At 37.2% G+C, this 230,686-nt stretch carries 202 protein-coding genes, 15 tRNA genes, 3 rRNA genes, 2 other RNA genes, 3 pseudogenes, 1 riboswitch and 1 other annotated feature (1 of these 227 cut by a window edge); of the genes and pseudogenes, 34 read left to right on the forward strand and 191 right to left on the reverse strand.

What is annotated here, in order from left to right; translation table 11 throughout:
* Positions 1–93: 93 nt before the first annotated feature.
* Positions 94–606 carry a tRNA adenosine(34) deaminase TadA gene (tadA, locus tag IGI58_RS00005; RefSeq protein ID WP_225533796.1) on the reverse strand — a complete coding sequence of 171 codons (513 nt, stop codon included), beginning with the start codon at positions 604–606 and terminating at the stop codon, positions 94–96.
* An 80-nt stretch (positions 607–686) separates the two neighbouring features.
* On the opposite strand from tadA, the gene IGI58_RS00010 reads away from it, so the two are divergent.
* Positions 687–1,541: a helix-turn-helix domain-containing protein gene (locus IGI58_RS00010; protein ID WP_429955246.1), complete on the forward strand. Its 855-nt coding sequence runs from the start codon at positions 687–689 to the stop codon at positions 1,539–1,541.
* 144 nt (positions 1,542–1,685) lie between these two features.
* Here IGI58_RS00010 and IGI58_RS00015 read toward each other — a convergent pair whose 3' ends face one another.
* Both IGI58_RS00015 and IGI58_RS00020 read right to left on the reverse strand, forming a co-directional pair.
* Positions 1,686–2,021 carry a hypothetical protein gene (locus tag IGI58_RS00015; protein ID WP_429955244.1) on the reverse strand — a complete coding sequence of 112 codons (336 nt, stop codon included), beginning with the start codon at positions 2,019–2,021 and terminating at the stop codon, positions 1,686–1,688.
* A 74-nt stretch (positions 2,022–2,095) separates the two neighbouring features.
* Positions 2,096–2,800: a zinc metallopeptidase gene (locus tag IGI58_RS00020; RefSeq protein WP_087640303.1), complete on the reverse strand. Its 705-nt coding sequence runs from the start codon at positions 2,798–2,800 to the stop codon at positions 2,096–2,098.
* Between the two features lie 182 nt (positions 2,801–2,982).
* Between IGI58_RS00020 and IGI58_RS00025 the strand changes: the two genes are divergently transcribed.
* Positions 2,983–3,339 (forward strand): YxeA family protein, encoded by a 357-nt coding sequence (locus IGI58_RS00025; RefSeq protein WP_087640304.1) that lies wholly within the window; start codon positions 2,983–2,985, stop codon positions 3,337–3,339.
* A gap of 65 nt (positions 3,340–3,404) precedes the next feature.
* On the opposite strand, the gene IGI58_RS00030 is transcribed toward IGI58_RS00025, so the two are convergent.
* Complete coding sequence (locus tag IGI58_RS00030; protein ID WP_087640305.1) at positions 3,405–4,409, reverse strand: nucleoid-associated protein; 1,005 nt, start codon at positions 4,407–4,409, stop codon at positions 3,405–3,407.
* A gap of 161 nt (positions 4,410–4,570) precedes the next feature.
* The gene (gene treP / locus IGI58_RS00035; protein WP_225533793.1) at positions 4,571–6,040 is read right to left on the reverse strand and encodes a PTS system trehalose-specific EIIBC component; all 1,470 of its coding nucleotides are present in this window, start codon (positions 6,038–6,040) and stop codon (positions 4,571–4,573) included.
* Between the two features lie 256 nt (positions 6,041–6,296).
* Here treP and IGI58_RS00040 point away from each other — a divergent pair, with 256 nt between their 5' ends.
* The gene (locus tag IGI58_RS00040) at positions 6,297–7,661 is read left to right on the forward strand and encodes a TrkH family potassium uptake protein (protein ID WP_225533792.1); all 1,365 of its coding nucleotides are present in this window, start codon (positions 6,297–6,299) and stop codon (positions 7,659–7,661) included.
* Between the two features lie 582 nt (positions 7,662–8,243).
* Here IGI58_RS00040 and IGI58_RS00045 read toward each other — a convergent pair.
* From IGI58_RS00045 to IGI58_RS00055, 3 genes are all read right to left on the reverse strand, one after another.
* On the reverse strand, positions 8,244–8,894 hold the full coding sequence (locus tag IGI58_RS00045; protein ID WP_429955241.1) for a DUF1266 domain-containing protein: 651 nt from the start codon (positions 8,892–8,894) through the stop codon (positions 8,244–8,246).
* Positions 8,895–9,038: 144 nt separating this feature from the next.
* Complete coding sequence (locus IGI58_RS00050; RefSeq protein WP_429956342.1) at positions 9,039–9,560, reverse strand: LURP-one-related/scramblase family protein; 522 nt, start codon at positions 9,558–9,560, stop codon at positions 9,039–9,041.
* 9 nt (positions 9,561–9,569) lie between these two features.
* Complete coding sequence (locus tag IGI58_RS00055; protein ID WP_429955239.1) at positions 9,570–10,454, reverse strand: DUF5067 domain-containing protein; 885 nt, start codon at positions 10,452–10,454, stop codon at positions 9,570–9,572.
* A 191-nt stretch (positions 10,455–10,645) separates the two neighbouring features.
* Here IGI58_RS00055 and IGI58_RS00060 point away from each other — a divergent pair, with 191 nt between their 5' ends.
* On the forward strand, positions 10,646–11,020 hold the full coding sequence (locus tag IGI58_RS00060) for a BlaI/MecI/CopY family transcriptional regulator (RefSeq protein ID WP_429955237.1): 375 nt from the start codon (positions 10,646–10,648) through the stop codon (positions 11,018–11,020).
* Positions 11,017–12,138 (forward strand): M56 family metallopeptidase, encoded by a 1,122-nt coding sequence (locus IGI58_RS00065; RefSeq protein WP_429955235.1) that lies wholly within the window; start codon positions 11,017–11,019, stop codon positions 12,136–12,138. The genes IGI58_RS00060 and IGI58_RS00065 overlap by 4 nt, the downstream gene beginning before the upstream one ends.
* A gap of 309 nt (positions 12,139–12,447) precedes the next feature.
* On the opposite strand, the gene IGI58_RS00070 is transcribed toward IGI58_RS00065, so the two are convergent.
* The 4 genes from IGI58_RS00070 to IGI58_RS00085 form a co-directional block, all read right to left on the reverse strand.
* Positions 12,448–12,828: an N-acetyltransferase family protein gene (locus tag IGI58_RS00070; RefSeq protein WP_429955233.1), complete on the reverse strand. Its 381-nt coding sequence runs from the start codon at positions 12,826–12,828 to the stop codon at positions 12,448–12,450.
* A gap of 256 nt (positions 12,829–13,084) precedes the next feature.
* Positions 13,085–13,279 (reverse strand): hypothetical protein, encoded by a 195-nt coding sequence (locus IGI58_RS00075; protein WP_429956304.1) that lies wholly within the window; start codon positions 13,277–13,279, stop codon positions 13,085–13,087.
* A gap of 121 nt (positions 13,280–13,400) precedes the next feature.
* The gene (locus IGI58_RS00080; RefSeq protein WP_429955231.1) at positions 13,401–13,805 is read right to left on the reverse strand and encodes a DUF7006 family protein; all 405 of its coding nucleotides are present in this window, start codon (positions 13,803–13,805) and stop codon (positions 13,401–13,403) included.
* A 251-nt stretch (positions 13,806–14,056) separates the two neighbouring features.
* Positions 14,057–16,540 (reverse strand): bacterial Ig-like domain-containing protein, encoded by a 2,484-nt coding sequence (locus tag IGI58_RS00085; protein WP_429955229.1) that lies wholly within the window; start codon positions 16,538–16,540, stop codon positions 14,057–14,059.
* A 368-nt stretch (positions 16,541–16,908) separates the two neighbouring features.
* On the opposite strand from IGI58_RS00085, the gene IGI58_RS00090 reads away from it, so the two are divergent.
* Together IGI58_RS00090 and IGI58_RS00095 are read left to right on the forward strand one after the other, a co-directional pair.
* Positions 16,909–17,517, forward strand: a complete 609-nt coding sequence (locus IGI58_RS00090; RefSeq protein ID WP_429955227.1) for a TetR/AcrR family transcriptional regulator — start codon at positions 16,909–16,911, stop codon at positions 17,515–17,517.
* A 278-nt stretch (positions 17,518–17,795) separates the two neighbouring features.
* Positions 17,796–18,674, forward strand: coding sequence for a helix-turn-helix domain-containing protein (locus IGI58_RS00095; RefSeq protein ID WP_429955225.1), 879 nt, complete (start codon positions 17,796–17,798; stop codon positions 18,672–18,674).
* Between the two features lie 193 nt (positions 18,675–18,867).
* Here the strand turns inward: IGI58_RS00095 and IGI58_RS00100 are convergent.
* The 20 genes and pseudogenes from IGI58_RS00100 to IGI58_RS00195 form a co-directional block, all read right to left on the reverse strand.
* Positions 18,868–20,288, reverse strand: a pseudogene (locus IGI58_RS00100) (IS3 family transposase).
* 259 nt (positions 20,289–20,547) lie between these two features.
* A complete protein-coding gene (locus IGI58_RS00105; protein ID WP_429955223.1) occupies positions 20,548–21,726 on the reverse strand; it encodes a tyrosine-type recombinase/integrase in 1,179 nt (392 codons plus the stop codon).
* Positions 21,727–21,825: 99 nt separating this feature from the next.
* A complete protein-coding gene (locus IGI58_RS00110) occupies positions 21,826–22,146 on the reverse strand; it encodes a DNA-binding protein (RefSeq protein ID WP_429955221.1) in 321 nt (106 codons plus the stop codon).
* 541 nt (positions 22,147–22,687) lie between these two features.
* Positions 22,688–26,923: an NACHT domain-containing protein gene (locus IGI58_RS00115; protein ID WP_429955219.1), complete on the reverse strand. Its 4,236-nt coding sequence runs from the start codon at positions 26,921–26,923 to the stop codon at positions 22,688–22,690.
* Positions 26,924–27,553: 630 nt separating this feature from the next.
* Positions 27,554–29,038: a hypothetical protein gene (locus tag IGI58_RS00120; protein ID WP_429955217.1), complete on the reverse strand. Its 1,485-nt coding sequence runs from the start codon at positions 29,036–29,038 to the stop codon at positions 27,554–27,556.
* A 43-nt stretch (positions 29,039–29,081) separates the two neighbouring features.
* Complete coding sequence (locus IGI58_RS00125) at positions 29,082–30,368, reverse strand: TIGR02679 domain-containing protein (RefSeq protein WP_429955215.1); 1,287 nt, start codon at positions 30,366–30,368, stop codon at positions 29,082–29,084.
* Positions 30,349–34,563 (reverse strand): TIGR02680 family protein, encoded by a 4,215-nt coding sequence (locus IGI58_RS00130; RefSeq protein WP_429955213.1) that lies wholly within the window; start codon positions 34,561–34,563, stop codon positions 30,349–30,351. Before IGI58_RS00130 ends, IGI58_RS00125 begins: the two co-directional genes overlap by 20 nt.
* A complete protein-coding gene (locus tag IGI58_RS00135; RefSeq protein WP_429955211.1) occupies positions 34,556–35,749 on the reverse strand; it encodes a DUF2398 family protein in 1,194 nt (397 codons plus the stop codon). The genes IGI58_RS00130 and IGI58_RS00135 overlap by 8 nt, the downstream gene beginning before the upstream one ends.
* Entirely contained in the window at positions 35,742–37,271 is a 1,530-nt protein-coding gene (locus IGI58_RS00140; protein ID WP_429955209.1) for a DUF2397 family protein, read from the reverse strand. The genes IGI58_RS00135 and IGI58_RS00140 overlap by 8 nt, the downstream gene beginning before the upstream one ends.
* A gap of 358 nt (positions 37,272–37,629) precedes the next feature.
* Positions 37,630–38,460, reverse strand: a complete 831-nt coding sequence (locus IGI58_RS00145; RefSeq protein WP_429955207.1) for a zeta toxin family protein — start codon at positions 38,458–38,460, stop codon at positions 37,630–37,632.
* The gene (locus IGI58_RS00150; RefSeq protein ID WP_206849869.1) at positions 38,453–38,728 is read right to left on the reverse strand and encodes an antitoxin; all 276 of its coding nucleotides are present in this window, start codon (positions 38,726–38,728) and stop codon (positions 38,453–38,455) included. Before IGI58_RS00150 ends, IGI58_RS00145 begins: the two co-directional genes overlap by 8 nt.
* Before the next feature lie 171 nt (positions 38,729–38,899).
* A complete protein-coding gene (locus tag IGI58_RS00155; RefSeq protein WP_429955205.1) occupies positions 38,900–39,088 on the reverse strand; it encodes a helix-turn-helix domain-containing protein in 189 nt (62 codons plus the stop codon).
* Positions 39,089–39,175: 87 nt separating this feature from the next.
* Positions 39,176–39,580 (reverse strand): sigma-70 family RNA polymerase sigma factor, encoded by a 405-nt coding sequence (locus IGI58_RS00160; protein WP_429955203.1) that lies wholly within the window; start codon positions 39,578–39,580, stop codon positions 39,176–39,178.
* 71 nt (positions 39,581–39,651) lie between these two features.
* Complete coding sequence (locus tag IGI58_RS00165; protein ID WP_429955201.1) at positions 39,652–40,098, reverse strand: hypothetical protein; 447 nt, start codon at positions 40,096–40,098, stop codon at positions 39,652–39,654.
* A gap of 206 nt (positions 40,099–40,304) precedes the next feature.
* Complete coding sequence (locus IGI58_RS00170; RefSeq protein WP_429955199.1) at positions 40,305–42,131, reverse strand: MucBP domain-containing protein; 1,827 nt, start codon at positions 42,129–42,131, stop codon at positions 40,305–40,307.
* A 220-nt stretch (positions 42,132–42,351) separates the two neighbouring features.
* Entirely contained in the window at positions 42,352–42,822 is a 471-nt protein-coding gene (locus IGI58_RS00175) for a glyoxalase/bleomycin resistance/dioxygenase family protein (protein ID WP_429955197.1), read from the reverse strand.
* 39 nt (positions 42,823–42,861) lie between these two features.
* The gene (locus IGI58_RS00180) at positions 42,862–43,656 is read right to left on the reverse strand and encodes a helix-turn-helix domain-containing protein (protein WP_429955195.1); all 795 of its coding nucleotides are present in this window, start codon (positions 43,654–43,656) and stop codon (positions 42,862–42,864) included.
* A gap of 55 nt (positions 43,657–43,711) precedes the next feature.
* Entirely contained in the window at positions 43,712–44,404 is a 693-nt protein-coding gene (locus IGI58_RS00185) for an MBL fold metallo-hydrolase (RefSeq protein ID WP_429955193.1), read from the reverse strand.
* Positions 44,395–44,784 (reverse strand): cytidine deaminase family protein, encoded by a 390-nt coding sequence (locus IGI58_RS00190; protein ID WP_429955191.1) that lies wholly within the window; start codon positions 44,782–44,784, stop codon positions 44,395–44,397. Before IGI58_RS00190 ends, IGI58_RS00185 begins: the two co-directional genes overlap by 10 nt.
* 76 nt (positions 44,785–44,860) lie before the next feature.
* Positions 44,861–46,165, reverse strand: a complete 1,305-nt coding sequence (locus IGI58_RS00195) for a DMT family transporter (protein WP_429955189.1) — start codon at positions 46,163–46,165, stop codon at positions 44,861–44,863.
* A 110-nt stretch (positions 46,166–46,275) separates the two neighbouring features.
* Between IGI58_RS00195 and IGI58_RS00200 the strand changes: the two genes are divergently transcribed.
* A complete protein-coding gene (locus IGI58_RS00200; RefSeq protein ID WP_429955187.1) occupies positions 46,276–47,694 on the forward strand; it encodes a PLP-dependent aminotransferase family protein in 1,419 nt (472 codons plus the stop codon).
* 91 nt (positions 47,695–47,785) lie between these two features.
* Here the strand turns inward: IGI58_RS00200 and IGI58_RS00205 are convergent, their stop codons facing one another.
* The 10 genes from IGI58_RS00205 to IGI58_RS00250 all read right to left on the reverse strand — a co-directional run bounded on the left by IGI58_RS00205 (position 47,786) and on the right by IGI58_RS00250 (position 58,209).
* On the reverse strand, positions 47,786–48,535 hold the full coding sequence (locus IGI58_RS00205; RefSeq protein WP_429955185.1) for an SDR family NAD(P)-dependent oxidoreductase: 750 nt from the start codon (positions 48,533–48,535) through the stop codon (positions 47,786–47,788).
* 155 nt (positions 48,536–48,690) lie between these two features.
* Positions 48,691–49,143, reverse strand: a complete 453-nt coding sequence (locus tag IGI58_RS00210) for a MarR family winged helix-turn-helix transcriptional regulator (RefSeq protein ID WP_429955183.1) — start codon at positions 49,141–49,143, stop codon at positions 48,691–48,693.
* The gene (locus tag IGI58_RS00215; RefSeq protein WP_429955181.1) at positions 49,144–50,121 is read right to left on the reverse strand and encodes a methyltransferase; all 978 of its coding nucleotides are present in this window, start codon (positions 50,119–50,121) and stop codon (positions 49,144–49,146) included.
* Positions 50,122–50,201: 80 nt separating this feature from the next.
* A complete protein-coding gene (locus tag IGI58_RS00220) occupies positions 50,202–51,113 on the reverse strand; it encodes a conjugal transfer protein (RefSeq protein ID WP_429955179.1) in 912 nt (303 codons plus the stop codon).
* Between the two features lie 17 nt (positions 51,114–51,130).
* Positions 51,131–52,150 carry a lysozyme family protein gene (locus tag IGI58_RS00225; RefSeq protein WP_429955177.1) on the reverse strand — a complete coding sequence of 340 codons (1,020 nt, stop codon included), beginning with the start codon at positions 52,148–52,150 and terminating at the stop codon, positions 51,131–51,133.
* A gap of 2 nt (positions 52,151–52,152) precedes the next feature.
* Positions 52,153–54,210 carry a CD3337/EF1877 family mobilome membrane protein gene (locus IGI58_RS00230; RefSeq protein ID WP_429955175.1) on the reverse strand — a complete coding sequence of 686 codons (2,058 nt, stop codon included), beginning with the start codon at positions 54,208–54,210 and terminating at the stop codon, positions 52,153–52,155.
* Complete coding sequence (locus tag IGI58_RS00235) at positions 54,207–56,660, reverse strand: ATP-binding protein (RefSeq protein WP_429955173.1); 2,454 nt, start codon at positions 56,658–56,660, stop codon at positions 54,207–54,209. The genes IGI58_RS00230 and IGI58_RS00235 overlap by 4 nt, the downstream gene beginning before the upstream one ends.
* Positions 56,644–57,036, reverse strand: coding sequence for a conjugal transfer protein (locus IGI58_RS00240; protein WP_429955171.1), 393 nt, complete (start codon positions 57,034–57,036; stop codon positions 56,644–56,646). Before IGI58_RS00240 ends, IGI58_RS00235 begins: the two co-directional genes overlap by 17 nt.
* Before the next feature lie 78 nt (positions 57,037–57,114).
* Positions 57,115–57,657, reverse strand: a complete 543-nt coding sequence (locus IGI58_RS00245; RefSeq protein ID WP_429955169.1) for an ADP-ribosyltransferase — start codon at positions 57,655–57,657, stop codon at positions 57,115–57,117.
* Positions 57,658–57,708: 51 nt separating this feature from the next.
* Entirely contained in the window at positions 57,709–58,209 is a 501-nt protein-coding gene (locus IGI58_RS00250) for an antirestriction protein ArdA (protein ID WP_429955167.1), read from the reverse strand.
* 114 nt (positions 58,210–58,323) lie between these two features.
* On the opposite strand from IGI58_RS00250, the gene IGI58_RS00255 reads away from it, so the two are divergent.
* Both IGI58_RS00255 and IGI58_RS00260 read left to right on the forward strand, forming a co-directional pair.
* Complete coding sequence (locus IGI58_RS00255; protein ID WP_429955165.1) at positions 58,324–58,770, forward strand: hypothetical protein; 447 nt, start codon at positions 58,324–58,326, stop codon at positions 58,768–58,770.
* Positions 58,771–59,036: 266 nt separating this feature from the next.
* Positions 59,037–59,291 carry a hypothetical protein gene (locus IGI58_RS00260; RefSeq protein ID WP_429955163.1) on the forward strand — a complete coding sequence of 85 codons (255 nt, stop codon included), beginning with the start codon at positions 59,037–59,039 and terminating at the stop codon, positions 59,289–59,291.
* An 83-nt stretch (positions 59,292–59,374) separates the two neighbouring features.
* Here IGI58_RS00260 and IGI58_RS00265 read toward each other — a convergent pair whose 3' ends face one another.
* The 15 genes and pseudogenes from IGI58_RS00265 to IGI58_RS00335 all read right to left on the reverse strand — a co-directional run bounded on the left by IGI58_RS00265 (position 59,375) and on the right by IGI58_RS00335 (position 71,769).
* Positions 59,375–59,596 (reverse strand): hypothetical protein, encoded by a 222-nt coding sequence (locus IGI58_RS00265; protein WP_009925525.1) that lies wholly within the window; start codon positions 59,594–59,596, stop codon positions 59,375–59,377.
* Positions 59,596–59,886 (reverse strand): hypothetical protein, encoded by a 291-nt coding sequence (locus IGI58_RS00270; protein WP_429955160.1) that lies wholly within the window; start codon positions 59,884–59,886, stop codon positions 59,596–59,598. The genes IGI58_RS00265 and IGI58_RS00270 overlap by 1 nt, the downstream gene beginning before the upstream one ends.
* Positions 59,883–61,067, reverse strand: coding sequence for a MobT family relaxase (mobT, locus tag IGI58_RS00275; RefSeq protein WP_429955158.1), 1,185 nt, complete (start codon positions 61,065–61,067; stop codon positions 59,883–59,885). Before mobT ends, IGI58_RS00270 begins: the two co-directional genes overlap by 4 nt.
* A 191-nt stretch (positions 61,068–61,258) precedes the next feature.
* Positions 61,259–62,656 carry an FtsK/SpoIIIE domain-containing protein gene (locus tag IGI58_RS00280; RefSeq protein ID WP_429956305.1) on the reverse strand — a complete coding sequence of 466 codons (1,398 nt, stop codon included), beginning with the start codon at positions 62,654–62,656 and terminating at the stop codon, positions 61,259–61,261.
* A complete protein-coding gene (locus IGI58_RS00285) occupies positions 62,653–62,829 on the reverse strand; it encodes a hypothetical protein (RefSeq protein WP_429955154.1) in 177 nt (58 codons plus the stop codon). The genes IGI58_RS00280 and IGI58_RS00285 overlap by 4 nt, the downstream gene beginning before the upstream one ends.
* Positions 62,830–63,108, reverse strand: a complete 279-nt coding sequence (locus IGI58_RS00290; protein WP_429955152.1) for a hypothetical protein — start codon at positions 63,106–63,108, stop codon at positions 62,830–62,832.
* Entirely contained in the window at positions 63,105–63,482 is a 378-nt protein-coding gene (locus IGI58_RS00295; RefSeq protein WP_429955150.1) for a YdcP family protein, read from the reverse strand. The genes IGI58_RS00290 and IGI58_RS00295 overlap by 4 nt, the downstream gene beginning before the upstream one ends.
* Positions 63,483–63,499: 17 nt before the next feature.
* Positions 63,500–63,814, reverse strand: a pseudogene (locus IGI58_RS00300) (YdcP family protein).
* 265 nt (positions 63,815–64,079) lie between these two features.
* Positions 64,080–66,818, reverse strand: a complete 2,739-nt coding sequence (locus tag IGI58_RS00305) for a SpaA isopeptide-forming pilin-related protein (RefSeq protein ID WP_429955148.1) — start codon at positions 66,816–66,818, stop codon at positions 64,080–64,082.
* 105 nt (positions 66,819–66,923) lie between these two features.
* Positions 66,924–67,574 carry a hypothetical protein gene (locus IGI58_RS00310; RefSeq protein ID WP_429955146.1) on the reverse strand — a complete coding sequence of 217 codons (651 nt, stop codon included), beginning with the start codon at positions 67,572–67,574 and terminating at the stop codon, positions 66,924–66,926.
* Positions 67,575–67,901: 327 nt separating this feature from the next.
* Positions 67,902–68,249 (reverse strand): 50S ribosomal protein L19, encoded by a 348-nt coding sequence (gene rplS / locus IGI58_RS00315; protein ID WP_010772344.1) that lies wholly within the window; start codon positions 68,247–68,249, stop codon positions 67,902–67,904.
* A 138-nt stretch (positions 68,250–68,387) separates the two neighbouring features.
* Positions 68,388–69,035: a CatA-like O-acetyltransferase gene (locus tag IGI58_RS00320; RefSeq protein WP_429955144.1), complete on the reverse strand. Its 648-nt coding sequence runs from the start codon at positions 69,033–69,035 to the stop codon at positions 68,388–68,390.
* Positions 69,036–69,055: 20 nt separating this feature from the next.
* Positions 69,056–69,793: a tRNA (guanosine(37)-N1)-methyltransferase TrmD gene (trmD, locus tag IGI58_RS00325; protein WP_429955414.1), complete on the reverse strand. Its 738-nt coding sequence runs from the start codon at positions 69,791–69,793 to the stop codon at positions 69,056–69,058.
* Positions 69,783–70,307, reverse strand: coding sequence for a ribosome maturation factor RimM (rimM, locus tag IGI58_RS00330; RefSeq protein WP_429955142.1), 525 nt, complete (start codon positions 70,305–70,307; stop codon positions 69,783–69,785). Before rimM ends, trmD begins: the two co-directional genes overlap by 11 nt.
* A 94-nt stretch (positions 70,308–70,401) precedes the next feature.
* Positions 70,402–71,769: an Nramp family divalent metal transporter gene (locus tag IGI58_RS00335; RefSeq protein ID WP_087640319.1), complete on the reverse strand. Its 1,368-nt coding sequence runs from the start codon at positions 71,767–71,769 to the stop codon at positions 70,402–70,404.
* A 287-nt stretch (positions 71,770–72,056) separates the two neighbouring features.
* Here IGI58_RS00335 and IGI58_RS00340 point away from each other — a divergent pair, with 287 nt between their 5' ends.
* Both IGI58_RS00340 and IGI58_RS00345 read left to right on the forward strand, forming a co-directional pair.
* Positions 72,057–72,656 carry a TVP38/TMEM64 family protein gene (locus IGI58_RS00340; RefSeq protein WP_162288323.1) on the forward strand — a complete coding sequence of 200 codons (600 nt, stop codon included), beginning with the start codon at positions 72,057–72,059 and terminating at the stop codon, positions 72,654–72,656.
* 90 nt (positions 72,657–72,746) lie between these two features.
* Positions 72,747–74,549 (forward strand): glycerophosphoryl diester phosphodiesterase membrane domain-containing protein, encoded by a 1,803-nt coding sequence (locus IGI58_RS00345; RefSeq protein ID WP_225533772.1) that lies wholly within the window; start codon positions 72,747–72,749, stop codon positions 74,547–74,549.
* A 114-nt stretch (positions 74,550–74,663) separates the two neighbouring features.
* Here the strand turns inward: IGI58_RS00345 and nth are convergent, their stop codons facing one another.
* The 7 genes from nth to IGI58_RS00380 all read right to left on the reverse strand — a co-directional run bounded on the left by nth (position 74,664) and on the right by IGI58_RS00380 (position 80,385).
* Entirely contained in the window at positions 74,664–75,311 is a 648-nt protein-coding gene (gene nth, locus IGI58_RS00350; RefSeq protein WP_087640322.1) for an endonuclease III, read from the reverse strand.
* A gap of 11 nt (positions 75,312–75,322) precedes the next feature.
* A complete protein-coding gene (locus IGI58_RS00355; protein WP_429955139.1) occupies positions 75,323–76,039 on the reverse strand; it encodes a DnaD domain protein in 717 nt (238 codons plus the stop codon).
* Positions 76,040–76,069: 30 nt separating this feature from the next.
* Positions 76,070–77,569: a carboxypeptidase M32 gene (locus IGI58_RS00360; RefSeq protein WP_429955137.1), complete on the reverse strand. Its 1,500-nt coding sequence runs from the start codon at positions 77,567–77,569 to the stop codon at positions 76,070–76,072.
* Positions 77,570–77,581: 12 nt separating this feature from the next.
* Positions 77,582–78,745 (reverse strand): THUMP domain-containing class I SAM-dependent RNA methyltransferase, encoded by a 1,164-nt coding sequence (locus tag IGI58_RS00365; protein ID WP_429955135.1) that lies wholly within the window; start codon positions 78,743–78,745, stop codon positions 77,582–77,584.
* A gap of 146 nt (positions 78,746–78,891) precedes the next feature.
* Positions 78,892–79,294: RNase P RNA component class B (gene rnpB / locus IGI58_RS00370), an RNA gene on the reverse strand.
* A gap of 23 nt (positions 79,295–79,317) precedes the next feature.
* Positions 79,318–79,749 (reverse strand): cell division regulator GpsB, encoded by a 432-nt coding sequence (gene gpsB / locus IGI58_RS00375; RefSeq protein WP_087640325.1) that lies wholly within the window; start codon positions 79,747–79,749, stop codon positions 79,318–79,320.
* 93 nt (positions 79,750–79,842) lie between these two features.
* Complete coding sequence (locus IGI58_RS00380; protein ID WP_225533766.1) at positions 79,843–80,385, reverse strand: DUF1273 domain-containing protein; 543 nt, start codon at positions 80,383–80,385, stop codon at positions 79,843–79,845.
* 61 nt (positions 80,386–80,446) lie between these two features.
* On the opposite strand from IGI58_RS00380, the gene recU reads away from it, so the two are divergent.
* The gene (recU, locus tag IGI58_RS00385; protein ID WP_429955132.1) at positions 80,447–81,088 is read left to right on the forward strand and encodes a Holliday junction resolvase RecU; all 642 of its coding nucleotides are present in this window, start codon (positions 80,447–80,449) and stop codon (positions 81,086–81,088) included.
* Positions 81,078–83,414 (forward strand): PBP1A family penicillin-binding protein, encoded by a 2,337-nt coding sequence (locus IGI58_RS00390; RefSeq protein WP_429955130.1) that lies wholly within the window; start codon positions 81,078–81,080, stop codon positions 83,412–83,414. The genes recU and IGI58_RS00390 overlap by 11 nt, the downstream gene beginning before the upstream one ends.
* 50 nt (positions 83,415–83,464) lie before the next feature.
* On the opposite strand, the gene IGI58_RS00395 is transcribed toward IGI58_RS00390, so the two are convergent.
* The 4 genes from IGI58_RS00395 to IGI58_RS00410 all read right to left on the reverse strand — a co-directional run bounded on the left by IGI58_RS00395 (position 83,465) and on the right by IGI58_RS00410 (position 89,461).
* On the reverse strand, positions 83,465–85,066 hold the full coding sequence (locus IGI58_RS00395; protein ID WP_087640445.1) for a CTP synthase: 1,602 nt from the start codon (positions 85,064–85,066) through the stop codon (positions 83,465–83,467).
* 243 nt (positions 85,067–85,309) lie between these two features.
* A complete protein-coding gene (locus tag IGI58_RS00400) occupies positions 85,310–86,980 on the reverse strand; it encodes a peptide ABC transporter substrate-binding protein (protein ID WP_429955127.1) in 1,671 nt (556 codons plus the stop codon).
* Between the two features lie 23 nt (positions 86,981–87,003).
* Positions 87,004–88,380, reverse strand: a complete 1,377-nt coding sequence (locus IGI58_RS00405; protein ID WP_087640330.1) for a transglutaminase-like domain-containing protein — start codon at positions 88,378–88,380, stop codon at positions 87,004–87,006.
* 16 nt (positions 88,381–88,396) lie between these two features.
* Positions 88,397–89,461 (reverse strand): dipeptide epimerase, encoded by a 1,065-nt coding sequence (locus IGI58_RS00410; protein WP_429955125.1) that lies wholly within the window; start codon positions 89,459–89,461, stop codon positions 88,397–88,399.
* Between the two features lie 291 nt (positions 89,462–89,752).
* Here IGI58_RS00410 and IGI58_RS00415 point away from each other — a divergent pair, with 291 nt between their 5' ends.
* Together IGI58_RS00415 and IGI58_RS00420 are read left to right on the forward strand one after the other, a co-directional pair.
* The gene (locus tag IGI58_RS00415) at positions 89,753–90,319 is read left to right on the forward strand and encodes an XRE family transcriptional regulator (RefSeq protein ID WP_087640332.1); all 567 of its coding nucleotides are present in this window, start codon (positions 89,753–89,755) and stop codon (positions 90,317–90,319) included.
* Positions 90,320–90,524: 205 nt separating this feature from the next.
* Positions 90,525–90,866: a metal-sulfur cluster assembly factor gene (locus IGI58_RS00420; protein ID WP_069644547.1), complete on the forward strand. Its 342-nt coding sequence runs from the start codon at positions 90,525–90,527 to the stop codon at positions 90,864–90,866.
* A gap of 51 nt (positions 90,867–90,917) precedes the next feature.
* Here the strand turns inward: IGI58_RS00420 and IGI58_RS00425 are convergent, their stop codons facing one another.
* The 7 genes from IGI58_RS00425 to ppdK form a co-directional block, all read right to left on the reverse strand.
* Entirely contained in the window at positions 90,918–91,355 is a 438-nt protein-coding gene (locus tag IGI58_RS00425) for a hypothetical protein (protein WP_429955122.1), read from the reverse strand.
* A 428-nt stretch (positions 91,356–91,783) separates the two neighbouring features.
* Positions 91,784–92,131 carry an EamA family transporter gene (locus tag IGI58_RS00430; protein WP_429955120.1) on the reverse strand — a complete coding sequence of 116 codons (348 nt, stop codon included), beginning with the start codon at positions 92,129–92,131 and terminating at the stop codon, positions 91,784–91,786.
* The gene (locus IGI58_RS00435; protein ID WP_087640335.1) at positions 92,128–92,496 is read right to left on the reverse strand and encodes an EamA family transporter; all 369 of its coding nucleotides are present in this window, start codon (positions 92,494–92,496) and stop codon (positions 92,128–92,130) included. The genes IGI58_RS00430 and IGI58_RS00435 overlap by 4 nt, the downstream gene beginning before the upstream one ends.
* A 12-nt stretch (positions 92,497–92,508) precedes the next feature.
* Positions 92,509–93,480 carry an alpha/beta hydrolase gene (locus IGI58_RS00440; RefSeq protein WP_429955118.1) on the reverse strand — a complete coding sequence of 324 codons (972 nt, stop codon included), beginning with the start codon at positions 93,478–93,480 and terminating at the stop codon, positions 92,509–92,511.
* A gap of 220 nt (positions 93,481–93,700) precedes the next feature.
* On the reverse strand, positions 93,701–95,002 hold the full coding sequence (gene lysA, locus IGI58_RS00445) for a diaminopimelate decarboxylase (protein ID WP_225533754.1): 1,302 nt from the start codon (positions 95,000–95,002) through the stop codon (positions 93,701–93,703).
* Between the two features lie 91 nt (positions 95,003–95,093).
* Positions 95,094–96,197 carry a serine hydrolase domain-containing protein gene (locus IGI58_RS00450; RefSeq protein ID WP_429955115.1) on the reverse strand — a complete coding sequence of 368 codons (1,104 nt, stop codon included), beginning with the start codon at positions 96,195–96,197 and terminating at the stop codon, positions 95,094–95,096.
* Between the two features lie 160 nt (positions 96,198–96,357).
* On the reverse strand, positions 96,358–98,967 hold the full coding sequence (gene ppdK / locus IGI58_RS00455) for a pyruvate, phosphate dikinase (protein ID WP_429955113.1): 2,610 nt from the start codon (positions 98,965–98,967) through the stop codon (positions 96,358–96,360).
* Positions 98,968–99,139: 172 nt separating this feature from the next.
* On the opposite strand from ppdK, the gene IGI58_RS00460 reads away from it, so the two are divergent.
* The 3 genes from IGI58_RS00460 to IGI58_RS00470 all read left to right on the forward strand — a co-directional run bounded on the left by IGI58_RS00460 (position 99,140) and on the right by IGI58_RS00470 (position 102,595).
* Complete coding sequence (locus tag IGI58_RS00460; protein ID WP_225533750.1) at positions 99,140–99,775, forward strand: helix-turn-helix transcriptional regulator; 636 nt, start codon at positions 99,140–99,142, stop codon at positions 99,773–99,775.
* A gap of 77 nt (positions 99,776–99,852) precedes the next feature.
* Complete coding sequence (locus tag IGI58_RS00465) at positions 99,853–100,665, forward strand: pyruvate, water dikinase regulatory protein (protein ID WP_087640341.1); 813 nt, start codon at positions 99,853–99,855, stop codon at positions 100,663–100,665.
* Between the two features lie 16 nt (positions 100,666–100,681).
* A complete protein-coding gene (locus IGI58_RS00470; protein WP_429955111.1) occupies positions 100,682–102,595 on the forward strand; it encodes a fructose-1,6-bisphosphatase in 1,914 nt (637 codons plus the stop codon).
* Positions 102,596–102,734: 139 nt separating this feature from the next.
* On the opposite strand, the gene IGI58_RS00475 is transcribed toward IGI58_RS00470, so the two are convergent.
* Both IGI58_RS00475 and IGI58_RS00480 read right to left on the reverse strand, forming a co-directional pair.
* A complete protein-coding gene (locus tag IGI58_RS00475) occupies positions 102,735–103,394 on the reverse strand; it encodes an ABC transporter ATP-binding protein (protein WP_225533748.1) in 660 nt (219 codons plus the stop codon).
* Positions 103,395–103,409: 15 nt separating this feature from the next.
* On the reverse strand, positions 103,410–104,951 hold the full coding sequence (locus IGI58_RS00480; RefSeq protein WP_429955109.1) for an ABC transporter permease: 1,542 nt from the start codon (positions 104,949–104,951) through the stop codon (positions 103,410–103,412).
* A 214-nt stretch (positions 104,952–105,165) separates the two neighbouring features.
* Here IGI58_RS00480 and IGI58_RS00485 point away from each other — a divergent pair, with 214 nt between their 5' ends.
* Complete coding sequence (locus IGI58_RS00485; protein ID WP_225533746.1) at positions 105,166–106,107, forward strand: serine hydrolase; 942 nt, start codon at positions 105,166–105,168, stop codon at positions 106,105–106,107.
* A 47-nt stretch (positions 106,108–106,154) separates the two neighbouring features.
* Here the strand turns inward: IGI58_RS00485 and IGI58_RS00490 are convergent, their stop codons facing one another.
* The 10 genes from IGI58_RS00490 to IGI58_RS00535 form a co-directional block, all read right to left on the reverse strand.
* The gene (locus tag IGI58_RS00490) at positions 106,155–106,787 is read right to left on the reverse strand and encodes a V-type ATP synthase subunit D (protein ID WP_225533745.1); all 633 of its coding nucleotides are present in this window, start codon (positions 106,785–106,787) and stop codon (positions 106,155–106,157) included.
* A 6-nt stretch (positions 106,788–106,793) separates the two neighbouring features.
* Positions 106,794–108,170, reverse strand: a complete 1,377-nt coding sequence (locus IGI58_RS00495) for a V-type ATP synthase subunit B (RefSeq protein WP_225533744.1) — start codon at positions 108,168–108,170, stop codon at positions 106,794–106,796.
* Complete coding sequence (locus IGI58_RS00500; protein WP_429955106.1) at positions 108,163–109,944, reverse strand: V-type ATP synthase subunit A; 1,782 nt, start codon at positions 109,942–109,944, stop codon at positions 108,163–108,165. Before IGI58_RS00500 ends, IGI58_RS00495 begins: the two co-directional genes overlap by 8 nt.
* Positions 109,945–110,063: 119 nt before the next feature.
* Positions 110,064–110,375 (reverse strand): V-type ATP synthase subunit F, encoded by a 312-nt coding sequence (locus IGI58_RS00505; RefSeq protein ID WP_429955104.1) that lies wholly within the window; start codon positions 110,373–110,375, stop codon positions 110,064–110,066.
* Positions 110,365–111,366: a V-type ATPase subunit gene (locus IGI58_RS00510; RefSeq protein WP_429955102.1), complete on the reverse strand. Its 1,002-nt coding sequence runs from the start codon at positions 111,364–111,366 to the stop codon at positions 110,365–110,367. Before IGI58_RS00510 ends, IGI58_RS00505 begins: the two co-directional genes overlap by 11 nt.
* A gap of 41 nt (positions 111,367–111,407) precedes the next feature.
* On the reverse strand, positions 111,408–111,989 hold the full coding sequence (locus tag IGI58_RS00515) for a hypothetical protein (protein WP_429955100.1): 582 nt from the start codon (positions 111,987–111,989) through the stop codon (positions 111,408–111,410).
* Positions 111,990–112,002: 13 nt separating this feature from the next.
* Positions 112,003–112,476: a V-type ATP synthase subunit K gene (locus tag IGI58_RS00520; RefSeq protein WP_087640351.1), complete on the reverse strand. Its 474-nt coding sequence runs from the start codon at positions 112,474–112,476 to the stop codon at positions 112,003–112,005.
* 23 nt (positions 112,477–112,499) lie between these two features.
* Entirely contained in the window at positions 112,500–114,494 is a 1,995-nt protein-coding gene (locus IGI58_RS00525; protein WP_429955098.1) for a V-type ATP synthase subunit I, read from the reverse strand.
* The gene (locus IGI58_RS00530) at positions 114,481–114,807 is read right to left on the reverse strand and encodes a hypothetical protein (protein WP_429955096.1); all 327 of its coding nucleotides are present in this window, start codon (positions 114,805–114,807) and stop codon (positions 114,481–114,483) included. Before IGI58_RS00530 ends, IGI58_RS00525 begins: the two co-directional genes overlap by 14 nt.
* A 155-nt stretch (positions 114,808–114,962) precedes the next feature.
* Positions 114,963–115,010, reverse strand: a sequence feature (sodium ion sensor (DUF1646 type); this cis-regulatory element may regulate processes involved in with the transportation of sodium ions).
* Between the two features lie 214 nt (positions 115,011–115,224).
* The gene (locus IGI58_RS00535) at positions 115,225–115,542 is read right to left on the reverse strand and encodes a hypothetical protein (protein WP_429955094.1); all 318 of its coding nucleotides are present in this window, start codon (positions 115,540–115,542) and stop codon (positions 115,225–115,227) included.
* 429 nt (positions 115,543–115,971) lie between these two features.
* Here IGI58_RS00535 and IGI58_RS00540 point away from each other — a divergent pair, with 429 nt between their 5' ends.
* The 3 genes from IGI58_RS00540 to IGI58_RS00550 all read left to right on the forward strand — a co-directional run bounded on the left by IGI58_RS00540 (position 115,972) and on the right by IGI58_RS00550 (position 118,606).
* Positions 115,972–116,289, forward strand: a complete 318-nt coding sequence (locus tag IGI58_RS00540; RefSeq protein WP_429955092.1) for a hypothetical protein — start codon at positions 115,972–115,974, stop codon at positions 116,287–116,289.
* A gap of 453 nt (positions 116,290–116,742) precedes the next feature.
* Positions 116,743–117,657: a helix-turn-helix domain-containing protein gene (locus IGI58_RS00545; RefSeq protein WP_429955090.1), complete on the forward strand. Its 915-nt coding sequence runs from the start codon at positions 116,743–116,745 to the stop codon at positions 117,655–117,657.
* A 439-nt stretch (positions 117,658–118,096) separates the two neighbouring features.
* Complete coding sequence (locus IGI58_RS00550) at positions 118,097–118,606, forward strand: hypothetical protein (protein ID WP_429955088.1); 510 nt, start codon at positions 118,097–118,099, stop codon at positions 118,604–118,606.
* Positions 118,607–119,018: 412 nt separating this feature from the next.
* On the opposite strand, the gene IGI58_RS00555 is transcribed toward IGI58_RS00550, so the two are convergent.
* On the reverse strand, positions 119,019–120,239 hold the full coding sequence (locus IGI58_RS00555) for a dicarboxylate/amino acid:cation symporter (RefSeq protein ID WP_429955086.1): 1,221 nt from the start codon (positions 120,237–120,239) through the stop codon (positions 119,019–119,021).
* Positions 120,236–121,090 (reverse strand): annotated as a pseudogene (locus tag IGI58_RS00560) (isocitrate lyase/PEP mutase family protein). The gene IGI58_RS00555 and the pseudogene IGI58_RS00560 overlap by 4 nt, the downstream one beginning before the upstream one ends.
* A gap of 81 nt (positions 121,091–121,171) precedes the next feature.
* Between IGI58_RS00560 and IGI58_RS00565 the strand changes: the two are divergent.
* Entirely contained in the window at positions 121,172–121,897 is a 726-nt protein-coding gene (locus IGI58_RS00565; protein WP_429955084.1) for an ArsR/SmtB family transcription factor, read from the forward strand.
* Between the two features lie 149 nt (positions 121,898–122,046).
* On the opposite strand, the gene ssrA is transcribed toward IGI58_RS00565, so the two are convergent.
* From ssrA to ptcA, 10 genes are all read right to left on the reverse strand, one after another.
* Positions 122,047–122,413, reverse strand: a transfer-messenger RNA (tmRNA) gene (gene ssrA / locus IGI58_RS00570).
* A 122-nt stretch (positions 122,414–122,535) separates the two neighbouring features.
* Positions 122,536–122,862 (reverse strand): DMT family transporter, encoded by a 327-nt coding sequence (locus IGI58_RS00575; RefSeq protein WP_429955081.1) that lies wholly within the window; start codon positions 122,860–122,862, stop codon positions 122,536–122,538.
* 92 nt (positions 122,863–122,954) lie between these two features.
* Positions 122,955–123,377 (reverse strand): VOC family protein, encoded by a 423-nt coding sequence (locus IGI58_RS00580; protein ID WP_412523564.1) that lies wholly within the window; start codon positions 123,375–123,377, stop codon positions 122,955–122,957.
* A gap of 74 nt (positions 123,378–123,451) precedes the next feature.
* Complete coding sequence (locus IGI58_RS00585) at positions 123,452–123,931, reverse strand: GAF domain-containing protein (protein ID WP_429955079.1); 480 nt, start codon at positions 123,929–123,931, stop codon at positions 123,452–123,454.
* Positions 123,932–124,451: 520 nt separating this feature from the next.
* Positions 124,452–125,249, reverse strand: a complete 798-nt coding sequence (locus IGI58_RS00590; RefSeq protein ID WP_087640363.1) for a MurR/RpiR family transcriptional regulator — start codon at positions 125,247–125,249, stop codon at positions 124,452–124,454.
* Between the two features lie 11 nt (positions 125,250–125,260).
* Positions 125,261–126,358: an agmatine deiminase gene (aguA, locus tag IGI58_RS00595; RefSeq protein WP_429955076.1), complete on the reverse strand. Its 1,098-nt coding sequence runs from the start codon at positions 126,356–126,358 to the stop codon at positions 125,261–125,263.
* 112 nt (positions 126,359–126,470) lie between these two features.
* Positions 126,471–127,409, reverse strand: coding sequence for a carbamate kinase (gene arcC, locus IGI58_RS00600; protein WP_225533730.1), 939 nt, complete (start codon positions 127,407–127,409; stop codon positions 126,471–126,473).
* A 10-nt stretch (positions 127,410–127,419) separates the two neighbouring features.
* Positions 127,420–128,511: an agmatine deiminase gene (gene aguA, locus IGI58_RS00605; protein ID WP_429955073.1), complete on the reverse strand. Its 1,092-nt coding sequence runs from the start codon at positions 128,509–128,511 to the stop codon at positions 127,420–127,422.
* Positions 128,498–129,907: an APC family permease gene (locus tag IGI58_RS00610; protein WP_429955071.1), complete on the reverse strand. Its 1,410-nt coding sequence runs from the start codon at positions 129,905–129,907 to the stop codon at positions 128,498–128,500. The genes aguA (IGI58_RS00605) and IGI58_RS00610 overlap by 14 nt, the downstream gene beginning before the upstream one ends.
* A gap of 97 nt (positions 129,908–130,004) precedes the next feature.
* On the reverse strand, positions 130,005–131,030 hold the full coding sequence (ptcA, locus tag IGI58_RS00615; RefSeq protein WP_225534137.1) for a putrescine carbamoyltransferase: 1,026 nt from the start codon (positions 131,028–131,030) through the stop codon (positions 130,005–130,007).
* Positions 131,031–131,282: 252 nt separating this feature from the next.
* Here ptcA and IGI58_RS00620 point away from each other — a divergent pair, with 252 nt between their 5' ends.
* On the forward strand, positions 131,283–131,747 hold the full coding sequence (locus IGI58_RS00620) for a DUF3788 family protein (RefSeq protein ID WP_429955069.1): 465 nt from the start codon (positions 131,283–131,285) through the stop codon (positions 131,745–131,747).
* 83 nt (positions 131,748–131,830) lie between these two features.
* On the opposite strand, the gene IGI58_RS00625 is transcribed toward IGI58_RS00620, so the two are convergent.
* The 7 genes from IGI58_RS00625 to IGI58_RS00655 all read right to left on the reverse strand — a co-directional run bounded on the left by IGI58_RS00625 (position 131,831) and on the right by IGI58_RS00655 (position 139,259).
* Positions 131,831–133,261: a 6-phospho-beta-glucosidase gene (locus IGI58_RS00625; protein WP_429955067.1), complete on the reverse strand. Its 1,431-nt coding sequence runs from the start codon at positions 133,259–133,261 to the stop codon at positions 131,831–131,833.
* Between the two features lie 38 nt (positions 133,262–133,299).
* Positions 133,300–135,171, reverse strand: coding sequence for a beta-glucoside-specific PTS transporter subunit IIABC (locus IGI58_RS00630; protein WP_429955065.1), 1,872 nt, complete (start codon positions 135,169–135,171; stop codon positions 133,300–133,302).
* Positions 135,172–135,266: 95 nt separating this feature from the next.
* The gene (gene licT / locus IGI58_RS00635) at positions 135,267–136,103 is read right to left on the reverse strand and encodes a BglG family transcription antiterminator LicT (protein ID WP_087640372.1); all 837 of its coding nucleotides are present in this window, start codon (positions 136,101–136,103) and stop codon (positions 135,267–135,269) included.
* A gap of 152 nt (positions 136,104–136,255) precedes the next feature.
* On the reverse strand, positions 136,256–137,302 hold the full coding sequence (locus IGI58_RS00640) for a tyrosine-protein phosphatase (protein WP_429955063.1): 1,047 nt from the start codon (positions 137,300–137,302) through the stop codon (positions 136,256–136,258).
* Positions 137,303–137,314: 12 nt separating this feature from the next.
* Positions 137,315–138,574, reverse strand: a complete 1,260-nt coding sequence (locus tag IGI58_RS00645) for a PTS sugar transporter subunit IIC (protein WP_087640374.1) — start codon at positions 138,572–138,574, stop codon at positions 137,315–137,317.
* 17 nt (positions 138,575–138,591) lie between these two features.
* A complete protein-coding gene (locus IGI58_RS00650; RefSeq protein WP_225535441.1) occupies positions 138,592–138,900 on the reverse strand; it encodes a PTS sugar transporter subunit IIB in 309 nt (102 codons plus the stop codon).
* A 23-nt stretch (positions 138,901–138,923) separates the two neighbouring features.
* Positions 138,924–139,259 carry a PTS lactose/cellobiose transporter subunit IIA gene (locus IGI58_RS00655; protein WP_087640376.1) on the reverse strand — a complete coding sequence of 112 codons (336 nt, stop codon included), beginning with the start codon at positions 139,257–139,259 and terminating at the stop codon, positions 138,924–138,926.
* A gap of 234 nt (positions 139,260–139,493) precedes the next feature.
* Between IGI58_RS00655 and IGI58_RS00660 the strand changes: the two genes are divergently transcribed.
* Both IGI58_RS00660 and IGI58_RS00665 read left to right on the forward strand, forming a co-directional pair.
* Positions 139,494–142,157, forward strand: coding sequence for a sigma 54-interacting transcriptional regulator (locus IGI58_RS00660; protein WP_429955060.1), 2,664 nt, complete (start codon positions 139,494–139,496; stop codon positions 142,155–142,157).
* 230 nt (positions 142,158–142,387) lie between these two features.
* Positions 142,388–143,692, forward strand: a complete 1,305-nt coding sequence (locus IGI58_RS00665) for an ISL3 family transposase (RefSeq protein ID WP_429952441.1) — start codon at positions 142,388–142,390, stop codon at positions 143,690–143,692.
* A gap of 170 nt (positions 143,693–143,862) precedes the next feature.
* On the opposite strand, the gene IGI58_RS00670 is transcribed toward IGI58_RS00665, so the two are convergent.
* The 23 genes from IGI58_RS00670 to IGI58_RS00780 form a co-directional block, all read right to left on the reverse strand.
* Positions 143,863–144,519, reverse strand: coding sequence for a B3/B4 domain-containing protein (locus tag IGI58_RS00670; protein WP_429955058.1), 657 nt, complete (start codon positions 144,517–144,519; stop codon positions 143,863–143,865).
* A 232-nt stretch (positions 144,520–144,751) separates the two neighbouring features.
* Positions 144,752–144,835: transfer RNA gene (locus IGI58_RS00675), tRNA-Leu, on the reverse strand.
* 16 nt (positions 144,836–144,851) lie between these two features.
* Positions 144,852–144,922: transfer RNA gene (locus IGI58_RS00680), tRNA-Cys, on the reverse strand.
* A gap of 34 nt (positions 144,923–144,956) precedes the next feature.
* Positions 144,957–145,028, reverse strand: a tRNA-Gln gene (locus IGI58_RS00685).
* A gap of 16 nt (positions 145,029–145,044) precedes the next feature.
* Positions 145,045–145,117: transfer RNA gene (locus IGI58_RS00690), tRNA-His, on the reverse strand.
* Positions 145,118–145,149: 32 nt separating this feature from the next.
* A tRNA-His gene (locus IGI58_RS00695) sits at positions 145,150–145,222 on the reverse strand.
* Positions 145,223–145,234: 12 nt separating this feature from the next.
* A tRNA-Trp gene (locus tag IGI58_RS00700) sits at positions 145,235–145,305 on the reverse strand.
* A gap of 9 nt (positions 145,306–145,314) precedes the next feature.
* Positions 145,315–145,395, reverse strand: a tRNA-Tyr gene (locus IGI58_RS00705).
* A gap of 4 nt (positions 145,396–145,399) precedes the next feature.
* Positions 145,400–145,472 (reverse strand) — tRNA-Phe (locus IGI58_RS00710).
* A 12-nt stretch (positions 145,473–145,484) separates the two neighbouring features.
* A tRNA-Asp gene (locus tag IGI58_RS00715) sits at positions 145,485–145,558 on the reverse strand.
* Positions 145,559–145,567: 9 nt separating this feature from the next.
* Positions 145,568–145,640: transfer RNA gene (locus tag IGI58_RS00720), tRNA-Val, on the reverse strand.
* Positions 145,641–145,652: 12 nt separating this feature from the next.
* A tRNA-Glu gene (locus IGI58_RS00725) sits at positions 145,653–145,724 on the reverse strand.
* 15 nt (positions 145,725–145,739) lie between these two features.
* Positions 145,740–145,828, reverse strand: a tRNA-Ser gene (locus IGI58_RS00730).
* Positions 145,829–145,874: 46 nt separating this feature from the next.
* Positions 145,875–145,948 (reverse strand) — tRNA-Asn (locus tag IGI58_RS00735).
* Between the two features lie 10 nt (positions 145,949–145,958).
* A 5S ribosomal RNA gene (gene rrf / locus IGI58_RS00740) occupies positions 145,959–146,074 on the reverse strand.
* Between the two features lie 94 nt (positions 146,075–146,168).
* A 23S ribosomal RNA gene (locus tag IGI58_RS00745) occupies positions 146,169–149,080 on the reverse strand.
* A 181-nt stretch (positions 149,081–149,261) separates the two neighbouring features.
* Positions 149,262–149,334 (reverse strand) — tRNA-Ala (locus IGI58_RS00750).
* An 82-nt stretch (positions 149,335–149,416) separates the two neighbouring features.
* Positions 149,417–150,976 (reverse strand): 16S ribosomal RNA (locus IGI58_RS00755).
* Together the 16S, 23S and 5S rRNA genes with 14 tRNA genes alongside form the textbook arrangement of a ribosomal RNA operon.
* A 626-nt stretch (positions 150,977–151,602) precedes the next feature.
* Entirely contained in the window at positions 151,603–153,120 is a 1,518-nt protein-coding gene (locus tag IGI58_RS00760) for a HAMP domain-containing sensor histidine kinase (RefSeq protein ID WP_429955056.1), read from the reverse strand.
* Entirely contained in the window at positions 153,117–153,803 is a 687-nt protein-coding gene (locus tag IGI58_RS00765; RefSeq protein WP_087641517.1) for a response regulator transcription factor, read from the reverse strand. The genes IGI58_RS00760 and IGI58_RS00765 overlap by 4 nt, the downstream gene beginning before the upstream one ends.
* Positions 153,804–153,951: 148 nt before the next feature.
* Positions 153,952–155,373 carry an NADP-dependent phosphogluconate dehydrogenase gene (gene gndA, locus IGI58_RS00770; protein ID WP_087641516.1) on the reverse strand — a complete coding sequence of 474 codons (1,422 nt, stop codon included), beginning with the start codon at positions 155,371–155,373 and terminating at the stop codon, positions 153,952–153,954.
* Between the two features lie 234 nt (positions 155,374–155,607).
* Positions 155,608–155,787: a 50S ribosomal protein L32 gene (gene rpmF / locus IGI58_RS00775; RefSeq protein ID WP_069634653.1), complete on the reverse strand. Its 180-nt coding sequence runs from the start codon at positions 155,785–155,787 to the stop codon at positions 155,608–155,610.
* A gap of 60 nt (positions 155,788–155,847) precedes the next feature.
* The gene (locus IGI58_RS00780; RefSeq protein ID WP_087641515.1) at positions 155,848–156,414 is read right to left on the reverse strand and encodes a YceD family protein; all 567 of its coding nucleotides are present in this window, start codon (positions 156,412–156,414) and stop codon (positions 155,848–155,850) included.
* Positions 156,415–156,571: 157 nt separating this feature from the next.
* On the opposite strand from IGI58_RS00780, the gene IGI58_RS00785 reads away from it, so the two are divergent.
* The gene (locus tag IGI58_RS00785) at positions 156,572–157,351 is read left to right on the forward strand and encodes an ABC transporter ATP-binding protein (protein ID WP_429955052.1); all 780 of its coding nucleotides are present in this window, start codon (positions 156,572–156,574) and stop codon (positions 157,349–157,351) included.
* Between the two features lie 75 nt (positions 157,352–157,426).
* Here IGI58_RS00785 and recQ read toward each other — a convergent pair whose 3' ends face one another.
* From recQ to IGI58_RS00810, 5 genes are all read right to left on the reverse strand, one after another.
* Positions 157,427–159,196 carry a DNA helicase RecQ gene (gene recQ / locus IGI58_RS00790; RefSeq protein WP_429955050.1) on the reverse strand — a complete coding sequence of 590 codons (1,770 nt, stop codon included), beginning with the start codon at positions 159,194–159,196 and terminating at the stop codon, positions 157,427–157,429.
* Positions 159,197–159,474: 278 nt separating this feature from the next.
* On the reverse strand, positions 159,475–161,310 hold the full coding sequence (typA, locus tag IGI58_RS00795) for a translational GTPase TypA (RefSeq protein ID WP_429955048.1): 1,836 nt from the start codon (positions 161,308–161,310) through the stop codon (positions 159,475–159,477).
* 182 nt (positions 161,311–161,492) lie between these two features.
* The gene (locus tag IGI58_RS00800; RefSeq protein ID WP_429955046.1) at positions 161,493–162,263 is read right to left on the reverse strand and encodes an inositol monophosphatase family protein; all 771 of its coding nucleotides are present in this window, start codon (positions 162,261–162,263) and stop codon (positions 161,493–161,495) included.
* Positions 162,264–162,267: 4 nt separating this feature from the next.
* Positions 162,268–162,546, reverse strand: a complete 279-nt coding sequence (locus IGI58_RS00805) for a UPF0223 family protein (protein WP_429955044.1) — start codon at positions 162,544–162,546, stop codon at positions 162,268–162,270.
* A 40-nt stretch (positions 162,547–162,586) separates the two neighbouring features.
* Positions 162,587–163,855: a voltage-gated chloride channel family protein gene (locus IGI58_RS00810; protein ID WP_429955042.1), complete on the reverse strand. Its 1,269-nt coding sequence runs from the start codon at positions 163,853–163,855 to the stop codon at positions 162,587–162,589.
* Positions 163,856–164,118: 263 nt separating this feature from the next.
* Here IGI58_RS00810 and IGI58_RS00815 point away from each other — a divergent pair, with 263 nt between their 5' ends.
* Entirely contained in the window at positions 164,119–165,474 is a 1,356-nt protein-coding gene (locus tag IGI58_RS00815) for an MATE family efflux transporter (RefSeq protein WP_225534498.1), read from the forward strand.
* A gap of 61 nt (positions 165,475–165,535) precedes the next feature.
* Here IGI58_RS00815 and IGI58_RS00820 read toward each other — a convergent pair whose 3' ends face one another.
* Both IGI58_RS00820 and IGI58_RS00825 read right to left on the reverse strand, forming a co-directional pair.
* On the reverse strand, positions 165,536–166,042 hold the full coding sequence (locus IGI58_RS00820; protein ID WP_087641507.1) for an HD domain-containing protein: 507 nt from the start codon (positions 166,040–166,042) through the stop codon (positions 165,536–165,538).
* 215 nt (positions 166,043–166,257) lie between these two features.
* Entirely contained in the window at positions 166,258–167,223 is a 966-nt protein-coding gene (locus tag IGI58_RS00825) for an aromatic acid exporter family protein (protein ID WP_429955040.1), read from the reverse strand.
* A 117-nt stretch (positions 167,224–167,340) separates the two neighbouring features.
* Between IGI58_RS00825 and IGI58_RS00830 the strand changes: the two genes are divergently transcribed.
* Positions 167,341–167,940, forward strand: coding sequence for an FUSC family protein (locus IGI58_RS00830; RefSeq protein WP_087641505.1), 600 nt, complete (start codon positions 167,341–167,343; stop codon positions 167,938–167,940).
* Between the two features lie 54 nt (positions 167,941–167,994).
* On the opposite strand, the gene IGI58_RS00835 is transcribed toward IGI58_RS00830, so the two are convergent.
* From IGI58_RS00835 to IGI58_RS00850, 4 genes are all read right to left on the reverse strand, one after another.
* On the reverse strand, positions 167,995–169,473 hold the full coding sequence (locus IGI58_RS00835; protein WP_429955038.1) for a flotillin family protein: 1,479 nt from the start codon (positions 169,471–169,473) through the stop codon (positions 167,995–167,997).
* 20 nt (positions 169,474–169,493) lie between these two features.
* The gene (locus IGI58_RS00840; protein ID WP_225534496.1) at positions 169,494–170,018 is read right to left on the reverse strand and encodes a hypothetical protein; all 525 of its coding nucleotides are present in this window, start codon (positions 170,016–170,018) and stop codon (positions 169,494–169,496) included.
* A gap of 217 nt (positions 170,019–170,235) precedes the next feature.
* A complete protein-coding gene (locus IGI58_RS00845) occupies positions 170,236–173,661 on the reverse strand; it encodes an FtsX-like permease family protein (RefSeq protein ID WP_429955036.1) in 3,426 nt (1,141 codons plus the stop codon).
* A 9-nt stretch (positions 173,662–173,670) separates the two neighbouring features.
* Positions 173,671–174,372, reverse strand: a complete 702-nt coding sequence (locus tag IGI58_RS00850; RefSeq protein ID WP_429955034.1) for an ABC transporter ATP-binding protein — start codon at positions 174,370–174,372, stop codon at positions 173,671–173,673.
* 187 nt (positions 174,373–174,559) lie between these two features.
* Between IGI58_RS00850 and IGI58_RS00855 the strand changes: the two genes are divergently transcribed.
* Positions 174,560–175,228, forward strand: coding sequence for a DNA/RNA non-specific endonuclease (locus IGI58_RS00855; protein ID WP_429955032.1), 669 nt, complete (start codon positions 174,560–174,562; stop codon positions 175,226–175,228).
* A gap of 19 nt (positions 175,229–175,247) precedes the next feature.
* The gene (locus tag IGI58_RS00860; protein WP_429955030.1) at positions 175,248–175,634 is read left to right on the forward strand and encodes a hypothetical protein; all 387 of its coding nucleotides are present in this window, start codon (positions 175,248–175,250) and stop codon (positions 175,632–175,634) included.
* Positions 175,635–175,688: 54 nt separating this feature from the next.
* On the opposite strand, the gene IGI58_RS00865 is transcribed toward IGI58_RS00860, so the two are convergent.
* The 7 genes from IGI58_RS00865 to IGI58_RS00895 all read right to left on the reverse strand — a co-directional run bounded on the left by IGI58_RS00865 (position 175,689) and on the right by IGI58_RS00895 (position 186,331).
* A complete protein-coding gene (locus tag IGI58_RS00865; RefSeq protein ID WP_429955028.1) occupies positions 175,689–177,191 on the reverse strand; it encodes a helix-turn-helix domain-containing protein in 1,503 nt (500 codons plus the stop codon).
* Between the two features lie 360 nt (positions 177,192–177,551).
* Complete coding sequence (locus tag IGI58_RS00870; protein WP_429955026.1) at positions 177,552–178,589, reverse strand: DUF916 and DUF3324 domain-containing protein; 1,038 nt, start codon at positions 178,587–178,589, stop codon at positions 177,552–177,554.
* Between the two features lie 41 nt (positions 178,590–178,630).
* Complete coding sequence (locus tag IGI58_RS00875) at positions 178,631–179,380, reverse strand: WxL domain-containing protein (RefSeq protein WP_429955024.1); 750 nt, start codon at positions 179,378–179,380, stop codon at positions 178,631–178,633.
* A gap of 20 nt (positions 179,381–179,400) precedes the next feature.
* On the reverse strand, positions 179,401–180,456 hold the full coding sequence (locus IGI58_RS00880; RefSeq protein WP_429955022.1) for a WxL domain-containing protein: 1,056 nt from the start codon (positions 180,454–180,456) through the stop codon (positions 179,401–179,403).
* Complete coding sequence (locus tag IGI58_RS00885; RefSeq protein ID WP_429955411.1) at positions 180,453–184,001, reverse strand: pectate lyase-like adhesive domain-containing protein; 3,549 nt, start codon at positions 183,999–184,001, stop codon at positions 180,453–180,455. Before IGI58_RS00885 ends, IGI58_RS00880 begins: the two co-directional genes overlap by 4 nt.
* A gap of 249 nt (positions 184,002–184,250) precedes the next feature.
* On the reverse strand, positions 184,251–185,399 hold the full coding sequence (gene nagA, locus IGI58_RS00890) for an N-acetylglucosamine-6-phosphate deacetylase (protein WP_225534488.1): 1,149 nt from the start codon (positions 185,397–185,399) through the stop codon (positions 184,251–184,253).
* 104 nt (positions 185,400–185,503) lie between these two features.
* Positions 185,504–186,331 (reverse strand): helix-turn-helix domain-containing protein, encoded by an 828-nt coding sequence (locus IGI58_RS00895; protein ID WP_087641498.1) that lies wholly within the window; start codon positions 186,329–186,331, stop codon positions 185,504–185,506.
* Between the two features lie 192 nt (positions 186,332–186,523).
* Here IGI58_RS00895 and IGI58_RS00900 point away from each other — a divergent pair, with 192 nt between their 5' ends.
* Complete coding sequence (locus IGI58_RS00900) at positions 186,524–186,700, forward strand: hypothetical protein (protein ID WP_225534487.1); 177 nt, start codon at positions 186,524–186,526, stop codon at positions 186,698–186,700.
* 87 nt (positions 186,701–186,787) lie between these two features.
* On the opposite strand, the gene IGI58_RS00905 is transcribed toward IGI58_RS00900, so the two are convergent.
* The 33 genes from IGI58_RS00905 to IGI58_RS01065 all read right to left on the reverse strand — a co-directional run bounded on the left by IGI58_RS00905 (position 186,788) and on the right by IGI58_RS01065 (position 215,851).
* Entirely contained in the window at positions 186,788–188,005 is a 1,218-nt protein-coding gene (locus IGI58_RS00905) for a pyridoxal phosphate-dependent aminotransferase (protein WP_087641496.1), read from the reverse strand.
* Between the two features lie 198 nt (positions 188,006–188,203).
* Positions 188,204–189,859, reverse strand: coding sequence for a glycoside hydrolase family 13 protein (locus IGI58_RS00910; protein ID WP_429955019.1), 1,656 nt, complete (start codon positions 189,857–189,859; stop codon positions 188,204–188,206).
* Positions 189,860–189,965: 106 nt separating this feature from the next.
* Complete coding sequence (locus IGI58_RS00915) at positions 189,966–190,622, reverse strand: hypothetical protein (RefSeq protein ID WP_429955017.1); 657 nt, start codon at positions 190,620–190,622, stop codon at positions 189,966–189,968.
* 132 nt (positions 190,623–190,754) lie between these two features.
* Positions 190,755–190,837, reverse strand: a tRNA-Leu gene (locus tag IGI58_RS00920).
* Positions 190,838–190,926: 89 nt separating this feature from the next.
* Positions 190,927–191,397: a pyridoxamine 5'-phosphate oxidase family protein gene (locus tag IGI58_RS00925; protein WP_429955015.1), complete on the reverse strand. Its 471-nt coding sequence runs from the start codon at positions 191,395–191,397 to the stop codon at positions 190,927–190,929.
* Between the two features lie 15 nt (positions 191,398–191,412).
* A complete protein-coding gene (locus tag IGI58_RS00930) occupies positions 191,413–192,138 on the reverse strand; it encodes a YdcF family protein (RefSeq protein WP_429955013.1) in 726 nt (241 codons plus the stop codon).
* Positions 192,139–192,356: 218 nt separating this feature from the next.
* Entirely contained in the window at positions 192,357–192,800 is a 444-nt protein-coding gene (locus IGI58_RS00935; protein WP_429955409.1) for a SprT family protein, read from the reverse strand.
* Positions 192,801–192,844: 44 nt separating this feature from the next.
* The gene (locus IGI58_RS00940) at positions 192,845–195,034 is read right to left on the reverse strand and encodes a Tex family protein (RefSeq protein WP_429955407.1); all 2,190 of its coding nucleotides are present in this window, start codon (positions 195,032–195,034) and stop codon (positions 192,845–192,847) included.
* A 312-nt stretch (positions 195,035–195,346) separates the two neighbouring features.
* Positions 195,347–196,081: a metallophosphoesterase family protein gene (locus IGI58_RS00945; RefSeq protein WP_429955011.1), complete on the reverse strand. Its 735-nt coding sequence runs from the start codon at positions 196,079–196,081 to the stop codon at positions 195,347–195,349.
* A gap of 134 nt (positions 196,082–196,215) precedes the next feature.
* Positions 196,216–196,623 carry an EVE domain-containing protein gene (locus tag IGI58_RS00950; RefSeq protein ID WP_429955009.1) on the reverse strand — a complete coding sequence of 136 codons (408 nt, stop codon included), beginning with the start codon at positions 196,621–196,623 and terminating at the stop codon, positions 196,216–196,218.
* Between the two features lie 16 nt (positions 196,624–196,639).
* A complete protein-coding gene (locus IGI58_RS00955) occupies positions 196,640–197,059 on the reverse strand; it encodes a pyridoxamine 5'-phosphate oxidase family protein (protein WP_429955007.1) in 420 nt (139 codons plus the stop codon).
* 94 nt (positions 197,060–197,153) lie between these two features.
* Positions 197,154–197,711 (reverse strand): cob(I)yrinic acid a,c-diamide adenosyltransferase, encoded by a 558-nt coding sequence (locus IGI58_RS00960; RefSeq protein ID WP_087641485.1) that lies wholly within the window; start codon positions 197,709–197,711, stop codon positions 197,154–197,156.
* Positions 197,695–198,153, reverse strand: a complete 459-nt coding sequence (locus IGI58_RS00965; protein ID WP_429955005.1) for a EutP/PduV family microcompartment system protein — start codon at positions 198,151–198,153, stop codon at positions 197,695–197,697. Before IGI58_RS00965 ends, IGI58_RS00960 begins: the two co-directional genes overlap by 17 nt.
* Before the next feature lie 34 nt (positions 198,154–198,187).
* A complete protein-coding gene (locus tag IGI58_RS00970; RefSeq protein ID WP_429955003.1) occupies positions 198,188–198,568 on the reverse strand; it encodes a DUF4430 domain-containing protein in 381 nt (126 codons plus the stop codon).
* Between the two features lie 23 nt (positions 198,569–198,591).
* Positions 198,592–199,278, reverse strand: coding sequence for an ECF transporter S component (locus IGI58_RS00975; protein ID WP_429955001.1), 687 nt, complete (start codon positions 199,276–199,278; stop codon positions 198,592–198,594).
* Positions 199,268–200,944, reverse strand: a complete 1,677-nt coding sequence (locus IGI58_RS00980; RefSeq protein ID WP_429954999.1) for an ABC transporter ATP-binding protein — start codon at positions 200,942–200,944, stop codon at positions 199,268–199,270. Before IGI58_RS00980 ends, IGI58_RS00975 begins: the two co-directional genes overlap by 11 nt.
* Complete coding sequence (locus tag IGI58_RS00985) at positions 200,917–201,804, reverse strand: energy-coupling factor transporter transmembrane component T (protein ID WP_429954997.1); 888 nt, start codon at positions 201,802–201,804, stop codon at positions 200,917–200,919. Before IGI58_RS00985 ends, IGI58_RS00980 begins: the two co-directional genes overlap by 28 nt.
* Before the next feature lie 420 nt (positions 201,805–202,224).
* Complete coding sequence (locus IGI58_RS00990) at positions 202,225–202,680, reverse strand: AraC family ligand binding domain-containing protein (protein ID WP_429954995.1); 456 nt, start codon at positions 202,678–202,680, stop codon at positions 202,225–202,227.
* On the reverse strand, positions 202,673–203,782 hold the full coding sequence (eutH, locus tag IGI58_RS00995; RefSeq protein ID WP_429954993.1) for an ethanolamine utilization protein EutH: 1,110 nt from the start codon (positions 203,780–203,782) through the stop codon (positions 202,673–202,675). The genes IGI58_RS00990 and eutH overlap by 8 nt, the downstream gene beginning before the upstream one ends.
* 21 nt (positions 203,783–203,803) lie before the next feature.
* A complete protein-coding gene (locus IGI58_RS01000; protein ID WP_429954991.1) occupies positions 203,804–204,067 on the reverse strand; it encodes a EutN/CcmL family microcompartment protein in 264 nt (87 codons plus the stop codon).
* A 9-nt stretch (positions 204,068–204,076) separates the two neighbouring features.
* Complete coding sequence (locus IGI58_RS01005) at positions 204,077–204,697, reverse strand: hypothetical protein (protein ID WP_429954989.1); 621 nt, start codon at positions 204,695–204,697, stop codon at positions 204,077–204,079.
* A gap of 9 nt (positions 204,698–204,706) precedes the next feature.
* On the reverse strand, positions 204,707–205,336 hold the full coding sequence (gene eutD, locus IGI58_RS01010; protein WP_429954987.1) for an ethanolamine utilization phosphate acetyltransferase EutD: 630 nt from the start codon (positions 205,334–205,336) through the stop codon (positions 204,707–204,709).
* A 153-nt stretch (positions 205,337–205,489) separates the two neighbouring features.
* Entirely contained in the window at positions 205,490–205,768 is a 279-nt protein-coding gene (locus tag IGI58_RS01015) for a BMC domain-containing protein (protein WP_211272478.1), read from the reverse strand.
* Between the two features lie 82 nt (positions 205,769–205,850).
* Positions 205,851–207,302, reverse strand: coding sequence for an acetaldehyde dehydrogenase (acetylating) (locus tag IGI58_RS01020; protein WP_429954984.1), 1,452 nt, complete (start codon positions 207,300–207,302; stop codon positions 205,851–205,853).
* A gap of 12 nt (positions 207,303–207,314) precedes the next feature.
* Positions 207,315–207,728, reverse strand: a complete 414-nt coding sequence (locus IGI58_RS01025; protein WP_429954982.1) for a BMC domain-containing protein — start codon at positions 207,726–207,728, stop codon at positions 207,315–207,317.
* Between the two features lie 15 nt (positions 207,729–207,743).
* On the reverse strand, positions 207,744–208,397 hold the full coding sequence (eutL, locus tag IGI58_RS01030; RefSeq protein WP_429954980.1) for an ethanolamine utilization microcompartment protein EutL: 654 nt from the start codon (positions 208,395–208,397) through the stop codon (positions 207,744–207,746).
* A gap of 15 nt (positions 208,398–208,412) precedes the next feature.
* Positions 208,413–209,318: an ethanolamine ammonia-lyase subunit EutC gene (gene eutC, locus IGI58_RS01035; protein WP_429955405.1), complete on the reverse strand. Its 906-nt coding sequence runs from the start codon at positions 209,316–209,318 to the stop codon at positions 208,413–208,415.
* 21 nt (positions 209,319–209,339) lie between these two features.
* Complete coding sequence (locus IGI58_RS01040; RefSeq protein WP_087641469.1) at positions 209,340–210,707, reverse strand: ethanolamine ammonia-lyase subunit EutB; 1,368 nt, start codon at positions 210,705–210,707, stop codon at positions 209,340–209,342.
* A gap of 47 nt (positions 210,708–210,754) precedes the next feature.
* Complete coding sequence (gene eutA / locus IGI58_RS01045) at positions 210,755–212,182, reverse strand: ethanolamine ammonia-lyase reactivating factor EutA (RefSeq protein ID WP_429954978.1); 1,428 nt, start codon at positions 212,180–212,182, stop codon at positions 210,755–210,757.
* 107 nt (positions 212,183–212,289) lie between these two features.
* The gene (locus tag IGI58_RS01050; protein WP_429956306.1) at positions 212,290–213,708 is read right to left on the reverse strand and encodes a sensor histidine kinase; all 1,419 of its coding nucleotides are present in this window, start codon (positions 213,706–213,708) and stop codon (positions 212,290–212,292) included.
* Positions 213,701–214,273 (reverse strand): ANTAR domain-containing response regulator, encoded by a 573-nt coding sequence (locus tag IGI58_RS01055; RefSeq protein WP_087641466.1) that lies wholly within the window; start codon positions 214,271–214,273, stop codon positions 213,701–213,703. The genes IGI58_RS01050 and IGI58_RS01055 overlap by 8 nt, the downstream gene beginning before the upstream one ends.
* A gap of 19 nt (positions 214,274–214,292) precedes the next feature.
* Positions 214,293–214,637 carry a BMC domain-containing protein gene (locus IGI58_RS01060; protein ID WP_087641465.1) on the reverse strand — a complete coding sequence of 115 codons (345 nt, stop codon included), beginning with the start codon at positions 214,635–214,637 and terminating at the stop codon, positions 214,293–214,295.
* Between the two features lie 80 nt (positions 214,638–214,717).
* Entirely contained in the window at positions 214,718–215,851 is a 1,134-nt protein-coding gene (locus IGI58_RS01065; protein WP_429954975.1) for a 1-propanol dehydrogenase PduQ, read from the reverse strand.
* A 218-nt stretch (positions 215,852–216,069) separates the two neighbouring features.
* Positions 216,070–216,212, reverse strand: a riboswitch (adenosylcobalamin (AdoCbl) riboswitch).
* Between the two features lie 122 nt (positions 216,213–216,334).
* Here IGI58_RS01065 and IGI58_RS01070 point away from each other — a divergent pair.
* Complete coding sequence (locus tag IGI58_RS01070; protein ID WP_429954973.1) at positions 216,335–217,270, forward strand: helix-turn-helix transcriptional regulator; 936 nt, start codon at positions 216,335–216,337, stop codon at positions 217,268–217,270.
* A 43-nt stretch (positions 217,271–217,313) separates the two neighbouring features.
* Here the strand turns inward: IGI58_RS01070 and dnaJ are convergent, their stop codons facing one another.
* The 11 genes from dnaJ to infB form a co-directional block, all read right to left on the reverse strand.
* A complete protein-coding gene (gene dnaJ / locus IGI58_RS01075; protein WP_087641462.1) occupies positions 217,314–218,474 on the reverse strand; it encodes a molecular chaperone DnaJ in 1,161 nt (386 codons plus the stop codon).
* 347 nt (positions 218,475–218,821) lie between these two features.
* Positions 218,822–220,651 (reverse strand): molecular chaperone DnaK, encoded by a 1,830-nt coding sequence (gene dnaK, locus IGI58_RS01080; protein WP_087641461.1) that lies wholly within the window; start codon positions 220,649–220,651, stop codon positions 218,822–218,824.
* Between the two features lie 73 nt (positions 220,652–220,724).
* Positions 220,725–221,294: a nucleotide exchange factor GrpE gene (grpE, locus tag IGI58_RS01085; protein ID WP_087641460.1), complete on the reverse strand. Its 570-nt coding sequence runs from the start codon at positions 221,292–221,294 to the stop codon at positions 220,725–220,727.
* 37 nt (positions 221,295–221,331) lie between these two features.
* Entirely contained in the window at positions 221,332–222,375 is a 1,044-nt protein-coding gene (gene hrcA, locus IGI58_RS01090) for a heat-inducible transcriptional repressor HrcA (RefSeq protein WP_429954970.1), read from the reverse strand.
* A 196-nt stretch (positions 222,376–222,571) separates the two neighbouring features.
* A complete protein-coding gene (gene hemW / locus IGI58_RS01095; RefSeq protein ID WP_429954968.1) occupies positions 222,572–223,735 on the reverse strand; it encodes a radical SAM family heme chaperone HemW in 1,164 nt (387 codons plus the stop codon).
* Between the two features lie 57 nt (positions 223,736–223,792).
* Entirely contained in the window at positions 223,793–225,631 is a 1,839-nt protein-coding gene (locus IGI58_RS01100; RefSeq protein ID WP_429954966.1) for a glycerophosphodiester phosphodiesterase family protein, read from the reverse strand.
* A 172-nt stretch (positions 225,632–225,803) separates the two neighbouring features.
* Entirely contained in the window at positions 225,804–226,748 is a 945-nt protein-coding gene (ribF, locus tag IGI58_RS01105) for a riboflavin biosynthesis protein RibF (protein WP_087641456.1), read from the reverse strand.
* 17 nt (positions 226,749–226,765) lie between these two features.
* Positions 226,766–227,686 (reverse strand): tRNA pseudouridine(55) synthase TruB, encoded by a 921-nt coding sequence (gene truB / locus IGI58_RS01110; protein ID WP_429954964.1) that lies wholly within the window; start codon positions 227,684–227,686, stop codon positions 226,766–226,768.
* Between the two features lie 174 nt (positions 227,687–227,860).
* Positions 227,861–229,117, reverse strand: coding sequence for a coiled-coil domain-containing protein (locus IGI58_RS01115; protein WP_429954962.1), 1,257 nt, complete (start codon positions 229,115–229,117; stop codon positions 227,861–227,863).
* 201 nt (positions 229,118–229,318) lie between these two features.
* A complete protein-coding gene (rbfA, locus tag IGI58_RS01120; protein WP_087641453.1) occupies positions 229,319–229,669 on the reverse strand; it encodes a 30S ribosome-binding factor RbfA in 351 nt (116 codons plus the stop codon).
* A gap of 35 nt (positions 229,670–229,704) precedes the next feature.
* A protein-coding gene (infB, locus tag IGI58_RS01125) for a translation initiation factor IF-2 (RefSeq protein ID WP_429954960.1) crosses the window boundary here: on the reverse strand, positions 229,705–230,686 show its 3' portion. It continues 1,511 nt past the right edge of the window; 982 of the gene's 2,493 nt are visible here — the last part of the coding sequence; the start codon falls outside the window, past its right edge — the gene reads right to left on this strand; it ends in the stop codon at positions 229,705–229,707.

Below are 230,686 nucleotides of genomic sequence, written 5' to 3' on the forward strand. Positions count from 1 at the left end.
TGCTGCTTCCTTCCGGATCTGACACGCTTCGTAAGCCCACCATTGTCCTAGCCTTTCGGCAAGATTTAGTATACCGCATTTTCGATTGCTTGGCTAGTCTTTCTTTTGTTTTTTTAAAAGTTTCTTTTTCTCACGTAACTTCCGAAAAAAAGTAGTCAATAACATGCCGCATTCTTCTTCTAAAATACCGGACTCTACGTATGCAACATGATTGAAACGATCATCGTCCAATAAATTCATCAATGTCCCAGCAGTCCCCCCTTTTGGGTCTTTAGCGCCATAATAGACTTCTTCCACACGAGAAAGAAGCATTGCACCGCTGCACATCGGACAAGGTTCTAATGTAACAAAAAGCTGTGCGCGCTCCAAGCGCCAGTTCTGGATATTCTTACAAGCTTCTTTGATCGCAAACATTTCTGCATGTGCGGTTGCATCTAAACTATCTTCTCGAAGATTATGCCCCCGCCCAACGATTTCACCATCGATTACAACAACCGCACCGATCGGCACTTCATTCAGCGTTTCTGCCTTTTTCGCTTCTTTGATTGCTTCAAGCATAAATTGTTCTTTTGCTTCTTGTGTTAGATGACTTGTCTTTTCATTCAAGTAATTTCCGCCTTTCACGAACTAGAATAATTAAACGATTCAACCCTATTCATGGTACAATAAACAAGTGAGGTGTGTCTATGACAATCGAAGAATTGATGAAATTATACCCTGAAGGAAAACTTCAAAAAGAAAAAGCAAACGACAGCAAGCTTTCATTACCGATCAATGGCGATTATTTCGTCATTGCTAAAGACAAATTAAGTGAAAAAGAGTTATATTTACTACAAAAATTATTTTTATCCAACAATTTTTCTGTGGATCCCAAAAAGCATCCTTGGTTTGATTATCTCTTTAATCAGGCAAATGTTGAAGCGAGCGGATCGTTTCGTATCATACAATTTCAACTCAAAAAACCGAAAGCTTTTTTACAGAAAGAATGGGAGCAAAGCATGAAAGAGATTTTTCCTGCTTTTGTAGATTTCTTTTTCACCGATGAAAATAACGGGCTTTTGATTGAACAATACACTAAAAATCACTATCATTTGACGGATATTCAGAGCATTTTCTTAACGCTTGATGCTGATTTTGACTCTTCTACCAATGCATTCGTGGGAAATTTTTACCCAGCTGACGACCATCTATCAGCTCTATTTCATGAGGAACAGCAAATTTTCTTAGAGGAATCCAATCACTTAAAAGCGCAGTCTGTTTTTTCTTTAAGTGATGTAGCGATTCATCATTATACTAAAAAGAGTATGAAAGAAAGCCGAATAATCCAAGCCTATTCAAAACAGCTTGTTTTTTCTCCTGAATTCAAACAAATTATTTTGACCCTTTGGCATCATCAGGGAAATATTAGCTCTACTGCTAAAGACTTATATATGCATCGAAACACGTTACACTATCGTATCGAAAAATTTTATGAGCAAACTGGTCTATCCTTAAAAAAAATGGACGATCTAGTCTTTTGCTATTTACTTATTACAAAATAAAAGGAGTGCGTCGCAAAACTAAACATCCGTTTTGTGACGCACTCTAAATCGTAATAAACGGTGGTCAAAAGTCAGGTCTTTTGTAAGTCCTCGAACCTGACCGACTTTTGTATCAACACCATCTTTATAACTATTTTGGTCAAATTACATTAATTCATCAATAAAACTAAATAAACGATCTTTTACATTCTCGGTACTATCCTTTAGAGACTCTCCATATGAAGAAATCTTTTTTCCACTGTCCTTCACTTTTCCTAAGACACCCATCATAGAATCCAATTCATCATCAGATAGTTTATCAACGATACTTAATAATTTTTCATTACCGCCAAATTTATCATTCACAAATTTTTTAGCTTTGCAGCGATTGGTTACATGGTAAACTTTTTTTGCGATTTTTTCTGAAGCGATCACTGCTACAGATACACTAGCCACTGCTGCAATACTTAATCCAATACTGATTTTTGTTGATGTTTTCATCTCATTCAGCTCCTTCTTACTCTCTATTATTATGATAACACACTCTTAAAAATTGAGGTAATAAAAAAGCAGGATCAATTCCGTCGATTGTTTCCACCAAATAAAATGATCAGGCGAAGTAATTGTAAAAATGTTGCTAGTGCGGCTGCTACATATGTTAAAGCAGCTGCAAACAAAACTTTTCTGGCCATTGGAACTTCTTCTGCTGTTAGAATATTGCCGTCAGACAAAATTTTTAATGCTCGTCTTGATGCATTGAATTCAACAGGAAGTGTTACCAATTGAAAAAGCAAAGCCAAAGAAAATGCCAGTATACCAATATTGATCAAGGTTTGATTCCAGCTAAAAAGCACACCGATCAATATGATCGGAAATGACAAGGATGAGCCGATATTCGCTACTGGAACGATTGCCGCCCGAATTTTTAAAGGACTATATCCTGTATGATCCTGAACCGCATGACCGCATTCATGTGCAGCAACACCAATTGCCGCAACAGACATCGATTGTGCTGTTGCTTCTGATAAGCTAAGCATCTTATTACCTGAATTATAGTTATCAGTCAAATTTCCTGAGATTTGTTGTACCCCGACATCATTGATATGTTCCTCTTGTAAAATATATTGAGCCGCTTTGGTTCCTGTAATATTATTTCGACTCTGAATTTTGTCGTATTTTCGAAATGTGCTATTTACATATGCGGACGCAGCCATTGAAATCAAAAGGCCTACGATAACCAAAATATATGTCGGATCAAAAATTGCATAAAATGGTACCATTTTTTATTCCCCCTATTCTTTTCTCCATTGTATCATGTCTTTCTTAAAAAAGTGTATCCAGAACTTGACGATTTTATGAAGGCTGAACTAGATTCCTCTAACAAAACTGTCACTTTTTTTTAAGTCATTTCAATGGATTCCTTTGCCAAAAACAGGCATACTACCATTAAGAGGTGAAGAGAATGAAAAAACTATTACTTTTTATCCTGCCATTCTTACTATTAACAGGTGCAGCTTGGTTTGGATACAATTACTATTATGGCGGAAAAGCCTATTATACCCAAGTTGGAACACCCACAGAAATAAAAGACGGAAAGTTTTCAACTGGCGAAACATATACTCAATATGACTATACGCAAGATGCCTACGATAAAAATGGTGAAAAAAGCGTCCAAAAGATGAGTGAAATCAGAGACAAACCCTTACGTATCAATGCTTATTTAAAATTGAAAGTCAATGCCAGAAAAGGCGTGATCAGCTGGGAAGAAGTCAAAGAAAACGAAGTTCCTCCGAAAGCTTTAGCTCACATGAGCGAATAAAGAAAGAAGATGTTTAAAAAGCGCACAAGCAAAATCGCTGTGCGCTTTTTTCATATTCAATGCTCCTATAATTGATTACTGATTTTTTCAATATTTTTTAACACAATAGATACGGTACCGTCAGGATTATTTACAAATTCGATCAAGTCTCCATTACGATATACATCGATCGGGACGATCAATTCGATCCCGTTACTCATTTTTAGCTTTTGCTTCCCAAATTTTTTCTCGGAAATTTCTCTCGCTTCTCTTACCGGAGGTGTTTTATCAACAAATTTTGATTCATTGACTTCTTCTTGATATGCCATACGAGCTGAAATATTTTCTTTAAAAACTAACTCAGCGACTTGTTCGTTATCGATCGTGCCCGTTTCTTCGATACTTTCATACACAGCTTCTTTAACAGAAGCAATCAATTCGAACTCATCTTCATTGAATTTTTTTCCGATACGTTTGACTGCTTTTTTGATTTCCTTCATGTTTTCTTCTATTGATGGAGCTGGTTCTGATTCAATGACTTTTTCAGAGAAGTACCAAACTTTTTCTCCTGAAAATTCATAACGTTTTTCAAGCAATTCATAGGCTAATGAATCAAGATTAACAGTCATTCCTTCATCTGGCTTTTGTGATTTTGAAGGTAAGATCGCCCGATTGATGATCAGCTTATTGTAAACCGCATCCTCTTCATAATCTACATAGTGAGTGTAGCTCTCTTTATAATTCAATTTGATCATAGCCAAGTGCATAATCGTATCCAACTCATATAGAACAAACAAAACATCCGCACTTGGTGCATCTTCACTGCCTGAATAAACATCGTACCAATGCTGAGCTAGATCCTGACTCTTTTGAATAAAATCATTGGGTATCCCGCGCATCTTTTCAACAAACGTACTCTCTTGTGCCAAAATCCCTGTTTTTGTTTGAGCAGTCGAAAGTTTTGTGATCTTACTCGTTAAATAAACACGAATATATTCCGTCGTTAAATCCAATTCCTTTTGTGAAAAAACCGGCGTTCCTGTCTCACGATCAATAATATGCAGGATCGCACTTTTTAAATAAATATCCATCTATCCTTCTCCCTTTTCTTAAACCTTATTTAGTCTACCTGAAAGAATGGAAAAAGCCAACTATTTTCTAGGAAATATCTTCTATAACCATATCAAAGTAAAAAAGTCACGAACCAGTGGCTCGCGACTTGATAGAATATAGTTTTGCTAAAAATTATTTTTTATGCGTTTTCTTCAACATATAACTTGCCAGTCGCTTCATCTACAGGATCAAGCTTATTGAAAATCCCTTTTGTTCTGAAGATATATGTCAAAATGAATGGTACAACGACTGCGATCACCATCGCACCAAAGAAGACTAGATAGTATTGCGGAACGATCGATAAAATTCCTGGAAGTCCGCCAACACCAATACTGATCGCTTTTACATCAAATAATGTAGAGAATAATCCTGCACAAGCTGAACCGATCATGCCCGCGACAAAAGGATACACATACTTCAAGTTGATCCCAAACATCGCTGGTTCAGTGACACCTAAATAACATGAGATCATCGCTGGAATCGATACTTGTTCTTCTTCCTTGTTTCCTTTGTGCATGAAAATGACAGCAAGTACAGCTGAACCTTGAGCAATATTGGAAAGTGCGATCATCGGCCATAAGTTAGTTGCTTGGAAATCGGCAATCAATTGTAGGTCGATCGCATTCGTCATATGATGTAGACCAGTGATAACTAAAGGCGCATACAAGAATCCAAACAACGCACCAAACAACCAGTTTATTGAAGACGTCAATCCTGCATTTACAATATCAGAAACCCAGCTGCCGATTGCCCAACCTACTGGACCTAAAACTAAATGAGCAGCTAAGACTGTTGGTACCAAAGCAAACAATGGAACGAAGATCATCGATACTGCCTGAGGGATAACTTTTCTGAAAAAGATTTCCAAATAGGCTAATAGGAAACCTGCCAGCATTGCAGGAATCACCTGTGCTTGATAACCGATCATGTTCACGTGAGCAAAGCCAAAATCCCAAAATGGAATGTCCGCTGCTGCTGTCGTTGCAACTGCATAAGCATTTAATAATTGTGGAGAGACTAATGTTATCCCTAGTACAATACCAAGAATTTGAGTAGTCCCCATTTTTTTCGTAATACTCCAAGTGATACCAACAGGTAAAAATTGGAAAATCGCTTCACCGATCAGCCATAGGAATGAATTCACACCGCTCCAAAATTGTGAAACTTCAACAATTTTTTGTCCATCTAAAAAGCCAAATGGAATTCCTTCTAAAACATTACGGAAGCCCAAGATCAGCCCACCGATTACCAAAGCTGGAATCAATGGTGTAAAGATTTCTGCTAATACAGAAATTGCCCGCTGTACCGGATTTAGATTTTGTTTTGCCGCTGCTTTCCCTTGTTCTTTGGAAACGCCTTCAAGTCCTGAAACAGAAGAAAAATCATTATAAAATTGCGCTACCTCATTACCAATAATAACTTGAAATTGTCCAGCATTCGTAAATGTTCCTTTGACTGAAGGGATTTTCTCGATTGCCGCGGTATCAGCTTTAGCCGCATCATTCAATACAAAGCGCATCCGAGTTGCACAATGTGAAACCGCTGCAATATTTTCTTTTCCTCCAACATCTTCTAACAGTTTTTTTGCATCTTCTTGAAATTTACCCATTTCTTTGCTCCTTTCCGTCAACTTGTATGTACAAGTTCCCTGTATTTGTATAATACTGCATTATTTCATTTTTTACAAGCGTTTTCTTTTTAAAAAATAAAAAAATTTCGTTCTACTTATTTATACGCGTTATTACAATTTCTAAGCACTTCATTTGTATTTCTCAAATCACTGGAATTTATTTCAGAAAATGATACACTTGGATTTATCAAATACAAAAAAGACTGCTGGTGTCAGCGGTTTGATCGAGGGAAAAATGAAAAAAAAATCTATTGTTATCAAACTAAAAAAACGTTTATCTGCTGTACAAGTTCTTGCTTTAGGGTTCATTCTTCTGATTTTTTTAGGAGGCGCTCTACTTACCTTACCAGTCTTTTCTCGAAGTGGTACGTCTACACCGTTTATCGATGCTTTATTTACTTCTGTTTCTGCTGTTTGTGTGACTGGATTGACAACATTGAATACCGCACTTCATTGGAATGCATACGGACAGCTGATCATCATGCTGTTGATTGAAATCGGCGGGCTGGGATTTATGACGATGCCTGTCCTTCTATACTTTATTCTTCGAAAAAAAATTACGCTAAGTACGCGTATTTTATTGCGTGAAGCGCTTAATTTAGATGATATGTCTGGTGCTTTTCGTTTGATGATTTATGTCGTCAAATTGGCAGCTATTATTCAACTGACGGGAGCTATGCTACTTTCCATTCAATTTGTTCCTGAATTTGGCTGGCGCAAAGGGCTATTTTTCGGTCTTTTCCATTCTATTTCAAGTTTTTGTAATGCTGGATTTGATTTGCTTGGAGATAGCTTGACCCCTTATCAAAGTAACCCGTTTGTTTTATTAGTTGTTGGTGCGTTGATCATTTCTGGCGGCTTGGGATTTATTGTTTGGCAAGATCTATTAAGAGCCAAAAAAAAGCAAAAGTTTTCTCTGCATACTAAAATTGCTTTGATCACTACTGTTTCTTTACTTATTGGCGGTTTTATCATCTTTTTCTTAACTGAAAAAAATGCTGGTCAATTAACAGAAGGAACAACTTTTTTCGATCGGTTGATCAATACTTTTTTCATGTCAGTTACGCCTAGGACTGCTGGCTATTATTCGATCGATTATATGCAGATGACAAATGCCGGTCTGATCACAACTATTTTTTTAATGTATATTGGAGGAACCTCAGGATCGACTGCAGGCGGATTGAAGACAACGACGTTCGCTGTTTTAGTGATTCAAATAGTTTCCATCTTCAAAGGACGAACGAGAGCCGAATTTATGGGACGGACGATTCGAAATAGCACTGTTTTCCGTGCTCTGACGCTATTTTTTATTACATTGACCTTGTGCGTATTATCTATCATGCTTTTATCTATTACGGAAAATATCCCTGAATCCTCCGGTATTGAGTATATTGCCTTTGAAGTATTTTCGGCATTCGGAACGGTTGGCTTAACAATGGGTCTTACCCCAGAACTGACTTTTATCGGCAAGATCATCATCATGCTGTTGATGTACATTGGACGGGTAGGCATCTACACTGTTGGCTTTTCTTTATTGACAAGAGGACAAAAGCAACAAGCTAAATACAAGTATCCTGATGAGAGCGTGATGATTGGATAATAAAAAGAAAACATAAAATTCAAATATTTTATGTTTTCTTTTTCAATTTAAACTATTTTTTTAGTCAAAAAAATCCCACCTTCTAAGAAGATGGGAAAAGGAGTTTTACTCTTGCGAGTAAAATGAAAAAATAAAAAGGGTTGTTGTTGGTATATCTGTATATTACTATCTTTTCTTATTAATAGCAACTGATAACCCTCAAATGATAATTTATTTTTAATTTCAAAAAATATCAATGATAAACAATATTTTATTTAAATGATAAGTTGTTATTCTATCATTTAAATAAAAAAATCCCACCTTCTAAGAAGATGGGAAAAAGGAGTTTTACTCTTGCGAGTAAAATGAAAAAATAAAAAGGGTTGTTGTTGGTATATTTGTATATTACTCGCCTGTTTCTTTTTTTGCAACTAATAACCCTTATTTGTTTTTATTTTTTATAAAATGATCGTTAAAACTTATGTCTATGCGTGTTTTGAGCTTACAATAAATAATAAAAAAATAGCATCCTCTTCAAATATGTATATAAGAGAACGCTTTTTTTATCGTCAATAAAAGTAGGTTTTCCCTTAAAATAATCAATCACTTTAAAGGATATTTATCAAAAATATTTTCTTTTCCTTGTTTTATCGCTAAATAATCTATAATGATGTCTTTATACCAGCTAGTATTCATTGCTTCATTTTCATTGCTATAACTAACAATGTATTCTTCCCAATTTTCATAATGCTCCTGAGCTAAATTATAAAGCATCTCTAAATACATCCAGGCATCCTGTTCCTTGATAAGATCAAGTGTAAAGCACACACGAATGATATACCCTAGTCGCTCCAAATCAAATGCACCTGAATCACTGATTTTTTCAGAAGCACTCATTAATACTTGTACGTCAGTCTCCTGTTTACGAGCTGCTTTTTGAATTTCTTTTCGTACTTTACCTTTCGTATCCTCAGAAACCACTGCTGCATAACTATTTTCACTAATCCAGCTTTCGATCAACGCTTTGGCATTCTCCCCCGTTGAAATCCCAAACATCGGCAACCAATACTTAACAATGTTCTTCTTGTATTTTTCTGGAAAATGTAGTTTCAAATAATTTGGTTGAATCGCCCTTTTCGCTTCGGCAAACCTGCTAACAGCGGCTCCAATACAAAGCAATTTTTCTTTTTCCGGTGGAAAAACATTGAAATCAATAATTTCCGAAGGTACTTCTATTTTCTTTTTAAACCACATAGCTTTTCTCCTTTGTTTATCTTCTGAAAGTATAAAAACATACTCTCTTTTATTTTGCCATATACCCAACATAGAAAAAAGGTTTAAATAATAACGTTTACAACTCATAACACTGTGTAAATGAATAAGCTAGTTATTTGTTGCTTATCTTTTGGTATAGTAAATACGATCTAGAGCAATCGCTGTTAATAAAAACGTTTTGTGATCCTGAGTATCATCTACTTCAATATGATATTCATCTCCACCTAAAGTCAATTTTCTTTTATCTATATCACAAATAACTTTTTCTTGTAATTTGAACTGATGACTTCCTGTCATCCCATAACCTAAACTTACATCACCAAGCACTGAATCGATCGCAAATTTATAGCTAAAAATATTTAGTGAGCGAGCAATAGATAAAACGGATTCACCATCAACTGAAATGTGATACTTTTTGAAATTGTATCTTAAAAATGAACCGATCATACTCAAAACATTGACATTTGTTTTACACATAGCCAAAGTCTCTCCATCCAAATCAGTAATTTCAAAACTTTCTCGTCCTAAAAAACTTCCTTTTACTTTATATAATGGATTGCCTGAGGCATCTAAAATCTCATACGTAGGCTTTAACGCAACCAACTTTTGTTTCACAATATATTTCATGTAATATCCCCTTATTATCTTTGATTCTTATTTCATTTTTTTGATAGGCATTTCTAACTCATTCAATAACGTATATTCATCATCAAATGTACGAACAATTACTGGTATTTCTTCATTTTTAAGTTTGTAAACTTCATAATAGAGCATTTCTTCCCCTGATTCCAAGCTATCTCTATTGATTGCTTTTGGATCTAATAACTCATTATCCAACAAAATAAAGGTCGGTTCTAATACTTCATTATTTTGGCTAAATTGAAAATATGTTTTGAGTGGCGAGATCGCTGCATGCTGTTTTTTATTTTTGAAATGATAATAGACGATCATACTAGCTTCATTAAATGAATCTAAAAGGCTATCCACTCCATTAAATTCTATCCTATAGGTTTGCGTCTCGATGATTTGTTTTGTTGCTACTTCTTTTTCTGAGTCCACCACTTTTTTGATTTTTTGTGCTTTGATATCAAGTAAATCTAGTCGTTCATTTTGGTAGCTTGTATACAGGTAGCCAATCGGTACCCCATCTACCTTTAGGATCTCCCCGTCTTTTGGCCATTGCTCTTTTTTTATAGTAGATACATCTAAATAGATCGGTTTTTTTGGATTTCGCATCATAAACACCGGGATATACCAAACCCCATTTAGCGTTTTATCTTTCGACTCTATTTGGTAAGGTTCTCCTTGTGCTTTAACAACAAATGATATCTTCTTATTAAAGAAGTCGGACATCTTGATCTGTTTGGGAAAACTCACTAAACTTGATAATTCTCCATAAAGTTGCTCCTGAGCTATAGATGAATCCTTTATGACTTTTGGTTTTCCGTCATCTTGTACATGATTGATCGGTGTTGAACATGCAGTCATACTAAGTAGTTCCAATAAGACAAAGACAGTGAGCAACCACTTATTTTTCACATAATTGTCTCCTTTTTCAATTTTGATATAGATCTGTCAATTCTAGAATTTTATAAAAGTACTTTTCAAACCTACATCATGTAGTTATATTATCATGCACTTTTCTAATTTGTCAATAGTCGTGTTATAATTGAGTTATTCGTCTTATTTAAAACCAAAATAAGATAAACAAAATGAAAAGGAGAGCTTGTATGGCACCTAAAATATCAGATTCAGAATTAGAGATTCTAAGAATTATCTGGGCTCATGATGGACAAATGATGTTTTCTGACATCGTTGACGAGCTGCATAAAAAAGAATTTAAATGGAAAAACAATACGATTCTGACTTTTTTAGCTCGCTTGACAGAAAAACAAGTTTTAGCTGTTCAAAAAAAAGGGAGACGAAATGAATATATCGCTCTATTAACTGAGAAGGGATATTTAGAACAAGAAACAAAAGACTTTGTGGGGAAAGTTTATGAGGGTGAAGTAAAAGGATTGATTGCAACTTTGGTAGAAAATGAATTGATTTCTGATAGAGAAATTGAGGATCTAAAAGAATATTGGGAAAAAAATAAAGGATGACTAGTGTAAAACTATTGATGCTGCTTGTTTCCCTTAGTCTTTCAGGTACTATTTTATTTGGTATTTGGACACTCTTCAGACGAATCTTGTCAAAAAAAGTTTCACATCGTGTATACTACTATCTTTTATTGATCGTATTATTGCGCTTGATCCTCCCTATCTCTCCAGAACAAAGTATAATCGGAAAATCCTTTTCAACATTTGAGTCCTCCAATATTTATACAACTTTTTTTGGACCAAAGGATCGTAAAAATCCTGCTGTCATCGTTGGAGACAATGTTGTGATCGGTAACAATGTTGTTATGGGAAGTAAAAGCAAAAATATTGCGCCATATATTTTATATATTTGGCTAGTGATCGGCTTTGGTTTCCTCATTCAAAAAATCACGAAGTATCAAAGTTTTTCGAAGTATATCAAAGCAGACTGGCACCCTGTAGATGATCCCTTGATACTTGACACGCTCAGTACCATCTGTGAAGAAAAAAAGATCCATACCACTGTAGAGCTTTATACATCAGCACTTATTTCATCCCCACTTTTATTAGGTATCAAAAAAAGCTATATCGTGTTACCTCGTGTATCACTAACTGAGGTGCAGTTATATCATATCCTTTCACATGAACTTACTCATTATAAGAATAAGGATTTGATCTATAAATGGTTTATGCAATTGATTCTTTGTGTTCATTGGTTTAATCCGGCTGTATATTCCATTGCAAAGGCTTTGAATCAAGAATGTGAATATGCCTGTGATGAAAGCACGACAAATCATTATACAAAAGAGCAGCAATTCGATTATGGTACAACATTGATAGAAATGGCCAAGATGCCGAATAAATACAATGAAAAAGTAGCTTCTGTCACATTATATGAGAATACAAACGAAATCAAAAAACGATTAGATGTACTTATAAATACTCATAATGATCAACATCTTAAACGACTGACCTCAGTTTTTTCTGCTACGATTCTTATTTTCAGTGCCATTATTTTAGGCGCTTATACGGTACCCCAAAAAACGCTGCCTATAGATAAACCAACTGATGCACCATCAACTAGCGAATCTTCTGATGAAGTGGACGCAACTAAAAAACCTTTAGGACGTCCATTCTCTTAGATTACTGGAATGTAAAATTTAAGCGCAACGCTATGAACAAGCCTGTTTTATTGACGAATCATATCTACTAGGAAGTATTCAGATATGACTTCATATAAAAACTTTAGTATACGGGAGAAATGATTTTTTGTATCATGGTTTTATTTTTACACTTCGTAGAATTTGAGCATTTAATCAAAAGAGGTCCATAGGCTGTTATGAGAGAGCTTATGTAGTTCAGAACGTATTCGTTCTCTCTAGCGTAAAATTCTTATCATAAAAAAGTAAGCAGAATTTCTTTACTGCTTACTTTTTTATGCTGTATTTGTATTAAAAATCCATCTCATAATGAACCCATTCGGATTTTACGCCACCGAGACGATCATACAACTTTTGTGCTCCATGATTATCTTCGGAAGTTTCCCATATCATTGCAGAGCAATCATTTTCTTTACTGTAAGAAACGCATCTTTCAAATAATTTTTCTCCAATAGAATAACCTCTGTAAGTTTCCAGAATATACAAATCATTTAAAGTAGATTGTTTTTTGATGTTCAATGTACTATATGACATATATAGAGTTGAAAACCCAACGATTGTATTATCTACTACGGCTACAAATTGTATCCCAACGTCTTCGTTTTCTAGTAATAGATTAATTAACTTTTCTATTGATTTGAGTCCTGGATTGTCTCTTTTTATAGAAATCAACGATGTACTCTTTGATTAGCAGACTCAACTCCTCTATATCATTTTTTTGTGCTTGACGAATTACAATATCCTTCATTATTATCTCTCCTTTTTTTCTTGTATCAATACAGTAATTTTTACTAAACCTAATAAAAATTACTGTAAGGTTACCAAAGGAACGATTACAATGTCAATCTTTATTTAATACATTGAACTTTCATATTAAAAATTCATCTTCCAATATCAGCACATATAAAAATTTAATGGTTTGTCACATTTAATTAGATAATTCTGGTATACAAACATTGATCAAGAGAAATAAAACTAGAACAAGAAAACCTATCATCAGCATTTTCAATGAAAAAACTTCACCTGTTCTTGGTAAGTCCTCTTTGATAATCGTTTGTTTATATTCAGGAATAGTTTTATCTGGTAAGGCAAGACGGGAATGATTTAGTTCTGCCTCTTTCATTTTCCTGTGATTTGAATTTCAGGGTTGAAATCAGCTTTCGATCTTATTTTGTTACTATTGAATGATGAATCCTCAAATTGATAGCGTGTACGATTTACTCTTTCATGTATACTCAAAAGGATCACTCTCTCAAACTCTTAAATTTCACTTTAGACTTACCGTATGCCATTTCTTGATTTATTTGTTCCATTAGAATTGATATCTCTCCAATCAATTCAGTACAAATCATTTCAACAGAATAATGACCGCAGTCCATTTCCATTCTATTTACAATGTCCTCTTCACTCATATCCAAAGAACCATTTTCTAACTGTTTTAAATAAAATATAAATAATTGCAGCTTTGATTCTAAATGAAAACAATACAATGCAGATTGAATCGCATTCTTCGTTGTATCAGGTATCAAGAGTTTTTTTAGGTCACTTCTCAAATTCAAATAATATTTTTCTAAACTCGGGTACCTTTCAATATGATGCTTCTGTACAAATAAATCAAGTTCTTCTAGAATACTTTTCTTATTATTCATAAACACGCTCCTCAAACATTTTTGTATGAAACTATTTCGACTAGATAATTAGTATGAATTACTGAAAGTTAGTCTCCAATGCGTTCTTTGATCGACATCATTTCTTTATGCACCAGAAAAAGAAGGAACCAACTTAAACGTTTAACTGTCTATAGTCCCTTCCCTCTTATCATTTTAGTCAAGATTCTTCCTAGCTCTGATCTTACTTTATTCTATCCACACCAAACACATTTATTTTTTAAATTTACTTCTTATGCTTTTTTTGAATTAAAAAGAAGTATTTTTTTCTTTTTTACTAAAAATAGCACTGTCACAAGGATAAGCCCACTTCCGATGAATGTATCGATTCTCCTTGTTTTTTCTCCTGTTTTAGGTAGATGTTGCTTTTTGTTTTCTTTCGTTTTTGAATTTTTGTGATTGCTGTATGGCTTGTCTGCCGTCTTTTTGTTGTCCTTCACTGTAATTTTAGCTACAGCACTTATTCCATCATAGCTATATTTTACCTCATAAGTCCCAACTTTTTTTGTATCAACTGTACCTTCTATCCTAATCGTTTTAAATTCTACCGCATTGCCTAAACGATCAAATGCACTGATAAAATTATCCGAGGCTTTCCAATTGTCCCCCAATTGGATGCTTGAATCATGGACATTTATGATCGGTGCTACTTCTTTTGCTTTTACGGCTATTTTTGCTACGCTTGTTGTTTCTTCATAACTGTAACTTACCTCGTATTCGCCTTCTTTAGTTGTATCCACTTCTCCTGTTACTTTGATCTCACTGAAGTCTAACAGCTTTCCATTTTTATCAAATGCATTGATAAAATTATCTGCTGCTTTCCAACTATCTCCCACCTGGATACTTGAGTCTTGAACATTTATGATTGGGGCTGCTTCTTTTGCTTTTACAGTTATTTTCGCTATACTTGTTGTTTCTTCATAGCTGTAACTTACCTCGTATTCGCCTTCTTTAGTTGTATCCACGCAGCCCTTAACGGTCACATCTTCGAAATCGACTGAATTTCCAGCTTTATCAGTTGCACTGTCAAAGTTATCTGCTGCATTCCAGCTTTCACCTACTTGAATGGTTGAATCGTGAACATTCAATGATGGATAATCAATTTTTTCATACTTGAATGTTATTCTTTTTATCTCATAAGCTTCAATATTACCAGCTTTTGGATCCCCTTCAGTTCCAATAAAATTGTAACCATCCATCTCAATAGTCTCTATTTCATAAGCTACACTCTCTGGAAGACCGCCTGAAGACCAATCGAATTTAGAAATATACTCAGTATTTCTTTCCTCTGCTTTTAGCTTATTCCCTAAAGTATCTTCATAATTTACGTATATTGTACCAGCCTTGTCGTACACCATTTTATAATTTTGCGGATTCTTTCCGTATACTATACCTGTAGGAAGCTCTGTTAAGAGAACCCATCCTATTGCATCTACATAATAAAGATCATCATCAGCTACATCACCAATTTTTCCAGAAAAAGTCACTGGTTGGATTTCAAAACCTGTCACTGGATCTGAAATATTATTTCCAAACGTATCTACATAGCTTATGATTATATCCCCAGTTTGCTCCACTTGTGTTGGTTGCCAAACATAAGTGTCTGCCATTTCAGAACCCTGGTAATTATTGAAGGCCGTAAGCTCCTTTGAAGTAAACACATAGCTACCATTTGGTCTCTCTGGTGTTCCATCCCCAATATTTTGCCATTTCTCTGTATATTGAGTATTTGTTGGTACATCTGGAAGAGCTTCTACATTTGTAAAACGCACTTTGCTTCCCAATTTTAATTTTGTTAGTGAGGTTGTTCCTGCTAAAAACTCTCTATTGATATTAGAATTGATTTTCATCATATCGAATCCAGATAAATCTAAATATTCTAGACTACTACAGTCTCGAAACATAGCGAACATCGAGCCCATTCCATTGACGGGTGTTCGAAATGAAGATACATCTAATTCTTTTAGCGAAGAACACTCGGCAAACATTAAATTTAAGAACCAAGTACGGCTCAAATCCAATCCTGATACATTCAAGGACACCAGCCCTGGATTATACGCAAACATACCTCCCATGTCCGTAACGCTACTTGTATTAAAAGTTGAAACATCTAAAGAACGTAACTTAGGACACATAGAAAACATATTATTCATAAGTGTAGCCTGAGAAGTATCTAATAACTCTAAATTCTCTATAGATTCTAGATTAGGAAATTTTGAAAATAAGTTATTGCTATTTGAGTGAGCCAATACTTTACCTTCAAAAACAATTCTATTTATTTGATCAGAATAAGTTGTCCATGGACTTTCTCCGATTGTACTTTCAAAATTTCCTGCACCAATATGCAGTATTCCGTTAGAATCAATTCGCCAATCGCTCGTTCCAAAAGTTCCTGAATATACATCATCACTTAACTCTTTTAGTTCCGTAGTATTTTGAGTTTCAACATTTCTTTCTTCGGAAATGCTGCTGTTCAGCTCATTTCTCCCAAGATCATAGGCATCATCTGATGATTCCACCTGATCTATGGGTTCTTCAGCACTTTGACTACTAGTTTCGGTTGGAACTTCTTCGTTTTGAACCTGTTCTTCATCACTTCCATAAACCCTCGGTTCTTTGATCGTTTCTATAGATTCAGCGTACACAGAAACTATTCCAGAAGCATAAGATGCAACTAATACAACTAAACTAAATATCGATAACATTCTTTTTTTCATTTCGATCTCCTCCTATAAATCATAAAAAAACAAATTCAATTCTTCACATGGAAATGCCTATATAAAAACAAATAACTTAGCAAGCTGTTTTTATCAGTAAAATAGACAACTTTCTTAACGTTCGAAATAATATCCCATTAGTAAAACCCACATTAAATAACATGTCTTTACACCTCTATATTACAAGATTAGATTTAAATTTCAATTTACAGTCTCTTTATATCTGTAAAGTATAGACTTTATAATCAACTTTCAATAAATTGTATATGTATGACTATAAATAGGTTATTTATTGAAATTTTTATTTATCCATTGTAGTATTAGGCTGATAAATGAGTTTTTCGTGCTCTTTTAAGGAGTGATAAGAAATGAATGATCTTGAAATGGCCCAACTAATTACCGATTGCACAATTGAATTATTAAAGTCTAAGCACTTTGAAAAAATATCAATAATGGAAATCACAAAAATTGTCGATATTAGCCGCGTTACTTTTTATAATTACTTCCAAAATAAAGAAGATGTACTTGATGTACTTATTGAGAATTTGCTCACTAATTTTGATGAGATCCAGAAAAAAAATCTTCCGTTTTTAGAAGGTGTCGACATGGAGAATTCTACTGCAATAAAAGATATCTTATTTCCTAATACCCTAGAAATCATGATTTTTTTCTATGAAAATAGAAAATATATCTCTGCTCTTGTGTCTGAACACAGCCCTGTAGACTTTATGGATATTCTTTATGCCACGTACTACAATCACTTTCTGATTGCCTTACCAGAAATCTTTTCCGTTAAATTTGATAAAGTCACCCTCGCAAGTTATGCAACTTATATGACTACTGGAGTAAAAGCACTGACAGAAGAGTGGTTTTTATCTGGTTTCTGTCAAACACCTGAAAAAATTACAGAACGAATCTTAACTATGCTGGCCCCTTCTCTTATGGAATTGTATACACGAAATGTAGAGTCCTTATGAATAAAAAAGTGTTCCCTTGGCAGGAATAAGTAGTTATATACTTTTTATAAACCAAATTACATCAAATTGAACCGATCAAAAATAAAAAGAACATGTACCTTTTCTAACCCCATTCAATTTAAAGGGGAAATAGGAAAATTTCATGTTCTTTTTTTACTTTTGTAATCTAAAAAATATATAAACGATCGTTAATTTTTAGTGAAGATAATTGTGCAAAAAAAGTCGAGAAAGTTCATTTTATTGTATGTATAATAGCCCTATAAGAAAGAGGTGAAACTATGCAAGAGCAGCTTGAAGCGGTTCAGCGAATGCAAGACTATATCAAAACTCATTTCTCTGAGCAAATCAGTCTTGCAGATTTATCCAACGTATCACTCTTTTCTCCATGGTATTCTCATCGTCTATTTCAGCAATATACTGAAATTTCTCCTGCGAAATATATTCGTAAACTGCGCCTATCAAAGTCTGCTTTAAAGCTAAGAGACTATTCTACTAAAATAGCAGATATTGCATTTGAAATGGGCTTTGGAAGCGTTGATGGGTATCAACGGGCTTTTTTTGAGGAATTTGGATGTAATCCTAGCGAATATGCTTCTAGACCGATTCCTTTGTATTTATTCACCCCATACAGTGTAAACTACAAACAGACAGAAAGGAGTAATAATATCATGGAAAACTTAAAAACTGTCTTTATACAATTAATAGACAAACCTGCTCGTAAGGTACTCTTAAAACACGGAATCGCAGCTAAAAATTATTTTTCTTATTGCGAGGAAATCGGTTGTGATGTCTGGGGGTTGCTTCAAAGTATTCCTTCAATCTGCGGAGAGCCTATTTGCCTTTGGTTGCCTACTATTTATCGGAAAACAAATACCTCAGAATATGTACAGGGTGTTGAAGTCTCTTTAGACTATGACGGTATTATTCCAGAAGATTTTGACGTGATCGAACTCCCTCCAGCCCAATATCTGATGTTTCAAGGTGAACCATTTGATGAACACTCTTATGGAAAAGCAATCGAAGAATTACAACTTGCTATTCAAAAATATGATCCGACGATAAGAGGGTATCTATGGGATACTACTAACCCCCGAATACAACTTGAGCCAATCGGTACAAGGGGCTATATCGAATTGATCGCTGTAAAACCTCTGTAAAAACGACACTTTTTAGTTAGATATTGTTAATTCAAGCTATTAAAAACAAAACTACAAGGAATATTACTCCTATTTTTTTCTTCTTGAATAAAAATGAACAAATAAAAAAGCCCTTGATGTGTAGTGACCCCAAAAAGTTAGACTTTTATGGAGTGGAGAAATCCACTCCTTTTTTATGCAATGAAATAGGTTATTACTTTAACCTTTGTTCTGCTTCTCGAAACGCTACAGGACTTTGATTATTTAATTTCCTTTTCATTCGTTCATTATTATAATACTGAATATAGTTTTTGATAGCTTGTTTCAGCTCGTCAAAGCTGTAGTAGATTTCTCCGTGAAACATTTCTTGTTTTAGTAAACTGAAGAAATTCTCCATCAAAGAATTGTCCAAACAATTCCCCTTTCGAGACATACTTTGAAATATATTGTGTCTCTTCAATTTACTTCCGTATGCTTTCATTTGATAAGCCCACCCCTGATCGGAATGAAAGGTCCGACGGTAAGGACAATCCATTGTAATCTGGATCGCTTCTTCCAAACCTTCCATTACAGCCAATGCATTTGGCTTTTCTGAGATTCGATAGGATAGAATCTCACTATTATACATATCCATAAACGGATCTAAATAAAGCTTTTTCTGGTGAATGATACCTTTGGTATCTAATTCAAAATACTTGAACTCTGTGGTGTCTGTCGTAATTTTTTGATGACAAATATTCGTGTAGAAACGACGACGGAGTCGATTCTTGGCAATACTACCAACTCGTCCACGATAAGAACTATAGCGACGAGATTTTCGAGTATAAGAGCGGACTTCAATACCCAGTTTTCGAATCAAGCGTTGAACCTTCTTTTTATTCACGTAAAAGCCTCTATTCTTCAGTTCACTTGTCATTCGCAAATAGCCATAATCTTTATGTTTTTCACGAATACGAATCATTTCTGATTCGATTTCTTGGTCTGGATTTTTTCGGTTAAAGCGTTTTTGCCAGTACATAAAAGTTGCTTTAGGGAAGTTCAGTGTCTCAAGAAGCTCAACTAATTTGAATGATCCTCGGAGGCTTGCGATGATTCGAGCGATTGATTCCTTCGTCTTTGTTGTGCTTCCTGTTTTCGCAGCTTCCTCAATTCTTTTAAAAAGGCATTTTCAATTTGAAGAGAACGGACTTGTTTTTCTAATTCCCTGATACGATCACGTTCTTCTACTGTTTCTTTGATGGAATGGTTCTCTGTCTTTTCTTCTTTCTTAAGCAAAATAGGTGGACGTCCTTTCGTTTTTGAGAGTCCATCGAATCCTTCTTCTCTAAATTTTCGCATCCACTGGGCAATTAGAGAAGGATTATTCATTTCAAGCACATTGGCAATTTCCCGATAGGACAACTCACTTGTTTGATATAACTCTATCGCATTCAGCTTGAATTGAACAGAATAAGTTTGATTTTGGCGTTTACGAAAAAGTCCATCTTCACCAAATTCTCGATACGTATTAATCCAATTTTTTACTAGAGAATCTGACTTAATCCCATATTTTTTTGATAAATGAGTTGCCCCTCCTTCTCCTTCAAGATATTCTTGAACGACTTTTAGTTTAAGTTCAAAACTATATTTAGCCATAAAAATACCGACCTCCAAAAGCTAGATTTTTGGTCTAACTTTTTGGGGTCGGTACAATGTACAAGGGCTTTTCATATTCGAAAATTGTAAGACAGCTCCGTGTCTTCTTATCTTCTGATTTCTTTACTTCGTGCTAAAAGTACGACATCTATTGATATCATTGAATTTTTTATTAAATTGACTACCACTCTGACTACATCCATTAAAAAGCAAGTGATGATTCCAAGCTTTTCACTCCGGAATTATCAAAAACCTGCAGTCAGCTCTCCAAAATTTGAAAAGCTTCTAGTGGTTTTAATCTTTCTTCTGATGTTAAGTGTCGATAAATTTCAGAGGTTGTTTTATCTGTATGACCTAAGCGAGCCTTCAATACCTCCCAATCACAATGACCAGCGACTAAACTTGCCATTGTGTGGCGAGCCAAGTGAGTGTGGAACGGTTTCTTTATACCACATTGCTCAACACACCGTTTGATATGATGATTCACATACTCTCGTCTAAATGGAATGCCTCGCTTGTGTGGCTCTAGATAAACAAATAAATACTTTTCTTCCACTTTAAATTTGAACTGCTTCCTAACATCATCTAGCATTTCCATTAAAGCTTTTAACTTTTCCATTACTAATGGTGTCACAACCACCCGTCGTGCAGAACTGACACTTTTAGTTGTATCAATTTTAAAATTAACTTGCTTCCCTTTTACGGTTGTTTGCTTGTAAAAAAGAAGCTCATTATTGTTAAAATCAATATCTTCTGGTTGTAAGGCTAAAGCTTCACTTACGCGACAGCCTGTATAAAACAAAACGTGATACAAAGTTGAAAGTGGTAGCTCTTCATGAACAATACTGTAATTAAGCAATGATCTTAGCTCATCAAATGTCAAATACTTTTGATCCAATCTCTCTAAAGAATCCTTTAATTGCTGAACCGTTTGTTGATACTTTGGACGTCTAACGGATTCCAATGGATTGTCGCTTAATACATTATTCTTTAGACAATAATTGAAGATCATATTTAAGGTTTGACGAAAACTTTCTAATGAATTTTTAGAATAACCTTTTGATATGCCATCTATGCCCTTCTCTTTCAAAGTGAAGAATAGTTCTTCTAAAAAATCTGAACTAAGGCTGATCATTTTCTTATCGCCAATCCATCTAGAAAGAGTTTTTACAGATTCATGTCTTTTATCATACGTACTTTCTTTTTGTTCCTTCAATGATTGATAATGCACAAACCATTTTTCAGCCACTTCTCGAAATAATTCATTACTACCAGTCAATTTCTTATATGTCTGGTGTTTTTTCTCCATTTCAAGATAAGCCAATTGCGCTTCGCGTTTTGTTTTAAAGCCTCTGCGTGTTGTTCTGAATGCTTGAAAATACCAAGTGATTTCTCCTGCTTGATTCACATGCTGCTTATATCTATCAACTATCTCCAAACCTAATCCCTCTCTTTCAAGAAGGAGGATGAATATGTGTTAATAGATTGCTTTCGAGTACCTCCATTATAAAGCATATTCACTCAAAAATACATATTTTCAAGACATTCTTAAATTATGCATTCGATCTCTGTACTCTTCATAATCGTGATTGTTGAACCAATTTAGCACTTCATCTTTGGCATAGTGACCTCTAATGCCGTACCAACAGTTCGGGAACTCTGCTAGTCTGATTAATCGATTTAATGTGCTGTCGCTAATTTGAAATTCTCTCTTTAGGTCTTCATTGGTTAATACAAGTGGTAAGGAATGTTGTATTTTAGAAAGTTCATCTAGAACTTGGTCTAATTTTTTATCAATCGTTGTATTTAACGTTTTACTTTGTTTTGGAGTTTCAGGAAAACAAATATTTTCTTGCATCTTCTCCCTCCTATTCTTTCCTTGTTCAATCTATCAGTTGTTTGAGTCACCAAACCGCATAGGACTTTCACCTCTCTCCAGTTTACGGCGAGCTTTACAGAAGTATCATTATATACTTTGCATATCGTGGCTTGAAGGGACAGGTTTCAATTGCTTAAGAAGTTGGTCGCTTGCAGCAATTAAAATTACTGGTTATGGCGGTTCTTAATGCAGTGCTCCATGCAAAGGGAATGTTACTGATAGATTTTATTCAGTTGTCAAGGTACAAGTTTTATTCTTATACCTATTACCAACAAAAATAATCAAGAAAAAGACACAAAAAAAGACTGAAAATTTAGTAGAAATTTTCCTACATTCGTTTCAGTCTTTCACTTAATTATTAGCAGGTAATGTGATTATATATATATTAATCGGATTGAGAATTGAGCATGTGGTTAACTCTCTTTAAAAAAGGAGGTTACCTTAGTTCTTGGTTTTGTACATATATAACTGGAGAGAATACTATTGTATTTACAATCTCCTTATAAAGTGTATATTCTTTCTATTCAGTTTTCTCTTTATTATACTTTTTCACCTCTCCAACAACACCTTTGTCGGTTAGAGTAAGTAGTCCACTCCATTCGCTCCATTTTTGGTCTCTCATCTCTTCAATCATAAATCGCTTTTCTCCAAGACATTCCCAAAATATAATTAGATCATTTCTATTCAAAAACTCATCTAAATGTTTCCTGCGAATTAGTAGTTTATCAGGACTATCAAATTTTTTGTTTTCTACATCATAAAACACTACAAGTTCACCATTTTTATCATAGTAACATCCATCATATTTTCGTTGCGTTAACTCCAAACCATCTATCAAAAATCCACAAGGTATATCGAAAGATGTTGCCTCATTTTGGGAAGCATCGTATTGTTCTTCCCATAAAAATTTATTGGAACTTCTCATGACTTTCGCAAGTAATTTTCGAATAGGCTTTTTGTATTTTGAATACTTCACTTCATCATGTTCAATTAAGTCGTCATCTTCTTCATCATCAAAATCATTAATGATAGAGATTCTAATATCTGGATATTCAACAGTCTCAAACTCACCTGTCTCAACCTTGTAGTTTAACCAAGCATCTTTTTCTAACTCTTTATATCCTGAAGACCAACCAAATTCACGATTAAATAGCCAGTAAGTGTTCTGACTTCCCTCAGGAAACCACCGCCCCATAAAATTTCTATTTTCTAAATCCTCTTTCAACGATTCAAATTCATGTTTCTTAACGAAGTATCCTTGTGCCATAATCCACTTATTTTGAGCACCAGGCCTATCCCAATGAGATGACTGCAACTCATCATTTTTATTTTTTATAGTATTATAATAATCCAATGCTACCCATTCATTTCCATTTTCGTCTAAAAGTAAAAGATTAACATTTGGAATAAAGAAGCTATCTTTTTCATTATTTACCCAGTTCTCTATAACATTTCTAGCTGCATCTCTTTCTATGAAGTCTGTTTCCTTTAGTTCTTCCTGAATGAATGTTGGGCGATTTGGGTCATTAAAAAAATTATTGTTTAATGTTGGATCAAAATCACGAACATAAGGATTCCAAGCGCCATCAAATTTTATTTTTTCATCTTTTTCATTCCATCTATTAGAAAGCTCATAGTGGTCTGACATTCTGGCTAAAATATTATACATTGTAATCCACTGATACTTTTTCCCGATTCTCTCAATCTTATTTGTATTATGTCTATTATAGTCATTAAAATTTCTTAATATATCATGTTCATCAAATAAATCGTTTGTATAGCCCAGTTCGTTCTTAACAAAATGCATAGAGTAGTTATAAATATTAATGCTGTCCACATCAGAAAAATAATCAATAGCTGAATCAAAAACATATCTTCCAAAATCTCCATACATTACATCTACACCTTCTGGAGCCATAGAATGAGCAATAGAACTTAGTCCGCCATCGTATTCTTCTTGGAATCTTTCTACTATTGGTATGGGATTAGAATTGTAAGGGGGTTTGATTTTTGATTCATTAATATTGCTTCTACAGTCTGGACATTTAAATAAAAAATATTCAAGTATTAGCTTTGCATAATCTCTTAATAGAATATCTGGATAAATCAAGGATTGATCAAATATTGTAACATAAATATATTCCACTAATTCTTTAAATTCTGAGTCTTTGATATCAATATTCTTCGTACAAGCACCAAATACGATTCCGTACAATCTCTGTATAACATAAGGATCGTTCACAAGCTCAAATTTTTTCAAAAGTGGTAAACAGAGTGAAAAGTCTGTCTTCAGTAGTTCAATCATTGCTTTAGATACCTTGTCTCTTAATAGTCTATTTGATGAGGTCAAAAGCCAAGAAAACAGCACAAGTATTAGCCAAGTTTTTTCGTGAGAATTGTCTAACTTTTTGCCCTCATCAAAAAATCTAACTAATTGAAACAGCCTTTCATATTCTTCTCCTAAACCATTAATATAAGTCGTCCATAAATAATCTCTTTCATTTAAGGGCTTCTCATAAAGAATATCATGAAGAAATTCAGCATTTAGTGGATTATCTATTTTCACACTGTTCTCAATTAATACGCTGAAAACATCATCACGGTCAATTCCTTTTTCATTTATAAATTTGCGAAAATAATTTTGATTAATGTTTTGTGAAGGACGCCAAGAAAAAGATTTCACATAATCGCACAATATGCGCTCTCTGTCATAATCATCCCTCACATAGTCAATGATATCAATGCACTCTTCACCAAATTTCATGAAAAACAAACTCGTCGTAACAATAAAAGTATCAACGTATCGCCAATTAATTCGCTCATCGTCCCTTATTTCAAGCAAATTATCTCTCAGGTATTTTTTGCAATCATCTGTAGTCGAAAACTTGTCAATAATCACCTTTGCATATACAAAATCTTCTAATAAATTGTAACCGAACCTATACACTTCTTTACTATCACGCATAAAAGTTAAAAATATGCCAGATTTTGTAAGCGATGATAGATATGGAAGTTTGTTATTGACCAATCCATAATGATTCCAAAATCTCAGCTCTAATAAATCATGTTCACTAATTGTATAAATTTCATTTTTTAAATGAAATTCAGCAATTTCTCTAATTAAATTATTCAGGATTAGTCGATCAGCTGGCAATCCTGCAATTTTTTGAGCTTCTAAGTCCGACGCTTCAAGAAACTTTTCAAGTACATGATACAAATCAAAATCGTTTCCGTCATAAGCTTTGCAGAACATCGTCAAAAACAAAGGGTTAGTCATTTCTGATTGAAGAAAATATGACGGAGAAAACGGAATATTATAGTGATTCAAAAATTCTCTAATTGCATCAATACTGTCGTTCTGAAATCCATAATGCGTAATTTGTGGAATTTCGTGATCAATAATTTTTTGTTTGATACTATTATTAAGAACTGAATCTTCATATCCACTTCGAAATGAAACCGCTACTTTAACAAAGTTCAGTTTTTCAATCTCACGAAAAATTATAGGTAATCCATTTTTCCAAGTATCTTTGTTATTACTTTCATTTATTGCGTCAATAAATAAATAAACTTTTTCGTTGGTTAAGTCTCCAAGTGTCTCAAGAATATCTAAAAATTCAGAGAAACTAAGATTGAGTCCTAAATAAGATAAAATTTGACTTTTGATAGGTTCAGCAGACAAAAATGCATGTCCTGGCAATAAGATAGCATGTCCACCATCGTTTAGAATGGTATTAGCTGCTTCGGATAAAAGCTGACTTTTACCCATTCCAGCTTCACCATTAATAATAAGAATTTTTGTCTTAATAAGTTTTTGTTCCAATTCACTAAATTTGAGCAACAAGGGGATACTAACGAGGGCTTGTAAACGATACACTTTATTCCTATTTTCTTGTTTTTCACGTTCATTGTCAGTTTCTATTTCACTTATTTTCTCAATCTCAGCGTTTATCAGGTCAAAATTTTCTGAAAAATGACTTTGTAAATCTTCTTTCCAGTCAAGACATTCTTCTATTTCTGTGAGCTCATCAATTTTATACGATTGAATTCGAGTAATGATGGCGCTAGCTAGCAGCTTATTGTCATCGGAAAGATAATACATCAGATCTTTTAGATTACTGATTACCTCACTCCTCTTTTCTTCAATAATGTTTAGTGTTTCCATATTTTCTAGAAAAAGTCTAAACTCGTTCTCTGTCTCGGTTGATATATTGAACAATTTATTGTATCTAGTTCCCATTGAATCAAAACTCTGTTCTAATTGTTCCCAAAACCACTCATCTTTTAGAACTTGCTGACCAAAGAAATATTCTGCAAGTCTAGGATTTTCAATAACACGATCAAGGATGGCCTTATTAGTAATTACTCTAATTTCAATACCCGAAGTATTCAGCAATATTTCACATTCTTTGTATCCTTTCGCCTCCGTGTTTATGTCTTTATTACAATATAAGAAGAAAATATCTAAATCATCCGAATGATGTTTAATAGTTTTTTTTACTGAGTCTTTTATAGCAGAATAATTAATATTAGATGAGAAGAATTTCGCTTGAAAACTTATCCATTTTCCAGATTTTTCTTCAAAAATAGGAAAAATTTCAACCCCTGGATGATTCGGCTTTGAAACAAAGATTTTGCTATCATCAAAAAATTGTTTATTAAAGAGCAACCGACATAAATCTTCAAAAGAAGAAGTTGTATCATCATTTAACGCTGAAAACTGTTCCCAAGAAATATTTTTACTTTTTGAGCTCATGCCTTTACCTCTTTTCTTGAATATAATGCTCATAATCTTACTACCTTATATTTATTATATCAAATTTGTATTCTCTTTTTTATCTTTCTTATTGTTTTTGGACTCTATCGCTTTAAAACAATATTTCATTGCAAAAAATTACTAAAATTTAGATTTTCCTTACTCTATACCATCATATATCATAATGTGTAACTTTCTAAGTATAGAAAAGTAGTCCATATTTTTGTAATTTAAATAAATTGTTATCTTCAGTAGACATTTGGTAATTTCTATTAAAACAAGCGTTTTTATTAATTATTGTATTTAATTTATTTCCTTATTTTATCCATCAGTTATTTTAGTAACCTAACAGTATAGGATTTTCATCTTTCCCCACTTCATGGCAAGATTTACAGGAGAATTGTTGCATACTTTGCACGTTGTATTTGAAAAAATCAGTTTCAACATGATTGCAATTACTAGTCATGGCGGTTCTTGGTGCTGTACTCATTGCAAAAGAAATATTACTGACAGATTTTATTGAATCATAAAGGGACAAATTTTATTCTTATACCTATTTCCAACAAAAATAGTTTGGAGAAAAAATAACAAAAATCAGCAATTCTTTTTTAGAATTGCTGTTAATTCCCATTATATAAAATCTATTTTAGCTTTTTCGATAACAACAGCACCTTCCGCAGTAGTATCATTGTACGAGATGAACATAGAAGGATATTCAACAGATTCAATTTTCACTATAATTTCATTTTTACAAATTGAACAGTTCCCAAAATATTCCCCTAGATAATGATTCTCATCTCCCATTCCTCTTTCTTCTTCCGAAAAAACTAACTCTAATTCTATTTCTTCTATTAAACAATCATTGTTGCATTGTTTACAACTTACCACTGGAAGCTTCAATATACTAATTTGTGGTTCAGTTGGAACTCCTTCAAAAAATATTTCAACATCCCAAATTTTCCTTAAATATTCTTCAATTTTATTGACATCACTCTCTGCTGGCATAGAATGGACTAAAGTATTTCTAAAATTTCGAATATCTTCTAAATCATTGACAATTCTTTTAGGAATGTTTAATTCGTTTCGCAACCTTGTAAAATTAATCACTTTTTTTATCTTCTTATCAGTTTCTTTATCTAAAAGTAAAAAATCAATATTCGACATTAATTCATTGTAATTTCTGAGAAAATCTCCTACCACTTCATTATTTGTTCTCAATATATTTTCTGAAATAACATCTTTATTTTCATCTGTAATTTCTACAGTATCTAATTTTTCAATTACTTTACTAAAAGTTTCTTTCAATTCACTTGTCAATTTCTCTATTGTTTTCAAATTCTCTATTGTTAAAATATTATTATGCGCAACTTTACATCTCAATTCATATAAACTTTCTAACTTTTTCATCAGTGACTCAGATTCCATATCAACAATCTCTTTAAAATATCTTTCCCAATTAGACTTTTTTATGTAATCTTTTATTGAATCATATGAAATTGACTCCCCTTCTCTTATATTTTTTCCTATATCTTGATAATTTTCATTCTTTGCATAGGGCTTAAATAAAAAGCTAGACAAATCTTTAAAATCTACACGATAAAGTAAACTATTTCCAAATTGGTTTTTCCTATTAGTTTGATTTTCCCCTTTATCATTTAAATTTTTAGGAGCACTTTCAATCTCCCAACTAGCCCCTACATTTACATGCATAAATTTTGTAAATAACTTCCTCATTAAATTTTCTATCTCATAAATCAAAACATATGCATTTTGAGAGCAATAGAAACCAACTTCATCCCACAACACTTCAATTCTTTCAGAATGTTTAAACATAATTTTTCTTATATATTTTAGTAAAGTTAAATAGGTGACAAGGATGCCCGAATTAAGATCTAGTGAATTTTCACTTGATTTGATTGTTAAGTGATAATAGATATATTGATTATTACTATCTATATTTTTCTGTATACTATAAAAAAAAGACTGGTCTTTAAATTCAATTTTATCATTGGTTATATTAATTTCTTTATTGGACATAAGTAAATACTTTAACGAATTCTCTGTTGTAGCTATACTTTCATTTTTTTTAATCTGAATAAGATACTCTGTCTTCAAGAATCTAGCCACCTCCTAATATTTTAGTTTATGTTCAAAATAATTAATGAATTCTTTTCTTTATCCACCTAATGTAAAAATCGAGTAATCCTTCCTGAAAACCTTTTAATTCTTGCTGTAGCATCGTATCTCTTAGTAAAATCAATTCAGGATGGTCAATACACTTTAACGTAGATATATCTGTTAGTTTTTCACCTTTTTCTATCTTTTGATATGAATCTACATCCATTCCTAAAAGTACAACCTTTTCTGGAAAACGATTCAAAAGATTTTGTGCCATACCTAATCCTGCAGTGTCTAAGTCACTTGTATAAACAATTTTATTTCCACCACAAACAACTTTTTCAAGTAATAACCAGTTTGCATAATTAAATTGTCCAGACGTTAAAACAATAGGAAATTGAGGGAAAATTGAAGTTAAAACATCAAATACTGCGTTATTTTCTATCACAAGAACTTCACCCAAATCTACTGGAGAAATACTCTCCAGCATAAATAACTGTTTTACTGTCACTGCCCACGGAATTCCTATTTTAGTTTGTTCAATAAATGACTGAACTACTTTTCCATTAGTATCTATCGCTGATAAGCCACTAATCATTGCTATTCGAGAAACATTGTCTCTTATGAAATTAAAGTTAGCTAAAAGCTCGTTTTTGTATTCAGCCGCTGATAGCCACTCTGGCATTTCTACACTTTTTTCTTCAATCATTTCGAAAAAATTACGAAAAAGCATATAAACTATCGAGCCGACAATTTCTTTTTCATCCAAAATATGAGGATTGTGGAACCATTTATTCGCATAAAAAGGAATAACTGTGGGTTCAATTGGAAGATTAGCAAATACTTTTTTTACACAAGCCAGCGAAACAGAAAATTTTTCTTCTCCTATTGTATTTTTTATTTTTAATAAGCTTGCCTGATTTTCTTTGGAAAAATATCTACCTATAGAACCTAGATAAGTAAAAATATTTTCCATTAAGATTCTCTCTTCATTTTTTTTTTCTAAGAAAATTTCTTGTTTAGTTACTAAATTTCCAACTATTGCTTCTATAGCTTGTTCAATTGTTAGTAATTGGCCATATCTATTTTTCTCCCATTCAGTAAATATATCAGCAATTTTGAATGTTCTCTTTTTTGACAGATCATACTCACTTAAACCAAGAAATTCACCAACCTCCCGTATTTCTTGGTAGTTGTTAAATCTAGAGAGACCAATAGTTGTTCCAAATATTCCATTGTTTATTCTATAATTTGTGTGTAATATTTCAAATAGTTGAATTAACCCAGCTTTTCCTTTAAAAATTTCTTTAATCTCTCTGCTCTTCATTTAGTATCCACTCTCCAAAAATTTCTTGTATCTGTTTCTCAGATAGTCCAGGACCAACTGTATTCTTTTTATGTCCATCCCAAAAACTAGTGGAAATTGTGACCGTTTTTTCTTTATCATATGAACGAATTTCGTGTGTAATAATATTACGCACATCTTTCTTTTCTGCCCTCAAGTTATGTGAGTTGAGAATGTAACTAAAATCTAATTGTTGTAGAACTTTAAACATCTCCCCAATATTTGTTTCATCAATTCCTGCAAAAGCTTCATCAGCAGTAATGATATAAGGAGCATTTGGCGAACCTTTCTGGTATTGAGAATGGATTGCTGCTAACATGGGCAAGTACATGCTAAGTCCACGTTCACCACCAGACAAATCTCTAAACTGAGCATCACTCATGAACGTCCAATTAGCACGTTCATTTGAGGTATAGTATAATTTGAAACCAAACCATTTTCTATAATCAAGAATATTTTTCAATAAGCTAAAAACTTCCTCTGGGTGATCTTTTTGGCTATTCTCTTCAATTGCTTGATCAATTTTTGTTCCAAAATAACGAGATATTTTTTTGTAGTCTTCTTCTCTAAATGTATCTTTTGATCGGTTGAACATTCTTACAATCTCTTGAGTTGAAATATCCATCTCATCCAAATCGGAGCGTTCATTCCATTCTAATTTTAAAGTAAATCCTCTAGAGAACTGAACTTTTTGCATAATCTCATTGATTTCATCCTTCCAATACTGAACATGTTGAATAAGTTGTCTAATCTCTCCACCAAGGGTTTGAGTAAATACATCTTTCCAAATTTGAGTATCTCTTTTACTGATTGCACTTTCTGTTTCTTCGACACTACGAAAAAGTTCCAAAAAAGCTGCTTCCACTGGTAATTTTTGTCGCTTATCCCCATCTCCTAATTCATAGACCAATCGCAAATGCTTTTGATGGCGATGAATTTGATCCCATCTATCAAGATTTTGTTCATAATTTGGTTGCTGTGATGCTCCTAAAATCACTTCTGTTCGTTTTGGAGCAAGATTTCGTAATTTATATTGAGTTGTTGAAAATTCCGCTTCTAATTCTTTCTCAAAATGTATTAACACATCTTCTGAAATCTCTCCTCTACGTAAGTTTCTAGCAAACGTTTCAAAGGTTTGATCGGATTTTGGTTCAAGATTATTAGCATTAAGAGCATCTGATAACATTTCCCTCCAATAATTCATGAAATATTTATTTTGAGAAATTTCAGCTATTCCTGTAGAAATCTTCTTTTCATACTGATCTTGAGTGTTTTTTAAGTTGTTTATTTCAATGAATAATTGCTGAATATTTTCATCTAAAGACTGCTTTTCTGCTTTTTTTTCAGCTAATTTTCTTAAATCATCGAATACTCCTATTTGTTTTTGTCGTTCTAAGTTTTCAGCAAGTACCTTATTTTGAATTGCTAAATCCGCTTTATGATTATCTTGACTACATTCTAAATCACCAAGACTTTCTTTACTACGAGTTATTGCTTCATTTTTTACCATGTAATTTGATTGAACGCCAGCTCTCTGAGAAAGTAATTTGTTTAAACCATTCAAATTCTGAGAATATTTTTCTGAATTATAACGAGCTTCATTCACTTGTGTAATTGACTGAATCAACACTTCATTAATTTGATTATTAACTGCATATTGATGTAATTCTTTTTTTGTTTCTTGAAGTAGTACCTGTGAATTTTTAACAAGAATTTTTGATTCTTCCCAATTATTAGTTGCTTCATCTAATAGTTTCCAAGACTTTCTATTTTTATCTGATGCTTCTTTCCAACTAAAAATACTTGGAAACACTTTTAAAACGTTAACTATTGTATTAATATATATTTTTAGTTCTTTCTCTTGCTCTTCTAACTCATTTAAAATATCCTTATCTGTCGCTATAATAACTTCTAACTCTGAAATTCTTTCCCTTCTGTATTTTTCTCGACTTGTTTTTCCAACATAAATACTTTGATATTTTGAAGATCCTTTACCTTTTAGAACACCTACTTCAAATCTTCCATCGGTTCTTACTGTAAATCTGGCTTCATTTTCTCCTTGATTTATCGGAATTGATGCAAGGATGTTTTCAACACATGTACGAAATTCAGAATTTAAATTCGGATCTGGAGTCAAATAATCTGCTAGGGTTGAACCTAACTCGAGGATGTTAGGATCATATCCTCGGTTTGGAAATAACTGAATATCATTATCTAACTCTAAAATTTCTGGTGAAATTAATGCATCGACTATTCCACTTTCTAATAAAGCAGACTCTATATAATTTTTAATTTCCATAGAAATATCTTTTTGGAATTCTACAGTTTCATAGAATGATTTCACTTCTATACCTTTGTTTAATAATATTTTTCTACTCTCTTTTTTTAACACTGACCGATAAGGTGTTTCCTCTTTACCATTTTTCAATAATTGAAATTCTTGATTGTTATCATTTATTTTATCTTTTAATTTATGAATCCTATCTTGTACCGGGAATAATTTAGAATCTCGTTCATTAGCTTGTAATTCAATAGCATCGCGATTCAGTGGTTCTAAAACTTGCATCATCGTAGGGTATTCGTCAGTAAACAGTTTTGACAAATTATTGTTTACTTCCAATAAAGCAAAATTACTATACGGAATTTTTGTTTCTTGTAGCCACAAATTAAATAATTCTATATAATTAGTTTTTTGTTTGTGTAGCTCTTTTTCTGCTTTTTCTTTTTCCTGATTTCTCACTTCATATGTGCTTTGAGCATGTTGTTCATCCTTTATTGCCTTCTCATTATTTGCCTTTGCATCATCACAATTTTTAATTTGTTCTTTTGCTTCATCTAGCTTTCTTCGTAATAAAGAAATCTCCTGCATCCATATATTGAAATTTGTTTCAAATGCTTCTGGCTCTTTTTCAACAATTCTTTTAACCATTTCAGCATGAAGCTCATAATAAAAGTATTGTGAAAGATCGGACAAAACATCCATCATATCGTCTATTTCTTCACTAATTTCTTTGACTTTCTTTTCATCAACATATGCTTGATTTTCGTAATTTGAAACATCACGTTTAATTTTATTAATGTTACGTTGCTCACTGTCAATTTGTTCTTTCAGACCTTCAATTTTTTTACGACTATCACTTTCTTGAATTACTAACGGTGTTTGATTGGCCATCTGTAAGCGTTCAATAATTTCATTAAGAACTTCAATAGAAATTTTTTTCTGGTTTAACTCTGTCTCTGCATCATTTAATTTTTCATTTGCTTCAGAAAGTATTCTTTCATTAATTTTATTTTCATCAATTGCTTTATTAAAATCATTTAACCTACGAATAAATATCGTGGATAGTTGAGCCAACTTTGCTTCAACATATTTTTTATTTTTTTCATCTAATGTATTTAATAATTCTAGTTGTTCTCTCTGACTTTTTAAATGTGATGCTAGTTTCTGAAGACTTTTAAAACTTTCATCTAATTCTTTAATCGTTTCATCTTTGACCATAGGCAGAGCATTTTCCAACATTGAAAAAACTGCTCTAACTTTAGTGTCCGATCCCAATTTAGGAGCTCGCAAACTTAATATAGAATTAATTGCATTATCAAAATCATCAATTGTTTCAAAGCCAAAGATATTCTTATTCACAAATTCTTGATACTCTTCTCTCGAGTGAAATACTTGCCCCTTATTCTCCAATTCCTTACTGAGCATTTTCTTGTCGAAACAATAAATTTTGTTTTCATTCATTGAGAAAAGCTTAAAACCTTCACCATCAATTGTAAGACGTTCATTCTCAAGTACAGCGTACCACTTATTCAAATCTTCATTTCTCTGAGCTTGTAGTCCCATCAATAATGTTACAAAGCGATTCGTATGTTTTTGCTTCAATTCAAGAGTAATATAACCAGTTTTTTTCTTGTCCTTCATATGAGTAAATTCTTCTTTACCTAACATAATATCTTGTATTTTTCGACCGGTTTTTCCAAAACTATTCATCCTATTAGTTGTGATACCATCTAATATGACAGGTAATATTGCTTGCATAGTCAATGATTTTCCAGAACCATTAGAACCTCTAATAACCATTTTTGAATCAAAAAACGGTATGAACTTGGCTCTATAGTACCAAAAATTAAAAAAACCTATACGATTTAGTTGCCACTTATTCATTTTTTTAGTCATGCTTACCCTCTACTTTCTCATCCACAATCCCTAATAGACGTCCCAAGGTTGGTAATAATATAATTTTTTTATCCCTCATTTGAATAAGCCCCATCATTTCACCACGTTGGATTATTCTTTGTCGTAATTTATTAGGAGATTCTTCTCTCATATTTGAATACCAATACTGAGAATTTTCTATAATTGTATGATCAACTAGTACTTTAAATTCATGTTCGGAAAGAACTAGTGATCCATCAGATATAATATTATCAGTAAAGTCATCTGCCCAAACTTGGTACGCCATTTCCATTAGCACTTCATCAATTGTTGAATTTTGAGCAGGATAAGTTAATCTTCCTCCTTTTTTAGTTGAAATTAGGGCCGCGTAATCACTAACAATTTCAAGTTCATAACTTGTTGTTTCAGTGTTAAGCCTCGCTTGAAAATAATCTTGTAGTTCTTCCTCATGATCTCGTATATAATTAAAGCATTCTTTATTCTCAGCATTTCTAAAAATTGCAGGCTCAGTCATCAATCGTATATATGCTTGTTGTCTAACCGTTAATGGTTGATATGGATTTTGTTCATTCCACGCTTCAAATGAAGCATAATTTTCATATTTATCTGGAACAATCGGACCAATTGTTATTAGCAAATCAGTGACATTATACAAAACATCTGCTCTATATTCTTCAAAAAAATTATTAGTTCCGTCAAATTTCTTTAAAAAAGAATCAGTATTTCCGTCTTCAATCTCAATTAAAGTCAAATTAATCAATTTCTTCAAAGCATTTGTTAAAGATATTCGATGACCTGATTTTTTTAAATCAACAAAACTATTTTCTTCTGAAATATTTTCAACTGCCTCACTTAACAAAAATTGATCCGTACTATTTTTATCTTGAAGAAAAGCAAGTAACAGCATATATATCATATAATCTGTACTTGATTTAAATTCACGCCATCCCATATAACTATATGCTTTTACAGGCCGATACTTCACTTGTATGATTTCTTGATCAATCATCGGTGGTGTTCCAAACCGTGAAATTGAATCTCGCAATATATATTCCTGGTATTTGTTTAAAATATTAAAATCGGTTACATCTTTCTTTTTGGAAATCCAATGTGTTGTATACAGTTTCATGGTGGAACTAATTACTTCAAATATATTTGTTTCATCATTATTAATCTCTTTAAGCATCACTTTCAGCCCCCACCTTCTCTTGTTTGTATCCAAGAATCTCTAAACTTACTTTTGGCCCAATATAAATTCCTTCTTCAGTACCAATCTTCATAAGCTTATCTTTTGATTCATGAATTTTAATTTCATAACCAAAATCAGTTACTGTAGTATACTCATTATCATCTCGAGCTAATGTAATCCAATTAATCACATAATCCAAGACAGTTTTTGGAATAAAAGTCTGCACAGAGAAATCTATTCGTCCATTAACTTGTAAAAATTCAATATTTCTCTGAATTTCAAATATTTTTTCATTCTCTCTTTGTATTATTTCATTTTCTAATTCATTATCTAGCAGAACTCCATCTTCACGTTTTTTCTTACCGCGTCTTTTCCCATGATTATCTATATAAATTTCCTCCTGATAATCTTTCCAAGGTGTAGAATTTAAACTACTCGACGCTCCTTTAGCAGAGTAATAATGCGCAACTTGAGTGATGCCAAAAAGTTCGGCATACATACAGTGAGCTTCTTCAACTGTCTCACACTCATAAAACCATTTTGCTATTTGTTTATAACTTTCAATTGAATTTTTAGTGACAGGCGCTATATTAATAATTTTTGTTGCTATCATCAATAACTCTGTTATTTTTCTTCGTGTCGAATTGATTACAATAGAATACTCACTTTGTTTTTGTGAAGAAGTATCAATGAACCATCTTCTCATAGCACTATATTTCCCGTAAGTATTTCGTCTCACACGCTCATTTTCCAACTCTAAATTCACTTTTTCTTTTGTCACTGAACGAGTTGAAGCTACTGCATCATATATAATTTTTAATCTTCTCTCATCATTCTCCATCAAGTGATTCAATTCTTTCTTTATCTGTTCTTGTTGAATACTGGCATCGTTTACAAAATCAGCAATATATCCATTAAACTCTCTTTTATATTTCTCAAAATCGCTAACTGTAGTAATTTTACTCATATCTTCACCTTGAATATACCGAAAATATTGTGTTGTTTTCATTGTTATATCAGAGAAAAGCAATGTTATATCTTGCCATGAACGATTTATTTCTTTCAATTTCAGGTAAGGATCATCAATATCTTGAATTAACTCTCTTAATCTTTTGGCTAATCGTACAAATCCAGTTTGATCATATGAACCGTGTTCATCTATCCGAGCATCATATTCTTCAAGAGCCTCCTCTACCATCAAAACAATTGGACTTAATTCATATCGAAGATCAGGATTTTTATATTCTTGAACTGTCTTCTTCCTTGAATGGTCAGGTGTTCCAATTACAGTACCATATGTATCTAATATCCTTAAGTCCTCTTTCAATTTCATCAAAGAGTAATCAGGTGTGTATTTCCGAACTTCATCTAACAAGTCTTCATTATATATTCCAACATTTGATTCTATATTCTTTTTATATAAAAACCTTACAATTGGTCGAAATCGTATTGAAGCACTACTTGTCAAATAGCTCAACTCACTAATTTGTTCATTAGACTTAGATAATAAGTTTGACATATTTTCAACTTCTTTCATATTCTAAATAACTATTTAAAATAAATCACAAATAACACTTATTTTATTGCGCAGCTTAATCTAAATTTCATTTTACAAAGAAAATATTAAAAAAGTCATTTTAGATTATAAACATTATACCAAGTTATATATATAATATCATTAAAAATCCACGAATAATGGAATTACGTAAAAGAAAAAAAATAACAGCATAAGAGATTTACTATGAATTATACTCCTGTAATAATATTTATTACAAAAGATGTTTCAAGGTCGAAAACTTTTATAATACATATTCTTTAAACAATAAATCTCTTTTGTAAAATAAAAATTTAATAGAAAAAGAAGCTATTCATGTTTCTCAGGATAGCTTCTTTAAAGATTTATATTTAATTACTAAGTTTTTATAATTTTCCGATTTTTGATGTCCATTTATCTCCATCAACTGCATAGTCTTTTGAATTTGAGCAAGAAGACTATTAGTCTCTGCTTTCCCACTTAATATCGATTCTAAAACATCTTTTGGATTCTTTAAAGGTGTCTGTCCAGAATCGTACAATAGATTCATTTCTCTATCAAAAATCTTGATTGTTTTAAAGACGTTTTCTTTATATAAGGTCGAAACATTCTCCGATAAATTTTGAACAACCAAATCATGATGCTCTTTTTTTGTTTCTCTAGCCGTTATAGCATCCTTAGAAAACTGATACTCATATCTTGCAAGTGTCCCTAAATATGACAAGTCTTTTGAAACAGCAATGACATAGAGACTCATTTCGTACCCTTTTGCTTCTAACAAGCTAACAGTCATTGTTGGTACTTCTACCGTTCTTAGAGTTCCTTCTATAATTAAATGATAATTCTTGTCACTTAAGTATTCCACAATATCTTCCGTCAAACGATTAGAAAATGGCGTCACTTGTGGCACATAGTCTTTCCCGTATTGTTCTACAATTTCATCAAAATTTGGATGTGCTTGTTTAAACGAATCATTATCCACCACAATTACATTCGTACCAATTTCCTTCATGATTGCATATCTTAAAGCAGTCTTTCCAGCTCCAGGCTGTCCACCAAGTAAAAAAGCTTTTGGACTCTCTGCTGGAACTTTAGAGAGTGTTAAAGCTTCTAGGGTATCTTCTAAAATTAAAGAATACTGCTGTTCGGTATAGTCTATATAAAAATTAGACATACTGTTCAACTGCCTTCTGATCAGTTATAGATTTTGTATACACATCCATCGTATTCCAATATGATTCAACCTTAGCCAAATCATTCATTGACATTTCAAACAGATTCATTTGCAGCATCCCTTTTAATTGATCCAGCAACTCAGCATATAAGTCATTTTTATTTTGTCTATCAATCTGATGCTTCACAACATATCTCAATACACGATTGTAGACATTGCGAGAAAATTCATTTAGTGATTCAACCTTAAAAGTTTTTTCATAATCCATTTTTCTCACCAACCTTCTTTGTTTATTATGCTTGATTATAACATAAACCAGCAAATTCTACACCTAGCCTAACTTTTACCCTAGTATTTTAATCTTTATTTTTTTCACTCTTTATTCTATAAAATGAGAGGTACACCAACCGAATAATCAGCATACCTTTCACCAGTCAAATCATCGAATTTCAAATTTTCCAATTGCAATGACAAAAGCTAGCATACATTCTTGGTAGCAATCCTCATCATATTCGCCACTCTTCCATGCCATCTTATTTATCAATGGTTGGAATCTAAGAATCAGCTCTTCGATCGCTTGCTCACTTCCATTTTTTGCTTGTATAAATAATTGGCTTAAGCTTTTCATGGTTAACTCCTTCCCTCTGTTGAGATAAATTAATTTCTCTAAAAACAAAGGAAAGGCGGAGAACGAGCAACACTTATTATTTTAACATTAGTTACTTTTGATAGATTTTCTTAGTTTTTGATACAATCGAAGCTTTAAATTTGTGACGCCTTGTCTGGATATATGAAGGACTTCACCAATTTGACGATCTGTTTTGTCGCTGACAAATTTTTCTATCAAAAAAAGTTTTTCTCTAACAGTTAGATTTGTCAAAGCTTCATTCAGTTTATCATCTTCAACATAGAACGGAAGATCCAGGGAAAAGAGATTAAAATCACCTCTTTCCTTTAATGAATCTTGTTTCACCAATTCTATAATAGTGGTATCCTCTTCAAGAATTTCATTTTCAAGACGGAGTGATTTTTTCTTGTAGTAATTAATTGCTGCATGACGAATGACTTTTTCAAAATACTTGGTTAGCTGTGCATTAACTCGTTCATTATTTTGATTCATTCAAAACACTTCTTCCTATTGAAATCATTATTTTCAAAAGGAGCTGTGTATAATGGATAATACTGTCAAATTTATGTTAAGCGATATTGCCAATAGCCGCGGTAAGCACGTTCAACGTGAATGGAAGAATCTTCTTTTATTCTAGGTAGGATGTTATTTGTAAAGTTAGGATAGGATATAGTTAACTGATGTTCTTTTGTTAAAATCCTATAGATCTCTTTATTTGAGAGTGGGACGTTTGCCTCTTTCAATATAGAAGCAATGGTGAGGCTAATTTTTTGGTAGGACTGATTTCGTTTTATTCCTTCTTTTTTTGCTAGTAAATACTTCTGATTTTCAATTTCAGACTTCGGTATTCTTACAGAGCTTGGCTTCACTCTAAAATCTGTATTACCTCCATCATCTAAATTGATCAATCTGTTTTTTAGTTCATTATATATGTTGGTCAATTCCCTCCTTTCTTTCATCAGTAAATCCATTTGCTGGTAAATTAACTTTTTTTCATCAAATTTATCCATTATTTTCTCCTTTCACTTATTACCAACAAAACAAGTGACTGAAAAGACACAGAATTTGAAAATTATTAATAGAAATGTACTCAATAACAAACGAAAATATTCAAAATTAACGAGAGTATTTTTAGAAAAACCTCAGATAAAGTGAAATTTATCTGAGGTTATATCCATATATCATCCGCCATTGCTACCATCAACTGTGTATTATATTAAATTTTCCTTGCTTTTACTAAACAAAAAAGAATAAACAATACTGTAAGAATACCTAAACCATTTAGAAACCCAGAAAACTGACTATTTTCTCCTGTTTTAGGCAATTGCTTTTTGGAAGAATCAAAATTCTCAGTTGGCATTGAGGTATCCGTTTGAACCTCTTCCGTTATTTTCTCCTTTTGCTTCTGATACACATAGATAACTGTTTTAGGTGTTGTCGAAAAGACACCTTTACTTTCCCCTTTTATCTCTTTAAGATGGTAACCAGCAATTTTTTCTTCTTTAGTTTCATAAGCTGCTCCAATATTTCCAGTCAATTGGACTTCTTCTGCTATTTTCTCTCCCCATTCATCTTGATGCTTAACAATTACAGGAGCTACTATCTCATGCTTTTGTTTCTCATAGATATATGTAACTGCTTGAGAATCTAGTGAAAATACACCATCTTTATTTCCTTGTATCTCTTTAAATTGATAGCCTTTAATTATTTTTTCTTCAGTCGTATAGGATTCACCAACAAAACCATTCAAAGTTATTGCTTCCACCAATGGATCACCTGATTCAGTCTGATAGTTCACGATGACTGGTGCAGCAAGCTGCTTATAGCTATACGTAACAACCTGCTCTTGTTCAGTGAAAATGCCAATAGCATTTTCTGGTAATTTTTCCTCATCTAACATATAACCATCAATGGCCAATTTATAGTCAGCAGAAGTTACATCATAGGGAGCATTTAGTGTGCCAGAAATTTTTTTTGAATCATTAATTTTGATTCCTTGCTGATCCACATATTGAATGGTCACATCCGCGCCTTGAGTAGCTCTTACAATTGGGATTGAAGCTACAAACGCGTATGTTGAAAACATTCGATGATAGATATCAAAATCAAATATAATTTCTACCGCCTCATCAGGAATATGATGAAAAATTAAGCCCTCTTCTGTATAGTCACAATTCACATAATTACTTAGCTTATTATTTTCACTATCTCGATAAAATGTACTACCTCGAAGTTGAGAACGACTTGATATTAATCGATCCCCGTCGATTTTTTTCATTACAGCATCCTCGTACTGGACGAGTAAAGATTCGTTATTTTCAATAATAAGTGGAGATAGTCTTACGGGTGTTTCTCGAGTAAATCCAGTACTATAAAACAATCCACGCGCATTTAAGCTTGGGGACAGCCCCATTAATGAAAAATCAGTCATATCAATAGAATAAACTCTTAGCCACTCTGTAGGATTTAGCACATTAATATATTGCCCAAGTCCTTCTAATTCATTGGCTGCAAAAGAAATATCGGATCGTCCAAGCGTTAACTGTCGAATACTGCCATTCGCTGTCACATGTGGCAATACATTAGGTCTTGTTTGTAAAAAAGCGCCGCCATTTTCACTTTGCTGCAAGGTAATGGCAGGAATATTTTTTGCAATTATTTGAGTTGTATCTAGTGAAATTAATTGATTTTTAGCATATTCCAATCCCGTTAAGTCAACAACCGTATTTAGAGGAATGGCCAACTCATATTGACTAAAATTAAGACTTTTAAGCTCTGCTACCATTTCTTTAGTAAGTTCTTCTGGCAATACGGTATCATAGCGTGTACTTAAACTTTTCGCAACGGCTTTCCTTAATAATGGATCTGGCATCCATGTTTCAACTAATGCTACTTCCTCTTCTTGAGCTATAGGGGAATCATTACTTTCTACTGCAGCTAAAACTGCTTTTGGAAATAAAACAAACAACATATTTCCTACTATCATTAATACCATTATTTGAACTTTCTTTTTTTTAAAATAATCTTTCACTTTATTTTTCATTTTTCTACTCCTTTAATCATTTAAATTAATTTTCATTTTTACTATATAATGATAATCACCTAAATATTCGCAATCATGAAGTAGAATAAATCAACAGAGGTTTGAGCGATTGTACTAGGGTCTAAATATTATTTAAGCTTTTTTAATTCTGAAAAACACTACATGCAATAAACTCAATGTAGTGTTTTCTGATTTTTTCAGCTATGGCATCGAAGTTACTCTATACGGATTTTGAACACTCTTCAACAAACTCGCGAGGAAACATAATTTTCTCAGCAGTTTCATCTATTGAATAGCCAAGAGCTAAAAATCTTTTTGCTACAGAGGTCATGCTTTCAGCAACCTCGATAATATGATGATCGACATCATAAAAGCGTAATCCTCTTTGCCCCCACGGAAATTCCTTTGTATCATGCAAATAGCGAATGGTAGGATACTCTTTTAAGTGCAAGATAAACGCATCATAATCCTCTTCTTCAAAGTAAAGTTCAAAGCTATTATTTTCACTAATCACTTTAATAGATGAATGAGTTGCTTCCTTCCACTGATCAATACTCATCATTGAAAAGTCACCTTCCCAAATCACATAACTTTGTAAATCTACCTTAATTTTTTGCTTAAGCACCTCTTGGTAAAACACCTTAGAGGCTTCTATATTTTCGACCACGATCATTGGACTATCAAACTTCATAACAACACTTCTTTCTATTATTTATTTAAACTCAGTATATTAGAAAGTTTTGTGCTTTTCACTGTAAAAAAGGGACATATTGTTTCTATATTCAGTTGGATTCACTAAGTATAATTCATGGAATGTTTTAACAAAATGTGCTGTATCATAGAAACCAAGTTGATAACTGATTTCGTCTATTGTTAAGGTTTTATTTTTCAAATAATCTAGTGAGAGGATAAGTCGTTTTGTTTTTAAATAATCTTTAGCAGTTAAACCAACTGTATTCATCATCATTCGGTTTACTTGCTTTGGACTATAATAGAGTTTATCAGCGATACTCTTCACAGAAGAATGGCAATGCGTGGCTTTTATGTAGTCAACTACTGCAGATATTTTTTTGTCTACACATAACTTCTCACAAAAGTAGTGATTTAACTGTTGTATCAACACTTCCACTGAACTTGAATCATAAAAGATATTGAACAATTGTAGGTAAATCTCTTTATTTAATTCTTTTAAAGGCATCGCTAAATTCGTATAGCTTGGATGACTATCTTTAAATAACCGAATCAAGCCACTAGGATTGAACTCAATCATAAACAAAATACTATCTGTACTTTTTACTTTTTTTATATCATTCGTTACCCAAAATACATTCGCATCAATACCTGAACTATTAAATTCAAAAATAATGGTTCCACCTAGATCAGGAACCAAAATTGGACTTAAAAGTTGAAATGAATCACTAGGTAAAGATATTGAATAATGAGAAATATACTCTCTCAGTAGTTTATCTGAAGCGATATGAACAAAATATTTATTCACTTCTACAATCGAGCTTATCCATTTCAAGCATATTCACTCCTTATTTTTTACTCGTACATACATTCTATATCGTAAGTATTATTTAAGGCAAAATCGTTCTTAAATAATCCAGTAGCTCCGACTTGAGCAACGGCTCTGTATGTCCCAAAATGCAATACTCACAATCAATACTTTCAATGACCCGAATCAATTGCTTTAGTTTATCAAAATCCATATAACCATTATTAAAAAAATCTTCACTTGTTGCGTCTCCTAAAAATAGGACTCTTTCTTCTGGAATATGAATCAGTACTGTGTCATCCGAATGTGGAGAATCAACATGAATAATTTTAGCAGTTAAGTTGCCAAGCTTTAACGTCAGTTCTGTATCAAATTCAATATCAGACAAAACAACTCTCACTTTTTGATTATTGCTATATTCTTTAGCAAAGCATTCATCATCTGTTTTCAAGAATTCAATGTACTGATTGTCTGATAATTTCTTTTTTTCATTTTCTAAAAACTCATTTGTCCTTCTACATGCGATAGAAAATCCATTAATATGATGCATCCCAAAGCTGTGATCCCAATGCCAATGAGTCATTACTGTTATATTTGGTTTTTCAAATCCATAATTCTCTAAAGAACAGTAAAACTCATCTACATGCTGCGCTGAATTTCCTGCATCAATAGCCAACTTCATACTTTCTCCATTTACATAAGCCAGCATAGGACGATCTGTGGCAGATTCATGAGGATAATAAAATATCTTATCTGTTAACTTTTTTAGTTCCATATATAATCCCACCTTTCTGGTAATAACTCTTGTAGTTCTTCCTCAGCCATCTCTGGTAAGATAACTTTTGTTGTTAGATTATGCTGATCAATTTGTGCAATAAATTCTCTACACTTTCCACAAGGAGGCAGTATTTTTCCACTTTCATATACTGCAACGATTTTTTTGATGATAGTCTCATTATTCTTAACCATTTCCGCAATCGCTGCTTGTTCCGCACACAACCCAAGAGAGCAAGGAATATCAATACACACCCCTGTATAAATTGTTCCAGCTTTCGTTTCTAAAGCACAAGCTACATGACCTGAAATGCCACTATTCTTTAACTCTTTATGGTTAATCCTATTCATTGCAATTTGATATAATTCTTGATTATTCATATTCGTTTTCGTTCCCTTCTTACTATACTCTTTTCTCTCTTACCTGCTCTATCCGTCTATTCAGCAGTATCAATAGCTATGAGCAGCTTAAATTTAGCTTGAACACGAACTGTTTACGATGAATCGCCTTGTCTAACGCTAATAATTCTTCTTTTGCTTCTTTAAAGGTTCGGTATGAACCTAACACTTCACTTTGATCATCGAAGAATGCTGCTGATGAAGACCCGTATAAAAGTGCTTTTGATTTGCCTATCTCTACTATTTTGAAATAAGCATAATATTTATTATTTTTGTCTCTCTGCACAATCTGAATGACTATTTCATTTAGTAATATAGCTTGCCTATGAGGTAACGGTGCACTTCGAATTGCGTACCCTTCTTTCACCCAATTTGTAGGATAAGAATTAACATACGTAGAAATAAATCTGCGGAATTTTTCTTTTATTTTTTTAAATATACTCATTTTGCCAACAGTCTCTTTATCACTAAGCGACCTATCACTCACTGTATTAGAAGCTGAAAATTGTGTTTTTACTGTAAACACACCCACCATTACAATGATCATTCCTAAAATTTCTCTTACAGAAATCATTTCTCCAAAAATAATAAAGGAATACATTGTTGCTATGACCGCTTGAAAAAGACATATCACCGAAGAAAGCGTCACATTTAGTTTTCCTTGACAATAAGCTAATAAATTATGTCCAATGACCTGTAAACAAATTGTTAAACCTAGAATTGGTAAAAAGTCATCTACAGTTTTAGGGACTTGAAATCCTTCAAAATTAGCCAGTATAAAAAGTGCAATAGTACTCCCAAGTCCACTGACAAACATAATTGCATGACTACCGATTCGATCCCTTAATTTATACGAGATTAATAAGAATCCACCATAGAAAATGGAAGCCAAGAACGCTAAAAAATCCCCAAAATAACCTTCACTACTGGCTTGAATCTTTCCACCTAACAGTACAAATAAACCTAGAAATGTAATTGCTACTCCAATTGGAAAATACTTTGGTATCTCTTCTTTAAAGACTAAATAAGCAATTGGAACAACTGTCAAAGGTGTCAAATTCGTTAAGAGATTTGCATTTGCGACACTTGTATAGGAAAAAGACATATTCCAAAGACCGATATCTCCTGCTAAAAAAACACCTGAAAGTAATAGAATCAAAACATCTTTACGCTTCAAAGTCTTCAATTCTCTATAAGCAAGTGGTAAAAGCAATGGTAATGAAAATAAAACGCGATAAAAACCAGTATTTATTGGCAAAAGATGGCTAGATTTAACAAATATCCCTCCCATTGCTAAAAAAGAGATGGCAACAATTTCTAATAAAATATCACTATTTTTGTTTTCTCGTTTTTTTGATTCCACTAGCTTTTCCTCCTGTTATCCTCATTGCGTCTATGATAAGATATAGGTGGACTTATTAAAAGTGCCACTATTCGCTTTTATTTAGGTGCCACTCAGAAAGAAGTGATAACATGATTTATATTGATCGAAAACAAAATAAACCACTCTATGTTCAAATTTATCAACAACTGAAAAAAGAAATCGTCACAGGTATCATTGACACAGGAACCATTTTAGCCGGAAGTCGTGGGTTAGCTAAAACCCTTGGAGTTAGCCGAAATACGGTTGATACAGCATATAGTCAACTGTTAGCGGAAGGGTATGTAAAATCAAAAAAGGGTATTGGCTTAATCGTCGTTGCAGTTCCAAAGCTAAACTCATCTTTTATGACACACAAAATCTCAAAAGCAGTTAGTGCAAATCGTCGGCATAGAGAGCCTCAACCTCATATTATTTATGATCTGACAAACGTTGGTCATTCACAAGATTTATTTCCAAAAAAAATTTGGAGAAAATTTACACTAGATAGCTTAGATTTACTAGAAAAAGAACAAAAGCTCTCTTTACTTCAAAATAAACAAGGCGACCCCTTTCTTAGACAGGAATTAATAAAATACCTAGCAAAGTTTCGAGGTGTTGAATGTGTTGCAGATCAGCTTATTATTACAAGTGGTTTACAGCAATCTTTAAGCTACTTATGCTTCTTGCTTGAAAGCGATAAGAACTTAGTTTTGATGGAAGAACCTGGCTATATAAAAGCTAGAACCATCTTTGAACATCATCATTTAGATATACAAAGTATTCCAATTGACAATGAAGGTCTCCTAGCTTCTAAGCTTCCAAAAAACAATCATACACTAGGAGTCTATACAACTCCTTCTCATCAATTTCCTACTGGAGCGGTTATGTCAATTAGTCGAAGAATTGAGCTACTAAACTGGGCTAGTGCCCATAACACTTATATCTTTGAAGATGATTTTGATAGCGAATTACGGTACTATTCACATCCTATCCCATCCTTACAATCTATTGATAGAAATGAAAGAGTCATCTATCTTGGAACCTTTTCAAAAGGGCTCTCACCTTCACTTAGGATGAGCTATATGATTTTACCGCCTCACTTAGTTCCTGTATACAAAGAAAAATTTGTAGCTTATAACAGCTCTGTCCCTTTGTTAAATCAATACACAGTAGCTAAATTAATTGAATCTGGGGAATATGAAAGGCATATCCGACGAATGAATCAAATATTTAAAAAAAGATTAGAGGTTTTTATTGAAGAATTTAAAACTTTTAGTATTAATGTAGACCTTTCTAGCAATGTCAGTGGACAGTATTTTTTACTTCATTTTTCTAAAGAAATTAATCAACAAGAAATGATCCAATTAGCGGAAAAAAACGGTGTTCGAGTTTATTCAACAATGCAGTTTTGGCATGATAAGGCGGCTTGTCCACCTTATTCTCTCTTTTTGGGATTTAGTAAAATCCTCGTTTCTGAAATTCCAGACTGCATTCATCGTTTAAAAACAGCTTGGAAGGACTACTTGTAACCTACCAATGCTTTGGAAATGTATTTGAGAAGCTAAATAAAGACGACTTGATTAATTGCCCAAGTCGCCTTTATTATTTTTTTAAATCAAGCTACCTTCCGAACAACCAACCACCATTTACATTCATCACTTCTCCATTAATATAAGTAGCTGCCTCCGAAACTAAGAATGACACTGCATTTGCAACATCCTCTGGCTCACCAATACGCCCAATAGGAATTTGCTGTGTGTAAAGCTTTTCATTCTCTTCATTAAAACCGCCATTAAAGTTCGTTTCCCTAATCACTCCTGGAGCAACAGCATTCACATTTATCCCAAAAGGACTCAACTCTCTTGCAGTAGCATATGTTAAGCCATTCACCCCAGCCTTTGACGAGGAATAGACCAGTGAACCTTTGCCACTTCCACCAGTAAAAGCACCGATCGAACTAATATTAACAATTTTCCCTTTTGTTTTTTTCAAGTGTTCTGCTGATGCAACAGTCATTAGCATCGCGCCTTTCAAATTCGTATCTATTACTTCATCCCATAAACGATCTGCATCACTTAAAGCTAATTCAGTTGAAACCAGTTGAATGATCCCAGCATTGTTCACCAGAATATCTATCCTGCCCAAATCATTGATAACTTTGTTGATACATTCTTTCACCTCTTGTTGGTTACTCACATCTGCCTGACAGTATCGACAATGGCTTCCTAATTCTTCACAAGCTTTCTTTAACTTATCTAAATTTCTTCCGATAATCACTACTTCCATCTGCTCATCCACTAATTGTCTAGCAATAGATAAACCAATTCCGTTACTTCCACCTGTTACAATCGCAACTTTATTTACTTTCATGCTGTTACCTCCTTAAGGTAATTCCAATTTTGTAATCGAAGTAAGTAAATCAAATGTTTCATTTTGGTCAGTATACCACAGTTGTTGATGTGGTCATCACAATTTATTAAGTAAATTATCAAAGAACACTTATGAGAGGCTGGTCAGATTAATTATTATGCATGATTTTCAACTAAATGACTTGCTTCTTTTAAAAATCCATCAATCACTGTCAATTCAGAAGCCGATAAATTATCCAAATACGAAAACAAAGCTTGATCAAATTTCTGATGATAAGCTTCATGAGATTCATAAGCTTCTTTACCTTTAGTTGTTAAATATAAACGAAATCTCTTCTTATCTTGACTATCAATTTCTTTTGTAATTAACTTTCTCTCTTGAAGCTTTATCAAAGTTTTATGAACGACAGCTCTAGTAATGCCAAACTTTCGAGCAATTTCAGAACTATAAATTCCTGGATAATCTCCTACCATTTTTATCATATGAATTTCCCCGCGATAAAACGTCATTTCTTTGCTACCAAAATCCAATATATTTGTTTTGCTATTGGCAATTCTCTCAGTTAATTCAATAAATGAACTAACAACATCATTTTGCTTTATCACCATTTAAGATATTTCCTTTCGATATATTGACTCGTTAAATTGACTAGTTTTAAACTTACTTTCCAATATTAGATGTGCTTGCTTCAAAGATTGTTCTAAATTATGATTCACCACTTGAGGAATACCAGCAAGATTCCCTGATAACCAGCTTAAACGGTAGCTAGTATTTTGATTTTCTTGATTGACAATGAGTAATTTCCCATTCATTTTAAGTGAATCAGATAGCTTTTTAATGAATGAGCTTAATTTGTCTTGAGAAACGAAGTTCAATATGCCAGAGGCAATAATCAAATCATAATTTTGTCCTATCTCATCATACTCAAAGTCGCCAGTTACAACATGTACTGCCCCATTTACCCCATGCTCTTCAACTGTTTTTCTTGTGATAACTGCGACTTCCTCTGTCTCAAAAATAGTCACAACACTATTGGGATAATGCTTACTGAATTCAATACCAAGAATACCTGCGCCTCCCCCTAAATCCAAAACCTTCAAAGACTCCATTTTTTCAATAAATGCTTGTGCTACTGTTGTTAAAAATGCTGGTACGCGTTCTATATACATCTCAGGAATCGTAAGCTCAGCTAATTTCCTAAAATCATAACATGGTCTATCTATTAATGAATAATCCTTCTCTTTTAAGTTAGCTTCAAGAGCACTAAGAGAAGTCATTTCTTCTCGAAATAGTAGTACTTCTCCAATATATATTGCACTATTTCGTGAAAGATATCTACTTGTCTGTGTAGTATTTATATATTGACCCTCTTCTTTGTTAATAAAGTCACATGAAATGAGAGCTTCAAGAAAAAATATTAGTTTTTCCTCTGGAATATCTAGTTCCTTAGATAACTCATAGCTACTTTTGGTTTCATCTAACAGAGAGAAAATATCCATCTGCAAAGCTGTAAAAAAAACTTGTGCTGCTTGATAATTATGAATCATTTTATAATATTTTTTATGCGTTTTTTCTGTATGTTCCATCTGAACTATCCTCCTCACTTTGATTGTAAGCTTAGCATACATTCTTTTTGTATGTCAAGCTTACAATTGGAAGTATCTCTTTACAAAATTAAATGAACAATCATCCAATTTTCTTTTTTCTCTAATTGAAGGTTGAATTGTGACAACTGTGCTGCCTTAGTATGTTGATCAAGATATTTTACTGAAACATATACAAATATTTGATTCCCCTTTTGAATATAAACTGGATTAATCAATTCAACAAAAAGATAATCTTTTCCTATTGGTTTTAAAGTACGCTCACTCACATAATAAGACAATTCTTTCTCGCTCGCTTTGGGATAAAGTTTAAAGAAGGTTTCTAAAAACGAGTTGATTTCTTCTATTGTTTTCGCATCAACGGTTCCATCATTTTCTAGCTTCTTAGGTTCATAAGAAGCTTTCTCTGGTTTACTGCTAATCGTTGGATTCTTCGTAATCACCATGTTATTCGCTTTATCGACATAAACAGTCAATGTATAAACTGAATCGACGGTTTGCTTTTTCTCTTTTTCAGAGATTAATTGTTTAACAGAAAATAGAACCTCAAAATTAGTATCATCTACCTGCTGAATATCCCAAAATTGAATAGCTTCTACCTTAGAATTCGTTGGAATATCAGTTCTTACAACATCCGAATTAAGTACTTGTAGCTCTTCTGTTAGATACATTTTCAAGTTCTCTTTTCTTTTATCTAAAGCAGTTTGATTGTGCTCCCACGAATAATATTCCTTGATAAAATTTTCTGTGAAGCTTTTAACTTTGCTCGTGTCAATCACGCGCTGTTCAATGATTTTTTTCTCATGAACCGTATGTTGATCAATAGCTGTAAAATTCTTATAGACACTAAAACAGACACTGACAATCAAAAGACTCCATAATAGTGTGACTGATTTTTTGTGTGTCCCCACTTTTACAGTAGGTATCTTTTTTGGTTTTGGCTTTTTTTCTTTTCTTTCTATTTTAATTTTCATTGTAGGTTTTCCTTTCTCTATTTATTGATGATTCTTCCTGCACCAATGAGGTGTTGCTGCCAATAGGAAGACGTTAAATCATCATAACCAATCGGATCGCCAGCATTATACATTTGGGTTGGTGAGACAACGATGCCAACATGCGTCACATAATCAGACGTAGCATAGGTTGAATGAAAAAAAACCAAGTCTCCTGCTTTAGCTTCTGATAGTGGGATATGCTGGGTTACATCATACTGAGCTTGGGCAATTCGAGGTAGCACAATGCCTGCCTTTCCATAACACCATTTTGTTAATCCACTACAATCAAAACTCGTTTCTGGACGATCCCCACCAAAGACATAAGGAAATCCTTGATATTTTAACGCTTCATCCATAATAGCTTGAACAGTTTTATCATCAAATTTTGTTACTCCAGCTGTTAGATATTGCGAAACCAATTTGGCGTAAAATTGATTGCCATAGTTGTATCGCCAGCCACCATTAATTGGAATCGCGATTGGATTGGGATAGTTTACTTTGACCCCACCAGACTTTTCTTTTGAAAAACTTTCTGCTAATTCATACGAATACTTCTTGCCTTTTGACGAGACATAATCGAGAAATCCTCCCCCGTAGTTATAGGACTGAATTGTGGCATTGATATCATCAATTCCTTTCGCTTTAACTGAGCTTAAAAGCTCCGAAAAATACTTACAGCCTTGTTTAATCGAAGCCTCTGTAGACAATGTATTCGGTGCCAGTCCAAGCGATTCACTGCTTTGCATCACATCTTGACCTTTTCCACCTGATTCTACTTGCATAATGGCTAAGATATACGAAACATACTCAGAAATGCCATATTCTTTACAGTATTTTTCGACCGTCTGTTTATGTGTCAATACCTCTGACGAAACATTTAACCCTGTAAGAGAAGCTTCACTGTTGCTACTTTCTTCCTCATCAGAAAAGAAGAGCGTGACACAAAATAATACGCCAAAAAGAACAGTAAAAAGGCTCATCACACCTATAACAAGCTTTAATTTTAATAGCTTCATGATTAACGCCTTCTCCTGTTATTTATTTTTTTAGGCTTGACTAACACTCTCTTGGTATTTAATTGGGTTGGCGGTTTTGTAAATTTTGTTGGCATAGGTTGATTGGTTCGTTTAATCTGAGTTGTTGTTCTTGTGGGAACAATTGGTTGATTCAGTCTATTTTCTAATTTAGGCGGTACATTAGGACGTTGGTGTTCCGGTCGTTTTAGTTTCATATTTCTAGTTGGTATGGTTGAAGCAGCTGATTTCCGAGCGTTCTTCGTTTTATCCAGCTCTAAACGTTTTTGTGCAATTGTTTCTCTATGTTGTCGTTGTTGAGCCAAGCGTTCTTGATGATTTAGCTTAGGGGTCGTTTTAGCAGTAGCTGCGAACTGCCTCATCGCTTCTTTGGTTCCCTCTTTCTTTTGATGAAAAGCGTACTTTGTTTGAGTCGGAATCCCCTTCACTTGTTCCTTCATCAGCCCTGCTTTATCTGTGAGTCTCTGTTTCGTATCTAAAACATTACCTGTAGTCTGGCCTAATTTCTTAGCTAAGGTTGGCTGACTAGCAGTTGATCTACTAACACTTCGATTTTGATATTTAGAAGCTTGTTCCGAACTAGGAACATTCTTTTTCGGTACTTTCGTTTTTGGATTTTTAGAAGTAGCTGCCGTTGCTAAACCAGCAATTGCCATTGAGCGTCCTAGCTTTCGTTGTAAATTCCTAGTTTGACGATGAATCATCATACGTGGTTTACGCATAATTTGCTTACCAACACCTTGGGAATCACTGCTTTGAAGTGAGAACATACTCAACAAATCACCTAATTTAAAATAGATTCCAGCAAACGTCACAATCTGCAAGAAAGCGGTCATAAAGAACGGTTGACTAGCAGATAAGGAATACAGCATCGTTGAAATACTAAACGCAACCGTAATAATCAAGGTAATCCCTGCGCGCGTCATAATGACATTAAACAGCTTCATTATTGCTTTTTTACTTGTCCCATTAAAGCTAGGAATCATACTTAATAAAAAGCTAATCGGCAAAAACATCGCATAGATAATAAAGAGCACTTGAGAAAAAATCATGATACCCGTCAGTAAAAAAACAAAAATAGAAATCCCTATATTAAAGAGAAACAAGAAAAAAACCATTCCTAAACGATTAATGGTTTTGGTAATGGTTAACTGATTATTTTTTTGTTCTTCTATCTCAGTTTTTACAATCTTCTCGCGATCCTTCCCATCATTTAAGTCTGGACTAGTTGAGACTAGCTTCTTGATTCGCGCTTCTCCAATCTCCTCTCGATTAGAATTATCATATTGAAGTAGTAACCAAGGCTGCTCCACTTGAATAGAAAATAAACTATCACGAATTAAATCGACACTGTCTTTTCCTTTTGAATCAGAGTGAGGTAAAATAATTTTCGTGCCCACGTCCAAGCTTGCTTTACTGATATCAGAAGAGAACGCATTGATTTTTTTGATATAGTCAGGGGCGTAAGCAATAAAAGAAGCAGATAAAATAAAGACTAGTAAAAAATTAATCACTGCTTGTATCGCTTTGCTGGTTTCACGTTTCAATAAACCTGTATAGGCGACATAGATACCTAATGCCAGTACTAAAATCAATAAAAAACCTACGTAAAAACCAGAGCTTGAAAATCCATGCTTCGTAACGCCTGCAATAGTTTGAATATTTTTCCCAATGGCATCCGCTGTTTGAGAAATAAAATCTAGTTTATAGGCTTCTTGTATGAGATAACCTGTCGCATTTGAAAGATACAGAGATATCGTCCAAATAAAATTGGAAATCGCATATAAGCCATACATGACTTGCTTGCCTATTCCATCGCCCCAATTCCAAGGGAGCCAGTTCCACGAATTATCTACATAAAAATCAAGTTGATAATTATCTAAGCTATACATAGAATAGATATTTTTGGCATCCACTGTATCATCTACTAAACCAACTGCTTGAACAATCGTTCCAAGTATAATCAAGCCTATTACAATGAAAATAGTGCTCAACACTAGAATAAACAAGACTCTTTTTAAGATTGACCGTTCCTTTTTCATTCCTCCACCTCTGTTCTGATGGGTGGTCTTGTATCAAAGGCATGAAGTAATTCCTCAAAGATAGGATGAAATTGCATGACACCTACTCGTCCATACAAATCTGAAATTAAACATTGTCCATTTTCTAAGTCTCGTAATCTCTTTTGATTGCTGTCGTCCTCTTTATCGACACCGAAAAACTCTAATGTCTTTTTGATTTCATTAATATCCGTTGAACGAAACGCAAACTTTAACCCAAGATTATTTTTCAATTTTTCATCCAGTAAATCATCCGCATTTTGCGTCACAAAATAGACCCCTGCATTCATCGCTCGTCCAGCACGAACCAGTTTCATTGAAAGAGTCTTTCCTTGAGCAACCTGTAAAAATGACCAAGCTTCATCCAAGTCAACAATTTTAAAGATTGAACGGTCAGAGTGAATGAAATCTAAAGCAAAGGTACTAATGACAATCAGCATCGCAACACTTAACAGTTCCATTGTTGTGTATTCTTCAAAACTAGTTTCAGCATCAGGTAGCACTAAATCTGCCACTTGAATAATGTTCAATTGCTTATCTAAGCTAATGGATTGTTCAACAGTTCCATCACTAAATAATAAGTGAGCAAAATCATAATCCGTAAATGATTCAATATGATCGGCAATGTGATTACTTATGGTGGTGTTTTCATTCCGTAGCTCATCCAAAACAAGCAACAGACCACGCGTTTTACTTTTGGTAACACGCCGAATCGCTTTTCGTAAGACAGGAAATTTTTCACCATCACGACTAGAAATCCCTGTTAAAAAGGTCAGAATATCAATCGCTAGGCTCTCGCTGTCTTTAGGACGTTTTAAAATAACGTATGGATCAAGCAGTCCTTTATTGGCAGCCTCACTTGTAAGATTTACAATATTAATTTCATGGGCAATATCAGGTAAGGTTTCTTTCCAATTACTCCGCTCTTCCTTCGGATCAACAATCACTGCTTGACCGCCAAAAAGGACAGCATAGTAGACAAGTAGATTATTACTAAAGGATTTTCCGCCACCTAAGCTTCCGATAAAGGCAGAAGCTAATGCATTCGTTACGGAGCCCTTTACCCCTTGACTCGCTAAGCTTGGTTTCAAATAGACATTCCGTCCAGTATCCAAATTGTAGCCAACATAAATCCCTTCATTTTCACCCAACATCTGCGTGGCACCAAAGCCTAACCCTGCCAGAAAATCAGAAGTGACATACTGAACATAATCATTGATATAACGTTTTGACGCAGGAATAAATTCGTTATGCAACCCAAGCATATCGCCAAAGGGACGAACCAGTTTAATACTCAAATCATCGTAAAAATCCTTGACCTCATTACAGCGACGCTTTAATTCCTCTAAATTACTAGCAGAGACGCGAACCACATAACTTAATTTATACATTGATTCCTTGCTCTGATCTAAGTTGCTTTCTAATTCGTTGACAGAATCCAATGCATCCACTACATTTGAGCTTGTTTCATTGTCACTTTCCCACGCATGGCTATCCAAATCTTTCAGCTCCTTTTTCTTATTGCGAACGGTAGAAAGAGCTTTTTTATTTGCTACGATTTCTACATTCATTGAGGTGTCAATCGGGAAAGTAAACTGTTGTTGCTGGTAATAAAAAATTTCACTACTAGGAAAATCTAGTTCACCTACAATTGAGTTAATTGTAAAATACGCTACATAGGTGGTCTGATCTTCATTTTCAATTTTGAGATAACGCTGATTTTCTTCAATCAGACAGCGAGTCGGCTTTAAAATATCATAGCGTTTGACTAAGGTTTCTTTGTCCCTTCTCTTAGTTGGCAAATGATACTCATACTCTTCATAGGGTGTCCCTGTTTGACCATAAAGATGTTCAATGATATAACCAAAATCATTCTTATCTAATTGACGAATTTTAAACCGCCTAGATATCTTAGTCTCTAACAGATTTTCCATTCTTGAGAATCGTTCAATTTCTTCATTGCTCATCGCAACAAAATCGCCCATTAATTTATGACTGACATCATAGAAAAACTCCTTTAGTCCCGTCATAATTTCTTGACTAATGTTTTTAACCGTTAGTTCTTGCTCGTTCAGTAATAATTTAAAACCAATAAAAAAGCGATAGTCTACTTGATTGTCTCCAATCATGTCTACTAACGCGTCTGTCTGTTCATCTATTTTTTGATAGGCCACTTCTTTTAATTTTCCTGTAACTTCTTTTTTTGAGCGCTCCTGAGTGGCTCTAATACTTGTTTCTGTACTTAACTGTAACGCATGTATTTTTCCATCTCGATTTTGAGCAATCAATTGTCGAAAGCTATCATGCACCTGAAACTTTTCTTCTGGACTTAGAAAACTGTAATTATAGGGAATTAATTCATAATACGCAAAGCATTCGCCATCTTGATTAAACACTAAATTATTTTCGATATATTTAATCGGATACGCCATATATTTCACTCCTAACGATGGTAAGGGCTGCGTTCAAATTCTGTTTTTTTAGCTTTACAGGTTTATAGGCATAGGTTAATTTGGGTCGAACCAAGTAAGAAAGAATCGATTTTAAAAAGCCATAGGGTTTCTTTCCATCGAAGGTCTTTTGACTCATAAACCAAGTAAAGGCAACAGGGATACCGAGATATTTTAGGAAAGCACCACTAATGAATGACAAAGGCGGGACTTTCCCAAATAGGATGACGAATAAAACTGAGAGTACAAACCAGGTCATTTGAGTGAAAGTAATGGGAAATGGCAATTGTAAATCGTTGATAGCATAAACTACTTTTTCTACTGACCAAATACTTGTGTAGCTTTTTATTTTTTTCATTTCAATTTAACACATCCTTTCTTGAAATAAAAAAAGAGTAACCTGTGTATAATATACAACTAGATTACTCCTTTATTTCTAAACAATTTCAAAGGTAAATAAATTATCTTCCATACTTATTAACTTATATTCAAGCCCTCTATTAAGCAATAATTCAGTCTCTTTCCTATTAAAAATATCTCCAATAAATACACAAGAAGTATCTATTGGAACCATTATTTTAGCAATTGCATCGTACTTTAATACATCACTGTGTAATACATTCTTAAGACTATCTTTGTCTATACTAGTAGAAACAAATCCTTTATCAATAAAAGTTCCACCAATTACCAAGTTAAGTAACTTTTTACTATCAAATTTTCGATAAGTTATAATAGGTTGTTTACATTTTCTATCTTGAAACATTTCATCTAATAGATTGATATTACAAATAAAATCATTGAACATTGCTTCAGTTGTTATTCCTGTTCCATAAGTTAAAGCATAAATTCTATCAAAATCTGCCTTAGTAGATATGCTTTCTCTTAATATAAGGTTAATATCTCTAAATTGAGTAAAACAATAATCTTTTAGTGCAAGTAATTTGAAATGATTGGTTTCAATTGGTAAATTAGTCTTCATACTTCACCTCCATGCATCAATTATAAACAATTTTACCAATTAATTCATTATTTAGTTTACATACTCAAACACACCATGAGATGTTACTAAAAAATTTCCCTCTATTTCCATATCCCTTCCTAACGCTTCATAATCAATATAATGCTGTAAATGCTCTGGCATCTCGCCTAAACTTCCTGTTTCCTCAATGTAATATCGCGCTACATCCTCCATAGAATTGCAATCAGAATAACAAATAATATCATCCACATGCTCCAATAATTCTTCTAAACTATTAAACCAATACCCTTGAATTTCGGATAATTCATCATAAATTGGTGTTCCTTCTATTTCCTCTACCATTTCACAAAGGCGATTGACCTCTTCAAGCGGTGTATATTCATCAATTTCAAATGGCAGCTCATAATCATGAATCGCATACTCTTCATATTCTTCATTTAAACCAATTCGTTCTTTTACTTCATCAAAATCAATAGGTGGTGTAAACCACTCACCAACTAGTTCTCCTTCGTTATATTTACCTAAATTAGCAATATACACTTGCATTTCCATCTGAATTTCCTCCTTTCTTTTTTGTAATTAATTAGATACAGCTACAAAAAATACTTAATAGATTTCCTTTTAAAATTTGGTATAATTGACCTAAACAATTTTAGGAGGTTTGTAATGAAAAAAATATTTTTTGTTTTTCTAATTGGATTTAGTTTGGTTCTTTCATCCTGTAAATCAAATAATGAGATAACCTCCACAAAGCAACCAGACAATATTATTAGTAGTCCTCTATATTCTGATATTGAGCCTTTTATAGGAATGTGGGAATTAGTTCCAGATGAAAATAACCCTAAGCCAGAAACTTTACTTTTATTACTATCTTCAGATGATATATTTATGTACTCCATAAAAAATGATAGTACAAATTTTTCTGAAGACTCAAATCAGCTTACTTTTCAAAATTTTTCTGATGGAAAACTTAGTCTTTTATCTAAAAAACAAGATAAAGTTTATTCATTTATAATTAATGATGAAGGATACTTAGTTCACACTTGTAGTAATTATCCAGATACCTCTAAGCTATCCTCTACTCGTACATACAAAGTCTTGCTAGATCATTAAATTAAAAGAATTCGCTTTCCACTTACCAAACTATCTTTTAAGGAGAATTTATGGCTACATTCATTCACAATACTGACAAATTTTTCGCTTTTTCTGATACTCTAATCACTAATTTTGAATTAAAAAATCAATTCTTACATATTCAATTTGAATTCGTCTTTTGATGGTTAAATAATAATGGTGAACCAGTAGTTTATTCATCAGAAGGACTTTCCAAACTAATTATTCAGCTTAACAATATAATTAGCTGGACTCATTGGGAGGACATGTTAGATCATACTAATGAATTTGAAAAACAGCTTTCTTCACTCCTGGGAACGGAATTCTTAGAATTTTCATATAAAAATAATGTTGGAAGGATAGTTTATGTTGGTGGAGAAATCGAGTTCGAATTTATTGATTTTCAGATTAGTGTCTCTCCAACAAATTTATTTTTTTATAGAGATTTCACTGCAAAAGAATATGAGAGTTTTTCACTTCTAGAATTACCTGAAACTAACTTGCCTGTCTCATTTTTTTAGTTTCAATGAATAATAAAAATTTGTAGCGATATTTTTTCAAAAGAACAAGCATAAAAATTGATTGAACATAAATAATTCATCATTTATGCGCCAATAATCTTATTAAATATATTCAACAATACATCCTTCACTCCACCTGCATTAAACACTAAGCCGACTGCAATTAAGGCAATCACAAGAAATCCAATCAACTTAGAAAATTCTCGTTTAAAGCCCAAATAAATACCAATAACCACAATCGCCATTAACACCAGTGATTGAGCATTGGATAAAAACCAATTATATAAATTTTGTCCAAAGTTCATTAGAATTGCTTCCCCCTTTCTTCTAAATAATTGTAGCGATTCGCAAAATAGCGTTGAACACGTTTCAACAAATTAATAGGTGCCAGTCGTTCGCCATAAACTGTTATTTTATTATGATAGTGAGGATAAAACGTCTGCTTATAAAAATCATACTGATAGTAAATTGACTGTGGCTTCTTAAACCCTTCAATAATGAGAGCTGTATATTTCCCTGTATCTAACAAATACAATTGGTTCTCTATACCACAGAAAAAACCAAATTGCTTTAGCTCCACGGTTAGACGACTCATAAAATCACATCCTCTACGGGTGTCACTTGTTGTTCTAACAATTTTTCATGACGCTCACTTAACTGCGCTTCTCGAATCATCTCATCAATTACATCTGTTCCATTTCGTTCATCAATTTTCTTAGCAACCTTCAAGGTTGGGGCGACTTGTCGTCTCAACCAATTTAATGTGCGATCAAAGGAATACGGTTCTGGTTTCGTTGTTAAGCGTAAAGCTCCCCGATCTTTCCCAATAAACCATGCCCATTGCTCATTCGTTTCCCACGATGAACGGCGCTTTGTTTCCTCTTTATCGACAAAACGAATATAACGATTGATAATGTCGAAGGCTGTCTTTTCAGCATCGCCATAGGTTAGTAAATCATTGATTGCATGGGCTGCACGTTCATTTTTCAAGCGAATCTCAAAACGATTTTTGACCTCTGCTTCTTCTAGAGCAATATCATTTTTCACATACTGCTCATAGTCTTTTTCATAAATACAAAAGTAAACCTCACTTTTGAGAGAGCCAATATACAACGTATTGCCCATTCCTTGCTTTTCATCACGATGCACCAATTCTCCTGAACGGTAATTTTTAAACGTACGAAAAACTGAAATACATTCTTCTTGCTTACACTTCTGTGCTAATGTGGGAATATCTAAGATACCTACTTTATCATTAATAGCTAAATCTATTCGTTTGAAGACACACTGTTCTTTTAAACACTCTCGAAAGAAGTCAAACCAATTTCGATGCTGTGCCAACAGAAAGCTCTCAAATTGCCGACAGCCTTTCCCCTTAAGCTCTAAAAGAACTCCCTTAGTCTCATCATAAGAAATCATCACGACAATATCACCAAAGCGATAATGCTCTTGATAGCCATAAAAAGCATAGTCCTCATGAAGCATGTAATCACTATCGATACGTAAAATCACTTCAATGATGTGCTGAACATTTGTCGTTGGAAACCGAATCCTAACATAGTCAAATAACAGCTCTAATGGGTTATCTGGATCAAACCGCTCTAATGCATTGAACAGTGCTTCTTTTAATTGCGTTGTAGGCATTACTTTGCCATTTTCGATACTGTTTAAATACGATCGACTAATACTAGCTGCTGTTGCCAATTTATTTTGAGATAACCCAAAGGCCATCCGTTTTTCCTTAAGCTCTTGAATCCATAGGGATGTATCAGTCACTTGCCTTCCTCCAATCAAAAAAGCAGTTGTCCACTTTTACATACCATCGGACAACTGCTTAAAAAATATGAATCCCTTTTAGATCAAGGGTTCGGTCAATATAAAAGACTATCTCTAGTCGTATTTGTGCCCCCCTGTTAGATATGGGGGGGCTAATATATTGGCGTGGCTAGCGCCACACCAATGACAAACTAGTCAGCCGCGGCAACCTTTGCTTCGCAAGTCACTGCGTCTGCCTGTTTGTTTTGTATCAACTCTTCTATTGCCTTTAAAAAATCATGTTCTTTTGGCACAAGTGGGGTATAAAATTCACTAATGACACTGGTTCCAACATCTACATAGCCTCTCCCTTTAATGGGTTTTAAGAAAAAGTCTTTGTCTGTTTCTCCAAACATCATCGAGTACCCCAATTCAGACATTCTTCCTAAAGCAACACGAAAATTAAATTGATCACGAATACCATCGCCTAAATATTTTGCATCAGGTCGTTGACAAGCAAGAATGAGGAAGAAGCCACTTTGGCGTCCCAACATCACGATTTGCTTTAATTTACTCATGACCTCAAGGCTTTCACGACCAATCATTTCCATAAACGAGGTGTATTCATCAAATACTAAAAAGTTAGCTGGTAGCCCCAGATACGCATAATTTTCTCCTGTTTTATAGCCTTCCATTTGCTTCATCGTTTCATTTCGTTCCATCATTTCATCATAGAATTGATTTAAGCAAGCAATCATGTCGTCTTTCTTATAATAGACATTCGGCATAACTGTTTCTAAATCTGCTAAATCCGCATTCTTTGGATCAAGCACGTAAATAGTTGCATTGGTTTGTAGCAAGGCTTCAATAATCGTTAAAATAAAATAGGTCTTGCCGCCACCTGTTCCGCCAGCAATCAGCATATGGGGTAAAGAATCGTATGCCCAAAGAACTGAGTCCATTAATTTTAGTGTGCCATTCATTGCCTGTACCTCATCAATAGTTATTCGACTATTGATGGTATCGTAAAGCAAGGTATATTCCACATAGGAATCCTTCAAAATTTTATCGACTAATTCACAATACAGTCCTGTTTCCAGCTTTTTCTCTAACCGTAATAATTGATCTTGATAGGTTCCCATCGTGATCTCTACGTGGATATGAATTAAGCCATCCTTTAACCGATAATAAACCTTTGGAAAATAAGTGATTTTTTCTTTTGTCTTGTTTTTTCCTAAATCTTTGAAAAATGACTCTGATTGAACTTGCTCTGATTCATACCAGCCATTTTCAAGTAGCATTCGTGCGAGTTTTTGGCGATGCTGTAGCTGTTTTAAATGATCTATTCGATAATAAGAATAGAGAGCTGCAACTAATAGACAAACAAAAAAAGCAGTGAGGACACTACTTATCAAATAGGGAATATTCAGTTGAATGTTGGCATCCAATAGTTTCAAGTCAGACCAATCAATGGCAAGAAGGGACTTTCGATAAAACAAAGCCATTACTAATAGAAAAATAGGCGTCAAAGAAACTAACGCGACGTGATAAACAAGGTGTTGATTTTTGGGTCTGATTTTCTTTCCACGATAATTTAATAAATTTTTCATGTTAGTTCCCTCAATTGTTGATTGGCACGAGAAATATCATCATACAAAACTTCTAAACAAGTCACATGATAGTTTAATAATGCTTGATAGGATTCAACATGGACTCCTTTTTGACCTAATGCCTCAGCTTCTTTGATTTGTTCTAAAATTAAGTTAATAATCTGTTCATCCATTTAGCTTGCCTCATGACAATCAAGATAAAAAATGACCAGCTCTTTTGAAGTTTCTTCACCTGCACAGGCAAAATCAAAACACATCGCTTTTTTCTCTTTTGTTTTCTCTTCGTCAAGAATTAAACCAAACACAGCATCTTGATTTTCTAAGCAATGCTCGATGACTTCCGTTACCACTTGATCTTGATTAATCGGAGCATCAGATGACACTACTTCTTCAAAATCTTTGAGAAATTCATCCATACCGATCATTGTCCCTTGAATGGATTGCTGCATCATGCTGATTCCACCTTCCCATTTTTAGTCACTGGAATTGATGGTTTTTTCTTCTCTTTTAAACGAATATCATCTGCCTTTACATACCAGTCCACGTCAGCGCCTTGAAACGTGGCAGTTGCCACTGTATCTGCCACCGGATTAATCAATTCGACCTCTGCATTATAATCAAATTCCTTAAGCGGAACAGATGCAGGAATACTCACTTGAATCATACGTCCTTGACCTGTTGATTTTAAATCATAGGTACGCTCCTTAATGTCGTTCGATGCTGTGCCATCTTCATTTTGAATGCGCACCTCACGACGCAATGCTGAAAATTTCAATAGACCAAATGTTGCCTCTTTTTCAATTACAATTCCTTCTGCTAATCTCATTGTTTTTCCTCCCTTTCTTACGCCTTCACAATATCATCAGCGTGCAGGACATAATTGGTGAATCCTCTTGTCCCGATTTTATAGCCCTCTGCTATAATTTTAGGCTGAACCAATTTGACTTTATCTTCTACCTCAAAATGCTTCTCACCACCATCAGCAGGTAAAATAACCACAATATCATCTGCTCGTTGAATGGTAGAATACAAGTTATAGCTTCTAGAAAGGACTGTCGGTCTGCCATTAATTCGGCGTTGTTCAACCGCTCCTTCTCCTGCATATTCGAGTTATCCAAAGGTTTGTTCCATATTTGGAATAATGTGTTTTAGTTCCATTGTTTTTCCTTCTTTCCGTTTTAATTTAAATAATTCCAGCTTTACTCTAGTTAGAATCAGACTTTCTTAGTCGTTTGTAGCCTAATATAGCTACTGTCCCTAGAAACAGCACAGCACCTGTTTTAAAGAGAACTCCCTTGCTCAATAAATTCTCTTTAAAAGAAACATGATCTCGTCTACTTCTCATTTTCTACGTCACCCCTTCTCTATAATTTAACAAACAAAAAAGACGACCTGTGTGTCTGATCGCCTTTTCTATTGCTTCTTAGTTATCTTTATTGAAGTTTTTGAGGTACCTCTTGTAACCAATTCCACCTGCAAAACTAACAATAAGCAACAAGCCAATTATCGCTACTACCCTATTTCGTTTTTGTTCACCTGTTTGTGGTAAGCGACCTTTTTCTTTTGGTTGAGGATTTTTAGGCTCTAGTTTTTCTGGAACTTTTTTATTGGTCATCTCACATTTTACAATCTCATTATCCTCTGCAATTTCAAAGGGTAACGGAGTCTCATCTAACTCATACCCTTCTGGAGCGTCAAACTCTTTAAACGTATAGTTCCCTGCTGGCAGCCCCTTAAATTTAAACTGTCCTTTTTCATCCGTTCGACCATCAACTACAATTTTCCCATCTTTATCCAAAATTTGAATCCCTGTTTTAGGCAATGGATCAGCTGTAGCAACATCTATTTTAGACAGCTCTGCTCCACCCTTTTTCAAGATATTTTGGATTTTGAATAGTGGTTCTATTGATTCATCCAACTTGAGCTGTTCATCAGAATTTTCATTTTTTTCATCCATTGGGATTGACGTTGTTGAATTTGGCTCAATCTCTGAATCAGTTGCTTCTTTTGTTGCAGAAGTATCTTTTTTAGCATTTTTATCTGTTAATGATAACTCTTTTCCTTTTTCATCATATGCTGTGATGCCTTTCATTGTAGAGACAATTTTTATTGATTGTTCAGAGATAAGATAATCAGCAGAAGACGGTTCTTTTTCTTTTAATATAAAGGTGCCTACTGGAACATTTTTGAAGGAAACAATCGATTTTTCATCAGCTGCTACAGTTTGTATGACCTTTTCCTCTTCATCTTCTAGTGTAAAAACAGCCCCTTTAGCATTTCCAGAAAAGTCATACGTATAGCCTTCCTTCTCATGAAGAATTGCCTTCTCGTTTTCCTTGATAAAAGAAAACTGATTAAAATGAAGCTTATTAAGAATTGGTTGATCTTCTTCCTCAGATACATTAATCTTCACCACTTGATCTTGATTGTTACCATCAAACGTAAACGGAAATTGACGCGTATCTAACTCATGGAGAGAACCCGCACTTAATTCTTTGACATAGTAATTGCCCACTTGTAAGTTTAATTGCTCACGACCGATACCATCACTTGTTTTAATAACAGCCATCAAGCTATTAGAATCAACGGATAAATGATCGTTTACATGAATAGCCTCCACATTATATAAACCAAAGATCTTTTCTTCGGATGGGACAGTCTCTAGCATTGGGCTATTATCTTTCCACCCCTTTATACTTTCCTCATCCTTATGAATCATGAGCTCAACCTCTTGAAAATCATTTTTTACCTCTAAACTTGTTGAAACTAAATCAACCGTTTGCCCACCATAGGTAAATTCAAATGGTAGTTCTGCATGATTGATAATAAATCCAGCAGGCACACTTTTTTCCACTGCAACATATTTCCCTAAAAAGAGCTGGGGCATGTTCTCAACAACACCATCATTATTGGTCGTTACAGTCGCAACAACCTCTCCCTTAGCATGTCGTTTTGTGCCACCAACCAAAATGTCTTCTGCTGTTTTTAAATCAAAAACAACGTTCGCTAACGGTGCTTGATCGTACTCTAATTGCTGAATAAAGCCATATTCAGAATTTAATGAGGTTAACTTTACTGGTTGTTTGCCAAGCTTCGTTAGCTTCAATAGCCCCATTTGAGGTTGGTTATTCCATGTAATTTCAATTGTCTTATTCGGTTCAATCACGATTTCTTGAGACAGCCCCTTACTTACAAATCCATCAGCAGCTTGTATTTCCGTTATTTTAACCTTTGTTCCTGCTTTAATATCTCTTAGTTCAGCTAAACCATTCTCCTTTGTAGTGACCTCTTTCGTTTGTCCAGCATATTCAAATTTTATCTTTGTATTTGCCAATGCTTTTCCTGTCGTTTCATCTACTTTCTTAAGTTTGACATGTCCGTTTAAATTCACTTTAATAGTCAAGCCAAAGCTTCCCGCTGAATTTAGTTTAAATTTAGCTAATCTTTGTTGCCCTTTCTTATGATAAACAAAAGTTGTTCCTACATCGTTTTTATTGGCAATATCATACTGTAATGTCCCTGTTTCTTTAGAAGCTGTTTTAGCGGTTAACTTTAATGTATTTCCTGATTTTTCAACATTTAAATTCGCTGAATTATTGGCTAATACCTTATACTTGCTTAACACACTATTTGAATCCTTTAAGGTAATAGACTCACCAACATTTAATTCAATCGTTTGATTGTCGAAACTTGGCTTAATATTATGAGCATCCACCTGATTCAATATTCGTTGCTTTTCTGCTTGATAGTTTGGAACCTGGGTTGTTAACAATTCATTTCCTAGTGTTTCCCAAATAATATGCTGTGTAATGGTATACGATAGTGCATTAGGATTGGTTTGATACCCATAATAAGCAATCAGGGCTAAACGATCCTTTTCTGGTATACTCAATTCGCTAGGTTCAAAGCCTGCTCCTGGCTCTGTCACAGGAATACCATGCTCAATACAAAATGCTGGATTCCCATCCACTGTCATCATATTCGATCCTTGCTCTGTCCAATGTGTCCCATTGAGTAATTTAGAGTGCCATGTAGACACCCAATCCCCAATCTTATGGAATGACCCCTCTGCAGCGTATACGGATGATGCAGAAGTAATAAGGGGTAGTGTGATTAATACGAACAATAATAATCGATTGATTAATTTATTTACTTTTTTCAAAATGATTCCTCCTTTTTTCCATAAAAAAAAGAGCAAGATTTTTAGGTTCAAAATCTTGCTCTAGTGTCTTGATTCAAGTGTCTGATGTTCACTTGTTTCTACTATTTAATTTTCTAAATTTTGTAAAAGTCTACTTGTCTTAATTGGTCGATAATCGTACCCAATTTCAGCTAGTAGCTCTTCCCAATTTTTATTTGTTCGTCGCATAATTGTATCAATTGATGGTAAAGCATCTCGATCATATCTTCTTCTAAATTCGGTCATAGACAAGCTTTCTTCCAAGTTCAATCGAACAATTTCATTTTTCAAACTTGTTAGCAATTCAAAGTCTGTTACAAAACTTTTAGAGGCCACTCGTTTATCAAATAATTGGCTTATATCAATCTGCCTTTTATTAACCGTCGATAAGCTTGGGAGGTTTTTACCTTTGCGATTCTTTTCATACATCCTTTGTGACCGAATATTATTCTTTACAATAAAAGATTGGAGAATCTCAAACAGCTGGTCGTCTGAATATTTTGCCCATCTATATCGATCGTATGTTTTATTTCCTAAACGATTTTGCAAATTTTCCCATGAACCGAATCGCTCATTAATAAACCACAAACTTGGCACTTTATTAGGAAACTCTTTTTTTGCGTTCTGATAGTCTCTAACACTTGTGATACCTTCAAATTCAATAAATTCTTGAATTAATACCATCAATTCTAAATCATTTTTTTCTTTCCAAATTGTTCGATGATCTTTTACTGTCATCAGCCACTCACCCTTTCATTTGTAAAAAAGTACTTTGGCTTGTCCATTTTACACCTGCACCAACTGCACAGGTTCTTCTCTGTATTTAGTAGACTCATCCTCTAATCTACTAAATTGGGGCATCGTTTTGGTATTTTAGGAATCCTTTTTGTCGTCAACTTTTCCTATGATTTCTACCTACTTTCTGACAACATAGGTAGTCAATCTGGGACAGTCAAGGACAATTACAGAAAATACACACGATTTCCTTAAACAAAGCCAAAAGAAAAAGCCCTTGATATCAAGGACTTTCGCACTTTTTTCTTACTCGGGCAATCTAAGAAACACTTATCTTCTGATTTCTTTAATACGAGCTGCTTTTCCGTGTAATGCACGTAAGTAATAAAGTTTCGCACGACGAACTTTACCATAACGAACTACTTCGATTTGGGCAACACGTGGTGTGTGTAATGGGAATGTACGTTCCACACCAACACCATTAGAGATTTTACGTACTGTATAAGTTTCGCTGATACCTGTACCGCGACGGCCGATAACAACTCCTTCAAATAACTGAATACGTTCGCGTGTACCTTCGACAACTTTCGCGTGAACGCGAACAGTGTCCCCAGGACGAAACGCAGGGATATCCGTACGTAATTGTTCTTGTGTTAATTCTTGAATTAATGGATTCATTCTTTTTTCTCCTCATTCCAAACATTCTTATGGCACTGCCACAGCGGAATATCGTAATAGTTGAGCGCTTTACACTCACTGAAATAGTTTAACACAGTATCTATGTTGCTGTAAAGGGATTTTTCTTGATAATCTTACTTAATCTACGGGAAGCTCATCTAAAAAGTCTTGCAGTTGATTGATCAGTTTGCCTAAATGTAAACCATCGACTAAACGATGATTGACTTGAACGGAATATGGCAAAAGCAAGCAAGCATCCCTCTTTTCGAATTTTCCCCATGTCACTTTAGGGATCGAGTCATCCCGATCTAAGCTCAATTCATTACCTAGATTTGTGAAAGAAAACCACGGCAGGCAGGAAAACTGGATCATCTCGTCTGGCTGATACTTTGAATCAGGAAAGTAACTCTGCTGTTCTGCACTGACTTTTTTTGCTTTATTGACAAAGGCGTGCAGCTCTTTTTCTAGATCAAGAGTCACAATATGAAATAATTCACTGTCAGGTTTTAAATCTGTAAAACTTGGAATTAAACGATCGATCAAAAAAACTTCTTCGCCTCGTATTTTATAACGGAAATTTTCAATTTGGTTCATGATAGTTGTCGTTGCATAAATCATGCTGTAGTAAAAAGATAGCTCGTTTTGTTTCACATACTCATAAAAATGAGTCACATCCAGTTGTGTCGTCACATCATACAAAGGTGAATCTGCAGCTCTTGAAAAAAAGTCAAAATGCTCTTTCCGTTGCCATGTTTTTTGATCGATGACTGTTGCCGTTACGCCCATTTCTGTAACCTCCTGTAAAGCTACTCTATTTCATTACGAAGTTCTTCCAACCATTTTTCCTGTTGAGGTGTTAAATCAATTTTCTCAAGCATATCAGGTCTACGATTTAGCGTTCGTCTTAAAGACTCTTTTTGCTGCCACTCGTCGATCAATTTATGATTGCCGTTTGTCAACACTTCCGGCACTTGCATCCCATTGAATTCCGCTGGACGAGTATATTGAGGATGTTCCAATAACCCAGTTGAGTGAGAATCTGTTTGAGCGGACAACTTATTTCCTAAAACATCCGGCAATAGACGAACTGTTGCATCGATCATCACCATCGCCCCTAACTCGCCCCCTGTCAACACATAGTCACCTAAAGAAACTTCATCTGTCACTAAGGATCGAATCCGCTCATCATAACCTTCATAATGACCGCAAATAAAGACAAGATGCTCTTCTTTAGAAAACTCTTCTGCCATTTTTTGATCGAACGGCTTTCCAGCAGGATCTAAAAGAATCACACGTTTTTTCGTTTCTGGTGACAATTCTTCGATGCTCTGTAAGTTATCATAGATAGGCTGAACTTTTAACAGCATTCCCGCTCCACCGCCATAAGGATAGTCATCTACAGATTGATGTTTGTTATCTGAATAATCTCGAAAATTAGAGACGTTGATCTCAAGTAAGTTCTTCTCCACTGCTTTACCGATGATCGACTCACCCATCGGCCCTTCAAACATTCTTGGGAACAGTGTCAATACATCAATCTTCATCATCGATCAATCCTTCTGGGATCTCCACACGGACAATACCTTGCTCTAAATCGACAGACTTAACAACGGATTCGATATAAGGAATCAATGCATCCTTTTTCTTAGGACGCTGTACTACCCACACATCATTCGCTCCAGGTGATAAAATCTCTTTGATTTTGCCAAGCTCTTTTTCATTCTCATCGATCACAGTCAGTCCAATGATTTCATGATAATAAAATTCATCTTGGGGCAAATCTGTTAATTGCTCTTTTGATACTTTCAAGATACCGTCACGATACTTCTCTACATCATTGATAGATGAACGTCCTTCAAAGGTCACGATATCAAAATTTTTATGTTTACGGTGTGTGTTGATCGTTAGTTCAATTGGTTCTTTCTTCTCTTGAAATAGTGTTAACGTCGTCCCTTTTTTATAGCGAAGCTCTGGAAAATCCGTTTGAGAAATCACTCGTACTTCTCCTTTTAATCCTTGGGTATTAACGATTTTTCCAACATTTAAATATTCAGTCACGAAAAGCCCTCATTTCAAATTTTTGTCTTTTCCATTTTACCATTTCCAGTGACTGAATTCTATCTACATCTATCATTCAATCTTTTTTTATTAACTATGCATTAATACCAGTCAGTGTTCCATAAATCAAGAATAGGTTCAGGGCGGTCAATACAATCGCAATGATCCACGCAAGTACTTTGACCCACATCGGGTTAGCAAATTTTCCCATGATTTTTTTATCACTCGTGTACAATGTCAATGGAATGATCGATACTGGTAAGGCGATACTTAAAAAGACTTGTGTATATAATAGTAAGTCTTCAACCGCTGACTCTCTCCCTCCATAAAGAATCACACAAATGATCACAGGAACGATCGCAAGCAATCGTGTCACGACTCGACGCATCCATAAAGGCATCTTCAAATGAATAAATCCTTCCATCACGATTTGACCGGAAAGTGTACCTGTGATAGTCGAATTTTGCCCAGAAGCAAGTAAGGCGATCGCAAATAAAATACTCAATACCGGGCTGGCAATATTCCCTACGATATCAGGATTTTTTAATGCATCAAATAGATCAACGAATTTCCCTAAATCACTATTTGTTCCATAAAATAATGCTCCACCTAAAATCAACAATAAACAATTTACGATGAAAGCGACCGTTAGTTGGATATTCGAATCCCAAATAGTGAAACGAATGGCTTTAGCTTTTTCCGCATCATCATTACGATCGAATTTTCTCGCTTGAGCGATCGAGGAGTGCAAATACAGATTATGCGGCATCACCGTTGCACCAACGATTCCCAGTGCTAGAAAAAGCATCGATTTATCACTTGCGATTTTAGGATCTGGGATAAATCCACGTAAAACCTCACCGATCATTGGATCAGCTAACGCTACTTCATACGCAAAAACAAAGAAAATGACCGCTATCAAACAGGCTACGATCGCTTCGATTTTTCTAAAACCTAATTTCGTCAGTAATAGTAATAATAATACATCAAACGTTGTGATCAAAACACCGATCAGCAGTGGAAATCCAAATAATAATTGCAATGCTACAGCTCCACCGATGACCTCAGCAATATCTGTCGCCATGATCGCAAGTTCTGTAATGATCCATAGAATAAAACCTGTCTTTTTACTTGTGTGTTCTCGTGTTGCTTGCGCTAAGTCACGGCCTGTTACGATTCCTAATTTTGCCGCCATACTTTGAAGAAGCATAGCAATCAAACTAGATAACAAAATGACACTTAGCAATGCATATTTATATTCAGCACCACCTGCGATCGATGTGATCCAATTCCCTGGATCCATATATCCGACTGCAACGAGAGCACCAGGTCCGCTATATGCTAAAAGAGTTCGCCAAAAGCTCGCATCTTTTGGGACTTCCACTGTATTGTTGATTTCTTCTAGACTGGGACCATTGGCATAATTCAATATTTTTTCTGCTTCTGTGTGCTCTTTTTTCATACTTATATCCTTCTTCCATTTATCAATCCTAAGGTTCCTTTTATTATATTTTTAGGTACACCATAATTCTTAAGTTTATTATAATCCTCTCATGCATAGATGTAAACAGAATCATTCATTTTTTTAATTAAGACTTAAGTAGGATGTTTTTTTTAACCTTTTATTTGTATAATATGTTTAGTAAGTTGGTTCTTACAACTTTGTTCGTAAAAATTTGGAATTAACAATGGTAAATTACTAATAAGAATTTTATACTATAGATAGTTACTTTTAAGGAGATGATAGAATTGAGCATCGCACTTTCACGGAAAATTATAAATTGCATTTCGATCGTTGGAATTATCGCGACAATTGCTGTAACGATTTATTTCATGCGGTTAGGTGTTTTTAAAGATGTTGACGCATTGAGAGGTTTAGTCGGTGACTCAGTCATCTTGGGACCGATCGTTTTCATGTTGATCCAAATCATCCAAGTGGTGATCCCGATCATTCCAGGTGGTATCAGTTGTGCTGCTGGCGTTTTGATCTTCGGCCCATTTGCAGGCTTTATATATAACTATGTGGGGATCGCGATTGGATCTGTCATCATTTTTCTTCTTGGTAGACAATATGGCAAGCCATTTATTTTAAGTCTAGTTAGTGATAAAACATATAACAAGTATATCGGCTGGTTGGATAATGAAAAACGTTTTGAGCGGCTATTCGCCTTAGCGATCTTCTTACCGATCGCTCCCGATGATGCTTTGTGTTTAATGGCTGGTTTGACAAAAATGTCTTTAAGAAAATTTACTTTGATCATTATTTTAGCTAAACCAGTTTCTATCTTCTTATATAGCTTAGCATTGATTTACGGCGGTACTTTTTTGAACGGTTTGTTGGGCTTTTAAGCTCTAAAAATGTATAATAGAAACGATCAAGATAGAATGCAGCTTGTGTTCTATCTTCTTTTATTTTAGTGTTGTAAGGATGGATGGAATGTGACATATTTAAAAAACAGTTTCAAAAATATGATTGATTTTTTTTCGGGAACATCAGCTTATTTCCGCGATGTTCTATTGATGCATGGGTTCATGTTATTTATCTTACTGCCCTTTCTGGCAAGCTCTACGCGATTTATTCTAAGACAAGGTCAAATCAATTATTTGTCTTATGATACGATTCCAATCATTTTTGAAAAGCACCCTGGTGTGTTGATCGCTTTGTTGTTGATCTTAGTTTTGATTGTAATCGCAGTTTTTTTTGAATTTACATTTTTACTTTTAAGTATCTTTTTTATTAAGAAAAAGCAACCGATTTCTCTCTCAAATTTATTAAAAGGTACTTTTCTTCAATTAAAAAAAATTCGTTTCAGTACGATCTTATTCTTTTTGTTTTATTTTTTCTTGGTTTTACCCCTTAGCGGTTTAGGATTCAATTCAGATTTATTGGCAAAAATCAAAATACCCGCGTTTATCATGGATTTCATTTTTGCGAATCGTGTAACGATCATAGCGCTCGTTCTTTTGGGTTACTTACTCTTTTTTTATCTTTCGATCCGTTTGATCTTCGCGCTTCCTGAAATGATTTTAAGAGACGTACCGTTTCGTCAGGCGGTCAAAGAAAGTTGGCATTCGACCAAAAATCATTTCTTCCGGATCCTTGGTCAATTTATTGTCATCGGCGGTAGTATTTTAGTCTTTTTTGTTTTAAGTTATACGGTGATCCTCAGCGCTCAAGCAATCATTGAAGCAGCATTTCCTGAATATGCTTTAGTCAGTGCTGTCGTTGCCATGACCTTATTGCAGTTTGTGTTACTGCTGAATATTATTTTTTCTACCGTCGGGATCTTTTATATCACGATCGATTATATGGATGACGAAGGATTCTTACCTGAGATCCCTCAATGGTTCTTTACCCAGAAAAAACCTTCTCATAGAGAATGGACAGCCCTAAAAATCGGCTCATTCGTGTTTATTGCTACAATCTTCGGTATTGGTGTCGGCACGTATAATACTAATTATTTAAGTAATCCTTCTATAAAAGAACCGTTGACCCTTTCTCATAGAGGGGTAGATGATGGAAACGGTGTTCAAAATTCATTGACAGCTCTCGAGAAGACTAGCTTAGAAAAGCCAAGTTATGTAGAAATGGACGTTCAAGAAACAAAAGATAAACAGTTTGTCGTTTTTCATGATTTCAATTTAAAAAATTTGACCGGTGTCAATAAACGCCCAAATGAACTGACTTTGGCAGAATTAGAAAAACTAACAGTGACAGAAAATGGGATGCAGGCACCTGTTTGTTCCTTCGATGATTATTTAGCTAAAGCAAAACAGTTAAATCAAAAACTTCTTATAGAAATCAAAACAACCAAACAAGATAGTCCAGATTTAGTCGATCGCTTTATTGAAAAATATCGAAATATCATCTTAAAAGAAGAACACATTATTCAAACATTGACCTTCAATACAGCAACAGAGCTCAAAGAAAAAGAGCCTAACTTTTATGTCGGTTATATCCTACCATTCAATATCGTTGGTCCACCAGTAGCTAATGTTGATTTCTTCACTATGGAATATACCACATTGAACAGAAATTTTGTCAACGCTGCACATAACGATGGGAAAAAGGTCTATGCTTGGACAGCAAATGATGAAGACACGATGACTCGCATGATGTTTTATGGGGTCGACGGTATCATTACTGATAAACTTAAATTGCTGAATGAAACGATTCGAACAGATGTCGATGAATTGACTTATTCAGACAAATTACTTCATTTCGTTATAGGTATTGGATAACTATCAGAAAGATCATTTTTGTGAATCACAAAGCAATTCCGCTTGATTCCTACGATTTATTCAAAATAAAAATGCGATGCAAAAGTAAAATTTACTTTTGCATCGCATTTTTTACTATTTCTTGCCCATTCGGCTTTTACCATCTTGACACAGATATAAAAGCGGGCAAACTTCACATTTAGGGCTACGTGCCAAGCAATGATAGCGTCCGAAAAAAATCATCGTATGATGTGTCTTCACCCATAACTCTTTAGGGATCTTACGCATCAACGTGTCTTCTACTTCTCGTACACTGGCATCTAATTTACAAATACGCAAGCGTTTCGACACTCTTTCAACATGGGTGTCCACAGCGATAGCTGGCTCACCAAAAGCATCTCCCATAACAACGTTTGCCGTTTTTCGACCGACACCAGGCAATGTGATCAATTCTTCTCGGGTCTCTGGTACTTTCCCGTCAAACTGTTCCAATAATTGTGCCGCACAAGCTTTGATATTTTTCGCTTTGTTACGATACAAACCAATCGTTTTGATTTTTTCAATGATTCCTTCGATCGGCGCATTAGCTAATGCTTCTGGTGTTGGATAAGCAGCAAACAATGCGGGTGTTGCTTTATTTACGGAAACATCTGTTGCTTGAGCACTCAAAATGACCGCAATCAACAATTGAAATGGATTTTGATGTGTAAGCTCGCATTCCGCTTCTGGAAACATGTCATACATAATTTCGATAGCTTCCATTGTCTTCTCTTTGGAAAGCATGTATCTACCTCCTACTCGTTATCTTCCGGATTGAGCCAATTATGAAGGGTAACTTTAGGTATAGGCTCATTTGCAGCACCTTGCTGCTCGATTTCTTTTTGGATCAATGCTTGTTTTCGTCGTTTTTGATCTTCAGCCACTTGCTCTTTTGTCGTAATATTTTTACGTTCCCAAGCCAGCAAGATACGATCGATATATTTTAAACTATACGCCTGATTCAAGACTGCTTCTCTTAAAGCTAGCCTGATCAATTCAGGTTGATAATGGTCAGTTTCCAACCACTGTCCGATCATCTCTAGTTCGATCGGAGACAACTGTCTACCAAATTCTTTCTCGAATCCTTGATACAATTGCTTGATCGATTCTTCAGATGAATGCTCCTGCTCTTGTTCTATCTGTTTTTCCTGTAATAAAGAAATTTTCTCAAAAATTGGCAGTAGATCATACGTATCCATCATTTGTCCCTGCTCATTTTGCTTTGTCTGGATTGTTAGAAATCCTCTTGAAACGAGCTGATTCAATAACTTATAGATGACTTCCATGGGCTTATTCATGATCTGACTGATTTCAGCTAAATCTGGAAAAAGATCTCCTTTAGCTTGTGAACGGAATAATTGCAGCCAAAAAAGGAATTCTTCATCTGTTAAGCCGATTTTCTGATAATTTTCTATTACTAGATTGGAGACAGTCGTTTCACCGGCTTGCAGGTATTGATTGATTGATAACATAACTGCTCCCTACTTTCTTTTCTTAATTAGTTACTCATTGATTTTGTAAACATCATAATAAACAGATTTCATGTAATCGATCAAATATTGCGGATTCAATTCTTCTCCTGTTGCATCTTTGATCAACTGATTTGGCTTTCTTGAAGCCCCATATTGATGAATATGTTCAGTCAACCAGTTTTTGATCGGTGAGTAGTCATCACTTGCTAGAACTTTATTGATCTCAACATCGTTCTCCATTGCATGACGCAATTGCGCTGCATACATATAGCCAAGTGCATAAGATGGGAAATAGCCAAAACTACCACCAGACCAATGCACATCCTGAACGATTCCTTCAAGATCATTTTCCGGACGAATCCCTAAATATTCTTCATATTTGTCATTCCAGATTTTTGGTAATTCATCTACTGAGATATCCTCATTAAAAATCAATTTTTCGATTTCATAACGAATGATGATATGAAGCGGATAAGTCAGACTATCTGCTTCGATTCGAATCAAGCTGGCTTTGGTCTCTTTCAAAGAATCATAGAAATCAGCGAATGTAATATCGTCAAATGTTCCTTCTGTACATTCTTTGAAGAACGGAAATTGCTTTTCCCAAAACTGCTTATTACTGCCAATGATGATTTCGTTAAACAATGACTGCGATTCATGGATCCCCATTGACGCACCGGTAGAAAGCGGTGTGTAATCATATTTTGGATCAATACTTTGTTCATAAATACCATGTCCTGCTTCATGGATAACTCCAAAAGTCGCCATTGAAAAGTTTGTTTCATCCCAGCGTGTAGTGATCCTTGCATCATTTCGATTCAAATCCAACATAAAAGGATGAACCGTATCATCTAAACGACCACGAGAAAAATCATAGCCTAACTGTTCTGCTACTCCTATGACAAATTTTCGCTGCTGCTCTTTTGTCACCTTTCTTGATAAAAAGTCTGTTCTAGGTGCTGTTCCTTTTTCAGCGATCGTCGCTCTGATCTCCATGATTCCAGTTTTGACTTGAGCAAAGATTTGATCTAACTTTGCCACTGTTAGTTCAGGTTCATATTGGTTCAATAGAACATCGTAATTTGTTGCTTCCTCTTTTTTCCAATAAGGGATAAACTCTTTTAGAAAATCAATGATCGTTTGGATTTCAGCTTTCATCTGACCAAAATCTTTCATTTTTCTAGCTTTGAGCCATGCTGCATGCGCATTAGTCAATGCTGTATTATACGCCTGCATACGTTCAGGAGGAATGCTATGATTTAATTCATAATCCTCTTTGACTTGTTTATAGACTGCCAGCCCGACTTCTGATAATTCATCTGGATGCTCGTCAAAATAGCTTATCCCTTCTTGGATTTTCGGTCCTACACTACGCTCAAATGACATACCGGATAAGTAGCCTACTGTTTCACCGCGAAATCCACTGCCTGCTTCCGGCATCCCTGTTTGACTGTCCCATTCTAATAAACCTAATGCAGAATTCAATAACTCGATTTCTTTTACTTCTTGTAGAAATTCTTGTTCCTTCATTTTTTCATCCACCTACTCTTCTCTTGGTTTTCTTGGCGGTTTTTCTCCCCAATACTGGAATAAATCTGTACGCAATGCGCCATTGTATAATTTACGTTTTTTTGTTGCTTTAGCACCATAATACTGTTCAAAAGCTAGATCACTAGTCAGAATATACTTGCTCCAAGTTTTCAACGGACGGAAGACTTCGCCCATTTCTTTATACAATTTACGAACAGATTCTTCTTCTCCTAAACGTTCTCCATATGGAGGATTGGCAACGATAACACCGTATTCTTTGTCAGTCGAGAAATCCTTTAAAGCAACCTGTTTAAACGTGATAGAATCACCCAAACCGATTTCCTCAGCATTTGCTCTAGCAATATCGATCATTTTCCCATTGATATCTGAACCTGTGATATCCAATTCAATATCATAATCTGCTTTTTCATCTGCTTCTGTACGAACCTTTTCGAATACAGCTGGATCAAACCAATTCCAGGTTTCGCAAACAAATTCGCGATTAAATCCTGGAGCAATATTATGACCGATCAACGCTGCCTCGATACAGATCGTACCAGATCCGCAAACAGGATCATAAAAAGGACGGTCTTTGCGCCAATTCGTTAAAGTGACTAGTGCTGCCGCCATATTTTCTTTTAAAGGTGCTCCGCCTTTTTCAAGTCGGTATCCCCGTTTAAATAAACTTGGTCCCGTTGTATCAAGAGTTAGTGTTACATGATCCTTTAATAGTGCTACTTCCAGCTGGAAAAAGGCTCCAGACTCAGCTAAAGGCACTGACGCTGGACGATGATAAACTTCTCTTAAACGATTAACGATCGCTTTTTTAGTGATCGCTTGACAGTCTGGTGTGCTGTACAATTTAGACTTGATCGATTTTCCAGCAACAGGAAATTCTGCATCCATCGGCAAATAATCTTCCCAAGGCAAGGCTTTGACTTTTTCAAACAATTCATCAAAGGTCAATGCATCAAATTCACCAACGATGATTTTTATACGATCAGCGGTACGTAGCCATAGATTGGCTGTCGCGATCGTTTCCATCGTTCCTTCAAATAATGCTTTTCCATTTTCAACTTGACAGGGAATCCCCAAATCACGTAATTCTTTTCCTACTAGTGCTTCTAACCCACTTGCAGCTGTGGCTACAAGCTTGAATGTTCTTTCTTTTGTCATGATATCTCCTCTTGAAGTTGAAACAAAAAGTCAACATATCCTACGTTTTGTTCCCCTCATTTGTCAGATTTTCTACTATTTTTACTTCCATCTTTAAAAAAAGCCTTCACAACAAAGTTGGAAGGTCATCCTGATTACATGTAATTTTCTGTAAGCCATGTTCTGTATCGACTGTTTCTCAGGGAAAAACAATTGATGGTCATCATCTATCTGCAGAAATCATTCTGCCTCTTCTACTCGTTCATTTCCTTTAGAAGAGCGCCCCTACCATTGTTTGGGTTGCTCGCTCGAGGGGTTTACCGCGTTCCACCAATTCCGTTTCCAAAATTGCTTCGTCACTGTGGCACTTTCAAGGGTACTCTGACATAGCCGAAACCTTAGTCATTTTTCCTGCCGTTACTCTAATACATAAAATCCGCCTAAGCAGCTTTGATGTATCCAAGTACCTTAGCTTATGTTTTCGCTAAGCACGAACACTACAGACATCTCAGTCTGTGCGAGCATGGACTTTCCTCAGCCTGATAAATCAAACCGCGATCACCCGAAAATCACACATGTATAAATAAGGTCAATTAAAATTGACGTGTTTCTGAATGATCGACATCACGTTCATAAGAATTATGGAAATTACTTTCATATGAAGGAGTTTGTCCCATACCAGAAATTGGATTTGAAGCTGGTGTATCATCTAATTTTTTTCCAAAAACTTCACGTTCTAAGTTAGATAGACGTTTTAAAATATCAAAGTTTGTAACAGCAGCACTCTTAGGCATTTCTGGTGTACTACGTGAAGGCATTGCTTGTTGGACTTTAGATGCTTGATCTAATTTAGCTAATAAGCGGTTATTCTCTTCTTGTAAAGTTAAGATTTCCTTATTATAAGCTTCATAGTCTTTGATTACGTTATCTAAAAATTCATCAACTTCAACCGGATCATACCCGCGCATCTTGGTTTTAAATTCTTTTTGTAAAATATCTTTTGGACTGTATACTAAATTTGCCATACTTACACCTCATTATTTTCTTTGATTAGGATAAAAGTTCATAGTTCAACAGCATTATTGTATCGGAAAATCGTCAGAAAATCAAACAGATTCTCACCAATCCATCGAGTTTTGTAAATCATCCATCGTTATCAGACGTATTTCATAAGGATATTGCTCAGAAAAAAGAGTCGCATCTTTTAAGAAATACTCTGTTTTCCCTGGGTATTCACGATCGTAGATCAATAAACTGGCTCCCGTATGCTCTAATAAAAATCGTGTGTGCATTTTTAACTGCGCTGGTGATTGATAAGGTTGGTGGCTGACAGAATCAACAAAATCTGCAAGACGTTCGACTTTTTCCAAATTTGCTTGATTTTTCTCATTCCAGTTACTGCCAAATTCTTTAAAAGGATAAATGACCCCAAGCTTCAATTCTGGGTAATCATTTTTCAATTCAGCCACAACTTCTGCTGCCCAAATTTCTGTCCCAAGGTTGCCTGAAACTAAAACCCACTCTAAACCCGCATCCAAAAACCCCATAATTTCTCTTTTTAAGACATTTTTAATAACTATAATTTTTGGGTCATTGTCTTGAAAAACCCCGATTTCAAAGCTTTTATATCCAGTCACATAAAGTGTTTTTACGTTTTCCATAGACATTCCTTTTCTTTCATAAAGATTTTTTGTTATAATATTTGCTAGGAGTGTGATAGAAATGGCTTTTCATTATCCTAATGGTACTCCCTATAACAATCATGAAGCACCGAAATCAAAAAAACAAGTAAAAAAACAAAAATCGATTCAGTTTGGCAAACGCGGTATGGACTTTGAAGAAGAAATCAATAAAAGTAATGCATACTACCTTGCTCGCACTATTGCAGTCATTCATAAAAAACCGACACCCGTCCAAATCGTCAAAGTGGACTATCCTAGTCGAAGCGCTGCAGTCATCAAAGAAGCTTACTTTAGACAGGCCTCCACGACGGACTATAATGGTGTATATAATGGATACTATCTGGATTTTGAAGCGAAGGAAACGAAAAATAAGACCTCTTTTCCTTTTAAAAACTTTCACCAACACCAGATCGACCATATTAGGCAATGTTTGGCTCAAAAAGGAATTTGCTTTGTTCTCTTGTGGTTTTCATCTTTGAATAGATGTTTCTTTTTTAGCGGTGAGGCGCTAGTGAGTTATTGGTCGGAACAAGAAATCACTGGAAAAAAGTCTCTACCTCTAGCAATGATCGAAAAAGAGGGAATTGAGATCCAAATTGGAATTGCGCCAAGAGTTCCTTATTTGGACGCAGTAGAACAATACATACAATCGAATAAAGGAGTTGCAATGAATGACAACTGATGAAATAGGATCACGCGCTGCAAGACATGGGCATTCACCTGCCCCTGCCCCGAACAGTGCGGGAAGCATTCCGCCTTCTGATGGCGGAAAAAAGCCTAAGAAAAAAAGAATTCTGCTAAAAATTTTCTTAGGACTAGTCATACTAGGGATTCTCGGCTTACTTGCCGGTCTTGGCCTGTTTTGGTCTTACGCAAAAGATGCCCCTAAATTAGATGACGAAAAATTAAGTGCCACTGTCTCTTCAAAACTTTACGATATCAATAATGAAGTGTTTGAAGAACTGGGTGCGGAAAAACGGGAAATGATCAAGCCGACAGATGTACCCCAATTGCTTAAGGACGCTGTGGTATCGGTTGAGGATAAACGCTTCTATAAACATAGTGGTGTAGATCCCATTCGGATCTTAGGATCAGCTTTCTCAAACTTTAAAACAGGTGGTCTTCAAGGTGGTAGTACGTTGACACAACAGTTGATCAAGTTATCTTACTTTTCAACCTCTGAAAAAGATCAAAACTTAAAGAGAAAAGCTCAGGAAGCTTGGCTGGCGATCCAGTTGGAAAAAGAAAAATCAAAAGAGGAAATTTTGACGTATTATATCAATAAGGTCTATATGGCTAATGGTCTATATGGTATGGAGACTGCAGCACAAACTTACTATGGCAAAACTTTATCTGAGCTGTCGCTTCCTCAAACAGCTTTATTAGCAGGAATGCCGCAAGCACCAAACGACTATGATCCTTATGTAAAACCTGATATTGCGAAAGAACGTCGTGATGTTGTTTTGTATACGATGAAAGAAAATGAAAAAATTACGCAAAAGGAATACGATGAAGCCAAAGCCACACCGATCGATGACGGATTACAGCCACTTAAACAGTCAAATGATAATCGTAAGATCGTAGACAACTATATTAAAGAAGTGATCGATGAAGTAGAAGCGATGGGCAAAAATATTTATACAGATGGGTTAGATATCTATACAAACCTAGACATGAATGCACAAAAGCATCTCTACGATATCATCAATACAGATCAGTATGTTGACTATCCAGATGCAGATTTCCAAGTAACTTCAACTGTTATTGATGTAAAAACAGGACAAGTCAAAGCGCAGATCGGCGGACGTAATATCCCCGATGATGTTCAATTAGGAACTAACTTTGCTAATGAAACCGATCGTGATGTAGGATCAACGATGAAACCAATTGCTGATTACGGTCCTGCAATTGAAAATCTAAATTACTCTACGGGTCGAATCATGATGGATAAACCCACAACTTATGAAGGAACTAATATTCCAGTTACAAATGCAGACATGCAATATTACGGTGCATTGACGATGCGTAAAGCGATCATGTACTCCCGTAATACTACCGCCATTCAAACCTTTGATGCAGTTGGTAGCGATAAGTCTGCTGAATTTCTGAAAGGTTTAGGCATTGAGTTTAAAGATATCGTTGCTGCAAATGCGATTTCCAGTAACACAAGTGAGCTCGGTGGAAATAAATATGGAGTCTCTTCTTTAAAACTAGCTGCAGCATATGCTGCATTTGGAAACATGGGCGTCTACAATAAGCCTTACTATGTAAATAAAATCGTCTATCAAGATGGCTCTGAAGAGGTTACTCAAACGGAAAGTCATCGTGCAATGAAAGACTCTACTGCCTATATGATGACCGATATGTTAAAAGACGTTATAAACGGCGGAACGGCCTTCAATGCAGCTGTTCCCGGACTTGTCCAAGCGGGTAAAACAGGAACGGCTAACTACACGGATGAGGATCTTGTTAAAATGGGCGCTTCAGAATCTTCCAGCATTGCACCTGACAGCACGTTCGTAGGTTATACACCTCATTATGCGGTGTCTGTTTGGACAGGATACAGGAACCGTTTGACCCCTATTCCTTTCGAATACTGGGGTACTGCTTCTTCTGTCTATCGTGAAATGATGACTTATCTTTCTGAAGGAACAGCAACGGATGATTGGACAATGCCTGATAGCGTGATCCGCTCTGGTAGTGAACTCTATGTTAAAGGTGCTTATGAAGAACAATTGTTGCCTTCTAACACAGGCTATACTTCTTCAACCTCTTGGGAAGCGCCTGTAAGCTCTGAGCCAACCTCAAGCAGTGCAACAGTACCATCATCAGAAACACCTGTCTCACAATCAAGTGAAACTCCTGTTTCGTCGACACAATCGCCAGAGCCGCCTGTCTCATCAACAGAAGAACCACCTATTACTTCGACTGAAGTGCCGCCGGAGCAATCATCAGCACCACCTGAACAAAATAATGCTTCTCGATCTGGCCGTTCTTCATCAGGTTGATTGAATAAAAAATGTCTGGGACGACTTGATAAGTCATCCCAGACATTTTTTTATTGATTATTCAACGCTGCTTCAACAAATCCCTTAATCAAGTGTTGTGGTCTATTTGGTCTAGAGATCAATTCTGGATGGAACTGACAGCCGACAAAGAATTTTTTGTCCGACAATTCAACGATTTCTACCAAACGGTTATCTGGGGAAACACCAGAAAAGACTAAGCCGTTTTCTTCAAATAGTTGACGGTATTTGTTGTTGAACTCATAACGGTGACGATGACGTTCTTGAACAACTTCTTGCTCTTCATAGGCTTTAGCCGTTACGGTTCCTTTTTTGACTTTACATGGATATAAGCCAAGACGTAGCGTTCCCCCAAGATTTTCAACATTTTCCTGATCTGCCATCAAGTCGATGATATTGTTTGTGATTTCAGGATTATTTTCTGCCGATCCTGCATCTTCTAAGTGTACAACATTACGAGCAAATTCTACACAAAGCATTTGCATGCCCAAACAGATGCCTAAAAACGGAACATCATTTTCACGAGCATAACGAATAGCTTCTATTTTACCTTCGACCCCGCGATCACCAAATCCGCCAGGAACTAGAATTCCATCTGCATCTTTCAAGATTTCCTCGACATTTTCTGCTGTTACTTCTTGTGAATCGATCCAATCGATCGCAATGTCTGAATCAAAAGCAAAACCAGCATGTTTCAATGCTTCAACGACGGATAAGTACGCATCCGGAAGTTCAACGTATTTCCCAACTAATGCAATTCTCGTTGTTTTCTTAAGTCCAAGCACTTTTTCTTCCAAAGCACGCCATTCAGTCATGTCCGCTTCCGGTACATCTAATTTCAAGTGATCACAAACGATCTGATCCATATTTTGTGCTTGAAGAGCCAACGGGATCGAATACAGTGTTTCCACATCTCGCGATTCAATTACTGCTTCTGGCGCAACATCACAAAACTGTGCCAGTTTATTTTTTGTTCCTTGGGAAACCGGAAGTTCTGTACGAACAACTAAAATATTTGGCTGAATCCCTAAACTACGCAATTCTTTCACACTATGCTGTGTTGGTTTTGTCTTCATTTCACCTGCAGCCTTTAAATAAGGAATCAATGTCGTATGAATGTACATGACATTATCGCTGCCCACTTCTGCTTTCATTTGACGTAAAGCTTCTAAAAATGGCAGTGATTCAATATCTCCAACGGTTCCGCCAACTTCAGTGATAATGATATCTGCATCTGTCAACGTTGCTGCACGCATGATCTTATCTTTGATCTCATTCGTGATATGCGGGATCACCTGAACAGTTGCGCCTAAATATTCACCTTTACGCTCTTTTCTTAACACTTCTGAATAAATTTTCCCCGTTGTCACATTTGAATATTTATTGAGATTGATATCAATAAAACGTTCATAGTGACCTAGATCCAAGTCTGTTTCGGCACCATCATCTGTGACAAAAACTTCTCCGTGTTGGTAAGGACTCATTGTTCCTGGATCCACATTGATGTATGGATCAAATTTTTGAATCGTTACTTTTAAGCCACGATTTTTTAGTAAACGTCCTAACGATGCTGCGACAATTCCCTTACCGATCGAAGAAACTACGCCGCCTGTAACAAAGATGTATTTCGTCATAATATAAAAAAACCCTTTCTCTAAATAGATTTGTAGAGAGAAGCGAACGTTTCCTGTTTGACTTTCCTGACACAAAAAGCAAAAGCTCCCTATCCAAAATGAATAGGGAGCTGGAAATTCGTTACAAGCTTCTGACCTTCTTAAAGGTGCCCAAGTAGTATAATACAAGCAAATTTGTTTGAGGTCAAGTGTTTCTGTTAGAACAGATATCAATTTTTAGTTCAGACTTTTTTTATTTAGTGCCTACTCACTGATGTATGCGTATTTATAGGTACAAGTCGCACCAAAATTATGATACTGGATTCCTTCAACACCTGGTCGTACTAATTGTCCTCTTGCTTGTTGGTACAATGGAACTAAGGCAGCATCTTCCTCAACTAAAACTTTTTCAGCAGCAATCAAAGTTTCCCAACGTTTTTCTGGATCATTGGCATATTTGTTAGATGCATCATCGATCAGCTGATCATATTTTTCGCTACGGTAGCTTGTTTTGTTTTTGCTGCTGACAGAACTTTCTAAGAAAGTCATTGGGTCTTGGTAATCTGGTCCCCACATGCTGACAGATAACTCATAATCACCTTTTTTCATCAATTCGATCGAGTTGTTCAGTGGGACTGTTTTAACGTTGACTTTTAATCCTGGTAATGCATCTTCTAATTGCCCTTGGATAAACTCAGCAACTTTTTTGTCTCCGTCACCATCTTTAGACAATAACTCGATCGTCACATCACCGTTCAATTCTTTCTTCGCTTTATCTAAATACTCGTTTGCTAATTTTTCATCTGTTTTTACTAACTCGCCAGCTTCTTTTCGGAAATCTTCTCCTGTTTCAGGATTAGAAACAAAATCTTTTGGAATGTATCCGTAAATCGCTGTCGATCCGTCAGCTAAAATGTTATCGACTAAGCTTTCCTTATCAAGAGCGTAAGAAATTGCTTTGCGGACATTTTCATTAGAGAAAATCGATGGCTTGTCATTTCTCTTTTGATTCATTCTAAGTGAATAGACTTTTGAGCGCTGAATCGCTTCATAATCAGGATTGTCTTTGTTTTGTTTTGCAAAGTCTCCTGTTAAAACAGCAACATCCAATTCTCCAGATTCATATAAGTTGAATACTGTATTTGTTTCTTTCAATACTTCGAAATGAATTTTTTCAGATTTGACCTTATCCGCATCGTAATATTCCGGATTTTGAACTAAATCCCACGACATAGATGATTGATCCCAATTTTCCATCAAGAACGGTCCGTTTGAAACAATGTTTTCACTAGATGTTCCATAGGCCTTGCCCTTTTCAGTAACAAATTTTTCATTTTGCGGGAAGAAGGGTGAAAAAGCCAATAATGAAGTGAAATACGGTACTGGTTTTTCCATTTGAATTTCAAGTGTATAATCATCAAGCGCTTTGACACCTAATTCATCCGCTGATTTTTCTTCATTGACGATTTCAGTCCCATTCAAAATCGTTCCGTCCATCAAGAAAAAGTAGTTGGCCTGATTTTTTGGATCCGCCATTTTTTTCCATGCAAAGACAAAGTCTTTTGCTGTTACTTTATCTCCATTTGACCATTTCGCATCGTCTCTCAATTTGATCGTATAGGTTTTTCCATCTTCTGAGATTTCCGGTAATTCTTTAGCAACAGCCGGAATGATTTTATCTTTTTCATCCAACTGATACAACCCTTCAAAAACGTTTGATTGAGCGTTCACGCTTGGTTCATCCTGTGTAAATATCGTATCCATTGAGCCTATTTCTGATGCCTCCATCAAATTTAACACTCTTGTAGATTTTTGCTCGGTCCCATTTCCTTTTCCCGAATCATCTGTTGCTGATTTCCCTGCGTTCCCGCCGCAAGCAGACAGCAACAATAATGTCGTCATTAAAGTCAGACTTTTTTTAACTCCTTTTTTCATACGTTCCACCTTTTCCTTCTTTTTTATTTATTCACAAGTTCTTCCATTTTGATCAATTCTTGCTTTACGTCTAAATAAGCATATGGAAGCCCTTGATTCTCATATTCAAATTCGCCCCGTTGATTATCGATCGGATCTGCTCTTAAAAACTGTTTCGACGGATTAAAATCAGTTTGAATTTCGCTGTTAGCAGGCATTCTAAAAATATCAAGATTACCGAAGTAATAATTCCAGCGTTCTTCATCTCCTGCTCTTTTTGCTCCTCCGCCAAAAGATAGATCAGCAAATATCCAGCCATAAGGTGCGACATAAAATTGTGCCCAATCGTGACAGCCTGTGTAATATTGCGACACGTACAATCCTGATTGCCATTTTGCTGGTATTTTCGCCATTCGGCAAAGTGTGATGAACAGAATCGCCTGAACCCCACAATCGCCTTTTAAATTGACTGCAGCATACTCAGAAATATTATCGATCGTAAAATATTCCCTCATAAAGGAGTAATTGACTTTAGTTGTGATAAAATCATAGATTTTACGCGCTTTTTTGATTGGATTTGTTTCTCCTGCTAAAATTTCTTCAAGCAATTGTTCCAAGTAAGGCGTAAATCGAATATGAGGCAGCTGCTCACTCAATTCAAAATCCGGTTGTTCTATTATTGCCTTATCTGGATCTAATTCCACATAATCAACGTGGTTGATATAGCTATATTCCACGCTGAAAACTTGATCCTCTTCTAACGTTGTTTCGAAGAAAACAGTCCGCTGTGCTTCTTCTTCTGGTGCGATAAACGTTGCTTCAGGCGTCGTATTTAAAATTTCGATCTCTGAAGCTTGTTTACAGCTTTTCGGTAATGGTAAATACACTCGAACTTTTTCTCCAGGACGTTCGTATTCCTTTTTCACCTGAATACTTGCTTTCAAATGAATCTTGACTGTTCGCCCACCATTTTCTTTCATAAGCTGAATATTTTGAGTTAGCTCTTGCTTGCGCAGACGATCCACTTCGCTATCTTCTTTTACAAGTAATCTCGCTTCATAATCAGCTTGTGTTTTGATCAAATTCATTAAGAAGCGTCTTTGAAAATGAACGTTTCCATCGATAAACAGCCAATCAACTTTACCCGTTTCCTTCAAGTCAGTCAATTCTTGCTCCTGATAATTTGAAAAGGCTTCTTTCATCATTTTATTTGCTTCTTCAAAATCAAAGGGGTATTCATTGATCCCTACGATTCGAATGATATCTTGTTCGATCTCTAATCTTTTTCGTAATGCTTGCGGAATTTCTTTTGCTAGTAAATGCTCGATCATTTTTTCAGCACCAGTAAAATCACCATAATTTTTCAATTTGATAATATCTTCCGGCAGCGGTACACTCATATACTTTAAGTCGTAATACATTCAAATTCCTTCTTTCTTATTTGCTCAAACCCAATCCCGCTTGGTTTGTCAACTCAATGACACTGATCGGTTCTAATCCGACACCACCTGGAATCGCTACCTCAGTCAATCCAAATGTTGCATCTAGATCCGCTCTCGTAATATTTTTTGTCCCTGCGGCTAAATGTGCAGCTGCTGTTACGCCAATATTCGTTTCTTCCACCATACAACCAATCATACACTCCACACCAGCTGCTTCACAAATACTATTGATCTTGAGTGCTTCGTGGATCCCGCCGCATTTCATCAACTTGATATTCACGTAATCGACAGCATGAGCTCTGATCAAACGTAATGCGTCTTTTGAATCGAAGCAGCTTTCGTCAGACATGATCGGAACAGAAACATTTTGGGTCACATAAGCGAGGCCGTCAATGTCATGGTATGCGACAGGTTGTTCGACCAATTCGATTCCATAATCCGCTATACGTTGAATCATGTTTACCGCTTCTTTAGGTTTCCATCCTTGATTTGCATCCAGTCTTAAGTTGATATCGTTGCCCACAGCCTGACGTATGGCTTCGATGCGGGAAATATCTTGTGAAACCCCTGTACCGACCTTGATTTTTAATGTATCGAACCCTTGTAAAACAGCTTGCTTGGCTTTTTGAGCCATGATGTCCGGTGTATCAATACCAATCGTTAAGTCTGTTTTGACCGAACGTGAGAAACCGCCTAGTAATTTATATACTGGTAAACTTGATTTCTTACCTAAAAGGTCATAACAAGCTATATCGATCGCAGTTTTGGCCGATGGTGCATGAGCTGCAACAGTATTCATGATATGATGGACTTTTTCAATATCCAGCGGATCGACCCCAATCAACTGCTTTTCAAATAACTGGATACATTCTGTAGTTCCTTTCAATGTCTCTCCCGTTATCAAAATTCCTGGTGATCCCTCACCATAGCCAATAAGTCCTTCATCTGTTTCGATCTCAACAATTGCACTCATTGAATGTTCGATCGTTCCAAGAGCGATCGTGATCGGCTCTTTTAGTTTAGCCGCTTTCGCCGCCACATTGATTTTCGTTATCTTCATTTGATATCCCCCAATAGTATTTCCTTCGATTTCCAATCGATCATTAAAGTTTCGTTAAATCAACAAACTTATCTAAAAGAACAAATAAATGTTCTTTTTTGCATTTTCAGTTCAAATACGCCGTTCAAATTGAATTAATTGTTACAATTTTAAGATTACTCTATGAAAATGTCAATACAATAATGAGAATTTTCTGTATGTTCTGTCATCAAAATTCAAGTACTTGTAATTTTGTAGCTAATTCGAGATAATATGAAAGAAAAAAGGATTCTAAACAAAGGACGGCTATAGATGGAATTTAGAGAAATCAAGAATTTAAGGAAAGAAAAAAAGATTACTTTAACCGAATTAGGAGAAAAAACTGGTTACTCAGCTAGTTTTTTATCTCAGATCGAACGTGGCGCCAACCGCCCCTCACTAGAAGCTTTACGAAAAATTGCTGACGCTTTGGATGTAACTGTCGCCTCTCTTTTAGCCAATGAAGCCCCACAAGTCATTCAAGATGATGAAACGACTGAAAAGGGATATAAGGTCATTCGAAATACCTCTAATACAAAATATAATCCGTGGCAAACTAATTCTACTTACTATGATACGTTGTTCAACTTACCGGTACATACCAATAATATGGTTATTTCAAAGATCTACATCGATGCCCAGTCTTCTTCCAGCGGAAAGAAAATTGCTCATAATCTTTGTGAAATAAACTACGTAATCAAAGGTGAAGCCACTGTTGAGCTTAAGGATGAGGTACTCGTTTTGAATGAAGGCGATGCGATTTTTCTTGAAGCTTTCACGCAGCATAATATCATGAATACCACTGAAAATGAGTTGATGCTCTTTACGCTTCAATTTTAGCGGATACTACTTTACCGTATAAGCTTTAACAAAATACTCATTGTTTTTCTCTCTATTTTTTTGTTGCTTATTGAAAAAGATTCTCATTTACAAAGTATTTAAAAAAAGGTATTATATGGGAAGAACGAACTGTATTGGCACACGGCTTTTCTTGCTGACGATTTCAAATGTAGGAGCTTTGTAGCCAGGAAAAGGAGTAGATACAATGACTGAAACAAATCAAGAATGGTCTGCTGAAGAAATCGAGGATATCAAAGAACAAATTTTAACTGCTTTAGAAACAGTTATCGACCCTGAGCTTGGGATCGACATTGTTAATCTAGGCTTGATTTATGAAGTAGAATTTGCCCAAAATGGAGATACTGTCATCAAAATGACACTGACAACGATGGGTTGTCCTTTAGCAGATGTGTTGACAGAGCAGATCCACGAGGCTTTAAAAGAAATTCCCGAAGTAAAAAATCCAGAGGTAAAATTAGTGTGGTACCCTGCTTGGACGACAGATAAAATGTCGCGTTATGCTCGGATCGCTTTAGGAATTCGATAGAACAGATATGTAAAAAGAGCCGCCTGCATTTCAATTGCAGGCGGCTCTTTTCTATTTGTATTCTCCTACTTCCATACCTTGACTGTTTACTTCCCAAGAAGCGCTAGCATTGATGACCAACACATAATTATCCGCATCCTTTGGTATCTGAGCGAAAGCTTTTCCAGAATATGCACCAGATGTTTCTACTAAACTAGCAATCAGCTCACCATCACTATCAAGTAACTTTACTTTAAAATCAGAGTTTCCAGAATGCTTCAACTCAAAAACAGCAGGTCCTTTTTTTAAAGCGATATTAGTTATCACATCATCTCCAGTACCTGTTTTTGCTACTTTTGATCCATTCGTTTTATCATCAGTCGTTGCCCCACTGCTTCCATATCCCACGCCATAATTATCATCGCGAGCACTTTGAGGGCTATTATACTCAATTTTACAGCCCACAAGTAATGAAAGGCTTAGAAAAATTATAAATAAATATTTGCTCATGTCTTCTCTCCTCACATTCGAACAATGACACAGCCTGACAAAACGATCCCAACGCCTACTAAGAAAAGAAACAAACATAGGTACTTATCCATTTTTTTCATCTTTGTCACCTCACTTTTTCATAGTATATTCGCAAATGTTCGAAGCTGCCTTTCTATTTTCTCCCACTATCCTTTCAAACAAAAAAGCGCCCGAAACAAAACGAAAAAATAGTTTTGTTTCAGACACTAACTCTCGAAAAAGGAACATATGCTTCTTTATTTTCTTTTGTGTTTCAACACAGTACTTAACATGAATAATCCGGTGACGATCGTCGTTACTGCTTGTAATAATTTGATTTTATCGATTTTTTCTGCTTTGACTTTCATGCTTATCCCTCCTAATATATTCATCTTACAACCTATAACTACTTGATACGACTAATTTGCTTATTGGCTAATAACAAAGACACCTATAATGATCAATAAAACCGCTACAATCTTTCGAAAAGTCAGTCTTTCCTTAAAAACAAAATAGGAAATGATCACTGTCCAAACATAGGTCAGTGAAGTCATCGGAAATGCAATCGAGTAATCCAAAAATTTCAGCAATAAAATATTCGTCCCCGCACTCAAAAGATACAAAAATGAGCCTAAGTAGATCCAAGCATTCGTTAAAACGAACTTAAAACGTAACTCAGTTAAATCATTCATTCCTTTTTTCAACGCTAAGGCGCCAGCGCTTCCAGATAATGTCGACACAATCAAAATAATCAAAATAGCAAAATAATCGATCATGCCGCTCCCTCATTTCCTTCTATTCCTAAAAGAATCGATCCCGCTACGATAAATCCAGTTCCTAACAATTTATACCATGTAATCGATTCATTCAAAAATACTGCTCCTAAAACGATCGAAAGCGCAAACCCTAAACTCATCATTGGTTGTAAAATCGATACTTCACCAAAGCGAAAGCCAGCCATCATAAAAAACATTCCTGCACCAGCAGCTATAAATCCAATTACATACAAAATCACTGCATAGCTTCCGCTGCCATCCGCACCGAATTTCCACGCCAACTGCCCCAAACTACTTAATGTTGCCGCAATAATAATTAGAAGTATTCCCAAACTAAGTTTTTGCTGTTTTTTCTTAGCATCCATTTTTACCCCTCCTTATTGACAATAGCGATGTATAAATTCAAAGACCGTTTCAAAATAATGCTCTGGTTCATAGATAAACGACGAAAGATGAGGCGCCTGTTCAATCATCAAACTTTCTTTGACACCATTTGTCGCCTCCATATTTTTATAAAGCATTTGATGCGGAACGAATTTATCGCCTGTTCCATGAATCAGTAAAAGCGGTCGTTCATTTTTAGCTAATTGATCGACGGCGGACGCTTCTTTCAAGGAATAACCAACTTTTTTTCGTGCCAAAGAATCAGCAATCGTCAAAATCGGAAAATTCGGCAATCTAAATGCAGAACGCAGCATTGCACCAAATTCATGATAAACTGAAGAATAACCACAATCGGCAACTAGACCTTTAACATTTTTCGGTAGGTCTTCGCCACTTGTCATCATAACAGTTGAAGCCCCCATAGAACCTCCAAATAAAATAATTTCAGCGTTCGGCTCGATTTTCAATACTTCCTGGATCCAACTCAACAAATCTAAGCGGTCCAACCATCCCATACCAATCACATCTCCTGAGCTTTGTCCATGCGCTCTTAAGTCTGGAACCAAACAATTATATCCTTGTTCTGCAAACATAGACGCTACGTAGGACATATCCCGTTTTCCATAAGAACGATATCCATGGACACAAATCACCCATTTTTTAGTTTTAGGATATGGCTGAAACAAGCGACTATATAAACGTTCATTTCCTACCTCCAACCAATGATCTGCAGCAAACGGCTGCTCCCAAAATTCTGCCCCTTTTTGAAGCTGTTTTTCTTCTGTTAAATCATACTGGGAACGCCCTTTATTGAAATTATCCGGGTTCATCATTTTGTGTCCTGTTGTATGGTACCATTCATTTTCTCTGAACAAAGCGACGTTTATAAAAAAATTTGCCGCATAAAATGCAAGCCCCATAATCAGTCCGATCAAGATAATTACGATCCAAATAATTCCTGTCATTGACATCACCTCTCGCTTAAATTTTTAACTTCTACACTAAGTATACTCTTTTATCAATAAAAAAAGTACCAATGTCCTGAGCCTTTTCTTACTGAAAAAGAACGAGAGCGGAACAAAACTGATTTTTAGTTTTGTTCCGCTCTCTAAATTCGAATAAAGGGCAATAAAAAGTAACTTCCTCGGAAATAAGCACTTTTATCTCAGCCTTATTCGTTCTCTATCAGTCACAATCTAATGAAACTAGATCCGCATACGTTTCACGGCGGATCGCTAATTTTGCTTCGCCATTTTCTACAAAAACAACTGCTGGTTTCAAATTACGATTGTAATTATTCGCCATCGAATAGCCATAAGCTCCCGTGCTCGTTATAGCAAATAAGTCTCTTGGCTCCATCGGCGGCAATTCAATATCTTTGATCAGGATATCCCCTGATTCACAGTATTTTCCTACAATCGTTTTTACTGCTTTTGGCTCTTGGCTGATTCGATTGGCTAAAAAACCATCATATTTTGCACCATATAACGCTGGACGAATATTATCACCCATCCCGCCATCTACAGAGACATAATGTCTCACATCAGGAATTATTTTTTCAGAGCCAACAGTATAAATCGTTGTACCCGCTTCTGCAATAATGCTGCGGCCTGGCTCAAGCCAGATTTCTGGAAATGCATAGTCAAGCAATTCGCATTGACCTTTTACAGCATTTACAATTGCCTTAACAAAAGCTTCTGGTTCTAAAGGATCATCCGATTCTGTGTATTGTACGCCAAAACCTCCGCCCATATTTAAAACGTCGACTGTATAATCAAAAGCTTGCTTCCACTCATTCAAGATCGCCAACATTTTTTCAACTGCCGCCAAAAAGCCTTCTGCAGAAAAAATTTGTGAGCCGATATGGCAATGAACACCTTTTAATATTAAATGATCATCTGCTAAAATCTGCTCCAAAGCTTGTGTCGCCTGACCACTTGCTACGTCAAAGCCAAATTTTGAATCGACCTGACCTGTTAAAATATAATCGTGTGTCTCCGCGTTGATTCCTGGTGTGATTCGGAATAAAACATTTTGTGTCGTCTTTTTTTCTTTTAAAATGGCACTTAATAGTTCGATCTCATAAAAATTATCGATGATGATCGTCCCAACACCTTGCTCAACAGCATAAAGAAGCTCTTCCTGTGTTTTATTATTTCCATGAAATTCGATATTTTCAGGTGACATCCCTGCCTGGATCGCTGTATAGATTTCTCCCGCTGAGACAACGTCACAGCCTAGTTCTTCTTCTTCTAATAATTTGTACATTGCTAAACAACAAAAAGCTTTACTAGCATAAATGACTTTATTTTTTACTCCTAACGAGTTAAGGGTTTGTTTAAATCCTCTAGCACGTTCACGAATATGTGCAACATCGTAAACGAATAAGGGCGTCCCGTATTTTTTTGCTAAAGTAACCGTATCACAACCTCCGATTGTTAAATGCTCTTCTGTATTGAATCTCGCTGTTCCAAATAATAATGGCATTTTTTCACCTTCTCCAACTAATTTATTAAAAATAATAGCATAAAATTAAGAAACTTCCTATCTATTTTTCATCATTTTCACAAACCTTGTCCTACGTAGCCAATACTTGCTGATATACTTGCTCCGCTAAAGCTCCGATTCCTTCCTCACCTATCTGGTTTGCAAAGAGAATCACTACTTGTTGATTTTCTTGATCGCCATAAATCACTGTATTATATCCCCCTAGACTCCCTACCGAATATTTTAATGAATCAAAATAGATCATCCCAGATTGATAACCGCCTGTTTTTACCTCTGCAAGCTCATCATATTTAGATGACTTGAATAGTTTTCCATTGGTCAATCCTTGAATAAATTGCCAAAAATCTGTTGTTGACATATACATATTACCTGCACCAAGTAAACTAGAAAATAATTTTTCGCTTGATGGGAAAACATCCGGCTGATAGTCTTTTCCAGCATAAATGTATGGTTTAGGTACAGTGATTTTCATAGGTAAAGTATCCCAAAAATACGTTTGTTTCAGTCCTAATTTGTCGACTACTCGTTCTTGAACCACCTCTTCATACGGCTGCTTCAAAATCATCGAAATGATTCCTGCTAAAATAGTATAATTTCCGTTTGAGTATAGATATTCTTGGCCTTGATCGACTTCCAGCTCTTTTAATGCATAATCGATTTGAGTATTTTGATCACTGAGTAAATGATCAGGCTCTTCTTCGGGCAGCATAAGCCCAGAGGTATGGTTCAGTAAATCCTTGATCGTAATTTGCTTCGCCGTTTCTATTGTTGGATAAAATTGATCCAAGGTCGTATCTAATGAAAGCTGCTTGTTATTGACTAATTGCAAAATCAGAGCACCCGTAATGATTTTCTGCAAAGAGGCAATCGGAAATGTTGTGGTGACCTTATTTTCTTGTTTGGTTTCAACATCAGCATACCCGTAGCCTTTTTCATAAAACACCTGACCTCGATCGATCACCAATGCCGCTCCCTTAAAATGAGCATCCACGATCAGCTGATCGATTTCCTTTTGTCGTGCTATCATTGTTGACTGATCTGTTTTGTCGGCTTTTTTCGTATTGGCGAAAGGTTCACTAAAAAAAGGACTCCCTTTAAAATACCAATAACCTAAAATGACCAGCACTACACATAATAGGCAAGCATAAACTATTTTTTTTGATCGCTTACTCAACTAACTCACTTCTTTCCAAACACTTCTCTCAAATTATACCACTTTCCAAAAAAATTAAAGAGTATGTAGAACAAAACGACACAGTCATTTTGTTCTACATACTCAAATTTCAGATAAACAACGAAAAAAGACAAAACTTTTCAGCTATTCCCTTTTATGCTTAAAGACTTTCTTGTGCAATCGTCAAGATCGCAGCAGGTATCCTATATGGCGAACAAGAGATATAATCGACATCCAGTTTTTGCAAGAAACGAATCGACTGAGGATCACCACCAACTTCCCCGCAAACACCGATTTTAATACCGGAATCAAAACTTCTGATTTTATCTACCGCAATGGTCATCAAAGCACCAACTCCTTCTTCATCGATGTGTTGGAATGGATCAGATTTCAGCAATTTTCTTTCTTCGTATGCACCAATGAATTTTACTGAGTCATCACGAGAAAACCCATACGTCAATTGTGTGAGATCATTCGTACCAAAGCTAAAAAAATCAGAAGCTTCAGCGATTTTATCTGCTGTCAAACAAGCTCTAGGGATTTCGAGCATTGTTCCGATCTTATATGGAATTTGTTGCTGTTCGGTTTCAAAGATTTGCTCGATCGTTTGGACTAAACGTTCTCTTAGCCAAACTAGTTCTTCTTTGCTTCCAATCAACGGGATCATGATTTCCGGCACGATCGTTACTCCTGATTCCTGTGAGACTGCCATTGCGCTTTCAATAATAGCAGCAACCTGCATTTCATAGATTTGAGGCGTTGTGACCGCTAAACGACAACCACGATGACCCAACATCGGATTTTGTTCATGCAATTCAGCAATACGATGCTTGATTTGAGCAACAGTCCGTTGCGTTTCATTCGCTAGATGCTCTATCTCTTCTTCTATTTGCGGTAAAAATTCATGTAATGGCGGGTCGAGCAAACGGATGGTACACGGCTTATCCTGCAAAAGTTCAAACATCGTGTGAAAATCTTCTTTTTGAAATTCTTTTAATTTATTTAATGGAGCCATTAATGATTCCACATCTTGGGCTAAAATCATTTTCCGCATTTCAAAAATCCGCTGTTCGCCAAAAAACATATGCTCTGTTCTAGCTAAACCAATTCCCTGTGCACCTAATTTTAGCGCTGTTTCAATATCGGATGGTGTTTCAGCATTTGCCTTCACGCCGATTTTAGCTATTTCTTTGCCCCAATTTGTGATCGTTTCCAATAATTGCCACTCATCACCTTCAACATAAGGGATACTCCCTCGGTAAATGGTTCCTGTTGTGCCATCTACCGAGATCGTATCTCCTTGTCTCAAGACAATGGTTCCAACTGTTGCTTGTTCCAAAAATTCATCTACTTGAACTTCTTCACATCCTGCAACGCAACAAACACCCATTCCTCTGGCAACAACTGCCGCATGAGAAGTCATTCCTCCTCTCGAAGTGACGATCGCTTCACTAACGACCATCCCTTCAATATCTTCAGGTGACGTTTCCTGACGAACTAAAATAACTTTTTCTCCTGCATCACTCGCTTTTTTCGCTTGCTCCGCTGTAAAATAGATTTTGCCGCTTGCCGCTCCAGGACTAGCTGGCAGTCCTTTTGCAAATACTTCTGCCAGTTTTAACTGTTCCGGTTCAAAAACAGGGTGAAGCAACTGCGTGATCATCGATGGATTGATTCGTTGAAGCGCTTCTTCTTTCGAAATGATCCCTTCTTCAACCAGCTGAATACACACTTTAAAGGCCGATTTTGCTGTACGTTTCCCGTTTCTTGTTTGTAATAAGTAAAGTTGTCGGTTTTCGATCGTAAATTCAATATCCTGCATATCTTTATAATGGCGTTCTAAAAGTTCGCTTAAACGGAGGAACTCTTGATAAACTTCCGGCATGAGCGTCTCTAACTCACTGATCGGCTGCGGCGTTCTGATACCAGCTACCACGTCTTCTCCCTGCGCATTCAGTAGGAACTCTCCGAATATCCCTTTTTCTCCTGTTGCAGGATTACGTGTAAATGCAACTCCTGTACCGCTTTGTGAACCAAAATTCCCAAAGACCATCTCTTGAATATTGACGGCCGTTCCTAATGAATCAGAAATGTCATGTAGTCTGCGGTAGGTGATCGCTCGACGGTTATTCCAAGAACGAAATACAGCTTCTACCGCTAATTTTAACTGCTCATAAGGATCCTGAGGAAATGGTTTATGCGTCACTTCTAAAAAAATATCCTTGAAAATACGAACCAATTCCTGCCAGTCTTCTGCAAGCAGTTCCGTGTCAGATCCATAGTTCTTCTTTGATTTATAAAAATCCAGTTGATCTTCAAAACGATCTTTATCAATACCGCAAACAACGTCGCCAAACATCTGCAGCAATCTTCTATAACAATCATAAGCAAAACGCGCATCACCAGTTTTTTCGATCAGCCCAAATACAGTTTCATCATTGAGCCCCAGATTCAAAATAGTATCCATCATTCCCGGCATTGAAAATTTAGAGCCGCTTCTAACAGAAACAAGCAGCGGGTTTTTCACTGAGCCGAATAGTTTATTTGTCCGAGTCTCCATCCGTTGTATATGCTGTCTTATTTCTACATCCAAGTTTTCTGAAACATAATCTTTTTTCTGTAAATAGTCTAAACAGGCCTCTGTAGTAATCGTAAATCCTGTCGGTACCGGCAACCTCAATTTGGTCATTTCTGCTAGGTTGGCCCCTTTTCCTCCAAGTAAATCAGTTTGTTCTTTACTGCCATCAGAAAAATCAAGTACATAGTTCACAAGCAAACTCTCCTTTAATTTAAATAGTATGTCACATTTGAGATAAACCGATTATATTGTGTATCAGATTGAATGTCAATAGATATTAGTGTATCTTTTTTTTATTGTTGCATTATTTTTATAAGAAATATATAATCATTAGTGTGTCACATTTAGAAAGTAGGTCGATAAAATGAAACTCACCTCTAGGCAATTAGAGATTATCAAGATCGTCAAAGAAAACGAACCGATCAGTGGTGACAGTATCGCAGGTACACTTGGCCTAAGCCGAGCGACTCTAAGAAGTGACTTAGCGATTTTGACGATGACTGGTTTACTGGATGCCAGACCTAAAGTTGGGTATTTTTACACTGGACAAACCATTGAACCGTTACTTTATGAAAAATTATATAAAAAAACTGTGGAGGATATCCTTTTACCGCCAATACTCATCCACCAAGGAACCACTGTTTATGATGCTGTTACTAATCTATTTATGTATGATGTCGGCTCATTATATGTAAAAGATGATAGCGATGAACTGATCGGTGTGCTTTCTCGAAAAGATCTACTGCGTGCTGCAATCAGTAACCCAAATACAGAAAAAACGCCTGTTGCAATGATCATGAGCAGAATGCCGAATATCATTACGATCACAAAAGATCGCACGATTTTAGAAGCAGGTGGTCTATTACTTCAGCATAGTATCGATACCTTACCTGTCGTGGAAATCGATAATCCTAAGAAAGTTATCGGTAAAGTGACAAAAAGCAGAATCATGGCGTATTTCATCAATGCTGGTAATGAAATCGAAAAAGAAAATTATTAGCTTTTGGGTTCTATTTTTCCAATGATATATCACAATAAAATCAGCTGTTAACCATTGCAGCAAAGGAGAGTTTATTCATGCAAAAAAACAAAATCAATATTTACTTAGTTTCCGATTCCGTAGGTGAAACGGCTCAAAAAATCATCTCAGCCGTTTCTGCGCAATATCCAGATATCGATATGAGTGATATCCAACGATTCCCTTTTATTACAGATGAAGAATTATTACAACCGATCTTAAAAGACGCCCTTCATGATAAAGCTGTCGTCGTTACAACTTTAGTGAATAAAAAATTAGTTCAGCTAGTGAAAGAATTTTCGGATCGTACCGGCTTACAATTTGTGGATTATATGAGTCCTTTAAGTGAGATCGTGGAAGGAACATTTGGTGTCCAGCCTCTACAAGAACCTGGTGCTCTGCATAAATTGAACGAACAATATTTCAGCCGTGTTTCCGCTATTGAATTTGCTGTCCGATACGATGACGGAAAAGATCCGAAAGGCTTCCTTGAAGCCGATTATGTCCTTTTAGGCGTATCCCGTACCTCCAAGACACCGCTAAGCATGTATATGGCAAATCGAAACCACAAAGTGGCTAATTTACCATTGATTCCAGAAGTTGCATTACCAGCAGAACTGGACCAGATCGATCCTAAAAAAATCATTGGTTTAACAACGACGATCGATAGTTTGATGGATATTCGTAAATCTCGCCTACATTCACTTGGTTTGAAGGAAGATTCGGCTTATACGAATGCAGATCGAATTCAGGAAGAATTAGATTATGCAGCCGAAGTTTTTGCAAAATATAATGCGCTTGTGATCGATGTAAATAAAAAATCGATCGAAGAAACAACAACGATCATTGAAGATTTAACACAAAATAAATAATCAAGGGGACTTGCAGATGAAAGATTGTCGTAATGAAGAATTGATTGCTGAAATCATTAATCTAGAAGCAATTTTGAACCTGCCAAAAGGAACAGAGCATTTTATCAGTGATCTACATGGAGAATATGAAGCGTTCAATCATATCTTAAGAAACGGCTCTGGAAGTATTCGAGAAAAAGTTCACGCCTTATTCAAGCAAGAATTAACGAATGAACAGATGGATGAGCTATGCTTTTTAATTTATTACCCTGAAGAAAAAATAAATACTTTAAAACAAGTTCATTCCCTAAACTCTGACTGGTGGTTCGATGCGATCGAACGCTTGCTGAGTATCGTTCGTTTTTCATCGAGTAAATATACTCGTTCTAAAGTTCGTAAAGCTTTACCGAAAACATATGCTTATATTTTAGAAGAATTGATTTATCAATATGATGAAACAACGGATAAAAAAGCTTACTACCGTCAAATTATTCAAAAAATCATCGATCTCGGAACTGCTGAACGTTTTGTAACTGATTTAGCTTATTTGATCCAGCGTTTTGTCATCGATCACCTTCATGTGATCGGTGACATCTACGATCGCGGACCGTATCCCGATAAAATCATGGATGCTTTGATCGACTATCATTCTCTTGATATCCAGTGGGGAAATCACGATATTATTTGGCTTGGTGCTGTGAGTGGATCAAAAGCCTGTCTCGCAAATGTCTTACGAATTTCTGCACGATATGGCAATCTTGATTTGTTAGAAGACAATTATGGCATCGATTTATCTGCTTTAAGAACATTTAGCCGAGAAAAATACCATGAGAATCTTCAGTTCAAACCTAAAAGCAATCCCTACCGCAAACTTTCGATCACAGAAATCACAGATGCTATGAAAATCCAACAGGCAATGGCAGTCATTCAAGAAAAATTGGAAGGACAATTGATTCAAAGAAGGCCTGAATTTATGATGACCCCTCGTTTGTTGCTGGATAAAATCCATAATGGACAAATAACGCTAGATCATGTTACCTACCCTTTGGTGAATGAATGTTTTCAAACCGTTGACTGGTCCGATCCTTATCGATTGACCTCAGAAGAAGAGGCTGTAATCACTGATTTACTGCACCAATTTCAACATGCTGAAAGACTCAATCAGCATATGGCTTTTCTCGTTGACAAAGGGGCACTTTACTTACCATACAACAATAATTTATTGATCCACGGCTGTATTCCCTTACATCCAAATGGAACTTTTCAATCGATCACCTTTGATGGTCGGGCCTATGCTGGAAAACAATTACTCGATTTTTTTGAAAGCAACATCAGACGAGCGTTCGATCAACCTTGGCAAACTGAAGATTTTGCAACTGATCTAATCTGGTATTTATGGTGTGGTGAATGTTCTTCTCTCTTCGGTAAAAAGGCGATGAAAACCTTTGAACGCTATTTTATAGAAGATAAAAGCACTCATCTGGAAGAAAAAAATGCGTATTACACATTAAGAAATGATCCCGAGATTTGTCAAAAAATGATGCATGCGTTTCATTTAAACCTTGAGAATGCTCATATCATCAACGGACATACACCCGTTAAAACGATCAAAGGAGAGTCGCCGATCAAAGCACAAGGTAAAATGCTGGTCATCGATGGCGGCTTTTCAAAAGCCTATCAAAGTGTTACAGGTATTGCAGGTTACACCCTTTTGTATAACTCATTTGGCATGCAGTTAGCTGCTCATAAACCATTTTCAGATAAACAAGCAGCCATTAAACAAAATCAAGATATTCTTTCCAACAGACAAATCGTTGATCGGCAAATCAAGCGTTTGAAAGTCAAAGATACAACGATCGGAGCATCTTTGATCGCAGAAGCAAACTCTTTAAAAAAAGAATTAGGCAGATCAACACAAATAAAAGATACGATTGAGACAAAAATCGATTAGACTTGAGCAATACGAAATCGAGCAATACTAAAAGCGTATTGCTCGATTTTGTAAAATCACTGTTTTGGCGATCGTTTCTTACGTTTTAGAGTGCGAAGCAAAACCGATTTTTAGTTTTGCCTCGCACTCATCTTTGTATTTATTCCACCATCATAAACTCTTGATTTTTTAATTCATATACTTCATCACAAGCTTTAGCTACCTCTTGCTCGTGTGTCACAATGATGATGCATTTTTGTTGATCATGAGCTACTTTTTGAAAAAGCTGAACAATGTCTTTAGACGTTTTTTCATCCAAATTTCCTGTGGGTTCATCTGCCACGATCAATTCATGATCACAACACAACGCTCTGACGATCGCTACTCTTTGTTGTTGACCACCTGATAATTGGGCGACATTTTTTTTAGCTAATCCTTCGTCGATACCTACACTTGCTAGATTTTCTAGCGCATAAGCTTTTTTATCTTCCTGCTTTGAACTTGAGATCGACATTGCGGTCAACACATTATCCAACGCTGACATATAAGGGAGCAGATTATACGCTTGGAAAATAATCGACACATCATTTTTACGATAATTCCTCAGACCGATCTTTGCCAGCGATTCTCCGTTATAGAGAACCGTTCCTGTTTTAGGCTGATCTAATCCAGCAATCAATGAAAGAAAGGTTGTTTTTCCTGAACCGCTTGCTCCTAAAATAGCGTACATTTTTCCTCGTTGAAATTCTAAGTTTACATGTTTATATAGGTATTCTTCTTCGTTTTTATACCAGTAACCTACCTCTTGTGTCTGTAACATCGCAATTCCTCTTTTCTATGTTGTTAAGATTTTTTTAGGTTGTAACCTTAAAATCCCGATCGATGATAATACAATTGAAAAGAAACTGATCAGTACACCCAGACCCGCTAAAATCGCGATTTCTTTTGGCTGAACCGAAATATTCAGGTTTTCAATTGCTTGAGCAGCTTCTGCTGAACTTGCACCAATGCCGCTCATCCCTCTACCCATACCTCCACCGTTAGGTCTGCCGCCTTGCTGATCGCCGCCTGGCATCCCATTCGGTCCGGCTTGATCAGTTGTCGATTGTTGCGCTGACTGCGTTTGTTGCTCGATCAACTGCTCACCAACGACATTTCCTACGATATTCCCACTAAAAGTAGCAATAATCAACGCAACGATCATACAAACAATGATCTCACTGAAAAATTGCAGTACTACTTTAAAGCGAGATTCGCCTAAAGATAGCAATACGCCAATCTCATATCGTCTTTCCCTAATTGTCATCATCACGATCAACGTTAAAATAATTACGCCTGCAACAGCGACCAAGATCACGATATTTTTGGCAAAACTAGCAACATTGTTCAATGGTTGAAGCATTTGTTGATACGCTTGGTCATTTGTTTGCAAACTGAAACTTTCAGTATCGATCAATTTCTCAGCTGCAGCTACAAAACTATCCATTTCTTTCGGATCTTCCAATGTATACGAAGCAGAATCGATCGTACCTGCTGAATCTTCTCCTTTTAACGTGTTTGCTAATGTATAAGAAGTGTATAAGGTATTTGCAGGATTTAAGAAATTGAACATCATGCCCATACTATCACCATTCTCAGATGTTTTATAAATCCCTTTTATCGTCAATTCATATGTTTTTTCATCATCTTCTGGATCAGTTATTTTGAATGTGTCACCGACAGCTAAATCATTTGCCTGCGCCAATGTTTCTTCGATCACTACATTATTTGTATCCTTATCTGATTCACTGATCGCTTCACCACTGGTTATTTCCGCTGTACCACTAGAAAAATCACTAGCCATCGTCAAATCCATCACACCGCTGACTTGAAAATCACTTTGCTTCATATTAGCCATTGGACCGCCGCCCATTTGTCCTCCTGCCTGCATCTGACCGTCAGGATTTTCTCCACCAGCTTGTTCACTATCGCTAGATTCAGATGTGGCTGTGTCGCTATCTTCACTGGAAATCGGTGTGATCCCTTCTCCTGCTCCGGCAGAAGATGATGATAGAAATGAATATGTTTTGACATTTGCCAATTCTGCAATTTTTTGCGCATCCTCTAAAGAAACGGGTGTCAAACTGAAGCTTCCAGGATCGGGTCTTTCACCGGACGCGCTATCTTGATTTTTTTTCATTGCTGCTTCACGGTTTGCTGAAAGTGTCACTGTTGCTCCAACACTTTTCTTTGCATTTTCTGTTGCTGTCAACGCAGCACTTTGAATCGTTAAACCGGCTAAGACAAAAATCAATATTGCTGAAAATACAGCACATAATAGAAATGTCCGCCCCTTCTTTGCTCTCATACTTAATAATGCTCGTTTGATAAAATTCATATGATTCCTCCTAAGTTTCCTTGTGAACAAAGATTACTTTAATCTTGTTACCTTAAACAGAACTTAAAGAAAGCTATTTTCTTTTGATTTTAATCTTTGTCTGCGGAGCCTTGCAAAACAAGAGGAAAAATGATTAAATGGTTGTGTCGTATTTTTTGATCCATAATAAATGAATGTACTAGAAGGGAACGAAAGGTATTTGGAAAAAAAGAAAATGACTCTATATGGGATGATTTTTTCAATTTGCTTCTTCTTGATCGTATCCTTCTTTTTTTCTCCCCATACAATAGATTACGCAAAAGAAGCTGAGGCAAATGAAAAAAGTGATATGCCATTAAAAACTATTTCAGCAGCCGCTTCAAAACCAGATCTTCCTGAAGAAAAAACAGATCCTTCACTCATTACCTTTTATGAAAAAATCGAGCAGTCAATGAAGAATGCCCGTGATTCTTTCAATGGGGATGTTGGAATGACCTATGTCGATCTGACTACTGGAAAGCAGATCTCTGTAAATGGCACACAAGAATTTTACAGTGCCAGCACCATCAAGGTTCCTTTGGCAATGATGATCGCAGACAAAGTCCAGGCTGGAGAATTAAAATGGGACGATCAATTGGTTTATAATGAAAAAGAAGATTATGAGGATGGAACAGGGATTATCATCAATAATATCCAGCCCACTTATTCCGTTAGAACATTACAGGAATACAATATTATCTATTCTGATAATATTGCTAAAAATATGCTTTATGGTACTTTTGGCGATGATGTAAAAGCTAAAAAAGCGCTCTATGCTCATTTTCTGCAAAAAGAAACCCAATGGGATGATGCGAAATTCACTTCCGAAGACGCAGCAAAGATCCTGAAAATATTATATGATGAAAAAGCAACAAATTCTGAATACCAAACGATTTATGATTATATGAAAAATACAGTCTTCCATGAACGAATGGATACACCAACAACCTCTGGAAAGGTTGCTCATAAGATCGGTTCTTATGCAGGATTTTTACATGATATTGGTATTTTAGAAACAGAACATCCTTTTATTTTAACCGTTTTTACTAATGGACAAACAAATGAGGGTATTTCTTTTATTGCAAGTGTTACTGATCAATTGTGGACGATCCAAAGTAATGACTATCCCAAAAAATAAAGAGCAGAACAAAACTAAAAATCCGTTTTGTTCGGCTCTTCATTTTTTTAATTTCCACCCATATTTTTGATTTTTATCAATCGGGTGATTTCACTTCTTTCATTTTCTTCGAGTTTCATCTGTATATAGTAAATCGTTTCTTCTAATTGCGGAATCGTCATATATTCCAGTGCATTTACTCGTCTTCTGGTTTTTTCGATTTCTTCTGACATCAATTGACAGGTTTTTTCGACCTCTGCTAATTCTAAAAGCTTTGGCAGAATCGAGGAAAGCTTAGCAAATACACTATCTAGTTCTGCATTTGAATTTAAGTACCCATAGTTCAACGGGGCTTCGACCACCGCTTCATCGTAATGAAAATTCATCGTTGGTACAGTAACACTCATGATGTTTTTTTCGATCACATCCAGAGTTACTTCATTTGCAGGTATAGCAACTAATTCCTCAATAAAAGCTTCATTCAATGTTGCATTAGCTAAGACAAAATTAGACAAAGCTGTTGCTAGTTCCTTTTCAACGTCCAGCCTCAAGGTATTATTTTTCTTGATCAACAAAATAAAACGGCGCATCAATTCATCTTGTTTATCTTTCAATAATTTATGTCCGCGGCTAGCTGTACCTAATTGTTTTTTTAAACGAGAGAGTTCCATTCGCGTTGGATTCACATTCAATCGAGCCACAATCGATCACTCTCCTTCAGTTAGATATTCATCCAGCATGTCATCTTTGATCCGCTTCAATTCTGTTCTAGGCAGCATAGACAACAACTCCCAGCCTAGATCTAATGTTTCTGAAATAGAACGGTTTGTATAAAACCCTTGATTGACATATTCTGCTTCAAAGCGATCAGCAAATTTTGCATAAATTTTATCAACATCTGATAGTGCTGACTCACCTAAAACGACCGCTAACTCTTTGGCTTGTTTTCCTTGCGCATAAGCAGCAAATAGCTGATTCATTGTCGCCGCATGATCTGCCCTTGTCTTACCTTCACCAGTTCCTTTGTCTTTCAAACGTGATAATGATGGCAATACATCGATCGGCGGCTGAATCCCGCTTTTATATAGATCTCTGGACAAGATGATTTGCCCTTCAGTGATATAACCAGTCAAATCGGGAATAGGATGTGTTTTATCTTCTTCCGGCATGGTCAAAATCGGAATCTGCGTTACTGAACCCTTTAATCCGCTGATTCTTCCTGCCCGCTCATAAAGAGTCGCCAAATTGGTATACAAATAGCCTGGATAGCCTCGGCGTCCTGGTACTTCACGACGAGCAGCTGAGATTTCACGCAACGCTTCACAGTAATTGGTCATATCTGTCATGATCACTAAAACATGCATGCCTTTTTCATAAGCTAGATACTCAGCCGCGGTCAGAGCCATTCGTGGGGTTGCGATTCGCTCGATCGCAGGATCATTTGCCAGATTCATAAACATCACTGAACGGTCGATCGCTCCTGTTTGTCTAAAATCTTCCATGAAAAATTCTGCTTCTTCAAATGTGATTCCGATTGCCGCAAAAACGACCGCAAATTCTTCTTCACTATTCAGCACATTTGCTTGACGGGCGATTTGAGCAGCTAGCTCCTTATGCGGCAACCCAGACGCTGAAAAGACTGGTAACTTTTGTCCACGAACTAATGTATTCAAATGATCGATTGCAGAAATCCCTGTCTGGATAAATTCATCTGGATAATCTCTGGCAACCGGATTGATTACCTCTCCATTGATATCCACCATTTTCTCTGGTAGAATTTCCGGTCCATTATCTTTGGGACGACCTAGACCGTCAAAAATCCTTCCGACCATATCTTCTGAAACGCCAAGTTCTAGCGGATGACCTAAAAAACGAACCTTAGAATCACGTAGATTGATGCCGCTTGTTCCTTCGAAGATTTGAACCATCGCTTTATCACCGTTGATTTCTAAAACCTGTCCACGTCGAATTTCACCATTTTGCATCCGAACTTCGATCAATTCTTCATATTTGACTCCTTCGACTTTTTCAACGATCATCAAGGGACCGACAACTTCATTGATCGTTCGATATTCCTTAATCATTTGTCATCCCTCCATCTGCGATGATTTGCTTTATTGTCTGTTTGATCTCATCGACCAGTGTATCTAAACGTTCAATTTGTGCTTCTGGTACGTATTTACTTCTAGCAATCTGATCTCTTAAGTCAACAGTCCCAGACATGATTTCACTCAAGTAGGCTCCTAATTCTAGAGCTGTTTGACCTTCTTTATAAAACGTCAAAATCAACTGAAGCATTTTAAATTGTTTTTCTCGTGACGTGAATGTATCGACATCGTCAAAGGCATTTTGCTGCAAATAATCCTCCCGAAGTGACTTTGCCACCTCTAAAGTCAAACGGTCTTTATCTGATAAAGAATCGATCCCGACCAGACGAACGATCTCCTCAAGCTGTGACTCTTCTTGTAAGATGCGCATTCCTTCTGTTACCATATCAGACCAATTGACCTGCAACTGCTGATCCAGCTCTTTTCCGACTTCTGACGCATACAAAGAGTAGCTTTGAAGCCAGTTTATCGAAGGAAAATGACGCTTTTGCGCTAAAGTAGCATCTAGCCCCCAGAAAACTTTTACCACACGTAAGGTGTTTTGTGTTACTGGCTCAGAAATGTCTCCCCCAGAAGGTGATACTGCACTGATTGCCGTAATACTGCCCTCTCGGTGTTCTTTGCCTAAAGTCACTACTTGTCCAGCTCGCTCATAATATTCTGCTAAACGACTTCCAAGATATGCTGGATAGCCTTCATCTCCCGGCATTTCTTCTAAACGTCCGCTCATTTCACGTAGTGCCTCTGCCCAACGAGAAGTTGAATCTGCCATGATCGCCACAGAATAGCCCATATCACGGAAATACTCTGCGATAGTGATTCCTGTATAGATCGATGCTTCACGCGCAGCTACAGGCATATTAGACGTATTTGCGATCAAAACTGTTCGCTCCATCACTGATTCACCTGTATTTGGATCGATCAATTCAGGAAATTCATTTAAAACATCTGTCATTTCATTTCCGCGTTCACCGCAACCAACATAAACAACTAAATCAACATCAGCCCATTTGGCGATTTGATGCTGAACCACTGTTTTTCCTGCTCCAAAAGGACCAGGAACTGCTGCTGCCCCACCTTTTGTCACTGGGAAAAAGGTATCGATCACTCGCTGACCAGTCAGCAAGGGAACATTAGGATTCAACTTTTCTGAAATCGGACGGCTTCGGCGAACAGGCCATTTTTGCATCATCGTAAATTCTTTTTCACCTGTCGCTGTTTCAATAATATAAATTGTTTCTTCGATTGTAAATTCGCCCTGCTTGACTTCTTTTACGGTCCCCTTGATCCCAACTGGAACCATGATTTTATGTGCGATGACTTTTGTTTCTTGAACTGAACCGATCACATCACCCGCTGAAACTTCTTCGCCAACAGACATACTTGGCTCAAACGTCCATTTCTTTGTTCGGTCCAGCGCTGGGATTTGAACTCCTCTACTTAAAAAATTACTCTTCGTCACCTCAGCAAAAGTGTCTAATGGGCGCTGGATCCCATCAAACATTTCAGAGATCAGCCCAGGTGCTAATTCAACAGATAACGCTTCTCCAGTTGTTACTACGGGCTCTCCTGGCCCGATCCCAGTCGTTTCTTCATATACTTGAATCGATGCTACATCACCGCGCATCTCAATAATTTCTCCAATAACACCTAATTCTCCGACCTGACAAATATCCTGAATACTTGCATCAGACATATTCTCTGCCATGACCAAAGGACCAGAAACTTTAATAATCGTACCAGTTTGCAAAATCATTCCTCCTATTCTAAAAAGCGTAGCAATCCGTTTAGCTCTTGAACAAATTAGCAAACGACTTCAATGACGCTTTTTGGCATTTAAGATGGTTGTCTATTTGTTAAACGATTCATCTATAAAATATTCTGTCCTACTGCACGCTCTACATTATTTTGAATCTCCTTTAATCCGATCCCCTTGGTTCCGTTATGACTTGGAATCAAAATAATCGCCGGAATTACTTCACTTTTATAACGCTCAATCGTTTCTATTGCTCGTTCAGAGGCGTCTTCTGTAATAAAAATGACACCATAACTTTTTTTAGCCATCGACTCGATCGTTGCCCTTATTTGCTTAGCTGATTGCGCGTACACAACATCAAATCCAAAAAGCTTAAACGGCATTACAGAATCTCTATCGCCGATCACTCCGATTTTATAAGCCATCTACTGCACGCATCCTTTCTCTCACCACATCCGCAGAAAAATTACTACGCTTACTGACTAAAATCAGTCGTAAATTTTTCCATTCAACCTCTTTTGCATTTAAAAAAGCTAACAACGGCAGCGGGCCAAAAGCCATGATTTTTGATTTATCATATAAACCTGTCAAATAATCATCTTTCACCTTTTCAAAAGCAATCAAATCAAGCTCTTTTGTTTCTGATGAAACAATCGGTGCAAGAATTCCGCCAAGAGATGTATGAAGTACAAACTCTGTAAAAGCCGCTAGAGATTGCTCACTATAAGCTAAAAAATCAGATTTTGGAATACTACCAGAACTTGATAAAACAGTCAATAGAAAGTTTTCATGCTGACCTTGGATGATTCCTCGTGCCATCGTGGATATATTCGTTAAATCGATAAAAGCCGTAACTTCATCAATAATATCCTTATATCCCAGCTTTTCAGCCAACCGTTTTTGATACGTCAGAAAGCTCCGATCATAAATAATATCGATCGCCTGAAATATGGAGGATTCTTGAAAATAGTCCAGCACTTCTAAAATCGCCTGCATCAGTTCGTCAGCTATTTCTGTCGACACACATGTACGTATCGCACTTTTGATCGTTTCAATCGAATAACGTCCATCAGCAATAAATAAGTGATCCAGATTCTCTCCAGTCAACTCAGCTTTTGTCAATACTTTCAGATTATGGAATGTTATACGAGACGTATAAATATCGATGACTTCCGGTTCAGGAGCCAGCTCATATAGCCATTCAAATAAACGTCCTTTTTCTTTTGAATAAATATATTCAAAATCATCAACAAATCCTTCCGTCATGTAGGTACTATAAATTGTACTTTTTAGAATATCTTGAAGTTCTTCGATCGTTTTAGCATTCAATAATTGTTCATACTGTGCACTATTCAACAGTTCAGTCTCTTTTAGACGAATCAGCGGATTGATCTGATTATACGCGGTCTCTTTCATCTTGCCCCTCCTATCATAAAAACTTGATGCTAATAAACTCTCTATTTAAAAAGCATTTCTGCAATGGAAAAACTTTCCGCTCTCTTGATTTCCTGAACTAAACTTGGAAATAAGAAATTATACTCGATCCCATTTTGAGCAACGAGGAAACCGCCAACGCCTGGTATGAACTCTGGAAGTAAAGCTAACTCCAATTCGTTTGGTTTATGATTTTCCAACCATTGCTCTGACAACTTTCCTTTAGAGTACTCACCTAACTGTAGTTGTGCTTGTCCAGTCAGTGTCAATTGATCAAGGATTTGCTTTGTAAATACTTGAAATTCATCTTCATTCCAATGATCCATTCGCTTGATCGCTTCTAAAAAAAGCTGCTCTAAATATCCTTGTTTTTGATTTAACGTTGCTTGTTTGATCTCCAATTGCTGCCGGTTTTGCTTTTGTTTAAACGCTTTATTGGTTTGATCACTATTCTTTTCAATCAATTTATGTTCCTGTAACAGCAGTGCTTCTTCTTGTTCTGCATAAGCCTCATCAATTCGTTTATATTCTACTTTCTTTAAATCAGTAACTTCTGCTGTTCCTTTTTCTAGAATTTGATCGACGATCTTTTCGATTGCATCCATATTTTTCCTCCTGTTACTTCACATTTAAGACAAGTAAGAATGAAATGACAAACCCAAGAATAGCATATGTTTCAACCATGGCAGCATAAATGATCCCTTTCGTTGCATGCTCAGGTTTTTTCGCTAAAATTTGAATCCCGGCAGCTGCAACACGCCCTTGAGCAATTCCTGAAAATAGACCAGCAAATGCGATCGGTAATGACGCAACAAAATAATCCATTCCTTGAACCATCGACATACTATTATCTAAATTAATGAAAATCAAAAAGGCAATAACGAAGCCATACAACCCTTGAGTACCTGGTAATAATTGAAGAATCAACGCTTGTCCAAATTTTTCCGGCTGTTCAGTCGTCAGTGCTGCTGCCGCTTCTCCAGTAAACCCAACACCTTTTGCCGAACCAATCCCTGCTAAAATCGTCGCCATTGCCATTCCTAGTACTGCAAAAAGAATCCCACCATTATTATTGATCAAGTAATCTATCATATTTTTATTCCTCCACATTTCATCTATTTTTGTTTTTTCTCAACGTTTACATATTTCTCTTCTGTTTTCAGTGGTTTGAATGCTCGTCCCCCACCTGTATAAAATTTCCCAAAAAACTCTACATACTGTAATCGTGCACCATGAACATACGCACCTAATAAGCTTAAAAATAAATTTAATGCGTGAAGAGCTACGATCAGTATGATCCCTACACTAAAGCGAGCGATCGGCGGCATAAAAGCAACCAGCATATTAAAGGCAGCTGCGATACTTCCACCGGAAATCCCTAAGGCCATTAAACGAGTATAGCTGACCAAATCTCCAATATAACTCGTCAAACCATAGAGTCCGTATAAGCCTTTTGCCAACCCTTTTGCTTTGGACTTAGATTGAATCACAGGAACCGCGATAATCGATAAAGCCGAGATGATTGCCACTACGACACCAGCTGTAAATAATCCATCATTGTTAAGCAGCAGCATACCTACTACTGAGATCAATAAACCGACAAGCAGCCCCTGCCAAGCAAAGCTCTCACTAATACTTTCTAAATAACGTTTACGCTTCGTTAGTTCAATGCCATTGACCATCAATCCTGTCATCAATTGAATAAAACCAAACACGACAGACAGAATCAAGATCGTATTGACATCTTCAGTTGTGGACAAAATCGGAAATGGCAAGGTGATTCCAAAAAGCTCTTTCGGCAATCCTGCACCAAAAAATGAACCATAGACGAACCCCCAAATAATTGTTGGAAACGACAAAATCAGAAAGAATTTAGCAAAACGTTTCATTCCTCTTGGCAATACAACGAACTTTTGTGCAAGAAAAGCTCCTATCAACATCAACAGACCATAACCGATATCTGCCACCATCATTCCAAAAAAGACCATATAAAAAGGGGTCATGATAGGCGTTGGATCAATTTCCTCATATTTTGGTAAACTATACATCTCTGTCAACATTTCAAATGGTACGACAACCGGATTGTTTTTTAATTTCACTGGAATATCTTCTTGTATCTCACCTTTTGTCGGCTGATCAAATACGATGTAAATTTCATTTTTTGGTAAAGCTTCATCTAAAGCTGCCGTAAGTTCATCTTTCTCAGTTACAGGAATCCAGCCTTGTAAAATAAAAAAGTAACTCGTATTGATCAAATGCTTCTTCGCTTCTTCTCGATGAATATAAGCAAAGACCATCTCTTCTGCCAAATACAGCTCTTCTAAATGAGAACGATATGCTGCTAGTTCAGATTTCACTAGTTGCTCCTCTTCAACAAGAGCGCTTAAGGCTTCTTTTGTATGTTGATACGCTTCTTTTGGCAACTCTTCATATGGATAAACGAATTCATTGAAGCTGTATTTGTTTTCGATCTCAGCTACGATCTCTTTCATTTCGTTCAAATAGATCAAACTATAATACGCATGATTTTGACTATGATAAATTTCTTCAACATAGATCGAGGGATATCTCGAACAATCATTTAAAAAGTCCGGTTGGTTCGCTGAATTGATGGAACCAAGTAAAATCGTTGTTGTGTCTAATGAATTCTTTTTTGGTACGACATCCAGATACTGCCAGCGAGCAAGCAACTTTTCCCTCGTACGCAATTCTTTTCTTCTTACTTCAATAGAAGCAAGCTGCTTTTTCAATTTAGAAATGTCTTGTAAATAACCAATGATCGTTGGTTGATCAAATGCTTGTTCTAAAGATTCTAAGGTTTTGACCTGTCTTTTAAACGTACTCTTTTGACCTGTCTTTTCAGCAAAACGTTCGATAAAAATCAGCGCTTCCTGAATTTCGTTCAATATTTTCTGATACTCTTTCTGTTGGACATCGTCAACTTCCAGCATCGTTTCTGAGAAATGATCTTTAAGATAATTGCTATCTACATTAGAATGAAAAAAATCTTTGATCTCTGTCATTTGCAATCCCTGAATCGTTTGAAGAATTGCTTCTTCATGCTCAGAGGCAGCAATGATCGTCATTTTTTCCATTTTATTGACTGCCATAGACTTTTTTCACCCTCTCTATTATGTGATCGACGATAGCATTTTTCTTTTGTTCATATTTATTCCTAAACTCTTGATCTTGCTCTTTTGCTTCTCTTAGTAATAGTACTCTTTCTTGCTCAAGCTGCTCTGCGAACTGCATCTCTCGATCTTGAAGCATCTTGCTGACTTTTTCTTGACTTTCATCTTGCAATTGCTTAAATTGCCGCGCTTTTTTCTGCTCATATGTCAGGATTTCTTTTTGAGCATTTTGGCGCATTTCTTCAACTTTTTTTTCTGCATCTTGAATGTGCTCTAATGCTTCTAATACCATATTTTCACCCCTATTCTATGATTTCGATCAGTTTAGTTATTATTATGAAGCGAAACACTTTTTATTACAATCAAAAAGGAATACACCATGCCTTCATCAAACGACATGATCTATCCCTTTTTTATAATAAAAAAAGGGCACAAATTCAAACATCGTTCTTCTCACCCCTTGAAGAACCTGATCCTTGAAGCTTGCGCCCAACCATTTTTATTCACATGAATGTATCTTAGCAAAAACACTTTGAAATTACAATAATTTTTGTAAAGGAAGTCATAAAAATTAAAAAAATCTCACCTTCAATTAGAAGATGAGAAAGGAGTTTTACTCATGAGAGTAAATGAAAAAAAGTTTGTTGTTAGGATGTATTCATCTTACTGCCGTAGACAGATTATTTCAAATAATATGCACTCTATTCTTCTAAAAGAAAAAAGCCTCTAAATTGTTGCCTGAGCGCATCACTTTTTCAATAATGGCTTCCTTCCAAACATCAGTAAACCAATCATATTGCATTTGCTTAATAATGATTTTTTTAATTTCTTCTTCTAAAGATGAGCTATCCGTCTCTCCGCCATAAAATGCTTGCAATGCTTGAAGTGCCTTATCATTGTGATTAGACTCAAAACGATAAATCCGTCCTTGCTCTACATAATAGAACCCATACTGGATAACTACTGCAAAACGCTGATCTTTTTTCTCAAGGAAATCTATAAACTGTTCTGACGTGATCTGCTGCATCTCTTCACAATCCTTTCAATAAATTATTCTTTGGCTATGTTTTTATGTCCTTTTTTCTTTATACTTAAGAAAAAGCAGAGGTCAATTTTATGTCAAAAGTGATCTTTCTTGCTTCCTTACTTCAACTAGGATAATTTAAGGAAACTATTCATTCATTGTTTCAAATATCCAATAATCAGCGAACTACTTTACTAAAGTGTCTAAAACTCGATGATTACCAATTTCTATTTCTTATCTTCCTATTTAACCTTGCACCCCAAACATCATAACAAAAAATAATTACGTAAACAATCATATTCGAACACTTCTTGTTTTATGATCCATTTATTATTGACATACCCTACATTTTTTCAATACTTTTGTTTATTTTTAACTTCTTTTAGGTATAATAAAAATAACGAGGATAAAAAGATGAATAGGAGTAATTAAATGATGGAAAATATAATAAAAGTCTCCACTAAGTTTCACAATATTTGGCTGATCGATGTAAAAAAAGATTCTTTTGCAAAAGAGAATAGGATTCTGTTTGGTGACACACTTCGGCTCTCTATTGCCAAAGGTGATTCTTATTATTTTGCCGAAAATATTGCATTGACTTACGAGAAAGAAATTATTTCTAAAGAAACTCCGACAAAGGATGAGCTCCATTTCTTTGAATATATGCGAAAGAACAAAGAGAAAATATTCTCAAACTCATTAGCAGCTAAGTATGGAATACAACAATATATCCAGCCTGCTTCTGCTTAACACATGATAGATACAAAAAATAATAGCCTCTGATTTACCTCATTCAACAAAAGTAAATCGGAAGCTATTATTCTGCACTTTTCATTTATACACGTTTTTATTTTTTTTTGGTTAATTTTTTGTTTGCAAATATGTCTTATTATAATTCAAAACTTGAGGCAGCTAATCACATTTCTAACCCGCACCCGTAATAACGAATACAGAAATAACTCCAGAAACCAAAGCAATCAATGAAATCATCAGCACACCCCCATCCATCATTATTTAAGCAACGATTGCAAACAAATAATTTTCCTTAGGTAAACAATAACAAACAGATAAAAAAAAGGAAAGTAGTAATGTGAAAAAGTGCGAAATTGGCATAAATATCTAAAATAAAAATAATTTTTTTCTTAAAAAATGGAAATAAGCTCATTTTTCATGCTATAATCGCATATGAAAGGGGAGAAACGCTTGAATATCATAGAAACTTTACGTTTTTTCAGACTCAAACTAAAGCTTACTCAAAAAGAAATGATGTCAGAATTCACGGACCCCTCAACCTATTCTAAAATAGAAAGTGGTAAGCGTTCTTTAAAAGTCACTGAACTTGAAGAGATATTAGGTCATGTATCGATTAATTCAGAAGAATTTTTTAGTTTTGCAACTTTTGATAAAGAACAGCAAGACTTTAGAGATTATTTTTATTACTGTGGTGCTCATCTAGAAAATCAAACAGCTAAGAAAAAGCTGCTTAACTATTACTTTTTACTAAAAGATAAAGAGAATAAATCTCTGAGAGAATTATCTAACTACATTGCAATTAAAAACTTCTTTTTTGCTCACTGGGACGAAGTCGATCAAATTACGCAAAAAGAAGTAAATGATATTTTTGAATTACTTCTAAAAAAATCATTTTATCTTCAATATGATTACTTAATTACAGCCAATTTAATCCGATTTTTCACAAGTAAGCAATCTGACTTGTTAGTTTCTCGAATGTTCCCAATGAAATATGAGGATCAGCGAGACTTTTCTACAAAAAAATTTGCTCATAACATACTTATCAATCTGATTTCTTTAAAACTGTATGCAAAAGATTATGAAGGTGCAGAAAAATATATCAAATTAGCAAAAAAACAGGATAAACGAAGCGAGAATTATAGCTTTAAATTGAATCTACAGTACTTATCTAATCTTTTAAATTATATCTTAGATGGCGAACCTGTATATATGGAACGCGTTTATGATTTTATACATTTATTAGAAAATACTGGAGATACCTTACAAGCTGAACAAGTAAAAAAAGAAGTAAAATTATTAACGCATGAACGTGACAGCGAAAAGATGCTTAAAAAATATTCTGTTGGTCTATTCAAAGAAACTTAATACCCTACTATTAAACAAATATCCCACCTTATAAAAGGTGGGATAAGGAGTATTACTCGGATTGAGTAAAATGAAAATACTGTTAGGGTATATTTATAATACTATATAATGTATAACATTTCAACCCTTTAGTCATTAAATATTTTTTTATTTGATCGAAAACAGGTTAAAATGTATACTACACCTCACTTTACGCTCTTTCCCTTTTCTGAATCTGCATCAGTAACACACTTTCAATATAAAATTCTCAACAAACAATCAAACTAAATAATATAAGTATCTCTTTAATTTCAATTATTTGCATTTATTCAAGCAACTAATTTGCTATACTTAGAGTTAACAGACCTTTGGCAACATAATGAATCCTAGATTTGAAATCAAGAAAAACTGTTACAGCAGATATGATTACTGATAGAAAAATTTGAAAAGGAGTTTTTTTATGAGACGAATATTACGCATTGGGGTTGTTGTTTTATTTGTGCTATTTTTGATTAAGATGAATGGCGAAGATAATTCTGATATCCAAGAACCTATAGCTAGCAGTGCTGAAAAAACAAAAACCTCCAAACATGATAAACCAACAAAGTTTTCAACTACTTCCGAAGAACGAGAGAATCTGGAGGTACCCGAAATAACTAACTCAGTCGAAACTGTGCATGTTCCGGCTGAGATTGAGAACCCTTCAACTGAGAATGATCAATCCTTTATGGACGAAGCTAGTGCAGAAGAAGAATTTAAACGGTTAAAACAAGAATTTTCTGTTTTGATGAAAGAAGCTGTTTCTACAGAAGAGCTCGCTCAATTAAAACAAGAATACAATGAAGCCGTTGCTCCTCTTCGTGACTTGGTAAACCCATATAAATTAATTGATAAGCTCAATGAATTTAAATTTTATTTAGAAGAGAAACAAATTCAATTAGAGAATGAACAGACTACTTTACAACAATAATTAGCCTATTTTTACTAACATCTTATAATTGGGGAAAATTATTTGAACTATGCTGGCTAAGTACCAGCATAGTTTTTTCATGTACTCTCTTTTTGTATTTTAAGTTCATAAGATTTATGATCGGTCTATTTGATGCTATCGAGCTGTATACTTCATGCTTTCCTTTTCAAAAAATAATTCCTCCGGCTATTTCAAAGACCTTTTTGTTCATCTTTCAAAAGACTAGCCGAATCCTAATATCTCAAAAAATGTATAATAAACCTAAATGACACTAATTTATTTAGTAATGTATACTGTGTGTATTTAACAAATGAATCAATGAACCCAGTTATACAAACGTAATCAAAAAAGCATTTTTACTAAATAGCATACACAACGAAAGTGATATCAGTAAATTTTTGTTTTCTATGAACTATTCATAATTGTTCTTTTTTTGTAAAAGACGATCCACAATAATAGCAGTTGGAATGTTCCCTACAGAATTTAATAGTGTTGCTGGTATATCGAACAGTGTACTCAATAATATAATGATCGAAATCATTTCTGCTGGGAAATGAAAAAGTGAAATCGTTACAATTGCTGCAGATACACCTCCTCCTGGAACAGTCCCCATTACAATTCCTGATAATATTGCTGTAAAAATCACTAAGGCTAATGTAGAAGGGTTCATATACTCAATATCACAAAGGCTCAAAATCAATAATATTTTCAACACACTAGCACCTGTTGCACCATCTTTATGGATGTTTGCACCTAAAGGAATAACTGCTCTAGAAACATCCTGATCAATTTCTAACTGGTCACAAGCTTTTAGATTTGCCGGAATACAAGCTGAACTTGATGCTGTTGCAATAGCAGTCAGTGCTGGAATTGTACTAAAATTCCAAAATTGTTTTACCTTAGCAAATCCCCCTGAAAAATAAAGAACTAAGCTATGGAAAACGCAATAAAAAAAGAGTGAGAAAAAAAGAAAAAGCACAAAAATTTTTGCATAGCTCTTTAATATCGTAGGGCCTGTTTGACTCATGCTATATGAAAAATAGCAACCAAAACCAATCGGAGCAAATTTCATTACTATTGAGATCATTGTGTACAAGAGCTCCGTAGTTAGTGAAAAAAAAGCAATGAACGGAGTTGCTTTAGTCCCTAATTTCCGAATAGCCGCCGCGACTAACACGGAAAAAAGCAGCAGCGGTATCATATTCTCAGAATGAAACAATTCAGGGAGATTTTTCACAGAAATCATGTCAATTATTTTTTCTGTGAAAGTTACGTTTTCATTCGTCTGTGGTAAAGTCGTTGAAGTCAAAATATTGTTCGTGTCGATCATTAAAGGAAACAGCAAACCTAAAAATAGAGCAATAAGACTTGCTGCTAGTGAAAATAGTAAAAAAATGGTCGTACTCAGAAATAGAATATTCCTGGCTTTAGTCATCGTTTTAGTTGAAATAATGGATGTGATAATACTAAAGAAGATCAATGGAGCCACTAAAACATAAAGATAATTCAGATAGATATTTCCTAAAGGATAAGTGATTACTGAACTTTCAGGATAGATGACGCCAACGGTTCCTCCAACAATAATACTTATCAGTAGGAAAAAGGAAGACTTATAGTTTGCAATGTAAGTCATTTTTCTTCACCCATTCCATAGAACTGATTTACAAAATCATAAGATAAACTGTCACTCAGTAACGAGTCAAAATCATTTCTTTTTATTTTATTGCTTTCATTGAATAGATGCTTGATACTATTTCTACTCACTGAGGAGCCTAAACTCACTCTTTTGACCCCTAATTCATTTAATTGATTCATATTTTTCAAATTTTTGCTCAATAAAATATTTATTGGTCCGTTCACCTCTTTTGTCAATCTTTGCAATTCTTCAACGGAAATATTTCCTGGGACAAATACACAATCAGCTCCCCATGAAAGATAGCTATTCAAGCGTTCTATCGTTGCAGATAATCGGCTCTTTTGCTCACCAATTTGATTCCAGTAGATATCTGTTCTCGCATTGATCAAAAAATCAAGTGCAAATTCTTTTTTTAACTGGTTCAGATATTCAAGCTTACGCTTCATAGATTGCCGATCAGAGATATTTTTGTCGGGTAATCCGTCTTCAATATTGAGCCCCACCGCACCAGCAAGAAGTAATTGTTTGGCATTTTCGTATACCTCTTCAGCATTTTCACTATAACCTCTTTCAAAATCGACTGACAACGGAATGGTAATTTTAGTGGAAATTCGCTGAACTGTCTCTAGTAAAATAGTAAGAGGTAGTTCTTCCCCATCGGAGAATCCATTTGCAAAAGCAACTCATGCACTAGTGGTAGCCACAGCAGCAAATCCTTTTTGCTCAAAAATTTTTGCTCCACCAGCATCCCAAATGTTTGGCAAGACAAATAGTCCCTCTTTTCTATGTATTTCTTGAAATTGCTTAACTTTGTCTCTTTGATTTTGAGTAATAGCCATTCTATTCATTTCTTTCTTCTGATATGATAAGTATAAATTATCATAGAAATACTTTGATGGTGATCGAAGTATAGAAAAGAGTTGAGTTGAATGAATGGTATCCCAGATCTTCCGGAAACACTCCAGCTTATTGGTGATCCTACAAGAATAGAACTACTGACAATCCTGATCGATCATCGATACTATACAGTTACAGAGCTCTCAAAACGGACGAAAGTGTCTCTTAGCACAGTCTCATATCACTTGAAAAAGCTCTCTATCATAGGATGGATCGACACTTATAAGCAAGGAAGAAATGTCTACTACGGACTAACAAATGATTCTCTTGCGGAGATCATCGAATCATTAATGACTATTTCCGCTCCGAAGAAAATCAATTCATACAACCAAAAGAAAGAATACTTAGAAATAAAAGAAGCGCGTACTTGTTATTCTCATCTAGCGGGAGAATTGGGTGTGGGACTGTTTGAATTTTTGATAGAAAATCAGTATATAGAAAACAATAATCATGAAGTCAGTATATCCAAGGAGGGGGTAACTTTTTTTAAAGGAATGGGTGTCAAAGCACCTGAATCTTTAAATGGAAAACTTTGCATGGATTGGAGTGAAAGAAAATTCCATCTTGCAGGTTCCTTAGGATCAGCACTTTGCTCGGCTTTTTTGCGACAAGGTTGGATCGTAAAATCTACTAAAAATAGAAGCATAACGTTGTCAGCGAGTTCCCCTGAATGGTTGAAATCTATTGATAGAAATCTTAAACTAATAAAAAGTCATGACAAAAGATTGGGCACACAAATGAGGAAAATAGGAGAATGAAGAAAAAGAGAAACAAGAACTAACTGCAGTATTGTTTTTTAATTATATTGGTCAATAAATTAAGACTACTTCAACACAAAAAAATAAACAGTAGAAACACCGTACAATCCTTTGTACATCAGCGTTTCTACTGTTTCTCTCCACAAAATTCATGGAGACGGCGGGAGTCGAACCCGCGTCCAAACACATTGCCACTTAAACCTCTACGTTCATAGTACACTCATTTAAAGGTTCGCTTTACAGCTTGCCGAGTGACAGGCATTCTGTATCGCTAGTCTGATGATCTCTTCTAACTTTTACAGACGGAAAAAGTTAGCGTATCCCACTTAATTTGAGACCCTTACTCGAGCACATGGGCGATGCCGAGAGGATCTTCACCTGCTGGTTTTACGCAGCTAGAGCGAAAGTATTGTTTTCGTTTTTAGCAGTTATATTTAACTGTAACGTTTTTACGTAGACGTAACCTACGAAACGCAATTCAAGCTCAACTATGCCTGTCGAATCCGTAACGTCCCCGTACAGATTAAAAGCATATGTCATGCTTTTAATAGTATAACATATTTTTTGTTGTCTTAAAAGAGTCAGGCGCTTATCTTCCATCATTCTAATAAAAAGGAATAACAGAATTTGGTATAACATCAATGCCCAGTTCCAAAAACATTGACTAAAACCGTTCCAATGACGATAAATCCTAAACCGATCATTGTTGGTACGTTTAACTGCTCTTTCCAATAAACAACTGAAAAAACCGTGATCATAATGATCCCTATTGCTCCCCAAAGTGCATACGCCACATTCAATGGCATGTAATTGATGGCTTTTGATAGTGTATAAAAACAGATGGCGTAGGCAATCAAACACGTGATCGAGGGAATAAGTTTGGTAAATCCAACTGTAGCTTTCAGTAAATTCGTTGCAAGTACTTCACTGATGATAGCGATCAAAAGATACAAATATCCAATCATTTTTTTCCTCCTAAATAACTTCCATCACTAGTATAACAAAAAAAGATCACTACTAGAAAAAACTAGTAATGATCCTTTAGATAATTGCACCTTTAAGCTTCCGTGTAGCAATTTAACATCCAATTGATGCCAAATTTATCAACGACCATGCCGTATTTTTTAGCCCAAAAGGTTTCTCCTAACGGCATTGTTATGTTTCCGCCTTCGGACAACCGAGCAAAGATACGATCGATTTTCTCCTCATCTTCAGTTGAAACAACTAAAGATACATTGTTTCCTTCAACGAATGTTAAGCCCATCCCATCCGGCACATCTGAAAACATGACGGGGACACCCTCGATCGTCATCGAAGCATTGATGATCAAATCTTTCCATTCCTCAGGTGTAGGATGCTCGGGATCTTCCGGTGCATCCGCAAACGTCATGATCCCATCATTTTTTACATCAAACACTGTTTCATAAAAAGCAATTGCTTCTGCTGCCTGATTCTTAAAGTTTAAATAGACTTGTAACATAAGTACCATCCTCTCACTATCATTTTGCTCATTATCTCATGCAGAAATAGATTACGCGAAAATAACGCTCACCTTTATGAAAAATCCGTATCTTTTAATAGCACTTCAACAAATTGTTCTAAATACTCCTGATCGATTGCATCGTATCCTTCTGTTACCGAACTATCTAAGTCTAAAACACCCAGTAATTTACCTTCCTTTACCATTGGCACAACGATTTCCGATTGAGCTGCTGAATCACAAGAGATATAATTCTCATGTTTTTTTACATCATCAACAATGAGGGTCTTTCTATGTTCGGCGGCTTCTCCGCAGACACCTTTCCCCATTTTGATTCTCGTACAGGATACCTTCCCTTGAAATGGCCCTAAAACTAATTCTTTCCCATCGAATAAATAATAACCGGCAAACACTGTATTTGGTAACGTTTCTGCAAGTAATGCTGATGAATTTGCTAAGTTTGCGATTTTATCATGTTCAATCTCAATGATGGCTGCTTGTTGCTGCACCAATAGTTTATATGCTGATTGCTTTTCGTCTAAATTATTCCACATTGTAAGTCCCCACCTTTTTTATCGTTAATGATTTTTTTATTATAACATAGCTGCTCGTGATTTCATCTAGCAAGATGTTCACATTCTTCACTACAATTTCAAACAAGTTCACACTTTTTTCGAATTTTTTTATGTTTGATTTAATCTATTAAAGGTATAGTTTAATCATAGTAAACAACCAATATATTTTGTGGATGAACGTGGTGTTAAAACTCTTTGAGGACTAACGGATGTTTATTCTCGACCGATGAGGTGTAGGTTCGAATCCTACCGTCCACGTACGTGCTGATGATCAGCACTTGATCATAAATGACCTTAATGAAAGGAATGGTGTTTTATGAAAAAAATTTTAGTCACAGGAGCAACGTTGTCTGCACTCTCATTTGCCGCCTATTCATTTTTGAGACATACCCCTAAACATCAACATGACTATGGCAAACTATAAACGAAAAAGTTGTCCTGAACACTCACTGTTCTTGACAACTTTTTTTATTTTGCTACGTGCTTCACAAATAATACGTCATTTAAACACTAAATGATATTCCCCATCCTCTGCATTATCCAGATACTGATACAAGATCAATTCTAAAATGGCAAGCATCGAGATATGCGACGTGATTTCCATTTTATTTAAAAACAACTCATCTGTAAATACATAGAAATTAACATCACTCATATTTTGAACAACATTATTATCTGCTCCGGTGATCGAAACGAGTAGAGGATGAACCGTATTTTTCAGTTGCTGCATCAGTTTGATCCATTCTTGATCCTTACCCTGATAGGTCAAAATAAAAACCATATCTGTCGATTTGATTTGATTTTGAACAAGAGCCCGCATTGATTGATCCTCTGGAAAAACAACCAAAAATCCTGCTGCTACAAACAAGTATCTCACATACTGCATCAACTGTTTATTCATTCCTTTGGCGAACAAATAAATGATCGGTTTTTTCTTTAGATACTCTCCAACCACTGCCAAACTCTTTTTATCGATCACACGAACAGATTCGTTGATATTTTTTAAATACTCTTCCCGATAATCTTTTTGTGATACGACGAATGGACTGACTTTCTCTTCTTTGATCTGATTGAGTAATGTATATTTAATGACTGTGGTGAATTCACTGTAGCCCGAAAAACCGACTTTTCGAACAAATCGCAGAAAAGTAGTCGTCGAAACAAAGCAGTCATCTGCTACTTCCCGAATACTTTTATTTTTGATTTCGTTCAAGTTTTTGACAACATAATCAAAGAGCAGATGTTCATTTTTCGTTAGTTCTGAAACATGAGGGTTCACTACTTCAAAAAAATCCATCTTCTTCCCTCCTAGCAGGTTTTAGGAATACTTTGTGCGATGCAATGGATATTACCGCCGCCAAGTAAAATTTCACGAGCTGGAACACCGACGACTTTGCGATCCGGATAAAGTTTCTCCAATAATTTCTGTGCTTTATGGTCATTTTTATCATTGAATCTGGGATATACGATACCCCCATTCGCTGTATAGTAGCTAACATAGCTTGCAGTCAATCGATCTCCTGGAAAACGCGGCAGCATCCCATTAACAGGATCCACCCCTTCACTTTCTTCAGTGGTGATATAAATAGGCTCCGGCATCACCATTTTATGGATAACCAGTTTTCTTCCTTTTGCATCTGTTTCCTGCCGTAATTGTTCATAGGCTGCTTTAGAGATTTCATATTGTGGATCTTCCGGATCTTCGGTCCAAGTTAAAACAAGTTCTCCGGGACGAACAATATTGATCATATTATCTATATCTCCATTGGTTTCATCTAAAAAATATCCTTGTTTGAGCCAAATGATTTTTTCAACATTAAAATAGTCAATCAAAATGGCTTCGATCTCTTCTTTAGAATAGTTCTCATTTCTTCCTTCTGAAAGCAAAACTTCTTCTGTGGTATACAGCGTTCCTTCTCCGTCTAAATGAACAGAACAGCCTTCTAATACAAAGTCTTCTAAACTGTAATAATCCAGCCGCTTAAATTCACACAGCTTTTCAGCGATCAGATCGTCTTGATCCCACGGAAAATATAGTCCGTCCAACAAGCCGCCCCAAGCATTAAAACGCCAATCAACACCACGAACCTTACCATTTTTATTCACGACATAGATTGGACCATAATCCTTGATCCAAGCGTCATTATTACTCATTTCCATCACACGGATAGAATTTGGCAACAGCTGACGTGCATTTTTGTATTGTTTAGCTGAAACCAGCATCGTTACTGGTTCAAATTGAGCAATTGCTTTTGCGACAGCAGCATATGCTTTTTGCGCTGGTTTGCCGCCATTCCGCCAATTGTCTGCGCGTTCTGGCCAAATCATATATGTTTCTTCATGTCGTTCGTATTCTGCTGGTGCCCAAAAACCGTCTTCTTTAGGATTGCTAGTCGTTAATTTCATCAATGCTGCACTCCTTTTCATTTCATAAATTGCTGTTTTATGTAAACGATATATTTTTAATATATCAGAAAAAAAGAGTAGACACTAGTTTTTGTTCTACTCTTTTTTTCAACTAGGCTGTAATGATCGTACCCGTTTCTTCTTCTAATAGATTTTTGATATTTTCAAGAGAAGTGATTACTGCTTTGCCGTTTTTACTCTCTTTTATAAACGCAATTGCTGCTTGAACTTTAGGCAACATACTGCCAGGAGCAAATTGTTGTTGCTGAATGTATTCTTCCATTTGCGTAACCGTTACCTTCGTCAAATCAGCTTGGTTCGGCTGATTGAAATTGATACTGACATGATCTACTCCAGTCAGTATCACCAGCATATCTGCATGAACCAAAGCAGCGATTTTCTCAGAGGCAAAGTCCTTATCGATCACAGCCTCAACACCTTCATAAACGCCATTTTTCATGATGACTGGAATACCGCCTCCGCCACCTGCAATTGTCACGATGCCATTTTCGACCAATTGTTTGATCACTGCATATTCAACAATATCGACAGGCGTTGGTGAAGGGACCACCTTGCGATAGCCTCTACCCGCATCCTCTACATATGTTGCTTGTGTTTGCTCTTTTTCAGCATCCATTTCAGCTTTACTCAAAAATGGACCAATCGGTTTGCTTGGTGCTTGAAAAGCGGGGTCTGTTTCACTCACAACGACTTGTGTTAAAATCGTTGCTGCTGGTTTTGAAATTTTTCTTTTCTTCAGTTCGTCCACCAAAGCATTTTCTAACCAGTAGCCGATACTTCCTTGTGTCATTGCTACCGCAGTATCCAGTGGCATAGCTGGATTTTTTTCTGTAGCACCTAGTTGTTGCTGTAATAATAAATTACCGACCTGCGGACCATTCCCATGTGAAATGATCAATTCATGACCAGCTTCTATAAAGTCTGCTAAATAGTGTGCTGTTTTGGCTAAAGCTTCTTGCTGAGCTTTAGCACTCGCATCAGTGGTCAAAATGGCGTTCCCGCCTAAAGCAACGACGATTCTTTTTGTCATTTGTTCTACCTCACTTCGGAACTTGTTGAGTAATACAATGAATATTGCCCCCGCCTAGGAGAATTTCGCGTGCGGGAACTCCAACGATTTTTCTATCTGGATATAATTCTTGTAGTAAATTTAAAGCTTTTTCATCATTTGGATCACCAAATATTGGAACGATCACTCCGCCATTCGCTGTATAATAATTGGCATAGCTGGCAGCCAAACGATCTCCTTTTTCTCTAGGCAATGTTCCAGCGACTGCATCAACACCCAAACTTTCTTCTTCTGTAATCAAGATCGGTTTTGGCACGTGTAATTTATGCACAACCAACTTGCGGCCTTTCGCGTCTGTTTCATTTTCTAAAATTTCCAAGCATTCTTTTGAGATGTCATATTGCGGATCATTTTCGTCATCTGTCCAAGCTAATACAACTTCACCAGGCTTGACGATATTGATGATATTGTCGACATGCCCATTCGTTTCATCCAAATAGATTCCACGTTTTAGCCAAATGATTTTTTCTAAAGAAAGATATTCTTTTAAAACCTGTTCAATTTGTTCTTTTGATAACTGCGGATTTCTACCTTCTGAGAGCAAGCATTCTTCCGTCGTGATCAGAGTTCCTTCACCATCTACGTGAATCGAGCCGCCTTCTAATACAAAATCATTTAGACGATAACGGTCTTTCCATTCAATCTCACATATCTTTTGGGCAACTTGATCATCTTTATCCCATGGAAAATACAAGCCGTCTACTAATCCTCCCCAGGAATTGAACGTCCAATCAACCCCGCGCACTTCTCCTTCGTCATTTTTGACAAAGGTCGGACCACAATCACGAACCCAAGCATCATCATTGGCAATTTCAACGACACGAACTTCTTCTGGGAGCATATGGCGGGCGTTATCATATTGTTCAGCCGATACGCCAACGGTTACAGGTTCAAATTCGCTGATTGCTACTGCTACGTCAACAAAGACCTTTTGTGCTGGTTTGCCGCCATTGCGCCAGTTATCCGGACGTTCCGGCCATAAAATGTAAACACCTTGATGCGCTTCAAATTCCCCCGGCATACGAAAACCATCTTTTTTTGGTGAACTATCAATTGTTTTCATGCTCTAAACTCTCCTTTTGCTGATTTTGTTTTATCATCTGCTTTTTATTGTATTCTTTATCGCCTAAACGGATACAGCATTCGCCAATAAGAGCTGCTGCGACCGTCCCGATCAAAATAGGGATCTTCTCACTAAACTCACTACTTGATAAAGGAATCGTAGAGAAAAATAACGTGATCACTAATAAAACTAAAGGAACATATGCCATGATCTTTAATAGAACTGGACCACCAGGCACTTTAAATGGGCGTTCTTTGTTCGGATCTATTTTCCGCAATTTTAGAAATGCCGGAAACATCATAATGTAAGATAGTAAAAGCGCGACCACATTTAAGGCAAAGAAAGCCCAGAAAATATTTTCATTTGGAATAAATGGTGCTGCGACAACTAAAATAGTGGCAACAATACCATTGATCACAGAAGCGCCAACTGGCATGTCATTTTTAGGATTTTCTTTTGCAAAAACTTTAGGCATATCATGATTTTTTGCCGCATAGAACGCTACATAATTTACTCCTAAAGCCCATGAGATCAAATTCGCCGCTAATGTATACATAAACAATATCCCGATTATGATAACAAACGGGTTAATCCCTCCAACCAACAAAATGAAGCTGTCGATCAAACCACCTGAGGTTGATAACTGATCCGCTGGAACCGCAGCACCCATACCAAATGCAGCGAATAGATAAAAGAAAGCAATCAGGATTCCACCGTAAATAATCGCTTGAGGAATTTGTTTTTTAGGATTTTCCATATCACTAGCCAAAGTCGTCACAACTTCAAATCCTAAAAAGTTAAATAGAATGACTGAAATAAAGCTTAAGCTATTTAGATCGAATGTCGGCAATAACGCTTTGCCGGAAAAATCATTGGCCATGCCTTTTGTTACAGCATGATAAATACCTAAAATACCTAAGCAAACCATGATCGCAACTTTTGCAAATGCAGCAATATTTAAGATCCATTTGCTGTCACTGACCGGGTAACAACTGATCAAGGTAACTAACCAAATAAAGAACAATTGACCGATGATCAATGCTGGTGTTCCAAGATTCAATCCAAAAATTTGAACCATGACCTCTGTAAAAAGAACCGCAAGGCTTGCCATCCAAATTGGAAAATTGATCCAATAAAACCAAGCAACGCGAGCGCCCCAGCGGCGTCCGAATGCCATTTTCACCCAGTCATAAATACCTCCATCTCCTGTATAGGTCGTTCCCAACTCAGCGGAAATCAAGCCATAAGGAAGGAAAAACAAAATCAAAAGAATTCCCCACCAAAAAAATTGTGATGAGCCTATAGCTGCTGCTGGTGCAGCGGATTCAACGACTAAAATAACTACAACAGCCATTAGAACTGCGTCAAACAACCGAAATTTCTTTTTTTCTTTCATGTTTTGTACGCACCTTTCATTAAAGCGGCTGGAAAAAAAGCACGGTACGGTTCAAAAAAAGAGTCATCCCATGCTTTTTTCTTGCCATTACTTCAGATCACTTAGCAACAACAGCATTTCTTAACATCAATTCGAATTCAGCATCATAGTGAGCCGCAACTGCTTCACCTGCATAATTTAAATAAGGGTTTAAGAAATAAACAAGTAATGCCCGCATCGCAGTCAAACGATTTTCTGCTTCATCCAGTACAACAGAGTACGGTGCATCTAATACTTCATCTGTGACTTCTTCTCCTCTAGTCGCAGGCAAACAATGTAGAAATTTCACATGAGGTGCAGCTAACTCGATCAATTCTTTATTGACTTGATATTTCGGATAGAACGCTGCCATCCGTTCTTCTTCTGATAGCTCAGCTTCATATAAGCCATACCATACATCTGTATAAATAAAATCAGCATCCTTCATTGCTTCTTTGGCATCCTCTGTGATCAAGACACTTCCGCCAGATACAGCAGCATTTTCACGGCCAATTGCTAATGTTTCTTCTTTAATTTGGAAGCCTTTTGGTCCAAATTGAACAAAGTCCATCCCCATCTTTGTTGCCATAAACATCGTTGATACACATACTTGCGTCGCATCTCCCACAAAGACGATTTTACAATCGCTTAATGTTTTACCTGCTGGTAAATGTTCTGTCATAGTGATGATATCTCCCAATTCCTGCGTAGGATGATTATAATCGCTCATGCCATTAATAACTGGAATGCTGGCATCTTTGGCTAAATCTACGATCGTATGATGACGTTCTACTCGAGCCATCAAAATATCAACTAAACGTGATAACACACGTGCTGTATCACCTAAAGATTCATGACCGCCAAGCTGGATTTGTCCGGGCGCTAAATACTGGGCATGACCGCCGAGCTGTGTCATTGCTGTTTCAAATGATACTCTTGTCCGTGTAGAAGATTGTTCAAAAATCATTCCTAATGTTTTATCTTTTAATAATGGCGGATAATAACCATTTTTGATCGATTCTTTCAATTTTAAGCCTAACTGGATCAGATAATCGATTTCTGCTTTCGTAAAATCATTTGTGTCTACAAAATCTCTTTTTTTCATCATCTTGTTTTCCACCAATCTTTTCTTGATTTTTTGTCGGCTACTCGAGTATTCCTTTTGACGAGTTAATCATAACGCCTGGAAAATGATTTTTAAAGCGTTTTCGCAGTTCTTGATAAAGTCAAAAGCAGCATGTATCTTGTTCCATTTTACGTAACACGTTACATGTAAGATCAACCAAAGAAATATACTTTTTTTATTCTGACCATGCTATACTTTAATTAAATCAAGTGAAGACGAGGAGGAAATGCGATGACTGAAAAGGCACAACAATTATTAAGAGATCCTGAAATACAACCATCGGACGATCTTATTTCTGAGGGACTTGGTCATTCCTTTGATGTTTATGTTAGGTTTCTCGAAGACTTAAAAGAGTATCAGATTTCATTGATGAAGTGGCGTTATTATAATGATGGAAAAGCTTGGTTATCTAAGGGTGAGTATAAATGGATAAGCACGCGAGGAAACGAAAAAGTGAAGCCTATTTTTTGGTTATCTATCTGGGATGGCTTTTTTAAAGTGTCATTTTTCTTTTCTGAAAAAATTCGAGCTCAGTTGGTCGCTTTACCTTTATCAGAACAAACCAAAGAATTGATCAACAATACAGAACCTAACGGAAAAAAAATGCAGTATCTTTCGCTAATTTTCGATGTTACAGAATGTTCACAGCTCAAGGATATTTATGTATTGGCAGAATTTAGAAAAGAACATATATAGAAAAAACTGTAATGAAAAATATACAAAAAAGGGTGAACTTGAGGATTATTTCTCAAGTTCACCCTTTTTCAATTCACAAGGATTTAGTTCGTCAAATCTTCGCCATTTGTCGCAATGACTTTTTTATACCAGTCGAATGACTTTTTCTTCGAACGTTTTAACGTGCCGTTTCCTTCATTGTCGCGATCGACATAGATGAATCCGTACCGTTTTTTCATTTCTCCTGTTCCAGCTGACACAAGGTCGATACAGCCCCACGTTGTATAACCAAGTAGATCGACACCATCTAACTCCACGGCATCTTTCATTGCTTGAATATGTGCCGCTAAATATTCGATGCGGTAATCGTCAGCCACATAGCCGTTTTCATCTGGTGTATCCACAGCACCTAAGCCGTTTTCCACGATGAATAATGGTTTTTGATAGCGGTCATACAAGTCATTCATTGTTACACGTAAGCCAAGCGGATCGATCTGCCAGCCCCATTCACTTGCTTCCAAGTAAGGATTTTTTACTGAAGCAAAGATATTGCCAGCTGTTTGTTCATTGACCGCTGGATCTGTTGATTGAACACGTGAAGAATAATAAGAGAAGGAAATGAAATCAACTGTATGCTCTTTCAATAATTCCAAATCGCCCTCTTCGATCGGTAATTCAATGCCTTCACGTTCTAATTCTTTCAGCGCATATGCTGGATATTCGCCACGAGATTGGACATCGATGAAGAAGAAGTTTTCACGGTCTGCTTTACGTGCTGCCCAAACATCTTCTGGTTTACATGTATACGCATAGTTGGTTCCAGCCGCTAACATACAGCCGACCTGGTTTTCTGGATCGACTTCATGGGCGATTTTGGTCGCCACAGCACTAGCTACCAACTCATGGTGAGCAGCCTGGTATTTGACTTGTTCCTTATTTTCTCCTTCTTCAAAATACAAGCCTGCGCCCATAAATGGTGCATGAAGGATCATGTTGATTTCATTGAAGGTCAACCAGTATTTCACTAAACCTTTGTAGCGATTGAAGATCACACGGCATAAGTTTTCGTAAAAACCAACCATTTCACGGCTGCGCCATGCTCCATATTTTTCGACTAAGTGCATTGGACAATCAAAATGGGTGATGGTTACCAATGGTTCGATGTTGTATTTACGGCATTCTTTGAAGAGATCTTCATAATATTTCAAGCCTTCTTCATTCGGTTCAGTCTCATCACCTAAAGGGAAAATCCGACTCCAGGCAATCGATAAACGATAGGTTTTAAAGCCCATTTCTGCAAACAAAGCAATATCTTCTTTGTAGCGGTGGTACATATCGATCGCGTTTTGTGCAGGATAAAAATGCTCATCATCAAACTCAAACATTTTCTTTTCACCAGTGATCACTGGAAAACGATCCGGTCCGACAGGGGCTAGATCCACATTGGCTAAGCCTCGTCCGCCTTCATTATAGCCGCCTTCACATTGATTGGCCGCTGTAGCGCCGCCCCATAAAAAATCTTTTCTAAATGACATATCTTTTTCCTCCAATAAATAATAATAAATGATATTCGTTATCGTATGACTTTCATTACCTGCTCGCCTGGATCAGACAATGGACTTGTCAACGTAATAACATCCCCAAAATCGACTGTATTTGTTACAACAACAGGTGTAATGATATTATACCCTTTTTCTTTGATTTTCTCTAAGTCAAATTCCATTAGTTTATCTCCTGGTGTCACTTTCTGATCTTTTTCAACAAAATATTTATAGCCTTCACCGTCTAGTTGTACAGTGTCGATTCCCACATGGATCAAGAGCTCCACACCAGAATCACTCGTCAAACCAATTGCATGCTTAGAATCAAAAACAGCTGTGACAGTTCCTGAAAAAGGTGCGTAAACTACACCTTCTATCGGTTTTACTGCAAATCCTTTACCTAAAATTTCTTCTGAAAACATACCATCTTCTACAGCTGAGAGTTGAGTGATTTCACCTTTGATCGGATTGACAACATTTGTCGTTGAATCCGTTTGAACTTCATTGACAACATTTTTTTCACTTTGCTCTTCTACCTTAGGTTCTTTGTATAAAATGTACGATACAACAAAAGAAATACCAATACTGATCGCTGCGCCGATACATGCCATATACAAATGTTTTAGTGTATCATCACCAATATAACTTGGCAAAGTTAGTAAACCTGGTGATCCGCCAGTAAAGTTTTTCACTCTCATGATCCCCATAAATAATCCGCCGATCCCGCCACCGATCATTGCCGCATACAAAGGCGTTTTATAACGTAGATTCACTCCATATAAAGCCGGCTCTGTAATTCCAAATAACCCTGTCAAACCAGCAGAAGAGGCTAATTGTTTTACAGAGGACTCTTTACTTTTAAATCCAACTGCCAGTGCAGCCGCTCCTTGCCCTAAGTTAGACGCTAACATTCCTGGATAAATCACTGTGTCATAGCCTGTCGTCATTCGATTATTGATACCGATCGGAACAAGCCCATAATGTGTACCCGTTGCAACAAATAATGGTGTGAAGGCGCCGATGATCGTTGGGACCAACCAAGGACTAAACTCTTCCAAAGCTTTGATTCCATTTGAAATAGCATCACTGATCAAATAACCGATAGGTCCTATTACAACAAGAGAAATTGTTCCAACGATAGCAATCGTAATCAATGGTTTGCTAAAGAATTTGATCACTTTTGGCGATATTTTATCAGCAAAAGGTTCAACATACGACATAAACCAAACAGATAAAATGATCGGGATCACAGAAGAACCATAAGAAACTGCTGAGACCGGCAAGCCAAACAAATGAATACTCCCTTCACCAGCTTCCTTGATCGCATTCACCATACCAGTAAAATTAGGATGCAGCAAAATTCCTCCGACCATCATTGCTAAATACATATTTGTTTTAAACTTCTGTGCAGAAGAAGCAGCTAGAAGAATCGGTAGAAAATAAAAGGCCGAATCTGCCATAAAATCAATAATGATATACGTTTGTCCAGTTTTATCTATTGCATTAAAAACAACTAATAAGGACAATACTGCTTTTAGCATCCCAGCTGCAGTGATTGCTGGTAAAATCGGGGTAAAAATTCCTGTGATCGTATCGATGACTTTAGCTGCCGCTCCCCGATCATCTTTTTCTGCTGATGTACCTTGCTGACCATCCAAAGTTGGTACTTTTTTCAAAATCTCTTTATATACACTACCGACATCACTACCGATAATTACTTGATACTGACCACCTTTTGAAACAACACCCATTACGCCCGCCATATTTTTCAGTGTTTCTGTCTCAGCCTTTTTTTCCTCTTTCAAATTAAATCGTAATCTAGTGGCACAATGAGTCAGTCCACTAATATTTTTTTCTCCACCGACATTATCGATAATTTTATCTGCTAATTCCTGATAATTCATAAATAATTCCTCCTAAAAATAAAAATACCTAAGAATGTCCTTTTAAAAAAGAACTTTTCTTAGGTATAGCCTGTGCTCTTCACAGTAACAATCCTTTAATTGTTTGTAATTCTTCTAATATGGATCGTGAGATAGATCATCTCATCCTCCTTTAAATCTCGACCGAATTCTTTGCCTATATACTCACGAATCTTCAAAGCACAGAGATATTCTTCCTGATACTTTTCTTTTAACATAAATAAGAAACCTTCATCTTTATCCTTGTCCAGTTCTATTCCACTAAATAAACGCTGAACAAAAAACTTCAAATGTGTAATGAATCGCTCATAATTTAACGTATATTCATCTAAATCCGTCTTATAATGATACTTAACAATATTGATGATTTTTTGAATCACTTTTGTCATCTCAGATACTTGACTAACTTGTGATAAATCAAGTTCAGCATTGACGATATGCAAGGCGATGAATCCAGCTTCATCTTCCGGTAACGTGATATCCAAGCGATTGGAGATGATATTCAGCGCTTCTTTTCCGATCAAATATTCGTGATTATAAAAACGCTTGATTTCCCACAAAAGTGCATTTCTTACCGGTAAACCGCTATTATGTCGTTCGATCGCATAGTCGATATGATCTGTCAATGTCAGATAAATATTCTCATTCAATTTTTTTCCTAAAGAAACTTTGGCAAAACCAATAATCTCATTCGCTACTTGTAAATGCTCCAAGCGGACATTCGAAAGCAGCTGAGTTAACTTATTAGTTGTTAAATCGGCATTGCTTGTATAAACTTTTTCAATCAAACGGTCATCGATCACATCGCCGACTGTTTTCTTAAAACCGATACCTTTACCCATCACAAGAACTTCTTGGCCATCCAGATTGAGTGACTTGACGATATTATTATTGATTACTTTTTTTACTTCCATAGTGTCTCCTCAATGAGATTCGATCAGCTAGCTAATATAACGATATGAAAGAAATAAAGTATAGCCTGAAAAATCAGTAACAATCTTCATTTCTCTTGTTATTAAAACATGAAAGTAAAGCGTTGTCAATACAAGAAAAACAGCCATTCATTTTAATATAAATACTTTTCTCTCAAAAGATCTAGCTGCTTATCCGTTATACCTAAGCTAAGTTTCAAATACTTTTCCATCGTTCCAAATGTTTTTTCAACTGCATTGAATGCACCGTCAAGATATTCTTTTTTAGTTAACTGCAAGGAGGATAAAAATGCAAGAACATCTTCATTATCTGTATATTTTTTGTAAATAGCCATTCGCTTAGCATTTCTAGGTGCATTCATCTTATCTGTAAGTAAATAATCTTGATAAACTTGGTCTTTATCGACACCTAACGCACTTAAATAGATCGCAGCTGCCCAACCTGTTCTGTCTTTTCCGCCCTGACAATGAAAAATCAATGGTGTAGAATCTGCTTCTAATAATGTCGAGAAAAATCGTTGATAGGCATTGACTGCTTTTTCACCTAATACCAATTGTTCCATCTGTTTACTCATCACATTACGATTCTTTACTAACTGTTCTCTTCCTGCATCTGTACGGACCATTTTTTCGAGCTGAGCAATTTTTTCTTCATCTTTTTTTGAGACAGTTTGGGTACTAGCTTGCTGAGCCACATCCGCATGAGGATTAAAATTGACTGTTTCACTCAATAAAATCGACTTATTAGGGTCTTTCGCTATTTCTTGCGGCGAACGAAAATCAATGATTCGCTTGATTCCAAGCCGTTCAATATACTTTTGCTCCTCCTCATCGATTTGATGCAAAGCATCCGAGCGAAAGACTAGACCCCACCGAGTCATCTGACCACGTGCTGTATAGTAGCCGCCTAGATCGCGACAGTTATACAAATGATCCAATGGTAAACGCCGTTCAGCGCCAATAAAGACATCAGAACCCGAAAATACTTTAAAATAAAGACGTGTTTTTGGGGCAGGATCCTTAAACATCTGCCAACCTGCCTCTCTAAATTCTAGAAATGAAGTTGTTGATTCAGTCACAGAATCTTCACGACTATAATATACTTTAGCAGGAAGTCTCACTGAATCTGGTAGATTGATTTTTAAATGATCTGCTTCTCTTTCAACTTGCAGCATCTGCATATTCTCACACTCCTATTGATTTTCAAGCGTTGCAGCTTCTTCAATGACTCCTTGTTTATCTAATTTTTTTATGAATGGTAGATATAACAATAGTACCACAACAAACTGGATCAGCTGTACCACTAATCCTTGCCAGCCAGCTGCCATAAATCCAGATAAAAATGTCGGAAGATTTTTCGGCACATTCACGCTGATCACCGGCAAAAATCCAATGATTGTTGCAATATAGGCAATGCCCACACAAACTGCCGCTGAAAGTGTCAAAGGAATAAAGATGACTGCATTCATGATCATCGGAATCCCAAATTTCATCGGTTCTGTGATCCCAAAAATACTTGGAATGAATGAGATTTTTCCAATCGATTTGAATTTTTCGCTTTTGCTCATCCAGACTAAGATCACTGCTAAAGCCAAAGCTCTTGGTCCTTTAAAAGCATCTAAGAAAAATGAATTGATGATATTCGTAGCAGCTTCTCCAGCAGCAACAGCTTCCATATTAGCATAAGCTTGTGACGTAAATAAAACAGCGATCACTGATCCAACGACCATACTGCCATGAATCCCAAAAAACCAAAGTAACTCAGATAAAAACATAATGAACAATGCTGACCAAATCGAACCACCCAATGATTCAAGAGGAGTTTGTAAATTAGTATAAATAAAATCATGGACATTCCCAAATCTTGTTTCTGCAAACAATGTACTGATTATAATAACAACGATAAATATAATAGCTGCTGGTACGATTGCTTCAAATGTCTTTGCAATCGCTGTTGGTACACTTTCCGGCATACGGAATGTAATTCTTTTTTCGACCATTTTAGCAAATAGCCATGTCACAACTAACGCTACGATCATCCCAACAAAAATCCCTTTAGAACCTAAATAAGTCAGCTCATACGCCATTGCAGGCTTTTCTCCGCCGATATCAAAAGCGGTGATCGGTGTTAAAACAAAGAAAGAAGCCAATGACAAAATAATTGACGCGATCGTGTCCCCTTTCTTCTCTCTTGCCATCGCGCAAGAAATCCCAATAATAATATAGATCGTGATCAAATTACTTGAAATCGAAGTACCTAACGAACATGCTTTTGTCACGATTTCCGGTAATCCTGGAATCATACCAATGATCGTCGTCAAACTCCCAACGATCGTGATCGGCAGAGTCATCATCATCCCGTTAGCAATACTTTTTACAAAAGTATTATTTGAAAATTTATTGACAAACACATTCAACCCATTGATAAATGAACTTTTTTTCACTTCTGACATTTGTCATTCTCCTTTTTCTATTTTGATTTAGCTGCAATAACTTCTTGTGCCTTCTTAAATACTTTCTCTCCGTTCATCATTCCATAATCCATCATCTCGATCACTAAAACAGGAATCTCAGGATACTCTTTTTTCACGTCCTCCTGCTGATACCCAACTTGCGGACCGAGCAATATAATATCCGATCCTGTCACTCTTTCTTCTAATTCGCTTAGACCACATGCTGAAATATCAGCATCAATTCCTTGTGAAGAAGCATATTCTTCCATTTTTTTGACTAACATTCCTGTAGACATTCCACCTGCACATGCTAACGTAATTTTCATTCTGATCACCTTTTCTATTATTTTTAAGCACTCTTTTTAATTAAGTTACGCAATTCCCGCATTTCTTCATGCAAATCAATAAATTCTTTTGTAAAATCCGTAGCCGTTATAGCTGCCATCATGTGATCTTGCGCATGGGTCAAAAACATCGTCGCAGGTTCATCCGGATTACTGGCAAAATTCTGTAAAATAGTTGTATGCTGCTGGTGAGCAATTTTTAAGTTGTCTTTGCTTTCCTCTAAAAGTTTTTTAGCAGACCCAACATCCCCTTTTTTAGCTTCTTTGATTGCATTCATTGCTAGAGATTTTGCATTTCCTGCATAAACAATGATCTGCATCACATCTGTTTCTGAAATCATCTGACCTTCTCCTCTCAAATATATCCTAGTCATCTCTCTATAAAGCAATTTTCATGCCAAACACTCAACCAACACTCCATATAGTGAATTATGCCTATGTGTTTCTTTTGCATTAAAATTAAAACACTTTATCAAACACTTTTTTTATAAAACGAAACACATGACTTTGACTATTCAGTTTGCGAACATTATACTTAAATGGAAAGATTATTGATGAAAGACTGGGGAAGAATTATGAAACGAATCGATAAAGTTGCTGAAATCCTTGCAACTTACACAAAAAGCCAACCGGCAACTGCAATGGAGATTGCTGAAAAACTAGGGATCACTAGAGCAAATGTCAGCAGTGATCTAAACCAGCTTGTTAAGCTCAATAAAGCAAAAAAGACCGGAACAAAACCGATCTACTTTTTTTCAACTACGCCAAACATTCAAAGTAAGGAAAACATTTTAGATACATTTACTAAGAAAAGTCCTAGCCTATTTCATTGCAGTGAACAAGCAAAGGCAGCGGTCTTGTATCCGCCAAAAGGTATGCATATCCTTTTAACAGGTGAAACGGGTGTTGGAAAAAGTATGTTTGCAGAATTGATCTTTACTTATGCAAAATCACAAAATAAATTGAAAGCGGATTCTAAATTTGTCACATTTAATTGTGCCGACTATGCGAATAATCCTCAATTACTTGTAGGTTCGATTTTTGGTATATCTAAAGGGGCATATACAGGAGCGGACAGCGATCGTGCTGGCTTGTTAGAGGAAGCAGATGGCGGTATTTTGTTTCTTGATGAAATACATCGGCTGCCTCCAGAAGGTCAGGAGATGCTTTTCACTTTTATAGATAAGGAAATCTACCGAAGATTAGGAGAAACAACGAGCGAAAGAAAGGCTCAAGTGCTATTGATTTGTGCTACAACTGAAGATATTTCTTCAAACCTGCTTCAAACATTCATTCGTAGAATCCCAATGAGGATCAATATTCCTAATTTGGAGGAACGTGGATTAGAAGAACGGTTGACGTTGATCTCAACTTTTTTTCAAGAAGAAACTAAAAAGCTGAAATCACCGATCGAAGTATCTACAAATACGATTCGCGCCTTATTAGGCTATCATTGTGCGAATAATGTCGGGCAGTTAAAAGCAGATATCCAGCTTTTATGCGCTAAGGCCTACTCTCAATTTATTGCTCGACAAGAAGAGGCACTAAAAATCAGCAGTTATGAATTGCCTCACTATATTCGGGAAGGTCTTTATAATGTTGAAGAAAGGCAGAAAATCTGGCTTCTACTGCCAAATATGAACAGTCGTTTTTTTCTTTTTGATGACGATACTACGACACTTTTTGTTCCAAAAGACAACAAGGGTGACGACATTTATCAAATCATTGAACAGAAAATGAATGACATGGAACGAATTGGATTAGATAGTACGCAAACTTCTGAAATCATAGACACAACGATCACTAATTATTATCGCTCCTATGCAAGTGATTCTTCAGCTGATCTTCAAAATTTAGAGCAGATCGTCGGCTCTGAAATTCTTGCTACTTCCAGTAAGGTATGTGAAAAAGCTGCTCGTTTATTAAATTGCTATCTGTCTGATAATGTTCGCTATGGAATCGCTCTTCACTTATATAATACGATCCAACGAATCAAACGTGGGCAAACGATCAAAAATCCGAGGATCGATGAAATAAAAAATAACCATCCGCAACTCTTTGAAACAGCCCTGCACTGCTTGTCTGTGATTGAAACAGATTTTAGCGTAAAATTGCCTGAAGATGAAGCTGGCTTTTTAGCACTATTTTTTACAGCAGATGAAGCTAAGCAAAAAAAACGAATCAAAGTAGAAGTCATTGTAGTTGCTCATGGGGAGTCGACAGCGACTAGTATGGCTAATGTCGTCAATAAGCTGCTGGGCGAAAATATTGCGTTTGGATTTGATATGCCTCTCGAAGAAAAACCAAGGGTGATATTGGCTCGAATTCAAGAATATCTTAAACAAAAAAAAGAACAGAAAGATGTTTTATTACTTGTTGATATGGGATCACTCATCAATTTTAGTGACGAACTTAAAGAATACACCGTTACGGATATCCGTTGTATCGAGTTAGTGAGTACACTACACGTTTTAGAAGCTAGCAGAAAAGCAGCTTTGGGTGCTACCTTAAATGAAGTATATGAATCAACCGTAAATATCAGAGGTCTTTCTACCTACCAGCAAAAGTCAGCTATTACGCTAGAACAACGTACATTCTATTTGCTAACATTATGTTCAACTGGCGAAGGCTCTGCGCAGCTCATAAAAAAAATGCTCCGTTCACGCTTAAACTTAAGAGGAGGTTCATGTGAAATCGTTTCTTTGCAGGTAGCTGATGCTGATTTAGTGACAAAAACGGTCAATAGCTTAAATAAAACTGGTAAAATCATCTGTACTATCGGAACTTTTCAAATAGGTTTGAGTACACCGCATTTCTCTATCAATGATGCTTTGAATGAAACCAATACTGCAAAGATTCAGGCGTTAATTGACTATGAACTTGCTTTTGAAGGTATGCGCCTCAATATCACAGACATGTTGGATTACCCTCACGGTGAAAAACTGATTTCAACAACTAGAGATTGGGTCGAAACACTAGCTGAAGAAATAACGCCACTTCTTTCATATGAAATCAAAGTCGGTTTAGCTTGCCACGTAATCTGCATGATCGACCGCCTACTTCAAGGAAAGAATGTGAGTAGTTTTCCTAAAACAGAATCTTTTAAAGAAAAGTACCAAACAGAAATCTACAAAGTAGCCCAAAATATAAAGCTACTGGAAACTTATTACGGGATCGATATTCCGAAAGATGAGGTTTTCTATATCACAGCCTTTTTTATGAACGAATCTTTTCTTTAAAAATTAATAACTATCTCTTAAGTATTTAAATGGATAATATCTGTGCTATTTTAATTTACTTATAGATTAAAAGCCAACGTATGATATACGTTGGCTTTTATAAGGCTCTATACTTTCTGATGTTGGTGAGAAATCACTGGCATCTTTTTTAATGCAAAATAATAGAAAAGACACCCTGATATCCTTTAGAATGAAGTCGTCTAAAACCATTCAAAAAGGAGGAAATCAAGATGTCCTATACAAATCTTATCAAAAATACCTTAGATATTCTAGACTTAAATATCACTTTTAACGAAAACTGCTTAAAAAAAGAACGGGTCAAAGGAAGAATCTGTCAGGTCTTTTCTGGTACGCTCGATTATACTGCGCATATTTGTCCTCACTGTGATCAAGAAGAAAAGGAAGCAATTATCCGTTGGGGCTTTACAAGCTGTTTGATTTTACTCAACGATGTTTCGGAGTATCAAACGTATTTACGCTTGAAGAAACGTCGTTTCTTCTGTCATTCTTGTGACAGAACATTTGTTGCAGAAACGAGTCTTGTTGAAAAAGGGTGTTCGATTTCATCGAAGGTGAAGCTGTCCATTGCTGACCGCCTCCGAAACGTCACTTCTATGAGTCAAATTGCACGTCAAAAGAAGGTCTCTGTTTCCTCTGTTTACCGTGTCTTGAAACGATTTTATGAGCCAAAAAAAATCAATCGACTCACCTTACCGGAAGTTCTTTGTTTTGATGAATTCAAATCAGTGAAACAAGTCACGGCTTCGATGAGTTTCATCATGATGGATGGGCAAACCAAGCAGTTAATTGATGTTGTTGAAAATCGTCAGCTCCCTTTTCTAGAGCGTTATTTTTCACGATTTCCTTTGACTGTTCGTAAAACGGTTAAGTATATTGTTTGCGATATGTATGCTCCTTATTTTTCTCTCGTCAAAAAGTTATTCCCGATGGCTCAGATTATTCTTGATCGCTTTCATATTGTCCAACTCATCGGTCGAACCTTTTTAAAGCACCGCATTCAGAGAATGAACACCTTTCTTCATCAGGGAAATACAGAAGCGAAAAAATATCGACACTTGAAGAACTACTGGAAGCTTCTTCAAAAAAATCAATCGAAGCTTGATTTTGAAAAACGCCTTTGGCGTCCTTCTTTCCGCACCTATTTAACTGAAACAGAGATCGTTGATCGATTACTTGCGTATGATGACGAGTTGAAAAGTGGCCACACCTGTTATCAGGACTTTCTTTATGCTATACAGACAAGAGACTTTGATCGGTTTCATGCACTATTAGACGAAGATTTCCGCCGTCTTCCTCCCTACTATCAAAAGACTATTGGTACGTTTAAGAAGTACCAAAATGAAATTAAACATGCGCTAGAATTGTCTTATTCTAATGGACCATTAGAAGGTTTAAATAACCATATTAAAGTGTTGAAGAGAAATGCTTACGGGTTCCGTAACTTTTACAATTTCAAATTGAGAATTTCTTTGTGTTTTGGCACCATTCTTTTTCAAGAAAACAAAAAGACCTAGAGGAAATTTCCTCTAGGATTCATATTCATCGATTTCATTCTTTGGATTTTCTTTACCAACATTAGTTGACAAAGAGCCTTTTATAATAGCTCTCAAAATTAAGGCAGTAGATCCTTTTTAATTGTATTCATCATTTAATCTAGTCAGCATATTTAGATACAGAAGCACTATTATACTACAATTGTTGTTTGTATTTCAGTCGTTCCAAATATGCCATTGATGGCTTGTTCAACTTCACTTTTTATTGCCTGCAGTCCAGAGGGTGACTCATCAAAACTATAGACCACGAGCATGGCTTTTTTCGTTTCAAGCGAAATCATCGCTCTAGTTGAATCAGAAATCGGACTACCAAAAGGACCAAGTGAATCACTCAACACAGGAAAATTACTGATTCTGATTATGCCTTTTCCGATCCCTTCATATTCTTCACCTTTACTTGCTACCAAATAAGAAAGATCATCATTCAATTTAGATAGATCATAACTGCCAATCGGTAAATGCAGTTTCAAAGAAAGATAGTTATTCAAATCTACAAGCGCATTGATTTGATATAATCCTTGCCCCTTAACTATTCTTCTTAATAAGCTATCTGACGAAGGCCGATGACGAGAAGGATCGAGCCCAAGACCTTTATAAAACAATTTAGTTTTCTTAATTCTTTTATTATCAAGTATATCTTCTAATGTTGTTGTACTTTCTATTTCAGCAATCATTGGTGTTAAAAAATTTTCCCAAAGATTTTTATCATACTTTCTATTAGATAAATCAAATGTAGATACTACAAGTTGGGCTTTCTTTAATTTAGATGTTTCTTTTACTATATTCATAATCAATAGTCCTCCGTTAATATCAAAAATATTTTTTTAACGGAAATCAGGCACATCGCACTCGCAAAGAGGAGCAAAAATCATAATTTCACCTCCCAAAAATGAATTAATCCAATATTATATTATTTTAGTTATGATTTCAAGCTGTTATGCTAACTTATAGTATTTATAAACAACAACTATTTACTAAACAAAAAAGACTGTCAAATCAACGATTTAACAGTCTTTTCTATACCGGCGGCCGGGGTCGAACCGGCACGCCCTCGCGGGCACTGGATTTTGAGTCCAGCGCGTCTGCCAATTCCGCCACGCCGGCATGAAATAATTTTGCAAGGCGGTAACCGGATTTGAACCGGTGATGAAGGTTTTGCAGACCTCTGCCTTACCACTTGGCTATACCGCCATATTGCAATGTAAATTTCTCTAATAGAGAAAAACTGGGGTAGCTGGATTCGAACCAACGCATGACAGAGTCAAAGTCTGTTGCCTTACCGCTTGGCGATACCCCAAAAATTTAAAGTTAAGGGCGACTGATGGGAATCGAACCCACGAGTGGCGGAACCACAATCCGCTGTGTTAACCACTTCACCACAATCGCCATAGAACACTTGGCAAAAATTTAAAACTAAGGGCGACTGATGGGAATCGAACCCACGAGTGGCGGAACCACAATCCGCTGTGTTAACCACTTCACCACAATCGCCATAAATTTTAACAGGGATAGTAGGAATCGAACCCACAATGACGGTTTTGGAGACCGTAGTTATACCGTTTAACTATATCCCTACTTTTAAATGGAGGAAAGTGGATTCGAACCACTGAACCCTAAGGAACGGATTTACAGTCCGTCGCGTTTAGCCACTTCGCTATTCCTCCAAAATGGCGCAAGACAGAATCGAACTGCCGACACACGGAGCTTCAATCCGTTGCTCTACCAACTGAGCTACTGCGCCAAAAATATAAAACGGTCTGGACGGGACTCGAACCCGCGACCTCCTGCGTGACAGGCAGGCATTCTAACCAGCTGAACTACCAAACCGTGATTTAATGGAGGTTAACGGGATCGAACCGCTGACCCCCTGCTTGTAAGGCAGGTGCTCTCCCAGCTGAGCTAAACCTCCAATAACTATAAATGACCCGTACGGGAATCGAACCCGTGATACCGCCGTGAAAGGGCGGTGTCTTAACCGCTTGACCAACGGGCCAATAAAAACTTAATACGGAGAGTAAGGGATTCGAACCCTTGAGACAGTGTTCACCGCCTACATGATTTCCAATCATGCTCCTTCGGCCTCTCGGACAACTCTCCAGAGTTAAAAGAAGCAACTATTACTCATAAATCCTATATTAAGGAACTCCGGCAGTAGGACTCGAACCTACGACATCATGATTAACAGTCATGCGCTACTACCAACTGAGCTATGCCGGAATAACAACGAGCGCGGCGACGTCCTACTCTCACAAAGGGAAACCCTTCACTACAATCGGCGCTAAGAAGCTTAACTTCTGTGTTCGGCATGGGAACAGGTGTATCCTTCTCGCTATCGCCACCACACTGGGTGTTGTTGTATTCAATTGAGTGATGATTCACTCAAAACTGGATTGAAGCTTGTAATCAATGCTTACCAAGATCATTTATTTTATTTCTTTTGGTTAAGTCCTCGACCGATTAGTATTGGTCCGCTCCGTACATCACTGCACTTCCACTTCCAACCTATCTACCTCATCATCTCTGAGGGGTCTTACTTTCTTAAAGAAATGGGAAATCTCATCTTGAGGTGGGCTTCACACTTAGATGCTTTCAGCGTTTATCCCTTCCCTACATAGCTACCCAGCAATGCCCTTGGCAGAACAACTGGTACACCAGCGGTAAGTCCATCCCGGTCCTCTCGTACTAAGGACAGCTCCTCTCAAATTTCCAACGCCCGCGACGGATAGGGACCGAACTGTCTCACGACGTTCTGAACCCAGCTCGCGTGCCGCTTTAATGGGCGAACAGCCCAACCCTTGGGACCGACTACAGCCCCAGGATGCGACGAGCCGACATCGAGGTGCCAAACCTCCCCGTCGATGTGGACTCTTGGGGGAGATAAGCCTGTTATCCCCAGGGTAGCTTTTATCCGTTGAGCGATGGCCCTTCCATGCGGAACCACCGGATCACTAAGCCCGACTTTCGTCCCTGCTCGACTTGTAAGTCTCGCAGTCAAGCTCCCTTCTGCCTTTACACTCTGCGAATGATTTCCAACCATTCTGAGGGAACCTTTGGGCGCCTCCGTTACCTTTTAGGAGGCGACCGCCCCAGTCAAACTGCCCACCTGACACTGTCTCCCAGCCCGATTAGGGCTGCGGGTTAGAGGGTTCATAACACAAGGGTAGTATCCCACCAGCGCCTCTACCGAAACTAGCGTTCCGGTTTCATCGGCTCCTACCTATCCTGTACATGTGGTACAAACACTCAATATCAAGCTACAGTAAAGCTCCATGGGGTCTTTCCGTCCTGTCGCGGGTAACCTGCATCTTCACAGGTACTAAAATTTCACCGAGTCTCTCGTTGAGACAGTGCCCAAATCGTTACGCCTTTCGTGCGGGTCGGAACTTACCCGACAAGGAATTTCGCTACCTTAGGACCGTTATAGTTACGGCCGCCGTTTACTGGGGCTTCAATTCTGAGCTTCGCCGAAGCTAACCCATCCTCTTAACCTTCCAGCACCGGGCAGGCGTCAGCCCCTATACTTCATCTTTCGATTTTGCAGAGACCTGTGTTTTTGATAAACAGTCGCTTGGGCCTATTCACTGCGGCTGACCGAAGTCAGCACCCCTTCTCCCGAAGTTACGGGGTCATTTTGCCGAGTTCCTTAACGAGAGTTCGCTCGCTCACCTTAGGATACTCTCCTCGACTACCTGTGTCGGTTTACGGTACGGGCAGTTGTTTTCTCACTAGAAGCTTTTCTTGACAGTGTGACATCAGGAACTTCGGTACTATTATTTCCCTCCCCATCACAGCTTGTCCGTATAGAGTAAAGCATTTGACTCTACTCAAGACTTACTGCTTGGACATGCACTTCCAGTCGCATGCATTCCTTAGCCTCCTGCGTCCCTCCATTGTTCAAACAAAAACAACTGGTACAGGAATATCAACCTGTTGTCCATCGCCTACGCCTATCGGCCTCGGCTTAGGTCCCGACTAACCCTGGGCGGACGAGCCTTCCCCAGGAAACCTTAGTCATACGGTGGACGGGATTCTCACCCGTCTTTCGCTACTCATACCGGCATTCTCACTTCTAAGCGCTCCAGCCGTCCTCACGATCGACCTTCAACGCCCTTAGAACGCTCTCCTACCATCACACCAGAGGTGTGATCCACAGCTTCGGTAAACTATTTAGCCCCGGTACATTTTCGGCGCAGGGTCACTCGACTAGTGAGCTATTACGCACTCTTTAAATGGTGGCTGCTTCTAAGCCAACATCCTAGTTGTCTGTGCAACCCCACATCCTTTTCCACTTAATAGTTATTTTGGGACCTTAGCTGGTGGTCTGGGCTGTTTCCCTTTCGACTACGGATCTTATCACTCGCAGTCTGACTGCCGAATATGAATGAATGGCATTCGGAGTTTATCTGAATTCGGTAACCCGAGATGGGCCCCTAGTCCAAACAGTGCTCTACCTCCATCATTCTCAACTTCGACGCTAGCCCTAAAGCTATTTCGGAGAGAACCAGCTATCTCCAAGTTCGTTTGGAATTTCTCCGCTACCCACAGCTCATCCCCGCACTTTTCAACGTACGTGGGTTCGGTCCTCCAGTGCGTTTTACCACACCTTCAACCTGGCCATGGGTAGATCACATGGTTTCGGGTCTACGACTACATACTCATTCGCCCTATTCAGACTCGCTTTCGCTGCGGCTCCGGCTCTTCACCTTAACCTCGCATGCAATCGTAACTCGCCGGTTCATTCTACAAAAGGCACGCTCTCACCCATTAACGGGCTCGAACTTGTTGTAGGCACACGGTTTCAGGATCTATTTCACTCCCCTTCCGGGGTGCTTTTCACCTTTCCCTCACGGTACTGGTTCACTATCGGTCATTAGGGAGTATTTAGCCTTGCGGGATGGTCCCCGCGGATTCCGACGGAATTTCTCGTGTTCCGCCGTACTCAGGATCCTCCTAGGTGCTGTCAAGATTTCGTCTACGGGGCTATTACCCACTTTGGCGGACCTTTCCAAGTCCTTCGACTATCCTGACAGACTACCATATCGGAGTCCTACAACCCCAACAAGCAAGCTTGTTGGTTTGGGCTCTTCCCGTTTCGCTCGCCGCTACTCAGGGAATCGAATTTTCTTTCTCTTCCTGCAGGTACTTAGATGTTTCAGTTCTCTGCGTCTACCTCTAACCAGCTATGTATTCACTGGAAAGTAACATCCTATAAAAGATGCTGGGTTCCCCCATTCGGAAATCTCTGGATCATAGCTCACTTACAGCTCCCCAAAGCATATCGGTGTTAGTCCCGTCCTTCATCGGCTCCTAATGCCAAGGCATCCACCGTGCGCCCTTATTCACTTAACCTTGTCAACCTTGCGGTTGGGTCTTGACTACTTCTTCTAGCGATAGAAGGTTGGTCAATAAAATAAGCTTCGAACAATTAATTAATTAACTCTTCAACGCGGTGTTCTCGGTTTGTTTTGATTACTTTTTTCACTTCAATATCCAGTTTTCAATGAACAATCTAGTAACCATTGGTTACTAATGGAGCCTAGCGGGATCGAACCGCTGACCTCCTGCGTGCAAAGCAGGCGCTCTCCCAGCTGAGCTAAGGCCCCAGTAAAGCTATACAATTGAGAGTAGACCTCTCAAAACTGAACAAAGTGTTGACGAACCGTGTAGTTCCGTAGTATTCCTTAGAAAGGAGGTGATCCAGCCGCACCTTCCGATACGGCTACCTTGTTACGACTTCACCCCAATCATCTATCCCACCTTAGGCGGCTGGCTCCAAAAGGTTACCTCACCGACTTCGGGTGTTACAAACTTTCGTGGTGTGACGGGCGGTGTGTACAAGGCCCGGGAACGTATTCACCGCGGCGTGCTGATCCGCGATTACTAGCGATTCCGGCTTCATGTAGGCGAGTTGCAGCCTACAATCCGAACTGAGAGAAGCTTTAAGAGATTTGCATGACCTCGCGGCCTAGCGACTCGTTGTACTTCCCATTGTAGCACGTGTGTAGCCCAGGTCATAAGGGGCATGATGATTTGACGTCATCCCCACCTTCCTCCGGTTTGTCACCGGCAGTCTCGCTAGAGTGCCCAACTGAATGATGGCAACTAACAATAAGGGTTGCGCTCGTTGCGGGACTTAACCCAACATCTCACGACACGAGCTGACGACAACCATGCACCACCTGTCACTTTGTCCCCGAAGGGAAAGCTCTATCTCTAGAGTGGTCAAAGGATGTCAAGACCTGGTAAGGTTCTTCGCGTTGCTTCGAATTAAACCACATGCTCCACCGCTTGTGCGGGCCCCCGTCAATTCCTTTGAGTTTCAACCTTGCGGTCGTACTCCCCAGGCGGAGTGCTTAATGCGTTTGCTGCAGCACTGAAGGGCGGAAACCCTCCAACACTTAGCACTCATCGTTTACGGCGTGGACTACCAGGGTATCTAATCCTGTTTGCTCCCCACGCTTTCGAGCCTCAGCGTCAGTTACAGACCAGAGAGTCGCCTTCGCCACTGGTGTTCCTCCATATATCTACGCATTTCACCGCTACACATGGAATTCCACTCTCCTCTTCTGCACTCAAGTCTCCCAGTTTCCAATGACCCTCCCCGGTTGAGCCGGGGGCTTTCACATCAGACTTAAGAAACCGCCTGCGCTCGCTTTACGCCCAATAAATCCGGACAACGCTTGCCACCTACGTATTACCGCGGCTGCTGGCACGTAGTTAGCCGTGGCTTTCTGGTTAGATACCGTCAAGGTAAGAGCAGTTACTCTCCTACTTGTTCTTCTCTAACAACAGAGTTTTACGATCCGAAAACCTTCTTCACTCACGCGGCGTTGCTCGGTCAGACTTTCGTCCATTGCCGAAGATTCCCTACTGCTGCCTCCCGTAGGAGTCTGGGCCGTGTCTCAGTCCCAGTGTGGCCGATCACCCTCTCAGGTCGGCTATGCATCATGGCCTTGGTGAGCCGTTACCTCACCAACTAGCTAATGCACCGCGGGTCCATCCATCAGTGACACCCGAAAGCGTCTTTCAAATCAACACCATGCGGTGTCGATTGTTATGCGGTATTAGCACCTGTTTCCAAGTGTTATCCCCCTCTGATGGGCAGGTTACCCACGTGTTACTCACCCGTCCGCCACTCCTCTTTTCAAGTGAGTGCAAGCACTCGGTAGAAAAGAAGCGTTCGACTTGCATGTATTAGGCACGCCGCCAGCGTTCGTCCTGAGCCAGGATCAAACTCTCATAATAAAAGTTGAACACGATCTTGCGATCGTTAAGCTCATTTGTTTGCTAGCATATTGCTTCGCTTGTTAAAAATTGTTGTTTGTTTTCACCGTTGTGAAAACAACCTACACATTTGGTTTGTCTTACTTTGTTCAGTTTTCAAAGGTCTACGTTGTTACCTCGCAGCAACTTTTATATCATATCAAATCTTCGATTCAATGTCAACACTTTTTTGAAAAAGTTTCAAAGTTTTTTCTGCTTGGCGTTGTCGTTCGTTCCATCGACAACTTCATTAGTTTATCAGGTTGTTTGTTATTTGTCAACAACTTTCTTCCTGATTTTTCAATGTTTTAATTGCTTTTTTCATCAGCAACTTTGTTATTCTATCATGAATTACTTTTATTCGTCAAGAAGAAATTTTACTTTTTTTCTCAACAAATTTCTAGCAAAGAACATCAATCAGAACATGTATAAATATAACAATACTTATCATAAAATGCAACTAGAAAATGCCTAAATTTCGTTCTTTTTTTTCTTAGCGAACAAATTTAGATAACTTCAAATCAGCATTCGGTTTTTCTACTACATTCATCATATATAGCGCTCAATCATTCGGCTAATTATCAAAAAAAAGTAGGTGCTTTTCGCACCTACTCGTTGTCTTCACTATTTTCTACTATTGGAATATGGATTCTGAATATCGTTCCTTGATGAATGACACTTTCAGCATCGATTCTTCCTTTATAATTTTCCACCAATTGCTTGGCGATTGACAATCCTAATCCATTACCGCCTTTGTTTCTAGCTCTGGCTTTATCTACTCTATAAAAACGATTAAAAATTTTATCGAGTTCGTCTTCTGAAATTCCTTCTCCAAAATCCTGAATCGCGATTTCAAATTCATTTAGTGTTTTAGAGATCGAGATATGGACTTCTTTTCGAGTTGTAGAGTATTTTACCGCATTATCTAAAATAATGATCAGCAATTGTTCAAAGTGATTACGATAAATCCCTAACTTAACTTCATGTAGCAAATCATCATCCAGTGTGATCACAAAATCAGGATATAGAAGTTTGAAGTTATTAAACACCTGATACACGACTTGTTTAGCGTTAGTTGTGTGATTTGGGTAAAGTGTATCTACTTGTTCTGCACGAGATAAATCCAGCATTTCTTGGACAAGGCTTTTCATTCGAGTGATTTCCTGTAAACTAGCCTCTAAAGATTCATCTAAAACCTCTGGATCTTCTTTTCCCCAACGATTTAATAGATTTAAATGTCCCTCGATAATCGCGACTGGTGTCCGCAGTTCATGAGAAACGTCTTCTACAAATTGTTCTTGTTGTTCAATATAGCGTCTCATCCGATCTAACATTTCATTAAAGATTTCAGCAAGATCCGCCAACTCGTCATTTGAGTGTATGTCCGGCATGTGAATACTAGACTGCGGATTTTTTCGAATCGTATCCATAGTATCTCTCAGTACTTTCAAAGGTTTCAAGAAATAAGAAGATAGTAGGAATCCTAATACACTGCTAAGTATCAGTGAAATGACTTCCAGAATGATTAAGGTCAGCAGCAAATGATTTTTAATTGCGTAAAAAGAAGACAGCTCATAGAAGGCTTGAATATAACCAGTTTTTTCTCTTGTACTCTTTGAATACACTGGTTGGATAATCAAGTAACCTGTTTTATCGTTTAATGTCTTGATCTCTGCCTTCTGCTTTCCTTTTTTGACCAATTGATTCTGTGCTTTTTGGGTTTCAAAAAGTAATGTTCCTTCCGGATCAAATACAGATAAAAATAGTGCCGGTTGTCCTAGCTCTGAAAGCATGCTGTCCATCTCCATCAACGAACCTTCGACTGAAACTTTTTTGTTGTTCAGATCATTTGTATCTAAGCTTGGCGTTTTTAACTTTTCATAGACCTCCGATACAGTCAAATCAGCTTCAACATTAGACAAACGATTCCCCACTTCGGCAACCGTCCTTTCAGCATTCTCCCGTTCTTTTTGAACAATGAGGCTAACAGATGTCTTATATGTAATAACAGCGAATATCGTAAAAACAACGAATATGAAGAAAGAACTTGCAAAGGCCCACTTGATCGTCAAAGAAGGCCCCTTCAGTTCTTTTCTTTCTATCTTTTTTGATTTTAACGGTCTCACGAGCGCATCACATATCCTGTTCCACGAACGGTTTGGATATAACTTTCTTCGCCAGGAACATCAATTTTATTACGCAAATAGCGGATATAAACATCAACTACGTTCGTTTCAACTTCTGTTTCATAACCCCACACTTTGTTTAAAAGAACATCTCGTGCTAAAACAACATTGACATTTTCCATCAATGTCAAAAGAAGCTCATACTCACGTTTAGTCAATTCTATCATTTCAGAATTACGGCGAACGACGCGATTTTCTTTTTCAATCGTTAAGTCACGATATGTAATTGTTGTTTGTTTCGCTACATTTTTATCTCCTTCGATATCGATACGACGAAGCAATGCGCGTAAACGTGCCAAAAGTTCTTCAATTGCAAATGGCTTTACGATATAGTCATCGGCACCATGATCTAAACCAGATACACGATCGATCACAGAATCACGAGCTGTCATCATGATGATCGGCGTATTTTTTACTTGGCGGATTCTACGGCAAACTTCAAGACCATTTAATTCCGGCAACATCAAATCTAAAAGAATGGCATCCCACTCATCATTCAAGGCTGCTTCTAAGCCTGTACGTCCATTATAGTGAACTTCTGTCGTGTAACCTTCATGTTTTAATTCAAGCTCTACAAAACGAGCTAAGTTTTTTTCATCTTCAATAATAAGAATATTACTCATTGGTTATTTTTCCTCTCTCTTTAAAAGCTATCTTAAAGCCTACCTATTATACCCACTTTTATCTTAAAAAGCTAGCAACAACCTATTTTCACTTCGTAACAGAGAGAAAACCATGAGAAGATTCTTAATCCCATGGCTTTCGAACATATTATTCTTCGTTATACCAGCTATAGTGGTATGTTCCTTCTTTATCAGTACGTTGATACGTATGAGCTCCAAAGTAATCTCTTTGTGCCTGAATGATATTTGCAGGCAATCTTTCTGAACGATAAGAGTCATAGTATGCAATAGCTGAGGCAAATGTTGGTACTGGTACGCCAGCCTGTACAGCAATCGAAACAACATCACGTACGGATTGCTGATATTTTTTTGTAATATCGATAAAGTAGTCATCTAAGAGTAAGTTCTCAATCGTTGGGTTTTTATCATATGCATCTGTAATTTTTTGTAAAAACTGTGCACGGATGATACATCCCGCACGCCAAATTTTTGCAATGTCACCAAATGGCAGATCCCAGTCATAATCTTCTGATGCAACACGCAGCTGAGCAAAACCTTGAGCGTAACTCATGATTTTACTGAAATAAAGTGCTTCGCGGATTTTTTCGATCAATTCTTTCTTATCTCCTGAATACACTGCTTTTTCAGGTTTTGCTAATACTTTACTAGCTTTTACACGTTCCTCTTTATATGCTGAAATAAAGCGGGCGAAAACAGACTCCGTAATCAGTGGTAACGGTACACCCAAGTCTAAAGAGCTTTGGCTTGTCCATTTACCAGTTCCTTTATTCCCAGCAGCATCTAAGATAACATCAACGATTGGTTGTCCTGTTCCTTCATCGTCTTTACGTGTCAAAATATCTGCAGTGATCTCCACAAGATAACTATCTAATTCACCTTGATTCCACTCTTTGAAAATCTCAGCCATTTCGTCTACAGAAAGACCAAGGATATTTTTCATAAGATCATACGATTCTGCAATCAGCTGCATATCTCCGTATTCGATACCGTTGTGGACCATCTTCACATAGTGACCAGCTCCGTTAGGACCGATGTATGTCACACATGGTTCACCATCTTCCGCTTTTGCAGAAATCTTTTCTAAAATAGGAGCGACTAATTCGTATGCTTCCTTCTGCCCACCAGGCATGATCGAAGGTCCTTTCAAAGCACCTTCTTCACCACCTGAAACACCAGTTCCGATGAAGTTGATTCCAGAGTTCGCTAATTCTTCATTTCTACGAATCGTATCTTTGAAGAATGTGTTTCCGCCATCGATCAAAATATCGCCTTTATCTAAATGAGGTAATAATTCTTGGATCGTTGCATCAGTCGCAAAGCCTGCTTGAACCATCAACATGATACGACGTGGTTTTTCAATAGAATCTACAAACTCTTCGATCGTGTATGTTGCTTTAAAATTTTTATCAGGGTGCTCTTCAACAACATCTGTTGTTTTCGATCCTGTACGATTAAATAGAGCAACTGAATAGCCTCTACTTTCAATATTCAATGCTAGATTTTTTCCCATCACGGCCATTCCGACTACGCCAAATTGTTGTTTTGTCATCTTGTATCCTCCTACTGTCTTTGAAAAGAAATTCATTAGAAGTTTCTTATAATCTACATTATTATAACGTAGAATGATTGATATGAAAACAAAAATAGTTCGATTACGTTCATTTTTATCGTTTATGTAAAATTCTAGACATTTCTTCTTCGCTCAAAAACACTTTCTCATAAAATAAATCCCCTAGGCTCCATGGTTAGCCTAGGGGATTTGGAACATTTTCAAAAAAATGTTTTATGCTTCTTTAGAGACTACGTCTTTTCCATCGTAATGACCACATGCTGGACATACGTGATGGCTTTTTCTCATTTCACCACAGTTTGAACATGCATTCAAACCTTTGATTGTTAATTTGTAGTGAGTACGGCGTTTGCCCTTTTTAGCTTTTGAAGTTCTTCTAGCTGGTACTGCCATTGGTGTTCCACCTCCTTGTAAAGATGTGTGCAGCGAGTGCACGATATATTCCAATCTTACTTAGTCATCATCGCTATCTGCTGTTTCGTTAAATAACTCAGATAATTTGGCAAGACGAGGATCCGTTGTTTGTTGTGCTTCTGTTTCTCTTTTTTCCAAGTATGCTTCTTCTGACAAAACTTCCCAATCATTTCCTTTAGGCATGTCATTGCTTGTTTGTTCTTCTTCTGTCAACACTTGAATCGGTATCGCTAAAAGAATGTTGTCTTCTACAGATTCGTCTAAATCGATCGTCGGCTTCTCCAACAAAATGATTTCTTCATCTGATAAACGATCATCTTTGTTTTGATATTGTTCTTGTGTCATAAACACTTCGTCAACATCAATCACCATACTTAGCGGAACAGGAGTTAAGGAACGTGAAGATGGTACCGTTACAATAACATCGATTCGATAATGAATCAAATACTCCTCTTTGCCAACTGATAAGATTCCAGTCGTTTTTACAGGACTAACATCCAAAATCAAATGATCCCGCTTCATCAATGATGCTTTTAAATCTAATGTCTCCGAGAATTCTAATGGATTGTCTTTGTATTTATTTAGTTCTAGTAAAGACCATTTCATATTCATCACCTCTTAACGCAACAAAAGCAATTATACAGGGGGATGAAAGCTTTGTCAATGAAATTTTCTTGACAGTATTTTCTTCTTACACTTTTTTTCAGCTGAGTCTCTTCTATTCTTAATTTTTAATGGTAAAATAAACCAAAGGAGGAGTTATATGAATGCATTCAAATTTGAACATGTCTCTTTTATTCGGGATAAAAAGACACTGTTAAATAACGTAACTTGGTCCGTTGATTCATCTGAAAATTGGGCCATTTTGGGATTGAACGGTGCAGGCAAGACGTTGCTTTTACAATTGATTTGCGGTTACCTTTGGCCTTCATCCGGGAGGTTGGAAGTCTTAGATGAAGTTTTTGGGCATACCTCGATTCCAGAGCTACAACGAAGGATCGGCTGGGTCAGCACTGCTTTACAGTATCGAATGAAAAATTGGGAAACAGCTGAACGCATCGTTTTATCTGGTAAATTCGCCAGTATCGGCATCTACCAAGAGTATACAGACGAAGAGTTAGAGGAAGCTAAAATGATTTTGACCAACGCTGGGGGTGCTTCATTGATCGGAAAAAAATATGAAGTGCTATCTCAAGGCGAACGACAACTTGTGTTGATCTCTAGAGCTTTGATGGCACATCCAGAATTATTGATTCTAGATGAACCTTGTAACGGGCTTGATTTATTTGCACGAGAAAAACTACTGAATCAAATCCAGCAAATCGCAACTCAAAAAAATCATCCAACTTTGCTTTATGTGACACATCATACAGAAGAGATCCTTCCTTGTTTTGAACATTTGATGTTGTTGAAAGACGGAGAAATTTATGCAAAAGGCGCTCGTGACAGCCTTTTTAACGAAAAAAACTTTACTGACTTTTATAATGAACCCATTCAGATCGTTTCTTTAAAAGAAGATCGTTTTGCAGTCTATCCCAAATAATTGGAATAATGAGTGTTTAGCTTGATCAACTAAAGTGCATTTAGTCTATTCCGTGCTTTAGTTGATCAAGCATTTTTAATTTTCTTTTGAAAAAGCTGTTATAGCCTCAATAAACTGTTCACCGTACTTATCCAGCTTGTTTTGACCTACTCCTTTTATTTGAAGCAGCTGAATCGAATTTTTAGGTCGTTTTTCACACATTTCTTTTAAGGTGCTATCTGAAAAAATTAGATACGGCGGAACACTAGCATCCTGTGCTAAATCCAATCTTAGTCCTCTCAACACTTCAAACAATGCGTCATCTACAGCTGCAACTTTCCTTACGCGCTGATCTTCTTTTCTAAAAACTGTTTGTTTGCCTAATAACACCTGAACACCAGTAGGAGAAACAGATAACAACGGGTATTGTCCGTCAGATGGTGTCAAATATCTTTCTGCAGTGAGGTAGTCGATGAGCTGAGTGACTTCCTTTTGGGTACGATCTTTCATTAGTCCATAGGTCGGTAAACGATGGAAATGCCACTGATCGATTTTTTGATCCTTTGAACCAGTCAATACTTTACCAACTAAACCTTTACCAAATTTTTCTCCCATACGTTTGACGCATGACAGGACTTTTTGAGCATCGACTGTCACATCGACTAATTCTCGTTCATCTAAACAATTGGAACAGCGACCGCATTCTGTTCCCTGCTCACCAAAATAACGTAAAATGAATTGCTGTAAACACATTTGAGCATTGGCATACTGTGACATTTCACGCAGCTTCATATATTCTTTTTGCTTGTAGTCGATCGTCATCTCAGATTGATCGATAAAAAACTGCTGGATTTGCAGATCCTGAGGTCCGTATAACAATACAGCATCACTTGGCAGCCCATCACGACCAGCACGACCAGCCTCTTGATAGTAGGACTCAATATTCCCTGGAATTTGAGCATGGATGACAAACCGTACATTACTCTTATTAATCCCCATACCAAATGCATTTGTAGCAACCATCACCTGTATTTTGTCAAATAAAAATTCCTCTTGATTATGATTTCGATCACTCTCATTCATACCTCCGTGGTACATACCAACAGCAATTTTCTTACTTTTCAATAAATGATAGATCCGTTCTACTTCTTTTCTAGTGCTGGCATAGACAATTCCCGACTGATCTTTGTTCATCTTTAAGTATTCCAGCAAATAAACGTCGCGGTTTTGATCTTTCACTACTTGAAAGGATAAGTTTTCACGGGCAAATCCTGTTTGAACTTGATTCTGTTTTGGTATGTGTAATTGCTCTAAGATATCCTCTGCAACTTGAGGTGTCGCTGTAGCAGTCAATGCAATGACTGAAGGCTGTTGCTGAAATTGTTCGATGATTTCAGCTAAACGTAAATAACTAGGACGAAAATCATGTCCCCATTGCGAAATACAGTGTGCCTCATCCACAGCCAGTAAATCGATGGGTACATGTAAAAGCAGCTGCTGAAAATCAAATGACTCTAAACGTTCAGGTGCTACATAAAGCAGTTTAACTTTTCGGTCTACAGCCAGTTGAACTCGTTTGTTCATCTCTTGCTGAGAAATCGTGCTATTGATAAACGTCGCAGGGATCCCCATCATGTTGAGCGCATCGACTTGATCTTTCATCAAGGAAATCAACGGCGAAATCACTAAAGTCAAATTCTCTAAAGCAAGAGCAGGCAGTTGATAGCAAATCGATTTGCCGCCGCCTGTGGGCATGATCCCTAATACATTTTCTTTATTTAAGACATGATTGATGATTTCTTCTTGACCTTGACGAAAATCATCATAGCCAAATTTTTCTTTTAATAGTGCTTTTATGTCAATCATGTGGTTCGCTCCATTCTTTGTATATGACAGTTATTTTAGCACGCCCTATCTTGCAATTCAATAAAGGATCGTGGTTCATCGTGAAACAAATCTGTTTTCGTGAAACATATTTATCCTTAACTCTTTTTCAAAAATCCTTATTTACCAAGCTTTATAAAATAGTATACGCATTTTTTTAGCTTTCCATTTAGAGTTATCCACAAAAAAAGATGGGACACAACAATTATTGTCATGTCTCATCTAATTTCGTGTAGCTAAGAAATAGTCAAACGACGAGTTTATTCTGCTACTTTTTTCTTTTTACTTGCTTTTTCACGTTCGTTTTTGTTTAAAATTTGTTTTCTTAAACGGATGCTTTCTGGTGTTACTTCACAGTACTCATCTTCATTTAAGAATTCTAATGATTCTTCTAATGTAAGCTTTTTAGGTTTTTTGATCACTGACGTTTGGTCTTTAGTTGCAGAACGTACGTTAGTCATTTGTTTAGCCTTCGTAATATTTACTGTTAAGTCATTATCACGGTTATTCTCACCGATGATCATTCCTTCGTAAACTTCAGTTGTTGGTTCTACAAAGACTGTTCCGCGTTCTTCAATACTCATGATACTATACGTAGTTGCTTTACCTGTATCGATAGAAACAAGTGCGCCTTGGTGACGTCCACCGATCGTTCCTTGGATCATCGGTAAGTATTGATCAAAAGTATGGTGCATGATTCCATAACCACGAGTCATTGATAAGAACTCAGTTGTATAACCGATCAAACCACGAGCTGGCGCTAAGAAAATCAAACGAATTTGACCATTACCAGTATGGATCATGTCTTGCATTTCACCTTTACGTTGGCTTAATGATTCAATGACACTACCCATATATTCTTCCGGTGTATCGATTTGAACACGTTCAAAAGGTTCACATTTTACACCTTCGATCTCACGTTCAATAACTTCTGGACGAGATACTTGTAATTCATACCCTTCACGGCGCATGTTTTCGATCAAGATCGACAAGTGCAATTCACCACGACCAGAAACAGTCCAAGCATCTGGAGCAATTGGTTCTACGCGTAGTGATACGTCTGTTTGTAATTCCGCCATCAAGCGTTCTTCGATTTTACGCGCTGTGACAAATTTACCTTCACGACCGGCAAAAGGAGAGTTATTTACTAAGAATGTCATTTGTAATGTTGGTTCGTCGATGTGTAGAATCGGTAAAGCTTCTTGATGTGCTACATCAGCAACTGTTTCTCCAACGAAAATATCTTCCATACCAGAAACAGCAATCAAATCCCCAGCTTTTGCTTCATTGATCTCAACACGTTGTAAGCCGAAGAAACCAAAGATTTTCGTTACACGGAAATTTTTCACGCTGCCATCTAGTTTCATCAAAGCAACTTGATCGCCAACTTTCATTGTGCCTCGGAAAACACGACCAATACCAATACGTCCAACGTAATCATTGTAATCTAATAATGAAACTTGGAATTGTAATGGTTCATCTGAGTTATCAACTGGAGCTGGTACATGATCGATGATTTGATCAAAAATCGGCGCCATAGTTGGTTCTTGGTCTTCTGGGTTATCTGAATTACTTGAGGTTCCATTTAAAGCTGATGCATATACAACTGGGAAATCCAATTGATCATCATCTGCACCTAATTCGATAAATAATTCTAAGACTTCATCCACAACGTGTTCAGGACGAGCAGATGGTTTATCGATTTTATTTACTACAACGATCGGTGTTACTTTTTGTTCTAATGCTTTTTTCAATACGAAACGAGTTTGAGGCATCGTTCCTTCGTAAGCATCGACAACTAAGACTACCCCATCGACCATTTTCATGATACGCTCTACTTCACCACCGAAGTCCGCGTGTCCAGGAGTATCTAAAATATTGATGCGTGTGCCATTATAATCTACGGCTGTATTTTTGGCTAAAATCGTGATCCCACGTTCACTTTCGATCGCATTTGAGTCCATCGCACGTTCTTGCAGCTGCGTATGTCCATCTAATGTTTGCGATTGTTTTAATAATTCATCCACCAAAGTTGTTTTCCCATGGTCGACGTGGGCGATGATTGCTACGTTTCTGATATCTTCTCTGTATTTCACTGTAATTGCTCCTTATCCTTTAGCCTTACGTCACTTGTTCATTAAATCCGACTGTTTATTATAGCAAACTTTTTTCATGAAATATAGTCTAAAGCTTTCAAAAGTTGTGAAAACTTCATGATTTTCTTGCTATTTTCTGAAAAATAGCACATTATTCGCTAAAAATCAACCTCAGACTTCGTTTACTTATCTAAAAAGTTTGTTCTAATTTCATTATATGCCTTTGGAGTTGCTGCTAAAAAGTACTCACGACCAGAAAACGATAACTCTTCTCCTTCTATAGTAGAGTAAAGGAAATTGAATTCCTCTAGTAAAACCAATCCAGCTGCATAATCCCAAGGGCTCAAATTAGAGACATAACCAATATGATTGCCTTTTAACATGGCGATCAACTCGATACCTGCACAACCACTCACACGTACACCCATCGAAGCATGTCCGATTTCTCTAGCACAGTGGATATCTTCACCAAACATGTAGGCATTCATCCCAAGTAAGCCAGCTGATAGTCCTAAATTTTGCGGCTGTATCAGCTTTTGTTCTCCCAGGAACACACCGATCCCTTTTCCGCCCCAGCATAACTCATCTTTCATCACATCATAAATAAACCCTAGTTTTCCGATCCCATCTTCAAAAACAGCGATCATGATACAAAAGTTTTCCTGCTCCATCACAAAATTCATCGTACCGTCGATTGGATCGATGATCCAGACGCGGCCTGCTAGAGAGTCGATTGTGCTGTACCCTTTTTCTTCTGCCAAAATCTTATCAGCTGGATACTGTTCTTTGATTTTTTTGATCAGCAACGCCTGGGTCTCCTCGTCAACATTCGTTACTAAATCTGTCCGCCCTGATTTTTGCGAAACAGCCATCTCAGTTGATAAACTAGTTTTGATAAACACAGCGGCTTCTTGCATCCATCCTTTGATTTCAGTAATCATTTTTTCTGTCATCCTCTTAATCAGCTCCTAGTTTCAATCTGCCTACCTGCTGTCTTTTCGCTTGCTGAACCGTTCTATATAATGAATATCCTGAGACTTTTTGAAATTCATTCCCTAAGCGTTTTTCTTCGCCAATGCTTTTGACAACAGTTTTGAAACGTTGATAGGTTTGTAAAAAATCTGCTGTCTCCATCCCAGTTTCGTTTGCCTGTTCCACTGCTGACCACATATTCGTCACGATGACCATCTCATCTGTGGTCCAGTCCAAATCTAAAGGGTATTGATAATCTTTCATGTCTTCACCTCTTCAACTAGTATAGCATATCTTCATGAAATCACTTTTTCCGCCGTTCTTGCCAGTTTGTCCATAATGGTAAAAACAACACTCCTTTTTCAACACCAATTCGCTGTGCAGAATAAATTCCAGCATTTCCAGAACACATGTAGCTCACTAGACAAATCATGAAAAAGAAAACAGCAGCGTCACTGCCAAAAAGTTCGATCCCCATAATAAAACAGGCAATAGGAGTATTGGTCGCTCCTGAAAAGACCCCAATGAAGCCCAGTCCAGCTAAAAACGGAATAGATAAATGGAGGACCACAGCCAAGCTGCTGCCTAACGTTGCACCAATTTCAAATAGCGGCGTCACTTCTCCACCTTGATATCCAGCTCCCAATGACAGCACAGTGAAGAAAAGCTTCCCTATCCAATCAAACCAATAGCTTTCTCCATTGAACGCATCTTTTAATAACGATAAGCTCAAGCCAAGATAACGTTGTGTTTGTAAAACTAAAACGACAATAACAACAACTGCCCCGCCAATAAAGTTTCTCAAAACAACATTTTCGATCCAATTTGCATAAATCTTCTTGATAAAAACGATGGAACGGCTAAACAGCCAGCCTGCTAAGCCAAAACAAATACCAGCTGCAAAAACTTTTATGAATACTAGTGGTGTCCAGTCTGGAATTTGCCCCATGTTATAGTGTGTATGTGTAACGCCCAATGATTCTGTTACAAAATTTGCAAAAAATGCTGCAAAAAAACTTGGAAAGATGGCGTCTGATCTTAATCGGCCAATCACCAACACTTCCAAGCCAAAGACCGTACCAGCTAGTGGTGTACCGAAGACTGAACTAAAACCAGCACTGATCCCGCTGATAATAACGATTTCTCTTTCTAATTTATCCAAACGAAACACACGTCCAACTGCATTGGCAACTGTTCCACCCATTTGGACAGCCGTTCCTTCACGTCCAACAGAGCCACCGAACAAATGAGTCGTGATCGTTCCAAATAACGTTAACGGGATCAACCGTAGAGGAATATTTTCTGCTCCACCATTTGCTTGATCGATCACAAGATTATTTCCTCTGACTGCATTCCCTCCATATTGCTTATATAAAAAGGCAAACACAGCTCCACTAAACGGCAATAAAAGCAATAGCCACGTATGATTCAATCTTGTTGTGGTCACTAGATCTAAACTTTTCAAAAAAAAGGCAGACAGTATCCCCATTATTAGTCCGATTAACGCAGAGATCACGAGCCATTTCGCCATATGAACGCTTATTTTTATTGGCATTTTTAATTCACTTTCCATACTTTCAACTCCTCAATCAATGTTGATTATTCTCTATCATACTACCTTTCTATGACATACTGGTCAATTATATCAAAACTTTTTCAAATTAGATAAATCAAATTTTTTTTATTCCGTTTTTTCTTAGTAAAGCCCTTGCAAATCCAATAGATTGTGCTACTATGAATGAGAAATTTTTATCATACCTATCCTTGAATGAATGAGCACTTTATTTAAACAGACGATTTATTGGTTTGATTTTTACAAATGAAAGGATGTTTTCATTGAAAGAATTAACACATGGCAACCCGGCAAAATTGATTTTCTTTTTTACGATTCCACTATTGATCGGTAATATCTTCCAGCAGTTTTACAATATGGCGGATATGATCATTGTAGGACAAACACTTGGAAAAGATGCTTTAGCTGCAGTTGGTTCCACTGGCAGCATAACTTTTTTGATCATCGGTTTTGCTCAAGGCTTAACTGCCGGCCTGTCTATTTTAACTTCTCAGCGTTTCGGCGGTCAAGATTACCGGGGCGTGAAAAAAAGTTTTGCGACCGGGATCATGATCAGCGGTATCGTGACGATCATTTTAACAGTATTGAGTTTGGTTTTTGTTCATCCGATGTTGGTGTTGATGCAAACTCCTAAAGAGATCATCGCTGATGCACAACTTTTTATTTCTATTATTTTTGCCGGAATTTTTGCTGCAATGGCCTTTAATCTTCTGTCAAATGTGATTCGTGCTCTCGGTGACAGTCGGACACCACTTTTATTTTTGATTATTGCCAGCATCATCAATGTTGTTTTAGACTTGGTTTTGATCATCAATTTTCATATGGGCGTTGCAGGAGCCGGGATTGCTACGGTCACTGCTCAAGTCGTTTCTAGTTTATTGTGTGTCATTTATATTCGCTGGAAAATTCCGAACCTTCAGTTACGAAAAAAAGATTTTGCTTTTGATAAACAGGATTTTCGTGCCCATTTGAATATTGCATTACCGATGGCTTTTCAATCTTCGATCATCGCTATTGGCGCAATCATTTTACAAGCTGCTTTGAATAGTTTAGGAACAGACGTAGTAGCCGCACAAGCAGCTTCTGGAAAGATCGAACAGTTTGCTACACAGCCGATGATGTCCTTTGGGATCGCTATGGCTACATTTACTGCTCAAAATTATGGTGCTAAAAAGTACAAACGTATCCTTCAAGGTGTGACACAATGCTTAGTGATGAGCATCAGTTTTAGTTTACTTGCAGGTGGGATCGTGGTTCTTTTCGGTCAAAATCTCGTGACACTTTTTGTCAGTGCAAAAGAAACGGCTGTTCTTGATTTATCCCAGATCTACTTTAATGTCAACGGAAGTATGTATTGGCTTTTGGCGATTCTTTTCATTCTTCGCTACACACTTCAAGGACTCGGACAAAGCGTAGTGCCTACGATCGCTGGAATCATGGAGCTGATCATGCGTTCATTTGCAGCGATCATTTTGACAGCCTCTTTAGGCTTTGTCGGAGCAGCACTCGCATCTCCTCTAGCTTGGGCTGGATCGGTGATCGTACTGCTTGCATCTTATATCAAAGCAATCAAACGTTTAAGAAAGCTGGAACACGCTCAACATCTTGAAATCAATTAAATAATCAAAAAAGAGAGCGAAACAAAACTAAAAAACAGTTTTGTTTCGCTCTCTATTCTGATTATTGTACAGGCTGCTTTTTACCAAAGTATTGGCGCCATTTTGATTTTACAGCATTGGTCATTGGTTCTGATGCTTCTTTCACAGCACAATATTTATCGACCATCGTAACGATATAGCTTTCTTTGTATTTAGGAGGCGCAATCGTTGCTCCCCACATATGTTTGATGATGATATCGCGTTCTAAATCTGAAAGTTCTGTCAGCTTCTCTGCATTTTTCACAGCGATCCTAGGATGCATGTAGGCATGTGAGCCTTCATCAAACTTTGTCGTCCGCCAATCGTAATAAAACAGATCATGTAATAAACCAGCACGAGCGGTTGCTCTTGCATCTCCGTTCCATTTCTTCGCTAATAGGTAGCTGTTGTAAGAAACGCTGATCGAATGATCCAAACGAGTTGAATGAACATGCTGTGTGTAATTACTTAAGCGCTGAACTTCTTCTTTTTCCAATAAATCTTCTACATAAGACATATATTCTTGATCTTCACGCCATTTTTCAGTCATTAATTCGGGTTCCACCTTTTTTGAAAAGCTGATCGTCTCCTCTAATCGAAGGAAAACATATCAAGCTAAACGATTTGAAAGACTTGGCTTTGATTTGCCAGTGATTGTGTCTTTTTAACTTGATGAAAGTATAGCACCTTGATTTTGGAAATACTAGGATTTTAGAAATCCGTAACTAAACTTTAATAATTGCTTTAGAATTGTAACTGTTGACACTATAGCGCTTTTTCATTTTGATGTCTGGAAAATTCTGCTTTGATTTGGATAAAGGAATGAAAAACTTGAAGTAATTGAAAAATCTGCGCTCGGTTTTCAAATTCTTCCCTTGTTTTCGGTAATTCCTTTTTACGATACACTTCATAAACTTGAGCGATTCGATCAAGGATTGCTTGTCCATCGTTTGTTTCTGCGAATGTTTCCGCTGTATATTCCAACAACTGCTGAATGCTTTCAACTTGTTCCGGCTCAACAGTTATTTTCTCCAAGATTCGTAACATGTCTTTCAAGCTGTTGCTTTGCATCCTGCGCATCGTAAAATAGTTTAAATAGTAATCATTCGATGATAACAAATGATTTTCTGCATGTGTTTTTGCCCAAGCTTCACCTGTACGAATAAATGCTTTTAGATCATCACATTTTTCAAAAAGATTCCGTTCTTTTCCGTGTTGATTCAAATACGCCGCCATGTTATTCAATATTTTACGAAACATGACTTCGATGACTTCCTGATCTTCTTTTAAACGTTTCTCTGCATCCGGCATGTAGACATTCATCAATAAAGCGAAACCTACGCCGATCGTCATCAATAAAAATTCGTTGCCTATGAATGCCCAGGACAGATTTTTTTCAACTAAATACTGAGTGACTAATACTGAGCTCACAACGATTCCATCGGAAAGCTTGAAATAGACTGCTGAGGGAATGAATAAAAGTAAAAAAATACCAAATGCAACAGGGTTAAAGCCAAAAAGAGTAAAACAAACGTAGGCGATCCCAGTGGCCAACGCTAAAGACAATAGGCGATAAAGCCCTGTCAATAATGAGGTCTTTTTGGTGTTCGTCACACTTAAGACAGAAATAATCCCAGCAGATGCTGGATAAAGCAATCCTAAACTACCTGCAATGACCATCGACAGTGTGGCACTGACAGCAGTTTTGATGGTTCTTAAGCCAATTTTCATTTGACCTCTCCTTATAATTTTAGTTAATCTTTTATTTTAATACTAGTAATTTTACCTCTATTTCGGTTATGATGAAATAGTAAAGTCATTAAATGTTGATGATAGGAGTGAAAGCTCATGGAGGTTGGTCGGTTTCGCTTAGGTATGCGGACACTAAAAACTGCCCTCGCAGTAATGTTATGTATTATTTTATTTAAAGTATTTGATCGAGGCGCACCGATGATCGCTGCTTTGGCCGCTGTTTTTTCATTGCGGCAAGACCTGACCACCAGCGTGACTTTCGGTAAGTCCAGAATTCTCGGTAACACGCTCGGCGGCGGATTGGCGATCGTTTATTTTTTAGTAAAAGATCTGTTTGCCAATGATTTCCTAGTCGAATTGCTGTTGCTTCCTATACTAGTCATTATCGTAATCGTTGTTTCTGACGGTATCAACAATAACTCTGGTATTATTTCTGCCATTGCAACGCTTTTGTTGATTTCCCTTAGTATTCCTCAAGGTGAATCTTTTTATTTCGCTTTAGATCGAGTCATCGATACGTTTATTGGTACATTCATCGGCATCGGCTTGAACTTTTTTTTCAAACCGAAACCAATTGAAGAAACACACGAGATCGAAGAAGATCTCGCTGAACTAGAAAAGAAAGAGGCTGAACTGAAGGAACTTAGGGAACGAGTTCAAGCACGAGTAGAAGCTGAGAATCAAAATAAAAAATAAAGTAACGCTAAAAAACTGCCAAGTTCCGTAAGGAGCTTGACAGTTTTTTCATATCTAATTTTCTTCAGTTGAAGACTCTTCACTATAAAAGTTTACATTGCTGTTCGTCCCTTTTTTAGAAAAGTTCTCGATCAATTCTTTGACATCCAGCCCTGTCGTTTCTTTTAAAGTTTCCTTTGTACCTGCTAATAAATTCGTTGCATAGTTTGTAATACGGTTAGCTCCGGCATTTTCTCCACCGCCGCCTGTATCGACAACAGAAATTTTATCGATGTTGCCAAGAGGTTGTGCCGCTTCCTTCATTAATTGAGGCAGCATTTCCATAACCATACTTAATACAGCAGCTTCGCCGTATTCTTTGAATGCATCCGCAATTTTTTGCTTCGCTTCCGCTTCAGCTGCCCCACGAGCTAAAATAGATTCCGCTTCTGCTTGACCAGCAAGACGTGTTTGATTGGCTTCCGCTTCTGCTAAAGCTTCTACACGGAAACGCTCTGCTTCTGCTTCTGCCACTTCACGCGCTTTTTGTGCTAAGGCTTCTTGTTCTTTGGCATAACGATCTGCATCTGCTTTTTTCTTCACTTCTGAGTCGTATTGCTTCTCACGACGAACGATTTCTTTTTCTTCCAACTCGATTTGTTTTTGACGCTCGATGACTTTGATCTCCATCTCTTGCGCCACAACTTCTTGTTGTGCTTTCGCTGTTTCTAAGTTATAAGCTTGATCGGCTTTGGCTTTAGCAATATCTTGTGCTTCTTTGTAAGTTGCCAGTTTTAATTCCTTTTCTTTTGACGCTTCGGCAATTTCTGTTTGTCGTTGCAATTCTGCTTGTTGAGAATCTTTTTCAGCCTCGGCTTTTTTGATTCTTGTTTCTTTCAATGCTTCTGCTTCAGCGATATCTGCATCACGTTTTACTTGAGCGATTCTTGGTTTCCCTAATGAATCAAGGTAGCCATTTTTATCACGAACTTCTTTGATTGTGAATGATACGATGATCAGTCCCATTTTTGCCAAATCCACACTTGCCACTTCTTGCACACTTTGGCTGAACTTATCGCGGTTTTGGTAAATTTCTTCGACGGTCATTGACCCTAAGATTGAGCGCAGGTGTCCTTCTAAGACTTCACGTGCTTCGTTTTCAAGCTCTTCTCTTGTTTTACCTAAAAATTGTTCTGCGGCTGTGGCGATTTCTTCCACAGAAGAACCGATTTTGATGATCGATGTTCCGTCACACATTACCGGAACCCCTTGTTCTGTATAAACTTCTGGTGTCGATACATCTAATTTACTTGATAGTAAACTAATCCGATTTGAACGCTGGAAAACAGGTAATACAAAAGCACCGCCCCCACGGACGATCTTGATTTTATTTCCTCGTTCATCCTTATGAACATTTTTACTTCCTAAATAACTCCCACTGACGATCAGTGCTTCATCTGGTTTGGCTGTTTGGTATTTTGAAATAAATACGATCAACATCATCAATAAGATGAAAACAACCAAAACGATCGGTCCCAATAATCCTAATTCCATTTTCTTCTACTCCTTTTATTTTAGACTTGCAGACTGCCTTTATAAGGCACAACATAACAAACACGTTCCTTGACTTCAATGATCAAGACTTGTTCGCCACGATCGATCGGTATTTCTTGCGGTGCATATAAAGCTGCTGGACGATTGATCGAACCAGTCACACTTTTCAGTTGGATCTCACCCATCCCACTGACAGGAATCGGTGTGATAACGGTTGCTTGAGTGCCTTCCATATCTTTTTCAGAGATCGAAATCGTTGATTCAGCATTTTTCATTGGTACTAATACATAGAAATTAAGGAAAAACACTAGAATCGTTGCAAGCGCACCACTAACGATAAACAAAAAGCCATGTCCCCAGTCAAGCAGCTGTTCACCTAAATAGCCGAACAATGAAGTAAATGCTAGCCACGGAATGATCAGCATAGGGTCAACGGGACCGTCAAAATCAAATACATCCCCAAAAATCACTAATAAAACAGCAATTCCAGCACATGCAATCAATACGTATAGATAAATTGTTTCAATCGGAATTCCTTGAACCATGTTCTCACTCCTTTCCGCAAATAGGTCTTTCAGCTGCTCTTTAAAGGTATCGCAGTTGTTATTCCCATATATGCTCCTTTTCCGACGATAACTATATTTTACCAATACTTGATTAGAAATAACAGTAAATCTTTAAAAATCATACGAAGGATGTAGAGAGGCTTAACTAGAAAAAGAACGTACCGTTTTCTTTACAAAAACAGCCGTTCTTTTTCGATTATTCATTTGATTTCAACGCTTCGATCATATTCACTTTCTTGAGTTTTCTATGCATGAAGACCATTACTAACAACGTGAAGAACATCGTGATCACAGCTGAATAAAAATAACTGATCCAATGAATCGTTGGCGAGAACATCAGCATATCTACTTCAACCGTTGTTAAAACATAGCCATGAACGACTTTTCCGAAGAAGCAGCCGATCACGATACCGATCAATGTCAAAATGATATTTTCACGGTAAACGTACATCGTTACTTCATTATCATAAAAACCTAGCACCTTGATCGTCGATAATTCTCTGATCCGCTCTGAAATATTGATATTCGTCAAATTGTATAAAACGATAAATGCCAGTATCCCGGAAACGGTGATCAAGACCCAGACGACGATGTTCAAGCTGTGGATCGTATCATCTAGCGCATCACTAGAAACAGAAAGGAACGAAACATTCAATACCTTTTTGTTTTCCATCAATGTTTTTCCGACAGAGGCCTCCGTTTTTTCGTCCAGCTTTTTGTCAAAAAGGAGAAACTCTGTATTATATTGAGGAGCCTTTTTGAAAATTTTCTCATAATATTCCGGTGTAATATAGGCAAAGTGCCCAGTATAATTTTCGGCAATAGCAGCAATTTTCAATTGAAATTCCTGATTGTCATTATTTTTCAGAACGAGTGTATCGCCAACTTTATAGTTGAAAAGATTTGCAAGTTTCTCATTGATGATCACGCCTGCGTTCGTTAGCTGATATTTTTCCCCTGTCTGTCGTTTGTTGAATAAAATAAATTGATCGATCGTTGCCGGATTTTTAGGTACATATACAGAGACATCTTGTTTCGCATTTGTTTTCTTTGTGGTTTTTAGCGTTTCCACATGTAATGGCATTGTTTCTTTCAAATTCTCTGTCTTGTCAATTGAACGTTGATATTCCTTCGATTCATTTGCTGTTGCGTCCTCCTTGAAGGTCACCACTGCTTGATAATGCCAAATTTTATTAAATTGGACATTTACGATATCAGAAATAGAATCTTTCAAGCCAAATCCTGTGATGATCAAAGCCATACAGCCTGCGATCCCTAAAACAGTCATCAGCATTCTTTGTTTGTAACGGAACAAATTACGAGCCGTTACTTTTTGAATAAAGCTCAGACGGTTCCAAATCGGTTTTAAGCGTTCCAGAAAAATTCTTTGTCCTGCTTTTGGTGCTTTGGGACGTAGTAATGTCGCTGATGTACTAAACAAATCGATACGCAACACGACCATCGCAGCTCCGGCTGTACATAAAACAGCAACCAATACTCCGATCAAGCTGTAACTGAAATACCACGGTGTGATAAAATCAGGAATGTTATACAGTTGACCATACGCATCAAAAATGATCGTCGGGAATAAATAGTATCCTACAATCAAACCTAAAATAGCGCCACATAAACTAGCTATGGATGCATAAACTAGAAATTTAAAGGCTATTTCACCATTTCGATAACCTAATGCTTTCATACTGCCGATTTCCATTCGTTTTTCTTCAACCATTCGTGTCATAGTCGTCAAACTAACTAAAGCCGCAATCAAGAAAAAAAAGATCGGGAAAACAGTCGACAACGAAGAGATTCGGTCAGCATTGTCTTTATATTCAGAATAACCAGGATTATCCGCTCTTGTAAAATAATAATAGTCAGCAGCCTTCAATTCATTTAGTTCTTTTTGCTTCTCTGCCAATTCTTTTTTAGCATCCGCTAATTTAGGTAAGGTTTCCTTTTTCTTCTTCTCTAATTCAGCGGCACCTTCTTCATACGCCTTTTGTCCGTCATCAAGCTTAGCCTGCGCTTCGTCCAGCTGAGCTTGCCCTTCAACTTTGGCTTGTTCTAATTGCGCACGTCCAGCTGCTAATTGTTCTTTTCCAGCCGAAAGCTCAGCTTGAGCCTGAGCCAATTGAGCTTCTCCTGCAGCTATCTGCTGTTGTCCGTCAGTGTATTGAGCAATTCCTTGGTTGATTGTAGCAATCGTTTGATCCAACGTCTGCAAGCCTTGGGATACTTGACCTTGTTGTGCAGTCAACTCAGCTGAAGCACTATTGATCGCGCCCATTACACCTGCAATATTTTCTCTAACAGGTTGAGCGATCAATTGACCAACGGCAGCTGAAATTCCAGCTGGTGATCCTAATGCAGCAACAGCTCCTTGTAATTGCGGTGCTGCCTCTGCCACGCTTTGTGCTAATGCTTCATCCGGCACTCTATCCAATAAAGCAACAGAAGAACCCAAGCTTTGATAGCCATTCGCTAATTGATTCAGTGATTCGCTAGTCACAGCAAGCTCACTGCGCTGCTGCTGCAAACTTGGCAAAGTATTTTGTCCTTCTATGACCTTGGCTTGTGCTTGCGCTAATTCATTTTTCTTAGTCTCTAATAAATTGCTTTGATTCGCAAGTTCATTTTCACCATTTGTAATCGTTGCTTGATTTGCTGCTAACTCATTTTCTGCAGCTGAGATTTTCTGTACATAAGATTCTCTAGCCAAAGCCAAATCATTTTTCCCTACTTCAAGATCCTGTTTACTTGCCTGCAATTGCTCTTCAGCATTTTGCAAGGCTTTTTCCCCATCAGTAATTTCTTTTTGTGCTTTTTCAAGGGATTTTTTTGATTCTGTACGAATTTCTTCCACTCGCTGCTCAGGTCTGTCTTTCATGATTTTCTCTACAGCTTCGACCAATTGATCTCTTTGCTCTTCATATTCAGTTGAGTAGCTGTCTTTATCTGCTAATCCTTTAAAAGATACGAGCAATTCCGTATATGTCGCTAGATCCATATCCTCTTTTGGTACTATAGCAAAAAAATCTAAAGAACCTTTACCAACTGTTGTATTTCCTCGTGAAGTATTTTCAATATATTCTGGTGAACGGACAAAGCCAACCACTTTAAATTGATTTTTCTTTAAGGCCTTGTCTTGATTATCTTCTTTTGAAAGAGTAAGTGTATCGCCGATTTTATAGCGACCGTACAGACTAGCTAACTCATCTAAAACGACCTCACCGCTTTTCTTCGGCATGCGGCCAGTCACCACAGCATATTCTGAAAGCTTTTGCTCACTAGTCAAATCGTAACTAATAAATTTGACCGCACTATTTTTCTCTGTGATGACGATATCTTTTGTATATCTCGGAAGAATTTCTTCAATATTTTTATCCTTTTGGATTTGCTTGATATCTTGATCGACCAAACCTAAAGTCGAAACGATACGGGCATCAGGTAATTTTTGTTTTTGATAGTAATTTGATGCTGTTCTAGTCATGTCAGGACCGGTAGCTTTTAGCCCGACAAATACCATTACACCTAGAAAGATGATACCCATGATCGAGATAAAGCGTGTTTTTGATTGCCTGATTTCCCGAAAACTTGTTTTAAGTAACGCTGTCTTTTTCACTGCGTCCACCTACCATTCTATCTCTGAAACAGGTTTAGGTTCATCGTTGATCGTCATACTGCGGACTTTAGCATCGTTGATCCGAATGACCCGATCAGCCATTGGTGCGATCGCTGAGTTATGGGTAATAATGATCACTGTCGTCCCAGTGCTTCTAGCCGTTTCCTGTAAAATAGTCAAGATCTGTTTTCCTGTTTCATAATCCAATGCACCCGTCGGTTCGTCACACAATAATAATTTAGGACGCTTGGCGATTGCTCTGGCAATCGTTACTCTTTGTTGCTCGCCACCTGATAATTGTGCGGGAAAATTATCCAATCGTTTGCCTAAGCCTACTGATTTTAAAACCTCTTCTGGATCAAGAGCATCAGACACGATCTGTGAAGCCAATTCCACATTTTCTTTCGTGGTCAAATTAGGGACTAAATTATAAAATTGGAAAACAAAGCCTACATCATTACGACGATAGGTCGTTAATTGTTTTTCGTTATATTTAGCGATATCTGTCCCATCAATAATGATTTGACCTTCATCACAAGAGTCCATACCGCCTAGAATATTTAGTACAGTAGATTTCCCTGCTCCACTGGGACCTAAAATCACTGCAACCTCACCTTTTTCTACTGAAAAATTGATACCGTCGTTTGCAGCGATCGTCGTATCTCCCATATGATATCGTTTATATTCATCTATTACATCAATATATGCCATTTTATTCAAATCCCCTCTCAAAGAAATTTTATCATAAGTAGTCAAACAAGTCCTCTGACAGCTCAAATCTCTTTTTGATTTTTTCTTTTTTTTCCGTATAATAAGGAAATGGAATCAGATTGACATCGTTCATATCGAATTGATTTTTCTATCGTTTCCACTTACAGTTATTTGTTAGGAGAAAAAGATGGCAAGAAAAAAACAAAAACCCCCATTTAGCCCTGCTGTTGTGCTTGTGGCGGTTTTAATCATTTTAGTTTTAGGCGTATTTGGTGTTCAAGTTCCTGATTCTATTCAGGAAATCTTCGGCATCCATACACAACAGGAAACAAAACCAAGTGCCCTTAGCTCTTCAACCTCAACGAATCCAGGACCAAAAGAATTAGGCCCAGCAACCTTTTCAGCGTCTGAAATGGCTGACAGCAAAAAAGGCTGGATCGATTACCATAAACTTGATTCGTTAGGACGCGCTACCGGGGCAGATGCTTTACTAAAACCGGCAATGGTCAACACAGGAACAGCAGCAAATAAAGATGTTCGACCGCCCGGCTTTATTTCCGGCTTAGACCCTTATAATCATTCTAGAGGTCATTTGATCGGTCGCCAAATGGGCGGTTCAGGGGATGATGCCCGAAATTTAACGACACTGTATCAGACTCCGGTGAATACTCCTTTTATGACAAAGTATGAAAATCAGATCCGTCAAGCACTGGATAAAGGTGAGACTGTCCGCTATCGCGTCACCCCTATTTATGAGGGAGCAGAGTTATTATGTAAAGAGATCGAACTTGAAGCAAAAGGGCTAAACAAAAACACGACCATTGATTTTCGCGTATCGATTTTGAATGAAAAATGAGTTATCTAGGAGGTACCCAATGGATTTTCGTCTAATAAATGAACAGCTTATCGAACGAACCCCTCATGGATTTTTGACCGCTGTCTTAGCAACTGAACAAGAAGAAGATGCTTCTATTATCTTCAGCGGTGATCTAGAAGAACAGTTTGAACAGGCAGTTGCGTTTTTAAGCTCAGCAGAAACCTTGACTCTCGATGATCTAAAAGAATGGCAGGCAAATGAATTCCTTGTCGTTGCCCAAACGATCGACGGAGATTATATTGCGGGAACAAAAGATCAAACGTTTGTCATCCCTGTTTCACTATACAAATCTGATATTGAATTATTTGATCTGTTTCTGTCCGATTTTTTCATCGACTATTCTACTCAGGGGATTCATTCTTCTATATTGCCGACGTATCATTAAAAAGTTAAAGTCCGGGACAAAACTGTTTTCCAGTTTTTTCTCGGACTCTTGTTTTTAGTTTTGTAAAAAGTAATCAAAGACATATTCTATTTTTCGAATGTCAGCCCTTTGAAGCTCACTATTGATTGCAACTACTTTTTCTTCCTGATAGGCACGTCCTGGACCTCTCAAAGGCACCGTTGTTAAGATCACATCAACATCTTCCTCATTTTTGATTTCTCCAGAATTATTGATATCAAGCTTATATTTTCTTGAAAAAGTCTCGTGTACTTGAGTACATAGCAATTCCCATAAGATATTCGGCAAATCAGTTTCTATTGCCACTCGAATCGTTTTTTCATATTCATTTGTTTTCTTTAAGTTGCTGAACAGCATACTATAATGTGTGATCAAAAAATCTCTTTCTAAAAACAGGGAGTAACCTGACTGGGCGTAAAGCTCATCAATAAAAACTTCTAGACGGGATTGTAATTTCGGATAATATTTTTGGATTTGTTTCTGATAATAATACCCATTGATATCTGAATTAAACTTTTTAAAATTGAAACACAGGGTATGGACACAAAAAATGAATTCTTCGGCAATTTTTTTCTCACTGAGGTTCATCTCAAAAAAATGATCTGCGAACCGGTCAAAAAAGAGCGTTGAAGCTTTGGCAGCTATGCTGCCATTCAATGTTTCAATGGCAAAAACCTGCTGCATATCCGGTACCCAAGAACAGCTCTTCCAAACTTCATAATGAAAAGCAATTTCTTCTGGTGGCGCATACAAAACATTATTCAAGCGATAAAAAACAGTGCGAAACTCATTAAAGAATTTGTTGTTCTTTGATGCTTTGTTCCATTCTTCATTTTGTTGGATATAGTTCTTTTTTCTTGTTCTGATTTTTACGATCGCAATATAATACATTCTCCGGCGTTTTTCTAAACGTGTGACCTCTTTATTATATGCCCGATCCAATTCGCTGAATTGATGGACGATATGCTCAACTTCAACCTCATCCACATGCGTAAATGGCCATGAGATCCCTGAGTTCAGGCGCCAAAAAAAGAGTAACATGAAAAAGCGAATCTGCTGCTCTTCTCCTTGTAAAACGATCGTTTCCCTCGTCAGACCAATATCGAACTGGCTTAAAAACTTTTTTATTTTCTTTATGTTTCGTCGAACCGTCGCTTCACTAAAATAGAATCGATTCGCATAATCTCTGACTGAAACAAATTCATTTAAACAAATTTCTTTTAGCATTTTGATCAAAGGATTTTTTTGTATGATGAACGCAATAAAGTGCTTCAGATCGTCATTGATAGGAACTTTTAGTAAGATCCCTTTACTTTTACAAATTGAAAAGACGAATCCTTGGTGATCGTATTCCAAAATGTCATCCTGCAATAGTTTGACTACCCTGCGAATCCTTTTGATCGATACATCAAATTTATTGCTCAGCTCCTCAATACTGATATAACGCTCCTCCATATCTAGGAACAAAGCAAGCTCTCTTTCCAAAAGTAAATCCGGTGACAATAATTCATTATAATTAAAATCCGAGTCATAGTTCAAATTTACTCCTCCTTTCAGTAATTACTCCCATCATTTATGAAGGATCAAGCTATTATTTTCGTGAATACTGGTTCTAAAGAAGGATGGTCCATGAGACCTTTATGTGCTAAAATTTCAAAAGTTCTATGTGATTTCATAAAAAATATTTTCTTTTAATTATGACTGCAGGTTATTTCCACCTTTCTATTGAAACAATCATTTAAATGCTTTAATTGGTTATTTTTAGTATAGCATTATTCATTTGTCAATTTTTTTCTAATAATCAACAACATCTTTTCTTTTTTTGAAAAAATTGAAGACTATCATTTAAACAAAATGCAGCACAACCCACTAAGAAACACGATAGGAACATGACATGCTTTAGTTCTTTGCATCCTTTTTTTGATGCTTCGAATATAGAATGATTCCCAAAACACCAAGGAAAATGATTACTGATAAAAGAAGAATAATGAGCAATTTCCAATCGATCACTGATTTTTCTGCGATATCCACATCTTCTTTATTATATTTCTGCGCCTTTTCTTTTGAGATGGAAAACGTTTCATTCCAATGCCATTCATTTTGTTGATCACTTATTTTGATTTTTGCATTATACTCTCCAGGTCTCATTCTTTCTCCTGAAAGACTTATAGGGAAGCGTAGAAGAGAGTTCGGCGCCATACGCATGCCGTCTCTCACCTCAGAAAAAAGGATAGAATTCTCTCCTACTTTTTGGATTTGAACGTCAACCTGCATCTCTTCCATGAATGTTTTTGCTATGTTAGAAAATTCAACAAAAATAGTATTACGAAAATTATTTTGTCCAGCATAAACATTTCTAAAAATCAGATCTGGTTCAACCGCTACGTCCGTTTCTGTCAACAACATGCCTATCAGGTACGCAAATCGATTGTTGATTGCTTGTTCTTGCGTTTGTTTTGATTTTTCTTCTTTGACTTGAAGTTGTATCCCTCCTGCGATCGTCCCATCAAACTGCTCTTTGGGCATAGTGATTTCTAAGAGTAATTCTTTGGAGCTTCTCGCTGGAATATCGACCAAATCGGCTGTTTTGACCAGTTCTGTAAAATCTAGGTCCAGTGACTGATCTTTTGGTAATTGATTTGGACCATAATCGATCACACCATTCGAGCTGCTTTTTGCACTATTAAGGCTGACCTCGATGGTCAACGGCTGATCACCTGTATTGATCAAATTGATTTTGACTGTTTGCTTTTGTTCTGGTTTCATTCGTAAATCAAAATAGCCTACATCATTTAGCTGATTTTCAGGATGGATCACTTCATAATAAAATGCTGCACTTGATTCGCTATCTTTGGCTTCAGCTGGCTTCATTGAAATCAGCTGGCAACTTATCGATCCTATAAAAAGGAATAATAGGAATCGGATATCTTTCCTCATTTCTTTGTCCTCATTTCACCGCTTAGATGTCTCTTTTTATTTTAGAAGGTATCTGACATAGTCCAAGTGATTTCTGCCACATATTGCCCCTTAATGATCGGTAAATTACCTGGTACCGCTAATTTGATCGACTGAGAAGAATTCTTTTTGTATTCACCAAAAGTGATGTCGTATGTGCCAAACCCTTTTTCAGCTGACTCATTTTCAAAAACTAACTCTTTTTCTCCTGCCGAAACACCGTCGATCCCTGGGACCAAGTCGAGCGTTGAAGCCAGCATCATTTCTTCCTCAGCAGGCATATTTTCCATATTGGCAGCAGTGGTCAGTAAACGTAAATTCGAATAGCTTAACGCTGCTCCTTTTAGTTGAGAGGTATTTTGAGTGAATTGCTTTGTCATTTGCGCATAGAGTTTATAGCGATGATCATCTGTTGCCCGAAGATCACGAAATTTTAGAAAGTTTTCCGTTGTGATCTTCTCTTCTGGAGAGCCTTTGATCGATGTTTGAAAATCAGTTGCAAAATAGTTTTTGGCTGCAATGGTTGTTTCCTGTACACCAAAATCAATAGGGGTAGCAGCTATGATCATCAATGGACCAGTAGTAGGATTCACATCCGGTTCTGTGATTTCTGGTCCCTCACTGCCCGGTGGTGTTACAACTGGCGGAGGATTTCCCTGTGTGTATGTGATCGTCCCTTCGGACTTGTACACATTTTCTTCTGCCTGCACGTTTAAAGTACTTGTCCCAACTGATAGTAGCAGTCCAGACATCATTATATTCATTTTCTTCATTTTGATTCCTCCTATTGCTTTTATGGTAACTCAGATAGTATCCAAGTTATTTGGGTTTGATATACTGCTGCTTTTTTGGCTGTTTTACCAGGAACAGCTAGAGTTACTGCGTGATTTTGATACACCGGCTTTTGATAAACTGCATCGATCGAGGGTTGTCCATTTGTATGATATTTTGGAACAAGTGAGTTTTTTTGATTATTTTCATTTTCCTGCGAAGCACCAAATGAAAGCAACCAGGTTCCTGCACCTTCGCCCACTTCAGCACTAGCGAGTTGCTGGATCTCTCCTGGTGTTAGCTCGATTGCTTGTGATGTCAATTCAGGATATGCGGTTTCATGGCTACTATTGATCCAAGCCTGTTTTAGTGATAGTTTCGCTCCGTCGAGCTCTAATTTTTGCTCATGTAAACTTGCAAATTGCGTCTCTTGTTTAACAAGTAGACTCCAGCCCAAGCTTTTCTCCCTAATATCAGAAATTTGAATAAAGTTTCCTCTAGCACCTGTTGTCCCATAGAATAGCTGTGCATTTGCATAATAGATTTGATCTTTAGTTGAACGCTCATTGATGCCGAAATCCAACTGGGGAACAAACTCTACTCTTAAATACTGCCCTGCCTGTATAACTTTTCCTGGGTCAACATTATTTGAAGGGAATTCTGGATCAAAGATGTGATTTCCAGCAGGCTTATCAAAATAAATTTGACCCGTTTCTCTCCTGACAGCATTCACTTCTTTTGGAAATATGGTGATGCCGACTAATGGCACGAGACAAAAAAGAAACCATTTTTCCTTAACAGAATAAAACCGATATATGTTTGTTAGGATCACTGTCAACAATAGGATCGATCCTACGAGCAGCAATTGTGTATCCCCCTTCTCTCCAGCTTTTGGCAAACGTCTTGAGCTCCCCTTCGAAGAATCGTGTATCTCCTGTCGTTCTTGATTCTCCTTAAAACTAACAACACCTTCTGTCTTGAGCGCACCGCCATCTTCTGCGGCCAAAGAAAATGATCCCAGCCAAAGACAATTGGATGAGTATAGTAAGAAAATCGAAAACCAAATCCATTTTTTCATTTATTTCCCCCCTGATAGGCATCTGTTATCGTCCATGTCAAATCGGCACGATAATTTCCCGCTTTTTTTACTTTTCCAGCAGGTAGTCGATAGACAAAGCCTCTATCAGCATCAGACCATTCAGACTGTGTCACATTGTACTCAGAAGAATCCGTATTTTTATGCCGAACGATGATTTCTGGTTCACTAGTAATCGGAGCTTCTCTTCCTTCATTTTTAAAACGAATAGCATTTTCTAGATAATAGTTCTTTTTTTCCTCGTACAGCATTAGCTTTTCCGTCAATGATACGGTGATATACCACTCTTCTTTTTTGTCCCGTTTGTCTTGAACGATCAAATCTTTTGAATAAACTGGTTCCGTCACTAGTGTTTCTTTGTCATCTACCTGATGGATACCAAAATCCATCGTTTCAGGAAAAGAAATAATTTCCAAATAACCTTGGATCGGCTGTTCTGGAAAACGAACGATCGGTGATTCTCCTACGATTTTTTCATGTTCCGCATTCGGATTCTCTGGTCCTGAAACAAACTGCTTCTCTCTTGGTGAATCACCTGTTGCTTGCGCTTGATTTTCTATTATTTTTCCTACTGCAGAATGATTCACGCGAGCTTTAAACGAAACTTTTGCAGACGCTTGACTCGCTAAATCCCCTACATCAACAGCTAAAACTCTTGTTTTAGGATCGTAGTGATAGCTTTCTTTTGCCAATAAAATTTGATTCAACATTAGCTCTGCTTGATCAGGATCAAAGTCTAACTCAGGTACAAGCTGATCGGTCAATTGAATATTTTTCCAATTTGTTTGATACTCATTTGGTTTGTCATTTTTTATTAAAATCTCGTATTTGATTTGATCTCCAACTTGAATTAGTTGATTTGGCTTGACTGATTCAGCTGTTTTTTCAAGGTAAGGTCGGTCTGGCAAAATATCTTTCACTTGGAATCTTGCAGCACTTTCAAAATAGGTGTCTCGATAGTAAAATCCTTCGGAAGGATTTTTATTCCCGTTTATGCTATTCGTTTTGGGCGGATTGTATACTTCGGGTGGAGCCAATCCTGCATTGTCTTCCAAATAAATAACAACACTCTCTGATGTTTCTAAATAGCGCGGTAAATCAGCAACGAATGTCCCATCGGCTGCTACGACACCGTTAAGCTTTTCGACAATTCGATCTGCTTCATCATAGACCTCAACAAAATATTTTGTATTCGGCTCATTTCCTCGTCCTTTTAATTGCTTGGTCGCGTTCGTTATTTCTTCATTCTCTAATTTAGCTGGCGGCGGCGGGGTTATATCGATCACCGTTGTCTCGCTTTTTATCAGCCAAGGACCTTGTATAACAGTTGCACTGATGGGTTGATTCGTTTGATTCAAACGATTATCAGAATTCGTCACGCCGATCAGTCCATCTTTGTCTGACTTTACAGGCCCCACTATTTCACCATATGAATCAATAAAAATCGCTTCAGCAGGTTCCTGATCTGCATACAGTGATGAAAAAGCTGCTTTTCCTGTTTTTTCGTTAATGCCTTCAAATTGTGCCCCAGATTTTACATATAAACCATAGCTATCGTCAGCGTCTGTGTTAGCAAGCCATTCAATTTGCGGCTCTACGCTCATTCCAGTGATCCGTCTAACATTATTCGGCCTAAAGGTTTTCGCTAACCCTGTATCAGAAGAAACAATCTCATTATCACCTCTCCCATTGACACTAAGTGTTGCAACATTAGAATAGCTATTATCTGGAGATTGCTCTGAGTATGAGGTCGTTTTCCATAACTTAACATCTGACTGAACCAACTCAAATGTACAGCCGACATTGTTCGGAATTTCCATCACTCGAGCTTGAATGCCTGATATGCTGTCCAGAGTATTATTAAAATCATATGCCTTAGGTCTATTTAAGGTTAAGCTGCGTTTGCTATCTTTTTTGTCAATATCCTTATATTTCCGATACAGATCTTGTCCATAATCCCGTCCTCTAAAATCGATCAGTCCATAAACTGTCGTATTTCCATCACTTCCAGATGTTGAACTATTTTTCGTATTTCCTTTGATAAAAAGACTCCCGCCTGGTTCAACATTTACTGCGGTATCATTATTACAATAAGAAAGTACCGCATGATTTTTCTGTGTGACCAAACTAACTACCGCATCTTTTTTGATCAAAAGGGACGAACCCGGATAATATAGTGCAAACGCATTACCGTTCATGTCTGCTGAAAAGCTAGCCCCTTCTTCAACGGTAAAATTTTTGAAATTGGAGTAGACTGCTGGATAATTTGCATGATTCGTTGTTTGATTTTTATAATAAACCGTAGCATTTTTTTTAATGGTATGCTCCATAGATTCACCTGTATAGCCTTTGCCGGAAGGTGTTTCCATAACATGCCAGATGATCGAATAGTTATAGTATCTGATCTCACCCTTGTAGATCGTATCTTCTTCATAAATCATGCTGCCGACATAAAAATTTTCAGCGCTTGTTGAAAGATCGATCTCCCCATATACCGTTACCTCAGCATAATAAGCTCTTACTACTCTGGCTACACCATTGATGCCGATTTTCCCTTTCACATTAGAAAGATTTCCTATCCGAAAATACCAGTTTCTAGTACGAGTTGAATCGTAGGCACCACTGCCGCCAATGAAGGAATAGGAGGATGCACTTTCTATATTTTGGTCAATAACTACGTCGTGTAAATGAAAAATCGCGTATGCTTGAGTAGGTCCAGAAGCATCCAAAGCAAGTGAATAATTACCTAGATAAAGGGTGTAGCCATTACCATCGATTTCAATTGAGGTTTTTCGGGCTGTTAGAGAGCTGTTCCCAGAAATATCCGCTGCCAGTATGATTTTTGTCACTGTTCCATCGTTATACGCTGATTTGAATTCATTAAAATCATGCACAATTTTGATCTGGTGTAAAGGGTCGAATCCCACTTTAGCATTTGCTGCATCATTTGCTGCTTGCTGCTTTCCAGTTAAGCTTGAACCTGCTGTTCTACCAACCGATGATACGTTTGTTTTCGTCAACACTTCCTGTTTTTGATCAGCAATTAGCTCAGATTCAAACACTGTTTCAATCATAGGAAATTCCATGTCATCTACATAGATTGGCATTGACGCAATTTTTTTTGCAACAAGAAGTTGATTATCTTGATCGATCAATCGGATTTGGCTTTGCTGGTTTGGATCTATTTGTCGGATTTTCCAGCTTATAGAAAGAGCTGCATCACTTTTTTTGGTAGAAAGGATTAGTTGATTTGACTCTTCTGTTTCTTGAATTTGTAGAGTCTGTTGTCCTGCTCCTTCTCCATAATCACCTTCTATTTCTTCCTTTTTTGGGCATTCAAGATTATCAAAAACTATTAAAATTTTTTCTTCCTCTGGTACTGCAATTGTTAACATTCCTTCCTTTTCATCAGAAGATAGTCCTTCGGAAATGGTGATTTGATAATTTTCTTTCCCTACGATCGGTGAAGTTCTCACTATTAATGAAATCAAAAACATTAATAGCAAAATTGAAGTACAATTGATCACCTTTTTCAAGTTTATCGTCACCTCCTCACTTTTTTATTTTAACAGCAAAAAAACTAGGTTAATTATAAAAATAGGGGATACTGAAGGACGAAATTTGATGAAACTTTGTGAAAAAATCAATAGAAATTTATATATTATAAAAAAACAAAAGTTATCTTATTAGAGAACAAAACTCCTTATATAACGCAAAAAAAGAGTGATACAAAAACTAAAAATCAGTTTTGCATCACTCTCTTTTTTCACAAAGTGTTACTTACGGTATCTTTCGACTCCATCTAAATAAGTCGCTGCTAGTTCCATCGTTGGTTCTAACACGATAAAGTCTGCATCTCGTCCTTTTGCAATCATTCCGCATTGATCATCGATCTTACAGCTGACTGCCGGCACTAATGTTGCCATCATGATTGCTTGTTCTGGTGTAGCAATTTCCCAGTCGACAACATTCTTGATTGCTTCTTTCAGCTTCAAGATACTTCCAGCTAAATTACCAGTTTCTAAACGGGCAGTCCCATCTTTAACTACAACTGGAAATTCCCCTAAGTTATAATTACCGTCAGGCATACCACCAGCCATCATACAGTCTGTAATCAAAGCAACGTGATCGTGCCCTGCTTTTTCCATCAAAATATCTGCTGCATTTGGATGTACATGATGCCCATCACAAATCAATTCAGAGAATACATGATTTAAAGACATCAACGCACCAACCATTCCTGGTTCACGATGATTTAAGCCTCTCATCCCATTGTACGCGTGGACAAAAACACTAGCTCCAGCTTCAACAGCCTCTGTTGCTTGTTCCAGCGTCGCATCACTGTGTCCTAAAGCAACAACAACACCTTCATCTGTCACAGCTTTGACGAATTCCTTTACTCCCTTACGCTCAGGAGCAAGAGCGATCTTCTTGATCAATCCGCCGGAAGCTTCTTGCCATTCGTTGAAGGTATCTAAATCAGGATCACCAAAATAGCTAGGATTTTGCGCTCCTTTATGTTCTTCTGTAAAGAAAGGTCCTTCAAAATAGATTCCTTGTACTTTCGCACCAGGAACATCTTGATACACTTCTCCGATCGTTTGGGCTACATCTTTCAAACGTTCCTTACTTGATGTCAGTGTTGTTGGTAAAAATGATGTTACGCCGCAAGACAATAAGCCTTCTGACATTACTTTCAAGCCTTCTGCATCATTGTCCATGACATCATGATTCATATACCCGTGGATATGTGTATCGACCAATCCGGGAGCGATCCATTTGCCTTCTTCTTTGATCACTTTTGCATCTGATTCAGGGACTTCCTTATAATAATCTCCAAAAATACCATCGGTAATTTCTAAATAGCCAGGTCCTTTTACATCGCTTTTCAAAAAGAACTTTTCAGCAAAGATAAACGTTCTCATCTTCATCCTTCTTTCTCATTTTTTTCTACTTTAAACGTACTCTTAAAATCAGTATAAGTCAAGAATGGTGTAGACCTTTTATAAAAAAACTTACGCTGTCTTCGTTAGATTTTAATGGTTTCGATGTGTCGGATTTGTTCAGATAGTGCCTCGTATTCTTTCGCTTTATCAATGATTCCTTTAGCCAGCATCAATTGACTTTTCAATTGAAACAGCTCACTTAAATAGTAATAGCTATTTCTATAGCGAGACCAGACGATTCCTTGATCGATATATATTTGAGCATCATCCAACCGTCCCTGATCCTTTAAGAATTTTGCGTAATTATAGAATATTTTTGTCAGTTCAGCATTTACCCGTTCATTTGGCAATTTATGAAAATAGTGAATACTAAGCTTTAAATATTTTTCAGCTTCATTTATTTTACCAATACTGCCATAAGTACTGCCGATACAGCTGATCACCTGAATTTCAAAATCTGATAGATTGTCCTTATTAGATTGGTACGTATACGATAGCCCTTTTTTTAGATCGAATATCGCCTGCTCATAATTATTGTGGAGATAAAATTTACAACTACCTAAATAATAATAATAGCGCTGCCAATCTGTATCTAAATGAAGACGATCTTCGATTTTGGTCGCCTCCATATAATCCATGATTTTACTGTATTCTTTATGACGAAAATAATCAGCGATTTTTTCAAACATTTGAGTCAGCAGCCGAACATCATCTGATTTAAACTGCATAATTTGATCGATCGTCACACCTAAGCGCTGACAGAGTTGCTGCATAACAACAACATTAGGCAATTCTTCGTTATTTTCGATTCTGCTTAATACGCTCTGTGAGCAAATATCTTCTGACAACATCTTTTGTGTTAATTTTCGATTCTTACGAATTTCTTTAATAACTGCTCCAAAAGAGTCCATTTCTTCACTCCTATGCCTATTTTAATTATCATAAACAATTAAAAATGCATCGTTTGATAAAAAAAAGAAAAATATGCGAATTCGCATTATGTATTTATTGTACTTTATTGCATAATATACTGCAAGAACATTACCTAACGCTAGACCAAGACGATTTAAAAATTTTACTTTGTAAATAAGGAGTGTTTACTCATGGAGCAGGAGAAACGAATTAGCTTTAGCTGGGAAAAAAATAGTTATATGGGCTATGTCGAAAAAGAATATGAAAATGCATATCTTGTTGTTGTTTCAGATCCAAGTCCAGACATGGAAGAAAAATATACAAATCGAATGGTAATTAGTAAGAAAGATTGCCGTAGTACAGACTGATTTTATTCTGGTTGCGATAGTCTTAATTAAAAAGCGGTTCAAAACGAAACAAAGTTTTGAACCGCTTTTTTTGTTGAAAGAATTACCTTATTTTTGTTTATAACTACTTAAAAAGGTCCGCATCTTTTCTGCTGTCAACTTCAGATCTTCCATTTTTGGTAAATAGACGATTCTAAAATGATCCGGCTGTGTCCAGTTGAATCCGCCGCCGTGGACCAATAAGATATGATGTTCATGAAGAAAATCCAGTACAAATTTTTCGTCATCATAAATATCGAAGCGGGCAATATCTATTTTAGGGAAGATATAAAAGGCCGCTTTTGGCTTCACTGCTGAAAGCCCAGGTATGTCGTTGATCGCATTGTAAATGTACTCTCTTTGCTCATACACCCGACCGCCAGGCAATAATAATTCATCCACACTTTGATAACCGCCTAAAGCTGTCTGGATGATTTGCTGCGACAATACATTTGAACACAAACGCATCGATGCCAACATATTCAAGCCTTCAATATATCCCTTCACATGTTTTTTATTTCCACTCAAGACCATCCAGCCGCAACGGAAACCAGCGACCCGATGTGATTTAGATAGACCATTCAAGGTCACGACAAAAAGATCAGGGGCAAGTGTTGCGATCGGAATATGTGTCAATCCGTCCATGACCAAACGATCATAAATTTCATCTGAAAAGATGATCAAATCATTCTGTCTGGCGATTTCAACGATCTGTTCTAAGATTTCTTTTGGATATAACGCACCTGTTGGGTTATTAGGATTGATCAACACGATCGCTTTTGTATTTGAAGTAACTTTTGCTTTAATATCATCAATATCAGGATTCCACTCTGCCTGTTCGTCACAAATATAATGGACTGGATTGCCTCCAGCTAAAGATACAGATGCCGTCCACAGCGGATAATCCGGCATTGGGACTAAGACCTCATCTCCATTATTCAGCAAGCCCTGCATACACATCGTGATCAGCTCACTAACACCATTTCCCGTATAGATGTCGTTGATCGTCACATTAGGAAAGCCTTTGACCTGACAGTATTGCTCAATCGCTTTTCTAGCTGAGAAAATTCCTTTTGAATCAGAATATCCTTCTGAATTTCTGACATTTGTTATCATGTCACGCACAACTTCATTCGGTGCATCAAAACCAAATGGCGCAGGGTTCCCAGTATTCAGTTTTAAAATGCGGATGCCTTCTTCCTGCATTCTATCTGCTTCTTCTAAAACTGGACCTCGTACATCATAGCTGACACCGTCTAGTTTATTGGATTTCTCGAAATTTCTCATACTGTCTCCCTCATTTTCAAAAAATTTATATGTTTAAAGTTACGCCACTCAGAAAAAAAAAGCAATCAAAATTTGGAAAATTTCTAAAAAAATTTCCTTTTTTGATTGCTTCTATTCTTATTCGACTGAAAAAATAAGCCCCGCTGCCTCCATCTTTTGAACTCAGCTTTATAGATCAAAGAAAACTTTCCCAACTTGTCAGTCTCTTTTATACTTGTACACTCTTGCTTCGTATGGGGCAAATAGAGTGTGTTGATGAATCTCATGATCATCCAAATTTGAAAGCAAGAGTGTCCACTCTTCAATACGAACATTTTCTGGTAAATCTGCCGATGCAAATTCTTTTGATAGATTGATAATCACAACATAGCGCTCTTGTTCCAAACGGCGACCATAAACAAATAATTGAGGATGTTCCGGCAGATAAAGTTTATAGCTGCCATAAATCAAGGCATCATTCTGGTTTCTAAGTTGAATGACTTGTTTGTAAAAATTCAAGATCGACTCTGGATCGTTGGTTTCATCCAGTACATTGATCTCTTGTTTGTTTGGATTGATTTTAAGCCACGGCTCTCGTCTTGAAAAACCTGCAAATTCTTCCGCTGTCCATTGCATGGGTGTTCTCGCATTATCACGTGAAGTTCTGCGGATCACAGCCATTGCGGTTTCTTCATCCAATCCGGTTTGGAGCATGTCATAATAGAAATTCTTTGTATCTACCGCATCGATGTCGTCGATTGAACGAAATGGCATATTCGTCATACCGATCTCTTGTCCCTGATATATAAAAGGGGTTCCTTGAAGCAGTAAAAATGTCAAAGCTAAGGCTTTCGCAGAAGCCTTCCAGAATACCGTCTCTTCACTTCCAAAATTTGAGACAGAACGCGGAATATCATGATTTTCCATATAAAGAGCATTCCAGCCACGTCCATCGCCTAAGGCTTCCTGCCAAGCAGTCAATGTCTTTTTAAAATGAATGACATCCAACTTTTCCTGCTCATTTCGATTCCACAATGAAATATGGTCAAATTCAAAGAGCATATTGAAGTAGCCAGTTTCTGCTCCGACCCATTGGTGAGCTTCATCCGCACTAACACCATTCGCTTCTCCTACGGTCAGGATATCCCGCTTTTTAAATACATCACGTAATTCTTCTAAATGCGTTTCAATTCCTTGAACATTTTTATAGGGTGCGTGAGGGTCATCTCCAGATATGGTTTCAAGCGGTGCTTTCTTTATATGAGAAATGGCATCCACTCTGAACCCATCGATTCCTTTATCCAGCCACCAGTCGATCATCGTGAATAGTTCTCTTTTCACTCGCGGATTTTCCCAGTTTAAATCCGGTTGTTCTTTGGCAAACACATGAAGATAGTATTGATTTGTCGTTTCATCATATTCCCATGCAGAACCACCAAAGATCGAAACCCAGTTATTCGGCGGACCATCGATCGTTCCATCCGCCCAGATATAATAATCTCTATAGTCATCTTTGATCGAGCTACGTGACTCTAAAAACCACGCATGCTGATTAGATGTGTGATTGATCACTAGATCCATGATGACTTTGATCCCTAACTCATGGGCCTCTTTTAATAACAGTTCAAACTCCTCCATCGTACCAAATGTTGATAGGATTTTTTGATAATCACTGATATCATAGCCATTATCTACATTAGGCGATTCATAAATAGGGGTGATCCAAATAAAACCGATGCCGAGGTCTTTCAAATAGTCGAGTTTTGAGCGAATGCCATTCAAATCACCAACGCCATCATTTGTTGTATCCATAAAACTTCTTGGATAAATCTGGTACCCAACTGCCTCTTTCCACCATGCTCTTTTAATGTTCATTTGGCTCACCTTCAATTCTCAGTTTTATTTCATTCCATTATATAAGATATCAGAAAAAAGCGTATGTAAAATGCCCATACGCTTTTATTGATCATAACAGTATGTTCTAAAAGATTGGTGTCAAATCAATTGCATAAGATGTCAACAAATCAAAATACAAATCATTACTTAAAGAAATATAGTAGGTTTGTCCTTTTTCTAAATGTAACGTTTCTTCAAAATTAACTTCATCAGCCGATTTTTCCATATCTCTGAAACTAATATTCAATATCTCTTCATCTTCACTAAAAATTCTAAAATTTCCGCCGTTACCAGCATTAGAAAGTAAGGTCAAATGTAAAGAATATTCTTCGCTCGTAGCAGTAAATTTCATTTGTTCTACATCGTATGGATGATCAAACTGGCCTAAAATAGAAACGTTACTTTCAATTTGCTTATACTCGCCCCAATCTGGAAACTCATCTACTTTAACACTTGAATAAACTGTCTTTCCTTCAACTTCATAGACGATCCTTGCCGAACCTTCTCCAATTGCTGTAATAACACCATCTTGATTGATTGAAAAGCTAGGTGCATCATCTAAAAATCTCCAGTTTTCCCCAGAAAGCTGATATGAATCCCCAACATGATCCAATGTGATATGTTCAGAATGAGTACCGATTTTCGTTCCACCCCAAGAGCTACCGACCACAGTCTTTCCAATCACTAAGCCACTAATCAACATAACCATACCAAATAAACCAACACTAATGAACTTTTTCATCCATATCCCTCACTTTCATATTGATAGTTAATTATATCATAAACGACCTTATGACAAAAAAAACAAACAAAAAATTCTGTGTTCGGATAATGAATAAAAATAAAAAAAGAGCATCTCTGCTCTCAAAATTTATGCGGCCAAGAAGACTCGAACTTCCACGGGAGTACTCCCACCAGCCCCTCAAGCTGGCGCGTCTGCCATTCCGCCATGACCGCCTAACAAGATTCGGCAAACCTCATCTGCCGAACTCTTTTAGTATAAAATACTCAATTATCAAAGTCAATCCCAGAGTAAGTTGGACCTACTACTTGCGTTCTTTTGCTGTAAAATTTGTGACCTCGATTTGAATCAGCCCAGTTCCTAGAACTTGTTTATCAGATAGATCAAAGTCCATTCGTTTCGTTTCATGCTCCATCAATTTTAATAAAGCAAGTCGTTTACGCTCTAAATCCGTTAAAATAGTGGCTATTCCTTGCCCAATGATACTTCTATAATGATAGGTATACTTTGCTGCTTCATCAGCTGTAATCAGCTTATGACGACAATCCATCTCAAAACCGATCTTGGGGTTTGCTTTTAGTAGTGAGAGTTTTTTCCCTTGTCGTGCGCCATGAACATATATAAACAATCGTTCTTCGATCCATTCGTAGCCAAAATTGACAGGGACGATATAAGGAAACTCTTGATCGAAAAATGCTAATCTCACGACATGAGCTTCATCTAAAATTTCATCAATGATTTCTTTGTTGATTACCTCAAACTCTTTTCGGCGCATGTTCTCACTCCTTTTTTAGCGTACATACTCATAATGATAATGAGCACTCAATTTTTCATAGGCAGACAGGACTTCTATCGGAATTTCTATCGATTCGATGTAACCAGCTCCCTTTGGACCATAACCATTGCGATCATTTCTCAAGCGAGGAATCTCACCTAAAACTAGTGAGAGAAAATAGTCTTTTGTCCAAAGACCATTTAGTTGCTTGGCTTCAAAGGTCAAGGAATTATCGATCGTTTTAATATATGGAATAAGTGGTACTGCATTTGTAAATTGACTGCCTGATCCTCGCCATTCTTTCTCAAAAGTAGCTCTAAGCCTCCTTTGAAGAATAGGGTCTTCCAATAGCAGCACACGTTGAGGTGCTAAATCATGCTCTCTAATTTTTGCTAACGAAAAGCGAGCATTTTCACCTGAATTTTTTGAGCGGGTTTCTGTCAAAAATAGATCTTCAGACAAACCATATCTTTCTTTAAAATAGGTGATGTACATCTCCGCTTCACTCGCAGCATCTACTTTGACTCCTTGATCTTCGAAGTTTTTCACCAAAAAGGGCGTTGCATGTCCGACTCCGCCGACCACCATGACTTTAGAGGTACGTTTACTCTCGTACAAGTGAATCAACTCATCTGCCAGATACGGCAAACTATTTCCAGCTAAAATTGTCAGGTCATAGGTGCCTTCGACTTTTTCTTTAGCAGATAGATACTCAATGACTGTATTCCAATACTGTATCATCTTCTCCCTCCTTTTTATATAAGACAGGGACCGGGGCATAACTTTACGAGTTACGGTCCAGTCCTCTAAAAATGAATAAATGGTAAAAACAAAAGCAACTACCAAGCTATGCTTTAATTACATAAACTAGCGTATAACATTTCGCCAGTGAAGCTAGCAAAATTCAATGTGCTAAAACACTAGACGTTGAAACCATCTGGAGGAAACTAAGATCATAGTCATAATTCAATTAGTTTTCCACGGCACTTTCCGCAGACAAATCGCTGTGTATTGATTCTACGTTTGCGCAATATCAAAGTCTGGCATTTTTCACATTGATATTGATGGTACGACTGTGGTTTTTGCTCTCCCAGCGGCCGAACATAGCGGCTGCCTCCAGTCTGTTTCAATAGTGCTTTAAATTCTGCATCTTTATGCTGATACCCTTTACCTTCTAAATGAAGATGGTAATGACACAATTCATGCTTGATCACATTTACTAATTCTGGTTCTCCGTAACGTTCAAAAACTTTCGGATTAAAATCGATGTTATGTGACTGTAAATGATAGCGTCCGCCAGTTGTCTTCAGTCGTCGATTGAAATATGCCTGATGACGGAACGGTTTACCAAAATTAGCTAAAGAGATTCTTTCGACTAACTCTTGCAGTCGCTGATCATTCATTTCATCATTATCTGAACGGTATTCTTTTGAAGAACTGTTCAAGATCACTCTTTCCTTTCAGTTTGCGGCAGCATCGTTAAACTGATGCGCCCTTTCTTCGTATCGACAGCTTCTACCCAAACAGTGATCACATCACCTACTGCAACGACATCCGTCGGGTGTTTCACAAATTTAGTACTAAGTTTAGAAATGTGCACTAAACCATCTTGTTTCACACCGATATCTACAAACGCGCCAAAATCGATCACATTACGAACAGTACCTTGCAGTTCCATACCTGATTTTAGATCTTCCATAGACAAAACATCTTTTCTTAATAGTGGCGCCGGCATTTCGTCACGCATATCTCGCCCTGGCTGAATCAACGCTGCAACGATATCTTTTAGCGTCTCGCTTCCGACAGCTAATTCTGCTTCTACTTGTTCCAATGATAAATGCTTAAGTCCTTGGGCGGCCTCTGAGGTACCAAGCTCTGTTAGTTTGATTCCTGCTTTTTCTAAAATTGCTTTTGCAGCATCATAGCTTTCCGGATGGATACCTGTATTATCTAAAATATTTTTTCCGTTTGGAATACGCAAGAAGCCGATTGCTTGTTCATACGCTTTTGGTCCTAAACGCGGCACTTTTTTGACTTGGTTACGAGCAGTAAATGCACCATTTTCATCACGGTAAGTTACGATATTTTGGGCAGTCGTTTTATTTAAGCCGGAAATATGCTGTAATAATTGCGGACTAGCTGTATTTACATTGACTCCAACTTGGTTGACTGCAGTCTCTACAACGAAATCCAACTGTTCTGCTAAGCGTTTTTGAGACACATCATGTTGATATTGACCCACTCCGACTGCTTTTGGATCGATTTTCACTAGCTCTGCCAATGGATCCTGTAAACGTCTGGCAATACTTACTGCACTTCTTTCTTCGACCTGTAAATCAGGAAATTCAGTTCGTGCCACTTCACTTGCAGAATATACTGAGGCACCTGCTTCATTGACGATCACATAAAAAACGTCGCGTTTGATTTGTTTCAATTGTTCTGCAACAAACAATTCTGATTCACGGCTGGCTGTTCCATTACCGATCGCTACCATCTCTACTTGATGTTCTTCGATCAACTTGTTGAAAATCGAACCAGCTGCCGCTCGTTTTTCACCTGAAGCTGGCTTATGAGGATAAATGACTTGAATGGCTAAAACTTTTCCTGTAGCGTCTACTACAGCCATTTTACATCCCGTACGATAAGCTGGGTCAAAGCCTAACACAACTTTGCCTTTCAATGGCGGCTGCAATAGAAGATTACGCAGATTTTCACCAAAGATCGAAATCGCCTGCTCATCTGCTTTTTCTGTCAATTCATTGCGAATTTCCCGCTCGATTGCTGGACCTATAAACCGTTTATAGCTGTCTAAAAAGGCTGCTTCTACATAAGGAGCAGTTGGTGATTGGTTATCCGATATCAACTGACGTTCTAGGTAGTTTTGAATTTTTTCTTCATCAACGAACAATGAGACTTTCAAGATATCTTCTTTTTCACCACGATTCGTTGCTAAAACACGGTGTGAGACCATCTTTTTTACAGGCTCAGAAAAATCATAATACATTTCATAGACGGCTTTTTCATCTTTTTCCTGATCTTTGACGACACTGATATATTGCCCCTGATTAAAAGTAAAATCACGAATCCAGCTGCGGAATTTAGGTTCATCACTTACTCGTTCTGCGATGATTTCATGTGCACCTAGTAATGCTGCCTCTGGTGAATCTACTTCTTTTTCATCATCGACATATTTTTGTGCTTCTACAGTGACATCTGCTGTTTTTGGAAAGCTCATCAGCCAATCTGCTAATGGCTCTAAGCCTTTTTCCTTTGCGATCGTCGCTTTTGTACGGCGTTTTTGTTTATAGGGTCGATAAAGATCTTCGACTTGCTGCATTTTTGCAGCTTTTTGAATGGCTTTCGCTAATTCTTCTGTTAATTTTCCTTGTTCTTCAATTAAGCGCAGGACTTCTTCTTTACGCTTTTCTAAATTGCCTAAGTAAGTGTAACGTTCTTCGATTTCACGGATCTGTACTTCATCTAAACTGCCAGTCATCTCTTTTCGATAACGAGCAATAAAAGGAACAGTGTTTCCTTCACTTAATAAAGTCAGCACTGTTGTAATTTGTTTTGAACGGTAATCTGTCAGTTCTTTTTGAAGCAGGTCCACTACCTCTTGGTTATACGCTTCCGCCATAAATTCCATACCTCTTTTCATTAACATACTCTTTTATTCTAGCATATTTTACGGTGGAAACCTAGAAAATGGCGGGAATCTTACACTTCTTAGTTCATTTTTCTAAAGATTTCTTAACTAAAAATCGAGTGCAAGACAAATCAGATATTCTGCTTTGTCCTGCACTCAAAAATTCTATTACTGGTGATAGAAACCAGATTTTATTCGACTTTAAACGATTGTTTCTTATCTTATTTCATTTATCCCATATCGCATTCAGTATTCTATTTGTTGCGAGCTCTTTTCTAATATTTATTTTGAATCATCTTTCGCTTAAAAAGTTGGTTGCCAAGGTCCTTGCCTATTTTGAAGCTCGATATCTTGAACAATGCCTCTCTCGTTAAAAATAACTCCATGAACTGAACCGCCAAAAACAGCGCCCCCATCGATACCGATTTTATGATCTGAGATCCACAAATCTGTCGTTTCCATATCTCCGTGCAGCATCGGCGTGATTGTATGTCCAAAAACAATTGTCTTTCCTGTATTGTTTTTTCCCTGATGAAAAGCGTCTCGGATCCAGATGAAATCATGTGGGCTTGTTTCACGCCAATCCTTTTTGGCTAAATCAACACCAGCATGAACAAATAGATAGTTTTTCCATTCGAAATATAGAGGACGTTCTTTTAAAAACTCGATCAGCTCTTTGTAGCGGCTGCAGATCATCATTGCGATCTCTGTTGGTGAATATTCATCTGACGCTCCTTTATGAAGCAAACTTTCCATCGTTTCTTTCCCGCCATTACGCACATAGCTGGTAAACCAGTCCTCTGGCTGATTCAAAAACTGAAGAAAATATTCTTCATGATTTCCTCTAAGATAGATAGCCTGATACTTTTCAACTAATTCTTTTCCAAGCAAAAAGCTCTCCTTAGTCTTTGGACCACGATCATTAAGATCTCCGATCAAAACTAATTGATGCACTTTTGGATCGAAATAATCTATCAGTCCTTTAAATAATTCGTATTCTCCATGAATATCACTGATCACATAAAGATAGTCTTTCATTTTCATCCTCCTATCTGCTTACTTATTACTTTATTATAGCTTACAAAATAACGTTTGCTTTAGCAAATCGATTTACTCAAAAAAAGAACCCCAACAAAACTAAGTATCCGTTTTGTTGCGGCTCTTTTAATTCATTATTCTTCGATCATTCGAGATGAAATAAACGTAAATAATTCTTCCGGGATTTCAAAATGTCCAAATCTCAATCGTGCGCGGTATTCCTGCCATAAAGGAAAATCCTTTACCGCTTTTAATGGCAGAGGGGTGATTTGTTTTATATACGCTACATTTTTTCTAAAAGGAATGAAGTCAGGCGCCATTTCAAAAGGATAGGCAGCACCCGCTAAAATTTGTCCGATTGCAATAAATCGTTGAGAAGGCACTTGTGTTTTCAAGCTTTTCTTAGGCGCATAATAAATTAGCCAGTCTCCTTCATTCATTCTATTCAACGGTGCTCCTTTTCCATGACAAAGCTGAGCAAATCCGCCTGATACACCGATTTCTACATGATCTTCTGATGCAACACCGATCCAATACTTCATCTTCTTTCCTCTTTTCTTATATGTGAATCGTTTCTTTACTATTCATTCCTAAAATCACGATCGCTTCTGTGAAATGAACTTCATATAACTCCAGCATATCACCTGCTTGTTCGATATTTTCTGCATAGCTGGGAATTTTTTCGACCCATCGATCTACTGTGTCATAAACAGAAAGAGAGCTTCTTTTCACTTGAGCCTGCTGAACTCGAACATGATTGGTATTCTCTTTTGGGATCGTTGTGAAAGCAACAGTGTTATTAGCAGCAAATTCAGTTACTTTCTGATTTCCTTTAAACGTTGAGAAAAACAAGCACCCTTTTTCTTGGTCATAAAAGAAATTAACGATCCGAACATTCGGTCTTTCTTTCACACTAGTCGCCAGTGCAATTTCAGTTTGTTCCATCATGATTTTTTTAAACGCTTCTGTTGTGTTCATTTATTTCACTCCTTTATTGTTCAGTCATCTGACTGATAAACTCATAGTAACAAAGAAACCCTGACAACAGCTTGTCAGGGTTTGGACACTTTTTTTAAGAATGAAAAACTTGCGTATTGCGGCGATAACGAATATCTTCTCGTCCTTCACGGAAATTGATAAATCTTGCTACTGCATAAAAATAATCAGATAAACGGTTCAAAAAAATCAGTGCATCCAAATTGATTTCTTCTTGTTCCTGTACACGAACAACACAGCGTTCTGCTCGTCTGGCAACAGTTCGAGCCATATGCAATAAGCTTGCAACTGGACAGCCACCTGGCAAAATAAATTCCGTAAGCGCTGGCGGTACTTCTGCATATTTATCGATTTTTTCTTCCAACCAAAGAGTAGAGGCTGGTTTTGTTCGATAGCCTTTTGCGCTAGTCGGCGTCGCCAGATCTGTTCCACAGTCGAATAGAATTTGCTGGATTTCTTCCAATTCTTTTTTTATTTCACGATATGTTTGCATTTGGCTGATCGTATAGCCGAGTAGTGAGTTCAACTCATCAATGGTTCCATAGGCCTCCACTCGATCAGAGGCTTTACTTCTTGTTTCACCGCCAATGATTTTTGTTTGGCCTTTGTCACCTGTTTTAGTGTAAAGTTTCATTTTTATCCCCTCCGTCTGACTCTAGATAAGCAAGCAATTCATCGATACCCTGATCTTCAACAGCAGAGATCATAAAGATCATTTTCGCACCAGCCAGCTCAAGCTGTCTTTTCGTTTGCTTCAAGTCTTCTTCAGTGGCTAAATCGATCTTGGTGATGATTCCGATACACGGCTTTGCAAAAGCTGAAGCAAATAGTGGTGAAAAGGTTTGTCTTTTTTCAACTGCACTAGCCATCAGTACAATTAGTTCGGCTTCCACAGCGGTGGTCAATAGCGCACTATAATAATTACGATGCTGAATAAATTCACCTGGTGTATCAATGATTTGATCATGAAATTCAATCGCCTGCGTTTTATTGTACGCCAATTTCTCTCCTTTAAGTTTTTGAGAAAGAGTCGTTTTCCCACACCCGACCGAACCAATAAAAATCGCTTTTTTCACCCTGATTTCCTCCTTGTTGCCTTTTTAAAACGTGCTATAACTTGTTCAAGCTCCAAGTGATCGTTTCACCATCTTTAGGAAAATACTCAACCGCTCCAACATCGGGCTGCTTACCATCTACATCGTATAACCAGTATTTGCTTGCTTTGGCATCTTGCTTATGTCCATCGATACCAACGATAAAATCTTTATCCATCTCAACTTTGAAATTTTTCTCCATCACCGTTTGTAACGATTCATTTTTATCAACTGCTACCTCTTTTTTAGCAAATTCTTTTTCATCTTCTATTAAAACGATCGTGATTTTTGCTGCTTCTTTTGTTTCAGCCGTTTCTTTTTGTTCTTTGGTATTTTCACATGCACCTAATAAAACTAGTGCGACCATAACTAAAACTACTCTCATTACTTTTTTCATTTTAACATCCACCTTTGTCTTTATTATTTTATTTCGTATTTGATTAAAATACGTTGAAGCTTTTTCTGAATGACGCGAAATAGAACACAGGAAAAAAATACATTGGAAAAGCAATACGAAAGCGTATGCGGCAGCGCTGTGATAAAAAGCGCTGCATATCTTTGCCATGAGAAAAAACGATCGATCGAATAAACAGTCCAAATATCCATAAAAAAGGAGAAAAACAACCCTGCAAAGATACCGTACACTGCTAAGAACCAATAACTTTTTTTCAGCAAACTGCTCATCCAGGGAAGTCCTGCAATACAGCCGATCAATCCCCACGATAGCATCTGAAACGGTGTCCACGGTCCTTGGCCAAACAACATATTGGATATGATCGCTGATAAAGACCCCACTAAAAAGCCAACCTCAGGACCTATGCAGATTCCTGAAATAATAATGATCGCAGTCATTGGCGTAACGGCTGGAATCATATAAAATAGAAATCTGCCGGACACTGCAAAAGCAGTCAAGACTGCAATCAGCACTAATTCTTTAATATTCATCTGCTTTTTTTCATAGCGATAATAAATCGGAAGACAAGCCAGCAGCACTAAAAGCAAAGAAATTATTTGATATTGTGCGGAAAGAAAAGCAGCAATACATACTAGTAGAAAAACAAGTCCAAAAAGAAGCTTGATACCATTTTGTTTCCCCTTAATGCTCATTTTTCTGACTCCTTTTTTCTGTCTGACAAACGTCAATTACTTGGTCTGTCGTCACTAAATGTGTAAAGGTTTCACGAGAAATACGACTGGCTGCTGTTGTATAAAATGCGTGATCACTAAAAAAGGTTTTCGGGTCGGCCGTTGTTAATACTTTATGCTGGAAGAACAATCCGCAACGATCAGATAGCTCTGCAGCAAAAGCTAGGTCGTGCGTAACGACCAAAATCGTTTTTCCTTCATCCGCTAATGTTTTCAGTAATTGAATCAATTGTTTTTTTCCATAATTATCGATTCCTTTGGTTGGCTCATCCAAAAGCAGCACACTGGGATCCGTCAATAAGACTTTGCCTAAAGCAGCGCGTTGACATTCTCCACCACTCAAATCAAAAGGATGCTGTGATAGATTATCTGTAATGCCAAGTAAGGCTGATACGGCTTCGATCTTTTTTTGCTGCTCAGACTCATGATAATTTTTTCCTTGAAGATATTGTTGGTATTCTTCCAATACAGAATCTTTAATAAACAGCATTTCCGGACTTTGCGGCAAAAAGCCGATGTGCGCTCGTTGTTTTTTCAACGGCTGTTCAAATAGCGCTTGCTTTCCTTGATAGCAGTCATAAATCCCTGCAATCACCTTCAATAGGGTCGTTTTTCCCGTTCCATTCGCCCCAACCAGCGAAAATATCTCCCCTTTGTTTAAGGTCAGATCGACACCTGCTAAAATATCGTCTCCATTTTTTTCATATCGGAACCAACAATTATTTAAGACAAGGCTAGTTGTTTTTGTCGGTTGTATGTTCGTTTGATCAGTTTCTTGTTTCTTTTCATGTGCAAAATGTCTTGCTAAAAAACGTTTTCCTTCAACCACTGTGATCGGAGCTTCATCTTCAATATCAAGAGCATGATAGATCTGCAGCGCACTTGGTAAGCTCAAAATAAATTTGTCTAAATCTAATCGTTGATCTTTGACAGCAGTAGAAACTGCTTGCGGCTTTTCTACAAAGACCAATGCCCCACGTTCTAAAAGAACGACTTTATCAGCTAATGCAAAAACGGATTCCAAGCCATGCTCCGCTAAAATGATCGTCAACCCCATTTCCCGATTCAAACGGATCAAAATATCAATAAAATTTTGTGCTGCGATTGGATCAAGCTGCGTGGTTGGTTCATCTAAAATCAGTAGTTCGGGCTGCATCACTAAGACAGAGGCTAAGTTCAGCAGCTGTTTTTGGCCTCCGGATAGATCAGCCGTCTGCTCCTCCATCAACTCCTGAATCCCTAAAAAATTTGCCATCTCGGCAATCCTACTTTTGATTTGAATAGCTGAAAGCCCCATATTCTCCAATCCAAAAGCCAGCTCATGCCAGACTGTATCAGTGACGATTTGATTTTCTGGATTTTGCATGACATACCCAATTTTACTGCTTGAAAACGTCTCTGAGAGTTCGTCAAACTCTTTTTCTTGTAAAACTATTTTTCCTGTTTTCGTTCCTGCCGGAGTCAATTGAGGCTTCAACATTTTTAATAATGTTGTTTTACCGCTTCCGGAAGCACCGCACAGCAAAACAAACTCACCCTTACTGATCGACAACGAAATATTCGTCAAACGCTTGTGTTCATCTCCTGCGTATTGAAAACTTAAATTTTCGATTTCAAGATAGTCCAAATGATCGTCTCCTTTAAACGGTTGAATGTCGGTAGAAAAGCTAAAACTAAAATACCCAAATAACTTGCCCACTGTCTCTTGAACGCCTCAAAAAAATTTTCTACATAAGGATAATAGTCAAAGTGATAACGGTCAGCAAATAATAGATACATAAAGACTATTGTCGTAACACCTAATATCAGAAGAAAGAAAGAATCTTTTTTTTGCCACTCATACTGAACCCGGCTGCTTCTTTTACCAATACCATATCCTCTAGCTTTCATTGAACTTGCTGTATCCATCGCGTTTTCCAACGACCATGAAAACAGATTTCCGAATAAGTCCAACCCATAGGAGACTTTTTGTTTAAACGAGCGATCTTGCGTTCTATGGACTGTTTTCTGTACTTGATTGAGTTCGTTATAATAACGCTGAAACAATGGAATAAAACGAAAAACCATTGTCAAAATCAATGCTAATTTAGGAAAACGCTGCCCAAACAAATAATAGAACTGTTCTAAATCGATTTGAGATTGGAAATTTTGAAATAGGTAGATGATGCCAGCAATCATCATACCCATGAAAAATCCATAGATGAATGCTTCTTTGGTCACTGGTCGACTTAAAAAGAAAAAGAGGATCGTTCCACCTCTATGTACAAATAACGGATTGGTGATCGTGATGATCAAAAGAAAGATCAATGGATACAAAACGGATCGCTTCTTTCGCCCATTTAGCTGCAGCAACTGAAAAGATAGACTACCTAAAAAACAAGCAGTGATGATCAGAGGGTTCGTTGTACTCATCAGGATCACTAATACTAAAATATAATAGGCTGTAATCACCAAAGGATGTCTACGTTCAAAAAAGAATTTATTCATCTATGTCTCCTTTCTTCGATCGTCGGTTTAAATGTTGAAGAAATGCAATAAAAAAACAGCCCTCACTTTTATAAAAGCGTGCTGTTTGAATTGACGATTATAACTGAATGTTATTCTGTCAGATAAGCAAACAACGTTTCACAAAAGAGTATCATCAAACACAGCCTGTCAATTGCTCAAAAAAACAATTCGTTTAACGACTGGTTGATCTGTTACTATTTGCTATATCTTCCTTGACATAATCATTCATAGTGGGTAAGAAACGTCGTTGTTGCTTACTTGTTCATTATATAAATTTATCTTTCTAAAGTCAATACATCGACGTCTTTCTGCTTTTTCTTATCCGCTATTTTTAACCAAAAAAATAGTTCAAAAAATTAGTCATTTTCCCAACTTTCCGAACCATTTCTATTTATTCGATTATTGTTTTTGCCAATCAGCTGGATAGGTCACATAAACAAAACGCGCTTTTCCAGTGACTGAAAATTGAATGGTGCTTCCTTTTGGAATCAGCAAAATTTCTCCTGGACCAGCTGAAACGGTTCTACCGTCGATCCGCACATCCAATTGTCCTTCTATGATGTAATCAACCTCATCATACTCTAAAAGCCAGTCGAACGTCGTATCTTCCATGACCATTAGTCCACAACCTAAGCGTGGACTTTCTTTCAATGTCACTAAATCTTTACAATAGACTTTGTGCTCAGGATTTCCTGTATCCAATCGATCCTCTTCTGATACATCTAATTGCGGCAGCTTAATGGATAAGATCCCGCTTGGATCGACCATTTTTGTTTGATCTTCGCTTTTTAATAATTGTTCTGTCAGCACTTCACGAACCAACGTACGAATCATGTCTGCATCTAAATTATTCATGTATATCCACCTGCTTTGTTTCTTTTTTCAGCATTCGATTTGCCATAAAAACAGCGACCAGAACAGCTGTGATCCCGCCAACTAATTTTCCAACGATCATTGGAAAAATCATTTCTTTAGCGACTCCTGCAGTAAAGCCTAAATGATCGCCCATTACGAAAGCAGCAGAAACAGCAAATGCTACGTTGATGATTTTCCCGCGAGGATCCATATCTTTCATCATTTGAAACATTGGAATACTGTTTGCAAGTGTTGCCACCATCCCAGCAGCAGCGACTTCGTTCATTCCTAAAAGCTTGCCCAATTTCATCAATGGCTTATTAAAGACTTTGGTGATCACAAAAACGAGACAGAAGGCGCCAGCTAACGTCAATGCGATGCCTCCAACTACCTCGATCCCCTCACTAACAGGTGCGATTCCATCAATTACAGTAATGCCGACTAATAATTGTAACGCTCCTAAGACTAAACCCGCGATCGCAACGATCACTACAAATTTACCGAAAATCGTAAAGCCTTTGATCATCGCATCTGGCTTCAGCCATAAACCGATCATGATCAATACAGCTACTAATAAGATTGGTACTAGATTTTTTAAAATCATGATCACTGGAAAGCCTGCAATGACCCCGCCAACAAAACAACCGATCGGAATGGTGATCAATCCAGATAAAACACCTGTAGCTAGATATTGCTGATCCTCTTTTTCAATAATACCTAAAGCGACTGGGATCGTAAACACGATCGTTGGCCCCATCATCGCGCCTAAGATCGCACCGGCAAATAGACCTGCCTGAGGATCTTGTGCCAACTGCATCGCCAAAGGAAAGCCACCCATATCGTTGGCTAATAGCGTTGTAGCAAACATGGCTGGATCAGCGCCTAAAGCTGTGTATAAAGGTACGACAACGGGTTTCAAAATGTTCGCTAAAACTGGTGCTAGTGTAATGATCCCGACCATCGACAAGGCCAGAGAGCCCATTGCCATGATTCCTTCTTCAAACTGTTCCCCTAAACCAAACTTATTGCCCAAACATTTATCGACCGCTCCTAATACCATGAAAAAAGCGATAATATACATAATGATTTCATTGATACTCATTCACTTCACATCCTTTGCATCTTATTCATTCAGTTCAACCGAGTCGATGATCCCCACAATGACCGCATCTACTGGGATCGTTGGATCATCCAAGGACATTCTCGCAGCACTGCCAGTCGAAACCAATACAAGATCATCCAAACCAGCGCCAGTATTGTCTGCTGCTACAAGCGTTTGCTGCGGATTAGTATCCTCTGATGATTCCACAACTAAAAATTTTAATCCATTTAGTTTTTCCGCTTTTCTTGTTGCCCATAAACTTCCCTTCACTCGTCCGATGAACATATTGGTTCCTCATTTCTCATTAGTCCAGCTAATGTTGATTTTTTTCTCTCGTATATACTCTGTTGCTTGATCAGTCAGTAAACAATGGTTGGAAAGGGAAAGCGTACTGCCAAAAGGAAGTTGCTGTTCCATGAGTTCCCTTGCTGTCAGAAATTTTTTTGTCTGTTGATTTTCATAAGGAGTGACAGTGTTTCTGAAAGAGGGAGACTCTATCGATTCTTTGCTTGAAACAAAATCTCCGCCATAACGGTATAATTCTGATTCAAAGCTTAAAATCCGTTCCTTTAATGCATATTTCCCTGATTCTAATAATGATAAGTATGAACGGCCTTCTTTTAAAATAAGAAAACGCTGGCCAGCCTTGATAGCATCCACTACCGTTTCTTCCAACTCACTTTGAGGTCGAAACTGACAGATATTGACTAAATTTTCAAAAGTCAATTCTGTTACGATGATCAGATCATCTCCATTTTTTGCTGAACTTCTATAATAGTTTAGTTGTTCTTTTGAAAGTTGCGCCTGATTCGCCCCTAAAAAGCACGTCGTTTGTAGCTGAACCTTTTCAGCTAATTTTTCGAGCACTTTTTCTGTTATTCGATCAACTAGATCATTAAATTCTTTTGTGTTCATTATTGATCCCTACTTTACGATAAATCCTCTGATCCCTTTTTTAAAAGAACAGGCATTTGCTTCGTCATAATCAATATGCATCGCCGTGGCAAACTTATCACTTACACGTATAACGACATCATCAAAAATCAAGGAACGCTGTTCGCTGACAACTTTGACTTTAACGATATCTCCTTGTGAAACATTCATTTTTGAGGCATCTTTTGCCGCTACATGGACATGCCGCTTTGCTACGATCAAGCCTTGTTCAAGTGATACGACCTTGTTTCCATTGATCAAAATAATCCCTGGTGTTCCTTCAATATCGCCACTTTCTCTAACTGGTACTTTGACACCAAGAGTCAATGCATCCGTCGCAGAAATCTCGACTTGAGAAGCCTTACGCGGCGGACCTAAAACAACTACGTTATGAAGTGCTCCCTTTGGACCTAAAATCGTTAATCGTTCTTTTGAAGCAAATTGTCCCGGTTGTGATAAGTAATTATTGATCGACAGCTGATAATCTTTGCCGAATAATTCATCGATATGTTCTTGAGACAAATGGATATGACGGCCACTAGCTTCAACCAAAAAACCACGCTCCTGATTGATTTTAGCAACGACTTGATCCACTAATGTATCTAGTAATTGTTCATTCATTATTTTTTCACCTCTGCTTAAAATGAGTATTAGTCAAATAATAGAAAGTTGAAAGGAAAGGGAAAGAATACACCGATGGTATAAAAGAGACCGATTCTTCTATTCTATAAGGTCGTTTTTTCCCTGTTCCTTTCTCATTTCTGTTACATGAATTTATTTAACTGGAGGTAAAATAGCATCCACTTCTGTATGCGGACGTGGAATCACATGAACAGAAAGTAGATCCCCTACACGTTCAGCTGCCGCAGCACCTGCATCGACTGCTGCTTTGACCGCACCAACATCTCCTCTAACCATCACTGTTACAAGACCGCCACCAACTTGTTCTTTGCCAATCAATGTTACGTTTGCTGCTTTGACCATTGCATCTGCTGCTTCGATTGCTCCAACTAATCCTTTTGTTTCGATCATTCCTAATGCATTTGCGTTCATAATATACTTCCTCCTAAAATGTTTTAATTATTTTTTTTGATAGGTATTCCTGATAAATCTATATACATAATATTAAAAAATATTATTGTAACTTGGCTAAAATCCGCTCTACTAATGTATCCACTAGCTGTTCTTCATTAAATCCTGATGACGATACCGGCTGTTCTCTTAAATCCTCAAGCTCACGGACACCATAAGCAATTCTACGAACATTGAATAAATTCGCTGGACTGATATTGTCTGAAGTCGAACTTCCACCAACAGCCCCGCAACCTAAGGTCAATGCTGGAGCTAAATTAGTTGTCGCTCCAATCCCGCCTAGAGCACCTGGTGTATTGACCAGCACTCGGGAAACGGGCTTCTTCAACCCAAATTGACGGATCACTTCATCATTTTGAGAATGGATCATCATCGTATGCCCGGCGCCTTCATGGTACAAAATATCCATCGCCAATTCGCAGGCTTCTTCCCAATTTCCAACTGTATAAAAAGCCAGGATCGGTGCTAATTTTTCTCTGGAATAAGGAACCTTATGTCCAACTTGGGTTTCCTCAGCAATCAGGACACGTGCCTCTTTTGGTACAGATAGATGCGTCAATTCTGCGATTGCCTGAACTGATTTTCCGACGATTTGCGGATTCATACTGCCGTTAGAGCGCATGATGTATCGTTCTAATTGTGCGGACTCTTCTGGTGATAAGAAGTAGGCTCCTTGTTTTTTCAACTCAGCGATAACTGCTGTTTTGTTGCTTGTTTCAGCAATGATCGACTGCTCTGACGCACAGATCGTTCCATTATCGAAGGTTTTTGAGTCCATGATTCGTTTGACCGCTAATGGAATATCTGCACTTTTTTCGATATACGCAGGACCATTGCCTGGACCAACGCCAATTGCAGGAGTGCCTGAAGAATAAGCTGCTTTGACCATTGCTGAACCACCAGTCGCAAGAATCAATGATGTATATTGGTGCTTCATCAATTCCGCTGTTCCTTGCATCGTAGGTTTGACCATACAGCCGATCGCTCCTTTTGGACAACCTGCCTTTTCTGCTGCTTTAGAGATGACTTCAACAGTTGCTAAAATAGCTTGAAGCGCATTCGGATGAGGAGAAAAGACGATCGCATTTCCCGCTTTGATAGCGATCAAGGCTTTATAAATGACTGTTGAAGTTGGATTTGTTGAAGGGATCAAGCCGGCAACAACTCCAACTGGAACAGCGACATCAATGACTTTTTGTTCTTTATCTTCATTTAAAATGCCTACTGTTTTCATTTCTTTGATCGAATCCCAGACAAATTTTGATGCGAAGCTATTTTTTACAACTTTGTCCTGCCAAATGCCAAAGCCCGTTTCCTGATGCGCCATTTTAGCCAGTTTTTCTCTGGCTTCGTATGCTGATACTGCAATCGCTTCACAAATTCGATCGATTTGTTCTTGACTCATTTTGGCTAAGCTTTCTTGCGCTGCTTTTGCCTCTGTCAGCAGATTTCTGACTTCCTGGATAGAAGCCAAGTCTTTATCAAGTGTTATCATTTTTTAGGCTCCTTATTTTCTATCTTTTTTTGGATTTTTCTTTTTCGGTGCTGTTTTTTCCTTTTCAAGTATTTCATCTTGCCGAAGTTCAGCTGACTCTGCTTTAATTTCCTCTGTTTCAGTTACAGTTGCTGATTCTTCTGTCACCGTTGGTTTGTCCATTAAAAGTTCTTGTACTGCAATGTCCATTCTTGGAATCACATGACTCGCGCGTAGGCAACCCAGTTTTTCGGCAACGATTTTCCCAGCATCTACAGCAGCTGTGATTGCCGCAACATCTCCGATCAACTCCACGGTCGTGATTCCGCCTTTGATTTTCTCAGACTTTAATAAATGAACGTTGGCGGCCTTCAACGCAGCATCTGCTGCACTGACAGCACCTAAATAGCCAGTTACTTCGATCATACCTAAAGCTTCTAACTTCATTGATTTTCACTTCCTTTAATACGTCGTCGGATTTTCAGCAACCATTGCTACCGCTTCTGCAAAAGCATCACATGCTGCTTTACACGCTGACTGACTACCGCTTAATAATCCTCCGCCGAAATTGGTTTCAGATGGCGGACCGTAAAATGCAGCAACTTCAACATCTGCTGCTTTTAAAGCTGCATCTAATCCATACATTGCTTCTAACGGCGGTGCAATCAAGTAGGCCAACGCTGAACCTTCTGAGATACCTGCTTCTTTAGAAAGATGTGTTCCTGTTCTCGATACACAGTGGGCAAAATACGGAATGGAATCATCTTTATTTGCACTGTAAAAGCTTGCCCCTGTTTCAATTTCCTGAACCGCTACGGCTAAACCGCTTTTTACTTCTGCTGGACTTGGCCCCGCTAAAATCCCGATCACCTCACCAGCTAATTTCGTCGTCGCATTGTCGGCGCCGCCATAAAAACTCTTCGCATAGACCACATCTACTGCTGCAGCTTTAGTTGCTTCATCTAAAGCAACATAGGTTACATCGTCACAAGTTGATGTGATCAGCCCTAGACTACGATGATCTGGCCCTAGACCAAGAGCTTCAGCCATTGAAGGAGCGACATTTGAAATCACTTTGACACTCAGTACACTTGCACCTAAACGTTCATTTTTCATACGTTAATCCTCTCCTTATTCCACTTCTTTCAGGTCGATCCCTGATTTTTTATGTTCCAGCATTTTATGGATCAGCTCTGCAATATAGGCACCTGCTTCGACTGCCGGTGTACCGCCTTTATGAATATTTGAAATGACGGTTCTGCGGGCTTCCGGCATTCCCACCGTTGGTTTGTATGCGATATAGGCACTCATTGATTCAGCTGTGACTAGGCCAGGACGTTCACCGATCAAATAACAAACGACCTCTGCTCCTGTCAATTCAGCAATTTGGTCCATCGCCGGTACTCTAGCATGTTTGATAAAGACGACCGAATCGCTATCAAAATCCAAGTTGAACATTTTCAACCCCTGTTTGATCGAAGGTAAAATTTCTTTGATATTTGCTTCGATCGCAGCAGAGCTCAGACCATCACCAACGATGACTTGTACTTTTTGATTTGGTTTGACATTTTCTTTGATTTTCTTCGTGTTCTCTTCATCAAATTGACGACCTAAGTCTGGACGTGTAACATATTCGTCTTTATCCTGACATTTTGTCGCTGCTTCGATAAAATTCATTTCTTTGATCAAATCATCCGACACATAAGAAAATACGGCATCTTGTGCAGCGGCATGATCGGCGCGAAAGCGCAGCATCGATTGTGTTTTATAACGTGGACCACTGCACCATAAACCTAAACGGGCAGGTGTTTTTGCTTTCATTTTTAAATAACCGTCTCGATCGACCGGATTCGGAATCAAGAATTGTTTGCGAATATCGACTTCGGTAATATCATCGATGACTCCTTCTTCGATTTGAGATTCAGCTTTTGAGTGAATCGGTTCTGCTACACGTTCTTTTGGTTCTGCGATCGTATTTGTTTCCGTCATTTCTTCCAAAATAGATACGATCAGCGATTTGATTTCATTGTTATCCACCATTTATTCTGTTCACTCCCTTTATTTTTTTAAGAATACAGAAGCATCGCCAGCTAGATCGGTTAATTGACCATTCGCCATGAAGCCCATTTTTTCCATCCATTGTTCAAACTCTTTGATCGGACGTTTATTCAGCATTGAACGAATCGTTGCTGTTTCATGAAACCCAGTAGTTTGATAGTTCAGCATCACGTCGTCTCCATGAGGAATCCCCATCACAAAGTTCACGCCGGCTGTGCCTAATAACGTCAATAAATTCTCCGCATCATTTTGGTCCGCTTTCATATGATTGGTATAACAAACATCACAGCCCATTGAAATGCCGGAAAGTTTCCCCATAAAGTGATCTTCTAATCCTGCTCTGATGACCTGTTTTGAATCGTATAAATACTCCGGCCCAATAAAGCCAACTACCGTATTGACCATAAACGGGTCAAATCGTTTAGCAAATCCATAGCAGCGCGCTTCCATCGTTACTTGATCGACACCGTAATGCGCATCTGATGAAAGTTCGGAACCTTGCCCCGTTTCAAAGTACATCACGTTAGGTCCCGCCACTTGTCCTTGCTGTAAGGCCAAATGTTTTGCTTCAGCGATATCGCCTGCATTGAAACCAAACGCTGTGTTTCCTTTTTCAGAACCAGCAATCGATTGAAAAACCAAACCAGTTGGTGCTCCTTGACGCATCGCTTCCATTTGTGTTTTGACATGTGCCAAGACACAGGTCTGCGTTGGGATTTCCCACTCGCTTCTAAATTCTTCAAATTTGTGTAAAATCCGCTTCACACTTTCAGTCGAATCATCTACCGGATTAAGACCGATCACAGCATCTCCGATTCCATAAGATAAGCCCTCCATCACACTCGCCATGATACCGTCCACATCATCTGTCGGATGATTTGGCTGCAGACGAACAGAGAAACGTCCAGCTTCACCGATCGTTGTATTCGCTGTTTTGATGATATTGATCTTCTGTGCAGCATAAATCAAATCTAAGTTAGACATCAATTTAGCAACTGCCGCAACCATCTCAGAGGTCAAACCTCTAGCGACTTGTTTAATGTCATAATCAGTTGTTTTAAAGTCTAAAAGCCACTCACGCAATTCTTCTACTGTCCAATGCTTGATGCGGTCATATGCTCTTTGATTGACGTCATCGATGATGATTCGTGTCACTTCATCTTCTTCATAAGGCACCGCAGGATGATTGAATAGATCCTCCATCGTCAGCTGAGCTAAAACCACCTTAGCTGCCACCCGCTGTTCTGAAGACTCCGCTGCAACTCCTGCCAGGCGATCCCCTGATTTTTCTTCATTTGCTTTGGCCATCACGTCCATCACAGAATTAAACTGATAGACTTTGCCAAATAATTTTGTTTTTAAGATCATAAAAATATTGCCTCCTTTATCACATTTATAATTAGAAAACTTATGCCTTACTCAAACACCAATGTTTTCACTACCACAGGTAAAATACTTCCCTGAATGACCGGCATCCCAATATCGATGTAGTCGCCATTTTCCACTTGAATGCCGTCAAGACAAACAAACGGATACTCTTTTGGCAAATAATTGTATAATGCTTGTCCCAACGATTTTGCGTTATCCTCTTCTACGATCACGATCAGTGGAAAACCCTGCGTCAGCTGATTTTTAAATCCTTCCACAATCGTCTTTGCAGTCGTCGTGATTTGTGCAAAGGTTGGATTTTTTTTCCCCAATAAACCTAAGGCAACTGCCTGCTGCTCATTATTGACAGCAAACCAGTCCAGCTTTTCTTGAATAATCGAAGCAAGTGCTTCTTCATTTAATTGTTCATCGCTTTGAGACAGTTTTAAGACGGGTAAATTTTTGATCGGCAATACCTTGACATCATAAGTGATCGTACTGCCACTGACTTTGGTTGTATGTGATCCTGCTCCCACAACTGTTGCTCGAATAGTTTCAACCGAAGCGATCACTTGTTTTTCTTTGAAAAGGCGAGAATTCGCTAGTGCTTTTCCTAACAACACGCCAATATCCCCATATTCAAACAAATTTTTGTCTTTTGAATCAAGACAATCGGCGACACCGCCTGAAAATGATACACAGCGAATCGGTTGATTTAGCTTCAAGCCTTTATTTGTGATCAATAACTGGTAGTACGGATTTTGATCGCCAATTCCTACACTATTTTCCAAAACGGAAACCAATATTTGGATGATCGGATCTAACAGCTCTGCTGATGCAGTCATGCCTTCTTCGATCGTCCATTGCTCTTTTTGAATGATCTCCTTCAGTTTTGGCGCAATATACTCAATTTGTTTGGTCTGCGGTGATATCCGAATCAGCCGTCCGCCAATATCAAAACAGGCTGTATCCAATAGTTCGTCATCATTAAAAAGAACCAGATTCGTTGTACCGCCGCCGATATCGAGATTTACTACACTTGTATGATATTCTTTGGAATAGCTTTGGGCACCCGCACCTTTGCCTGCGATAATACTTTCAAGGTCAGGACCTGCTGTCGCGACCACAAAGTCACCAGCATATCCGCTCATCGCCTGCAATACAGAATTAGCATTCTCCTTGCGGGCAGTCTCCCCTGTAATGATCACTGCACCGATTTGAATCTCACTTTTTTTTATCTCTGATCGTTTGTACTGTGTATCTAAAAACTGCTTGATTCTCTCAACATCGATTATCCGTTGCTCCTTTAGCGGCGTAAAAATGATTTCGCTGCGAAAGATGACTTCTTTTTTTGTTATTTCAACTCTAGGAATCGTAAACGCCGAAGCCATATTATTCATCGTCAATTTTGAGATGACCATTTGTGTGGTGGATGTTCCTAGATCGATCCCTACACTCAACATCGATTCTGCCATTCGTTTTTCTTCCTCCTTTCTAAGAAAAAAAGCGCTCAAAAAAACTTTGAAAGTTTTTTTGAGCGCCCTTGCTCGATTTAGACGAACAGCATTGTTCGTCTGTGTGATTATTTTTTGAAATAAAAAGCGGTTTTTGTTCCCTTTGAATCGGATTGAACGTCTAATTTGCCTCTTAGTTTTTCTCTGACATAACTAGTGACGATTTGCAATCCGAGATTATTTTGTTTGATATCATCTTTTGGATAGCCGACACCATTATCTTCGATCGAAATGTAAACATAGCCTTCTTTTTGTGACACGTCAACGTTGATCTGTCCTTGTTTGCGACCATTGAAGGCATGATCATAACAATTTTGGATGAGTTCATTGACAACAAGAGCAATCGTGACAACCACATCACTGCTCAAAATCAGTTCTTCATCGATAGTTGCTTCGATCGTAATGTGATACAAGTCTTCATAACAGCGATGCATGTTTTCGATCACAGAATCAAGGACCGCTTTTAATGAAATATCATCTTCTAGTTGTTTTGATAGTAGTTCATGCGTGCGGGCAATGGCCATGATCCGGTAAACACTTTCTGTGAGTACTTTTTTTGCTTCATCAGTAGAACAGCGTCTCGCTTGGATACTTAAGATCGATACCACACTTTGCAGATTGTTTTTGACGCGATGATGGATTTCTTTGATCACGACAGCTTTATCACTGATCTCTGCTTCTTTTTTTCTGACCTCTGTCACCTCATGAATGATCACGATCACTGTACCTTCGACCTCATCAAAAATGTATTTCATTTCAAAATACAAGTTACCAAATTTGATTTCTTTTTCCATCGAGCCAGCACCGCCATTGCGAGAGCGCAGATAGTTCAGCTGTTCAAAGGTCGACATGTCCAAGGATAAATTATCATAATGCATTCCTAAAATATCATCAAGATAGCCAAAACCATGATAATAGGACTCCGCCGCGCGATTCATTTGTACCAGATAGCCAGTCGCGTTAAAGATCAAAATACCTTCATCGATATTGTCAGTGACAAATTCTTTTGAGGTGATCGAAATTGGATGACTACGATTTTGTTCGATACCATTTTGAGCAACAAGAAAATGTTTCATTTTTTCATCGACTGAATCTTCTACGATCACAACGCCAATATTTTTTTTCTGATTGCGAATCGGATACACCCGCTGACGAACCATGACATCTTCTTGCGAACGGGCTAAAAGTCCGACTGTATTCAACGAAGTTTCAAAGGTACGATAAACAGCCGCTTCATTTTTACGCTTTGCTTTTTGTCCGACGATGTCTTTTGAATACAGTGACTTTTTCGCAAGCGGCGGACGTTGGAAAACAACAATAGCATCTCCAGTCAATCCATTCATCACATCAATAAACACATCATTATCCGGATATAATTTTCTTGCTAAAATTTGTTCTGCCTGACTGATCAGCTCATCGATATCTTCGTGCGAAAGCACCGTATACTCCTCACACAATGAGCGAAGTCTTTTCATTTCATCATTCATCAGCGACCACAAACATTTCGGCAATTTCTGCGATCGGGCAGCGTTTGTTCATACTAAGATCTCTTAACAGCTGATACGCTGAATCCTCTGAAAGATTTTGTTCTTCCATGATGATTCCTTTGGCTTTTTCAATCAATTTTCGTTCGGACAATTTTTTAGTCAACTTTTCAAGTGACACTTCATATTCTCTCGTTTTCGTCCCATTGGCGATGGCCACTTCAACCATCGGCGTCAATGATTTTTCCATGATCGGTTTCACAAGATACCCGCTGACACCATATTTTTTGGCTTTTTCAATGTTTTCTTTATCACTGTATGCGGTCAAAAGAATCACTGCTTTGGCATACCTCTCAGCTAATATTTTCTTGCTTGCCTTCAAACCGTCTAAAAGCGGCATACTGATATCCATGATCACTAAGTCGGGGTGTTGTTGTTTACACATTTCGATCGCTTCGATCCCATCTGCTGCTTCTCCTACGACAGTGTAGTTTTCCGCTTCCAACATTCCCCGGATATCCATTCTTGTAATAGGTTCATCGTCGACAATGACAATTCTTCCGTTCATAATGGTTCATCCTTTTCTCTTATGTTTTTGTTATATGTGTTTCATTAAACCCTAAAATATTCCCTAATCCCGCTAAGACTTCTGCTAAGGCGGATTCTACTGAGGCGATGTCTCCGGTGATCACAACTGAACCACTGAAACGGTCGATAAAACCAATTTTGATAGCTCCTGCTTTTGTTGCAATATCCACTGCAATGATCGCAGCTTCACTTGGCGTGATCGTTAAAATACCGATCGCATTTGTTTCAACATCCACCAGTCCTAATTTTTCATAGATCTCCGGATTTGGATTAGCGATAATATGAGCCAGTGTGATTTGTTTGCCTGGTACATACTCTTGAATCATACGTTGTTTTTCAGCCATGATCTTTCCCTCTTTTTCTCAGCTCATTAACACTATCATGGTTCTTTTTTTTGGACAACCCCATTTTATAAATAAGCTGCTTATTTGATCTTTTCCAAAATCTGCAAAATATCGGCTTTCGTTGGAACCTTTGGATTCGTTGCTGTACAGCCATCTTTTAAAGCACTCTTAGCAATTTCTTCTTTAAACTGTTCGAAATGTTGATCAGAAACACCAGCTTCTTTTAGCGTATTTGGCATTGCTAGTTGCTGTTTCAAACGCTTGATCGCTCGTACCAATTGTTTGACACCCGCTCTGCCAGTCGATTTTTCATGACCTAAAAGAGTTGCCAGATATGCATATCTTTCTGCTGTTCGTTGATCATAGTCTTTAGAAACCGTACCACAGCCAGCATTAAACTGAATAACTTCTTCTAACAGTAAGGAATTCAAACGACCATGAGCGACATGCAGTTTTGCTCCTGCAGCATGGGCAATACCATGATTGATCCCAAGTGAAGTCAGATTGAATGCCATTCCAGCCATACAAGAAGCATAATGCATTTGCTCACGTGCATAGATATCGTCTCCATTTTGATAACATTGTACTAAATTCTCGAAGACTAAAACGACAACTTTCTCACATAAGGCATCTGAAAATACAGTTGCTTTTGTGGATACATATGCTTCAAGTGCATGCGTCAAAACATCCATCCCAGTATCAGCAGTAATATTTCTAGGTGCGCTAATGACTAGCTCAGAAGCTAGATAAGCTTCGTTTGGTTGGATTTCAGCTGTTACTAGGGGATACTTCGTTCCATTTTCCTGATTCGTAATGACTGAAAAATTAGTCACTTCCGAACCAGTCCCGCTTGTAGTCGGGATCACGATAAATGGTAGCTCAGAGGCTTTCTCAAGCTTCTGACTAAAAAATTTCATTGCTTTGGCTGCGTCGATCGGCGAGCCGCCGCCTACTGCGATCAAAAGTGTTGGGGCAAATTCTGTTAAAGAGTCGATCCCCAAAATAACATTTTCGATCGGCGGATCAGGGATCACGTTACTGAAAATTTTTAGCTGATTACTCGGCTGAAAATACTTTGTGATCTGTTCGATCTTATTTGATTGAACCATAAAAGGATCTGTAACAATGAAAATTCGTTGATTTTCATAAGTGCTTAGTCCCTTTAAAACATCGGCTCCAATATGTAGCGTAGTGGGAAAAGTAATAGTTTCCAATGGTCTGCTCCTTTCATTTCTTCAAAAAAAGCCGCAAAAAAGACAAGGACATCTTTTTCACGGCTTCATTGCTCGTTAAAAACACTACTTCGTGTTTTTTATTCAATTTAGTTTTTTGAACACAAAAAATAGGCTTCAACCGTTGCGGTGTACTTCGTCGTACATCTCTCACATTTTTGTGTGTTCTTTCGTAGCTGTATGCTAAAAAAGAACGCTCCATGTGCCCTATTGTCTTGCCTCGAAACAATAGTACGGGGTATTGAAACAGAAAGACCTGACTTATAGCATAGCTGCTCATTACAGTGGCGGGACCGTATTGGAATCTAACCAAACTTCCATCTAAATCAATACATATTCAATTTCTACACTTGTATGATAGCACACTCAAAAAAAAGAAACAAGTTTTTTTCTAGTAATTTTTTTTCTAAAAGGATAGCTTTTTCGTTATAATGGAGATATCTCAACTAGAAAGCAGTGAAGTTAGTGAAAACAGAACGTTTACTCGGAATCATCATGATTCTTTTAGATAGAAAACAAATCAGCGCAACAAAGCTGGCTGAACTATTCGAAGTCTCTGTCCGGACTATTTACCGCGATATCAACTCTCTAAGCGAAGCTGGTGTCCCTGTTACTGCTTTACCGGGTGTAAATGGCGGCATTCAGATCATGGACAACTACAAGATCGATAAGCATTTTTTTACTTCAACTGATATTACCTCTTTATTGATCGCTTTAGAAAGTTTGTCCAGTAATGTTTCAGCGGTTCAAGCAAATCAAACGGCTGAAAAAATCAAAACCCTTGTACCTGACCATCTTTCAGAAGAAATCAAGTTAAAGTCCCATCAAATCTCTATCGACTTAACACCTTGGACAAGCAATCAACCACTACAGCCTTTTTTAGAGACCATTAAATCAGGGATGGAACGGCATCAATTATTGCGTTTTGACTATTCAGATAATCAAGGAATGAAAACCACAAGGACAGTCGAACCTTATCGTCTCGTCTTAAAAGAGATCAGCTGGTACCTACAAGCTTTTTGCTTGGAAAGAAACGATTTTAGAACCTTTAAGCTCTCTCGAATCAGCCATCTAGATTTACTAGAAAAGGCGTTCACTCCACGGGAATTCCAGCCTAAACCTTTAGGAAAAGAACCGTTTTATGGTAAAAAATGGACGACCATTACTTTGAAAGTGACTTATAAAGTAATGGAGCAACTAGTAGATAAATTCGGTCAGCTAGATTTCATTGAAACACCAGAAGTTGATAAAATAATTGTCGAATTTCCCTTTATGGAAGATGACTTTGGTTATCATTTATTGATGGGTTTTGGCAATCAATGTGAATGTCTGGGCCCTGATCATGTTCGCGATGAACTAAAGCGCCGGTTTGAAGAACTACTTCATATTTATCAGAATTAAAAAAATCTCAGCTCATATGATTACCGTATGAGCTGAGATTCTTTTATTTTTTCTTTTTGCCGCCAAAAGCATCTTTCATCTTATCAAAGAAACCTTCGTCTTGTTGTTCTTCTACTGTTTGACCGCCTGCTTTTGCAAACGTCCGCAATGCTTCTTTTTGTTCTTCGTTCAAGTTTTTCGGCGTGATGATCTTCACTTTGACATGTTGATCACCATTGGCACCACCACGTAAACGTGGCGCACCTTTTCCTCTTAAACGGAAGTTGGTCTCAGTTTGTGTACCTGCTGGGATTTTTAATTTAACATCGCCATGAACTGTTGGTACTTTGACTTCGTCCCCAAGCGCTGCCTGTACAAAGCTTAACGGCAAGTCATAATAGATCTCAGACCCTTCACGATCGAAGATATTGCTATCTTCCACACTGAAGACCACATATAGATCACCGTATGGTCCACCGTTCATGCCAGCTTCCCCTTGATTAGCTAATCGCATTTGTTGTCCGTCTTCTACACCTGCTGGTACATTGACTTTGACTTTATGCGCTTTTTTCTCATGCCCTGTACCATGACAAGTTGGGCATGGATCTTTGATTTCTTTTCCTGTACCACGGCAGACATCACAGGTTTGACGACTCATCACGCGGCCAAGTGGTGTTTGACGTTCAACATTGATTGAACCTGAACCATGACATTTGTGACACGTTTCTGGATGTGTCCCCGGTTTGGCACCATTACCGCCGCAGGTACTACAGTTATCTTCACGATTGTATTTGATTTCTTTTTCGACACCAAAAATCGCTTCTTCAAATTTAAGTGTGACAGTGTATTGAAGATCAGCACCTTGTCTTGGCGCAGTTGGGTCCACAGTTCGTGAGCCGCCGCCAAAGAAGGAATCAAAAATATCCTCGAACCCACCGAAACCGCTGCTGCTGAATCCGCCGCCACCAAAGCCGCCGAAACCACCGCCACCGCCGTAATTAGGATCTGTTCCCGCATGACCATATTGATCATAGGCTGCTTTTTTCTGTGGATCACTTAAGATTTCATAAGCCTCAGAAACTTCCTTGAACTTTTCTTCAGCATCTGCTTCTTTGTTGATATCTGGGTGATATTGTTTTGAAAGCTTACGATATGCTTTTTTTATTTCATCATCTGAAGCACCTTTAGACAGACCCAGTACTTCATAATAATCTCTTTTAGCCATTAGTTCCCCTCCAACTATTATTCCATCTATAAAAGAACCGACATCTGTTTATTTCGATAAAAACATCGTTGTAATCATACCACAAATTAGGTAAAAGCAAAATAGCTTCCCTAAATTTGTACGCCTTTTCCCTTATAAATAAAGATAGGCAAAGAGTGCGTGACAAAACTAAAAATCAGTTTTGCTTCGCACTCTAAACCCGAATAAACGGCAAGAAAAAAGCAGCTCCTTCGGAAATAAGTTGAAATTCACAAAAATTTGAAGAGCAATTTTCATGAATTCCCCCTTATTTCTCGGAGCTAAACACTTTTGTCTCGGCCTACTTGCCAGCTTGTTACGAACAATGATTATTTATCGTCGCCTTCTACTTCTTCAAAGTCAGCATCTACAACATCGTCTGCTCCACCTTGGGCAGCTTCAGGATTTTCTTGTGCTTGTTGTTGTGCTGCTTGTTCATAAAGTTTAACCGTTAAGTTTTGTACGATTTCGTTTAATGAATCACGTTTTGCTTTCATTTGTTCGATATCGTTGGCTTCAACAGCAGCTTTCAATTCATCACGAGCGTCTTCTGCTTTCTTCACTTCATCTGCATCGACTTTGCCTTCTAATTCTTTCAATGTTTTATCAACAGTGAATAGTAAAGCATCCACATCGTTACGTAGATCAACCTCTTCTTTACGCGCTTTATCTGCTTCTGCATTAGATTCAGCGTCTTTCACCATACGTTCGATTTCTTCATCTGATAAACCAGAAGATGATTTGATCGTGATCGTTTGCTCTTTTTGTGTTCCTAAATCTTTGGCACGTACGTTTACGATACCGTTTTTATCGATATCGAAGCTTACTTCGATTTGAGGCACACCACGAGGAGCAGCTGGAATATCAGTCAATTGGAAACGACCTAACGTTTTGTTGTCTGCTGACATTGGACGTTCACCTTGCAATACATGGATATCTACGGCTGGTTGGTTGTCTGCTGCTGTAGAGAAAACTTGTGATTTACTTGTTGGGATCGTTGTATTACGATCGATCAATTTAGTAAACACACCACCCATTGTTTCGATACCTAATGATAATGGCGTAACGTCTAGTAAAACAACGTCTTTCACATCACCAGTGATAACGCCACCTTGAATAGCTGCACCCATCGCAACTACTTCATCTGGGTTTACTGATTTGTTTGGTTCTTTGTTTGTTTCTTTACGTACAGCTTCTACAACTGCTGGAATACGAGTTGAACCACCGACTAAAATAACTTCATCGATTTCAGATGGATTCAAACCAGCATCTTTCAACGCTTGACGTACAGGTGTTTTTGTACGCTCTACTAAATCGCTTGTCAATTCATCAAATTTTGCACGAGTCAAGTTCATTTCTAAGTGTAATGGACCAGCGTCTCCTGCTGTGATAAACGGTAAGCTGATTTGAGTTGATGTCACACCTGATAAATCTTTTTTCGCTTTTTCAGCAGCATCTTTCAAACGTTGAACGGCCATTTTATCTTGTGATAAGTCAATGCCGTTTTCTTTTTTGAATTCAGCTACCATGTGATCGATGATTTTATTATCAAAGTCATCTCCACCTAATTCGTTATCTCCCGCTGTAGATAGTACATCAAAGACTCCGTCACCTAATTCAAGGATCGATACGTCAAAAGTACCACCACCAAGGTCAAATACTAAAACTTTTTCGTCTTTATCTGTTTTGTCTAAACCATAAGCTAAAGCTGCAGCTGTTGGTTCGTTAACGATACGTTCAACTTCTAAACCAGCGATTTTACCAGCATCTTTTGTTGCTTGACGTTGTGCATCGTTAAAGTAAGCTGGCACAGTGATAACCGCTTTATCTACTTTTTCGCCAAGGTATTCTTCTGCAAACCCTTTTAGATATTGTAAAATCATCGCAGAAATTTCTTGCGGTGTATAAGATTTGCCATCTGCTTCTACTTTGAATCCTGCTTCACCCATGTGACGTTTGATTGATGAAATTGTATGCGGGTTTGTAACAGCTTGACGTTTTGCTACTTCACCAACTTGGATTTCACCGTTTTTGAACGATACAACAGAAGGTGTTGTACGATTTCCTTCTGGATTAGCAATGATTTTTGCTTCTCCGCCTTCTAATACTGCAACTGCTGAGTTTGTTGTTCCTAAGTCAATACCAATAATTTTACTCATAATTAATGATCTCCTATCTCTGTTTTGATTTTTGTTGTATTCAATTTATATCATGCAAGTTTTCGTTTTGTCACTATTGTGCAACAACAACCATACTCGCTCGTAAAACACGATCATGTAGCTTATAGCCTTTTTGCAGCACTTCCACGATTGTATCTGCTGGTGTATCATCGGTTGCAGGAATCGTTTGGACTGCCTGATGTAAATTAGGATCAAAAGGTTCGCCCATTGCTGGGATTTCTTCAATTCCTTCTTCTTTCAAGGCTGCTTGAACACTCTCCAGAACCATTGCGATTCCTTTTTTCAAGCTTGCACCTTGTTCATCATCGACTTCGATAGCCATTGCACGTTCTAGATTATCGATCGAAGGCAATAACTTTTTGCCTAGATCCTGCGAACGATACCGAACAAGCAATTCACGTTCGTTCTTAAAGCGATTGCTCATATTAGCAATCTCTGCACGAGCTCTTAAAAATTTATCTTCCATTTCAGATAATTCATCTTGAGCTGTTTCAAGTTCTGATTTTTCAACTTCTGTTTCAGTTGTTTCAGAGACGACTGATTCATCGACTGAATTCGTCTGTTCTTCTTGTAATTCTTCATTAGTCTCTTCTTTACTCACTCTGGCAACTTCCCTTCTCATTTCCGTAGAATCAAAATTCTATATTTTTACTTTTTACTTATTCATCAAGAAAACGATAATAAGCTCCAAGTTTTGACGCTAATTCATGACGAAACACATCGACTAAGCCAAACATTTTTGAATACGGCATGCTTGTCGGTCCTAATAATGCGATCGTCCCTTTCCCATGGCCTGCTACTTCATACGATGCAGTGATCATACTCATATTATCCAATAGATCATTCCCAATCTCTGAACCGATTCGAATGGCGATCTTCGCGTCATTTTGTTCATCTGTCGTCAATAAATGTGTGATCGCATCTGTGTTTTGCATAAATGAGTACACAGATTTCAATTGATCCAAATCATTTTGCACACCAAAGTTAAATAAATTCATTCGACCGCTGACAAATACTTTTTCTTCAAATGCATGTCCTAACATAGCATCAAATAAATTCATCATCCCATCTGGTGTTTGGAAATAACGATGTAAAATCATCGGTATCTCAGTCCGCAAACGATGGTACACGGTCAAAAGCGGCTGTCCAACTAATTTATCGTTGATGATTTGTGTCATCTTTTCTAGATCCTGACTGGAAACTGAAGCTGGTACCGCAAAGACCTGACTTTCGACATTGCCTTTGTCCGTCACGATGATCGCGATGATCTGCCGTTCATTCAAAGGAACGATTCGAAAACCAGTCAAGCGCCGCTCTTTCATTTCAGGTCCTAAAGAAAACGCTGTGTAGCTAGTCAATTCAGAAAGAATCTCAGCCGATTGCTCAATAATATCATTGATTTCGTGAAACTCTTTGCCAAAGGAATGACGAATCGTCTGTAATTCTTCATGTTCAATTTCTGTTGGACGCAATAAATGATCAACGTAATAGCGATAACCATCCATTGAAGGAATTCGACCAGAAGAAGAATGCGTCTTTAGCAGCAACCCAAGCTCTTCTAAAGCTTTCATATCGTTACGAATAGTTGCTGAACTGGACTGGATCCCTTCTTCCATCAACTTCTTTGATCCAACGGGCATTCCTGTGTTTGTGTATTCCTGGATGATAAGTCGCAAAATATTCTTTTGTCTGTCTGTTATCATAGTTACCACCCTTCATTAGCACTCATGTTATTCAAGTGCTAATACAAGTATTAATATAGCAAGTTCTTTCTGAATTGTCAAGAGAAAAACATACTTTTTTAGCACTCTATATCAAAGAGTGCTAATTCTGAAACGCTAGAAAAAGCACAAGAGCTTTTATATATCAAAAGTTCTTGTGCCTCTTTTCTTTTTCCTGTTATTTATCAATCAAAAATTCTTCAAATACATCATTTCCAACGAACAACCCTTGTTCTGTTAGCTGAAGATAACCAGCTCGATCCGTAAGTAAACCACGCTTGACTAAGGTTAAAATCACTTCACCGTATACTTGCTCGATAGGAATACCAAATTTATCTTCAAACTGCTGCTTAGATACGCCTTTTTTCTTACGTAAACCTAAGAAAAGCTGTTCTTCCATTTGATTATGGAGCGTCAATTTTTCCGATTCTACAACTGGTAATTGCCCATTGCGTAAAGGAGTCAGGTAATGCTGAATCGGTCCGTGATTACGGTAACGAGTATGACCTAAATAGCCGCTTGCTCCCGCACCAAAACCATAATAATGTTCATTATCCCAGTAGACTAGATTATGCTGACTTTCTTTCCCAGCCAAAGCAAAATTGCTCACTTCATATTGCCGCCGTCCGCCTTTTTCCATCGCGATGATTGTTTCTTCAAACATTTGCGCCTCAACTTCTTGATCCGGCAATTGAAGACGGCCTTGTCTCACCCAGTTCATGAACATTGTTTTGTTTTCCAGTATCAATGAATACAAAGAATAATGCGGTAAATCAAGCTCGATCGCACGTTTTAATGTATCTCTAAAGCCATCTAACGTTTGCCCCGGCAGCGCATAGATCAAATCGATACTTACATTGGAGAAATTTTCCTTTTCAAGGAACTTCATTGTGTCATAAACATCCTCCGCTGTATGCTTGCGACCAATTTTTTTCAGCAATTGGTTATCAAAGGTTTGAACCCCCATCGATAAACGATTGACTCCATATTCTTTCATCACATGGAGCTTTTCCTGCGTTAAATCGCCAGGATTGGCCTCTACAGTAAACTCATTTTTAGCGTTGAATGGTAATAATGTACGAACTCCCTCCAGTAAAACAGCAAGCTGCTTAGCAGATAAGGAAGTCGGCGTACCTCCGCCAATATAGATTGTTTCCATTTCTTGGCTAGGAAATCGACTTTTCGTCAAGTGAATTTCTTTTAATAGCGCCTGAATATATTCATCTACCGGCTGCCCTTCAAGAAATACTTTATTGAAATCACAGTAGTAGCAGATATGTTCACAAAATGGAATGTGGATATATGCTGAAATTTTATTATTTCCTTTATTTGTTTCGATCATTGCAATCCATTCCTTTAAAATCAATATCTGTAGATTTAATTTCGTTTATTCTGTTGGCTAGTCATAGTCTGTTGTCAGATTATTGATTCCCAACGCTTCCATCTTCTTAAATTCACTCTGAGGAACTCCCCACAGATTGACGGACAGTCCTTTGTTCTGAGCTAGCGCGATCAAATCAGCACGATCTGCCACACTTTCATACTTGATATCCAAACCAGAATTCCCTCCAAGCTGGCTGACTTGTTCGATCATCTGCTCATCCAGCCTATTTGCCAACAGTTGAACCTGAACATCTGGAAGTCTTCTTTTAACTTCAACCAAATGCTTATAATCGAAAGAAATAACAACTGCTGTATTCGCCAATCCATAATAATTGATCGAATTGACTAAACTATCATAATCAGCAGCGTCTACTTTGTTTGCTTTAATTTCTATAAACGGAATACTTTGTTTTGTATTCATAACAGTTAAAAAGTCTTCCAATGTTGGAACAACTAATTGTTCTTCGGAATAATTTTCTTTATTCGATCCTTGGTCGATTCGCAAAGCGTTGATTTGAGCAAGTGTCAAATCGCTAACCTTCCCTTTACCATTCGTCATTCGATCAACGGACTGATCATGCATGATCACCCATTTTTTATCCTTAGTCAAGCGGATATCGGTCTCAATGCCCCAGCTATTTGACTGTTGAAACGCTGGAAGGGAATTTTCTGGTGCAGCTTTATGATTTCCTCGATGAGCAACATACCGAATATCATCCATCATTTCGCTCACTTCAACATTGTCTGCCGGAATATAGCCCTCTGTCGTTCTGTATATTTTCTTATCATTATTAAAAACGATACCTCTAACATAGGCCATACTATGAGCAGAGAGTTGCCGAACAGCTTTTGACAACTGGCGGTTTTGGTAAAGAGCCGTCTCCTGCATCAATCGGATACGAACAGGACGGCGTAAATTGATTTCTACCGCACCAGCATCGCTCTCAGCTTTTAATCCATTCTTACCAATGAACTCAGTATTTGCATGATAAATGCCATTGATAAAATCAAAATCCTCATAATCCACATGAACCTTATAGGAATTGCCTTCTTGACGTTTAGCATCATATACTTTTTTATCACTCTGATCTTCTTTTGACCAGACAGTTGCCGTTAATTTTTCCGTATCTGATTTACTTGATACTGAAAGATTGATTTCAAATTGGCCTTTTGAAACCTCTGTACCGTCAATTTCAGATTGAAGAGTCGGCTGATCTACAGTAAAGTTTCCAAATGGAACCGTTTCTATCTCACCATTTTCTCTAGTGATTTTTAGAGTTACTTGATAATCGCCAGCTTCTTGATGATTCTTGATCAAAACATCTGTATCCCACGTATTCGTTTCAGAATGATAAACGGCTTGATAGGTTTTTAGATCGTTCGTTCCATCTGTTTCACCAAAAACACTAAATTCAACTGTTTTAAGATGATTTACACTTTCTAAATCTGCACTAAGCCTATAAGTCGTTTGTTTGTTATCCTGATTCAACAAACGAAAAGACGGACGTTCAGGCGGATAGTAGACAGACTTATTTTTCGCTAACCTCTCGATCGACGATTCTGCAAAATCAGGATTTAAACGGCTCCCATCTTCTAGGATCACATCTTCTTTCTGCTTATCGGCAAGAGTAATGGCTAAAGGCGATGGAGAAAATCGGTATCCTTCATATGATGGATTCGAATGATCTTGATAATCTAAATTTATATAAAACCAAATCAAAAAAGAAACACCGCTCAGAATAATGACGATCAACAAAATCGAAAGAGTTAAACGCTTCTTTTTTCTTTTAGCTGCCTGCTCTTTTTTCTTTTGTTTTTTCTTTGATGGCTTCTTCTTATCTTTTTTTTCTGCCATAAACCTCTCCTTGACTATTTTTTATCCATTTTCTACACAGTATAACGCGTACCTATCCACTCGAGCACAAATTTAGGATAGTTTATAAAAACTTTATACTATCTAATTTTCTCAAGCAAAAAACTGAACGTTCACCACATTTGCCCAAACCGTTTTTAATTTGGTCGTTGACTCAATTCTCTTGTGAAAAGTAATCAGTTGTATCCTGCTCATCTTGTTTTAATTGCACGATCAAACTATCAGCACCATCGAATTTCACTTGGTCTCTTAAATAATGATTCCAGCTTACAGTCACTTGTTCACCATAAATATCCTGATGAAAATCTAAAATATACACTTCTACAGTCAATTCCCGACCATCACCAAATGTATCATTATGACCGATCGACCCCATTCCAACATACCATCGTTCACCGATCTTGATTTTGACAGCATAAACACCGATCCTTGGCAAACGAACCGTACTTTTTACTTTGATATTCGCTGTTGGAAAGCCCAGTAAACGACCTCTAGCATCTCCATGAACAACCGTCCCATCTGTCTCATAAACATACCCTAATAATTCAGAAGCTTCTTCCATCCGACCTTGTTCCATCAAGGAACGAATTCGAGTGGAACTTATTTTTTCACCGGCTAACTCTTCTTTACTGACAGTGATCACTTTAAAGCGGTCTTTTGCATAGCCAGGTAGATGAGCCACATCCGCAATGTCTTTAGGACCATAGGTATAATCGAACCCTGAAACAGCTGCTTTTCCATGTAAGCCTACAATATATTGATCAATAAAATCCTGCGGTGCTAAATGAGCAAACGCAGAAGTAAACTCGATCACGTATAAAATATCAACTCCTAAGCGTTCCATCAAACGTTCTTTTTGCTCTAAGCTGCTCAAATATTTCATATTTTCGGGCAATACCTTTTGAAAAACAATCGAAGGATGCTGATTAAACGTCATAACGGCTAATTTTAAGTTGTGTTCTTCAGCATATTTTTTACCCGTTTCAATCACCTTTTGATGTCCACGATGAACACCATCGAAAAAACCTAATACCATTACTACTTCATCTGACGGAATTTGTTCTGGTTGATAAGGATGTCGAATTGAAATCACTTGCATATTAAAACTTCTTTCTATTAATTATTTCGTAAGACTTTGCTTGGTTTTAAAACATTTGCTTTCGTTGGATGAGCCATATAAAGACTAACAACCTGATCATGATAAAATAAAGCAACTAGCTCATCTGGCATTTCATTTAGTCCTAATTCATTTTTAGTCAATCGAACACCATTTTTGACCTTTTGATAAAGCTCATCTGACAAATCGATCCGCTGAAAATCAGTAACTGCTGTCTCGATCGGTAATAATACTTGATCTATAGCTTCTTGCGCCATTTTTTCTGCGACTTGTTCTAATGTTAAACATTGGCTAGCAGTCAGCCCGCCGCTTGCTGTTCTTGTTAAGTCAGACATATGGGCCGGCACTTCTAAAAGTGCCCCTGTATCGACAGATAGCGTTCGAACATAAGTCCCTTTGCCGCAAACTACTTTAAAGCGCCAGCTCTGTGTGCCGTTTATTGAATCAAACACCGGCTCAGAAGTTCGTTCAAACGAATGAATCTGTGCAGTTCGTTTTGGACGCTCTACTTCTTCACCATTTCTTGCATACTCATAAAGACGCTTACCATTTACTTTGACCGCTGAAAACATGGGTGGAATTTGCGTGATAGTACCTGTCATTTGCTGCATTGCGACATCGATTTCTGTTGTTGTAAAAGGCGCTGCTAATTTATGTTTTTCAACTATTTCTCCACTACTATCTTCAGTTGTTGTAGAAAAACCTAAGGTGATTTCCCCTTCGTAGGTTTTCCCTGAATCAACCATATATTCGATCACTTTGGTTCCTTTTCCGATACAAATCGGCAAGACACCCGAAACATCAGGATCTAAGGTACCGCCGTGACCAATTTTTTTTGTATGTAAAATTTTCCTTAATTTGAATACGCAGTCATGACTCGTCATTCCACGTTCTTTCCATAAAGGTAAAATACCATCCATCGATTTAGCCTCCTAATACGAAGATTACTAACTTGCTTATTATAACATAGAAGCACATGAAAATTCATTCTTTCAAGGTCAAGTAAGCTAAAGTTTGTACCGATTATTTTATGGTAAAAAAACAGTGCGATCCAAAAATGATTTTGAACCACACTGTTTCGTTATTATTTATTATTAGGCAGAGTGACCAACGATCACATCACCCGCATACCCAAAGCCGACACGTGTCATGCTCGGATTCATTTCCCAATCACGGTGTCCTGTTCCAGATGGTGAAACCATGTTCGTTTCATTATACCAAGCCATGATCACAGAGTTTCCAGGTGCAAACATAAAGGCTATTACTTCATCGCCTCTGTTCCAATGATCCGATGGAATTTGATAGTCCTGCATCATTGATGCTCTAGCTCCAGCAGAAGCAGCTAAACCTGCATCCCAGCTCACTGGATTCAATCCATTTGCAGTCCGCAAAGCATTTAATGCTTGGAATGTTGCATCCGCAGATGTCACTGGCGGTGTTGGTGTAGGATCTTTCGGCCCTTCAGATGGTGTTGTATTTCCTTGATCAGTTGAATCGTTTTCACTAGGAGTCGTATTAGTTTGTTCGGTGCTGTTTGATTCTGGTACTTCTACTTCTTCTGATGCAGAAGGTGCTGTTGGTGTTTCGCTCGTCGTTGTTTGAGTCGTCTTTTGCTCTTTGGCTGCTGCAGCTTTTTTATTTTCTGCTTGTTTTGCTTCAGCTGCGAGCTGAGCTTTTAGTGTTTCTTGCTGTTTCTTCACTAATTCATTTTTAGAATTTTCAGCCCCAGCAGTTTCTGAATCGACTTCAGCTTTCAATACATTCAAATCTGCTTGTTTACTTACAAGAGACTCTTTTTCTTGCTCAAGTTGTTTTGTTGCATCTTCCACAGCAACTAGATTCTTTTGAATATCCGCCTTTTTAGTTTCCACTAGTTTTTTATCTTCTTTTTGTTGCTTAACTAGATCATTATTTGCTGTCAAAATCGAAGAAATTGCCTGCACTCGCCCAACAGCATCAGAAATTGATTCTGCATTTAAGATCATATCCAAGATTTGAGCTCCCTGCCCATTTACTTGAACATTTCGTCCTTGATTTTGGATCGCTTCTGTTCGTTTATCGATCCGAACATCTAGTGCTGCAATATCTTTTTTCAGCTGTTCTGATTCTTGTGTCAGACTCGTTTTTTGTCTGTTCAATTCTATCCCTTTATCATAAATAGAAGAAATTTCCTCTTCCAAGCTAGCGATTTGAGTGGTTACACTTTTTTGTTTTTCTTTTAATGCAGAGATTTCTTTATCTTGCTGCTCTATTTTTTTATCAGCTGTTTCGGCCATTGCACTGATTGGTGCCAACGCTCCGCCCGCTGCCATTAATCCAACGATCAATAAGGTCAAGCTTTTTTTCTTCACTAATACCCCTCCGATTTCTCAAATAAATCTTATGCTATAAAATAGTACCATATTTCTTCTATTTATAATCGATAAAAAGATTACAGTTGCTTTCAATCTAGTTACAATGAAATAATTTTGTTACAAAGGAAAAACAAGAACCGTACTTTTACATAGATAATAAAAAAAGATCCGGAAGAAATATCTTCCAGATCTTTTCTATTAATCCCCTTGATTCAATTTGCGGATCAAATCGTCAATATGATTGCCATATTGTACAGATTCATCTCTTTCAAAAATCAGCTCAGGCGTCTTGTATAATGTTAAAGCTTGACCTAGTTCTTTACGAATCAAACCTTTTGCCTTATCTAATCCTTGCTGAGCTTTTTGTTGGTCAGAAGCTAGATCAGATAACAAGCTATAATAGATCGTTGCTTGCTGCAAATCACCTGTTACACGAACATCGGTGATCGTAATATCCTGCACACGAGGGTCTCTTACGCGTTTTCTCAAGATGTCATTGACTTCCCGCATGATTTCTTGACCCACTCGGCGGTCACGATAATTTGCCATACTGTTTCTCCTTCTTTCTTACTAATGAGAACTTTTTATTTTTTTACTTCTTCCATGATAAAGCCTTCGATCACATCATCAACTTTAAGGTCGTTAAAGTTTTCGATCATCGCTCCACATTCAAAGCCAAGTTTCACTTCTTTTGCATCGTCTTTAAAGCGTTTCAAGCTGGCTAATTTGCCTTCAAAGATCACGATGCCGTCACGAATCACACGAACACCACTGTCGCGGCGGATAAATCCTTCTGTAACATAACAGCCGGCGATCGTTCCAACTTTAGATACTTTATACAGCTCACGGACAGCCATTTGACCAGTGATTTTTTCTTCAAACTCTGGATCGAGCATCCCTTTCATCGCTGTTTCGATTTCTTCGATCGCTTTGTAGATGATGCGGTGTAAACGAATATCCACTTCTTCTTGTTCAGCTTGTTGTTTCGCTTGCGGTGTAGGTCGTACATTAAATCCTATGATGATCGCATTACTTGCTGCGGCAAGTGTGACGTCACTTTCATTGATCGCACCTACTGCTGAGTGAACGATTTTCACTCGAACACCTTCAACATCGATTTTTTGTAAGCTTGCAGCCAAGGCTTCAGCAGTTCCTTGTACGTCCGCTTTGATGATCACATTAACATCTTTCAATTCGCCTTCTTTCAGGCTTTCGAATAAGTTGTCTAGAGTAACACGGTTATTAGCTGAACGTTGTTCAAGAACCGCACGTTTACCACGTTCTTCACCTGCTTGACGGGCTGTTTTTTCATCTTCGAAGACGACAAAACGGTCGCCAGCTTGCGGTACATCATTTAATCCTGTGATTTCAACTGGTGTCGCAGGACCTACAGCTTTATCACGACGGCCAATATCATTGGTCATGACACGGACACGTCCAAAGGTATTACCAACAACGATCGGATCTCCGACTTTCAACGTTCCTTGTTGAACAAGCAATGTTGAAACCGGTCCTTTTCCTTTGTCTAAACGAGCTTCGATGACTGTACCGATCGCACGCTGTGTT

This window comes from Enterococcus sp. AZ020 (assembly GCF_050499205.1).
GTDB classification, from domain to species: Bacteria; Bacillota; Bacilli; order Lactobacillales; family Enterococcaceae; genus Enterococcus_L; species Enterococcus_L dunnyi.

What these genes read in the sequence shown, in the direction of transcription:
- IGI58_RS00030 (WP_087640305.1), bottom strand. Translation starts at nt 4,409, where the DNA reads ATGGATATTTATTTAAAAAGTGCGATCCTGCATATTATTGATCGTGAG.
- IGI58_RS00665 (WP_429952441.1), top strand. Translation starts at nt 142,388, where the DNA reads ATGTCCTATACAAATCTTATCAAAAATACCTTAGATATTCTAGACTTA.
- IGI58_RS00590 (WP_087640363.1), bottom strand. Translation starts at nt 125,249, where the DNA reads ATGGATTTTTTTGAAGTAGTGAACCCTCATGTTTCAGAACTAACGAAA.
- IGI58_RS00485 (WP_225533746.1), top strand. Translation starts at nt 105,166, where the DNA reads ATGACTCTATATGGGATGATTTTTTCAATTTGCTTCTTCTTGATCGTA.
- IGI58_RS01025 (WP_429954982.1), bottom strand. Translation starts at nt 207,728, where the DNA reads ATGAAGTTAGAAGCTTTAGGTATGATCGAAGTAACTGGCTATTTAGGT.
- nth (WP_087640322.1), bottom strand. Translation starts at nt 75,311, where the DNA reads ATGCTTTCCAAAGAGAAGACAATGGAAGCTATCGAAATTATGTATGAC.
- IGI58_RS00215 (WP_429955181.1), bottom strand. Translation starts at nt 50,121, where the DNA reads ATGGAACATACAGAAAAAACGCATAAAAAATATTATAAAATGATTCAT.
- IGI58_RS00670 (WP_429955058.1), bottom strand. Translation starts at nt 144,519, where the DNA reads ATGAATATAGTAAAAGAAACATCTAAATTAAAGAAAGCCCAACTTGTA.
- IGI58_RS00550 (WP_429955088.1), top strand. Translation starts at nt 118,097, where the DNA reads ATGAGACGAATATTACGCATTGGGGTTGTTGTTTTATTTGTGCTATTT.
- IGI58_RS00535 (WP_429955094.1), bottom strand. Translation starts at nt 115,542, where the DNA reads ATGCAGCAGATCACGTCAGAACAGTTTATAGATTTCCTTGAGAAAAAA.
- IGI58_RS00130 (WP_429955213.1), bottom strand. Translation starts at nt 34,563, where the DNA reads ATGACTAAAAAAATGAATAAGTGGCAACTAAATCGTATAGGTTTTTTT.
- IGI58_RS00830 (WP_087641505.1), top strand. Translation starts at nt 167,341, where the DNA reads ATGGAGGTTGGTCGGTTTCGCTTAGGTATGCGGACACTAAAAACTGCC.
- IGI58_RS00185 (WP_429955193.1), bottom strand. Translation starts at nt 44,404, where the DNA reads ATGGAACTAAAAAAGTTAACAGATAAGATATTTTATTATCCTCATGAA.
- nagA (WP_225534488.1), bottom strand. Translation starts at nt 185,399, where the DNA reads ATGAGAACGTTTATCTTTGCTGAAAAGTTCTTTTTGAAAAGCGATGTA.
- IGI58_RS00880 (WP_429955022.1), bottom strand. Translation starts at nt 180,456, where the DNA reads ATGAAAAAATGGATTTGGTTTTCGATTTTCTTACTATACTCATCCAAT.
- IGI58_RS00170 (WP_429955199.1), bottom strand. Translation starts at nt 42,131, where the DNA reads ATGAAAAATAAAGTGAAAGATTATTTTAAAAAAAAGAAAGTTCAAATA.
- IGI58_RS00075 (WP_429956304.1), bottom strand. Translation starts at nt 13,279, where the DNA reads ATGAAAGAGGCAGAACTAAATCATTCCCGTCTTGCCTTACCAGATAAA.
- IGI58_RS00060 (WP_429955237.1), top strand. Translation starts at nt 10,646, where the DNA reads ATGGCACCTAAAATATCAGATTCAGAATTAGAGATTCTAAGAATTATC.
- IGI58_RS00255 (WP_429955165.1), top strand. Translation starts at nt 58,324, where the DNA reads ATGAAAAAAATATTTTTTGTTTTTCTAATTGGATTTAGTTTGGTTCTT.
- IGI58_RS01050 (WP_429956306.1), bottom strand. Translation starts at nt 213,708, where the DNA reads ATGAATGATGAAATGAAAAGACTTCGCTCATTGTGTGAGGAGTATACG.
- IGI58_RS00045 (WP_429955241.1), bottom strand. Translation starts at nt 8,894, where the DNA reads ATGTGGTTTAAAAAGAAAATAGAAGTACCTTCGGAAATTATTGATTTC.
- IGI58_RS01000 (WP_429954991.1), bottom strand. Translation starts at nt 204,067, where the DNA reads ATGTTCATCGGACGAGTGAAGGGAAGTTTATGGGCAACAAGAAAAGCG.
- IGI58_RS00860 (WP_429955030.1), top strand. Translation starts at nt 175,248, where the DNA reads ATGGATTTTCGTCTAATAAATGAACAGCTTATCGAACGAACCCCTCAT.
- IGI58_RS00660 (WP_429955060.1), top strand. Translation starts at nt 139,494, where the DNA reads ATGAAACGAATCGATAAAGTTGCTGAAATCCTTGCAACTTACACAAAA.
- IGI58_RS01015 (WP_211272478.1), bottom strand. Translation starts at nt 205,768, where the DNA reads ATGAACGCAAATGCATTAGGAATGATCGAAACAAAAGGATTAGTTGGA.
- IGI58_RS00395 (WP_087640445.1), bottom strand. Translation starts at nt 85,066, where the DNA reads ATGACGAAATACATCTTTGTTACAGGCGGCGTAGTTTCTTCGATCGGT.
- IGI58_RS00225 (WP_429955177.1), bottom strand. Translation starts at nt 52,150, where the DNA reads ATGAAGCTATTAAAATTAAAGCTTGTTATAGGTGTGATGAGCCTTTTT.
- IGI58_RS00915 (WP_429955017.1), bottom strand. Translation starts at nt 190,622, where the DNA reads ATGAAAAAGTTCATTAGTGTTGGTTTATTTGGTATGGTTATGTTGATT.
- IGI58_RS00155 (WP_429955205.1), bottom strand. Translation starts at nt 39,088, where the DNA reads ATGAAAAGCTTAAGCCAATTATTTATACAAGCAAAAAATGGAAGTGAG.
- IGI58_RS00095 (WP_429955225.1), top strand. Translation starts at nt 17,796, where the DNA reads ATGCAAGAGCAGCTTGAAGCGGTTCAGCGAATGCAAGACTATATCAAA.
- IGI58_RS00400 (WP_429955127.1), bottom strand. Translation starts at nt 86,980, where the DNA reads ATGAAAAAAGGAGTTAAAAAAAGTCTGACTTTAATGACGACATTATTG.
- IGI58_RS00355 (WP_429955139.1), bottom strand. Translation starts at nt 76,039, where the DNA reads ATGTTATCAATCAATCAATACCTGCAAGCCGGTGAAACGACTGTCTCC.
- IGI58_RS00825 (WP_429955040.1), bottom strand. Translation starts at nt 167,223, where the DNA reads ATGAAAATTGGCTTAAGAACCATCAAAACTGCTGTCAGTGCCACACTG.
- IGI58_RS00465 (WP_087640341.1), top strand. Translation starts at nt 99,853, where the DNA reads ATGCAAAAAAACAAAATCAATATTTACTTAGTTTCCGATTCCGTAGGT.
- IGI58_RS00290 (WP_429955152.1), bottom strand. Translation starts at nt 63,108, where the DNA reads ATGATGCAGCAATCCATTCAAGGGACAATGATCGGTATGGATGAATTT.
- IGI58_RS00630 (WP_429955065.1), bottom strand. Translation starts at nt 135,171, where the DNA reads ATGAATTATCAGGAATTAGCAGATAAAATTATCGATAATGTCGGTGGA.
- grpE (WP_087641460.1), bottom strand. Translation starts at nt 221,294, where the DNA reads ATGAGAAGGGAAGTTGCCAGAGTGAGTAAAGAAGAGACTAATGAAGAA.
- IGI58_RS00320 (WP_429955144.1), bottom strand. Translation starts at nt 69,035, where the DNA reads ATGGGCGTAACGGCAACAGTCATCGATCAAAAAACATGGCAACGGAAA.
- IGI58_RS00010 (WP_429955246.1), top strand. Translation starts at nt 687, where the DNA reads ATGACAATCGAAGAATTGATGAAATTATACCCTGAAGGAAAACTTCAA.
- eutL (WP_429954980.1), bottom strand. Translation starts at nt 208,397, where the DNA reads ATGAAAAATGAACGTTTAGGTGCAAGTGTACTGAGTGTCAAAGTGATT.
- IGI58_RS00230 (WP_429955175.1), bottom strand. Translation starts at nt 54,210, where the DNA reads ATGAAAAAGGAACGGTCAATCTTAAAAAGAGTCTTGTTTATTCTAGTG.
- treP (WP_225533793.1), bottom strand. Translation starts at nt 6,040, where the DNA reads ATGGGTAAATTTCAAGAAGATGCAAAAAAACTGTTAGAAGATGTTGGA.
- IGI58_RS00575 (WP_429955081.1), bottom strand. Translation starts at nt 122,862, where the DNA reads ATGATTGGATATTTGTATCTTTTGATCGCTATCATCAGTGAAGTACTT.
- IGI58_RS00645 (WP_087640374.1), bottom strand. Translation starts at nt 138,574, where the DNA reads ATGTCAGAAGTGAAAAAAAGTTCATTTATCAATGGGTTGAATGTGTTT.
- dnaJ (WP_087641462.1), bottom strand. Translation starts at nt 218,474, where the DNA reads ATGGCTAAAAGAGATTATTATGAAGTACTGGGTCTGTCTAAAGGTGCT.
- IGI58_RS00160 (WP_429955203.1), bottom strand. Translation starts at nt 39,580, where the DNA reads ATGAATCAAAATAATGAACGAGTTAATGCACAGCTAACCAAGTATTTT.
- IGI58_RS00065 (WP_429955235.1), top strand. Translation starts at nt 11,017, where the DNA reads ATGACTAGTGTAAAACTATTGATGCTGCTTGTTTCCCTTAGTCTTTCA.
- IGI58_RS00650 (WP_225535441.1), bottom strand. Translation starts at nt 138,900, where the DNA reads ATGAAAATTACGTTAGCATGTGCAGGTGGAATGTCTACAGGAATGTTA.
- IGI58_RS00270 (WP_429955160.1), bottom strand. Translation starts at nt 59,886, where the DNA reads ATGAGTCGTCTAACCGTGGAGCTAAAGCAATTTGGTTTTTTCTGTGGT.
- IGI58_RS00090 (WP_429955227.1), top strand. Translation starts at nt 16,909, where the DNA reads ATGAATGATCTTGAAATGGCCCAACTAATTACCGATTGCACAATTGAA.
- IGI58_RS00950 (WP_429955009.1), bottom strand. Translation starts at nt 196,623, where the DNA reads ATGAAGTATTGGATCGGTGTTGCATCAGAAGATCATGTAGAAATCGGT.
- IGI58_RS00610 (WP_429955071.1), bottom strand. Translation starts at nt 129,907, where the DNA reads ATGAAAGAAAAAAAGAAATTTCGGTTGTTTGACGCAGTTCTAATGGCT.
- IGI58_RS00540 (WP_429955092.1), top strand. Translation starts at nt 115,972, where the DNA reads ATGATGGAAAATATAATAAAAGTCTCCACTAAGTTTCACAATATTTGG.
- IGI58_RS00955 (WP_429955007.1), bottom strand. Translation starts at nt 197,059, where the DNA reads ATGAACACAACAGAAGCGTTTAAAAAAATCATGATGGAACAAACTGAA.
- recQ (WP_429955050.1), bottom strand. Translation starts at nt 159,196, where the DNA reads ATGATTGACATAAAAGCACTATTAAAAGAAAAATTTGGCTATGATGAT.
- IGI58_RS00930 (WP_429955013.1), bottom strand. Translation starts at nt 192,138, where the DNA reads ATGATACAGTATTGGAATACAGTCATTGAGTATCTATCTGCTAAAGAA.
- IGI58_RS00470 (WP_429955111.1), top strand. Translation starts at nt 100,682, where the DNA reads ATGAAAGATTGTCGTAATGAAGAATTGATTGCTGAAATCATTAATCTA.
- IGI58_RS00420 (WP_069644547.1), top strand. Translation starts at nt 90,525, where the DNA reads ATGACTGAAACAAATCAAGAATGGTCTGCTGAAGAAATCGAGGATATC.
- IGI58_RS01040 (WP_087641469.1), bottom strand. Translation starts at nt 210,707, where the DNA reads ATGATCTTAAAAACAAAATTATTTGGCAAAGTCTATCAGTTTAATTCT.
- IGI58_RS00990 (WP_429954995.1), bottom strand. Translation starts at nt 202,680, where the DNA reads ATGAATAATTTAGATGCAGACATGATTCGTACGTTGGTTCGTGAAGTG.
- IGI58_RS00440 (WP_429955118.1), bottom strand. Translation starts at nt 93,480, where the DNA reads ATGACAGGAATTATTTGGATCGTAATTATCTTGATCGGACTGATTATG.
- IGI58_RS00200 (WP_429955187.1), top strand. Translation starts at nt 46,276, where the DNA reads ATGATTTATATTGATCGAAAACAAAATAAACCACTCTATGTTCAAATT.
- IGI58_RS00805 (WP_429955044.1), bottom strand. Translation starts at nt 162,546, where the DNA reads ATGAAAGATTATCAATACCCTTTAGATTTGGACTGGACCACAGATGAG.
- IGI58_RS00640 (WP_429955063.1), bottom strand. Translation starts at nt 137,302, where the DNA reads ATGCAGATGCTGCAAGTTGAAAGAGAAGCAGATCATTTAAAAATCAAT.
- IGI58_RS00905 (WP_087641496.1), bottom strand. Translation starts at nt 188,005, where the DNA reads ATGAGAAATTTCGAGAAATCCAATAAACTAGACGGTGTCAGCTATGAT.
- IGI58_RS01055 (WP_087641466.1), bottom strand. Translation starts at nt 214,273, where the DNA reads ATGAACGGAAGAATTGTCATTGTCGACGATGAACCTATTACAAGAATG.
- IGI58_RS00360 (WP_429955137.1), bottom strand. Translation starts at nt 77,569, where the DNA reads ATGAAGGAACAAGAATTTCTACAAGAAGTAAAAGAAATCGAGTTATTG.
- IGI58_RS00910 (WP_429955019.1), bottom strand. Translation starts at nt 189,859, where the DNA reads ATGAACATTAAAAGAGCATGGTGGAAAGAGGCAGTTGGGTACCAGATT.
- IGI58_RS00235 (WP_429955173.1), bottom strand. Translation starts at nt 56,660, where the DNA reads ATGGCGTATCCGATTAAATATATCGAAAATAATTTAGTGTTTAATCAA.
- IGI58_RS00970 (WP_429955003.1), bottom strand. Translation starts at nt 198,568, where the DNA reads ATGAAAAAAGTAATGAGAGTAGTTTTAGTTATGGTCGCACTAGTTTTA.
- IGI58_RS00365 (WP_429955135.1), bottom strand. Translation starts at nt 78,745, where the DNA reads ATGACAAAAGAAAGAACATTCAAGCTTGTAGCCACAGCTGCAAGTGGG.
- IGI58_RS00295 (WP_429955150.1), bottom strand. Translation starts at nt 63,482, where the DNA reads ATGAGATTAGCAGAAGGAATTGTAATTGAAAAAGAGGCAACATTTGGT.
- IGI58_RS00110 (WP_429955221.1), bottom strand. Translation starts at nt 22,146, where the DNA reads ATGCAAGAAAATATTTGTTTTCCTGAAACTCCAAAACAAAGTAAAACG.
- IGI58_RS00810 (WP_429955042.1), bottom strand. Translation starts at nt 163,855, where the DNA reads ATGGAAAGTGAATTAAAAATGCCAATAAAAATAAGCGTTCATATGGCG.
- IGI58_RS00870 (WP_429955026.1), bottom strand. Translation starts at nt 178,589, where the DNA reads ATGAGGAAAGATATCCGATTCCTATTATTCCTTTTTATAGGATCGATA.
- IGI58_RS00850 (WP_429955034.1), bottom strand. Translation starts at nt 174,372, where the DNA reads ATGGCATATATTGATGTAATAGATGAATATAAACGATATCATATGGGA.
- IGI58_RS00335 (WP_087640319.1), bottom strand. Translation starts at nt 71,769, where the DNA reads ATGAAAAAAGAGCACACAGAAGCAGAAAAAATATTGAATTATGCCAAT.
- IGI58_RS00285 (WP_429955154.1), bottom strand. Translation starts at nt 62,829, where the DNA reads ATGGATGAACAGATTATTAACTTAATTTTAGAACAAATCAAAGAAGCT.
- IGI58_RS00785 (WP_429955052.1), top strand. Translation starts at nt 156,572, where the DNA reads ATGAATGCATTCAAATTTGAACATGTCTCTTTTATTCGGGATAAAAAG.
- recU (WP_429955132.1), top strand. Translation starts at nt 80,447, where the DNA reads ATGGCTTTTCATTATCCTAATGGTACTCCCTATAACAATCATGAAGCA.
- trmD (WP_429955414.1), bottom strand. Translation starts at nt 69,793, where the DNA reads ATGAAGATTGATGTATTGACACTGTTCCCAAGAATGTTTGAAGGGCCG.
- IGI58_RS00240 (WP_429955171.1), bottom strand. Translation starts at nt 57,036, where the DNA reads ATGAAAAAAATAAAAAGCTACACAAGTATTTGGTCAGTAGAAAAAGTA.
- IGI58_RS00565 (WP_429955084.1), top strand. Translation starts at nt 121,172, where the DNA reads ATGAATGGTATCCCAGATCTTCCGGAAACACTCCAGCTTATTGGTGAT.
- IGI58_RS00265 (WP_009925525.1), bottom strand. Translation starts at nt 59,596, where the DNA reads ATGAACTTTGGACAAAATTTATATAATTGGTTTTTATCCAATGCTCAA.
- IGI58_RS00625 (WP_429955067.1), bottom strand. Translation starts at nt 133,261, where the DNA reads ATGTCATTTAGAAAAGATTTTTTATGGGGCGGCGCTACAGCGGCCAAT.
- IGI58_RS00780 (WP_087641515.1), bottom strand. Translation starts at nt 156,414, where the DNA reads ATGAAATGGTCTTTACTAGAACTAAATAAATACAAAGACAATCCATTA.
- IGI58_RS00925 (WP_429955015.1), bottom strand. Translation starts at nt 191,397, where the DNA reads ATGCGCCGAAAAGAGTTTGAGGTAATCAACAAAGAAATCATTGATGAA.
- IGI58_RS00875 (WP_429955024.1), bottom strand. Translation starts at nt 179,380, where the DNA reads ATGAAGAAAATGAATATAATGATGTCTGGACTGCTACTATCAGTTGGG.
- IGI58_RS00935 (WP_429955409.1), bottom strand. Translation starts at nt 192,800, where the DNA reads ATGAATGATCAGCGACTGCAAGAGTTAGTCGAAAGAATCTCTTTAGCT.
- IGI58_RS00840 (WP_225534496.1), bottom strand. Translation starts at nt 170,018, where the DNA reads ATGGTTCAAGGAATTCCGATTGAAACAATTTATCTATACGTATTGATT.
- IGI58_RS00430 (WP_429955120.1), bottom strand. Translation starts at nt 92,131, where the DNA reads ATGATCGATTATTTTGCTATTTTGATTATTTTGATTGTGTCGACATTA.
- IGI58_RS00040 (WP_225533792.1), top strand. Translation starts at nt 6,297, where the DNA reads ATGAAAAAAAAATCTATTGTTATCAAACTAAAAAAACGTTTATCTGCT.
- IGI58_RS00940 (WP_429955407.1), bottom strand. Translation starts at nt 195,034, where the DNA reads ATGGCGGAAGCGTATAACCAAGAGGTAGTGGACCTGCTTCAAAAAGAA.
- IGI58_RS00280 (WP_429956305.1), bottom strand. Translation starts at nt 62,656, where the DNA reads ATGAAAAATTTATTAAATTATCGTGGAAAGAAAATCAGACCCAAAAAT.
- IGI58_RS00580 (WP_412523564.1), bottom strand. Translation starts at nt 123,377, where the DNA reads ATGTTACAAGTCTATTTAAACTTTAAGAATCAGGCAGCAGAAGCAATT.
- IGI58_RS00020 (WP_087640303.1), bottom strand. Translation starts at nt 2,800, where the DNA reads ATGGTACCATTTTATGCAATTTTTGATCCGACATATATTTTGGTTATC.
- eutH (WP_429954993.1), bottom strand. Translation starts at nt 203,782, where the DNA reads ATGAGTATCAATGAAATCATTATGTATATTATCGCTTTTTTCATGGTA.
- IGI58_RS00585 (WP_429955079.1), bottom strand. Translation starts at nt 123,931, where the DNA reads ATGTGGAATAATTTAGACGAAAAGCAATCAGCATATAAACTATTGGTG.
- IGI58_RS00405 (WP_087640330.1), bottom strand. Translation starts at nt 88,380, where the DNA reads ATGTATTACGACTTAAAGTATATGAGTGTACCGCTGCCGGAAGATATT.
- eutD (WP_429954987.1), bottom strand. Translation starts at nt 205,336, where the DNA reads ATGAATGAACAATTACTAGATACATTAGTGGATCAAGTCGTTGCTAAA.
- IGI58_RS00900 (WP_225534487.1), top strand. Translation starts at nt 186,524, where the DNA reads ATGGAGCAGGAGAAACGAATTAGCTTTAGCTGGGAAAAAAATAGTTAT.
- IGI58_RS00205 (WP_429955185.1), bottom strand. Translation starts at nt 48,535, where the DNA reads ATGAAAGTAAATAAAGTTGCGATTGTAACAGGTGGAAGTAACGGAATT.
- IGI58_RS00945 (WP_429955011.1), bottom strand. Translation starts at nt 196,081, where the DNA reads ATGAAAGACTATCTTTATGTGATCAGTGATATTCATGGAGAATACGAA.
- IGI58_RS00515 (WP_429955100.1), bottom strand. Translation starts at nt 111,989, where the DNA reads ATGGATGCAATCGAAAAGATCGTCGATCAAATTCTAGAAAAAGGAACA.
- IGI58_RS00135 (WP_429955211.1), bottom strand. Translation starts at nt 35,749, where the DNA reads ATGCTTAAAGAGATTAATAATGATGAAACAAATATATTTGAAGTAATT.
- ribF (WP_087641456.1), bottom strand. Translation starts at nt 226,748, where the DNA reads ATGCAAGTGATTTCAATTCGACATCCTTATCAACCAGAACAAATTCCG.
- IGI58_RS00380 (WP_225533766.1), bottom strand. Translation starts at nt 80,385, where the DNA reads ATGGAAAACGTAAAAACACTTTATGTGACTGGATATAAAAGCTTTGAA.
- IGI58_RS00505 (WP_429955104.1), bottom strand. Translation starts at nt 110,375, where the DNA reads ATGGCTTATAAAATCGGAGTGATCGGCGATAGAGATTCTGTAATGCCG.
- gndA (WP_087641516.1), bottom strand. Translation starts at nt 155,373, where the DNA reads ATGACAAAACAACAATTTGGCGTAGTCGGAATGGCCGTGATGGGAAAA.
- IGI58_RS00190 (WP_429955191.1), bottom strand. Translation starts at nt 44,784, where the DNA reads ATGAATAATCAAGAATTATATCAAATTGCAATGAATAGGATTAACCAT.
- IGI58_RS00820 (WP_087641507.1), bottom strand. Translation starts at nt 166,042, where the DNA reads ATGACTGAAAAATGGCGTGAAGATCAAGAATATATGTCTTATGTAGAA.
- IGI58_RS00985 (WP_429954997.1), bottom strand. Translation starts at nt 201,804, where the DNA reads ATGAATAAATTCTTTTTTGAACGTAGACATCCTTTGGTGATTACAGCC.
- IGI58_RS00250 (WP_429955167.1), bottom strand. Translation starts at nt 58,209, where the DNA reads ATGGAAATGCAAGTGTATATTGCTAATTTAGGTAAATATAACGAAGGA.
- IGI58_RS00960 (WP_087641485.1), bottom strand. Translation starts at nt 197,711, where the DNA reads ATGAAACTTTACACTAAAACAGGTGACAAAGGCCAAACAAAAATCATT.
- licT (WP_087640372.1), bottom strand. Translation starts at nt 136,103, where the DNA reads ATGGAAGTAAAAAAAGTAATCAATAATAATATCGTCAAGTCACTCAAT.
- IGI58_RS00510 (WP_429955102.1), bottom strand. Translation starts at nt 111,366, where the DNA reads ATGAAAGAGACCGCGTATAATCAGATCAATCCGCTGATTCGTCTAAAA.
- IGI58_RS00125 (WP_429955215.1), bottom strand. Translation starts at nt 30,368, where the DNA reads ATGAAGAGCAGAGAGATTAAAGAAATTTTTAAAGGAAAAGCTGGGTTA.
- IGI58_RS00835 (WP_429955038.1), bottom strand. Translation starts at nt 169,473, where the DNA reads ATGGAATTAGGATTATTGGGACCGATCGTTTTGGTTGTTTTCATCTTA.
- IGI58_RS00115 (WP_429955219.1), bottom strand. Translation starts at nt 26,923, where the DNA reads ATGAGCTCAAAAAGTAAAAATATTTCTTGGGAACAGTTTTCAGCGTTA.
- IGI58_RS00410 (WP_429955125.1), bottom strand. Translation starts at nt 89,461, where the DNA reads ATGAAGATAACGAAAATCAATGTGGCGGCGAAAGCGGCTAAACTAAAA.
- IGI58_RS00165 (WP_429955201.1), bottom strand. Translation starts at nt 40,098, where the DNA reads ATGGATAAATTTGATGAAAAAAAGTTAATTTACCAGCAAATGGATTTA.
- truB (WP_429954964.1), bottom strand. Translation starts at nt 227,686, where the DNA reads ATGGATGGTATTTTACCTTTATGGAAAGAACGTGGAATGACGAGTCAT.
- IGI58_RS00975 (WP_429955001.1), bottom strand. Translation starts at nt 199,278, where the DNA reads ATGAGCATTAAGGGGAAACAAAATGGTATCAAGCTTCTTTTTGGACTT.
- IGI58_RS00425 (WP_429955122.1), bottom strand. Translation starts at nt 91,355, where the DNA reads ATGAGCAAATATTTATTTATAATTTTTCTAAGCCTTTCATTACTTGTG.
- IGI58_RS00765 (WP_087641517.1), bottom strand. Translation starts at nt 153,803, where the DNA reads ATGAGTAATATTCTTATTATTGAAGATGAAAAAAACTTAGCTCGTTTT.
- IGI58_RS00530 (WP_429955096.1), bottom strand. Translation starts at nt 114,807, where the DNA reads ATGGTATTAGAAGCATTAGAGCACATTCAAGATGCAGAAAAAAAAGTT.
- IGI58_RS01100 (WP_429954966.1), bottom strand. Translation starts at nt 225,631, where the DNA reads ATGGCAGAAAAAAAAGATAAGAAGAAGCCATCAAAGAAAAAACAAAAG.
- IGI58_RS00460 (WP_225533750.1), top strand. Translation starts at nt 99,140, where the DNA reads ATGAAACTCACCTCTAGGCAATTAGAGATTATCAAGATCGTCAAAGAA.
- IGI58_RS00145 (WP_429955207.1), bottom strand. Translation starts at nt 38,460, where the DNA reads ATGTCTAATTTTTATATAGACTATACCGAACAGCAGTATTCTTTAATT.
- hrcA (WP_429954970.1), bottom strand. Translation starts at nt 222,375, where the DNA reads ATGATAACAGACAGACAAAAGAATATTTTGCGACTTATCATCCAGGAA.
- ptcA (WP_225534137.1), bottom strand. Translation starts at nt 131,030, where the DNA reads ATGAAAAAAAGAGATTTTGTAGACACAAATGATTTTACGAAAGCAGAA.
- hemW (WP_429954968.1), bottom strand. Translation starts at nt 223,735, where the DNA reads ATGATCGAAACAAATAAAGGAAATAATAAAATTTCAGCATATATCCAC.
- IGI58_RS00085 (WP_429955229.1), bottom strand. Translation starts at nt 16,540, where the DNA reads ATGAAAAAAAGAATGTTATCGATATTTAGTTTAGTTGTATTAGTTGCA.
- IGI58_RS00150 (WP_206849869.1), bottom strand. Translation starts at nt 38,728, where the DNA reads ATGGATTATGAAAAAACTTTTAAGGTTGAATCACTAAATGAATTTTCT.
- IGI58_RS00495 (WP_225533744.1), bottom strand. Translation starts at nt 108,170, where the DNA reads ATGATTAAGGAATATCGAACGATCAATGAAGTTGTCGGTCCCTTGATG.
- IGI58_RS00555 (WP_429955086.1), bottom strand. Translation starts at nt 120,239, where the DNA reads ATGACTTACATTGCAAACTATAAGTCTTCCTTTTTCCTACTGATAAGT.
- rbfA (WP_087641453.1), bottom strand. Translation starts at nt 229,669, where the DNA reads ATGGCAAATTATCGTGACCGCCGAGTGGGTCAAGAAATCATGCGGGAA.
- IGI58_RS00620 (WP_429955069.1), top strand. Translation starts at nt 131,283, where the DNA reads ATGACTGAAAAGGCACAACAATTATTAAGAGATCCTGAAATACAACCA.
- IGI58_RS00855 (WP_429955032.1), top strand. Translation starts at nt 174,560, where the DNA reads ATGGCAAGAAAAAAACAAAAACCCCCATTTAGCCCTGCTGTTGTGCTT.
- IGI58_RS00015 (WP_429955244.1), bottom strand. Translation starts at nt 2,021, where the DNA reads ATGAAAACATCAACAAAAATCAGTATTGGATTAAGTATTGCAGCAGTG.
- IGI58_RS01060 (WP_087641465.1), bottom strand. Translation starts at nt 214,637, where the DNA reads ATGGCTGAAAAACAACGTATGATTCAAGAGTATGTACCAGGCAAACAA.
- IGI58_RS00210 (WP_429955183.1), bottom strand. Translation starts at nt 49,143, where the DNA reads ATGGTGATAAAGCAAAATGATGTTGTTAGTTCATTTATTGAATTAACT.
- lysA (WP_225533754.1), bottom strand. Translation starts at nt 95,002, where the DNA reads ATGCCATTATTATTTGGAACAGCGAGATTCAATACAGAAGAGCATTTA.
- IGI58_RS00655 (WP_087640376.1), bottom strand. Translation starts at nt 139,259, where the DNA reads ATGATTTCAGAAACAGATGTGATGCAGATCATTGTTTATGCAGGAAAT.
- rplS (WP_010772344.1), bottom strand. Translation starts at nt 68,249, where the DNA reads ATGAATCCATTAATTCAAGAATTAACACAAGAACAATTACGTACGGAT.
- eutA (WP_429954978.1), bottom strand. Translation starts at nt 212,182, where the DNA reads ATGGCAGAATCGATGTTGAGTGTAGGGATCGATCTAGGAACATCCACC.
- IGI58_RS00310 (WP_429955146.1), bottom strand. Translation starts at nt 67,574, where the DNA reads ATGACAGTAAAAGATCATCGAACAATTTGGAAAGAAAAAAATGATTTA.
- rpmF (WP_069634653.1), bottom strand. Translation starts at nt 155,787, where the DNA reads ATGGCAGTACCAGCTAGAAGAACTTCAAAAGCTAAAAAGGGCAAACGC.
- IGI58_RS00415 (WP_087640332.1), top strand. Translation starts at nt 89,753, where the DNA reads ATGGAATTTAGAGAAATCAAGAATTTAAGGAAAGAAAAAAAGATTACT.
- dnaK (WP_087641461.1), bottom strand. Translation starts at nt 220,651, where the DNA reads ATGAGTAAAATTATTGGTATTGACTTAGGAACAACAAACTCAGCAGTT.
- IGI58_RS00435 (WP_087640335.1), bottom strand. Translation starts at nt 92,496, where the DNA reads ATGGATGCTAAGAAAAAACAGCAAAAACTTAGTTTGGGAATACTTCTA.
- gpsB (WP_087640325.1), bottom strand. Translation starts at nt 79,749, where the DNA reads ATGGCAAATTTAGTATACAGTCCAAAAGATATTTTACAAAAAGAATTT.
- IGI58_RS00480 (WP_429955109.1), bottom strand. Translation starts at nt 104,951, where the DNA reads ATGAATTTTATCAAACGAGCATTATTAAGTATGAGAGCAAAGAAGGGG.
- aguA (WP_429955076.1), bottom strand. Translation starts at nt 126,358, where the DNA reads ATGAAATTAACGACTAGCAATCCTAAAGAAGACGGTTTTTGGGCACCA.
- IGI58_RS00800 (WP_429955046.1), bottom strand. Translation starts at nt 162,263, where the DNA reads ATGACAGAAAAAATGATTACTGAAATCAAAGGATGGATGCAAGAAGCC.
- IGI58_RS01005 (WP_429954989.1), bottom strand. Translation starts at nt 204,697, where the DNA reads ATGAACACAAAAGAATTTAATGATCTAGTTGATCGAATAACAGAAAAA.
- IGI58_RS00175 (WP_429955197.1), bottom strand. Translation starts at nt 42,822, where the DNA reads ATGAAGTTTGATAGTCCAATGATCGTGGTCGAAAATATAGAAGCCTCT.
- IGI58_RS00260 (WP_429955163.1), top strand. Translation starts at nt 59,037, where the DNA reads ATGTTAGATCATACTAATGAATTTGAAAAACAGCTTTCTTCACTCCTG.
- IGI58_RS00245 (WP_429955169.1), bottom strand. Translation starts at nt 57,657, where the DNA reads ATGAAGACTAATTTACCAATTGAAACCAATCATTTCAAATTACTTGCA.
- IGI58_RS00895 (WP_087641498.1), bottom strand. Translation starts at nt 186,331, where the DNA reads ATGGACTCTTTTGGAGCAGTTATTAAAGAAATTCGTAAGAATCGAAAA.
- IGI58_RS00520 (WP_087640351.1), bottom strand. Translation starts at nt 112,476, where the DNA reads ATGATAGATTACTTGATCAATAATAATGGTGGGATTCTTTTTGCAGTA.
- IGI58_RS00390 (WP_429955130.1), top strand. Translation starts at nt 81,078, where the DNA reads ATGACAACTGATGAAATAGGATCACGCGCTGCAAGACATGGGCATTCA.
- arcC (WP_225533730.1), bottom strand. Translation starts at nt 127,409, where the DNA reads ATGACAAAAAGAATCGTCGTTGCTTTAGGCGGGAACGCCATTTTGACC.
- IGI58_RS01020 (WP_429954984.1), bottom strand. Translation starts at nt 207,302, where the DNA reads ATGATAACACTTGATAAAGACTTGGCTTCTATCCAGGAAGTCAGAAAT.
- IGI58_RS00475 (WP_225533748.1), bottom strand. Translation starts at nt 103,394, where the DNA reads ATGTTACAGACACAAGAGGTAGGTTACTGGTATAAAAACGAAGAAGAA.
- IGI58_RS00220 (WP_429955179.1), bottom strand. Translation starts at nt 51,113, where the DNA reads ATGAAAATTAAAATAGAAAGAAAAGAAAAAAAGCCAAAACCAAAAAAG.
- IGI58_RS00525 (WP_429955098.1), bottom strand. Translation starts at nt 114,494, where the DNA reads ATGGCAGTCAATAAAATGGAAAAAATGACGATCATTGCTGCCTCTGAG.
- IGI58_RS00080 (WP_429955231.1), bottom strand. Translation starts at nt 13,805, where the DNA reads ATGAATAATAAGAAAAGTATTCTAGAAGAACTTGATTTATTTGTACAG.
- IGI58_RS00025 (WP_087640304.1), top strand. Translation starts at nt 2,983, where the DNA reads ATGAAAAAACTATTACTTTTTATCCTGCCATTCTTACTATTAACAGGT.
- aguA (WP_429955073.1), bottom strand. Translation starts at nt 128,511, where the DNA reads ATGAAAACAATTGATAGTTCACCAAAAAAAGATGGTTTTCGTATGCCG.
- IGI58_RS00140 (WP_429955209.1), bottom strand. Translation starts at nt 37,271, where the DNA reads ATGTCAAACTTATTATCTAAGTCTAATGAACAAATTAGTGAGTTGAGC.